The sequence below is a fragment of the Shewanella sp. Scap07 genome (genome assembly GCF_013394145.1).
In the GTDB taxonomy this organism is placed as follows: domain Bacteria; phylum Pseudomonadota; class Gammaproteobacteria; order Enterobacterales; family Shewanellaceae; genus Shewanella; species Shewanella waksmanii.
In genome coordinates this window covers 4,357,472-4,585,000 of the sequence record NZ_CP041329.1, presented here as the reverse complement: position 1 = coordinate 4,585,000, position 227,529 = coordinate 4,357,472, and the positions used below count along the sequence as shown (strand labels likewise).

The window sequence follows — 227,529 nt, the reverse complement described above, 5'->3', positions numbered from 1 at the left end:
TGGCGTAATGATGGCCACGCTGTCTCCAGCCGAGACTCAGTGAAGTTGAAATTGCGGTGAAGATGCCGTATACCCGCGGCTAGACGGAAAGACCCCGTGAACCTTTACTATAGCTTGGCACTGAACATTGACCCTACATGTGTAGGATAGGTGGGAGACTTTGAAGCAGGAACGCCAGTTCTTGTGGAGTCAACCTTGAAATACCACCCTTGTAGTGTTGATGTTCTAACTCTGGCCCCTGAATCGGGGTTGAGGACAGTGCCTGGTGGGTAGTTTGACTGGGGCGGTCTCCTCCCAAAGAGTAACGGAGGAGCACGAAGGTTGGCTAAGTACGGTCGGACATCGTACGGTTAGTGCAATGGCATAAGCCAGCTTAACTGCGAGACATACACGTCGAGCAGGTGCGAAAGCAGGTCATAGTGATCCGGTGGTTCTGAATGGAAGGGCCATCGCTCAACGGATAAAAGGTACTCCGGGGATAACAGGCTGATACCGCCCAAGAGTTCATATCGACGGCGGTGTTTGGCACCTCGATGTCGGCTCATCACATCCTGGGGCTGAAGTCGGTCCCAAGGGTATGGCTGTTCGCCATTTAAAGTGGTACGCGAGCTGGGTTCAGAACGTCGTGAGACAGTTCGGTCCCTATCTGCCGTGGGCGTTGGATGATTGAAGGAAGCTGCTCCTAGTACGAGAGGACCGGAGTGGACGAACCGCTGGTGTTCGGGTTGTTATGCCAATAGCATTGCCCGGTAGCTACGTTCGGAATCGATAACCGCTGAAAGCATCTAAGCGGGAAGCGAGTCCTAAGATGAGTCATCCCTAGGAATTTAATTCCTCTAAAGAGCCGTTCGAGACTAGGACGTTGATAGGCATGGTGTGTAAGCGTTGTGAGGCGTTGAGCTAACATGTACTAATGACTCGTGAGGCTTAACCATACAACCCTAATGGGTTTTACTGGTGGTGAAACTTACAGAAGAATACAAACACTTGATTGAAGTGGACTTAGCCTGAATAGGGCGTAAATAATTAGCTTTCTAAATTGTACCCAATTTGTCTGGAAACCATAGCATTGTGGTCCCACCTGATCCCATCCCGAACTCAGAAGTGAAACGCAATTGCGCCGATGGTAGTGTGGGGTCTCCCCATGTGAGAGTAGGTCATTTCCAGACGCCAAATACACGAAAAAAGCCCTAGCAGAAAACGCTAGGGCTTTTTTCGTATATGCGCTTCGCGAAATTACTTACCCTCGACGTCGCCCCGCCGCTGAGCGGGCTCTCCAGCTTCGTAACAAGTTACTCGCGCTTCAAAGCCCTTGAATGCGTTGCATCCAAAGCAGGGCTTCTTCGCCCCCATGTGTTCGCTGCGCGAACCGAGTAGGTCATTTCCAGGCGTTAAGTTAACTGAGCAATTACTTATTCTCGAATGCTATGGGTGGGATTGAGAGGCGTTGCGTTTGGAGCATAGTGAAATAGGCTAGTTAATGGCTCCGAAGAGCCAGTATTTATATTAGGTGGCTTATCCACTTAAGCACGTGTGTGCAATACCTACTCCCTACGTCACCCCGTCGCTGAGCTTGGCCAGAAACTGCGTCCATGCGTTTCTGGCATTCGGCAAATCTGATGTTTAGGACTAACAAATGCCTTGATGGCATGGATGCCAAGGAAAGGCCGTGTGCCTCGCATCCAGCTTCGTAACAAGTCACTAAGCTTCCAAGCCCTTGAATGCGTTACCTCCAAAGCAGGGCTTCTTCGCCCCCATGTGTTCGCTGCGCGAACCGAGTAGCTCATTTCCAGGCGTTAAATTAACTGAGCAATTACTTATTCTCGAATGCTATGGGTGGGTTTGAGAGGCGTTGCGTTTGGCGCATAGTAAAATAGGCTAGCTAATGGCTCGAATGTGCCAGTATTTATGTCAAGTGGCTTATTCACTTAAGCAAGTGGATGCGATGCATCACCCAGAGTCTGAAGCGGTCATCACCGGCTACTACCTAGTTAACGTTGAGTGTTCATAGGTGGTATTAGTGGGAGCTAGCAACGCAGTGTGAGTATGTAAACGCTGCTTCTTATTATCTAAGTTATTTCTGCTATTGGGGCTGTGCTAGCTGAGCAGTTGTTCAAGCTTGGCGACGATTGGTTGATTGGCATCAGGGAAGTCAATGCTTGCTAATGCATCGACACTGACCCATTGTATCAATTGTCCTTCACGGCCCTCTGGAGTGCCAGTAAAGTCAGTAACGGTGTGAATATCTAGTAGTACTTGTTTATCGCTATAATCATGGGAAATCGTCATTAGGGGCGTTGAGCCATTGATGTAGATATTAATCTCTTCATTGATTTCCCTACTAAGTGCTTGTTCGGTGGTTTCTTTCTGCTCTACTTTTCCACCAGGGAATTCCCACTTCCCACCTTGATGCATGTGAGCATGTCTTTTGGCGATGAGTATCTGTTTGTGTTCATTGAGAATAACGGCTACAGCAACGTGGATACGCTTCATTCTTTTTCATCCTTAAAGAAATCCGCTTCATCATATCCTAGGGTATCTAAGGCTTCAGGATCGAATTCTGGCTTTACTGGAATGGTATGTTTCTCTGCAGCCCAATCACCTAAATCAATCAATTTACAGCGGTCACTACAAAATGGCTTAAATTTTGACTCGGCAGTCCATAAAACGAGCTTGTCACAAGTAGGACAGTTAACTTGTGTTGGCATAGCAGCAATCCCAAACGGTTATTTAAATTGTGGTGAGTATGGTACTGACTTTAACCGCAGGTTGCCAATTGAAACTCGATTGCTTGATCAGAATGTTTTTGTTGTTCAAATTGAACAAAATGGATTGCATAACGGTTTTTGTGTCCGCTAATAGTGGGGTAACAACCTTGTTGAGCATCTATCTTTACTCTAATAAGAGATAGTGCCTGCGGGCTATCACCCTGATAAAACCCTGCTTCAGCAGTTGCCTGATGATATTGCGTGGTTTGTCGAGTTAAATCTAATAGAAGTTTTATTGGAGTGAGCAAACAGTCGAAAGTCGTAGACCAGGCGGCATATTCTTGTTGGCGTATTTCCCATGGCTTTGCTAGCCAATAGTGTAGCTGTGGTAAATCAAAATTACAGCAAGCTCCCGGCATATTAAATCTCTGCCTGAGTGCTGCTAGAAATCGGTTTTGCTTTAGAGTTTGTCCTGGCCTACTACAGTTGAGTAGTCGCTCTCTTGCTAACTTAAGCCTAAGGATATAGTCATCTGCTTTGTCTGCATCAATATGCGGTAACGAAAGCCACTTGGACAAACTGATTAACTGCTTATCGATGTCTTTAATTATTTCACTGCGATAGTCACAACGTTCAGTAAGTTCGCATAATGAAAAAAGGGGATAAAAACAGCGGTGCTGATGATCATGGGCAAGATTAGCCTCTAGCTGCTGGGCTAGGTATTCTAATCGCAAATAACTACGAGTTTTTTCATTTAGTGGCTGTTCGTAGGTTAATTGGGTCATGTCATTTATGGTTTTCGGCTAATTTTAAGTATTTTTGATGTAGTCTATCTACTTGTTTTATTAATGCCGATTGGGTTCCATGATTGTCGATGACATCATCAGCTTTTGACAGTTTTTCAGCCCGAGAAGCTTGGCTGCCTATTATATTTTTAACTTGCTCAGCGCTAACCATATCCCTGTCAATCACGCGCTTAGTTTGTTCTTCTGGTGAAATATCAATCAGTAAAGTGTAATGAACTAACCTATCTAAACCGTTTTCAAATAGCAAGGGCACGACTAAAATAGCATAGTCAGAGTGTGTTTGTTTTAGTTGCTGTAGCATTTCACTGCGTATAATTGGATGTAGCAGCTCATTTAACCACTGTCGCTCGTCAGGATGGTTGAAAACTAATTCTCTTAGTGCTTTTCTGTCTAATTCTCCGTTGCTTAATAGCACTTTTTTTCCAAAATGAGCGGCGATCTGCTTAAGGCCTTGAGTATTTGGAGCGACGACTTCACGAGCCACAACATCAGCATCAACTAGCTCAATACCTTTAGCCGCAAAAAGGTTAGCTACAGTAGTTTTGCCGCTGCCAATGCCGCCAGTTAAGCCGATAACTAACTTGTCCATAACTGGCACCTACAAACTAGCAAGGTATGCATTGACGATAGGCTCGCCCCAAAGGAGTGCTATCCAACCTGCAGCCGCAATATAGGGACCAAAAGGGATAGGATTACCACTATTCAATTTTTTGTTAATGATTAGCATAATGCCGACGATAGCCCCCACTAGAGAAGATAGCAGAATGATTAGAGGTAACATTTGCGAACCTAGCCAAGCGCCAAACACTGCCATGAGTTTAAAGTCACCATACCCCATACCTTCTTTACCGGTCGCTATTTTAAAAAGCCAGTAGACACTCCACAGGCTTAAGTAGCCAGCTACAGCGCCTATCAAAGCGTCGGTCAATGGAGTGAACAAGCCATTAATGTTGATGATTAAACCAAGCCATAACAGCGGCATAGTGATTTGATCAGGCAATAGCATCTCATCTAGATCGATACCTGTTAGCGCGACTAGAGCAAAAGTGAGTAGTGCGGCCATTGCAAATTGTAAGCTTGGCCCAAAGTGCCAAGCCAATGTTGCCACCATAGCTCCTGTAAACAATTCGAATACTGGATAACGGGCTGAAATAGGGGCGTCGCAACTGGCGCACTTTCCTTGTAGCAGTAGCCAACCCAATATAGGTAAATTGTGCCAAGGTTTAATATTGGTTTTACATTTTGGGCAGGCAGAAACAGGAACAACCAAATTATATTTTTCAGGGTAATTATCAAGCGGCTTACCGAGTTTCTTGGCAATCGGGGCAATGAGCTCTTGGTGATACTCATTAAGGTACTGATTACACTCTTGCTGCCACTCACGTTTCATCATCACTGGTAAACGATGTATCACGACATTGAGAAAGCTACCGATAGTGGCGGCAAAGACAAAGGCAAGTGAGATGAATAGCCATGGTAGTTCAAGCATGGTGGATTGGAATTGTATTAACAAAGAGTTCATTATATTAATTATATTTTTTGTTTTCAGTTATACCTGTACTTTATCACAGCAAAGGACAGGTAAAGGGAACTTGCTCTTGATATTTAGCCTACGACTTTGCCCATTTCAAAAATTGGCAAATACATAGCGACAATTAATCCGCCAACAATAGTGCCTATAACGACCATCATGATAGGTTCAATTAAGCTAGAGAGACCATCTACGGCATCATCGACTTGCATTTCGTATATATTGGCGACTTTGTTGAGCATTTCATCGAGACCGCCTGACTCTTCACCAATCATCACCATTTGAATTAACATGTCCGGAAATATCCCAGTGGTGCGCATAGCGACATTCATCTGCATACCAGCCATTACTTCCTCCCGAACTTTGAGTAAGGCGCTACGATAAATGTAGTTTCCCGATGCACCTGCTGCAGACTCTAACCCCTCAATTAAAGGTACACCCGCAGCAAAAGTCGTAGCTAATGTGCGAGCAAAACGCGCCATGGCAGCTTTATGTAGTATGGGACCCACTGCTGGAATTTTTAATACCAAGGTATCAATTTGGTCGCGAAATTTCTGCGAGTTGCGGTGCGTGCGAACAAACAAAAACACACCAACAATAATAGCAGCCAAAAAGATATACCAAGAGGCTTGTAGCCACTCGGATATTTTAATGACTAATTGAGTAAAGGCTGGTAGCTCAGCGCCAAATCCTGCAAAAATTTCTTCAAACTGTGGTACTACGAATAGCAATAATAAGCTAGTAACACCAATTGCCACCAAAACAACTGCAGCCGGGTAAAACATCGCCTTCTTAATTTTTGATTTAAGTGCTTCAGCTTTTTCACGGTACGTTGCTATACGATCAAATACCGCATCGAGAGAGCCTGAGTGTTCACCAGCTGCGACCAAATCGACATAAAGGTCATCAAAATACTGCCTGTGAGGTCGTAGCGCGTCCGATAATGGGATACCGGCTTGTACTTCATTGAGAATAGTCGCCAGTAATTCACGCATTTTCACTTTTTCATGGCCACGACCGAGCATTTCAATGGTAGTCACCAGTGGTACACCCGCTGCTAACATGGTCGCTATTTGACGGGTGATCATCGCGATATCCATCGCTTTGATTTTAGGATCGCCTAGCTTAAATAGTGGACTAGCCTTCTTCCTCACCAACTTCGGGTTCACACCTTGGGACTTAAGTTGGCTTTTTATTTCTGCTACTGTAACGCCGCGAAGTTCTCCAGAGGTTTTTTTGCCATCACGGTTGGTACCTTTCCACTCATAGGTGATGACTTTAGGTTGATTTTTGGCGGCTTTTTTTGATTTTTTTATTGCAGTAGCTGTCGCCATTACGATTCCTTGAAAGTAATTATTTCAATGTTTAGGTACGTTTATTTTGCCATTTTTAAATTTAGAAACTGGTGACACGATTAATTTCAGCGATGCTAGTGACACCGTGAATGACTTTTAACAATCCTGAATCACGCAAGTCACGCATACCTTGATCTTTCGCTTGGTTAGCGATTTGCAAAGAGTTACCACCTTCCATAATGGTGCGGGCAATCTCATCTGACATTTTCATTACTTCGTATATACCCACTCGCCCTTTATAGCCACCAGAACAATGATCGCAACCTTTAGGTTTAAATATAGTAAAGCCTTCACCGATTTGCGTATCATTAAATCCTAGCGCTTTAAGTTCATGCTCTGGCACATCTTCGGCTTGTTTGCATTCAGGGCAAAGTCTACGAGCCAGACGCTGAGCAATAATTAAGTTAACTGAGCTGGCAATGTTATATCCCGGCACGCCCATATTGACCAAACGAGTTAACGTTTCTGAAGCTGAATTAGTATGCAGTGTGGACAGTACTAAGTGACCAGTTTGTGCGGCCTTAATGGCGATTTCGGCAGTTTCTAAATCACGGATTTCCCCGACCATCACTACATCGGGATCTTGACGTAAAAAAGAGCGCAACGCAGATGCGAAGGTAAGACCTGCTTTCAAGTTAATATGGACCTGATTCACACCCTCTAAGTTAATTTCGACTGGGTCTTCTGCAGTAGAGATATTACGAGCTTCGGTATTGAGGATATTTAGCCCTGTATAGAGTGATACGGTTTTACCTGAACCTGTGGGGCCTGTAACTAATATCATCCCTTGGGGTTTGGCCAACATTTCCTCATACAAAGCACGTTGGTCATCCTCATAGCCGAGCTTTTCAATGCCAAGCTGCGCAGAAGAGGAGTCCAAAATACGCATTACGATCTTTTCGCCCCAGATTGTCGGCAAGGTGCTGACACGAAAATCGATAGACTTGGTACGTGATAGCTTCATTTTAATGCGGCCATCTTGCGGTACCCGGCGCTCAGCAATATCAAGTTTTGACATTACCTTTAAGCGCGCAGAAATACGGCCGCTTAAATTAACTGGGGGTTCTGAAACCTCATGTAAAATACCATCAATGCGGAAACGGATACGATAACGCTTTTCGTAGGGCTCAAAATGCAAATCTGACGCACCTTTACGAATGGCATCGGTAAGAATTTTATTGATATAGATAACGATAGGGGCGTCGTCACTATCGGCTTTTTGGTCGTCCTCTCGCTTATCGGTATCGGTGACTTCAATATCGGCAAGAGAAGCATCATCAATGCCGTCTAAATCCAGCGCACTAATATCTTCTTCAAGCACTTTTTCCAGCGCGGAGCTTAGCTTGTCATCTTCAACTAAAATAGCTTCAGCATGCAGACCTGCACTAAATTGAAAGTCCTCTAGCGCTGCAATATTGGTGGGATCGGAGGTACCAATATATAAACGATTGCCGCGTTTAAACAGCGGTAAGCATTTATGTTTTTCTATCAGCTTTTTGTTAAGAAAATCTTCCGGAATACTTTGAACGTCAAACTCATCGAGATCCAGAAGCGGGGTACCATATTCTTCATAGCAGAGTTCAGCAATTGCACGAGCAGATATCAGTTTTTCACTGACAATGGTAGACACTAAAGAGAGTTTAGAGTGGCGAGACTTGGCTATCGCAGTTGCGATCTGTTCTTCGCTGAGGAGTTGCTTGCGAATAAATAGTGTTGAAAGTCCAAGGTGTAAACCACTGGTTGGCATTATAAAATTAACTCTTCGATTTGGAAGAAAGCTAATTAGGCACTCTATACTGCCCAATTAGCTCTTTACTGCTAACTTTTTATACTACTATGAAGTTGGGAGACCGGCGCCTTTTTTACACTTATCGCCATCAGTTCCGGTAGTTGTAACCGCATAAACCACGCCACCAACAGCATCAAATGTTGCCGTCATATCGCATGTGTTATCATCCCAAGTAAGAACAACATCAGCTGCGTTTATCGCTGGAGTTCCGGCTAAAGAAAGCTTTGAATTTTTAGTAACTTCACCTGAAATCGTATCGCAACCAACTCCGGTTTGAATACAAGTCTGTGCTTTTTGAGAAAAAGCACTTAACCCTTTCATTGCAGCGCCACCTTCAGCAGATACAACATAATCTTTATACGCAGGCAATGCAATCGCTGCCAAAATACCGATAATCGCTACCACGATCATCAATTCAATAAGGGTGAAACCCTTAGCGTTGTTCATTTGCTTGTTTAATTGAATACCTTTCATGCTATCTCTCTCCGTATGACAGTATGTTGACTCAACTTTTCACCTGGTTATGCAAATGATAGATGCTATATCACTTGTTAATCCAAGTTTTCGCTAGTCTAGCTACCATTGTTGCATGGTATGACTAGGTGGCTCCTGCCTGATTGTCCTTGGGCTGTGTCGCTATCGCTATCAAATAACTATAGTAAATAATTTGTGGCTTTAAAAACTTTTGCTTCTTAAAGCCATGGTTCAACAAAGTTGCTCGAGTCTGCAATACAGTTTGTAGCGCCCCATTTATATTGGCTTGCTACATCGATGACCTTGTTCTTTTCGGCAAACTGCACCAATGGGTTAATTCATCTAGTGTTGGCTGTTATAGGGCTATTGAAGCTTCCTTATCTGCCAGGGCACATTGGACTGCCTTTTGCTAAAAGCGGCTTAATTGCTTTTACCTGTAACAGAACTGATGATGTCATTACGATTATTATTGTTAAAGTAATGTAATCAGCCCTATCAGCATTCCTGATTGATGAAAGTACAACTGTCTACCTTCATGGTGAGTTGGCCGAAATGGCCATCTCGCCTAGGTTCAAAGTTAGTACAAAGTTAATGTAAATGGAACACCGAAAAGCAACAAAGTATTAATTTATTAGTAAATTTGTCTAAAACTCGCTTAAAAATGTTAAAAAAGTTCTAACATTTTAATGACGGTGATCGTTTTACTGGCAAATATGCTCTATGTGTCAATATTCAGGCGATAATTTGCTGTTTAAAATATCGCCTGCAGATGACTATGCTAAATAATGTGTTAACGGTTTGTGATGTATGATTGGGTGGGAGGATTGCTACAGTTTGAGAGCGCTTGATGTAACGCTTACTTGCGGTTAATGGTTTGTTCTTTTAAACGGCCAAAAATATCAAGGCTGCATTTCATGTTGAATTGCAGCCTTGTAATCTATTACACCACGTGTCAACTAAGTTGTATCGGCATCGCCGTGATTACTCAGACTTTAAACGTAGCGACAAGTCGAGGGCTTTTACATGTTTAGTTAACGCGCCTACAGAGATATAGTCGACCCCAGTTTTGGCAAAGTCATTAATGGTATCTATAGTGACATTACCAGACACTTCTAATTTAACCTGTTGTGCGGCCTCGAAGCTTTGGTTGAGTTCAACAGCGTCGAGCATCATAGTGACATCAAAATTATCAAGCATGACGATATCACTGCCTGCTTCAATGGCTTGCTTAAGCTCGGCGATGCTCTCCACTTCTACTTCAACGGGTTTAGTGTTATCTAATTGCCGTGCAGCATTAACGGCATTGGCAATAGAGCCTGCAGCCATAATATGGTTTTCTTTAATTAAAAAGGCGTCAAACAAACCAATACGATGGTTCTTACCGCCGCCGCAGGTAACAGCGTACTTTTGTGCAGTGCGTAATCCCGGAATAGTTTTGCGGGTATCGAGTAGCTTAGTGTGGGTATCAGCGATATGGTCAACATAGTGCTTAGTTAGCGTAGCGACTCCCGACAGCGTTTGAATAAAGTTCATTGCTGTGCGCTCGCCCGTTAAGATGGCTTGTGCGGGACCTGATAGCTCACATAGCACTTGATTAGCGACTAATAAGTCGCCGTCATCGACATGCCAGTGCAAAGCCACATCGCCACCTAATTGATTAAAGACTTGCTCAGCCCATGCTTTGCCACAAAAAACCCCATCTTCGCGGGTGATCAAGCTTGCACTTGCATATTTGTCAGCAGGAATAAGCTGTGCGGTTATATCGGCCTTTAATTTGTCGCTACTACTTAAGTTGGCATCAGCACTGTAACCTAAGTCTTCTTCTAAAGCGGTTTTAACAGCGAGTCGAATATCATTTTCTAGCATCTCAGTTATCCTCTGCAAAATGCATATACTCCATGGTGGTCTATTTGGTGAAAATGGCTGACCAGGAGTGCTAGTTCTTTTATTTATGGTAGCAAATTCGATGGCAAAAAAGCAGGTGCTTCTTTGCTATATATCACGCAGAATAGTTGCATCAGTGTTTGCTTAGATGGTTGATCGTGACTTAAGCGAAAATGGTTGATTTAAAGCGCTGAACAAATAGGCCTTGGGTTACAGCTACAGCGCTCTTTTGTGATGAACGTTTAAGCGGGCTGGTGATTATTTCGCAACCTATTAATTAGAGTATGGAACGGAAGTTATGTCGGCAAAGATGTTAATTAATCAAGGTTGGATGCAATCAAGTCGGCGTTGTATCTCGCCTCATTTTAATCTCCGCCCCAATAAAGAAGTTAGCTTGTTGGTTATCCATAATATTAGTTTGCCGGCAGGGTGTTTTGGGTTACCGCACATTGATCAGCTATTTCAAGGCTGTTTGGATGTCGAAGCTGACGCCAGTTTTACCGACCTAGCTGGGCTGGAAGTGTCCGCTCATTTTCTTATTCGTCGTGATGGCGAAATTGTGCAGTATGTCAGTTGTGATGATCGTGCTTGGCACGCCGGTGTTTCAGAGTATCAAGGTCGTACAGGTTGTAATGATTTTGCCATTGGTATTGAGCTAGAGGGGACTGACACGCAAGCTTATGAAGAGGTGCAATACCAGCAGCTAGCGAAGTTAAGCTTCGCCTTATTCGACTATTATCCTGAGCTTGATGCTTCTAAGGTGGTTGGGCACAGTGATATTGCCCCAGGGCGAAAGACCGACCCTGGCGAAAGTTTTGATTGGCCGCGTTACCTGGCTGACATTAGCAGCTCATAACCCCCTGGACTTAACTGTTTATGATATCAGGCAAGTGTGATTGGCTAATTGTTAGTTTAGCGATCCCTCTGCCTATGATATCGCCGAGTTGTTAACTATGCTTATGGCAATGAAAAGTAACATTACATCGATTTCGAGGTGTTTTTGGTGTAAGTCCATCGGTTGCGGCACTTGATGCCAGTTAAGGCAAGTGGTTGTCATAAAATAGTTTTGTTGATCTGCTAGATTAGCCGTAAACTGTCAATGTTGATTGACCTAAAATAAGGATTAGGCGGTATGGCGTTATTTTCGTTATTGATTGCCATTATGGTTGAGCGATTAAAACTGCTGCCAGCTGCGTGGCAGTTTGAGTCGATTCTCGCGCTTTATACTAAACAGCTTTTTGGCCATAAACAGCTTAAGTCAGATGTGATGATGGCGCTGGCACTGATTTTTCCTGCGTTAGCGGTGCAAGTACTTAGTTGGGCTGTTATGGGAATGATGTTTGGCTTTGTCAGCCTGCTTATTTGGGTTGTGGTCGCGATTTTGTGCTTTAGCCACTTAAGTCAACGCAAAGTGTTTAAGCAGTATATGCAGGCTGCTTGTCGTGGTGATCGCCAGGCTTGTTATCATTTTGCTGACTCTCTTGACCCTTACGAATCTCTCGAAGCGGTTTCCGAAAAAGATTTAGGGGCAAAAGTCGGTCAAACTGTGGCGTGGATTAATTACCGATTTTATGGTGTGGTGGCATTGTTTCTAATCTTCTTAGGTCCAGCGGGTGCCGTATTTTATTGTACTGTGCGCTACTTTGCTGATACCGCCAAGCTAAAAGATGAGCCTCTGCCTTTGGTAGCCAAACTATTAACCATATTAGATTGGTTACCAAGTCGATTATTTGCATTTGGTTATGTGTTAAGTGGGCAATTCTCAAGTGCTAATGGTGTGTGGCGCCGACATGCACTCAATTGGCGTGCGAGTGCTAAAACGATTATTACCCAAGTAGCATCAGCGGCTGAACCGACTTCAGAAACTTCAAATGCACCGGTTTGTGTGCAGTCGACGCTTAGCTTATTACTGCTCAGTAAACGCAACTTTATTCTGTTAGTGACGGTATTGTCGTTATTGACAATATTCGGTGTAGTGGCATAACGATAAATGCCGGCCCGAATCATATCAACATGCTTGCTTTAAGCTTGTCAGCAGGATATTGCACTTAAATTGGCTTAAAACCATTTTTAGGTGCAATGGTCAGACCCCTTTGGAAATAAATTCAGCTATCCTCACAGATTGTGAGTTTACATGAAGCAGATCACAAACTAGACAAGCGAAATGTGATTTGATAAAGTGCGCTCAGTCAATTAAATTGGTAAGACCAATTTACAATAGGAGCTGAGGGCCATATGGCTTATAGCAAAATTAACCAGCCAAAGATTTCTGATGTCATTATGAACCAACTGGAGCAGATGATATTAGAAGGTAGTTTGCAGCCTGGTCAGAAGTTACCTCCAGAGCGTGAACTGGCACTCCAGTTTGAAGTCTCTCGTCCTTCATTACGTGAAGCGATCCAAAAGCTCGAAGCAAAAGGTTTACTCCTGCGTCGTCAAGGCGGTGGTACCTATGTTAAAGAGCAGCTATGGCAAAGCTTAGCCGATCCCATTGTTGAGTTAATGCATAGCGATTCTGAAAGCCAATATGACTTATTGGAATTCCGTCATGCCACTGAGGGGATGATGGCTTATTTTGCTGCGCTGCGCGGTACTGACGCAGATATGCAAAATATCAAACAAAAAATCTTAGAAGTTGAAGCTGCTGCCGAGATTGAAGAACAGGCGGCCGCGATTGTACGTTTTTATCGTGCAGTTGCCGAGGCCTCACACAATGTTGCCATGCTTCACCTTGTATTGAGTTTATCACCTGTGCTGCATAAAAACGTGGCGCAGAACTTGGAGTTGCTAAGTCGTCGAGATGATGCCTCCACCATGGCCAATGACCATCGCCGAGCTTTATTGGCAGCGATTGTACGCCGTGATCCAGACGCTGCACGCGAAGCCTCCAATGAACACTTAAGTTACATTGAAGAAGTGATGCTGGCGGTTCGGGAAGAAGACAGTAGGTTGCAGCGTAGTCTGCGCCGATTAAAAAGCGGTGTTTAAGCCATTAAGCTGAACAGTGTTTTTAATAATTAATTCATAACATTACTATTGTATATAGGGAAGGACTGCGAAATGTCTGAACATATGCTACAAGATTTAGATCCGTTGGAAACCCAAGAGTGGGTTGATTCTTTACAAGCTGTACTTGAGCAAGAAGGGCCAGAACGGGCTCATTACTTACTTGAGAAGCTAATTGATAAAGCGCGCCGAAACGGAACTCATCTTCCATATAAAGCGACCACAGCTTATCTTAATACCATTCCTGCGGGCCAAGAGCCGCATATGCCTGGCGACCAAGAAATGGAGCGTCGCATTCGCGCTATCGTGCGTTGGAATGCTTTGGCGATGGTATTACGCGGCTCGAAAAAAGATCTTGAGCTTGGCGGCCACATTTCTAGTTTTGCTTCTAGTGCCACTATCTACGATGTGTGTTTTAACCACTTCTTCCGTGCACCAAATGAGAAAGATGGCGGTGATTTAGTTTACTATCAAGGTCACATCGCACCGGGTATTTACTCACGCTCTTTCCTAGAAGGACGTATCAGCGAAGACCAAATGAATGGTTTCCGTCAAGAAGTCGATGGTAAAGGTTTATCTTCGTACCCACATCCTAAACTGATGCCTGATTACTGGCAGTTCCCAACGGTATCTATGGGCCTTGGCCCTATTCAAGCCATCTATCAAGCCCGATTCCTGAAATACTTAACTGACCGTGGCTTAAAAGATTGTTCTGAGCAAACCGTATATTGCTTCTTAGGTGATGGTGAGTGTGACGAGCCAGAAACCTTAGGTGCGATTGGTCTAGCGGCACGTGAAGAGTTGGATAACTTAGTCTTTATTGTTAACTGTAACCTGCAGCGCCTTGATGGTCCTGTTCGTGGTAACGGTAAGATTATCCAAGAGCTTGAAGGTGAATTCCGTGGTGCCGGCTGGGAAGCTGTGAAAGTGATTTGGGGTCGTTATTGGGACCCACTATTAGCGCGCGACACTAGCGGTAAACTACTGCAGCTAATGGAAGAAACGGTTGACGGTGAATACCAAAACTGTAAAGCCAAAGGTGGTGCGTATACCCGTGAACACTTCTTTGGTAAGTACCCAGAAACAGCTGAAATGGTTGCTAATATGTCTGATGATGACATTTGGCGTTTAAACCGTGGTGGTCACGACCCTGTGAAAATTTACGCAGCGCTACAGCATGCTAAAAACACCAAAGGTCGCCCAACGGTTATCTTAGCTAAAACCGTAAAAGGTTACGGTATGGGTGATGCTGGTGAAGGTAAGAACATTGCACATAACGTGAAGAAAATGGGCGTTGATTCGCTTAAGTACTTCCGCGACCGGTTTAACATCCCAATCAGTGATGATCAGCTAGAAGATATTCCGTATTACCACCCAGGTGCGGATTCTGAAGAGGTTAAGTACCTAAAAGCGCGCCGTGAGTCGCTACATGGGGCAATGCCTAAGCGTCTTGAGAAGTTTAGCGAAGAGCTAGAAGTTCCTTCATTGAAGATCTTCGATTCAGTGCTTAAAGGCTCTAATGGTCGTCAAATCTCTAGCACCATGTCATTTGTTCGTATTCTGACTGCGCTACTTAAAGATAAGAAGATCGGTAAGAATATCGTGCCTATCATTCCTGATGAAGCGCGTACTTTCGGTATGGAAGGTCTTTTCCGTCAAGTGGGTATATACGCCCATGAAGGCCAAAAGTACGAACCACAAGATTCAGATCAGGTGGCTTACTATCGCGAAGATAAGTCTGGCCAGGTTTTACAAGAAGGGATTAACGAACTCGGTGCAATGTCATCGTGGGTTGCTGCAGCAACCAGTTATTCTGTTAACGATACCCCAATGATCCCATTCTACATCTACTACTCAATGTTTGGTTTCCAACGTATCGGTGACATGGCTTGGGCTGCGGGTGATATGCGTGCACGTGGTTTCATGGTCGGTGGAACATCAGGTCGTACAACCTTGAACGGTGAAGGTCTGCAGCACCAAGATGGTCACAGCCATGTGCTAGCGAACACCATTCCGAACTGTATTTCTTATGACCCGACTTATGGTTATGAGATTGCAGTGATTGTTCAAGATGGTATCCGTCGCATGTACGGTGAACAGGAAGATGTTTTCTACTATCTCACCACCATGAACGAGAACTACGAACAGCTTGCCATGCCAGAAGGTAGTGAAGAAGGCATTGTGAAAGGTATCTACAAGCTAGAAACCCTTAAAGGCAGTGGCAAAGGTGCTGTGCAATTAATGGGTAGCGGTACCATTTTGGAGCAAGTGCGTAAAGCGGCTGTAGCACTATCGAAAGATTTTGGCATCACAACAGACGTGTTCAGTGTTACCAGCTTTAACGAGCTAACACGCGATGGTCAAGCAACCGAGCGTTACAATATGCTGCACCCGACTGCGACGCCTAAAGTGCCATATATTGCAGAAGTGCTGTCAAAAGATGCACCAGCGATTGTTGCCACCGATTACATGAAGATATATGGCGAGCAATTACGTGCTTACGTGCCAACAGATTACAAAGTGCTGGGCACCGATGGTTTCGGCCGCAGTGATAGCCGTGAGAACTTACGTCACCACTTTGAAGTTGACGCCAAGTTTATTGTTATCGCTTCGCTTAAGTCGCTTGTAGACCGTGGTGAGCTACCTGTTGATGTGCTTAGCAAAGCCATCGCTGAGTATGGTATTGATGTTGACAAAATCAACCCACAATACGCATAAGGGAAATTAAAATGGCTGAATTAAAAGAAGTTTTAGTCCCCGATATTGGTGGGGATGAAGTACAAGTTATTGAAATTTGTGCTGCTGTAGGTGATAACCTTGATGCCGAAGAGTCAATTATTACGGTTGAGAGTGACAAGGCGACAATGGATATTCCAGCGCCGTTTGCCGGTAAACTCGCTGAGCTAAAAGTCGCTGTTGGTGATACGGTGTCTGAAGGCAGCTTGATTGCTATGATGAGTACGGAAGCCGCTGCTCCGGCACCGGCCGAAGCGCCAGCACCGGTTGAAACACCTGCTCAAGCTCCTGTCGCTGCAGCACCTGCACCGGCAGCACCAGCTGCGAGCGGCACCCAAGTTGTTGAAGTGACGGTGCCCGATATTGGTGACGCTGAAAATGTCGATATCATTGAAGTGCTTGTTGCTGTTGGTGACAGCATTGATGTTGATACTGGCTTGATTACTTTAGAAACTGACAAAGCAACCATGGAAGTACCGGCGCCTGCAGCAGGTGTGGTTAAAGAGCTTAAAGTGGTTGTTGGTGACAAAGTATCACAGGGTTCATTGGTACTCATGTTAGAAACTGGTGCAGCGGCTGCCGCGCCAGCCCCAACTGAAGTCGCCGCTACAGCATCACCCGCACCAACTGCTGCTGTAGCAGAAGTGAAAGAGATTGCAGTACCTGACATTGGTGATGCAGAGAATGTCGATGTTATTGAAGTGCTGGTGGCTGCGGGTGACGACATCGATGTCGATACCGGCCTCATCACTCTTGAAACCGATAAAGCGACCATGGAAGTACCTGCACCTTTCGCGGGCAAGCTAGTCTCGGTAACAGTTAATGTAGGCGATAAAGTATCGCAAGGCAGCATTATTGCGACGATAGAAACGCAATCTTCAGCGCCTGTTGCGGCGGCGCCAGCTGCTCCGGCTCCAGCGCCTCAAGCGAGCGCACCGGCAGCACCTGCTCCAGCGTCAAAACCACCAGTGCCGCATCATCCACATGCTGGCAGTGCCCCTAAGACGGGGGCAGTACATGCTTCACCAGCTGTACGTCGTTTAGCGCGTGAATTTGGTGCTGATTTGAGTCGTGTTCAAGGTACAGGCCGTAAAGGTCGTATTTTGAAAGAAGACGTACAAGCGTTCATCAAGTATGAGTTATCGCGTCCTAAAGCCTCAGCAGCAACGAGTGTGAGTGGTGGTGAAGGTGGTTTGCAAGTGATTGCAGCACCGAAAGTCGATTTTGCTAAGTTTGGTGAAGTTGAAGAAGTACCTTTGACGCGTATCCAGAAAATTTCTGGTCCTAACTTGCATCGCAACTGGGTGACGATTCCACATGTAACTCAGTTTGATGAAGCTGATATCACCGAAATGGAAGCATTCCGTAAACAGCAAAATGAAGTGGCTGCCAAGCAAAAGCTGGGTATTAAGATCACGCCGTTGGTGTTTATGATGAAGGCGGTAGCGAAAGCACTGCAGCAGTTCCCTGTGTTTAACGCGAGTTTAAGTGCTGACGGTGAATCGCTGATTAAGAAAAAGTACTATCACATAGGTGTAGCGGTTGATACGCCTAACGGCCTAGTGGTGCCAGTTGTTCGCGATGTCGACAAGAAAGGCATTCATGAGCTTTCTGCTGAACTGATGGAAATTTCAGTTAAAGCCCGTGATGGCAAGTTGAAAGCGGCCGATATGCAAGGCAGCTGCTTTACTATTTCGAGCCTAGGTGGCATTGGTGGTACAGCGTTTACGCCAATTGTTAATTATCCAGATGTGGCCATTCTTGGTGTATCTAAATCCGAGATTAAACCTAAGTGGAATGGTAAAGACTTTGAACCTAAGCTAATGTTGCCACTATCATTATCTTATGATCATCGTGTGATTGATGGTGCGATGGCAGCACGCTTTAGCGTGACACTGTCAAGTATGCTGTCCGACATACGTACACTTATTTTGTAATGATGAAGGCTACTCATGTTGAGTGGCCTTTTGTTTACAAGACTGACAGGTTAAAATGCGGCCACCTTACAAAAAGCTGGCGTCATAACACGTTGGGCAGACACTATTCCCGACGGAATGAGAAAGAATAGAGGAAAACATGAGTAACGAAATTAAAACTCAGGTAGTAGTTTTAGGTGCAGGTCCTGCGGGCTATTCAGCCGCTTTTCGTGCTGCTGACTTAGGTCTAGATACCGTTATTGTTGAGCGTTTTAGCACGCTTGGCGGTGTATGTCTAAACGTAGGCTGTATCCCATCAAAAGCATTGCTGCACGTGTCTAAAGTCATTGAAGAAGCCAAAGCTGTTGCGAGTCACGGCGTGGTATTCGGCGAGCCACAAATTGATTTAGACAAACTGCGTGAATTTAAAACTAGCGTTATTGGTCAGCTAACAGGCGGTTTAGGCGGTATGTCTAAAATGCGTAAAGTTGACGTGGTTAACGGCTTAGGTAAGTTCACTGGCCCTAATACGCTTGAAGTCGCTGGCGAAGATGGTGTTAAAGTGATTCACTTTGAACACGCGATTATTGCTGCGGGTTCTCGTCCAATCCAATTGCCATTTATTCCTCATGAAGATCCACGTATTTGGGATTCAACTGATGCGCTTGAGCTTAAAGAAGTGCCAGGTAAGCTGCTTGTTATGGGTGGCGGTATCATTGGTCTAGAAATGGGTACAGTATACTCATCGCTAGGTAGCGAGATTGATGTTGTTGAGATGTTTGATCAGGTTATTCCGGCAGCCGACAAAGATATCGTTCGCGTTTATACCAAGAAGATTAAGAAGAAATTCAACCTAATCTTAGAAACTAAAGTCACTGCTGTTGAAGCAAAAGATGACGGTATCTACGTTTCAATGGAAGGCAAGAAGGCACCAGCTGAACCTGTACGCTATGATGCGGTATTGGTTGCAATTGGTCGTACGCCTAACGGTAAGCTAATTGATGCAGACAAAGCTGGTGTGAATATTGATGAGCGTGGTTTCATCAACGTTGATAAGCAGATGCGTACCAATGTTCCTAACATCTATGCGATTGGTGATATTGTTGGCCAGCCAATGTTGGCGCACAAAGGTGTGCATGAAGGTCACGTTGCTGCCGAAGTTATCTCAGGCATGAAGCACTTCTTCGATCCTAAAGTGATTCCATCAATTGCCTACACTGACCCAGAGGTAGCGTGGGTTGGTCTAACTGAGAAAGAAGCGAAAGAGCAAGGTGTTGCCTACGAAACAGCGACTTTCCCATGGGCGGCAAGTGGCCGTGCAATTGCCTCTGACTGCTCAGATGGTATGACTAAGTTAATCTTCGATAAAGAGACTCACCGTGTTATTGGTGGAGCGATTGTTGGCGTTAATGGTGGTGAGCTACTGGGCGAAATCGGCCTAGCTATTGAGATGGGTTGTGATGCTGAAGATTTAGCATTAACAGTTCACGCGCATCCTACGCTGCACGAATCTGTTGGTTTAGCGGCCGAGATTTATGAAGGCTCAATTACAGATTTACCCAATCCAAAAGCGAAAAAGAAGAAAAAATAATTTCTCTCATTCGTTGTTGAAAAAGCGCTCATAGAGCGCTTTTTTTATACCTATAATATCCTGTTTCCCCATTTTTCAACGTTTGGGTGAAGTTGAGACAACTAGGTTCAAACCCGTAGCAATTAACAATGTATAAAAATAGCGCAACATTGCAGGTGAATTAAACGTATCGAGCTGCTACATTAATCATAAGTTTATGAGTTAAGAGCCAAATGATAATAACAATAGTTCATAAATTATTAATTCTGCTATTACTGCTGGTTATGCCACTTTCTGCATCGCAAGCCTCTGATCTCGTGCAGCGAGTTTTTGGCGAGCGCGATGGGCTGGTAAATGCCACCGTCAATGATATTGAATTTGATGACTATGGTTACACTTGGGTAGCTACAGAAGAAGGTTTGTACCGCGTTAGTAACAGCCGAGTGCGACGTATTGATATGGTTGGTATGGACAGTCGCATCAGTGATGGCCATGTATATACCATCCGGCGCTTAAGTGCTGAGCATTTGTTGTTAGCTAATTTTGCCCATGTTTATCTGTATGACATCGTTAACGATCAATTCCTGCAATTTGGCAGTCAATCACTGCTTCCTGAACATAAACCCCGTAGTCTAGCTGGCATCTCGCATCGGCAAGGTGATAACTGGCTATTGCTGTTTGAAGATGGCGAGCTGGCTGAGTTTTCCTACGCCAAACTTAGCCTGACCAGTATCAATTATTTACCCGTCTTACCAGATCAACCGTGGAACCAGTTACAAAGTTTGCCTCAAGGAAAAATCTTGGTCTCCAATGGACATCAAGTGCAATTGCGTGGTGCAAAAGGTGAACTAGAAGCGGTATTACCGTGGCAAGATTCCATGGGGGTAATTCGCTCTATTTATCAAGATAAGCAAGGAAAAATATGGTTTACTTCTAGTGACGGGCTGTATCAATTAAGCCTCACTGAATTAGGTTTTTCACCGGTAAAGTCGTTACCTTATTACATTTCACGTATGACCGAAGATAGTCAGGGTAACTACTGGTTGGCAAGTCGTAAAGGGTTGATCAAATGGCAACCGAGCACCAATGTCGTGACAATTTTTAGTGATGAGCTTAAAAATATTGCTGACATTGATTACATCTATGACATTGCCATTGATGGCAATAATGTGATTTGGGTTGGTGGCTCAGGCGAATCCCTTGCTGTCATCACCGATCGGCCAGAATTTTTGCTGGAGCGTTTTTCTAATTCAAAACCTTATCAGCTTAGTGACGAAATGATTTGGTCAATCTTCGCCACTGATAACCACCTTTGGTTCGGTACCGACAATGGCCTAATACGGGTTGAACAAGGTGTGCCGGGTAGCTTGACGATTATTCCCGAGGGGATAGCGCTCAACGATAGCATTTATAGAATTGCTCAACTTGATGAAGCGCATTTATTACTCTCGACCACCAATGGTTTGTTCACGGTTAATATCAACACATTTGAGTCACAGCGCTTTGCAAGCTGGACAGATGGCAATACCTCGCTTGAGCACAAAGTGGTTTATACCAGTTATCGTGATCCCACCATGCCTGAGCGTTGGTGGTTTGCTACGGCTGGTGGACTATTCTATTGGGATAGGGGCACGAAGAACGTGCAAGCATTTCCGCTCGCGAGTGAACAACAGCAGTTTGAGCGCCCCGATATACGCAACGTCCATCGTAGTGCAGATGGAAAGCTGTGGCTTGCAGGGGCGGCAATATTTGGTTTTATAGGTGACGACGGTAAACTCCAGTCACGATTTGATATTTTCTCTGAACCCGATCGTTTGGTTGATGTAAATTATATTGAATCTATTGGCGAGAATAAGCTCTGGGTTGGGGCATCCACCGGATTAATGGAGTATGACATCGCCAGTGGTGAATCTCTGTCGCTGACTGATAGTTGGCAGGTGGATTGCGGCAGCGTGTACTTTATTCAACCGACAACGGATTATAGATTGATAGGTTGTCTTAACTCGATTATTCGTCAACAGATCGCCACAGATGATATTTTAGTGCTAGAGGAAGAAGATGGTCTATTTGGCGATGAGCTCAATGACGGTGCTTACTTTTATGAACCAAGCCAAGGGTTATATGTAGGTACGCCAGATGGCGTGATGTTAATTGCGCCAGATAAATTGAATAATCGCCTTTCGCACGATGGGGTGTTTTTAGAGGCTGTGTCGGTATTGTATCCCGACAATAATGAAATGCACTTGGTACCACAGCCCAATTTAGTGGTTAAACCCAATGCTAGCATGATCAGTTTTCAGCTAACCAGTATGGACTACCTCGATGATCAGCCTTTAGTCATCAAATACCGCCTGCGAGAACAAAATGGTGAGTTTGATAAAGAGTATGTCATGCTCTCGGGTCAATCGCAGATAAACATTTCCGAGCTGAATGCCGGTGGTTATGTCTTAGAAGCGCTTAGTCAGCAAAATGGTATTTGGGCACAAGAGCCCTATGTCTTTCCTTTTAAAGTAGAGCAAATATGGTGGAAGACTACCTGGTTTAAGGCGTTGTTGGTTTTCGGTTCTTTGCTGATCTGTATCGGTATCATTATTGCGCGTCAGCGTCAGCTAAGTGCGTTTATTAAGGTCAATCGCGCCTTAGTAGAAAGTGAAGTGCGACTTAGGCAGTCGCTCAAAGGCAGTGATTCTGAGCTTTGGGAGTGGCGCAGTGACAGTCAACTCTTTACTTTAGAAAATCAAACCGAACATTTCACCTCGACGCCGGGCAATATCAAGTTGGATGTAGAAAATCTGCCAATCCACCCTGAAGATAAGGCACATGTCTATGCCGCTTGGCAGCGATTGCTAACTAAAGTTGATGCCAAATTTGATGTCGAATATCGCTACCGAAAACCGGACAAAACCTGGGGCTGGACACGTGTTAGAGGGCGCCCCATTGTGGTCGACTCATCAAGCGGTGAGGTACTCAAAGTTGCGGGTATCTACGCGGATATCACCGCCAAGAGAAAGCTTGAGGACGATGCAAAGTTACTGGCGCAAGCATTTGGTAACACGTCTGAGGGGGTGTTAATTTTAGATGCCAATGAACAAGTTAAAGTGTCCAATCAGGCCGCGCAGTTGATTTTAGGCTTTACAGAAAGTGCGTTACTTGAGCTGAGCTTTTCTCAGTTAGTTAATGATGGAGAAGGTCAGAGTGATGAAGTGGCGACCTTGCTTAATCAAGGGGTATCGTGGACCGGTGAGCGTGAGTTTATTTGTGCCGATAAACACGCTTGCCCAGTGTGGTTAAACCTTTCTACTATGCTGGATCAGAAAGGCAATATTACTCATTACGTTGCGGTTTTCTCTGATATCACCGAACGTAAACGTACCGAGGCCGATTTACGCAGATTGGCCAACTATGACGTACTTACTGGCTTAACGAATCGGTCTTTGTTTTCCAGTCGGCTGACACAAGCTATTCATCGCGCCGAGCGTAATGGCGAAAAGCTCGCGCTGCTATTTTTAGATTTAGACAGATTCAAAAACGTCAATGATTCATATGGTCATAGTATGGGTGACGCTCTGCTGGTGGAAGCGGCTAATCGATTGCAGTCCTGTGTTGATGATGGTCATACGTTATGTCGTTTTGGTGGTGATGAATTCGTCATCTTACTGCACGATGTCGACAGTGTTGATGAGATAAACCATTTATGTGAGCAACTGCTGCAGCAGATTGAAAAGCCCTTCGAGCTGTACGGCCGAGAATTCTATATTTCCACCAGTATTGGCGTGAGTTTATGGCCGGATGATGCACGTCAGCCTGAGACCCTGATTAAAAATGCCGATCAGGCGATGTACCACGCTAAAGAAGAAGGTCGCGGTAATTTTCAGTATTTCTCATCAGAGCGAAACAGCGAAGCACTATACCATCTCAAGCTGGAAGCGGATTTACGCAAAGCCATTGAGCGCAATGAATTTGAACTGCATTACCAGCCACAAATAGACATCATCAAAGATGACAAAGTCATCGGCATGGAAGCATTGCTGCGCTGGAGGCATCCACAAGAAGGGTATATTCGACCAGATATCTTTATTAAAGTCGCCGAGTCGTGTGGGCTGATTATCGATATTGATCGCTGGGTGTTACAAGAAGCGTGTCAGCAAGCAGCCAAATGGCAATCGGGGTTGATGACGGATTTTTGTATCTCTATCAATATTTCTGCGGTGCAGTTTAGACAGCCCGATTTTATCCAAGGGGTGAAGCGAGTCCTTGCTGATACGGGTCTGTCGCCTAAGCTACTGAGTTTTGAGATCACCGAGGGAGTGTTGATGAAAGAGCTGCAAATTGCTCAATCACACTTAAAAGATCTCCGTGAAATTGGCATTGAAGTCGCCATTGATGACTTTGGTACTGGCTATTCTTCTTTAGCCTATTTGCGTCACTTTGACGTTAATACGTTGAAAATCGACCGTTCATTCTTGATTGATATTGCCACCAATGAGGCTGATCAGGCCATTGCCAGCAGTATTATTGAGCTTGCACGAAACCTAAAGTTGACCGTTGTTGCTGAGGGCGTGGAAACTCAGGAGCAACTAGAGCAAGTATTTAGCCGTGGCTGTTACATTATTCAAGGGTATTATTTCTCAAAACCCTTGCCGGCCAAAGCTTTCGAAGATTACATCAACCAGCAAAGCAAGTAATTGTATTTATTCTGCAAAACTAACGGTAGCAATAGATATTTGCTAGAATGTTGGAGTTTTGTATAACAATGATTAAAAGATTCCTTATGCAGCGTATCATTTGTGCTTTTCTCACTAGTTTTCTGTGTCTAACACCCGTTATGGCTGATGAAGTGAGGCCAAAAATTGGCCTAGCGCTCAGCGGTGGTGGGGCGAAAGGCTCGGCCCATGTCGCTGTACTGAAAGTGTTGGAAGAGCATCGAATTCCGGTTGATTACATTGCTGGTACGAGTATCGGTGCCTATGTCGGCGGCATGTACGCGTTAGGCTATAGCGCCAAAGAGATCGAAGAGATTATGCTGGGTGAGAATTGGAATGATGGTTACTCAGATACCATTCCAAGACAGGCGCTAAGCTACCGAGAAAAGCAACACCGCGACCGTTTTAATATTCCAATTAATATGGGCTACGGCGATGGTGAAGTGAAGATGCCCAATGGTTTATTACGTGGGCAAACGATGTCGACCTTGCTGCAAAGATCCACCGACTTAGTCAAACAGTTTGGCCATTTTGATGAGCTAGCCATTCCCTATCGTGCCGTGGCAACGGATTTAGAAACAAGCTTACCTGTGGTGATGAATAAAGGCAGCATTGTTAAAGCGATGCAGGCATCAGCCTCGGTGCCTGGTGCATTGCAGGCTGCGGAATACGAAGGCAAAATTGTGGTGGATGGCGGCATTGCCAATAACATGCCTGTTGATGTGGTGAAGAATATGGGCGCCGATATTGTTATTGCGGTGGACATTGGCTCTTCATTGGTTAAGCGCGATGAGTTAGGCAGTACGATAGCGGTACTCAATCAGTTATCCACCATGTTGACTAACGCCAGCACGGTGAGACAAAAAGCGCTACTAACTGATGCCGATATACTTATTCGCCCAGATGTGGGCGCAATGAGCACCACCGACTTTTCCGTCATGCCGGCAGCCTACGCCGAAGGTAAAGCAGCCGCCTTAGCACAAATAGATAAGCTCAAGGCACTCTCTGCAAGTCAGCCTTCTTATGATAGCTATATTGCCCACCGTAACAAAGCCAGTGAACAATGGGTCGATGAGATCAATAGTCCTATTGTGGCTATTAAGTTTAATAACGATGCCAATGTTAGCGAAACGCTATTGCGGGAAACTCTGGGTATTGTCGAGGGTGATGTGGTTAATAGTGCCCAGTTAGAGGCTGCGCTTGCTGAGCTGTATTCACTCGACAAGTTTGAACGAGTGAATGCGGAATTTATCGACACTGCCGAAGGGCGAGTTCTCACTGTGGAAACCAAAGCAAAATCGTGGGGACCTAACTATTTCCAATTGGGCTTTAGCTGGGAAGATGACTTTAGCTTAGACTCCTACGTTTCATTAGATGTAGCCTACACTATGACCAACCTCACTCAGCTTGGTGGTGAGTGGCGTAATGAATTGCGCTTAGGTTATGAAAAGTTTTTGTCGTCGGAATTTTATCAACCTTTAGACATCGAACAGCGCTTTTATTCCCGAATTCAACTGAGCTATGAGAAAAAAGATTGGAATATTTACGATGATAACAGCCGGGTGCTATTCCTCGAGCAAACAAATTTCCGTGGCGATTTAGGCCTAGGCTATAACTTTATTAAAGAGGGCATCATTGAGTTGGGGATCACTGGCGAGCAAGGCAAGCTTGAAAATGAGCTGTTTGTTGAGTCTCCTGATTATGACTCTGTCGGTGGCTACCTCAAATTTGGTTTCGATAATTTAGACAGCATTAGTTTTCCAACTAGCGGTAACCGCTTTAGCCTTAACATCTATTATCGCCATGAAAACTCGCCACAACTTGGTTTGATTGAGCCGTCAACAGATTCATTGCAAATTGAAGCCGATTGGCGGGGCGCATTGAACCTAGGCAACCATGCCATTGTCGGTAAGGCATCATTTGCCACGGTGGATAAGGACAGCGGCGCCTCAGTACATGTCTCTGAATTAGGTGGCTTCTTAAATCTATCTGGGTACCGAAAAGATGCACTAGTGGGCCCGCACAAGGTATTTGGCGCTGTGGTATATCAATATGATTTAGGCCGTGATGCCTTAGGGATGACAGATTATCCGCTGTATCTTGGTACCAGCTTAGAGGCGGGTAATATTTGGGATTATCGCGACAGTGTCGATATTGATGATTTGATATTTGGTGGGAGTCTTTATTTAGGCACAGACACCAGCGCGGGGCCGGTTGCTTTAGGCTATGGTTGGACGGATGATGGTGAGTACACTATCTTTTTGTTTGTAGGTAAAAACTGGTAATAACTTATTGTACAAATTGGCCTATTTATCGTAATGCTGAATGTGGTTTGCAAGCTTGCTAAATGGGACTAGTCCATCACAAGGAGATTGGGGAGTGACAATGAATCGAGCAAGTAAGTTAGCGATTGGGGTAGCATTAAGTTTAGGGCTACTGGCCTGTAGCAGTAACGAGCAGAATGAGACCGTTGCATCCACATCGGTAAAAGTCTCAGGTGTTGAACAACAAAATTTCGATACCGAGGTACGTCATCAAGATGACTTTTACTACAGTGTTAATGGCCATTGGCTAGCAAATACTCCTATACCGGCAGACAAATCAAATTACGGTGCTTTTTCTGTTCTGTATGAACAAAGTCAAAATGCGCTAAAGACTATTATCGAAGCAGCGGCAGCCACACCGAACAAAGCGCCAGGGTCAAGCGAGCAGAAAGTGGGTGACTTCTATGCCAGTTATATGGATGAAGCGCTAGTTGAAAAGCTTGGTGTTACCCCGCTTAATGACGCATTGAGTGAAATCGCATTGGCGAAAGATCATAACGATATTGCTACGCTAATGGGCAGTATGCTGATTAGCGGGACCAGTATGCCATTTGGGTTTTATGTTAATAATGATGCTAAAAACTCCAGTGAATACGCGGTGTATATATATCAGTCAGGCCTCACTTTACCCGACCGCGATTATTACCTTAAAGATGATGAAAAGTTCGTTGCTAATCGGGCGGCGCTAAAAAACTATGTCACCCAGCTACTGGCTAAAACCGATTATGCCGATCCACAGCGAGCAGCAAATAGTGTCGAGCAAATAGAAACTTTTATTGCCCAAAGCCAGTGGAGCCGTGTTGAGTCACGTGATGCCAACAAAAGCTATAACAAAATGACCAAGCAAGCGTTGCAAGAGATGGTGGTTAATTTTGATTTTGTGCAATTTGCTGTCGGCGCCGACGTTGAAAAAGTTGAAGATGTGATTGTGCGTCAGCCCTCATACTTAGCCAAGTTTGGTGAGAAGTTTACCGACTATTCAGTGGCACAGTGGCAGGATTATTTAGCGTTTCATCTTGTTGATAGCTATGCCGAGCTGTTGAACAAAGAGATGGTTGATTTACATTTTGCCTTTCACAGTAAAACCCTAATGGGGATTGAAGAGCAAAAACCGCGTTGGAAAAAAGCGGTCGATGCTGCCGATCAGGTTATTGGCGAGCTGGTGGGTAAAGAGTATGTGAAGCAACATTTCAAACCAGAAGCCAAAGCACGCATGGAGCAGCTGATTCAGAATTTGATTAAAGGTTTTGAAGTCAGCATCAATGAACTGGAATGGATGACGCCTGAGACCAAGATTGCCGCCCAGGAAAAGCTATCTAAGTTTACCTATAAGATTGGCTACCCAGATAAATGGAAAGATTATACTAATCTGCAGATTAAAGCTGACGACCTAGTGGGTAACTACCAGCGTTATGCGTTATTTGAGTATCAATCGATGCTTGATAAATTAGGCAAACCCATTGATCGCACTGAATGGTATATGACGCCGCAAACCGTGAATGCGTACTACAACCCGGTCATGAATGAAATTGTATTCCCTGCTGCGATTTTACAACCGCCATTTTTTAATATGGACGCCGATGATGCCATTAACTACGGTGGTATTGGTGCCGTGATTGGGCATGAGATCAGTCATGGTTTTGATGATCAAGGTGCTAAGTATGATGGCGATGGCAACTTACGTAACTGGTGGTCAGATAAAGATCGTCAAGAGTTCCAAAAACGTGGTGCACAACTGTCGGCGCAATATGCCAAGTATGAAGCCTTGCCTGGTAAGTTCGTCAATGGCGATTTAACCCTTGGCGAAAACATTGGTGACTTAGGTGGGCTGACTGTAGCTGCTCGCTCCTATAAATTGAGCTTAAATGGTCAACCTGCGCCAGTTATTGATGGCTTTACCGGTGAACAGCGAGTATTTATTGGATGGTCACAGGTGTGGCGCCGCAATTATCGAGATGAAGAGCTGGGTCGCCGATTGCTTACTGACTCGCACTCTCCCAGTCATTTCCGAGCGATGGGAACACCGAGAAATATCCCCGCATTTTACGAGGCATTTGGTGTACAGCAGGGTGATAAAATGTACTTAGCACCAGAGCAGCGGGTTAAGATTTGGTAACTGCAATCGGTTATGGTCAATAACAGTGACAAGCCCACTCATATGAGTGGGCTTTTTATATTCACCACACAAATATTGGTCGCAGTAAATGCAGTGCCGCCTAGCGGTTACTGCCTAAGACGGTTTGGTATTTTGCTGCAATAAGGGGATAAGCTGGCCTAAGTTGTTTAGCTGACTGTCAGCAATTTGCCAACGGCTTAGGCTGGCTTGCTCTGCGGCTGGAATGATACAGGTCTGCATATTGGCGGCTTTCGCAGCTATCAGGCCATTGAATGAGTCCTCAATCGCGATGCATTGATGAAAGGGGGTATCTAGCTGTTGGGCGCAGAGGATATAAACTTCTGGGTGGGGTTTGCCGAATGCTAAGCTTTCAGCAGATTGCAATGCGTCAAAATACTTAGCAATCGATAGTTTGTTTAAAACAGCACTGATTATTGCAGAGGAAGATGAGGTGGCTAGACCGATCTTATAGCCCTGTTCACGACAATAATTGAGGGCGTCAACAACACCTTCCATTGCTTGGCCGCGAAGATTAATGTCTGCGACAACACTATCAACAATCGCTTTAGCTGTGGTCGCATTGTCATAATTAGCCCATGGATATCGCTGATACCAATAGTGAACGACCTGATCGATTCTTAAGCCTGTGGTTTGCAAAGTATCTTGGTAAGTAATGGGCAAACCCAATGCTTGCATTGTTTCAAACTCGGCTTGCTGCCAGCTGGGCTCAGAATCGATCAATACCCCATCCATGTCAAAAATAACGGCTTTGATCTTGTTTGAAGTCATAGTCATTTCCTATCTTCGTTATAACTACGGTGAATAGTAGTCGCTATTTGTATCATTTATTGTTTATTTTACTAGCTAATTATAGAGTATTTCAGCGATTTTAATGATAAAAATTCAACGCGACTATTATGATAAATTAAATTTAATCAATAATTTATGCTGTTTTCGCTGAATGTCTAATAGCTTTTTTTCATTAGGGGAGTAGGCTAGGACGGTACCCCATGTGAGCCATGAGGATATTTTACTCAGCAAGAGTGTGATCTGATTCATACTTTTTCAAAGCTGGTGTATAATGCCAGCCAGTAAAAAGGGTAGAGCCTGCCGGACTGTCAGCTTCAAATGTGAAGACGTGCAGTTTCGCTGTTAGAACGCCAAACAAAGAGGAATGTTGCCGTGCTAGAAGCATATCGTAAACACGTCGAAGAACGTGCTGCAGAGGGCGTAGTCCCTAAACCACTCGATGCCCATCAAGTGGCCGAGCTAGTTGAATTAGTTAAAAATCCACCAGCGGGTGAAGAAGCGGTCATTATCGATCTGCTTGAAAACCGCATTCCACCGGGTGTTGATGAAGCCGCTTACGTGAAAGCAGGTTTTCTCGACGCGGTAGCTAAAGGTGATGTCACTTCTCCAATTCTTTCTGCTGAGCGCGCTGTTGAGCTGCTTGGTACTATGCAAGGTGGTTATAACATTGAGCCACTTATTGCCCAGTTAGATGACAACGCTAAAGCCCCATTAGCTGTTAAGGCGCTATCAAACACGCTATTGATGTTTGACGCTTACCACGACGTGGTAGAGAAGATGCAGGCTGGCAATGCCGCTGCTAAGCAGGTTGTTGAGTCATGGGCCAATGCAGACTGGTTCCTAAACCGTCCAAAACTTGCTGAAAAAATCACTTTGACTGTGTTCAAAGTCACCGGTGAAACTAATACCGATGATCTCTCTCCTGCACCTGATGCATGGTCACGCCCAGATATCCCACTGCACGCATTAGCCATGCTAAAGAATGCTCGTGACGGTATTGTGCCTGACGAAGCGGGCGTAGTTGGTCCAATCAAAGAAATCGAAGCATTAAAGGGCAAAGGTCACCCACTGGTTTATGTTGGTGATGTTGTCGGTACGGGTTCTTCACGTAAATCAGCGACTAACTCTGTACTGTGGTTCATGGGTGATGATATCCCTAATGTACCTAACAAGCGTGCAGGTGGTTTCTGCCTAGGTGGTAAGATTGCACCTATCTTCTTCAATACTATGGAAGATGCGGGCGCACTGCCGATTGAGCTAGATGTAAGCAAAATGAACATGGGTGATGTGATTGATATCTACCCATACGAAGGTGTGGTTAAGTCAAACAGCACTGGCGAAGTGATTTCTGAGTTTTCACTGAAAACGGAAGTCCTGCTTGATGAAGTCCGTGCTGGTGGCCGTATTCCACTTATCATCGGTCGTGGTCTAACTGACCGTGCTCGTGAAACTTTAGGCCTAGATGTTTCTGATGTATTTGTGCGTCCAGGTGACGTTGCAGACACAGGTAAAGGTTATACCCTTGCACAGAAAATGGTAGGTAAAGCATGCGGCGTTACGGGTATCCGTCCTGGCCAATACTGTGAGCCTAAGATGACTTCGGTTGGTTCGCAAGATACCACAGGCCCGATGACCCGTGATGAGCTAAAAGATCTCGCTTGTCTTGGTTTCAGTGCTGATTTGACCATGCAGTCATTCTGTCACACTGCAGCTTATCCAAAGCCTGTTGATGTTAATACGCATCAAACACTGCCTGATTTCATCATGAACCGTGGTGGTGTTTCGCTACGCCCAGGTGATGGTGTTATTCACTCTTGGTTAAACCGTATGCTACTGCCTGATACTGTGGGTACTGGTGGTGATTCTCATACGCGTTTCCCAATTGGTATCTCTTTCCCAGCAGGCTCTGGTCTAGTCGCGTTTGCTGCTGCGACCGGTGTTATGCCATTAGATATGCCTGAATCAATTTTGGTCCGCTTTAAAGGCGAAATGCAGCCAGGTATCACGTTACGTGACCTTGTACATGCTATTCCACATAAAGCGATTGAAATGGGTCTACTGACCGTTGAGAAGAAAGGCAAAATCAATGCCTTCTCTGGTCGTGTCCTAGAAATTGAAGGTCTAGAGCACCTGAAAGTAGAACAAGCATTTGAGCTATCTGATGCATCAGCAGAGCGTAGCGCCGCAGGTTGTACTATTAAGCTAGATAAAGCACCTATCATCGAATACTTGAACTCTAACATTGTGATGTTGAAGTGGATGATCAGCGAAGGCTATGGTGACCGTCGTACAATCGAGCGTCGTATTCAATCGATGCAAGAGTGGATTGCTAATCCAGAGCTAATGGAAGCTGATAGCGATGCAGAGTACGCAGAAGTTATCGAAATCGATTTGAACGATATCAAAGAACCCATTCTTTGTGCACCAAACGATCCAGATGATGCGGTACTGCTATCTTCAGTTGTTGACACTAAGATTGACGAAGTGTTCGTTGGTTCTTGTATGACTAACATCGGTCACTTCCGTGCCACAGGTAAGATGCTAGATAAGTTTGCTAAGACATTGCCAACCCGTCTATGGATTGCACCACCCACTAAGATGGATAAAGACCAGCTTACTGAAGAAGGCTACTACGCTATCTTTGGACGAGTTGGTGCGCGTATTGAAATCCCTGGTTGTTCACTGTGTATGGGTAACCAAGCCCGTGTTGCAGAAAACTCAACCGTGGTGTCGACATCAACACGTAACTTCCCGAACCGTCTGGGTACTGGCGCCAATGTCTACTTGGCATCTGCTGAGCTTGCCGCAGTTGCTGCACTATTGGGCCGTTTGCCTTCACCTGATGAGTATCAAACATACGCTAAAGAGTTAGATGCTACGGCAGCTGACACTTACCGTTACTTGAACTTTGATGAGATTAAGTCTTATACCGATAAAGCGGATAATGTGATTTTCCAATCAGCGGTTTAAGTTAACATCCGATCTAAAAAGGCCAGCTAATTAGCTGGCCTTTTTTATTGATATTAATCGGTGGAATAACTTCGCTGTTGAACGGCAATGAACAGCAAATAATGCGCTATGAATGGTTAGCGTGCAGTACTTCTAGCAGTTTGTCTTCTAACTCAAAACGGGTTTCCATTGCATGACCTAATGAAGATAGGTCTTTATCCAGTTGATAGAGAATTTTATCGTCTTCAGCTGCAGTATATTTATCGTTGAAATCCAGTGCCATATCTGTGGTTTCGCTGATTTTTGGTACTAAGTTTTGTGCCAAAGATTGACTCGACTCACCATTTTTTTCGCAAGCGGTAACGACGCGATCATAGACTTCAAAGTGACCTTCGGAAACGTAATCCATTAACACGTCACAAAACGCTTTTACTGTGGTGACTGCTGGTAAGGAGTTTTCGGTAGACTCATAGGGTGGAATGCCTGCGATTTGACAGTATTTAATCAGCAGTTTACGACGATGGTTGAGCCACTGATCGATCAGCGTGTTAGCGCCGCCCCATTTCTGTTCGACTTTTTCTAACTGTCTGAGCATGACTTTCCCCATTAAGTATTCGTCCTTAAGATCTAATGTAGGTGAGAATGACTGGTTTGATCAACCACTTTCGACCAATATTCGCTGATATTTTAGTCGTAGTGCTGCCGTTATCATAAGCTACAGCGGCGTGTTATCTGCAGTTTGCAGTATACAAAGATATTTCTGTCAGTTAGTTGATGGGTCAATTTAAGATACACCAGCAATGAAAGCTGATGTTCAACTGCGAGATACGCCATCTATATCTGCTAACACAAGGGCTATTTTGGTGGTTGATTTGGATGAGTTTTGTTAAGTAATTGACTGTTTTAAAGGCTTAAAAATAAAATGCCCAGCGATAGAAATCTATCGCTGGGCGAGGAAAGTTTTTACGGGCTCGATGCGACGAGCTTCTTGATTGTTCTTGCTAGCGCAGACTTTTTATACCAAAGGCTGCATAGCCGTGCAACTTTTTTCTTTCAATCTGCGCACAAATACCCACAAAATTATTAGTGCTATTTGCCAATAAATCTCACTGTTTTGTAAAAAACGTGTCTTATATCGACTTCAAACAAATATGCAGCGGCTTTTGTCACATAAATGTATAGACACTGGTTACTTTATTCTCGCAAATGCTAAACTACCGACCCATGCGGATATCACAACAAGTTAGGAATAAAGCCAAATGGCAGAATTAAAGAATGATCGTTATTTACGTGCGTTATTAAAACAGCCTGTCGATAGAACTCCTATTTGGATGATGCGCCAAGCCGGCCGTTATCTTCCAGAATATAAAGCGACGCGTGCTGAAGCTGGCGACTTTATGTCTCTATGTAAAAACAAAGAGCTAGCTTGTGAAGTGACCTTGCAACCTCTACGTCGCTATGATCTTGATGCGGCTATCCTATTCTCAGATATTCTGACTATTCCTGATGCGATGGGCCTAGGTCTTTACTTCGAAACCGGTGAAGGTCCACGTTTTGAGCGTCCAACTGACACTATCGATTCGATCAAAAAGCTATGCGTACCCGATCCAGAAATCGAACTAAAATATGTCATGGATGCTGTAAGCACCATTCGCCGTGAGCTTAAAGGTGACGTGCCACTGATTGGTTTCTCTGGTTCGCCGTGGACACTCGCAACCTATATGGTTGAAGGTGGTTCAAGCAAGACTTTTGAAAAGATCAAAAAGATGGCTTACGAAGAGCCAGCAACATTGCACATGCTGCTAGATAAGCTTGCTGATTCAGTGACATCATACCTTAATGCACAAGTTGCTAATGGTGCGCAGTCTCTCATGATCTTTGATTCATGGGGTGGTGCATTATCTCACCACGCATACCGTGAATTCTCATTGCGTTACATGCAAAAAATTGTTGATGGCTTAACTCGTCATGCTGACGGTCGCCAAGTGCCTGTTACCTTATTCACCAAAGGTGGCGGTCTATGGCTAGAAGCGATGGCTGAAACAGGTTGTGATGCATTGGGTCTAGACTGGACAGTAGACATTGGTGATGCACGTCGTCGTGTGGGCGAGAAAGTTGCCCTTCAAGGTAATATGGATCCTTCAGTCCTTTATGGTACGCCTGAGCGTATTCATCAAGAAGTGGATCAAATCCTATCATCTTACGGTGAAGGTACAGGCCATGTATTTAACTTAGGTCATGGTATCCATCAGCATGTTAATCCAGAGCATGCCGGTGCATTCATTAACTCTGTGCACGAGTTATCGCCTAAGTATCATAAGTAATACTTAACTTAGCTAAAAAAGCCCGCTATTGCGGGCTTTTTTGTGGCCATTTTTCAGCTCAGAGGCTCTACTGCCAGCTTGAAGGTGCTGCCCACTCCTGGGGTACTCTCAATCTCGATATCATATTCTAACAGTGCGACAAGTTGCCGAACTATCGCCAACCCAACCCCAAGCTGTGGCAAGCTGTGCTGATTTTCTAGTCGGGCTTGGTTGCTAGATAGCTGTTTTAGGGCGCTAAGTTCGTGCTTATGCATGCCAGAGCCATTATCGGTGACCTCCAACCACAGTTGGTTATCATGCTGTTGTAAGTTGATATTGATGTAACCGCCCTTTGGGGTATAACGAATCGCGTTATCGACCAAATTATTTAGCACCCGGGTTAATAATTGCGGGTCGCTATGGATCACCAGATCAGGCTCGGCGTGGAAGTTGAGTTCGACTTTTTGCGATTGGGCTCGGGGAGCAAATTGCTGCTGTAAGTCGTGGAGTAATTGCTGCAGATTGACCGCTTGCTTATGTACATTAATCTGGCCATTTTCTAGTGCCGTCAATTGTAGGATCTGGCTTAATAACTGTTGCAGTTGTTCACCAGCGCGAGCAGCGACCTCTATCAGTTCGCGGTTTTGTTTATCCGCAGGCAACAACAACCAAGTATCAATATAGCCCTGTAGCGAGGTTAGGGGGGTTTTCAAGTCATGGGACAAGTGCAGCATAAACTCTTGGCGGGCTTGTTGCTGGTTAACAAGATCGCGGTGCTGGCGATGAATGCGACTAAGCAGGTGATTGATATCTTCTGTTAGCTGGGTAATTTCCCGTGGTGCGCGTTTATTTAATGGTAATGCCAGTGCTTGCTCGCCATCTTTATTCAAACTGCGCAAACTATGTTCTAGCTTAGCTATTGGCTTGGTGAAGTGGCGTACCAATAGCACAAAAAGTAAGATGGCAAAGATAAAGCTCACTAGCGCCCCGGAGGCCCAGTGGGTTAATTGTTGTTGCTCGTTTGTCAGGCTTTGCCAATTATCGAATAGCTCGCCACCAATGATGACGTACAGGTAGCCGGTTTTCTCGCCACTGGGTGTTTGCAATTCAGTGACTGAAAAGATCTTATCTTTGTTATTTGAGCGTGGATCTTGGCCTAAAATCGGTAAACTGGCTCCGCTAAGGAACTGGTTTAGCGGTAAGGTATCGACTTGTGGTCGTTTGATTTTTTCTTGTTTGGCATCGTAGGCAATCACATTGCCAGCTAAATCTAAGGTGTAAATCTCAAAGCTTGGCCCTAGTAGCATAAAGTCGTGAAATGCTTCTTTTAGTGCAGCACTTGATGTGACTCCTTGGCTAAGCAAGGGGTTGATATCGGCCATGTGTGCAGCAAGCTCATTATGTAAGGATTGCTGCACAAGTTGGGCGTTATGGGTTTGGCTATGGCTAAACCATTGCCACAGTGCCATACACAACACGAACACCGCTAAAGTTGCCGAGATAAGTATCCGTCCAAATAAACTATTCATTGTTCACTCTCAATGTGTGGGTGGAGAGAATTTGTAGCCTACGCCCCAAACCGTTTTTACCAACTCTTTAGTCCAGGGATCTTGCGACAGCTTTGAGCGCAATCGATTGATATGACTGTTGACCGTGTGCTCGTAGCCTGAGTATGAATAGCCCCAAACGGCTTCAAGTAGTTGCATACGGCTGAAAACTTGTTTGGGATGGCGTGCTAAGAACAGCAGTAGATCAAATTCTCTCGCCGTTAGCTCTAATGCAGTATTGTCAGCCAGTACTTCACGGGTGATACAGTCAATGGTGAGCTTTTCAAAAGTCAGTTGCTCTTGGTGTCGGTCGGCTTGCGGTGCCACTTGGCGTCGTAACCTGGCTTTAACCCGGGCTCTAAGCTCAAGCACACTAAAGGGTTTGACTAAGTAGTCATCGGCACCAGACTCAAGCCCAAGCACGATGTCTGCCTCTGTGTCTCTTGCTGTAATGACCATACAAGGCGGTAACAAATGCTGTTGGTAGAGTTGCTGGCACAGGGTCAAGCCATCGCCATCGGGTAACATTCTGTCTAGCAGCAGTAAATCAAATTGCTGCTCAGCCAACATCTGATTGGCTTGGCTCAACGTGGTTGCATGGCTAACCTGGTAATTGAGTGAGGTCAGGTTCAATTGTATGAGGTTAGCCAGATCCAACTCATCTTCTACCAGTAAGATTTTCTGAGTAGATTGCGTAGCCGATGCCACATTTCCTGTTTGCATATCGAACTCCTAAAGTTGATCACGTTGAAGTAGACCAACCTTAGGACGTTTTTATTTCGCATCAGCGGTATTTTTCTATTCAGTGCGACTAATACTGATACTGACAACTGGGTTATCAAAGCGATGGGAAGCATCCAATACCGAGTCGGCTAAGCCATCATCAGCACTGATCACCCCTGGATGAATATAGACATAATCGACATCATCACGCTCGGCATTAAAGCCTTCACCGCTGTCAGCTGGCCCAGGAATAGTGCCTTTAAATTCACTGTTCGCTTCGGTACCTGCATCGTAAGCATTCGCCGTCATGCTCACCGATTCATCTAGCGCTAACCCAGCGATTGAGTACCGATTCAGTCCGGTAAACGCATCATTAGTGTTAACCAACATACTTAATACCGATAGTGAGTCGACATCAGCTTCAGCTAGCGTAATGTTAATGGTTTCACTCATGCCGGGCATGATAACGCCGGTGCCTGTGGCTAACATAGTGACTGCTTCCATATCAGCATAGGCTGAGCTGTCACCCGATTCCGCTAGGGTTTCCAAGGCAAGGCTGGCCATCTCACCGGTTTGCCACGCGAAGTAGTCACTGCCAGTTGCTAGCACGGCTACTGGTGACAATGGCTGGTTGGCGGTTAGGTTAGTAACAGTAACCGCATAAGTATGTTCAACTACAGGGGCTGGCGTCGGCGCAGGTGCTGGATCTGGAGTAGGCGCAGGATTATCGTTGTCTGAACATCCAGAGACTGCGGCCAGTATGCCGGCACATAAGAGTAATTTTAACGGGCCTCTATTGAGGTTTGAAATCATCATAGTGATTCTCCTACTTCACGGTCACTGTTAGACGTGCAACAGGGTTTAACCAGCGGTGAATACGACTGTCTAGATCGCTCATGCCACCTGCCGCGTCAGTATCACCGAGTACGCCTGGGTGGACGTGTACTTTGTCATTGCCGCTGGCATCCATTACACCGGTTGCATTGCTACCACCGTCGCCACCAGGAGCTGCAGGAATCCCCGGAACGCCAGGCATCCCGCCTCCGTTAATGATTTCATCATTGGCTTCTGTGCCTGCATCATACGCATTAATATTGACGGTATATGTGCCAGGCGTGGTTGGAATCATCCAGCTATTGAGACCAATGAAGGCGTCATTGGTTGGTAGCACCATAGCGACGACAGAAAGATGAGTCATAGTTTGAGTATCAAATTCCATCATGGTGGTTTTCTGCCCCGGTGCCATGAGCCCGCCTGCAAGGTTGGCAATCGACACGCCGCCAGCATCGGCAACTGCCATATCTAAGTCTGCAATATCACCACCTTCGGCCATTTTCTGTAGCGCAGGGCTTGCCATGTCGCCAGCATTAAATAGTTGAGTGTCAGTGTCATGTGCAGCCACTAGTACCGGAGTGAAGTGATTACCATGGGTTAAGTTCACTAAGCTAATTTCTAATTCTGCGGCACTCGCGGAAGCGGCGAATAACGTGCTTAGGGCGACTGCGCTATATAAAGGCTTAAGGTTCATTGTAGAGCTCCTGTTTGAAGTTTTATTCGGTAACAGGATTAAGTGTGCGCTAGCAATCTCACCGATTTGTGTCCTATTTATAACAAAAGTTTCACATTTGCCTTGTGGTTGATATTTATGCGAAATAGCGCCAGAAATCGCTAAGTTAACCAGACTATCGTGACAAGTAATGCGCTATATCAAAGCAGAAAGTGGCAAATAACATACCCTACTGCCTATTTATGCAACGAGTAGTACGGTAACTGTTTTAACCCTTAACTATTTGCTGTATTTTGCTTGCGGTACCTCAATTTTAGAGCGCTGCATCACTTTCACTTTCGGGATTTCACAACTGAACATGCACATTGGCAAGAAATTAGGTATTTTTGTAGTTTGCTTTTGTCTGACAGCAGTGGTGATTGTCTCATCCGCGTTGAGCTTATGGTTTGAGCATCGTGTTAAAGAGCTACGTTACAATGCCTTTAATGTCGAGTTGGTGAATATTGACGAGCAGTTACGTCGTGATATTGAACAGCTAGAATTATTTACCCAGATCTATGCAGCACCGGTTGCATCGTTACCACCAGAGCAACGTTACTTGCTCGAAGGGGCGTGGACCCAGAGTCAGTTGGGTCAGTATTTGAGTTTATATATCGTAGAGCAAGGCAAATTGGTGCCTCTGTCTGATACCCACAGCGACTTGAATTTTTTCCAGCTTGATCCTATTCCCCGTGCGCTACTTGAACTGTCCTCTCCCAAATCTGGTTTGTATCTGACTAACGACGCATATTTTATTGTCAGTGTGGTGCCTGTGGCGGATATTGGCGCGGTGATGATGGTTCGTAAGCTAGAGTCGCAGCAGTTGATGAATTACGGCCTAGCAGGATTAGTGACCGATATTACTTTGCAGCCAGGGCCTGCGGCTGATGATATTACAGCTAAACAGCATAATTACAGTGCCGACCTTGCAGTACCGTTGCTGTTGCCGTCAAACGTGTTGCACTTACAAGTTAACTTTACTGAGCGCGCCTTTGAACAAGTTGAGCTCAAATACGATTTAGTGACCTACCTGATTATTGCATTTGGCCTGTTACTGCTGGTACTGGGCTATATGTGGCTGCGAGTTAGCATTATCAGGCCCTTTAAACATCTGATGTTGCAGTTGGACCAGATTGATCCTAATGCCACACATTATAGCCAGTTGCGTGGCCAAGGTTGTGCTGAGTTAGTGGTCATGGCCACCAGTGTCAATCGCCTTCTAGAGAAAATTTTTCTGCAAAAAGAACGCGCTAAGACGACCTTAGAGTCCATTGCCGAAGCGGTGATATTAACTAACACCCAAGCCAAGGTGGTTTATTTAAATCGCCAAGCGGAGCAGCTATTAGCAACCAGTAACAATACAGCTTGTGGCATGCCTTTAGCGCAGCTCATCAGTGATGATAAAGATGTTGAGCAAGCGGTATTCAATGTCATGAGCCAGCAACCTTCTAAACCCATGGTAAAGAAGATTAAGGTGCGCGCTAATGGCCCTAAAGTGATGGAGCGCAGCATCAGTCATTTAAGGGATCATCAACAAGCTATTATTGGTACTGTGGTGGTGCTCAGAGATATTACCCAAGAAGAGTTGCTTACACGGCAGCTACGACGCCGGGTGAGCTATGATCCGGTAACTTTGCTGTTAAACCGCTGTGCTTTTGAAGAAAAACTAGAAGGCTTTAGTGTTGGCGCTCAAACTGTCGCCTTGTGCTATTTTGACTTAGAGCAATTTAAGTTAATCAATGATTCATGCGGCCACAATGCCGGTGATCGAATCTTGAAAATGGTCGCCAAGGCGATTCAATCCAGTGTCGATGATGATGCGCTTGTGGCGCGTTTAGGCGGCGATGAATTTGGCTTGGCTTTACGCGATCACAGTGCGTTAGCGATTGCCCAGTTGGCGAAGCAGATTATCCATGCCATTATCTTACAAGTGCTAGAGCACCAAGGTTGTCACTATCGTATTGGGGTCAGTACCGGCGTTGCACTTGCTCGCGCACCCTTTATCAACGCCAAAGAACTGTTAAAAGATGCTGACATTGCCTGTATTGCAGCTAAGCAAAAAGGCTGCAATCAGATCCACTTTTATGATGATAAAGATAAAGAGCTCAATTATCAGCGCAATGCGCCAAAGTGGGCGGTGCGCATTGCCCAAGCCATTGAGCACAATGAACTCCTACTGTATTACCAGCCAATAAAGAGTATGGCAAGACTCCCTTCTCGGCAGCGGATGGAAATCCTGCTACGTATTCAAGAACCCTGTGGCCGCATTTTGTCGCCAGCACAGTTTATTGCCGCTGCAGAGCGATTTAAGCTAATGACAGATGTCGATAAAGAAGTGATTCGCAAAACGTTTTTATGGTTATCACTCAATGAACATTTGTGGGCAGACCATTGCTTGTCGATCAACTTGTCGGGTAACAGTTTAGGTGCTGAGGGTATGGTGGAGTACATTGCGGAGCAGCTTAACCGGTTTGATATCCCCAGTAGTTGCATCTGCTTTGAAATTACCGAAACCAGTGCAATCCAAAATCGTAATCGCGCCATGGATATGCTCAACCGCCTGCGCAAATTAGGGTTCTCATTCGCACTCGACGACTTTGGTAGCGGCTTCGCATCGTATGGCTACTTACGTGAATTGCCGGTCGACTATGTCAAAATTGATGGATGTTTTGTCAAAACGATTGCCAGCAATGCCAAAGATTACGCGATCGTAAAGTCTATTCATGATGTTTGTTGTGTGATGGGGATAGAAACTGTCGCTGAGTTTGTCGAGAACCAAGAAATTATCGATAAGCTGAGTGATATAGGCATCAACTATGCCCAAGGTTATGCGATTGGCAGGCCGCAAAGTTTAGATTTATACCAGAAAGATATTGCCCCTAACGCCAAAGCCATTGCCTAATTCTCTGTGATAGGTGTGATTTAGCACTTAGCAAACACTTGCAGTTTGCCAGCCTCTATGTGAAGTTAGCGAGTTAAAGTTAATAGTCTAATTCATAATCCAAGTAGGTTGCTAGCATGCAAGAGTTGCACAACAAGGTTGTCATCATCACCGGCGCATCTGAAGGCATTGGCCGAGCCTTAGCTAAAGCGATGGCGCCGCTTGGCTGTCAATTAATGCTCAGCGCTCGTAATCAGCAGCGTTTAGATTCTCTCGCGCAAGAAATAGCCCAAGCGGGCTACCAACAGCCTAAGGTGTTTGCCGCTGATGTGACTGACAATGCCAAATGCCAACAGTTAGTCGATGCGTGCATCGCAGATTATGGCCGCCTCGATATTCTGATTAATAACGCTGGCATGACGATGTGGTCTCGGTTTGATGAATTGGATGACTTGTCCATTTTAGATAGACTCATGCAGGTCAATTACCTTGCGCCGGCAAGGCTGACTCACTGTGCACTACCTAGTTTAAAAGCCACAGAGGGGCAGGTGGTCGTCGTGGCATCCGTTGCTGGATTAACCGGTGTGCCAACTCGGTCGGGATATGCTGCATCAAAACATGCTGTGATGGGTTTTTTCGACTCACTGCGGATTGAGCTTGACGCGGATAATGTGGCTGTGACCACAATCTGCCCTGACTTTGTGGTTTCAGAGATCCACAAACGTGCGCTTGATGGTAAAGGACAGCCACTGGGTCGCACCCCGATGCAAGAAGCGAAAATCATCACCGCTGAACAGTGCGCCCAGATGATGCTACCTAGCATTGCCAAGCGACAACGCACGATGATCACCTCTTTGCGCGGACGCTTGGGGCGTTGGGTAAGGTTAATTGCACCAAAATTTATTGATAATATCGCCCGTAAGGCTATCGCATCAGGGCATTGATAGCTAACGCTATAAACAGCCAGCTCAAATTCCGCCGGTCACATCTAGATAATTTCCGGTAGAAAAAGAGGACTTATCAGACGCTAGCCAATAAATGGCTTCGGCGACCTCATTGGCGGTGCCCCCGCGTCGCAGCGGTATAATGGGTTCAAGCCTTTCAACTCGCTTAGCGTCGCCACCATCGGCATGCATGTCAGTATAAATAAACCCTGGGCGCACACAATTGACTCTGATCCCCTCTGCTGCAACCTCTAGCGCTAGACCTTTGGTAAGCGTGTCTATTGCGCCTTTCGATGCTGCGTAGTCAATATATTCATTAGGCGAACCGGATCGCGCCGCACCCGATGAGATATTCACAATGGTCCCCCCATTTCCTCCATGACGTGCCGACATGCGTTTAACCGCTTCTCGGCTGCAAATAAAGTAGCTGGTGACATTGTTGACGAGTATCGAGTTCACTCTCTCAGCGGTCATATCTTCTAAGCGTGATTGGGGGCGTAAAATTCCGGCATTATTGACTAATACTGATAACGGGCCTAACTGCTTATCTGTGGTTTCGAATAAGCGTATTACATCAGATTCACAGGCGACGTCAGCTTGCACTGTAATGCATCTACCACCCTTGGCAGTAATTTCTTTGGCAAGTGCGCTGGCGGCATCGACATTGGTCTTATAATTAATACAAACGGCATAGTTTTTAGCTGCAAAAAGCCTTGCTGTCGCCGCACCAATGCCTCTACCTGCGCCGGTGATTAACACCACTTTTTGACTGTTCATCAGTTGTCCTTGTGCGACTAATCTTTACCAAGCGTATCGTCGATATAGCCCTTAATGTACCGAAACCATGTCCCTGTAGGCAATAAAAAACCCAGCGATTAGCTGGGCTTTAATTCAATGCTGCACTTACTTAAAGTGGAATTAGCTTTCGCGGGCAATCGCGCGGTAGGCGATATCGGTGCGGAAGTACACATCATCCCAATGGATAGCATCAACAAGCGCGTAGGCAGATTGCTGCGCTTCAGTGACCGTATTCCCTAATGCGGTTGCGCATAATACGCGGCCGCCACTGGTTACAACGTGGCCATCTTGCATTGCTGTGCCTGCATGGAACACTTTAGCATCGTTGTTGCCAAGGCTTAAGCCTTCAATCACATCGCTCTTACGGTACGCATCTGGATAACCGCCTGCGGCCATGACTACACCAACGGCTGCACGAGAATCAAACTCGGCAGTCACTTTATCGAGTTCACCGCGGGTTGAAGCTAAGCAAAGCTCAACCAAATCAGATTGCAAACGCATCATAATTGGCTGGGTCTCTGGGTCACCAAAGCGGCAGTTGTACTCAAGTACTTTAGCGCTGCCATCTGGCGCAATCATTAGACCAGCATATAAAAAGCCTGTGTATACATTGCCTTCAGCAGCCATACCATCAACGGTTGGGCGGATGACATTTTCGATGGTCCAATCGTGTACTGCTTGCGTCACAACAGGAGCAGGAGAATACGCACCCATTCCACCTGTGTTAGGGCCGTGGTCTCCGTTATCGCGCGCTTTGTGGTCTTGGCTGGTGGCCATGGCTAAAATATTTTTGCCGTCGACCATCACGATAAAGCTCGCTTCTTCACCTTTAAGGAACTCTTCAATGACCACACGAGAGCCAGCTTCACCGAACTTGTTACCTGCTAACATATCTTCAATTGCAGCATCGGCCTGGGCTTGATCTTGGGCGATAATGACACCTTTACCCGCAGCAAGACCGTCAGCTTTGATCACGATAGGAAAACCGGTGGTAGCAGTAACTTGAGCAACATAAGCTTTTGCTGGCTCAATGTCAGTAAAGTTTGAATAAGCAGCTGTCGGGATATCATGACGAGCTAAGAAATCCTTGGTAAATGCTTTAGAAGATTCAAGCTGCGCAGCCCCTTGGGTTGGGCCAAAAATGGCTAGTTTTGCATCGTTAAAAGCATCAACGACACCCAGTGCGAGGGGGACTTCGGGGCCGACAATAGTCAGTGCGACATCTTGAGTTTCAGCAAAAGCCACTAAACCCTTGATGTCTTCTACTTGGATAGCGACATTTTCAAGCTTTGGCTCAAGAGACGTGCCTGCATTACCCGGCGCAACAAATACCGTTTCAACTTGTGCAGATTGTGCCGCTTTCCATGCGAGTGCATGTTCGCGACCGCCGCCGCCAATAACTAATACTTTCATATCTTTACCTTTTATAGCTGTGCCTTTTTCTGTATCTCGCATGCTCATGTATTGGTATTTTCACCAACAAGCGTTTGTGCGTGCGTTAGAGCTAGAAAAAATGGCTTGCTGTAAACGTTAAAAATTAACCTTGCTAGTACACGAATGAAGCGTTTATAGCTTCATTCGCGCCAACCAAATTAATGACGGAAGTGACGCATACCGGTAAATACCATCGCCATACCATGCTCATCCGCGGCAGCAATGATCTCTTCATCACGGATTGAACCGCCAGGCTGAATAATGCAGCTAATGCCTGCTTCGGCTGCAGCATCAATACCGTCACGGAATGGGAAGAAGGCATCAGATGCCATTACCGAGTTTTGTACTTCTAAGCCTTCGTCAGCGGCTTTAATACCAGCAACTTTAGCGCTATAAACACGGCTCATTTGCCCTGCGCCGACACCGATAGTCATGCTGTTTTTGGCATAAACAATCGCGTTTGATTTAACAAACTTAGCGACTTTCCAGCAGAACATCAGATCTTTCATTTCAGCTGCTGTAGGCTGGCGTTTAGAAACCACTTTGACGTCGTCTAAGCCGACCATACCTTGGTCACGGTCTTGTAGTAGCAAACCGCCATTAACGCGCTTGTAATCTAAGCTTGTGGTTTTGCTTGTCCACTGGCCACACTCAAGTAAGCGTACGTTGGCTTTTGCCGCGACAACATCACGGGCAGCTTGGCTTACCGTTGGCGCAATAATCACTTCAACAAATTGACGTTCAACAATGGCTGTTGCAGTTGCTGCATCTAGCTCGCCGTTGAAAGCGATAATACCGCCAAAGGCTGAGGTTGGATCGGTTTGGAATGCGCGGTTGTAGGCTTCAAGTAGGTCTTTACCAATGGCGACACCACATGGGTTAGCGTGTTTAACAATCACACATGCTGGCTCATCAAACTCTTTGACACACTCAAGCGCAGCGTCAGTATCGGCGATGTTGTTATAAGACAGCGCTTTACCTTGTAGTTGCACCGCAGTAGCGACAGAGGCTTCATCTAGGTTTGTGTCAACATAGAAAGCGGCCGCTTGGTGGCTGTTTTCGCCATAGCGTAGATCTTGTTTTTTCACTAACTGGGTGTTGTAAGTGCGCGGGAATGGTGAGTCCGCATGGCACTCATCTTTACTGTGCGCAGGCACTTTAGTACCAAAATAGTTAGCAATCATGCCGTCATAGGCAGCAGTATGCTCAAATGCGGCAATGGCGAGATCGAAACGAGTTTCTAGCGTAGTGCTGCCATTATTAGCCTGCATCTCAGCTATCACACGGTCGTAGTCGCTTGCATTGACAACAATCGTGGTATCTTTGTGATTTTTGGCGGTAGAGCGCACCATAGTGGGGCCGCCGATATCGATATTTTCTACCGCATCAGCTAAGGTGCAGCCTTCTTTGGCTACGGTATCTGCAAATGGGTAAAGGTTAACGGCAACCAGATCGATAGGGTTGATGTTGTTCTGTTCCATTACCGCTTCATCAACACCGCGACGCGCGAGAATGCCACCATGCACTTTAGGGTGCAAAGTTTTTACACGGCCGTCCATGATTTCTGGGTGACCAGTATAATCTGACACTTCAATGACCGGCACACCATTATCTGCCAACAAACGGGCGGTGCCACCAGTAGAGAGTAGTTCTACTCCTTGGGCATGCAAAGCTTTAGCAAACTCAAGAATTCCGGTTTTATCTGAAACGCTTAATAGCGCGCGACGAATGGGTCTGGCATTATTCATTTTGGGTACAGGGTCCAGTAGTTATATTTAAGGATCTTTCGGAAAACAGAACAGTTACTGATGCCTATCTGTGCATTCTGCTTTCCAAAAGTCCCTCAATTTTTATTCCCGTCCATCGAGGCGCGCGTATTTTACCGTAAAAAGCGCTTTGACGCTTTTTTTTTCTGCGTGATTTCACAATACGTATATGCGAACAGGCAAATTCGACATTTTTTATTAATAATAACCCTTGACCTTAGATTTAACTCTAAGGTTTATACTGACGACTAACTTGACCAATAGTGTCGAGTCGCACGAGTTAATGAGGTGGTTTATGTATCGTATTGGAGAGCTGGCAAAAGTGTGTGAGGTTAAAACTGACACACTCAGGTTTTATGAGAAGCACGGCTTGCTTGCGCCGTCATCACGAACCGAGTCAGGCTATCGAATCTATACCCAAACCGATGCCGATAGATTACGTTTTATTCTGCGAGCGAAGGCGGTGGGGTTTACGCTAGCCGAAATCTCAGAGCTATTATCTATCGAGCTCGACAAAGCCAATTGGGCGTGCGCCGATGTGAAAGGGTTAGTGGATGACAAGTTGTCTCATGTTGAGCAGAAAATTGCTGAACTTGAGCGTTTTCGCCGTTCACTGAGTAGCTTGTCGCAAGCCTGTTGTGGCGGACCGGAAAGTGCCGAGCATTGTTCAATTTTAGAAGCATTAGAAACAAACTGTGACCAGATTAGGTGTGAAAATCACCGCCATGATGCAAAACAAGCGCATAAGCAGTAGTAAAGCGAAGGTATGGTAATGTTGTTACATAATTTTATTGATCTATTTTTAGAGTCAGCTCCTTGGTTGTTATTAGGTTTAGTGCTGGCCGGACTGTTAAAAATGTTTGTGCCCATGGCCTGGATGCAAAAGCAATTAGGTGGGCACGGCATTAAAACCACGGTAAAGGCGGCTGTTTTGGGCGCTCCTCTGCCACTGTGCAGTTGCGGGGTGATTCCGGCTGCGGTTGGACTACGCCGCTCTGGTGCTTCAAAAGCGGCAACGACTTCATTCTTAGTTTCTACGCCAGAAACCGGTATAGACTCTGTCAGTGTCTCTTATGTGTTGTTGGGGCCTTTTATGGCCATTATTCGTCCCATTGCCGCGGTGACCAGTGCGATTGTTGCCGGCCTATTGGTGGGTAAAGATGACGATGAAGCGCAAACCGTAACAGCGGACAAAACTAAAGAGCCTAGCGCATCTTGTTGCAGTAAAAAAACAGCTCCTCAGCCTGAGGTGAAAAAAAGCTGTTGTTCGAGCAAAGAGACCACTACCGGTTTTAAACCGGCGCCAGAGGCATCGCTGATGTCGATGTCTATGGGGAGTACAAGTACGCCAGCAACTTCGCCGATAAAGCTAAGTGCTGCAACGACTGCGCAAAACGCTAATTTACAATCGGCTGCACCTAGCAGTAGCTGTTGCAGCAAAGAGTCGTCAAATACTGCCGAAAGCTGCTGTGAATCGACCAAAGATATCGCCAGTGAGCTGAAGGGCACCTCAATATTGAGCCGGATTGGCAAAGGGTTGCATTATGCAGCCACAGATTTAGTGCGTGACACGACTATTTGGCTATTAATCGGCTTGTTTTTTGCCGCTCTGGTACAGACCTATGTACCAGGTGACTTTATGGCCAAGTGGGGCGATGGCATCTTGGCAATGCTAGTCATGGTACTCATCTCTGTACCTATGTATATTTGCGCAACCGCCTCAACGCCTATTGCCGCAGGCTTGCTATTAGCTGGGGTGTCTCCGGGGGCGGTATTGGTATTTATGTTGGCGGGTCCTGCGACCAACATTGCCACCTTGGGCGTGGTCACCAAAGAGCTCGGCAAGCGGGCATTGTACGGCTATTTAGGTGGGGTACTTGGGGTGGCGCTGGTATCGGGTATTTTGGTCAATTATCTAGTGGATACCTTTGGTTTTGTGGTGATGCCGCAGGTTGGTGAAGAGCATAGTTTATTGCCCGATATGTTGGTTTATAGCTCCGGTATCGTGCTGGCAATATTGATGTTAAAAGTATTGTTCGAAAAACTGCCTAAGGGCTGGTGGCGCCGCGATTGTTGCTCTTAACTTGTCGTTTTATACCTCGTTAGGGATATTTTCGACGCTGTAAGCGGTGTCGATAACCGTCCCTAATTGTGGTTTTTATTTACATGTTTAACGAACGCTGACTTTTTTATCAAAAATTGGGAACTTTTCTAATTTCGTGAATCTCGTCATTTAATTTGACTTTAGTTAACCCTTATTAATATTTAAAACAATACTTTACCTTCTTTTTCTTTGGTCTTGTTAAGTTTATTTTAAGCGTACATTAATGGTAGCGGGTGTTAACTATTTGGCGTGCTTGTACCTAATTAGTGGTAATTGTGGTTGTTTGTGGTTGCTTTAATTTTACGCTGCACTCTGACTATGTTTCCTGTTTGTAATTTACGTCGTAATTCCTATGACTTAGTTCAACTATTCATCAATTGTCAATCCAGATACCCCCTTTTTAATCTAAAGTGATTGGTGGGGGATCGAGAGGTCGATATATAAAAATGATGAATTTAGGAGTGGCGATGAAAGGCTTTAATAAGCGATATCTAGCTTTGATAGTTGCAGGGGCTATGGGCCTAGCAGGCTGTGGAAGTGATGGCAAAGACGGTGAAGATGGTGCACCAGGCGAACCAGGTCCTGGTCCAAATCCACCAGTAACAGAGATGTCTGAAGTGACCAATATCACAATGATTTCTCATGCTATTGAAGAAGGTCAAGTACGTTACGAATTTGAAATAACTAACGAAGAAGATAAGTTAGTTGAAGGTTTAGTTAAAGCAGAAGCAAAATTTGCTGAATTAACTGACAAAGGTGTCGTACTAAACCGCGATGGTGTTATTGGTGGTTACACTGACAGTTCTAAAGAAGGTTCAGAGCTTACAAGTTTAGGTGAAGGGCGCTACGAGTTTGTTGCAGCAATGCCTGCAGTAACAGCATCGTCTGAAGGCATTGTTTGGTTACGTGTTGGCGGTGATAGTTCAACTCAAATCGCTCGTTCACAACCGCTTGTGGTTGATAAGCCTGAAATGGTCCACACTTCAGCGACTGAAACTTGTTATAGCTGTCACGTTGATTATTCGACATCGAGCCAAAGACATGCAAGCTATACAGCGATTAACGTTGAAGGTGATGTTGATTTTGTTGCAGGTTGCTTAGTGTGTCACAATAACGTGTCACGTGCCGAAGAAAGCGGTGGCTATGCCAATGCTACGCTACAACAGATTGGTCATATCAATCACCAGAAGTTTGAAAAAGACTTCACACCTACTAACTGTTATACCTGTCACGCAGAGCCTGTGATCAACACAAGCATTGCGGGTAATGGTTGTAACGATTGTCACACTTCTGACAGTGCTGCAACTCAAGCTATTGCTGCGAACAGCGACTTTGATGCACGTGAATTCCATGCCAAATCTTTACTAATTGGTCTAGAAGAGCGTCAAACTATTCGTGCAGAGCACAGCACTACTTTGTCTGCAATCTATTTGAACGAGATCGGTGAGTACTGTACTGACCTTAAACTGTTCAAGGGCGAAGAGATGCTAGACATTGAAGCCTTGTATGCTGATGGTACTTTAAGCTACGCAAGTACTTATCTGCATGCTTACAATAACGAGTCTATCGTAGGTCGCGAATCTCGCACTTATACTGAGTCGTACAATGGTGATGGTTCGAAGACTTTCTGTCATTCAACACTAGATATTATGGCGCCACAAATCATGGCTAGCTCACGTGTGACCTTTAAAGGTAGCAACTGGGTTGATGATGATAGCAAATATGGCGTGTCGTTCACTAGCTACTCGCCAGTGACTGAGCGTGAAAATCTAGCTAATGAAACAGAGTACGACCGTCGTCACTCTGTAACAGCAGATAGCTGTACGACTTGTCACAACAACGAGACTAACTACCACAAAAATGGTAGCTACACCGAAGGTGGCCTAGACTGCGTAGCGTGTCACAACAATGGTCAAGACCGTAGTTCAGCAAATTCTGCACCTGGCTTTGGTCCAATGGTACACAGCATGCACTGGGGTGTTGGCGCATCTGCAATTACTGGTGAGCCAAACTCAGCAACTCAGCTAAATGCAGAAAACTGCGTAGCTTGTCACGCTGATGGTATCGACTTATATGCGATTCCAAACCAGTTTATCCGTGCAAAAGCCTTCCATAATGGCGACAGCACTAAGATGGCTAGCCCAATCACCGCTAACTGTTTTGCATGTCACAATGACGACTCAGCGCTAAACCACATGGTTCAGCAAGGTGGTTCGATTGACGAAGAAGTGGTTGCAGATTGGTATACCCAACCAACTTCAGAGTCTTGTGCAACTTGTCACGCCGAAGGTAAGTCTTACGGCATCGAGAAGTTCCACGTATTCGAGCGTTAATTAACGAGGTTAAATGGTCGATTTACAGCGATAGAGTTTGGCTACCCTGCAGGCTGTCACTCTAGTTTAGCTGGCAAATAGATTACCTACCCACGTTAATATAAAAGGCCCTTCGGGGCCTTTTTTTATGCCAATGTTCTGATAGTGGCAAAAGCTATAGTTACAAAAAAAGGGCCAAAAGGCCCTTTTTAGAAGTAACAAAAGTCATAGGGTTACGATGCGGGTAACTCGGCATTATGGTAGACGTTTTGCACATCATCACAATCTTCTAGCGCTGCTAAAAACTTCTCTAGCTGCTCAATCACTTCAGGGTCAGTAATGTCGGTCATGGTTTGTGGCACAAAAGAGATCTCTTCGACTTCAAACTCAAGCTCGGCATCTTCTTCTGTCAGTGCTGTTTTGACTTTGAAGAACTCAGTATGGGGTGCAAATACGCTTACTATACCATTTTCAACTTCCAAGTCGGTCACATCTACATCTGCCATCATTAGTGTTTCAAGTACCGCTTCCTCATCATCACCTTTAAAGGCAAATACGGCTTGGTGGTCAAACATATGACCGACAGTACCTGGGCCACCTAGCTTGGCATCGTTCTTTACGAATGCTTGACGCACTTCGGTGAAAGTACGTTTACCATTATCGGTTAAGCAGTCAACAATCACCATGCAGCCGCCTGGGCCAAAACCTTCATAGCGTGCAGTTTCATAATCCTCACCACCGCCGCCTCTGGCTTTTTCTATCGCACGTTCGATAACGTGGGCCGGGACTTGGTCTTTCTTGGCTTTACTGATCATTTGACGCAGTGCAAGGTTACCATCTGGATCGAAGCCGCCATTTTTGGCACAAACATAAAGCTCTTTCCCGTAGCGAGAATAGAGACGTGTTTTTTGGCCAGCGGTTTTCGCCATGGATTCTTTGCGGTTTTGGTATGCTCTTCCCATCTTTGCTAAATCTCTTTGGCTTTTTAAAAAATTGCCAGCAATGTTAGCAGCTTTAGTTGCACTTTTGCAGGGCTAGCGCAGGTTTATGTTTAAATCTGGCCGATAGAATAATGAATTCGCGGCTTGATGGGAATTTTAGCCGCTTGTATTGCACCCCTTAACTGATGCCATTTATAGTGGCTGCAGAGATCACCCAGCCGTAGGTTTAAAGATGATTTGGCACCAGCATAGTTTTCACGCGCTTAACTTAGATCAGTTGTACGATATGATGAAACTAAGGGTGGACGTGTTTGTTGTTGAGCAGAACTGCCCCTATCCGGAGCTCGATGACAAAGATCGCATCCCTTCTACTCGACATCTGTTTGCCTACAGTGCGCAAGGAGAGATGGTTGCTTACGCTCGGGTATTAGAACCGGGAGTCAGTTACGCCGATGCCAGCATTGGCAGGGTGATCGTTGCACAGTCAGTGAGAGGGCTGGGGGTGGCCCATGAGTTGATGCAAAAAGCGATTGCCATTGCGACCGAGCACTGGCCCACCCACAATATCCAAATTGGTGCTCAGCAACATCTACAAGCATTTTATCAGCAACAAGGCTTTCAAGCGTGCTCGAATGGATATTTAGAGGACGGCATTCCTCATATTGATATGTTGTTGCAGCGCAACGTAAAATAAAGGAGCACAGATTTGTGCTCCTGTATTTGGGTCGATAGCCTACTTACGCAGGTTAGACCCGAATTGGATTTGGTTGCCAGTGAGCAAACATCTCCTGCCAGCAACAATAACGGTCACAGTCGATGTAATCGATGTAGATGTCAGCACTAGTTGGTCTAGCTTTGGTCTACTCAATTGCTAATACCAAGGCATATCTATCTTGCGGTGACAGAAAAGAAGCTGGTTATTATTTTGCGTATGCAAGCTGATGCAGCTTGAATGTCGTTGCTATCAATCATAGCGTATGTCAGTGACAGTAGACGTCATTGACCCGTTTATTTTACGGTTTGAAGCCTGAACTGGAGATGAATAAACTATTAATTGGCTTGTTTATGGTGATTGTATTTGTATTGTATGATCTTGTTCACAGACCAACTGCGACTTAAATCAAGGGAGCGCAAGTGCTGAGTTACATTGAACCGGTTTTTAGACCGCCATCTGAGTGGAAATCGCTGATCCTGCAAGTAACCAATGGTTGTAGTTGGAACAAATGCCGCTTTTGCGACATGTATACTCAGCCACAAAAACGTTTTCGTGCACAAAAGCTAGAGATAGTTGCAGCAGAAATTGATAAAGCTATTGCGGTGGGTTTACCAGTCAAACGGGTGTTTTTGGCCGATGGCGATGCCATGAGTTTACCGTTCAATCGCTTAGAGCAACTGTGCATAATGATTAAGCAAAAGTTGCCAAGCGTGACCCGTATTAGCAGTTATTGTTTACCTCGTAACCTCACAAATAAAACTCCTGAGCAATTAGCAAGGCTGCGTGAGTTAGGGTTAAGCCTGCTTTACGTGGGCTGCGAGAGTGGCGATGATGAAGTGCTAACGCGCATTGAAAAGGGAGAAACCTTTGCTTCCTCTTTGTTGGCATTACAGAAGATTAAGGCAGCGGGCATCAAAGCATCGGTGATGATACTTAACGGTTTAGGCGGGAGGCAACTGTCTGAGCAACATGCGATAAACTCGGCCAAGCTCATGAATCAGGCACAGCCGGAATACCTGTCGACCTTAGTTGTGTCGTTACCATTAGGCCAGCAGCGAATGGACCAAGGCTTTGATGGCCAATTCCAATTGCCTGATCAGCATGGCTTATTTAGCGAAATGCGTTTATTGATGGCTAACCTTGAGTTAGAGCGCACCATTTTTCGCTCCGACCATGCGTCAAACTATTTAGTGTTAAAAGGAACCCTTGGCCGCGATAAATCAAGGCTGCTTGCTGAAATTGATCAAGCGTTATTGCAGCCTAATACGGTGTCGCTGCGCCAAGAGTGGCAGCGCGGTCTGTAGCGACACTTTGGCTCACGGGCTTAGGGCGTTCACGGCATAGGGTTTACTGGTTCAGTGACTTAAATGAATCTCTTTCACTGGACAAGAAATGCTAATGCCTTGCTGTTTAAGTGCAGTATAGATAGCTAAGTTGGTTTGATACTTATCTTGGTAATAGCTTTGGGTTGGCACCCAGTAACGAATACCTAACTCAAAGCCCATGCTGGCAAAATCATTGATCCCCACATGGCAGGCTTTTTCCTGATAAACCTGAGAGCTTGCTTGCAAAATGGCTTGGATACTTTGTATCACTTGCTCTGGGTCTGTGTCGTAGCTAATAGTGAATTGGGTTTCGACTAATTTATTGGCAAATGAGTTATGTAAGATTTCGCCAACAATGTGTTTATTAGGGATGCTGATCTGCTCACCTTCTTCATTAGTCAGTAGCGTTTGTCCGAGAAAAATATCTTGTACCACGCCAGTAACATGCTTAACTGTTATCGTGTTACCCACTACAAACGGGCGCGTTACTATAATGGTGATCCCCGCGGCGTAGTTTGACAGCATGCCCTGGATAGCCAAACCGGCACCAAGCGATGCGGCACCAATTGCGGCCACCATAGGTGTAACACTAATACCCAGTTGGCCAAGCGCCACAATAGCGACCATCACAATCACTAAGATACGTACAAAATTGCTGACAAAATTACTTAAGGTGATATCAATTTGGTGTTTTTCAAACTGGCGGGCGACTAATTGCGAGACTTTGTTTGCTAGCCATAAGCCAATCAGTAAAATGACCAAGGCACCAGCAATTTTAAAGCTGTACTGCACTAATAGGTCGGCCACAAATTGGTAGGTGCCTTTAAGTTGTTGCAGTTCGTTATCCAGTCCTAACTCATCCATTTTAAATGATTCCAATTTAGCAATCTATTAACGTTAAGCTTACTTAAAATTAATGCGCTTGATAATAGTTTTTAGCTATTTGGCCTATTTAAGCCATGCGCTGAAAATTGCCGTGAGATAGATCATGGTTAAACCATGTTTACCGTGAGCTTCATCGACTTATCCGTTAATCTGAATCACTATTTACTGAATGTTAGGAGTTTGGATGAGAGCGCTTATTGTTGTTGTGTGTAGCTTATGGTTTAGCATGGCTAATGCCGCTATTTTAGAGCAAGGTGCGACCATAGAATCGATGGAGTTCCAGGATCAATTTGACCAACAAATTGGTGTTGATGGCCAAACTCAACAGCTACTTTTTAGCCGTAATATGAAAGGCGGCGAGATCATTCAGGCAGCATTAGAAGCCAATGGCGACAATACGCCGGCAACCACAGTTTATGTTGCTGATATTAGCGGCATGCCATCGCTTATTGCTAAGTTTGTTGCGGTACCAAGAATGAAAGATCTGCCTTTTAAAATGGCACTTGATCGTGAAGGCGAAGTGACGCAATTTTTACCGGGTGAAAAAGATAAAGCCAGCCTTATCACTTTAGATAACTTAAAGATTGTCGATATTAAAATCTTTGAAGATGCTGATGAGTTAGCTCAAGCTCTGCGTTAATTTGTCACACTGACAAGACTAAAAAGGCACCTTCTGGTGCCTTTTTTGATCGCTTGAAGCAATGACTAGTTTGGCCGCTGAGGCGCTTTTTTCAACATAGTGTAAATTTCTTCTTTGAGGAGCAACTTGCGTTTCTTTAATTCATGAACTTCGTTGGTGAACTCGCTTGATGGGTGCAGTTCTAACTCTTTAATTTCGTCATCCAGTTCGTTGTGCTTATTAAATGTTTTTAGGAAATGCGCATCCTCAGTTTTAAGGCGGCGAATCAAATCTCGGTACTCTGGAAACATAGTGATAGTCCCTCTCTTATTGCTGTTTACAGTGGCTATTTTCATTGCTGATGACTTCAAACTAGCGCGCTTTGCTGACAAAATTTGTGACAGAGATCACTCAATTTGATATCGGTAAGTCCACCTATTTTGACTGCTCTTAAGCGGCTGTTTTTGATTGTTTTTTTGTTCTTGTCTGTTTGATTAATCACCGTTTTGTTGATGTAGATCACGTCCATTGTAAATTCAGCCTAAATTGGCCAGCCTTTGCTATAGTTGATTGCACAACAAGGTGACTGCAGTGGAAACGGTTTGGTAACTCTATTACAACCAAATATTGCACTACTGGCAGTAAAATTGTGATCAGGTTAACCTTATCGGCCTCGATAGTACGTTAAAGTCGAAATTAGAAGAATTTTAAATTCAAAATTGAAAGGGGTTTTCATAATGTCCGATGTATTTCACTTAGGTTTGACCAAGCAAATGCTCGATGGCGCAACAGTAGCAATTGTTCCTGGCGATCCAGAGCGTGTGAAGCGCATTGCCGAACTCATGGACAAGCCAACATTTTTGGCAAGTCATCGTGAATACACCAGTTACCTTGCCTATATCGATGGTAAACCGATAGTGGTGTGTTCAACGGGCATTGGCGGCCCATCAACATCGATTGCAGTTGAGGAGTTAGCACAACTCGGTGTGCGGACTTTCTTGCGTGTGGGTACAACCGGTGCCATTCAGCCACAAGTGAATGTGGGCGATGTCATTGTCACGCAGGCATCAGTGCGCTTAGATGGCGCGAGTCAACATTTTGCGCCAATGGAATTTCCTGCAGTAGCAGACTTTGATTGCACCACAGCAATGGTGGCTGCGAGTCGCGAAGCAGGCCTTGAACCCCATATTGGTATCACAGCCTCATCAGATACCTTTTATCCGGGACAGGAGCGGTATGACACCGTCTCTGGACGGGTAACCAGCCGATTTAAAGGTTCAATGCAAGAATGGCAAGATATGGGGGTGCTCAACTATGAAATGGAGTCGGCAACCCTATTCACTATGTGTGCTTCACAAGGGTGGCGCGCTGGCTGCGTAGCAGGGGTGATCGTTAATCGTACCCAGCAAGAGATCCCAGATGAAGCCACTATGAAAAAGACTGAAACCAGTGCAGTGTCAATTGTTGTTGCCGCGGCTAAGAAGATGCTGGATTAATATCAATCAGTATAAAGATGTGATCGCTCTGTAGGGCTTTAGCGCTTTTGAAACAAGGCAACGAATAGAGGACATAGTGGTGCTATGTTCAAGTTCGTTAACCCAGTATCAGAAGCGCTAGCAATCGCCCTTTGGGAGCTTTGGGGACTGGCTATTTCTTCGCCGGATAACTTGCCATGAGAACCATGATTGCGTCCGTTACCTGGCTCCAACTCGTTCACCCCAAATAGCTCTGTAAAGATCACTTTCTTATGCTGATTGGTATAATTTGTAAGATTTTGAATTGACGCATAATAAGTAAATTTTATTGTGTTATAAAAGGTGCCTAGTGCACCTTTTTTGTTGGCTGGTGGATAATCAATAGTCAGGTTTTTTTGACATATTATGTCGCAAAGTGATGATTGAACTGATACAGTGAAGCGTACTCATCACTTCATAAGGGGGGAACATGGAGCTAGCAAATCCCATTTTGATTTGGGCCGTGATTGGTGTGGTCTTGATGCTTGCAGAGATCATTGTACCCGGGGGTATTGTGATTTTAGTGGGGGCTGCGTGTTTAATTGTCGCTGCAGCCCTGACGTTTGGCATTGTTGATGGCTTTGTGCAATCGATGACCTTGTGGTTTATCGCATCAATGGTGTTAATGCTGGTATTTCGCCAAGTCACCCAACGGATGATTGGCGGCGATGCCCACGTAGACAATACCGATGAAGAGCTTGACCTGTATAACCAGCAGGCGGTCGTTAAAGTGACTATTGGCCCAGGGCAACAGCAAGGGCGAGTCGAGTTTCAAGGAACAGAGTGGACCGCGCTGGGTGATGGTAGTGAGATTGTCGCGGGGACACCCGTTAAAGTGATCTGCCGCGAAAATATTGCCTTGGTGGTTGAACCGATTTTAGAGCCCGAGGCTGAATCATAGAAAGGGAGGATATCTATGTTTGTGTTTACCTTAATTGTACTGTTTGTATTGTTTATCCTGTACAAATTACTGTTAATTGTGCCGATGCGCGAAGTGAATGTCATTGAGCGTTTAGGCAAGTTTCGGGTGGTGTTGCAGCCCGGATTTCATTTTCTTGTGCCGTTTATTGACCGGGTTGCTTACCGGCATGACACCCGTGAAGAGGTGTTAGATGTCCCGCCACAAAGCTGTATTTCGAAGGATAATACTCAGCTTGAAGTCGATGGCTTAGTGTATCTAAAAGTCATGGATGGCCGCCTTGCCAGCTATGGCATTGAGAACTACCGTCTAGCGGCGGTGAACTTAGCGCAAACCACCATGCGTTCAGAGATTGGTAAATTGAGTTTGTCGCAAACATTTTCTGAGCGAGACAGCCTAAACGAATCTATCGTGCGTGAAATTGATAAAGCCTCAGATCCATGGGGTATCAAAGTATTGCGCTATGAAATTAAAAACATCACCCCCTCTAGAAAAGTGATTCACACCCTAGAGAAACAGATGGAAGCAGAGCGTAGTAAGCGGGCCGAAATTACCTTAGCTAATGCTGAGAAAGCCGCGATGATCAATTTATCTGAGGGTGAAAGACAAGAAGCCATTAATCTGTCTGAAGGTGAAAAGATTAAGCGGATTAACGAGGCAAAAGGTACCGCTGCTGAAATTGCCATAGTGGCTAAGGCGAAAGCCGAAGCGATGGCGTTGGTGTCATCGGCACTGGCTGTTGAGGGCGGCAATGATGCGATGAACATGCAGCTCAAAGAGCAGTTTATTGGCCAAGTGGGCAAAGTGCTCAATGAAGCAGATGTGTCAGTGGTACCCGCAGAAATGGCTAAACTAGAAGGATTTTTTGAGGGTATGGAGCAAGTTACCAACACAGTAAAAGGAGGTCGCTCATGATTGCAGGTGTCGATACCGATCTTATCGTGATGGGGATTTGGGGACTCATCTTTGCAGTATTTATTGTGAAGCTGTTTCAATCTATCCGCTTAGTGCCAACCAAGTCAGCCTATATTGTAGAGCGTTTAGGTAAATATCATTCAACCTTAGACGCCGGTTTTCATGCATTAGTGCCGTTTGTTGATAAAGTGGCTTATATCCACGACCTGAAAGAAGAGACCATTGATGTACCGCCGCAAGAGTGTTTCTCAAGCGATGAAGTCAATGTTGAAGTCGATGGGGTTATCTATATCTCAGTGGTTGATCCTGTTAAAGCCAGCTATGGTGTAACAGATTATCGTTATGCGGCGATACAGCTGGCACAAACAACCACTCGCTCAGTGATAGGTACCCTAGATTTAGACCGTACCTTTGAAGAGCGCGACTTAATCAGTGCCAAGGTTGTAGAGGTGCTCGATCAGGCTGGCGCCATGTGGGGGATTCGCGTACATCGCTACGAGATCAAGAATATTACGCCGCCAGAAACCGTTAAAAATGCCATGGAAATGCAAGTGAATGCCGAACGTGAGCGTCGAGCGCTGCTAGCCAAAAGTGAAGGTGACAAGCAAAGTAAGATTAATCGCTCTGAAGGGATAAAAACGGAAACCATCAACCATTCTGAGGGTGAAATGCAACGCCGTATCAATGAAGCAGAGGGTAAAGCGGAGGAGATTTTAACCATCGCCAAAGCCACCGCTGAGTCGATTGAGCGCATGGCTGAAGTGATTTCAGCCCCCGGTGGCAAGAATGTGGTGCGCTTGCAGCTAGGCTCACAGTACCTGAAGCAATTTGACGGTCTAAGTGACAATGCCAGCAAGGTTGTGTTACCCGGTAATATGATGAACTTTGATCATTGGATGGATAGCATTGGTTTAACTGAAGAAAAACCTGAAAAATAAGCCTTTTGTTAGGTGACTTATATCAGTAAAAAGCGCTAGACTGGCCCAGTTTAGTGCTTTTTTTATAAGTAAGCGTTGCTTAGCCAATGCTATAATGACAAAGATTAAAACGACTGCGAGTTTGTTTTGAACCACACCCATGCGAGATTTGGTCGCCAAAATGGGCAGTCGACATAAGGATTGGTGTAATGGCGCAACCCCTAGTAGAAATCGTGCAGTTTCCTAAAACCCGCATTGCAGTGTTAAGTCACCGCGGCGCGCCTATTCTACTGGGTAAATCTCTGAAGAACTTTATTGAGTGGCGCAAAGCCTATGGGCCTTCGCCTAAAGTCAGTAAGACCTTCAATATCATCTATACCGACCCCGCTAATGTAGAGCCAGATGACTACCGGTTAGACTTGGCGGTATCAGTGACCCAAAGTGTTGAAGATAATGAGTTTGGTGTGTATAGCAGCGTTATCCCAGAAGGACCATGTGCGAAGATTCGCTACATAGGCACCGATGATAATTTATCGGCGCCAGTGCAATTCTTATATCAAAGATGGCTACAGGATAACGAGGTTAACCTACGCTCATACCCGCTGTTTTTTCACCGTGTCACTTTAACCGGTGAAGTTCCACCCCATAAAATGATCACCGATATCTACTTACCGATATCATTCCGCAGTGAAGAGCGTGGCTTATAACGACAAGTTTCGCCTAAGCAGTCATGCGGTAATTGTTGATGAGCTTGGTCAAGTGCTGCAATTAAAAGCCACCTATGGTCAGCAAAATTAGGGCCTGCCAGGCGGTGCGTTAGAGCCAGGTGAGACGATTCATCAGGCGTTACTCAGAGAGTGCCGTGAAGAGTTAGGGGTCGATGTTGAGGTGCAGTACCTCTCTGGTGTGTACTATCACAGTGCCTATGAGTCACAGGCTTTTATCTTTCGCTGCGCCTTGCCAAATCGTGCCGTGATTAAACTCAGCGACGTGCATAGCGAGTATCGTTTTTTTCCTGTTACAGAGCTATCTGCGGTACAACGTCGCCGCGTTGACGAGTGCATCAACTATCAAGGTGTTGTTATACCAATCAGTATAAACATTTAGTCACTCAGCGAGAGTTTAGCGGTTCTGAGGCAAGGTCCTTAAATGCTCCTGCATTAATGACATTCACCACATCCATGTGGTTTGCAACGAGTGAAGAGCATAGTTGTTCTACGGTTAAGCTCGTTAACACAGCATCAGGACTGCTAAAACTCGCCATTCTGGCGCGTTTTTGGCTACCTACTTCTGCGTTGAATAACCTCACAAGGGAGCAACCATTGTCTCAGTACTCACTTTGAATTAGCCGGCCTTGAATTAGTTTGCCAAAAGCGCGCTGAGTAGATCAAATTCTTATACTGATTGGTATTACCAGTGGTAAATTTTAAGCGAGTCAAAATCGCTTTCCTATCGATAAATACAAGGTATGCTGCGATAACTCATTGCTGCCTAACGCTAAAATGGCAGGGCCAAAAGCGGTTTCTGTTCCAATAAATACACTCCCTGCGCTCACCAAGTCTTGCCAGTCTCGCTGGGCTTGAGTTTGCCAAATGTTACCCACTTCAATGGATGCCCCAACAAACACCGGCGTTGCAATACCAAAACCTTGCCAGTTAAAGCGATAGTGATACATGAGTGACGCGAGTACCATCTCATTGCCAAATAGGGCGTCTTGTTCGCTGCCTGATAAGTGAAATAGCCCACCTAGAGTATAGGCATGGGCGGGATCGAGGTGATCGCTATCATTGCTGCCGACACTTAAGTGACTCACCAACGCATGCTGTTGCCAGCTTTTCGCGTATTTCAGCTCTAGGGTTGCGGCGCGGTGGCGATCATTGTCAGATAAATGCCCTTGTTCACGCTGGTCGCGGTAGTGACTCAAAGTGGCATTCACCCTCAGTCCTTTTGAGGGGAAAAGATAGCTGTCGAGCGAGTCATAACGCAGGCTCACATAGCCGCCAACACTGTGATAGTCATGATCATATTCGGGCAGGTTTGCGACATCTAATTGGCCGTTTTCATAGCGGATGCCAATAGCCAATTGGCCGTTATCGATTGGGCTATAACCTAGCTCTGTTGATAACGCGTGATAGCGATTATCGGCAAACAACAGTGTGTTGTCAGCACGGTAATGTTGTTGCTGTTTTGCCAATTCATAACGGCTTTCGCTGTACCATTGCCGTGTTTCATTTAATGGCAGGTAGTAGTTGAGTGCAAATTGCTGTCGATTACCTGATTGCAGCTCCGTGCGCAGTTCTCCCTGGTCTGAACCCACTTGGCGCATGGTATAGGCTAAGTCAAAGTACAGTTTTGATGAATGCTCGCTATCGCCCTCCCATGCAATGCCCAAGTCAAAGAAGTTGTTCTGCCATTTTTTCGGTGTGGCGTAGAATTGTAGCTGCTTCTCTTCTTGGCCTGAATCGGCATCAATTACGGTTTCAAACTCAACATTAACCCGCTCAAATTCATTAATGGCGTAGATATCATCGATGATCAACAACATGTCTTCAACCGACAACGCTTGCTGGTTCATGGGGGGAATTTTGCTTTCAATCAATGGCGTTAAATGACCATGTTCACTATGCACGATGACCTTGCTGATTGGCTGCTGTGCAAAAGCCATTTTGGCTGCATAGAAATCTTGTTTATCATTGCAGTATTGTTGATAGCCGTAGGTATCAAGTGCTAATTTTTCAAGCGATTCCCCTTGCTGTTCAGCGGCTTCAAAGCCCAAGGTAAACCCAAGTGGAATTGCACTAAAGTCAGTGGTCTCCATGTTATCAATGTTCGGGCGAATCAAGATATCTTCAGCGGTTAAACGATCAATCTCATCAAGGGTATTGGTGCGAGTGAGCAAGGTTGAAAGCTGACTGACAATCGCCAATCCAGTTTGCAGTTGTGATTCGTCACTCAACTCAGAGCCGATATCAACAGCAATGACAATATCAGCGCCCATTTGGCGCACGATGTCGATGGGCAGGTTACTGCTGATACCACCATCAACTAAGTTTTTCCCGTCGATCTCGATGGGCTGCAGTATGCCTGGTACTGACGCCGATGCTTGCATTGCATCTATGATATTGCCGCTATCGAGCACATAAGCTTGGCCGGTGGCGATATCGGTGGCCAAAGCACGATAAGGAATCGCCAGCTGATCAAAAGAGGCGTAATTAGGGGCAATGCCAACAGATTCGATATACAGTTTGCTCATCGCCTGGCCGCTAAGTAACCCTTTTGGCAAGGTCACCTCACCTTGATGGATACCGACTCTAATCGGGATATTAAACCTGTCAACATGTTGCTTATCGCGATAACTTAATGCGCCACGTGGTACGGTGTCACGGTAGCCATTGTGCCAATCAAGTTGGCGCATAATCTGCTCTATATCGCTTGCTTGATAGCCCATAGCGTAGAGCCCACCGACATAAGCGCCAATACTGGTACCGGCGATGTAATCAACAGGAATCTGCTGCTGCTCTAGGTATTTCAGTACCCCCACATGTGCGGCCCCTTTCGCGCCACCACCACTGAGTGCCAGTCCAATCTTAGGGCGATGCTCAGTGATGCTAAGTTGATTCACTTTGGCTTGCGGCAATTGCGCTGTTGCCATCGCAGGACAAAATAGCACTAAGTAGCTTAGTGCTATCAGCCCGTAGCGAGCTAAGTGGCAAATTGCTGAGCTGTTCAAAACGTGTAGCTCGCATTGATGGCAAAAGCGATATCTGTGCTGTTATCCATATTGCGGATATTCTCGATGGAGACAACTTCGAACTGCCAGGGTTGGTTTTGGTAGCGATAACCAATCACCACCTCATTGGCGTTTTCAGCCAGATCAGTATCGCCATCAGATGCGCCTGAGAAAAACTTATATTCAATCGCTAGGCTATGGTGTTGCGATAGTGCGTAGTTATAGCCCACTGCAAAGGCATAGGCGGTGTGGCTGTAATTGAGGCCGGCGAACACTTCCGAGTCATCTCGGTAGCTGACGCCTAGCATAGTATTAATGCTATGTTGTTGATATTGATAGCTGTAATTTACTTGGACGGCTTGTTCAAAATTACTTTTCTTAAACTCCCCTGATGGCACGTAGTTGTAATAGATTGCTGCCTGTAAGCTGAGGGCGTGATGGGGTGTTTGCCACAACTGATACTGGCCGCTTAAGGTGAAGGCGTTATTGATTGTTTGGCCGTCAAAATCGACGATTTCCACACCATACTCTTTGGCTAGAATCCGGTTTTGATGTTTAGCAACTTGGTCGCGACCATTTTGGTCGAACCCAAAAGCATCATGAAACCATATGGTGATGGTATCAAGGTGGTTATTACCACTGTATTGATATTGCCAATTTGCCTGCCAACTGAAGCGTTCTGTTTGCTGCTGGGTGTAATTAAAACTCAATGTGTTGTAGTAATAATCTGCGGTATAGTCAGCGGTTTCTGCCCATACGCTGCCAGCGGTAAATCCAAAGTTAACGGTTGAGCTCCCCACTTGTTGACCAAAGGCGGACTGTAAATTGGGGGTAAGTGAACTCGCTTGCATAGGCGCCTGTGCCCCGACTTGCATCGCAGCGGCGCCAGCATTGGCTTTACTTAAGCTTGCGAGCATCAGTATTACGAGAGTTTTGCTGATAAAAATCTTTAATTTCATAGTGGTAATAGTTGTGCAGGGGGCGTACCCCCTGTCGATTATTACTAATGGCTGGAGCAGTTAACACAGCTGGTTAACTGTGTGGGTGCTGCTTGCCAGTCACCGCCCAGTGCCTTATTGACTAAGACTAAATTGGCGGCAATATTGAGCTTGGCAATGATTGCTGCGTCATCAAGTTGATGCTGCTGTCGCTGTGCATCGAGCACTTGCAAGTAATCGATCAACCCGGCTTGATAAAGGTGTTTGGCTTTATCTACCGCGATATGAGATTGATTGGATGCTTGCTGCAACTGCTGGTGGAAGGTCAGGCTATTGCCATAGCTCATCAAGCTGGTTTCCACTTCATTAAAGGCACTGTTAACTGCATGCTGATAGCGCAAACCTGCTTGTTTAAAGCGGGCTTGCTGCATATCGATCACCGCCTCAGTGCGACCACCATCAAACAGTGTCCAGTTAATCCCAACGCCCGCTAGCCAACTGCTACTGCCAGAACTAAACAACTCATCGACATTACCCGCCAAGGTTGCAGGACTGGCAGTGAGGTACATATCGGGATAGCGCCCAGCAATACTGGCCCCGAGTTCATGGTTTATCGCTGCCATTTCGCGCTCAGCCAAGGCAATATCGGTTCGGCGTTGTAGTAGTGAAGATGGCAAGCCCACTGGGATTTTACCGGTCACTTCTGGTAACGGCGCAGCACTAAAGCGTTGGGTCACTTCACTGGGATGCTGCCCCAGTAATGTGGCGATACGATACAAATGGGCTTTCTCGGCTGTTTGCAATGCCGTTTTATTAGCACTCATTGCTGCCAGAGCCGCGCGCGCTTTGGCTAAATCGAGATCCGATCCATAACCACTGTTGACCAGTGTTTCCACCATCTCCAATGTCGTGAGTTGGTCATCAATATTTTGGGTGGCAATAGCCAAGCGTGCTTGCGCTCCACGGTACTGTAGGTAGTTATGGATTAAGTCGGCGGTGACCAATGTGGTCACGCCTTGGCGCAGTATCTCCGCTTGCTCTTGGCGGATTTGCGCCGCTTGATCTAGCGCGTCTAGGCGGCCAAATAGGTCGGCTTGCCAACTGACATTGACCCCCACGGCGTAGACCTGTTGAGATTTATCAATCAACTCAATTTTTTGATCGCTAATGGGCAAGGTGATACCTGCTACCGCTGCGCCAAGCAGCGGATCTTTTTCTGAAATACCATATGAGCCGCCGCTTACACCAGCGCTAACTGTGGGTACCTTCAGTGATGCCACAGCTTGCTGGTAGGCAGCCGCCGCCTGAATCCGTTCAGCAGCGATTTGCAGGTTAATATTTTGTGCCTGCATATCAGCGATCAACTGATCCAATTGTGGGTCGTTAAACTGGCTCCACCAGTGGCCAGTCGTATGCTGCTGGCTGTGCTCGCCTTGGTGCATATAGACTGCATCGGTGCTAATTGTATCCGGCGCTTGGTATTCTGGTGTGACTGAGCAACCGCTTAACAATAAGGCGATAATTATGGGTAAACTAGACTTTTTCATTGCTCGCCTCTTTGGTGGCACTTGATTGGAAAAATAGTTTGTATAAGGCTGGGGTGATAAACAGTGACAACAATGTCGCTACCGCAAGCCCGCCAATAATGGTGGCTGCCATCTGATCAAATAGCAGATCGCTAAGCAGGGGAACCATGCCCAGTGCCGTGGTTAATGCGCCCATAGAGATCGCCATGGTACGATTGATTGTTGCATTAACAATGGCATCATCGAGCGCTGTGCCTTTTTTGCGTTCTAGCTCAATTTGATCCAATAGCACAATGCCGTTTTTGATGATCATGCCTGATAGCGCAATCGCACCGACCAAAGCCATAAAACCAAACGGTTTACCGAGTAAAATCAGGCTCCAACACACACCAATGAAGGCCAATGGCAGTGTGATAAGAATGATGGCTGGCTGTTTAAAGGCGTTAAACAACAGCACCAAAATAATGACCATAATTAAGAAAGACTTTGGCGTTTGTGTCATGATGTCTTCAATGGCTTCCCGCTCATCGGCATACTCACCGCCCCACTGCATTTGGTAACCTGCAGGTAAGGCAATCGCCTCAATGTCGGCGGCAATCTCATTACGCACATTACCAATTGAGTCGCCATAAACACCGGCTTGGACGGTAATTGTCGGTACCCTGTCGCGGCGCCAGCGCATACTTTGCTCACCACTGACAATAATGTCATCGACAACGTGAGAGAGCGGCACACTGTGAATCCCCGCAATTGAGCGCACTGGAATATTGCCAATATCATCGAGCTCAGTGTTTGAGCTGTTAAGAATGATGGGGATCTGCTCTCCATGCTGACGCAACTGGCCTATGGTTAAGCCGTCGCTGGCGCGTTTGATTGCCAAGGTAATATCGGCACGGTTAACCCCGGCAAGTCGGGCTTTTTCTTGGTTGATCACCGGGATTAGCACTTTGCTTTCTTGACGCCAATCATCACGTACATAACGAGTATGGGGATGAGCATCAATAATCGCCTGTGCCTGCGCCGACAGTTGTTGCAGCACTAACGGATCTTCGCCTGAGAAACGCGCTTCAATACTGAACTTGTCCTTGGTGGCTAACTTGAGCGATCTAAACCTCGGCTGGGCCTGCGGAAAGGTTGCCGCAATCCACTCATTACCTTCGCGAATGAGGGTATCAATATCTTCATATTGCCGCGCGTTGATAAGGATCTGGCCATAGCTATTATCCAGTGGCTCAGGTTCCACCGTGACCGAAAAACGCGGTGCGCTGGCACCAATGGAGGTGGAAATATTGACCACTTCTGGTCTGGCAAGTAACCACTGTTCTATTTTGGCCATATCGGTTGAGACATCTTCAATACGACTGCCATTGGGCAGCCAGTAGTCGACAAACACCATAGGTCTGTCTGATGTAGGGATGAAGTTCACCTTAACCAGTGGCATGGCTGCAAAGGTGATCAACATCGCTGGGATTAAAATGGCGATAGTGGTCTTGGGGTTTTTAACCGTGGCTTTGAGTAGCTGGGTAAACTTAACTTTGACTTTGCTGTCATCTGCATCAGCCTGGTTAGCTTTAACTTTAATGAACGCCCAGCACATCAATGGGGTGATGGTCATGGCGACAATCCAAGACAGCAGTAACGAACTTGCCAAAATTTGCACCACTGAAACAGAAAACTCAGCGGCATCGGTTTGCGAGAAGATAACTGGCGTAGCACCCATGATGGCAATAACGGTTGCGCCCAGTAACGGCAATGCGGTTTCACCAACACTTTCGGTAGCCGCTTGCAGTCGAGCGCGACCGGCTTTGAGTTTACTGACAAACATATCAGTGATCACAATGGCGTTATCGACCAACATGCCCAGCGCCAAAATGAACGAACCGACCGATACACGTTGTAAATCGATATTGACAATGTTCATGAAAATGAGCGTGAACAAGATGGTGAGCAACAGGCTCGCACCGACCACGGTGGCGCTGCGCCAGCCCATGAAAATCATCAGTATCACCACCACAATGGCAATACTTTCTAGTAAGTTGTTGATAAAGCCAGTAATAGATTTATGCACTTCATCGGGCTGGAATGCAATGGTACTAATGGTGACGCCTTGGGGCAGTTGTTGCTGCATGTCATCAATGACTTGCTTGATGGTGTCGCCTAAAGAAACCACATTGATACCGTTAACAGGGCTAACGGCAACGGTCACCGCATCTTCAGCATTAAAGCGGCTTTGCGACAGTGCTGGGGTTTGATAGTCGTAATAGACCTCGGCAATATCTCCTAAGCGGATTAAGCCACTGCTGAGCTCACCCATACCAGATCGAATAGTGATGTTCTTAATATCTTCGATTGACTGGAAACTGCCGGTTTGCGCCACGCGAATACGCTCGATACCTGATTCAAAACTGCCGGCATTTAAGGTGATGTTTTGACTATTAATTTGGTTGAAAACTTGGCTAGTAGATAGGCCCGAATTAGCAATTCGCGCATCATCAATATCGACATACACTACCCGCTGTTGTACGCCGTGTAATTCAACTTTCTTAATGCCTTGCACTTCTTTGAGCTTGCGCTGCAAAGTCTCCGCATACTCTTTGAGTTGGTATGGTTCGGCATCTTGACTGTGAATGGCAAACAGCATGCCGTAGACTTCACTAAACTCATCTTCTACTAGACTGATTTGTGCTTCTAATGGCAGTGCCAATTTGATGTCATTGACTTTACGCCTAAGCAAATCCCATTCTTGGGGGAGATCGTTAGAGCTGACAGTGGCGTTGAGGTCGACAAATATCATCGACATGCCGGGTCTGGATAGCGAGCGCAGCGTTTTTAGCGATCCCATCTCTTGTAATTTAGTCTCAACGGTATCGGTAACCAGCTCTTCAACTTCCTCCGCTGACGCGCCTGGATATAAGGTCACGACGACGGCGGTTTTCACCGTAAAAGAGGGGTCTTCGAGCTTGCCCAAATCAAAGTAGGAATAGATGCCGGCAATCATACACAACACAGTGAAGAAGCCGACAAAAGTGCGTTGTTTAATAGCAAATGCAGCGAGATTCATTACAGCACCCCTGCATCCAGAATATTATCAATTGTGGTGCCATCTTGGACAAATGCAGCGCCGGCAACAATGAGGCGATCATTGAGTTGGATATCACCCTCAACACAACTGGTTTTGCGACCTTGGCGCAGTACTTCTACGGCAACGCGTTTACTGGTGTTGGCCTCAACCTTAGTGATGTAGGGCTGATTTTGCACTGTGTACAATGCCGTTGCTGGAATGCAGGTGGCGTGTTGGCTGTTGCTATCACTAATTCGCGCCGAAATCACCATGCCTGGGTAGATCGCGCGGTCACTACTTTCGAGTGAGGAGTTATCCAGTAGAATGCTCGCACTAAAAGTGCGTTTGATCGTGTCAGGAATGGTAGCGATTTCAGTGACTGTGCCTAGGATCGGCATCGGGTCATTGTTGGCATATACTCGGCTACGTTTACCTTGATAGAAGTGCTGTAGTAACGGCTCAGGCACATCGATAACCGCTTGAAGTACCTCAGGCTGGTGGAGGACAAATGCTGGAATACCTGGGCTAACTTGTTCAAATGCATCAAAGTTACGTTTACCGATCACACCGTCAAAAGGTGCGGTCAATCGGGTGTACTTTAGCGCGTCTTTGGCTTGGGTGAGGTTTTGCTCAATAACATCAATACCTGCTTGGGCGCGGGCCACTGAGGTTTTGGCTCTATCTAAGCTAACCGACGAAATAGCATTGCCTGAACGGGCAAATTCAGTGCGCGCTAGTTCATTCACTGCTTGCTTATGGCTTGCCTGCGCTTCACTCAGCCTTGCTTCTAGCTCTGCCACTCTCACTTGATAGTCATGGGGATCCAAAGCTGCCAGTAGCTGGCCTGCTTTGACCTCGTCACCGGCATCGACATGAATTGACTCAATGGTGCCAGCGACCCTAAACGCTAAACGCGCTTGTTGCTGAGATTCTAAAACGCCAGAGAAACGTAGGTCATGGTTTAGGTGTGAAGCATTAACTGTCATCACAGCAACGGGCTGTGATGGCTTAGGATCATTTGTGGTTTCTTGGCTGCAAGCAGTTGTCAGCATCAAGGCAACGAATAATGTCGAATAGTGGATTGGTTTCATCAATATGTCTCCCTATGAGTTGTGGCAATGGTAGGGAGTTTGGTGGCCTGAGAGTAGCGGTATATTAGTAGTTTCATTGACTCATTTTTCGAGACAATCAACTATTTTGAAGCGCAAAGTAACCAGTGCATATTTGTTACAGCGAACAAAAATAACCTAACTAATTCAGGTGATATTCAGTATTGATGTTGAAATGTTAACTGGCTAATTCATAACTGTAAAAAACCATTAGATTGTCTCTCAATAAGGTACAAAGATACTCCTAAATCGGGGCTTCTGCCGCCCATTAACTTGGCTTAAAGTGTATCCCATCAAGCCAAATTGATAATGATTAAGTGACTTAGGAGTCGATGATGAAACTGAATAAAATAATGATGATGGCAGCGGGAACGACGTTATTGTGTAGCAGTGCTCAAGCGGTAGAGATTGATTACTTCGCCGGTATGGGACTGGGTTATCAGTCGGACAGCATTGAAGGTAATCTCAACAAAGATACTGAAGACATGTCTTACCAAGCTCGCATCGGTATGCTTATTGAAAAGCAGCACCGTATCACAGGTACCTTTGCCTATATGGAAGACAAGTTTAACCAAGGTGGTGACAAATATAAGCAGGAGCAATATAGCTGGTTAGTCTCTTATGACTACATGATTCCTGTGCACCAAGACGTGAATTTGTTTGCGGGTGTGACAATGGGGGCCAATGACAACAAGGTGGCGGGCCGCGCGTCAACAGACTTTGTTTGGGGTGGCCAAGTGGGTATGCAATATCAGTGGAGCAAGCATTTCTCGTCTGATTTAGGTTATCGCTATTTAGCGCAGGACTACAACGAAAATGGCATTGAAATCGATAATAGCCAACAGGTTTACCTGACCTTAGATTACAAGTTTTAAAACACCGCCTAACCACGTTGTTTTTGCAGAGAGTACTGACGGCTAATTAGTACTTTCTGTTTTTTTCTAGCTCATTTAAGCGTTTAAGGTCGGTTAAGGCTTGTTGAATATGTTCAATAAACAGCTTGGCCGATGAGGTCATATGCTTACGACTGGCATACACTAAATAGACATCGGTTTCTTCCGTTTCTAGCTCTGGCAAAATGTTGACCAATTGGCCATTTTTAACGTCTTTGGACACGATACCATAGGGCAGTAACGCCACCCCAGCACCGGCTAGACAGAAACTGTAAAGCGAGCTGAAATCACTGGTGATCTTATACTTCACATCGGTTTTGGCAGTCGTAAATAGCCACTGAGGCTCGACAATTCCGGTTCCTAGTCGCGAGCCGAGTAATCGATGTTCTGCCAAGTCATCAATACTGTTTATTGGCGGGTTACGCTTTAAATAGGCTGGCGAGGCATACAGCTTTTGCGTAAAAGAGATTAACTTTTTGGCGATAAAGCTACTGTCGTCAAGCTGACCTACCTCTAAAGCAAAATCCAGCCCTAGCCGCGTGATATCCCGGTAGCCGCCCCCTAAGGTAAACACATCAAGCTGTACCTTGGGATAGACAAAGCTAAAATCAGCAATTTGATCCGCTAATAATTTATCTGCAAAAGGCAGCAGGCCAATACGCAGCTTTCCCTGTACTTCAGTGCGATTTTTTATCGCATGGGTAGCGTTATGTAACTGGTTAAGAATAGGCTCTACTTGTTCAAGAAACTGCTCACCACTTGGGGTTAACGACATCGCTCGAGTGGTACGAACAAACAGCGGCGTCCCCAATTGGCTTTCTAGCTCACCAATACGGCGACTGACTAAGGCGCGGCGGGTATCAAAAGACTCTGCAGCTTTAGAGAAGCTGCCCAGCTTTGCTACAGCAATGAAGAGTTCGAGATCATTTGTATTCATGCGATGCCTGTATGTGTAGTTCAAGCCACTGTTCAGTTACTAGTTGTACCCGAATTTGTCAGTAAAATCAGTGCGCGTACCAGCAAATTCATCATCTAGCTTGCAGATATAGCTATAGCATTGAGGCTAGGGAGTGAAATAACGCTGTTGATAGCGACGTGATGAGTAACCCTCAGTAGCCTAGCTGCAAATTCCTATAGTAAGATAAGCGTTTATTTTTTTCGCGATTAAAGAGATCACTATGAGCATAGAACGCCTAGAAACCGGCAAGCGTATGAGCCGCATTGTTAAACACAATGGCACCATCTATTTATGTGGCCAAGTGTGTGCTGACGCCGAGCAGGGCATTACCGAGCAAACCCAAACCATGCTAGACAAAGTCGATGCGCTGTTGCTGCAAGCGGGCAGTGATAGAGAGCATATGTTATCGGCAACCATTTACATAAAAGACATGCAGTATTTTGCTGAAATGAATGCGGTATGGGATGCGTGGGTACCAGAAGGTCATGCGCCAGCACGTGCTTGTGTTGAAGCCAAAATGGCACGCGATGCGCTATTGGTTGAGATTTCTGTGGTAGCAGCAGAAAAGTAACTCGCTCCTTCATGGTCAGCTATTACCTGCAGTAGTGAGCCAGTTTAAAGGTGGTTAGAACGGGACTTGGAGTTGGGAGTGTAGTCTAGCTAGATAAAATTTACTTCGCCCTAATTAATGCCAAGTGTGATTCGAAGATGGCTATAAAAGAGAAGATTTAACTATTTATTAGATTATTCAGCGTGGCCTAACATCTTAAGGCTGATGTTGTCCTTTTCTGAAAGGACAACATCATTTGATGGTTTAGTTGTTCACTATGATTGAGCTTCGTTTAAATTGATTGTTGTTTGAGGATAGAAGTTGTACCAGACCCCATAAAATATACCGGCTTTCACAGATTCAACACGTTCTAGTTGACCTAAATTTGACTGACCAAAAAAATCAATCTGCGTTACCTGCTCATTAAACGGATTGTACCAAACTCCAACGGATTCAAATTGCTCATCGTAGTGGATAACTAATTTTTTCCCGCCGACAACAGTGTTAACAAGGTTGCTGTTAGATTTCAGGAAGGCCATATTATAACAAGTGTATACGTCTCCCACGTTTAGGCCCCATACGTGTTCTTTTTTGTGTAACCTTTGGTCTGGGTCGATATTCTTGCAAGTGTTAAACAGAAATTCTTCATTGTTTCGTTGCTTCGTCACATGTAAGTAGAAAAGACCGTCCATAACAACTTCGTGTAAGAAGCCTAATGGGTTACGGAAAAATGATGGTCGAGATTCGACAAATACTTCACCTTCTGGATAGGCTGCACAAAACTTCTCGTAAGGCATTTTGAAGGTCGGAAACTCTTCCATTTTGGAATTCAAATTGCACTCACGCGCCATCCCCAATTGTTGGATAGGTTCGCCAGTATTCTTATCCTCCATAAGCAAATTGTTCTCTAGTTGCGTAGCGACATGTAGATCTAAGCGTTCACCATCTATATATGGGCGTACACCGACACAAACATTCGATAGCGAACAATAGGTCATTACAATATCTTCACCGCCAAGACCTTTATCTTTATTACCTGCAATATGTGGACGCCACATTTCGAAGTCAGCGTGAGCACGAGCGTGGCCATTATTTACCATTACCATGACTTCATTGTGCGGGCGGATTTTCTTTGCTCCAGCTGTGATATCAACAAAATGACCATCGTCCATTTTTTGAGGCATCATAAAGCGTGGGTTAATTAGCCCTGCATAGTAAAAAACAAAACCAATCGTTAAGATTATGCTTAGCATTGACCATGACATTACACCTGCTACGTGATTGGTTGCTATCGCAACTAGGCTAAAGAGTATAGCCGTCCATTTCAATGCGTTTCGCATGTACCAAGTTTTCATAAATGTTGAGCGTGGAAAGGCTCTGATATTAAGCAGTTGGCTAAAGTCAGATAGGTCCCAAAAAATTCGAACGTTAGCGGCCATCGCAGTAATGAGAGCGAACCAAAATATATAATTCATGTGTTGTTCCTTTTAAGTCAAAGTAAACTGCCATTCACTTTTACAGTGATTTGAAATTTGTCATATATCAGCTTGAAATGCTGATGTTTAATTAATGATGGTGTGGGTGATACGAGTCTTCTTTGAGCAGTATTTCACTCTTGATATATGAATCATCGTTTGATTTGGCAAAGGTACCGAGTTTAGCTAGCATCGGCTGACAGTAATTTTCATAATGATTGGCCAGTACTTGCTCTCCTTGAGACACAAAAACGCCTGCTTGACCCAGTCCGAGACCTTCGACAATGCCTATTTGCCTTTCAGAGGCAGAGGCATTGTCGGTTATAGCCTTTAAAGCACTATAAAAAATGTTGGTTTCATTGCCTTTTCCTGGCAGTTGCAAAGAAGCTGCTGCACAAAAAGAGATTGTTTGGGTGTTGTCTGATTCCAGTGAAAATTCATCATTGTGTCCATGGCCAGCACTGCTACTGGCTGAGAAAAGTAATGAGAATATGAGTGTGCTCATAGAAATAGTTTTTTTCATGTTCGTTGTCCTTCAAGATGGAGGCGTTGTGCTTGCCGAGTTAAGATAAATCTGTGTTATTTGGTTTCTTGGCGTGCCTTATTTTCAAAATATTCGTTACGTTTTTGCTGTAAGTCCCAATTGGCTCCCATCGATTTGCGTAACGTTTCTGGCAGCATATCTTCAGGGACAACGAGATCTCCCTCCACAGGCCACTCTAGAATCATTTCTGGCAACATGCCTTCTGGGTAATACTTTTTGGGGTCAATGTGCTGTTCGCGAATGAAGGCCTCTTGGATATCAGCCTGCTTTCTTGGTGGCTCAGGTATAACTAATTGTCCATTGGTGAAATCAAATTGTGGCGGTTTCGAGTTAGGGTATTTAGGCAAAATGCCTTCACGTACCCAAACCGAGTCTTTGGTCATGTTGACGACAATGCCGTCTGGCGCACCGAAGTGATAGGGGCCTTTCCAGTGCTCACGGACTTCAGCTACTGTTTCTTCAATTTGATAAGGGTCGTAGCTCATGTGCGTGGTCATGAACATGCGCGGCTGAATTTCATTTGCTAAATATCCTGCACCGTATGCTGGAGTATGGTGTGTATCTATTGTGTAGCGAGTTAAAAAGGGCGGAACGCCTTGCACTGCAGAGCCTATTTCCACCAATTCAGTTTGCAATTCAGTGATAAACAGATCACAGCCTTCTGCGTATTTGATATCTAATTCAGTTGGGCGACCATCCCCCGTCCAAGTGAAGCACATATCATTCCAATCTAAGCGATAAGCTGAAGACCCATCTTTACCGTGTGAGCGCTGCCAGTGGGTAATCGTTACCCCATTTTCGTTATAAATGACGCCGCCGTTATTTCGATAATCAAATTCATTTACCTGTAAATCGTGTCCCGACCCGACAGGGAATAAACTGAAGGAATCTTTATGCCATGCGACCATATTAGTCATGCCATCAACCATGGCTTGTGTGCCGAATTGAGGCTCTCTTCCACTTGGACCGTGTACAGTCAAAGGTTCATGCCAGCCACCGTTCCATGTACCAAACATCCAGAGATAAGGTAAACCGCCAAAATGGTCGACGTGTAAATGCGTCAAGAAGACATGCTTGATCTCGTTAAGCGCGACCCCTGCTGCGACATAGTTAGCTACAGAGCCCTCACCGATATCAAAAACAAAGTTATCGCCATTACCCAACTCGACATAAATCGAAGTATTCATTTGTCCTGGACGAATCATTGGTGAGGTTCCCATGAATGTGACTCGCATTTCTTCAGGATGAACCTCTTCAGTTCCGGGGTACCAATTAGATGCGGATTTGAGCCATGGCATTGGTGCTACACCTTCGTACATCAAGCCCTCGGTCCAACGCTCCCCTGAAATCCCACCGGATAAGACTGATTGAATAACCTCAGGTGATGAGGGGGCTTGTATTGGAACAGGGACTGAATTTGCTAATGCGCTACCTGAATATACGGGTAGCAGGGTTGCCAAAATTGTTTTTTTCAAGTTATTCATAAATTTTTTCCTATACACCGATTCTTTAAATCATTTAATAGCCTTAGCTATTTGGTGTGGGAATTATGTGACAACGAATAATTTAAAAACATAATGTGTTATAAATGTGATACATTTAAAATCTAAATGTATCGGCGGTATGGTGAAAGGAAATGCACAAAAAAATAGATTGGAATCTACTTTCTGTGTTTATGGAAGTGTATCGGTTAAATTCAATCACGAAGGCCGCTGAAGCGTTAGATACAACTCAGCCAGTTGTCAGTAACATTCTTAGAAGACTAACTGAGCAACTGGATGAGCCATTATTTACGAGAGAAGGTAGAGGGATTAGGCCTACAGCGGTAGCGGTTAAACTCGCGAGTGATATTCAGCCACTAATGTATGGAATAAGTAGTGCTTTAGACAACATAAAAACCTTTGATATCCACAAGCCACGCCTGTTTACTGTATTTGTGACAGAGCCGATTCTTTTGCTGCTGCAGCCACTCATTAGTAAAGATAAAACTCTCGGGGCATGCAACATACAATTTATTTTATCTCCCGCAGATCAAGACGAAATGCTAGAGCAAATTAGCCTGCAGAAAGTGGACTTAGCGATAACTGTTGGCAATGTTAGTCACCACTCTTTTAATGTCCAACCAATACACAAAGATAGAATGCTGCTTACCTGTTCAAGAGATCATGAAAGAGTTCAAGGAAAAATCAGTTTAGAGCAATATTACAAAGAAGTGCATGTGGGTATTAAAGCCCGTCGTTCAGGGTTGCACGAAATAGATCTTTTAGCTGAAGAGCGGCTTGAGGAGCGTAAAGTATGGGTGAAATGTGATTCTATTATTTCGGGGTTAGCCCTAGCTAGCAAAACAGACATCATTTGTTTAGCACCAGAATCTATCGCGCAAGAATACTGTGAGTTATTCAACTTGCAAATGCTCGAATTACCTTACAAAGCGCACCCTGTGGTGCACAACATGATCTGCCACAATCGTACAATGAAGAGTCTTGCTCACATATGGTTACGCGACAAACTTAAGCAACACCTAGCACTCAGTGGATATGTGGCAGCAGAATAAACTCGAGTCTTTTTACCCATACACTGGCTAACACCATAAAGCTTACTTCGATTGAACCTTTGTACGCAGTAATGAGCCAGGTTAAAGAGCGAGAAGTGGGCTATGAAACCCGCAATCGGGCAAGTTTACTCAGAGCCAACTCAGTCCCTAGCTATTGATAAGTCCAAAGCAATCTTGCTATGTTGTTGATTAATAATGACTGGCTAATGGTTTTAATGGTTTGTAGATGAAGCTTAAATAACTTAAAAGGACGTCAACAATGCTAGAGAATAACAACCCTATCCCTCAAGAAGCTTTCGATTGGTACGATGACTATGCACATGGGGGAATGGACCGGCGCACCTTTATGAAAAAACTGGGCACCTTAGTCGCGGCTGGATATTCAATGAGTGTGTTAACTTCTGCTTTATTGCCGAATTATGCTCTAGCTGAACAAGTTTCTTTTAACGATAGTGATATTGTTGCCAGCTACGAAGAATTTGACTCACCAAGTGGTCATGGCAAAGGTCGAGGGTACTTCGTCAAGCCCACTGAAGAAAAAGCCCACTATCCGGTTGTGTTGGTGGTTCATGAAAATAGGGGGCTAAATCCTTATGTGAAGGATGTAGCCAGGCGTTTAGCAAAATCCGGTTTTGTTGCTTTTGCACCTGATGCGCTATTTCCTGTCGGCGGCTACCCGGGCAACGATGATGAAGGCAGAGCCTTACAAAAAGGGCTGGATAGAAGCAAAATACAAAATGACTTTTTAGCCGCTGCAAACTTTCTTAAATCACATCCATTAAGCAATGGAAAACTCGGTGCCGTTGGCTTTTGCTTTGGCGGTTATATGGTTAACTATTTGGCGGCCGTAGATAGTCAGTTATTATCAGCTGGCGTGCCTTTTTACGGTACCCCGGCTGACAAAACGATTAGACAAAATATTAAGGCGCCACTGCTAATACAACTGGCAGAGCTAGATAAGCGGGTTAATAAGTCTTGGCCTGAATATGAGCAAGATTTAAAAGCAGCTGGGGTCGAGTACAACATGCATATGTATAAAGGTGCTAATCACGGCTTTCACAATGACTCAACGGCACGTTACGATGAAGAAAACGCTGATCTAGCATGGCAGCGGACGATTGCATTTTTTACCCAAAAGCTAGCCTAAACTAGGGGCCGCTGCTTAAAGATACCGAACTGGCCTTATGCAGGGATGCTGTTTGAATAGATCTAAGTAGGCTTAGCGGTTACGTCTGATGTGAACCCCTTTGTATCAGAGTTGAACGCCGAGCCCCATGGATGGCTTTGCGGCGGAGCAGGATTCCATACACTGGCTTACGCAGATAAGTGTTTTTCTCGATATTGTTTGGGAGTCAGTTGGACAACATTCTTAAACAGCTTAGTAAGACCACTTTGGTCGTTATAACCAAAATCTATGGCGGCTTTCTTTAAATTCCAGTTCTCACGTATAAGCTGACTTTTTAGCCGACGAAATTTGATTTGTTGTAGCGTTGCTGTAGCTGGCATTTGCAGTGTTTGTAAGGTTTTCAATAACTGCCTGTCACTACATCCTAAGGTAAAAGCAATATTATCTAGGTTGAGTTGATCGGGCGGTAGCATATTGGCTGCCGCCGTGATTTGCTGCGGTACCGGTAACGGTGTATTAAGTCCTACTCGATTAACAAGGTGGCCTTCTGATGCATGCTTCTTTACGGTGACGGCGAACGCGTTAGTGTCAAAATAGACGGTTTCAAACCTATCGGCGTATTTACCATAAAAGCGTTTATCGAAAGGGAGTTCGATATTGATATCTTGGTTTTTTAAGCTCATAAACGGCGACAAGATGCTTTTAATGGTGGTGTGCAGCATAAGGTCACCAAATTTCAATATTGCATGATTAGTGAAGCGTGGTGAAATGAGTTTGACTTCAGTATCGGTTTCTAGCAGTTGCAGCTTGGTTGAGCTCAATTTACTTGAATAGATCTTGGCAAAGCTCACCAACATTTCAGCAGGGGTTTTAGCCTGCACTCCTAAAATTTTGGCCATGCTGCCTTCATTACCGTGAATATAAGGCTCTAAACTGTTGTAAAACAGCTTGTCATCACTGTGTTTCTCCACTGTATCTAGGGCGGAAAAAATTGCTTGGCCGCTAATGAGGTCAGTGGGATCTAGAGTTTTAAAATGCTCAAATTTTGCCGGCATAGCAAAACGCGTATCATCACAATACCTTAACAATTTCTGCGTCGATGCCGCAGGTCTAACACTATACTTAATCATAGGTATTCACCCTTACGCTAATTCAGACCGAGCCCTCCCAGACTGCATTTATGCATATTGAACTCCTTGTGTGGTCATTACCTCTTTATAGGAGGAAGTACCTAGCATTGACGATTATTGTAGCGAGATATTCTTTGGCTTACCGTGTTTGAGTAAGCAAAAAGTTAAATATGTGTGCTTGGCATGTGACATCAATCACATTAGGTATTGGGGGGACAATTTTTCAAATTGAAGCAATTTTCAGTGTCATTAACCTGTTAATAGAAGGTTTAGTCAGTAAGCCTATTATAAGAAGTAAAGGTGATGAACATGAGAAAATTAAGTGTAGTGTGCTTAGCATTGTTACCGATAATGTTTGGCTGTAACAGCGATGATGACACCCCGCCAGTAGAAGTTCCGACCAACCAAGCGCCCATTGCGATGCCAGATGTTGCCACGGTGACACAAGGCAGTACCGTTGTGATTGACGTACTAGCCAATGATAGCGACCCCGATGGTGATGAGTTAACCGTAGTTTCCGCCAGTGATTTAGAGATAGACAGTAATCATGTGGTGTACTATTCAGCCGATGATGACAAGGTGGGTGAGCAAACATTTAGCTATACCATCTCTGATGGCGATTTAGAGGCAAGCTCAACTATTACTATTACCGTTGAAGCCAAAGAAGTGCCGCCTGAAGCAGAGGCGACATTTGTTACCGCGCAAACGTGCAAGACTTGCCATTCAAGTCAATACAATGAGTGGAAAGACACTACTCACGCGGATGATTACCGCACGCTGTATACCGGCGATCCTGATAAAACCATTGAAGCAATTATTCCTGAGTTAGATTGGGGAACCGAGGCTAACCCGATAACACATCAAATTAAATATAAAGCCAATAATAGTATTACCACCTACAAAGGTGATGACGGCAAGTACTATGTGATTTTGCTGGATAAAGTAAACCCTGATAATAGCCAACGTTATCGCATTGACGGTATTTCATCGACGACCTCAAAGCAATTTATCAGTTATGACTACGAGCAAAAGTCTGCCGATCCACAAGATGCCATTGGCCTTACCATGCCATTTGCTTGGGTGAGCTACGAAGGCAGAAGCTATTTTAGCGGCTTTTACACCAGCTCAGTATTTTGGAACGCTGACGGTAGCCTTAAAAAGATGGATGATGTTCATAGCAATGGCGCGATTGTCGCCGACGAGTTACATAAAATGAGCTGGGAAAACCAGTGCATGACTTGTCACACGACTGGCTCAAAAGTGATGGGCTGGGAAGAGAACGACTACTACGGCATGTTGGTTAGCAAAGGCAATATGCACAGTGGTGAAGTAGAAGATGGTATCTCCTGTGAGAAATGCCACAATGCCGGTTCTATCCATGCTACTTCGATGAATGGCGATGATATTACTAATCCAGCTAAGCTGACCTTTGAGCAAAAGAATGACAGCTGCGTGCAGTGCCACCAAATGTCGAAACATCATGACTTAACACAATACTCGCAGTTATATCAATTTGTATTGGATGATGCAGGCAACCCAACGACTGAGCTTGGTAAGACATTTAAGGTGGGTGACAAAGTGCTCGATTTCACTACCTTTGATACCCAAGGTGTATGGTTAGGTACCGATCGGATTAAAGGCCAGAAAAACTCAGTGGTTGAGTACAATGGCTCAAAACATGCTGACATGCAGGTGGCGTGTAGTGATTGTCACAACCCACACAGCATGGAAATCAATGCCCCTGCTGACAACCCAGATAAGCTTTGTCAAAACTGTCATGACAAAGGTGCTGACCACAAAATGCCGATCCATGACATGGTGGGTGCAACGTGTATGGATTGTCACTCAACAGCGATTAGCTCCGTCGCCTTTATGTGGGACAACAGCAACCATGATTTCTCCGTGATAACACCAACGGAATCACTCGCTAACTATGATGCACTAGTGCCATATAGCCGCAATGAAGGTAGCGATCCACAGCAACAAGCGTACTTTAATATGGCTGTGAGCTGGGGACCTGCGTGTCATGCCGATGGCCCATTTGTACCAAGTGCATTTGTATGTACCTCTGCCGCGGTACTCCCAAATGCTTGTGCATCTTGTCATACATCAGAGATGCCAACTATCGGCGTATTTGATGATGTTGAACGCGCTAAATTGCTTAAAGGCGAAGAGCGCTATCAACGATTCTTAGACGCGTCTAAGTAGTTTAGTCTTACTCCCTCCTAAACCCTGCCAAAGCCACTACATAGTAGTGGCTTTTTTTACTTTTAAAGGGGGATTTGGTTGTCATCTACGCGATAAGTATCGGGGAGTTTTTGCTTCCAGCGGGGTGATGTGTTTGAAGGTAGTTCCCTTCATTGGTAATTATTCCCTGCAGCAGACTGATGTGCAGATGCTTTTTCGGCTCGCCCATTTGTTTCCAAAAGAATCCATCCATGGCAGCTTAGCGAAAACATCTGATGTGAAGGAGTTCACAAATGCCGAGGGACATGGATCTTAAAGAGCGGCCATGCTGTCGATACCCTCAGCCGCATCTACACTGGGTGATTAACTTGATTCGATTAAACCTTTGTACGTTTAATAAAAATCCGGCTTAAAGAGAGAGAAGTGGTTTTCTAGATAGGAAGTGTCTTCTTAATAAATGAAGTTTACTCTGACCACTAAGTAGCACTCTCGTCCTACTTTTTCCACTTTTAAAGCAGCTGTTTATACCTTGTTTCTTCAGTTTTCACTATTTTGTTTGGTGTATTTATTCAATGAACAACTCTCTGTTGACGAGCTATTGATAAGTCCAGCGTAATCTTGCTATGTTATTGATTAATAATGACTGATTAACTAATACTTTTATCTTTCATCGGACAAAAAGCTGTTAAAAGTCTTTTCTATTGAGTAAAAGGTATTAGTATGTCGAAAAAGAAATGGAATAAAAGTACCGCAGTGAAATTGAGTTTGTTTATGGCGGGCTCGCTATTTGGTGCTGTTTGATATTTTTTCTTTGGAATAAGCAGTGTAGCCCATGGTTAAGAAACAGAGGCAAAGTGTGTTTCCCCGCTACTCATAGCTGCTTTCATTTTCCTAGCAAAGTTGCTAGATAGTTAGCAGATCACAACAGCTTTTAAAGGAAAACTTTTATCGAAAGGTGGTACATGGACGTATTCAAATACATATTCTGGATTCTGGCGAGCTATCTTTTTTTTGCATTTGCCCTAAGGCTAATGTGGCTAATGAAAGATCGCTATTTTCAATGGAGCTGGCTTGGTGAATGGTTGCTTGCACTGATTAGCTGTGCTGGCGTTTATGGTGTGGCTTACCATGTACCGTTAATCACTCAGCACTTTTGGTGGCTTGTATTGGCGCTAATTTTAGGTACCAGTATTCTGCGGTTGCGTAGTGAAAATTTAAAATCTCAATTAAAGCAACTAACCACCAAACAGCGACTGCTAGTTCGTTGTTTAATGGTACTGTTCACTGTACCGCTTGCAGCTGGAGTGTTAGCTAATGCGGCAAACATAAGCGGCATTTGGTCAACTAATTGATTGGCTAACCACTGGGAGTTTTTAAGGTGCGCCTGATATTGGTGCTCGTGAGTAAAGCGTAGACAAGGCAAATTAAATTGTGAATAAAGGATGATTCAAATGAGTAAAGAAATAACATGGAAGCAAGCGACTAGTTTTTGGTGGAGCTTTTTTTGGCGTGCGACGCTCTTTAGTGTCATAGGTGGTGTGCTTATTGGCTTTGTGCTTGGTTTAGTATTTGCGTTGACAGGAAGCGATGATAACCTTGAATTGATTAGCTCAATTGTGGGTTACGTAATAGCCATTCCTATTTCGATTTGCTGTATGTATTCAGTATTGCATAAATCATTTAATGGATACTCCCTTCGCTTTGTCAAAGACTCTAATGAACTCGGCCTTTGAAAGAAGGAGGTGCGAGTTCAGGGTGAACCTTATTCGCGCCTCATAACTTTTCAGTCATAAAACCTAGTTCATAGAGACAAGTACCTCAGTGCAAATGCTTTATCGGGATGCTACAAGCATCCCCAGTGCGTTCGACGGTGGAATTTGATGTGGAGAGTTTTACAAATGCCTCGATGGCAGGGATGGCACCAACGCCCTCAGCCGCAACTACACTGGGTGATTAACTTGCTTCGATAAAACCTTTGTGCGAAGTAATGAGCCGCTTTAGCAGCTTGCTATATGCGTATTCCATATTGCTATCTTTATACCGCTACTACTTATGATGAAACTTTCACAAATTTAAGAGTCATACGATCAGATTCCCCGATTTTTGTGTAAACCTCTTGGTCTTTTTCTTTCAGAGCAAGGCTTGGCGGTAATGTCCAAACGCCTTTCTCATAGTTCTTTGTGTCTTTAGGATTAGCGTTTATTTCTGAGCTAGCGACTAACTTAAACCCAAATGATTCAATGACACTGATAAGATCTGATTGTTTCCAACGCCCACGTTTCGAAGCCGCTTCACGATCGCTTCTAGCGCTTTCATCTTCTCTGTGTTGCACGATGGCCAAAACACCATTGTTTTTTAATATTTGCCAAGATTGCTTGAGGCCATTTTCCAGTCTTCCTTGATTTTGCCAGTTATGCATTGTACGTACGATAAACACAACATCTAATGACGCGGCCTCTACAGGTAAGCCTTCAACGGCTGGTAGCCAAGTACCAATCGCGTTACTGCCATATAAGTTTTGTTCATTTTTAATTTTCTCTGGATAGGCAAAAAGTTGTTTTGCCCAATCAGGCCACTTTCCGTAGTAAGCGGGATTGTGTTGTAACCCCACATACCTGCCTTTTTCTTTTAATAAAGGTGCAAGTATATGGGTATACCAACCGCGCCCAGGTGCGACTTCACCTACAGAAGATGTTTCATCAATTTCAAAAAAACGTAATACCTGCTCTGGGTTACGGAATTCATCTCGCTTGATTTCTTCCGCTGTGCGATAAGAGTTATTGTGAACAGCCTGCCAAATTGCATCTTTATCATCTGAGCCACCGACGGCATCATTTACAAATAATAGAAGTGCAATGCCTACAATAAGATTATATTTACCCATTTTCTATTTCCTTATATTTAAGCCTGAAATGTTGGATAAGCTTACCTGTGCATATAACAGCGTATTACCGCCAACTCCCTGTCACATCTAAACCACAAGTCAGCTGTAACCGCCGTTCGCGCTCGGTTTAATTTAATAATGATTAGCAACCTAGCAGAGGCTGTCAGCCGCTACAATCATCCTTTTGTTTGGTTAAAAACGAGATTTTGCTTACTTTCGTACAGGCGGCGATGAATAATTCGCTAATGCCGAGATGGGACGGGTTTGCCTTCAGCGGGTTGAAGTTATCAATGCCTGATTGATGTAGCAGGATTTCGCTTCCCGCGGGGGGATGTTATCAATGCTTGATTGACGTAGCAGGTTTTCGCCTCCAGCGGGGTGATGTGCAGATGCTATATCGGGACGCTTTACGCCATCCATGGCCGCTTAGCGAAAACATCCATGTTTTCGATACCCTCAGCCGCATCTACACTGGATGATTTGCTCTCTTCGATTGAACTCTTGTAGGTAGCAATGAGCCTATTTAAAGAGTGGGGAATGGGTTTTGAAAAAAGGTCGCGTTTTGACAATGAATTAAGTTGATTTTGACCCAATATTCTTGTCTGTCATCCACCCGATGAGTGATAGGGAATTTTCGCTTCCAGCGTGGTGTGTGCGAACTCACTTATGGCTCGCCGTGATGTCTGATGTGAAGGGATTCACAAATGCCGTGGTGGCAGGGATGCCAAGGAACGGCCTGTCACCGAGAGTCAACGCGCGTTCACACCGGATTAATTGTCTCTCCGTTTGTGCTTTTTTATGGTCAGAGCCGAACTAGATTGAAGGGGCTTGAAGCTGAAAGTTGAATTTAGCTTAAAAAGTTTACTCTGACCCAATATTCCTATTTGTCTCTTCGATTTGGCTTTTTGGGTATGACTTGGGTAATCAGAAGCAAAATCGTTATTGGACATAAACGGGTTAGTGCAAAGGGTCTAAAGATGGGTCATGGGATTAGGAAATGTATGGTAATCAAATAAAGTTTACCCTGCCCCACATACCGAAACTGATAAGACTGATTAAATTTGTTAGTTAGCGGCATAAATGCAAGTGCCGCTCTAAACGATATAGAACCGCTATTGTTACCACAGCTTACCGGACGATGGTTTTGGACGCGTTTCAAGCTTTGCACCGAACTCGCAGTTCATCTTGAATATCTTGTCGGCGCTTGAAGGCCGGTGTGTACTATAATTTTCAGTCGGTGGTTCCCCGTTACATAGATCATTCAAATTAATTGGGGCATTTTCATACCAATAATTTTTATTGGCATAGTTAGATATGTCAGTACGCATAATGTAATAAACTTTTGTTGCTTTACCATTTTCCTTCACAATACCAAGCCCTTTTACAAGAACTTGTTGACCTTTTCTTAGGTTAGGGTCATTGGTTAACTGTGTTTTCCATAAAAACTCCAGGCCCAATGGTTTTTCAATTTTAAGCTGCTCTTGTGGTATCGAGCTGTACCAGGGTTCTCTTTGAATAAACTGTGTAGGTGGACTAACTGAGAAACCATAGACATGAGATAGTTTAGTTGAGTCAAGGTCATTTCGATTAATGTAAATATCTACATTCTCGGTTTGTAGTTTCTTTTGAAAATACATATCTTGAACTAAGGTGTCTGGTGTTTTTATTGATGACTTTGGTACGTTGTAGTGCAGTTTTATTTGCTGATAAGTAGCAAATTCACCAATGTTAATGATGCCAGAATTTACATCGGCCATGATTGGAACCATTAGCGCTTTTTTGGGTGTAGAGTTGCAACCAGAAAGCAGAAAACAAATAAAAAATAAAAGGAAAATAGAATTCTTCATTTTTAACCCTTAGTAACCTTTGTGTGTACAAACACGTTTGTAAGTATATGATTGATAAACCCGATCATCAGAGCAAAATACATTAAGTGATACTGGTGCAGCGGTTTCGTAATAAACGATATGTGAGTCATTTATAGAATGGACTCTAATTTCTTGTACCAAATACATAACCCTATGTTTAGAATCATTGATTCCTTTGATAAACCCTACTCCAACAACTTTTACCGTCGGAGTATATAAGCCACTCTCCCTACTATGATCACCACGCCACTCAACCCCCTGATTCTTTAGCTCTAATCTAAGACGATCATAAACATCGTCTGTGGCTGCAAATTGCATCATGGAGATAAGGTTACCCATCTGAAATTGTTGTTGTTTTATATGGGGTCTTTCCCCAATAGAAAAACCTGCGACATGGTTATATCTGTGCTCAGGGTGAGTTTGGGATAGGTAAAAAATGGCTCGAGGATCTTCATAAATTTTTTTGAATCTCATTTTTGATACTAATTCAGAACCTTGCATATCAATTTCTGACTTCTCGTATACACGCTTTATTTCCTCTCCAATTTGCTCTAAAGAGTATGTGCGATCGACAAATGAATCATAAGTTTCTACGTATTCTCCTGCTAAAATACTGCTGGAAAAAGCAATGGTGCTTGACAAGATAATCACAAGTACAGACTTCATTAGGTTAACCTTATTAATGTTCTAAAATTCAAATGCTTACCTGTAAGATGTATAATAGTTAGTCCCCGCGAAAAATAACAGTCCCCAAAGTTGAATTTTTTCGTGGCAAAACTCATAAGCCAGTCATTATTTATCAAGTCATTTATTGTTCTGCGCAACTAAATCAGGACACCTTTTTTAAGGAACTTTGTTCATGCTCTACTGGCGACAGATCTGTAGTGGTCAACAAAAACTGGTGACCTTTCGTGACATGACCGCTCTTTGACATCCATGTCAGTGCGGCATTTGTGAATCCCTTCACATCAGATGTCACGGCAGAGCCTCCATGGATGGATTCACGGCGAGTCACAGTAGTATCTGCACATCCCTCGCCGAGTAGGCGAAACCTGCCACCATCCATCAGGGTATGGATAATTCAACCTCGTTGGAGGTGATAGCCTAATTCCAGCTCAATATGTGGGGACTGAGCAAACTTAATTAGTTATCCATGATAAGAAATACAGAGCCATCCATTTGGCTTAATGGTTCCCCACGTAATGACGTTGCAGGCAAAGATGGGGATATCCCCCCCCCTGTTTATTACTAGCCCACACGCTTTAAATGAGACTTTTGATGCATGGGGTTTGATAGTGGGAATTGTTAATATTTGCGCCACACAAGGGCGGATTTACAACAAATTTGAACTCATTTAGATCTGTTTTCTTGTTATTAGTTAATTATGGTGAGTCATCGCAAAAAAGTTTGTGTAGAAAATTAAAAATGGAATTTTAAGGGCTAAGTCATGGATGCACTACCGAGTGAGAGAAACAAGGCGATACATATAGTTGAAAAACAGATGCCTGTAGATCAACTTATCATGATTATGTATAACTTTCCTTCCGACAATACCTATAAACATTTTAAAATGGTTAATTCTCATATTAAGGATGGCATAGTGCAAGTGGGACAAGTTGTATTGCTGTCTCCTGAAGGTGCCAATGAATGTACTGTTGAGGAGGCTGAGTTCTTAGCAATTGCGGAAGCAGTAGATTTAACTCTATTAAAACTGAGTAACTCAGAAAAGCAGTTGTTAGTGAAACGATACGAGTTTCTATCCAACGTTGCTAGTTACAATGGTTTATTATTAGGGGTTAGTAATACGGTATGGAATGCGCACACTAGCCAAGTTAAGTCGATACTTAAAGACATAGAGCGTACCTACGTCAAAAGTTACAAATCGAATGGGAACCTGAATAACAGAGGCTTCTTTATTCAACGTAAAATTCAATTTGCAAGGTTGGATGCGGCCCTAAGTCGTCTTGCACAGCCTAAGTTAGGTAGAAATCTTATTGCTGGTGATATCCGTAGAAATTTAGGGTTAAGCAGTAAAAGTATCATTCATCAGTGGAATAAAGCGCCAAGTAACGCAACAAGTATACCCAATTTTCATAAAAATTATGCTGCAGTCGCAGATATGTCACGTAATTTAAAGCGTGTTGGCTACCTTGGTATTGCATTAACAGGTGTTGATGCTGTTGCCAATATCAAAAAAGCTTGCTCTGTTGGTAATGAAGCTCAGTGTAGTAAGTCAAAGTACACTCAAACAGGGAAGGCCACTGGTAGCATTGTTGGCGGGTTTCTCACTGGGGGCGCAGCGAGTTGGGCTACATGCACACTAGTGTTTGGTTTACCATCTGGTGGAACTAGTGCTTTTTGGTGTGCTGTTGTTGCAGGGGCTGGGGGAGGCTATTTGGGCGGAAAATATGGTGGAAAAATTGGCGAATCTAAAGGGGAAGTTTTGTATGAAGCTCATGGAATCAAGTAATGTCACCAATTGAACCGTCGTATATATCACTGGTTTCAGCATATCTGTTTTTTGGTGGCTGCTTACTAGGATTTATTTGGATTATAGGTTTATTTTATTTTCAGTATAGATTGTTGCCTTTAGTAGAGGATGTTCTTGATGACGGAGTTCGTTTTTATACGCTGAACATATTTTTCTCATGTTTGGGAGTACTGCAATACGCAACTATTTTTTTGTCTTCATTTCATGCTAAACGCTATGGAATGCTAGAAAAAAGGAAAAATATCTCTAACCGTATACAGAAACTGTTTATCGTTTACTTTCTATGTTTCGTATTTATTTTAGCTGCACTGGCTACAAGTATTGTTATTCATGGGTGATTAATAATGACTGGCTAATGACTTTACTAAAAAAACACCCGAAGGTGGCTTTAACTCAATACTATGGATATGTGAGGTCAGATCAAACTAAATTTATGCCTTGCACTGTTCCAATCATAAGGCCTAGTTCGAAGAGACAAATAACTCAGTGCAGATGCGGCTGAGGGCGTTGGTGGCATGGCCGCTCTTTGACATCCATGTCACCGCGGCATTTGTGAATCCTTTCACATCAGATGCCACCGTTGAGCGCACATGGAAGTGCTTGCAGCGACCCGAAATAGCATCTGCATATCCCTCGCCGGGCAGGCGAAAACCTGCCACCATCCATGAAGCCATGGATAACCCACTTTGCTCTTAATAACTCAAAAGTGAAGAATGCAGCTTAATCGAAGAGATAAATATCCCAGTGTAGATGCGGCTGAGGGTATCGAAAACATGGATGTTTTCGTTAAGCGGCCATGGATGGCGCAAAGCGTCCCGAAATAGCATCTGCACATAAAGCCTGCTGCAGGCAATGGATATCAATTAAGGCGTTAGCCTTCGACACAGGTCCCCACCAGACGTGAAACCGTAACCATCCATCACCCCTTGGATAACCCAACTCTCTATCATCTCAACCACGGCTCCTGTTATACTGCTCGCTGAATTTTTTGGAGGCAGGAATGGACGTATCTTCTTTACTCGACGGCTTAAACGATAAACAGCGCGAAGCCGTTGGCGCACCTCAATCTAGCATGTTGGTACTAGCTGGCGCAGGCAGTGGTAAAACCCGAGTACTAACCCACCGTATAGCGTGGTTAATGCAGGTTGAACAGCAAAGTCCATACTCTATTTTAGCGGTGACCTTTACCAATAAAGCTGCGGCAGAAATGCGTGAGCGGGTAGAGAAGGTCAGTGGCAGCAATATGGGGCGTATGTGGATAGGCACGTTCCACGGCTTAGCCCATCGTTTATTGCGCACCCATTACCAAGATGCCAACCTGCCACAGAGTTTCCAAATTCTAGATTCAGACGATCAATTACGTCTGATCAAGCGCATTCTAAAAAGCCTTAATTTGGATGAAAAGCAATATCCGCCACGTCAGGCTCAAGGCTATATCAATGGTAAGAAAGACCAAGGTTTACGTCCCAAGCATATTGATGCTGGCGGCTTTCCCATTGAGCAAAACCTATTGCAAATTTATACGGTATATCAAGAGTCGTGCGATCGAGCCGGTCTTGTCGACTTTGCCGAAATTTTGCTGCGTGCCCATGAGCTGTGGCTCAATAAACCCCATGTATTGCAGCATTATCAAGACCGATTTAAGAATATTTTGGTGGACGAGTTTCAAGACACCAATGCGATTCAGTATGCCTGGATTCGTGTGCTGGCTGGTAATAGCGCCAATGTGATGATTGTCGGTGATGACGATCAGTCTATTTACGGGTGGCGCGGCGCGCAGGTAGAGAATCTGCACAAGTTTTTAGATGATTTCCCCCATGCTGAAACTATTCGATTAGAGCAAAACTATCGCTCTAGTGGCAACATCCTTAATGCGTCTAATGAATTGATTGCTAACAACCCTGACCGTATGGGTAAAAAGCTGTGGACCGAAGACAAAGACGGTGAACAGATTGGGCTGTATTGCGCTTTTAACGAGATGGATGAAGCGCGCTTTATTGTCGGCCGTATTACCGACTGGCAGGACATGGGCGGCGATTTGAGTGATTGCGCCATCTTGTACCGCTCAAACGCCCAGTCCCGTGTGTTGGAAGAAGCCTTGCTGCACAAAGGGTTGGCCTATCGTATTTATGGCGGTTTACGATTCTTCGAACGCCAAGAGATTAAAGATGCCATGGGTTACATGCGTCTTATCAGCAATAAAAACGATGATGCCGCCTTTGAGCGGGTGGTCAATACGCCAGCCCGTGGTATCGGCGGCCGTACCTTAGATATATTACGCTCTACCGCGCGCCAGCAAGAGCTGACATTGTGGCAAACCTGCCTGCGTGCACTGGATGAAAAACTGCTCAGTGGTCGTGCTGCTAATGCTATCCGTGGCTTTATGGACTTGATTGTGACCATGCAGCAAGAAACCGAAGATCAGTCACTGCACCGCATGACAGATCATGTGATTCAAACTTCTGGCTTAAAGGCGATGTATGAAGCCGAAAAAGGCGAGAAAGCCCGCGCCCGAGTGGAAAACTTGGACGAACTAGTGACCGCAGCGCGTACCTTTGTGATGCCGGAAGGTTTAGAGGATATGGGCGAGCTTAATGCGTTTCTATCCCATGCCGCATTAGAGGCGGGTGAAGGCCAGGCCGATGCCTTTACCGATGCCGTGCAACTGATGACCCTGCACTCAGCGAAAGGGCTAGAATTTCCTATGGTGTTTATGGCGGGCGTCGAAGAGGGGATTTTCCCAAGCCAAATGGCGATGGATGAAGGTGACCGTCTCGATGAAGAGCGGCGTTTGTGTTACGTGGGCATGACCCGTGCGATGAAGCAGCTGTACATCACTTATGCTGAGTCGCGCCGCATTTATGGCCGTGAAAACTTTGCAAGACCATCGCGATTTATCAATGAGATCCCCAGTGACTACGTGCAAGAAATTCGCATGAAAGCGAGCGTATCGGCACCATCGCAGTCACAGCGCTTTGGTCAAAGCCAAGGGCCTGCCAATGACACCGGCTTTAGTTTGGGGCAGCAAGTAATGCACCCTAAATTTGGTGAAGGCAAGGTGACTAACTTTGAGGGCAGTGGCGCCCAAGCGCGAGTGCAAGTGGACTTTTTAGATGTCGGTAGCAAATGGCTGGTGGTGGCATATGCCCGACTGGCAGCGTGTTAATTGGCTGATGCCTGGCATTGGTGCGTTAAAGCAGTTGAATGTCCGCCAAGGTCAGTCATAATGCCTGCTGACAACAAAAATAATAAAGGCCGCAGCAGTATTAGGAGTGCCTAAATTGAATCTTAAAGCTAAGTTAGATATCTACTTGCGTTTAGCGCGCATGGACCGACCGATCGGCACCTTATTGCTAATGTGGCCATGTTTAATGGCATTGGTATTAGCCGCCGGTGGGATGCCTGATATCAAGGTATTGGTCATCTTCATTATTGGTGTGGTAGTGATGCGTGCGTGTGGCTGCATCATTAATGATTACGCTGATAGAAACCTCGATGCCCATGTTGAGCGCACTAAATCAAGGCCGCTGGCAAGCGGCGAAGTGTCGGTCAAAGAGGCGTTAACCCTATTTGTGGTACTGGCGTTATTTGCCTTTGGCTTAGTGCTAATGCTTAACCCGCTGGTGGTTAAGCTGTCGGTAGTCGGCATTATCCTTACCATTATTTATCCATTTACTAAGCGCTTTACCAATATGCCGCAAATGTTTTTAGGCATAGTATGGAGCTGGTCTATCCCTATGGCCTATGCTGCGCAAACCGGTGAAGTGCCTGCTGAAGCTTGGTGGTTGTTTATGGCTAACTGGTGCTGGACAGTTGCATACGACACTATGTATGCCATGGTGGATAGGGATGATGATCTCAAGGTTGGCATTAAATCGACCGCGATTTTATTTGGCCAATATGACCGTCATATTATCGGGCTGTTTCAATTAGCTGCGCTGGGGTGTTTCATTACTGCAGGCTGGGCGGCTGACCGCGGCTTAATGTATGGTTTAGGTATTGCCACCTTTATCGGCTTTAGCCTGTACCAGCAACGACTTATCAATGGCCGTGAACGCGCGCCGTGCTTTAAAGCGTTTTTAAATAATAACTGGGCAGGGTTTGCCCTGTTTGTGGCCTTAGGTGTCGATTACCTTGTGTAATTGACAGTATCTAACAAAAACGCCTCTTATGAGGCGTTTTTTGTATGTACAGTTTATTGGCAACGCATTACTGCTTATGCACCCACTTGAGCGCTTCACGCACGCCCGCATATAAACGCTTGAGCATCTTGTTAAAGATGGCGCGAATCGTGTGGTAAGTCAGATCGGCAACTAGGGTAACCGCAGAGCCCGCAAATGCCAGCATATGGCCTAATAGGCCTTTAACTTGATCAGCGGCTTTGGTCGCGGTTTTGGCAATGGTTTCTAAGGTGCGGGCAACTAAATCATAAAAAGTTGCACCGGCACTAATGGTGGCTTGCACCGCTACTGCTGCGTAATAGCGCGTTTCACGCAGCAAAGTTATCAATGCGGCACTGAGGCGTTCACTCCAATAATCACTAAAGCTCGCTTGATTGCGGTCTTCATATTTTAAGCGCACCGGCTGTAAGTATTCATTGGATTTACGTTGCAAGCTAGACCAGTCTTCACAGTTTGCGCTTACAAGGTAACCTGGGTTACCACCTTCTAATGGGCTCATGCCATGTGCCTCCATACTCAACCCTTGCGAACGATCAAGACGATATTCAAAGCCTTTGTAGGGTGAGTGGAAAAATGGCCACAGTGGCACTTTGGGTACTAGGTCAGCACCATGAGTACAACGGTAGTTGTTTGGCACTTTAGTGGTGTTTTTTAATGCGAAACCGAGCTGACCAACCCGCGGGGCACCAAAAGTGTATAGATTGACATTCTTTGTGTAGCGGCTCGATATCCAATCGGCTGTGAGCGTTGCTAATGCGCCACCTAAGCTATGGCCCACGCAATGCACTGCTTTGCCTGGATGATTGGTGCACCATTGGTTTAAGAACTGCTGAAACTGTGGTTTAAGTGATGAAAAAGCCCTTTGGAATCCGGCATGTACCGGTTGGTTATTATCGGCAGTATGGAGAGCAAGCTGCAAGTTGGTCCCCCAATCTGCAAGTGAAGGTAAATAAGTCCCCCTAATGGCTACAATGGCATCGCCACTATATTGTCCTTTCCCTGTACCCATTGCCGCAAAGCCAGTCTTTTTGTTAATAAAATAACCGCCAGTTTGACCGATGCCTTTTCGATTAAATTCGAAGTGCTTTTGAATATAGCTGGTGCCAAAACCCTCTTCATGGCCAAAGCTAGTTTTCGGTTTGACAAACTCGTAAACACTTTCTGCAAGTTCTGAGGCGAGCTTGGGGGATAATATTGACATAAAACGTTCCTTGTTTTGCTTATATTGAATTTTACCATTCACCATATTTTTCGCGCTTTTCTACTTCAATGGCCTCTAACTCAGGCCAGCGACAGATACTTTTAACTTCGTAGCGAATTGCACCTTCGTACTTTTCGTTAATTATTTGATGTGGGACTTCCTCATCATTTAAATCACAGTTCAATGCAGCTAAGCGTTCAACAAAATGTGAAATGTGGTTGACTCCTTTTGATTTTGCCCACCATAGATAGGTATCTTTGTATTCTGGATACCTTGTATCTTGAATGTCGATAAGTTGGGCTATGATGGTTCTGCCGAATGGAATATTTGGAAGTTTGGACTGAATGATAAGCTCTGGAAATTGGAAGTTGCCCTGTTCATCGGTGTAGGCTTCATCCCATACTGGTTGTTCTTCTTCTGTTCCTAGATATAAATAACCACGACGTAGCTTGAAATTGCTAATAGGCTCTCCATTATTCAAGACTCGACCAGAGACTGATGGAAATACCGCTACATCAACGGCTTTTTCAAATAGGCCAAACATGGCACTCTCCGTGTATTTTGTGATGAGTAATAAACACAGGGTCAATACTAGCCCGATGATTAAGCTAAATTTCGCCATACTGTTCACGCTTAGTGATTTCTAAAGCTTCGAGGCTCGGCCAGCGGCAGATGCTGTCAATCTCAAATCTAATTGCACCTTTATACTGTTCGTCTATGATTTGGTGGTAAATGACATCGTCCGACAAATCGCAATGTAATTGAGAGAGTCTTTCAATAAAAAAACTATTGTGTTTGATCCCTGTAGAGTTGGTGGACCATAGATATACTTCTTTATATTCAGGGTAGTTATCATCATATATTTGAATTACTTGCTGAATAATATTGGTACTGAATGCGTGAGTAGGATGTGTGGATTGTATGACTATGTCAGAGAAACTAAACTGACCCTTGTCGTCTGTCACTGTCTCATCCCACACGCCTTCTTCAGTCACATTGAGGTACAGATACCCACGACGCAATTTGAGTCCGGCCATTGGCTTGCCGTGAAGCACTATACTGCCTGACACAGCAGGGAATACTTCGACATCGACCGCTTTTTTAAACATTGACAGCATAGTTGAATCCTTGGTGAAAGCATGGCTCGCCAGCAGTAAAAAAAGTGCGGCGCCAAGCCCTAACAATCCTTTGTATCGCATAATATGACGACTCTTACTTAGGTAGCCTGCGATGATGTTGCTTTTAAAAATGCTCTCACCCACACACGGTGGCTTTCAGTAACGACTGCTATTGGCAACGACAGCCTTTTACAACGAACACTTTTTGTAATTAACACTTTGCAACAGGCCAAAACGGTAAAGATATTGATGCTGTTATGGCAAAAATATGCTCAATATTTTGCGTGAACAATTAATTTAAGTAAATAATTCTTTGGTATAAATAATCAACATTTACTTTTAACTATTATGTTCAACCTTGTTGGTCGATATATATTATTAGCTTGATTTTTTATTTGTTATTAACGTATTTGCAATCAATGTCGTTAATGTGTCAATAACAATGTTTTTATATCGTTGATGCTTGTTTAAATTAAAGATATTCAAAAAAATTTAAAAGTATCAAACTTGCACCACAGCATTAGCGCGTTGCTGATTGGCTTCTTGAATGGTGAACATTGGCCAATGGCACAGGCTATCAACCACCAGTATTTGGCCGTCATCGCCGATGATATTGTGCCGCTGCTGTTGCTGATTTAAGTCACCATCGAGCATACCTAAACGTTGCTGGAAATGACTGATATGCGATCGCCCGATAGACTTAGCTGACCACAAATAACGGTCGTGGTACTCAATAAAGCGATTGTCGGCCACTTCAATAATTTGATGCGTGATGGCGTTATCAAGTTGATGAGCAGGCAGTACCGATTGGATGCAGTGTTCACTAAAGTAAAAACGGCCATTGATGTCGGTAGTGGTTTGCTCCCACACACCTTCTTTGGCCACACTGACATGGTAAAAACCGCGGCGGATTTGTAAACCTTTGACGGGCTGATTGTGCAAGCATAAACGCCCAGCAGTGGCGGGAAATATTTCGACCTTGGTGCGCTTACTAAATAAGCTCAATAGTTTTCTCATAATAGATTTCAACTCAAGCATAGCGATGAATATTATTTCCATATTGATTTGGTCAGGATCAAATATGGGTCGCTATTTATCTCAATCTGAATATAAAAAGTAAATGATGAATTGGTCTATTGTTTATCAACGTTTTGATTGATGTGCTATGGGGTGTATTTAATCTAAATGCTGTTGTTTGGGGTGTAGTTAACGACTAGCTTTCGCTATTAAATAGCAGTTTTATAGGCAGAGGTGACAATAAAATAATGGCTTAGAATCTATTGCTAAAAGCATAAAGTCAGCAACTTTTCAGCGCTGACTTTGCTTATTAGTTTGTTAGGCCTAGTGGCTAGCAAAATCGCTAGCGGCAATAGCTAACTAGACGTCTTAAAGTATGGGCTGCGGCTATCACGTGTGGCTCTTGTTGTTGCAATAACTGCAGTAATTGCATGTCGATAGCGTCCGCTTGGGGCGAGCTAAGTGGTGGATGTTGGCACTGACGAGTGAGTCGCAAACCTATGTCAGTCACTTGACTCATTTGATTGGCTACCTCGTTAATATCTCCTAGGCGTGGGTGTTCAGCAATCAGCGTCAGCAGTGGTTGCTGATTAGCTTGCCATTGAAGCAGTAACTGCTCCATGGCTGCCAGCGCCTGTTTAAGTGGTGCGTCTGCTTGTTGCAACTGCTGCTCAATGGCGATTAGCGGCAAGCTCTCTACTGCGAGGTAGTCAACAAAGTGATCTAGCGGTGCCTGCTGATGATACAAGTCTCGCTGATAGTTAATATGGTGGCGAGTATAGTAATGAGCAGGCTCTAGTGCTTGGGCCAAAATGTGTAATGGCTGGGCGTCGGCTGGCGTTGATTTTTCGCCAAGTAGTGCTTGCCAGCCCGCTTGCTGCTGCGCCTGATGCTGCAAACCAATAACCTCAGCGCCATAATGTTCCATGTCGGCAAGGCGCTGATACATGGCGGCTTCATCGGTTTGGTCTTTAGCTGACCAGAACCGCTCTGCAATGACATATAAACGTGGCCAGATGCGCACATCAATGTTGTTAGCGGTAATGAGCTCAGCCCATATGGTTGCTTCTCCGCCAAGGGTATTGGTGAGGCTTAAAGGGTGAGTGGCAGGGGCTAAGTGCAGCTTGTCTTGCGCCAGTTGATTAGCATCTTTTTCGGCTGTCAGTTGTCCGCTGACAGGGTAGTAACTGTTACCGATAAAAGCAAAACCAGTGGCGTTTTGATGGTCAGCTAAATCCAACTCAAAAGCCACCGGCCCCATCCAAGTGTCGAGTGTCAACGCCACATTTGTACCTTGCTGGCTGACACTCACTTGGCGGCTAAACTTGTCATTAAGACGCACATAGGCACTCGGGCTATCGGCGGCTATCAGTAGCCCAACGCTTACCGCGCTGCCCTTTAACCTTGGGATAGTAAGCTGCCAATATTGCGCTTGCTGTTGCGGCGCAAATTTAGGCATGGCGAACGGGGTGCGTGGTGTCAATTCATTACGATAATGGTAACTAGAGTACTGCGGTTGGTCGATGTAAAAGCCCGTTGATAATAATCCTGGGTGACCTGCGGCGGTGATCTTGGCTAATGAGTCCATGCCTCGCCAGGATTGTACCAGCGTATCTTTAGGTAACTGCGGGTGAAATACTTCATCCCAACCCATCATTTTACGTTGATGCTTCGCTAAAATTTTGCTGATACGCTGGTTAAAATAGGCATGCAAATCTTCGCCATCTTCGAAGTCATTGTCATGCATAAACGCAACAATGTTAGGGTTATTCAACCACTGTGTGGGTGGCACTTCATCGCCGCCTATATGCAAATAGGGATCGGGAAATATCGCCGCTAGTTCTGCAACGAGTTTATCGACAAATTGATAAACATCCGGGTTGGTGGGGTCGAGGATAGGTTCAAACACCCCCCAATGGCGCTCCATCTCGTAGGGGCCCGGTTGGCTCATTAACTCTGGATAGGCCACGGCAATGGCTGAAGCATGGCCAGGAACATCCATTTCAGGCACCACTCTAATACCACGGGCGGCTGCGTAGGCGACAATCTCTTGCAGTTGCTGCTGATTATAAAACTCACCGTCGGCTGCGAGCTGTGTCAGTTTCGGGTAGTGTTTTGATTCAAATCGCCAGCCTTGGTCGTCGGTTAGGTGCCAATGTAATACGTTAAGTTTGGCTGAGGCCATACCGTCAATTTGACGCTTAATAGTGTCGATAGGCATAAAATGGCGGGCACTATCTATCAGTAAACCGCGCCAAGGATAGCGAGGCGCATCTTCTATCTGCACCCCTTGAATTGCCATTAGGTTACGCTGGGGATACAGCCATTGACTAAGTGTACTCAGGCCATGGTTGACTCCGAGCTCATTGGCAGCGCTTATTTGGATTTGTTGTTGGTTAATGTTAAGCGTGTAGCTTTCATCATCGCCGAGTTTCACCGGCCGATGAGCCTGACTTGTTTGCTGAGTTATCTGCAGTTGTGCTTGGTCTTTCGCAACCTGTGTCAATTGCACAGGGCGCTGCAATGCCGATGACAGTTGTTTGGTGAGTTTGAGCGTTAACGCTTGTTGTTGCTGTGCAGATAAGCCCAGGCTTGCCCACTTGATGTTATCGCCGAGTTTAAGCTGTGCTGTGGTGACTGTCATCGATTTTGGTTGCGGCATCAAGCTCGCTGCGGGAGATATCTCTGCAGGCATCGCAGCTGCATGGATTGGCAGTGCCAGTATTGAAACTAGTAGGCCAATAGTGAATATTGCTAGGTTCATGAGTAACTCTCTTGTACGTCGTTTAATGGGGATAAGCATTAGGAATTTACCGTCATGAGATCTTGCATGGCGGCACTGGGTATAATCGCGCCGGGGTATTGAATCACTCTGCCAGCCAAGCGGTGGGCAAATTGCGCCGCTTGCTGCACAGGCTGCTGTTTGAGGCGTTGGCTAAGGTAACCGGCAGCAAAGGCATCTCCGGCAGCGCAGGTATCCACCACGTCACTCATCTTGTCAGTGGCAATGGTTTCTTGGCCGTTGGCGGTAATGACCACACAGGGCTCACCGCCTTGCTTGATCACCACTTCAGGGATCTGCATTGCCTGAGTGCGGGCGATGATCTGCGCTAGGTTTTGCTCGCCATATAGCAAATACTCATCTTGATCGGTTAACAGAGCGATATCAGTCAATTGCATGATTTGATGGTAATAATGCCGCACATGACTATGCTGCCATAATACCGGGCGATAGTTGTTGTCGAAGACGAGCTTGCCACCTTGTTGTTTAAAGTCGGCGATACAGCTTAATAAACGGTTTTTAGCCAGATCGTTCAGGATCGCTAAACTGATCCCGCTTACGTAAAGGTAGTCAATCTGCCCGCTGCGCAAGCACTGCTCAAGTGGGGTATCGGCTTCGTTAAAATAAGCGGTGGCAGCGCTATCGGCACGCTGGTAGCTAAACTGGCGTTCGCCATGGGTATCTAGTTGGATTTGATAGCGGCCGGGCTTTTTATCGCTTAAGCGGGTGACCAGTTGTGTGTCTAAACCTTCATGGCACCAAGCGTTCAGTAATCGTTGGCTGTCATCATCAGTACCTAGTGCAGTGGCATAGGCGACATTGATGTTATTAGCGCTCACTCGGCGCAAGTAAACGGCGCTATTTAGGGTGTCGCCGCCATAGCTAAACAATCCACAAGGTTCGCCTTCTAACATGCACTCGCCAAAGAACACAATCTGAGTCATGACGCCTGTTCCTGTTCCATTTGTTCTCGTTGCTGGCTGAGAATGGCCAAGGCTTGTGCTTGGCTGACACCGCAAGCTGGCGTACATAGGCTGACGATGATGCCGCCCAGTAATGCTGCCATAAGCGATGGTAAAATTGGGTTGCCCCAGAAGCTAAGCCAATGTGGAATTTGGGTAACCACAATGGCGGTTAGGCTGCCCAAAATGAGGCTAGCCATGGCGCCTTGCCAATTAAAGCGCTGCCAGAAACGGCCAAGAATAGAGCAGCTACATAAGCCTGACATGAGTACCGCAATCATGGTGGTGATATAACTGATAATGTTATCTGAGCTCAGGGCCAGTAGTAGGGCCAAAGCAATGGTCATTGCTAATGCGATGCGTGAAAGCAGCACCACCTGATTGGGGGTAGGCATTTGCCCTCTAACTAAATAGTACAGATCTCGCAGTACCACGCTCACCGCGGCAATGGCATCTGAGCTGGCGCTGGACATGGTGGCAGAGATACCGGCGATCACAATTAACGCACCTAGCCACAATGGCATGATGTTGAGCGCAATATGCGGGAAAGCGAAAGAGGCGTTGTTAAGTTCAGGGCTGGTGGCAAATGCCGCCATGCCGATAATGGCCGGAATGAAAGAGAAAAACAGGTACAAAATGCCGGAATAGGTAAAGGATTTTCGAATAGAGCTGACATCGCGACCCGAATAAATACGTTGTCTAAATGAAGGAGTAGCTAATACGCCAACCATCACTGCAGCGGCTAACGACAGCGCCGGAATGATGCCGATTTTTTCGGTGGCAAATAGTGACAAATTCTCTAATGGCTGCGCGGCAAGCATGGGCTGCCAGCCGCCAATAAAGTGAATGGAAAACAGCGCCATGAGGATAAAGCCTGAAAACAAAATTAGCGCTTGAATGGCATCAGTCCACACCACTGCGGTGTAACCACCAATAATCACATATAGCGTAAAACTGAGGGCGACAATGACCTTGGCCCAGCCAATGTCGATATCCATCAGCCACGCGAGATACATGCCGCCGCCAATAATATGCGCGCCCAACCAGCCGATACTGGCAATAAAAATGATCACAGCAATGAGATTTTTGATCTGCACTTTGGCGCCCACATAGTAGGCAAGCTCCTCGCTCATGGTCATAAACTTTAGTTGGCGTATTGGTGCAAAAAGCCAGGCCAACAACAAGATACCTACCGCGCCGCCCAAACCATATAAAGTGCCAGCCCAGCCATTGTTATAGGCAAACCCGACCGCCCCCATGGATGAACCTGTGCCCACCATGGTTGCCACAGTGGTGCCTAGCGTTAGTAGTAGAGGTAAATTGCGCCCGCCCAATAAAAACTGCTCGCCACCGCGCTGTTTGCGAGTGACAAACCAACCGATGAAAATCATCACCGCGATATAGGCAGCGAATGACCAGATAAACATGGTTTCCATACTTGATTACCTTTAGGTTTTCTTATTGTTGATGGATAAAGTTATTGGACGAACATCGTGGTGATTACGCCTGCTTAAAGCAGCGCACGTCGACTTCGACCTTACAATCGACCACTAAATCAGCCACCATGCAGATCCGTGCGGGTGGGTTATCACCGAAAAATTGCTTAAACACTTTATTGAACGATTGGAAATAACGGGCGTCGGTTAACACCACGGTAACGTGCACTACATCTTCTGCGCTATAGCCCGCTTCGCGCATGATTTCAAAACAGTTTTCAATGGCAATAGTGGACTGTTCAATAATGCCACCTTCAACCACTTCGCCATCACGCATTGGGGTTTGCCCAGAAACCATTAACCAGCCACCGGCTTCCACTGCGCGAGAAAAGGGCAGATGCTGTCCACCTGTGCCAACGCCACCTTCGGTGCCAAAACGGGTAATTGTCATTGTGTACTCCTTGATGCTTGTGAGCGCGGCAAAATGGCAGCGCTGTCATTTTTTGGGTTAGTAAAAGATCGTGTTAGTAGTTGTCCCGCCCTCACTTGCAATGCACCTTGTGCTTGCTGGTAGCTTAGCTGGCCATTGACCCAGACTTGCTCAATCCCGGTCGCCGCCTGTTTGGGGTTTTCGTAGCTGGCACTGTCGTTGACGGTTTCAGGATTGAACAGCACTAAGTCAGCAAAATAACCCGCGGCAATCTTGCCTCGTTGAGCCAAGTTAAACTGGCTGGCGGCTAGGCCGGTCATTTTGTAGATGGCTTCAGATAGCTCGAAACACTGCGTTTCGCGCACATAGTGACCCAATACGCGTGGAAAGGTGCCCCAAAGACGCGGATGTGGGTGCGGATCGCAGGGCAACCCATCTGAGCCAACCATAGTGGTTGGTTGCGACAAAATATGGCTGACATCGTCATCACTCATGCAGTGGTAAACCGCGCCTGCAGGCTGCAATCGTTTTGCACTCTCGGTGAGTGATAATTGCCAAGTGTGGGCGATATCGGCTAGGTTTTGCCCGGCCATTTCTGGGTGTGGGGTTGACCAAGTGATGAAGATGTCAAAATCGTCAGTCACTTGATTGAGATCTAAGGTGCTTGAACTGGCAGTATAAGGGTAACAGTCACAGCTCACCTGCTGGTGTTGCTGCGCGTGGGCCAAATGCGCCACGATTTCTGGTGCACGTCCCCAGTTATCGACGCCTGCACATTTAAGGTGTGAAATGACCACCGGCACCTGGGCGGCTTTGCCCAGATCAAAAGCTTCGGTCATGGCATCGAGAATACCCGCAAACTCAGTGCGTAAATGGGTGGTGTAGATTGCGCCATAGTCGGCTAAATCTTGACTGATATAGTGCACTTCTGCCGCGCTGGCCGCTTGTGCATTATGATAGGCAAGCCCAGTGCTAAAGCCGAGCGCCCCTTGGCTGAGCGCTAAATTGAGCTGGGCGCGCATCTGCTGCATCTGCTCAGGTGTAGCACATTGAGTTAAATCATCCATTGCCTGCCAGCGCAGCGTAGTATGGCCGACCAACGCGCCAACATTCACAGCAGGCTGTGCCTTGGCAATGGCATTGGCATAATCAGCAAACGTGGCGTAAGTAAAAGCGTGATTGTCGCCAAGTAGATTAATTGGGTCCGGCAACGGCTCATCGTCAGCCAGTGCCGGACTTGCACTGATACCACAGTTGCCAACAATGACACTGGTGACCCCTTGAGATAACTTGCTCTGCATGGGTTTATCGCGCATGACTGCAAGGTCGTCATGGGTATGAACATCTATAAAACCTGGGGCTAGCGCTAAACCGTGGGCCGCAATAACTTGCGCAATTTGCAGATGCTCACAACAGCCAACATGGACAATCTGATCACCACAAATGGCAACATCAGTGTTTATTGGCGCAGCGCCAGTACCATCGAAAACTTGGGCACCTTGGATAACCGTAATAGCGGCAGGCTTAACCTGGGTTATCATAGCGCTAATCTCCCAGCGGCAAGCGACCATCGTTTTGGCGATGATCATCAAGGTGCAGTTTAATCCGGCGTAGCTTCTCGCGGGACTTACGTTGGTTGATGACTGCGACTTCACTGGCCAAAATATCAATGGCCGCCAGCATCACGTAGCGTGATGAGCTGGGCTTGAAAATGTAGTCGCTTTCATCGGTTTCAATCGGCAGGTGGACATCGGCCAACTCTGCTAATGGCCCTTGTGGGCAAATGGCAATCACTTTGGCGCCATATTCTTTGGCAATGGTGGCACTGTGCTGTACATCGGGGCTCACGCCACCTAATGACAAACATAGAATCACATCTTGTTTTTCCACGGTGGCGGTGGCCATACGCATCAACATAGGATCGCTATAGGCATTGCTCATCACTTCGAGTCTAAATAGTCTGTGGTGGCACTCTTGCGCCATGATGCTACTGCCGCCGCCCACCCCTAAGATCAGCAATTGTCTGGCTTGAGTGACGAGCTGACAGGCCGTTTGAATGCTCTGCTCTTCAATCAATCCTGCGTTACGAGACAGAGCATCGTGAATAGATTGGTAGATAGCGGGAATGTCTTTTTTTTCTACCTTAGTGTCTGAGGTGAAGCGCTCGCCCACAGCACTCGATTGGGCCAACTTGAACTTTAAGTCGCGTACATTAATACAATCTAGCGCCTTGGCCAGCCGGGTAATACTGGCATGACTGACTTGTATTTTGTCGGCCAGCTCGCCTATGGGGGCGTGCGCGGCATAATTAAGGTTAGCGAGAATAAACTGCGCGACTTTTTGCTCTGAGGGCCTTAGTGCTGGTAGTCGCTGTTTAATGCAGCTAACAATGTCCATGCGGTGGTCGGTTGTGGTTGTCATTAGAAGTGAGTCTCAATAATTTGGTTAACACAATAGTTGTCATCTTCCATGCCGACAAAGCGCCACTTATCGAGTGTCAGACATGGGTGTGAAGTACTAAAGCAGATGAGATCGCCAACTTGGATATCACTGTCTTGGGGGACGCTCATCATGCAGTGTTGATCCATGATGCGTACCACCTTCCAGTTTTGATTCACTGGGGTTGGCGCACTTTGTTGTGGTCGATAATGCAGCTCTGGAGTGGGTAAGCCGGCGTCAAAGGCGGCATCACGTTTACCTAGGCCGATGATTGCCATGCCCGCTTCAGGGACCGATTGCACATAGGCCCACAGTTGCAGACTGCTGGTTAGCTCGGCATTGATGTCACAGGCTAATGTGCTGCGAGCTAAGACTTGTTGCTGTGCATCTTGGTAGATGCCGGTGTCGTGAATTAAGTAACATCCCGGGCGAATAATGGCGGTTAAGCGCTGCTCAGGATCGTGCTTTATCAGGTGCTGGCTAACAATGTCGTACCAAGCTGAGCCAGCGCCGGTAATGATAAAGTTTTTCTGCGGCGTGAGGCGTTTGGCCAACTGTTTTGCTAATTGCACACTTTGGTCAACAAACTCGCCAATATCGTTAGCCGCATTGTCTCCATGGATCACACCTTCATAAAAGGCGATTCCGGCCAAGTTTAGCGCCGATGATTGCGCGATAAAATCGGCTAATTGGTGAGCTTGCTGGTGCTGACGAACTCCGCAACGACCACCTGTCACCCCCAGCTCGATTAACACATTGACGTTGAGGTTTAGCGGCGCAAAAAAATCGTTGATGGCGCCCAAATTAGCCAAACTATCAGCAAACACATACAGCTGACCTTGGTGCTGACGTAGCACGTTAGCGACAATAGCAAAGTTATGTAAGCCAACGAGTTGATTAGCCAAGATGATGTTTTGCACGCCCGCATGGTGGGCACTCACTATTTGTTGCGCGTTAGCAACGCTCATACCCCAAGCCCCACTGGCTATTTGTGCTTGAAATAAAGCCGGTGCCATAGAAGTTTTGCCGTGAGGTGCAAGTTGTACGTGAGCGCTGTCGGCAAACGATTGCATCCATTGCAGGTTCTGCTCGATAGCACTGCGTTTGAGGGTGGCTGCCGGTAAACTCAACTGCTCTGCGAGGATCTGCCAACCTTGTGCCAATGTATTGAGGTTGCCCAGGCCTTTATGAATACGATTTGGCGCATTGCCAGCGGCTTGCTGTGCCAAGTTTTGCGGGTCAAATTGCATCGACATATCCCTTGTTTATGGTGGCTCTCGCTGAGCAAATTATTGAGTTTTCAGCTGAAACAGGTTAGGTTTAGCTTATGTTATAAAATAACACAAAGCAATAGCATTTGGTGTTACTATGTAACTTAATCAATGAGCGTCTATTAGCAATATCGGTTGTTTACGGGGTTATTTAGACTTAGAACAGCTGGCAATATCACTACAATCAAAGGGCAAATCACCACTATGGGATTAACAATAAAATTCAAACTTGTCGCGGGCATTAGCGTGTTAGCCAGTGCATTATCAGCACCTTTGTCTGCTCATCAAACTGACATCAGTGAGTCGCTTAAAAGCCAAGACTGGGTTGCCGCTGGCACTTTTACTCAGGGAGTCGAAGGCCCCGCAGTGGATAAACAAGGTAACTTATACGCGGTTAACTTTGGTAAAGAGGGCACCATTGGACGAGTAGATAGCAATGGTCATGCGAGTTTGTATTTGAGTTTACCTGAAGGTTCTATTGGCAATGGTATTCGCTTTGATGCAAAACAAAATATGTATATTGCTGATTATATGGGACATAACATTCTTAAAGTGGCTGCTAACAGCACTGAAGTGAGTGTTTATGCCCACAATGCTGATATGAACCAACCCAATGATATTGCCATTATGGATAATGGTATTTTATTTGCCAGCGATCCTAACTGGGCCGAAAGTAGTGGCCAATTGTGGCGTATCGATACCCAAGGTCAAACACAGCTGTTAGAGCAAGCGATGGGCACCACCAATGGCATTGAAGTCAGCCCAGACAATCGCACTTTGTACGTCAATGAAAGCGTGCAGCGTAAAGTTTGGCAATACGATCTCAGCGCCGAGGGCGAAGTCAGTAACAAACGCCTACTGATTGCCTTTGATGACCATGGACTCGACGGCATGCGCACTGACAATCAGGGTAATTTATACATCGCTCGTTATGGTGCTGGCGTGGTGGCGGTAGTATCACCAGCAGGTAAGCTCATGTATACCATTGAACTCACAGGTCAGCACCCGACCAACGTTGCGTTTGGTGGAGAAGATGGCCGTGATCTCTATATCACCATGCAAAAACGCGGTGCGATTGAAAAAGTACGCGTTGCCAATGCTGGGCGTAATTTTAATTAAACTGCCGGGCCGTGATTAGGGCATTCAACTACCATTGCGGCCAATTACCACCAAATCATTACAATTTAATGACCAAATCCTGATTAATTTGGTCAACTAATGACAGTGACCTAAAGCACAAAATTGACTTGTTTATTTTATCTGCAAAAGCTTGGCTTAGATAGAGCAGGTTAGACCGCCATTTTGGTGTTCTGCAACCTATTTTACTTGTTGTTAAATAAACAATTAATGTTATTTTAAGTAAAGTTTGACTGTTTCCTCTATTGCCTGCTAGAAGCCGCCGTTATCCCAATACCCATCACATAATTAAGCAGATGCTAAAGCGATAATCTGTGATTGATCGCACACCTTGAAACTACTTGTTCTGCCTCTTTAGGTGTATACATACGATAAATCGCATATGCAATATTGTGTATATGAAGTTTGCCAAGGGTGATGATATGAGCAAAAAAATTCAAATAAGCCGCCGAGCTTTATTAAAGTCTAGTGCGGCGACAGCGGCGCTATCTGCTACGGGTTGTAGCACGACAGCGGTTGAGCCAATGGTTGAAGCCATTGAAAATGAGTTACCAAAATCTGATGCGTTGACGGGCACCGGTAAGTGGGTCGGTACCACTTGCCAAGGTTGTACCTCATGGTGTGCCAAACAGGTCTACGTGATGGATGGCCGCGCGGTCAAAGTGCGCGGCAATGTTAACTCTCAGGTTCACGGCGAGTCGAGCTGCCCACGCCAACACCTTAGCTTACAGCAGGTGTATGACCCCGATAGAGTGCGCACTCCGCTTATACGTACTAACCCTAAGAAGGGCCAGCAGCATGACCCGATGTTTAAGCCCATTTCTTGGGATGAAGCATTGGATTTGCTGGCGGATAAAATCATTAATTTACGTAACGCCGGCGAAGCCAATAAATACGCCTTGCTACGTGGACGCTACTCGCACATCAATGAGTTTGTTTATAAACATCTCACCAATATGATTGGCTCGCCCAATAATATCTCTCATAGTTCAATTTGTGCTGAAGCCCATAAAATGGGGCCCTACTACCAAGATGGAAACTGGGGCTATAACCAATATGATGTCGCCAATGCCAAATTCATTCTGTCGTTTGGCGCTGATCCCATCGCCAGTAACCGTCAGGTTTCTTACTACTCTAAAACTTGGGGTGATGCCTTAGATCAGGCCAAAGTGGTGGTGGTGGATCCAAGACTGTCAGCGTCGGCGAGTAAAGCCCATAAATGGATCCCTATTGAGCCTGCCAAAGACAGTGTTTTGGCGCTAGCTATTGCCCATGTCGCTTTGGTTGAAGGCGGTTGGCATAAGCCATTTGTGGGTGACTTTAAAGACGGTAACAATCAGTTTGTTGCTGGCAAAACGATTGCTGCAAGCCAATTTGATGAAAAGTATACCCACGGCTTGATTGAGTGGTGGAACTTAACGCTTAAAGATTGCACGCCACAGTGGGCGGCAGAGCAAACGGATATTGACCCACAAACCATTATCAGTATTGCTAAGGATATGGCGGCGGCAGCACCAGCGGTGCAGGTTTGGACCTCACGCGGCGCCGTCATGCACACTCGCGGGACTTACACCTCTTTTGCTTGTCATGCACTTAATGGCCTATTCGGTGGTATTGATAATAAAGGCGGATTGTTCCCTGCCAATAAAATCAAGTTGCACAAAAGTTTCCCTGATTCGAAACCCTATCTTGATGATATCGCTAAAAAGACGGTTAAGAGCCCGAAAATTGATCAGCGTGGCACCTTGGCGTTTCCTGCACTTAAAAAGGGCAAGTCGGGCGGTGGCGTGATCACCAGCAATGCGCCAAATGGCATGCTAAGCGCCGATCCTTATGAGATCAAAGTGATGTTGGCTTATTTCAATAACTTCAACTTCTCTTCGCCAGAAGGGCAGCGCTGGAATGAAGCGTTGAGCCAGCTGGAATTCATGGCGCATATCACCACCAATATCTCTGAGTTCAGCTGGTTTGCTGACATTATCTTACCTGCTAACCACCATATGTTTGAAAAATGGGGGGTATTAGATTCGATTGGTAACGGTGTTCATCAAGTTTCAGTGCAACAACCTTCTATAGACCGCTTGTGGAACACTAAGGATGATGAGTCTGAAATTCCTTATTTGCTAGCGAAAAAACTGGCGGAAAAAGGCTTCGACAAGCCTTGGCGATACATCAACGAGCAGTTACTCGATCCTGAAACTCAGCAACCCGCAAAAAATGAGCAAGAGTTCGGTAAATTGTTGGTGCGCTATGTCACCGCGCCACTTTGGCAACCGGGTGCAGACAAGTACGGTGAAGACCTAGGTTCGTGGGACAAGTTTGTAGAAGCCGGTGTGTGGAATAGCCACCCATACAAGCTCAAGACGCGCTGGGGTAAGTTTAAAACCGAAACCAAGCAGTTTGAGTTTTACAGTAAAACCTTAGAGACCGCCTTAGGCAAACATGCCAAAAAACACAGCGTCAGTGTTGATGAGGTGATGGCGGCTTGTGAGTATGAGGCCCGCGGAAAACTGGCGTTTGTGCCCCATTATGAAGCGCCGTATCGGTTTGGTGATGCGAAACAATATCCGCTATTGCTGGTGGATCAAAAGTCACGTCTCAACAAAGAAGGGCGTTCAGCCAATACCCCTTGGTACTACGAATTTAAGGATGTCGATCCAGGCGATAAGGTCGAAGTGGATACCGCTAAGTTGAACCCGATTGATGCTCAAAAGCTGGGTATCAAAGATGGCGATAACATCATTGTGAGTAGTCCGGTGGGTCAGCTGAGCTGCACAGCGGCGCTGTGGGAAGGGGTTAGACCCGGCACAGTGGCTAAGTGTTTTGGCCAAGGCCATTGGGCCTATGGACGTCATGCCAGTCTGAAGTTTGGTAGCCAAGTTCGCGGTGGCAATAACAACGATATTATTGCCGACAGATACGATAGGCTCAGCGGCGCGTCGGCCTTCTATGGTCATATCCGTATTCAAGTCAGCAAAGCCTAAAGGAGCATATTATGAAATTAGGAATGGTCATTGATCTTCAAAAGTGCGTAGGCTGCGGCGGATGCGATTTAGCCTGTAAAACAGAAAACAACACCGCGGATGGCATTAAATGGTCGAATCATATCAACGTCACTGAAGGTCGTTTCCCTGACGTGAAATACAGCTATGTGCCGACGCTATGTAACCACTGCGATAACGCCGCTTGCGTTAATGTGTGCCCAACTGGGGCGATGTACAAAGACAAGCGCGGCTTAACATTGCAGGATAACGATAAGTGTATTGGTTGTATGAAGTGTGTACGGGCGTGTCCGTATGGCGTCATCAGTTATAACCGACAAGTGCCGCATCGTGAGTGGCAAGATGACAGTGTGTTGGTGCCTCAAGGTACGGCGTCACCACATTTATTACTTAAGCAAACGGGCAGCAAAACCACCCCGTATGTTAATCCTGAACGTGGAGACACTTATCCGCAGACGCGTCCACGCAGAACGGCAGAAAAGTGCACCTTGTGCGACCACAGATTAGATCAGGGTTTGTTGCCTGCTTGTGTGAGTGCTTGTCCATCTGGGGCGAGGGTGATTGGCGATTTAGCCGATCCTAACAGTGAAGTTTCGCGTCTGATAAAGATGCATGGCAGCAAACAGATGAATCTGGAGGCTGGCACCCAACCGAATGTGCATTACATTCGCAGTTTCAATGTCAAAACTATCTATTAAGCTTTAGGGCTTTTGTGTCACTTAGACCTAACTTGTCAGATTCTGGCAAGTTAGGTTATTTTTTACATAAAATCATGGGGCGATTTTGGGTATCGCCAACAGCGTTCAGTTTACTCAAAGGGGTGGCAATTAATGCTTGGTTTGCTGAATAAGTTTCGTTGAGCACTTGCTGTGCCCACTGCGGCAAATTGGGATTAATTGAATAATAGATCCATTGCCCTTGGCGACGATTAATCACTATCTCTGCCGTTTTTAGTAGTGCTAAGTTGCGCGAAATTTTCGGCTGCACTTCATCCAGTGCCTCACTAAATTCACACACGCACAACTCACCTTCTGCCTTGAGCATTAACAAGATGGAGAGCCGAATTGGATCGGATAGAGACTTAAATAGAGTGATCGGTGCTAACTGCATGTTGGTTCGTCAATTTATTAAGTGATTATTGGTGACTACGTTGCGCTGTACCGCTGCGGTAGTCAATCTAGCCTAAGAAACGCTACCGTTAGGTCAATGTTACTTAGGCATTGCTTACAAGGCAACTGTCATCGACAGCAGCCTTGGCAGCGAGGTTATTTTACTAACTTGGCAAGGTCAGCCGGACGATAATAGACAGATTTTAGGACTTTGCCTTGGCGTACGACTTTACCATCCATATCGACGTCTTTAGCGCATTTAGCAATGATAAAATCGCCTTTGCTGCTGCCGACAATCTCTACCCCTTGTTTAGCATAAAACTCAACGGTTTCAGCCAACTCTTGCTCATTGCGACAAACTTTACTCATGTTGCTTGAATGTACTTCATCCCAGCAAGTGATGAAATCAATGTCGCGATTCTTGGCAACGTGTAGCAACAGATCAATCAGATAGCTGATCTCTAGACGATCGCTAACTTGGCTGGCACCTAAGTGCACTAAACGGCCCATTAATACGTAAACCGAATCGACAATGGCATCGGCCTGCTCTACACGGCAATCAGCTTCAGCTAATTCTGTTAACTCTTCAATCGCCAATGACGTATGCAGCGTGTCGGCTTGATCATCTAAGCTGCTAGGATCTTCAATTGGCAGATCGAAGGTCGAGCGAAACTGATGGATATCAGCATAAAGGTGATCATAGATAGGTTGAGTCAGTGCCGTTAGTTGCATGGTGTAAAAGCCTTTGAGCGGAAATCATTTAGGGGCAGATTTTAAGGGATAGCCGCAATAATTGAAAGGCACATGCTCGCTTTATTCACCAAATAGAGGTGTTGAGCAATTCGTGTTTATGCTCATTAAGTGCATAAACAATACGATTAACGCCTTAGCAATGAATTTTTAGTGATTAATAGCTGATAACGCCAGTATTCATGCGGGTTGCAGGCTAGCGTTGATTGGACAAGGTTGTTGCTTATATGTAAACATTGCTGGCTATTTAATACCAAAAAATAACAATAATAGGATTGACCATGGCAGCAGGATCCCCGCCTCAGGAAGAGGTTACAACGCCACAAGCAAGCAATAAAAAACACCGCACTCCCTCTTTGATAGATGCACTGACTCCTATGTTGGCATTGGTTGTCATGTTGGCGATGGCGGTGTATCTATTCTCATCCGACAGCTCTGCTGGCGCCAATCAAATCGCGCTGATTATCGCCGCATGTATTGCCATGATTGTCGGTGCCAAAAACGGCTATAGCTGGGCAGAGATGGAAAAAGGCATTGTCAAAGGTGTCGGCCTCGCCACAGGCGCGTTGTTGATTTTGTTTTCCGTCGGGTCGTTAATTGGCACTTGGATATTGTCCGGTACGGTGCCGACCATGATTTTCTATGGCATGAAGCTACTTAACCCTGAATACTTCTATGCGGCATCTTGTCTGCTATGCGCGATAGTCGCGCTCAGTATTGGCAGTTCTTGGACTGTGGCAGGCACCTTAGGTATTGCACTTATTGGCGTGGCGAGTGTGATGGGCTTAAGTGTCGAAATCGCGGCGGGCGCCATCATTTCTGGCGCTTACTTTGGTGACAAAATGTCACCCATGTCTGATACCACTAACTTGGCTCCTGCTGTCGCTGGCAGCGATCTTTTTGCCCATATTCGTCACATGGCCTGGACCACTACCCCCAGTATTATTATTGCGCTTATCGGCTTTGTCTTATTAGGACTCAGTGGCGGCAGCACTCAAGCTGAAAACGATCTGCAGCAAACTATGGCGGTATTACAAGCGCAATATCAACCGAGCATACTGCTGTTGTTACCCTTACTGGTGGTGTTACTGCTAGCGTATAAAAAGATGCCCGCTTTTCCAACGGTGATATTAGGTACGTTAGCCGGGGCAGTGTGCGCGTTAGTGTTCCAATTTGATGGGGTGCTGGCATTAGCCAACGACAGCAATTTACCTATGCTGCTGGCGTTGGTTAAAGGCTTGTGGGTTGCCATGTTTGACGGCTATGTGGCCAACACCGGAAGTGAGGTTTTAGATAACTTACTTAGCCGCGGCGGTATGAGCAGTATGGTGACCACGGTCTGGTTGATTATTTGTGCCATGGCGTTTGGTGGCGTGATGGAACGCACAGGGCTTTTGCAACGGATACTACAAAGCATCATGCAGTTGGTCAGCTCTGGCGGCAGTCTGATTATGACGACTTTAGTCAGTGCGATTGGCGCCAACTTAGTCACCGGCGATCAATACATTGCGATCTTGCTGCCCGGTAGAATGTTGAAAGTGGAGTACGGCCGCTATGGCCTAGCGCCGGTGAACTTAAGCCGCGCATTAGAAGACTCTGCCACCATCACCAGTCCACTGGTGCCTTGGAATACCTGTGGTGCCTACATGGCCAGTACATTGGGAGTCGCGACGTTGGCTTATCTGCCATTTGCGTTCTTCAATCTTGTCTGCCCACTGATCAGTGCCGCCTACGCCTACTATGATTTTAAAATTGTTAAGCTCACCGCCGAGCAACGTCAAGCGCTACAAGCCATCACACCGGCGTAGCGCTTTCCTGTATAGGTGGTTAAGCTCGCTATTGTTGAGCGAGAATATGTTTATCGATTTCGCTCAACAATTGCTGAAACTGCGGCTCCGCCACTTGCAGGGCAAAGCTGGGGTGATCTTCAATTAGCGATCTTTGCAGCACACCTTGATTGATCGCTTGAATAAGGAAGCGTTGGCTTTGCGAGCTGTCATTCGCACTGGCATACAACATCGCCAATGCCAAGCTATCGCTGCCTCTGTCTGAGCCGCTTGCCTGCTGATTGAGATAATGGCTAATCAATTGTTGCCACTTAGCCGCTAGCGTCGCATCTTGCTGCCACACAGAGTCACTTTGAGTGCCTACGTGGCAGAAAAATCCCAGTAGCTGACCTTGTTGCTGACGCTGCGGGTTATTCGATGCGCTCAGAGATTGTGCGAGCTGCTGAGCGAGTTGATAGTCGCCTAAGTAATAGTGTGCTTGGGCTAAGCCATAGGTAAACGCCAAATTTGCTTGGTTAGTTGGCTTAGTGAGTAGTTGTTGATAGTGACTGACAGCTTGTTGATAAAGGCCTTGGCTGATATACCACTGACCCATGCTGGTACTGGCAAGCTGCGAGTCAGGTTGTAGCTGCAGCGCTTTATTGAGCACCCCTTCAGCCTGCAGATATTGGTTAAGAGCAATATAAATAAGGCCGCGGTGTACTAAGTTAACCGAGTGATTGCTATCAAGTTGCAAGGCTTTGCTATTCCAGCTGAGCGCTTGTTTTAGCTGGCCTATCTCTCGGTATAAGTAACTCACGTTGGCCATCGCTTCGGCAAATTGGCTGTGCTTATCAAGCGCTTTGAGGTTGGCATTTATCGCCTTAACTAGCCAACCCTTGTTGTAGTACGCCAGTCCTAGCGATTTGTAGCCTAGGGCCAAATCGGGCTGCAGTGCAATGGCTTTATACGCCGCATCAATCGCCAAGGTTTGCCATTCAGTAGGGCCATTAAATTGGTATACCCCCTGGCTATAGGCGTCGGACAAACCCGCATAGGCTTCGGCTTTTTGAGGGCTGAGGGCAATAACAGACTGAAATAGGTCGATGGCATGCAAGTTATCTTCTGCACGATAACGATGGTAGTAATCGAGGCCTTTTTGGTAGAGCTCGTTGTCGAAGCTATGAGCTGTGGCACTTTGGGCGGTGGTTTGCTGGGTTTTTTGTAGGGGGACGCTGGCAGACATTAGCAGTGCCACACAGACAAATAGCATCAGTAAGGTTAGTAAACCCAATGAGGTCATTTTCCAGTAAAGCGGATAATTGCTGCCTTTACTGGGACTAATATGAGTATCTGTGGCTAAAGCTAGCCGACTGGATTGACCGGTTTCTGCTATGGGAGTGGCATCGACGTTGGCAATAATGCGATAGCCACGTCCGCGAATGGCCTCGATATAGCGCGGCGCCGCTGCATCATCTTGCAGCGCCCGGCGCAGCAGTTTGACCCGTTGCTTTAAGGTTTCGTCACCAACAACCGCATCGGGCCACACTGCGGCAATCAATTCGCGCTGACTGACAATCGCTGGCGAGGCTTCTAATAATACCCATAGCAAACGATAGCTAAGCCATGGCAATTTTATCTCTTCACCTTGTTGGTTAACTAAGGTACCCAGCTGGGTGTTGAGGGTGAGATCCGCAAACTGATAACGAATATTGATAGTGCCGTCCTTAAGCATTTTATTATTGTTTTTATCGGGCGTTATTGAGGAATTAATCCCCACTTTACTTAGCTTTCACCAATTATCAATGGCTTTCACCAAGCTTCACCGTCTATTACTGCGGCTTTCACCAATATTCAACTTCAATATTTTTCAGTTAGTTAAGCTAGTAGCAGGATAAAAGCAGCCATTACAGGCTTGCGGATGATAGAAGGCGAGAAGAGTAATGAAAGCGACGCTGGTGTGCGGATATTTGGTGAGTGACTGTTTAGTTTGGATAGTAAATTGGTTGTGGCAATGGTTACTGCTGCCTTTGGTACTGATTGGCTAGCAGAGTTATGCTGGAAACTATCCAGTATGCTTTACCATTCGAGGGTAAAACATACTGGAAAGGCCGTTTGCTAGTTTACACCGGCATTGGAAAGTAGCTTGGGATTGGTGACTAAGTTACGCACACCGTGGGCATGATCTTCATCAAATACGTTACCTGTTAACCATTGACCCACTGAGTGAATGTCTACTTTCATGACTTGAGGACGGACACTCCAGCTAACTTGCAGTGGTGAGGCTTGCTCATTAAAGCTTGGCCCTGTTGTTGAGCCGGCATATTCAATGGCAGTGCCAGTATCATTAGGGATATTTAATGCTTGATGGTAGCCATTACGTTGGCCTAATTCAGTTAAGGTCATAAAGTTAGCGGCATCGGTGTCATTAACGAGCACAAAAACTTGGGTTTCCACTCGTAGCTGTGGATTGGCAATTGATTCGCTTAAACAAGCCCCTAGGGTTGGCCCAGGTGTTACATCGGCACTCGAATGAACGTAGTGTACTTCAATGGTGTCACCAGGGTTTAAGGCGTGTTTTTCACCCCCAATAATACTCGATATCGGAGTAAGTTCCTTTTCGCTCAGTTCGCCTGCATAGACGTATCCTGAGTGATAACCTTTGCCGTCACCATTACCCGCATATTGAGTAAATTCACCACCTTGGTGCTCAGCGTTCTTATGGAAATGAATGTTACATAGATTCATCTTGCTATAGTGAGGTGCTGCAGCAAATGTGCGTTGATTTTCGCCTGCTAGGTTATCAATGTTTCTCGGGGATTGGGGGCCAAATCCTTGCCCAGCAGTATTTGCCGCTAGTGCTGCTCGCTGGGCTTCAATAACACTATCTGCAACTGGCTGCTGAGATGAGCCAGCAAAAGCAGATAATGGCAAAAGCAGCGATATTGACGAGGCAAGAATTATATTTGTCTTCATGAGTTACCTTTTTAAATAAAGTTAATTACATTTCCTTTTTATAATTTATTTGACTTTGTCGGCGATATCAATGTTTGCTAATTAATAATTCGTCATCATTTTTCATCTATATAATGCTATCTTAAGGTAGACTATTGGCCTTGGTTGTAATATGGGGTTTTCATATGTTTTAAAGGTTTTTTGTTTGTTTCACTTTTAGTTGTTGAAACCTGTGTGTACTGGTTGTTGTGATTGTATCGCTCTAGACTAAACATCTTTTAATATAGGTTTGTTTTTATGGTTTTTATTAGTTGTATAAATTTTATTAACTAAGTGAGCATGATTAAACCTGCTTAATTTGTATCAGCAGATGAAAACTATTGACGTGAATTGTTACTGACGTCATCTGGGAGCCTAGTGGCATATGCCCGCTACTGCACAAGACAGCCACTACACAAGACAGCCACTACACAAGACAGCCACTGCACAAGATAGCCACTGAACTAGCTAGTATGTCGCTGCTACTTTCTAGCTGACAAAGGCTGGGGCAGAAATTCGGCGTTAACGGTTTTGTTGTCGAGGACTTCACTTTCCTGCTATTGAGATTAATTTCGCTTTTTTAATCGTGTCTCACCGTCGATATCAGTGCCAGTTGTGGGAAATAACTTTACATGTTCTATCCATGTGGCCAAAAATAGTAATTTAAGGTGGAGTGAATACGCTAAAATATTGAGCTTTTCGCTTTTCAGGTTATAAGTGGAAGTGATTAAAATAAACTGATTTGTATCTTGGTTTAATCTGGGTTCGTCGGTTTTAATTAAGTTTGTTTTAAGCCATTTTTCGTGGTTGGTTTTAGGTAAGGCTTACCTGTTTTTGTTTTGCCTATTAGTGTTGGTTGTGTCTGATAAATAATCAGATACTTTGGCGGCCAAATTAATATTGTTGTTTTTATTCTGCTCTAGGTGTCTTGGACTGGGGATTATCAAGGGTGTTTATATCGCATCACAGTAAGTTGTGGAGGCAGAAATAGTCTCTTAGGGGGAAACCGCAGAGACCATTCATGCCCAGACGCGTCTATGGTACTTATAGCGCCTTAACATCGACGGTTAAACTTTGTAGGTGATCCCCCAGTGCGACAGACGGGGTTGGGCTGACTTTGCCACCTAAGTGTTTAGCAAAGAAGCGTTCCATGGCGAGAATATAAGCCAGTTTATTGTCGCGCTTTTGAAATCCATGACCTTCATCTTTCGCCAAAATGTATTCAACCGGTAGCGACTTGTTGACTAGGGCTTTGGCAATATTGTCAGACTCTATTTGGGTGACACGCGGATCATTAGCACCTTGTACCAGCAATAGCGGCGTTTTAATGTTATCGACAAAGTTAATTGGCGATCTGGCCTGCATATCGGTGCGGTCTGCGGCCACTTCTGGGTCACCTACCGCGTTATAGAACTGACCTAAATAGGGGCGATAGTAGTCCGGAAACGCTTCCATTAATGTAATTAGGCTTGATGGCCCAACATAGCTAATAGCGGCTTGATAGACATCGGGTGTGAACGTTACCCCTGCTAGCGCGGCATAACCGCCGTAAGATGCCCCCATAATGCCAACCCGCTGCTTGTCGGCAATGCCTTGCTCAACCAGGTAGTTGACGCCATCGGTGAGATCGTCTTGCATACTGCCTGTGCCCCAGTTTTTGTTGCCGAGGTTCAAAAAGCGCTTACCAAAGCCCGTTGAGGCGCGAAAGTTTGGCTGCAGTACTGCATAACCTCGGTTGGCTAACAGCTGTGCCACCGGATTGAAGTAACCAGAACCTAGGGTCCAATAATCCCGTGCCCAAGGGCCGCCATGGGGCAGAATGATTGTAGGTAGTTGCTTGCTTTGTCCTTGTGGCAAGGTTAAGTAAGCTTGAATCGTCACGCCATCGCGAGCGGTATAGTGGATGGATTGTCTGTTAGACAACAAGCTTGGGTTGATACTCGGTTGCTGGGCTAACAGTACAGAGACTTTTCCCGTGTTGGCATCATAGACATATTCATTGCCCAGATCGGTGTCGCTGGCAACATGCAGCTGCCACAGGCCGGTATCTTGGTTACGGTCGCTGACGGTGATTTCTACGTCTCGTTTGAAGTGATCGTTAATCGTCCGCCAGTGCTGTTTAAATTCCTGGTTTAAAGGGTAGGTACGTAGTCGGCCGCCATAGTAGGAAACCGCAATCGGACTACCAGCATCATCAAATAGCACTTCATGTACATCAGACTCATCGCGGGGATCTTGATGCAATGTGGTTAACTTGCCAGTTGTAAGATCGATACTCAGTAATTGTTGTTTATCGCGACCTTGAATGTTGGCTTTAACAAAGGCGATGTTGCGCTCAGTATTAATTCGCAATATATCAATCTCTTCGCCAAAGTCTGTGCTGAGCAACACACGCCACTGCCCCTGTTCATTAATATACAGGTTACGGGTGTTGTCTGGATTACTGTTGGCCGCTAATACGGGCTCGCCGCTATCGTTGACCTCTATTTGTCCGAAGCCTAGGGTATTTTCCATCAAAGGCGTTATTGAACCATCCTTGATATTGAGACGGTATAGATCGAGTCGCTGCGCTTGGCTATGGTTAGCCATGACAATAAGTTGTTCAGGGTTAAGCTTTGGCTGTCTTAGCAAAATATAACGACTGTCTACTTGGTCTGTTAACGGTTGAATTTGCGCCGAGATTGCCTTGGTCGCATCAAAAGTTAGCTTGTAAAGCTGAGTGTTTTCGTTGCCATCAGTATCTTTGGCAAAGAACAGCTGGTTGTCGTTGAGTGACCATTGAAATCCGGCAATGGGAGTTGAATATTGGGTGATGACTTGGGCGTCACTCAACGCCGCGCCGACAGGCATCAAATAGAGGTTTTTTGCCCCCTGATAGTCCTTTAAAAAGGCCAGCCACTTGCCATCATTGGATGTTTGAATATCGCTAATCCCTTGTTCATTGAAGAACGCCTCAATAGGCAGTACCGCAGCCGTGCTGCTCACTGGCGCAACGGCGGAATGGGTTAGGTTTTGCTGCTGTTGGGTGCTGCAACCGCTCATCAATCCGCTGATAGCGCTGGCGGTCAGTAGCAGTGAAGAAAGTAATAATTTATGGCTCATAATCTGTTCCTTATTGATATAACGCATCCGCATCATCGTGGTTGATGACTGTATTGCTAAGTTGCTATTTAGCCTATTACATAAAATAATTATTGTAAAACGATAATTTAATATTATTTTGCGAATATTTTTTGTTGTGTGTTATGATTTGGGCATCAATGTGTAGGAGAAGATCGACGTCATGAACGACAAGATGAACAAATTGAGTCAGTTAAGTGGATATCTGCGGGGGTTAGTTTTGCTGGCGACTGCGGTTGTTATTGGCTACTTGGGTTATCAACTGGGTTTCAACGGTGAGCTTAGGTTAGGTAGCAGTGCGCTTTCAGAAGCACTTTGGCAAGACGATCGTGCCAGTCACAGCGTGCTACTCATGATGGTGCTACCGCAATTTGTCACCATGTTGCTAGGAGTGTATTGGCTGCAAAAGTTGTTGGCTTACTACCAACAAGGTCTGTTTTTTGCCACCGAACCAATGCGCTGTTACTTGTGGTTAATTTGGCTAAAAGTGGCGGACTTTTTCTTAGATATCGGCCGAAATATTGCGGTGGGTAATTACCACAGTCAGTTTTTTGAAACCACCGAGATAGAACTGCCTATCGACTTTGGTAATATCACCACCTTGCTGTTGATGTTAGTGATTGTTTACTTACTCAAAGCGGCAAAAGAAATTGAAGCCGAAAACAAAGAGTTTATCTAGCCATGGAAATTATTGTTAATTTAGATGTGATGATGGCGATGCGAAAGGTCAGCTCAAAGGAGTTAGCGAAAGCCATTGATATCACTGAGGCCAATTTGTCTTTGCTTAAGCGCGGTAAAGTGAAAGGGGTACGCTTTGAGACGTTAGCGAAGATCTGTGCCTATTTGCAGTGTCAGCCAGGCGATATTTTGGCCTATCAGAACGACTCTGAGTAAGGTAATTGCAAAAAAAGTCCGTCCGGCAAAGGGGCAAATATCCGGACGGGAGCAATGAAAAGGGTGGCAGGGACTAAGTTATTGCAAAAATTCCTCTCGCTGGGCGTATTTTGCGGTTAAGGCTTCAAGGTAAGGTTGCACCTCTTTGTCGCCCCAATCTAAGTAACCGCGTAAAAAGCCGATAAGGTTGCCATCACCGTCGAGTACAAAAGTGGCTGGCACTACGTTCGCGGGTAAGACATTATCTAATGAGTATTGCTCGCGATGGTATGTTTGATAATCAGCTAAGCCGTGTTGCTGCAAAAACGGCATGATGTCAGCTGCTGACTCGTCAATAGACACAGGGATGACCACCAAATCATTGTCTTTATTGGTTTGTCTTATCTCCTCCATCATAGGTATCTCCTTGATACAAGGACCACACCAGGTCGCCCACAGGTTAATAAGCACTAACTTACCCTTGTGTTGCTGCAGGTTAATGGTTTGCCCGGTTAAGGTTGTTAATTCAATTTCAGCCATAGAACGTGCGTACTGCATTTCAATAAATCGCGACATGATCATGGGCTTAGGTAATGACTCGCCCGTGGCGTAAACTTTGTCACTGGGCATTGAGGCATTAGCGAGACTGCTCACACAAACAAGCATAATGGCGCTAAGAGTTAGGGATAATTTACGCATCTGTTTGCTCCTGCTTGGGGGCTGATTGGCGCCATAGGCGTCGGCTGAATAGTGCGGCGATGATCACCAAAAAAACTAACGAAATCGGGATCAGATAAAGTGGCGCAGTACCCGCAGATAAACTGGGCATATAGCGGATTTTCTCGCCATAGCGAGCCACCATAAAATCAATAATTTGCTGTTTGCTGCGACCTTGTTCCAATTGGTTAAATATCTCGGCTTTAAGTTCGTTGGCTATCTGGTTTTGCGAATCAAATAAAGTTTGGTTAGTGGCCATCGGGCAACGTAAAGACTTAGCAATATCAAAGCCGAGCGTTTTAATTTCGGCTTCGCTGTAGTAGTTGCGCGGTTCGACAGCTTGGGTCGCTAACGGCAGTAACATTAGCGTAGCGAGTAGCATAACGAAGTGAAGTTTGCCCATTTAGCTAGCCTCCGCGGGAACTGATGGCTTGTTAGCGCTGTGTGTTTGAGTTTGTCTTGCTTTAATACGACCAGCCGAAATAGCGGTAAATCCTGCCAGCATCATGATCAGCGCCCCGAGCCAAATCCAACTGACTAACGGCTTATAGCTAAGGCGTATCAAGTATTCAGTCTCACTGAGTGGCACCCCCATAGACACATACATATCGGCAAATAGGCTGCGTTTTATTCCAGCGGCTGATAACTCCATACCGTTAGTTTTAAAGGTCTGCCTTTGTGGATAGATATAACTGATGATGCGATCTTGGCTGTCTCGCAGACTAATATTGGCCTGAATGGCTGAATAACTGCGGGCATCGACCTGTTCAGTTTGCTCGTAAACGAAGGTGTAGCCAGCCAGCTGTTTACCTTGGCCAGGCCCCATTCTAAGTAACTCTTCTTGCTCAAAATTAGACACGACAGTAGCGCCCAATATTGCGACAGCCACCCCTAAGTGTGCGAGGCACATACTATAGAATCGTTTTCTACGTGGTGGCTGACACAGTCGGCTAACCGATAGGCTGGTGGTTTGTGTTAAGGCACGGGCAATGGTTAATAGTAGGCAACTGACAATCCAGCACACCGAGAATACACCGCAAAACAGCCAGAAATCGAAGCCCTGTGTGACCATGTAGCTAGCAGATAGACTCAAGAGTGTGACGGCCATGGCAAGCAGCATCAGTTGGCGATAGGGTGGTTGTTTATCATGTTGCCATCGTAATAATGGTGCAGCGCCCATAAGTAGACTCAGTAGCCATACTATGGGAATAAACAAGCTATTAAAGTAAGGTGCCCCAACAGAAATACTGTGGCCAGAAACCACTTGGTAAATTAGCGGGTAGCAGGTACCGAGCAATACCGATAGTGCCGCGACCACCAATAAGAGGTTGCCAATAAACAGTAAGGTTTCCTTGCTCACTTGCTCAAAATTAGGCCGAGATATGAGGCGCGGTGCACGTAGGGCAAACAGCGTGAAGCTGGCGCAGGCAGAGATGAGTAGCAATATTAAGATAGCACTGCCCCGAGTCGGGTCGGCGGCAAAAGCATGAACTGACTGGACTACGCCAGATCGGACTAAGAAAGTGCCCAGTAAACAGAGGTTGAAGGCCACTATGCACAGCATAATGCTGCTGGCGTGGAAGCTGTTACGTTTTTCACTGAGGATCAATGAGTGCACCAGTGCGGTGGCAACAAGCCATGGAATAAAGGAAGCGTTTTCGACCGGATCCCAAAACCACCAACCGCCCCAACCAAGCTCATTGTATGCCCACCAAGAACCGAACGCATTACCACCAGTTAGGAAAATCCATGCCAGTATTGCCCAAGGTCGAATGCGTTTACAGTGCTGTTGAATCGCTGTTTTAGGTCCCAGTAGCGCTGCCATGGCACCCGCAAAGCAAGCGGTTAAGCCGACGTAACCTAGAAACAGCAAAGGTGGGTGCAGTATTAAGCCAATATCTTGCAAGATGGGATTGAGGTCACGCCCTTCGACAGGAATTTCAGGCAACAAGCGTGCAAAGGGATTGGAGGTGAATAGCAGAAACAGTAAAAAGCCACACAACACCATCGCCATCACTGCACTAACATGGTTGTCAAACTCACTGCTAAGTCCGTTTTTAGGGCGAATCCATAGACTCCAAGCGGCAATAGCCGTGATCCAAAATAGCATTGAACCTTCGTGTCCTCCCCATACCGCCGCGACTTTAAATACCAAGGGCAATTGGGTATTGGAGCTGTTTGCTATATAAGCAACCGAAAAATCATCAATGATAAATAGATAACCTAAAATTGCGATAGCTAATATTAATGCGACAAAGCATAGTTTAACTAAGGTATCTATATAGTGATTCGTTATCCGAGTGTCTAGCGGTATTAAGTGATATTTAATTGCCAGTGGTGATAACGATGTAATTATAGCAATTACCGCCGCAATAATTATAAGTATTAAACCAATCTCTGCCATCATGATGGGCCACCATTCTTATGCTCTTTAAATCAATATCGCAATTCGTCGATTGCTGATTATTGATGAGTTACTGCTTATTTATATTTATACCTGAACACTAAATGGCATCGTCTGGGTTTTCTGTGAGCTTTATCAAGTAAATAATCTAGCTGTTTTCATGCGTTAATTTTTTACAACTAAAAGCCGGTATTCAGTTATTTTTAGATGTAAATTACGCGTTTTTACAACTGACTTATCCTATCTTGTGTTTTTTATCTGTCTGTTTTTGCTGTATTTTTATGTTTTTATTTTCTTTTATATTTGAATGGATTCTGAGTGTGCGCTAGGTCATGTTTTTTGCGGTTCTATTGTGAAGAATACTGTACTTGCTCAGTTGTTTAAGTCGTTAGATGAACGGTTAGTTTGAACAAAATCCAGAAGATAGTGTGCAACGGAATAACCACTGTTAGCTGGTAACAAAATATAAATTATAAATATTTAGGAGTGTATGATGAGACGATGGAAACACAAGGTAGCCTTAGGTGTGCTATTTTGCTTCGGTGCCATTGCTAACGTGAATGCTGCTGGCGGTAAATACAACAGTGTGCCTGAAATGGGTAAAACTGCTAAAGAAGCAATTGCTAACTATCAAGGCATGGAACAAGTTAATGGTGTTAAAACCTTACAGGACTATGTTGTTCAAGAAGCCGAGTTATTTGATTTCCTATTTGAAAACCATCCGATGTTTAAATATCAGCAGTCGGGTAACTTAGTGGGTGATTACCATATTAGTGACCGCGGTGAAGAATATTTAGATACCGGCCACAGCCCCAAGTACAGTGAAAGAGTGGGCGCACCACGCGCCGTACAGTACCGTTTAGGTGCGAAATCTATTCTTGATTATCCCAACAACTTCGTTGGTCCAGAAAAGTGTGCTGAGTGTCATGCTACCCAGTACGAGAAATGGCAACGCTCACGCCATGCTAAAACGATTCGTTTCCCTGGCGATCACCCTGAGGTTGATAACGACCTAGAAAAAACCATGTACAACACCAAAGATACCTCTATTTTGCCAGATGGTATTACGCCTGATGTGATTTATGCCACTGTGGGTACGCCACGGACTAAGTATGGCTTCATTGATGCCTGGTTAGTACGGGGTACTTATCATATTGAAGGTGGGTTGTTGCGCGACGGTACCGGTAAAATGGTCGCGGGTGCTAACCAGTTCTCTCGCGGTTGGGCTGAATGGCTCACCCCTGAAATGTCTAAAAAAATTAACGATGTGATTCCTGAGTTCCCACTCACTATCGCTGATTTTGGTGCCTCAGGTTCACACCAACAAGGTATGAGCTCTTATGGTGCGAAATACCGTGAAGAGATGTTGTTCCAACCTGCGAGTTCATACTGCGAAGTGTGCCATACCTTCAAGTTTGATTTCCAAAGCAAGCAAGAGTACTTCGACGCACTGGGTGACCCTAAAAAGTTACAAGAACATACCATCTCTAAAGGTATTGCGTGTGAAGAGTGTCATGGCGCTGGTGGTCACTTAGATGGTGGTACCGGTGGTATGCAATCTAACTGTGAACGTTGTCATCAACGCTTCCAGTATGACGATACGTTGGCCGATACTCCACAAGCACAAGAAAAACGTGAATATGCGTTTGGTGTGAAGATGAAGTCACTTTGCCCATCATGTGGTACTGAAGGGTCGCAAATGTACAACTCAGTGCACTATGAAAAAGGCATGCGTTGTACCACTTGTCATGATCCGCACGAAGTCACTGATGGCGATTGGATGTCTGGATTCACTAAGCCTAAGTTGAAAAAAGACTGTACAGATTGTCACGCTGCGCAAACCTTAATTGCGAGCAACACTGACACCCATAGCAACCAAACTTGCCAAAGCTGTCACATGCCTAACATGGGTAGCTGTGAGAACTTCAAAGCGATGCAGTTCCCTGACCAAGCTGGTTTCGATGCTGTCCGTAAGTCACACATGTGGAAGATTGAAGTTGACCCAACTTTGAAAACGCTTAATCCACCAGAAGGTGAGCCACGTATTCAAGGCCCAGCAGGCGGTAAAGGCTGGACAGTGGCGAAGAACGAAGAAGGTCGCTCTTACCTAGATTTGATGTGGTCATGTGCTCGTACTGCAATTTCTGACCATGACGTAGTGGAAAACAAAGGTTGTCATAGCCAGTTCCAATCTGAGCTAGAAACCGGTCTGCACTACAAAGATCAAATGGAAATCTACGGTGAAGTCATGAAGTGGCAAAAACCGATTAAGGAAGTGTTCACTGAAGTTGAACAAGCCTTAGTCCGCATTGACCAACTTCTTGAAGTGACCAAGCTATCAACCGAAGACAAAACTCAAGTACTGATGCTTGCTGAAAAAGCGCAAGAAGCGGTCGACTTGATTAGGGCTGATGGTTCTTGGGGTGTGCATGGTTTCCGCTACAGCCAGAAACGTCTTGATGCGGCACTGACTTATGTCACTCAAGCACAAAACATCCTAGATAACAGCGGCTACTCAGCCAAAGCTAACTAGGGCTTAGTCACCCTGCCTCGGCATCTTAGCTGTGATGATTAAGGTGTCGGGGTCATTAGGTTCTAACTGGAGAATGAAATGAAAACCAAGCTTAGCAGCATCATGTTCAGCCTAATGTTTGTGGCAGGGATTCCCAATGTTTTTGCAGGTAGCGGCGAACCTATGGGGCCCGCGACCTATCACGAAATCCAGCTGCACACGATCTCTATGGCCGAGGCCGAGTCACTGTTGGGTCAAAAGGACGTGTTGTTTTTTGATGTGAATACATTGGAGTTGTGGGCAGAAGGTTTTATCCCTGGTGCCACCTTTATCAATGTTGATAACTGGCAGGACCTACTGCCAAAAGAGAAAGACAAAGTGATGGTGTTTTACTGTGCTAATCGGCTTTGTAATGCCAGTGAAATTGCCGCGAGAGAAGTCATGAAATTGGGATACACCAACGTACGACAGATGCATGATGGCATCTATGGTTGGCGCTTGTCAGGCCGACCAACAGAAAGACCATAATAATAAAATTGATCAGTTGTTTACCGTTAAGAGCAATCGTTAATTAAAGAGAGACATCGATATGAAAATCAGCAAGCTAGTAATGCGTAAGACCACCGTTGCCCTGTTATGTAGTTGCGCTTTTATGGCCCAAGCCGCGCAATCAGAATCAGAGATAAAAGATGAATCATATGCTTTAGGCGCATCGGTTGGTAAGTACATCTCCAGTAAGATTTATGATCAAACTGAGCTTGGCGTTGATGTTCAAGTGCAAACCGTCATTGATGGGGTGATTGATGCACTTAAAAATGAAACCAAAATGTCGGACGAACAGATCCTCACCCACTTAAATGCGCGTGCAGAACTACTCAATAATATTCGTGAGCAGCAGCTCGCTGAGCAATCAGCGCAAAGTTTAGCCGCTGGCCAAGCTTACCTTGCCGATAACAAAAGCCAATCTGGGGTAACCGAAACCGCATCGGGTTTGCAATATGAAGTGATCAAGCAAGGTGATGGCCGTATTCCGCTTGCATCTGATGTGGTCACCGTTCACTACAAAGGCGAGCTCATTGACGGCACTGTATTTGATAACTCTCGTGACCGAGACGAACCCAACCGCTTTGCACTGATGACAGTGATTGAAGGCTGGCAGGAAGGCATTCAACTTATGCCTGAAGGTTCTATCTATCGCTTGAGTATTCCCACAGAGCTGGCCTACGGCGAACGTCAGGTTGGTGTGATTCCGCCTAACTCAACTTTGGTCTTTGATGTGGAGTTGATGAAAGTCGAGTCTCCCGGTGAAAACTCTCATGGAATGGGGCTTTCAGGCATGGGGATGGGTGGCATGATGGGTACTGGCCACTAGTTTTTACGCCAACAGTAGAGAGAGTATATGAACAGTCTTATTTTGGGTATCGCCGTCATCATGACCGCCTTCATCACGCCGTTTTGGGTACTTCATCTCCGTACTCAGTGCCAAGGCCAAGCCCAAGCCCTGAACACTAAGGCAACCCCTGCATCATCTGAATCGAAAGCATCAGGTGCGAAGGTGCCATTAATACTGTCTATTGCTCTGCTGTTGGCGACCTTATTGACCTATAGCCAGATTGGCCGATTTGCCGACTGGGATAGGGGATTTATCGATGAAAATATCGATTATTTGATAGCCGCTGACATCAATAAAAATGCGCGCGCTGTAAGTGAGCAACCTTACAACAAGATTGCGTTACTGAATCTTGCCCACGCCTACGCTGAGGGCGGTATGTATGCCGAATCAGTTGACACATTAAACCAATTATTGGCAGTAGAGGGCCAGGATGCTGAGTTACTTGGCATGAAGGCAAACGCACTCTACTACCGTGACGGTCGAGATATGAGTTTGGATGTATCGATTACGATTTCCCAAGCCTTGGCCGTAGACCCTTTCGAAGTTCAATCGCTACTGCTTTTGTCGACCCATGCCTATCTGAATAAGGATTATCAGCAGGCAATCGATCATTGGCAGACGCTATTGAGCAGCGAGAACCCAAGCATTAACCGAGCATCAATAAACAGTGCGATTTTGAAAGCTGAGCAAAAACTGACTAATCGTGCCGTGACTGCATCTGAGTAAAGAGTCACTAAAACGTATAAGTATAAATTGGGTTAGCGAAACGCTGACCAATGGAGGATGCTGTGAGTGAAAATATAGAGAGACGGAGGTTCCTTAAATGCTTAGGGGCCGGCTCTTTGATACTGGCGCCTTTGGGTTGCAGCTCAGTCAAAGAGGAGGACTCGGATAGCAATAGGCCACATTATGCGATGGTATTTGATCAAAACAAATGCGTCGGTTGTGGTGAATGTAAAGAGGCCTGCAATAAAGCAAATAATCTGCCTGAAGGTAAATCTCGTTTAATGATGGAACAGCAGTCTGGTGGCGTCGAAGGGCAGAAATGCCCACATTGCGGCAAAACCGAGTGTGACTGTGAACGCAAGTATGTGCGGGTTTCTTGCCAGCAGTGCAAGAATGCACCGTGTGTCACGGTGTGCCCCACCGGTGCCGCTCACCGAGATCCGGCTACTGGCATTGTTACTATGAATGCCGATAAATGTGCTGGATGCAAATACTGTATTGCCGCTTGTCCTTATGATGCGCGCTACATCAATAAAGACACTGACGTGGCTGATAACTGTGATTTCTGTCTTAACAGTAAACTGGCTAAAGGCGAGTTACCCGCTTGTGTACAAGGTTGTCGCTATGACGCCCTGATCTTTGGTGATGTCAACGATCCTAATTCTTATATTAGTCGATTGCTGGCAGTGAAAGATTCAGTGCGGATTAAGTCTCACTTTGGTACTGAGCCTAGCTTGCGTTACATACCAATTGTTAAGCAGGGGGTGTAAAAATGGATGGAACATTAGAATTCACCATGGGGCTGTCTGACGGTATTGCCTGGCCCTGGCCCATTGCGGTGTACTTGTTCTTTGCTGGTATCTCTGGCGGGGCATTGTCGGTGGCACTGTTCATTCGCTTTTATAAAAAGCAGGTCACTAATACTGCGTTTTTAAAAGCATCGGCGTTAGTGTCGTTTATCACTATCTCTTTAGGCATGTTGTGTTTGGTGTTGGATTTGACCAACCCGCTGTTTTTCTGGCGAATATTGGTTTACTACAACCTCAACTCTGTTATGTCAATCGGGGTGATAGCCTTAACCGCCTACATTCCACTTGTGGCGCTCATTGCGATGTTCGCACTGGAAGAAGAGATTAAGCGCATTGCTATCTTGCGGCCGCTGTTACCGATTATCGACAAACTACGCGGCATTCGTCGTCCTTGTGAAGTCGCGGTACTGCTGCTAGCACTGTCTGTGTGTGCTTATACTGGCTTCTTGATCTCGGCATTGATCCGCTTCCCGCTGATCAATACTGCGGTATTGCCCGCCCTGTTTGTGGCATCGGGTTTGTCGGCAGGTGCTGCGGCAGCAAAAATGTTGGCAGTGGGCATGTTCAAAGAAGATCTGCATAGCCAAGACATGAAAATTCTGCATGGCGCAGAGTGGCCAATCATGTTTGCTGAAGCGCTATTCCTATTCATGATCATCATGTCATTAATGACTGGGAATGCGGGGGCGCAAACCGCGTTTGAGGCTTTCCATAGCGGTAGCTGGGCAATGGTATTTTGGCTCGGGGTAGTGGGGGTAGGCTTTATGGGACCTGTACTACTTAACTTCGCGACGGGTAAGCGTTTTAGCCATTCGGCACAGGCGTTCTACCTATCGGGATTATGTGCAGTAAGCGGCATGATGTGCTTACGTATGTTTATCCTATATGCGGGGCAAAACTTCGCGATTTAATCTTCAAGTTAAGCTTCAGCTAGCCGCGGATGGCTAGCTGAAGTGCAAATCGAGTTGTGGCAATTATGATAACAAAATTACTACTAAGCGCGCTTTTAGGCATGACCTTGATAGGTTGTGGAGCGCCAGAATCCAATGAACACCAGCACCATGTGGCAGGTATTGGTGAGCACGACCGCTGCCATATGTGCGGCATGATGATCAAAAAATACCCTGGACCTAAGGGGGAGCTGGTACTTAAAAGCGGTGAGCTAACACCAAAGTTCTGTTCAACCCGAGATATGTTTACTTTTGCATTGCAACCAGAAAATCAGCGTCAAATTAGCCGCTTGCTAGTCCATGATATGGCGGTGACAGATTGGGATAATCCTCAAGATAGCCACTTTATTGATGCGACTCAGGCTTGGTATGTGTATGGCACTAGCCGCCAAGCGGTGATGGGTAGCGCGCTAGCCCCGTTTTCTAGTGAAGCAGCCGCACAGAAATTTGCACAGCAGTATGGCGGCGCAGTGCTTCGCTACGATCAAATCGATCTTACGTTACTGGGTGAATAATCATGTGGCCTTGGGCGCGACCTCAGCGAATACTGCCCAGCACATTGTGGTGCTGGCTTGCAATTAGCTTGTGGTTAACGCTGCAGCCGGCATATGCCAGCACTAAGCGGGTCGATAATAGCGAGCAGTTACGTCAGGCGCTGCAACACGCTGAGGTGGGTGACAATATACACCTTAATGCTGGGCAATATATTGGCCAGTTTGAGATCACCCAGGCAGTCAGTTTGAGCGCTGATAAACAGGCGGTTATTGATGCTCAAGGCCAAGGTAGCGCACTGCGGGTCAGCAGCCCCAATGTCATCATTAATGGGTTGACCATTCGCAATTGGGGACGGGATTTATATCAACAGGATGCGGCTGTGCATTTGGCGAAAGGAGCCGATCAAGTACAGGTAAAAAATTGCCAATTATATGGCCCAGGTTTTGGTATTTTCGCCGTCGATATTGAGCAGCCACAGCTTAGTCATAACCAAATTATGGGGGAGCGCCAGCTATACACGCTCGATAGAGGTGATGGTATCCACTTATTGCGCGTTAATCAGGCTCGCGTGGAACACAACCAGATTAGCTGGGTACGTGATGGGGTGTATTTAGAGTCGGGTGTAGATAGTCAGGTTAATCACAACCGGTTCAGTGACCAGCAATATGGCATTCACTATATGTATACTAAAGCCGATTCAGCCAAAGCCAACCATGCGGTTGATGTTGATGGGGGTTACGCACTGATGAATGCTTACGGCATTAAATTAACGGACAACTTTGTCCGGGGGGCACGCGAGTTTGGCGTACTGCTTAATCTGACTAATGATGCCACCATTGCCAATAACGTCATTGTCGATACCTATGATCCAAACGCCAGTGGTGAACTGCTCGATGAGGGTAAAGGCATCTTTATCTATGGGGCCCGCGGCAACCTCATTAATGCCAATACGATTGGTAATAATCAAGTGGGTTTATCGATGGCAATGGGTGGCGAGTCGAATGTTATTTATGAAAATCAGTTTATTGATAACCAGATCCAAGTGAAGTACATCGGTGATGTGCGTGTTGAGTGGAGTCACCAAGGCCGAGGTAACTATTGGAGTGATTACCAAGGCTGGGATTTAACCGGCAATGGAATAGGTGAAAGCCTGCACTTGCCCAATGACAGTTTAGACCGGCTATTTTGGCTCTATCCTGAAGCGCGATTTTTGATGGATAGTCCCGTAGTTAAATTATTGAAATGGCTAGATAACCAAGTTCAGCAAGCGGCCCCAAAAGGGGTCACTGATAGCTATCCTATATTAGCCCCTGCGCTGGTGCCGCAAATTGCCCATCTGGGGAGAGAAGAGTAATGCGTATAGAAGACTTAGCGGTATCGCTACAAGCAGTGAGTCATCAGTTTGGCGATTTCGCCGCCTTAACAGAAGTAGATTGTGCGCTGCAGCCAGGACAGCTGCTGGCATTGCTGGGCCACAATGGTGCGGGCAAATCCACGTTGTTAAAAGTGATTTTAGGATTGATTGACCCCAGCCATGGCCAAGTTACTGTGTTGGGGCAACGATTATCAGCGCACAACCGCAAGCCCATGAATATTGGCTACCTGCCAGAGAACATTAGCTTTTATGACAAACTTACCGGCCATGAATTGCTGAGCTACTTTGCCGCCTTAAAAGGGGTCGGTCAGGTTCGGGTCAACCGATTAATTGAAGAGTTTGGCTTGCAATATGCACAACATAAACCGCTGAAAGGCTACTCAAAAGGCATGAAGCAACGTCTTGGTATCGCACAAGCCATTTTGGCTGAGCCGCAATTGTTGTTACTTGATGAACCCACGGTTGGACTCGACCCGCAGGCGTCAGAATTTCTATATCAAAAGATACAATCTCTAACCCAACTAGGTTGCGCAGTCATGGTCTCAACCCATGAGCTCAACCTGATTGAGCCTCAGCTTGATGTGGCGATGGTAATGGGACAAGGGCGTAATTTGGCCACGGGGCCCATGGATAGCTTAGTTAAGCAAAGCCAGCTGCCGGTGACGATACGTTTTGATGACATGATTCGCCGTGTGACACGCTATAACCATTTGGCCGCTTTCTATCATAATGGTGCGCTGCGTTGTCCTGTGGCTGAGACTGAGTCATTGGTAGAGTATTTGACAACCCAGTGCCATATTTTCGATTTTGAGATTGAAAAGCCTGGCTTATCTGCGCTTTATCAGGAGTTGATGGCACCGATGCAGCAAAATAATGAGCAAGGTATTGTTTTCCAACCCGTCAACCAAACCGTATTGGTCGGAGCTTAATATGAATAGCCAAACATTAAGGGTTGCCCCAAATCCGGTGTGGATTATTGCCAATAAAGAGCTTAAAGACAGTTTGCGCAATCGCTGGGTGAGTGTGATCACCTTTATCTTTATGTTGCTGTCTTTCAGTGTGACTTTTGCAGGTAGTGCGATATCAGCAGAGTTGGCGCTGCCGAACTTACCAAGTTTGATCACCAGCTTGTCAACGATGACGGTATTTATCATTCCTTTGGCAGCCATATTATTGAGTTATGACGCTTACATAGGTGAAGAAGAGGCGGGCACGATGTTGCTGCTGTTGAGCTATCCGCTCACCAAGCAGCAAATCTTCATCGGTAAGCTAGTTGCCCATAGTGGCATCATGTTGGCAGCCATCAGCCTTGCTTTTGGTTGTAGTGCCGTCGCTATGCTGCTGTGGAGTGAGGCTAGCTCAGCCGCGGTGATAAGCGCATTTTTTCAGTTCATAGTCAGTAGTAGTTTGCTGGCGGTGACCTTTATTTTGATCAGTTATTTAGTGAGTTTACACGTCAGCGAAAAAGCCAAAGCGGTGGGGACCTTGTTGTCGCTATGGTTTTTGTTGGTGCTAGTGTATGACTTGTTGCTACTGGCATTGCTGGTGGCAGATTTAGGCAGTAGTTCGCAAGCACTGGTCAATGTGTTGATGGCACTTAATCCAACGGATATCTATCGGGCGATTAATTTACTGGCTGTGGATTCGCCCATGGGCAGTTTGAGTTTACTGGCTGATACCGCATGGGGCATTGAGCTGTTGTACGGCTTGTCGATAGCTTGGGTTGCTTGTTTAGCTATGTTGGCGAGCCAAAGTTTTGCGCGTAAATCTATCTAATTGATTAATGATTAAATATTAGCTTTTCATCATCTATCAATAGTTGTTATTATTTTTAGGAATAATTTATATCAAGTTCACGTTCTGGGAATTGATTAGCTAAACTCGCGATTAATTTGAGTAAGTTGTCACAGATTCCACGGCAATGGAGCGATAATATAAAACTAATAACAACGATAAGTTTCATTATCTTAGCTGTGAAACAAGATTGAGGTGAAGCGTGGTAAAAGTTACTCCATACTTGGAGTTCGACCAAGAAGCGCAACAACTGCATGACCGCGTAAGTGATTGCAAAATTCACTTAACGTTTTCAGAGTCGGCGGTATTGGGGTATCTGTTAGCAACGCCTGATGCCATTGTTGCCAAAGAAGCGCTATTAGCAGCGGGCTGGCCCGATCGGGTGGTCGCAGCCACATCGTTAACTCAGTGCATCAGCACCCTGAGAAAGAAGCTTGAACCGTTTACCGAAGTGCAATTGAAAACCGTGGCTCGACGCGGTTATCAATTACATATCTCACCCAAATCCCATGTAAAAATGCTCGCGGTGAATGACGCTGAATCAATCAAAGAGGCACTGATTGACGTATCCTTGATGGTGAAAATCGGCGGTATTGTCGTGGCATTAGCGATTATTGCTTGGCTTTGGTACAGCAGCGATTACCACAAAGTAATACAGCAGGCGGGGCTCTGGGACGCCAGCGAGCAAGTTGATATCAACTTAGGTGGCCAGCAAGAATCGTTAACCCTATTAGCCAAGCAGGGTGACTACAGTAAGCATGAGTCTATGTGGCAAAAGCATATTGCACCTGAGTTTAATTTTATTAAAGGCATGCAAGGCTTTAGTGGTTTTGCCCTGTCAGATGGTAATCACTATTCATTAGCGACTTGCCCAGATGGCAGTAATGATGCGTGCTCTGGTGAGAACCTGATTAATATTGCTGCCATAGATAAAACCCCAGCAGGACTGAACATGATTGAGTTTAGTGAACTGCGGCAAGTGATGGAAAATCGTATTCGGTATAACCGCTTGTTGATCCCTAAGAGCGAATCTTTTGCCGATATTAGTGATGTTGTAGAGCACCATTACCATGGCGATGTGTATTTTCCGGTAGCTAATGAGTTATTGGTGAGAGCGGATGTGAGTGTGTCGCTAGTTTATGAAGAGCCGTTAGCGGGTAATTTTTACTCATCGGCTTGTATTACCGATCAAGACTGCTTAACAACACCGATTAAATATCAAGTTCGCGGCCAATTTGTACAATATAAACAATCAATTGGTGAACTTGAAGTTGATGTGTTCCACGTTAAAGTCACTCAAAAAGATTTGAAAAAGCCGGAAGTGGTGAGTGATTCGGCGATGCACTTTTATCGTGAAATACGTAAGCACAATATTCGCGATGAAGAGATGTTTTATTACCGTATCTATCGTGATGATAAAACTGCGGTATGGGTGGTGCCGCTGCTGGGTAACCTAGTAGCTTGGACCAAGTATGACAAGGTTGCCTTATAACAATAAAAACCCAGCATAAGCTGGGTTTTTAGTCTTTATCGATTTTAGGGATAAAGGGGGGTAATTATTTGATGAATGCGAAGGCATCACCAAACAAGTGATCTTCTTCAACGCCTATTTCACGGAAAACTTCCCGCGCGGCACCCACCATATCAAAACGGCCAGCAATGTATATGTCGTAGCCTTTGAGGCTAATAAAATCGCTTTTAATCTGGTCAAGCAGGTTAGCTTGTTTGCCATCCCAGTTTTGTTCAGCTTGCTCAACCACGGGCACAAAGTGCAACCAGTTGTGGTCCTTATGCCATTGGCGCGCAATGCTTTCGTAATACATGGCGTCTTGAGTACGGCAGCCCCAATACAGGGTAGTTTCTACTTTTTGGCCTAAGTTAATCTGCTGCTCAACGATGCTCTTGATATAAGAAAAGCCGGTGCCGCCAGCGATTAGTAATCGAGGGCGAATATGCGCTTCACGCAGGTGCGCATCACCACCAGGCATTTCAATATCAATGTATTCGCTGTTTTGCAGACGCTCGACCACTTGCATTGGATAGCTTTCGCTTACTGCGGCGCCAATATGCAATTCAATTTGCTTGGCACCGGGTGCAGAGGCAATAGAAAATGGACGCTTATCTTTTTCACCCATGACGATGCAAAGGTACTGACCCGCATTAAAATCGATCAAAGTGTCAGGTGTCAGCGAAACCTGATAGACGGCATCATTAAATGCGGTGACGTGTTCTACTTTACAGCGAATGGTGTTCATATTAATCCTTTATTTGTCTCTCTTTGGAGACTTGTCTCTATACTATTTAAATTGGCGCGCTGGCCTTATCAGCCAGCAAATATAATCATTATAGGGTAGGGGCTTGATCGATCCCTAAATCATCCCACATGGCATCCACTTTTTGTTTAACCGCTTCATCCATGACAATGGGAGTTCCCCATTCACGGTCAGTTTCGCCTTGCCACTTATTGGTTGCATCCATACCCATTTTGGAGCCGAGACCGGCCACGGGGGAAGCAAAATCTAAGTAGTCGATGGGGGTGTTATCAATCATTACCGTATCGCGCTTAGGATCCATACGTGTGGTGATTGCCCAAATCACATCATTCCAGTCACGGCAATTGACATCTTCATCCACGACCACAATGAATTTGGTATACATGAATTGTCTCAGGAATGACCAAGCTCCCATCATCACGCGTTTGGCATGACCTGGGTATTGCTTGCGAATTGAGATCACCGCCATACGATACGAGCAACCTTCAGGTGGCAGGTAAAAGTCGATAATTTCTGGGTATTGCTTACGCAAAATTGGCACAAACACTTCGTTTAATGCCACGCCCAACATCGCTGGCTCATCGGGTGGACGGCCGGTATAGGTGCTATGGTAAATAGCATCTTTTCGTTGAGTGATATGGGTGACCGTAAACACAGGAAACGAGTCAGTTTCGTTGTAGTAACCGGTATGGTCGCCATAGGGACCTTCTTCAGCCATTTCTTCCGGGTCAATGTAGCCTTCTAGAATGATTTCGCTGGTAGCCGGTACTTCTAAGTCGCAGCTAATGGCTTTACACACATCAGTGCGTTCACCACGTAATAATCCGGCAAAAGCATATTCGCTCATTGAATCTGGTACAGGCGTGACCGCACCTAAAATTGTTACCGGATCTGAGCCGAGCGCCACGACAACAGGGTAGCGTTCACCTGGGTGTTTTTCTTTAAAGTCTTTAAAATCCAGTGCGCCACCACGGTGGTCTAGCCAACGCATGATCAGCTTGTCTTTGCCCAGCAGTTGCTGACGGTAAATACCCAGATTCTGACGCTTTTGTCTTGGCCCTTTAGTAATGGTTAATCCCCATGTAACTAAAGGGGCGACATCGCCAGGCCAACAATGCTGAATTGGTAGCTTAGTGAGATCGACATCTTCACCTGTTTTTACGATTTCTTGGCAAGGTGCATTGCGCACAGTTTTTGGCGGCATGTTTAGCGCTTGCTTAAACATAGGGATTTTAGAAATGGCATCTTTAAAACCACGAGGTGGCTCTGGCTCTTTCAAAAATGCCAGCAACTCACCCACATCGCGCAAGGCTAAGGGATCTTCTTTGCCTAATGCCATCGCCACGCGTTTCGGGGTGCCAAATAGGTTGGCAAGCACCGGCATGTCGTTACCGACTGGGTTTTCAAATAGCAGCGCAGGTCCTTTCGCGCGCAAAACACGGTCGGCGATTTCTGTCATTTCCAAATTAGGATCAACAGGATGGCTAATTCTCTTTAGCTCGCCATTGGCTTCAAGGTGATCGATAAAACTGCGTAAATCCTTAAAACTCATGTGGAATTACTCACTGCTAGATAATGTGATATGGCGCGCACTATAGCATTTTTCCACCATAGGGTTAATAGCTATTGCGCTGCAAAGTCGCCATAGCCTTGCCTGTGTTATCTGCAGATTGAAAGGCGTATACTAAAATACAATTATCATCGGCTTTTTCAGCGCAGCAGGAGGTCACTATGCAGTATTTATGCAACTGTCTGTTCAAGACCGTATTTGGCTGCAGTGTGCTGCTGAGTACGATGGGCTCAGCTGCGGGCAATTCACCTGTAGTGAGTACATATACTAGCGTCGTTGCTGGTAGCCATGTATGGCTAGGATCGGGTTGGAACAACTGGGATTATGGCGATCGCTGGCGCTGGGGAATAGGCGTTGGTAGCGGATCGCCCTATTGGAACAGCCATCGTTATTACTGGAACCGTCCTTATTGGAATCGTCCCTACTGGAATAACCGTTGGCGCTACCCCTATCGATATGAACGCCGAGTTCGCGATCCAGAACCCGCTACGTCGGTAGCCATTACGCCACCACAACGCACGACAACCAGTGTTGAGTACAGTGACGCCATTCATTCTCTGCCAGCCAATGCTCGAGTCATACAACGTGACAACCGCACCATTTATGAATGGCAAGGAATTGAGTATGTGTATGACTGGCACCAACAGCAGTATGTCGTGATCGACTGAGTCTAGTCGTTGAAGCGCAAGTTCTTGTCGTTAAAAGTTGTTAAGTTTAGGTACAGCTTGTGTCTGTTAGATTGTTAAACGTTGCTTAGACAATCACGTAAAGGACACATTATGACTGCACTCAATACTCGCGCTCGCTTCAATTCATTAGCTAAGACTGCCGCTTTGATTTTAGGTGTGGGTTTAATGTCAGCCGCTAACGCGTCACCTAATACTGCAGTCACCGCTGAGTTGACTAAGTACAAGACTGAAGGTCAAATTACCATATGTGAGTACCGCACCGTTAGACAGGTGCATTATCAGGTACTTAATGGTAACGAAAGCTGCCCAACCGCAATGCTTGTTGCGCCGCAGTTAGAACGCGGAACAGATGAACAAGCTGCAGACGATGCGAGCACGGCGAGTCGACTAGACTATGAAAATGAGGCTGAGTAGTCATTTATCGACCATTTATTCTTGTTGTAAATACTCGTGCTTTAACAGGCTAAATAGCGACAGATCGTGGTACTGGTTTTTCCAATAGCTGTGCTGTCGCAAAACGCCCTCGCACTTAAATCCTAACTTTTTCAATACCTTTTCTGATCCGATATTGCCTTGCATGACAAAGGCTTCAATGCGATTAATCGCATGTCGATACTTCGTAAATAGATAATCTACGACCGCTTGCAATGCTTCAGTTGCCAAGCCGTGTCCCCATGCTTGCGGCATTAGCTCGTAACCGATCACCGCGACATGACGTTGTGGTTCAAAATGATTGACGCCACAACCCCCAAGAAATTGCTGAGTGATTTTATCCCTAATGGCCCAGCGTAACATCAGTTGCTGTTGATGCTTTACGGCATCTTGTTTGATGAGCTCGCGGGCCGCTTCTAGGGTTTCAAATGCAGCTAAATCGTAAAACTGGGTCACCTTGTCATTGGCAAACAGCGAAAAAACCGCTTGTGCATCCGCTAATACGCATTCATTTAAAATGAGGCGTGATGTCGCTAATTCAGGCGGTGTTTTCATGGTGCTTTGATGTTCATTGCGTAACTGTCGATAGTGTAGCCTTCATCTTGATACTGACGTATAAATTGCATTCCCAGCTTTTTTAGCACATGCGCTGAGGCGTGGTTATCGGGCAAGACTTCACCAAAGACTTGGTCAATGTCGAGGTGTGCTCTGGCATAATCAATACAGGCCTGATTGGCTTCGGTCGCATAACCTTTGCCCCAATAGTCAGGATGGAAGCGATAACCGATATCGACCGCATTAATGCGGGTTTCGAATTTAAAACCGCAAAAGCCAATCACTTTGCCGCTAGCTTTCTCTACCACAGCCCAACGAGCGAAACCGTATTGGGCATATTCTTTAAGCCAAACATTATTGATGATGCCCTCGGCATCTTCCAAGCTATTGCATAAACCGGCATCACCGGTGTAGCGATTGACTTCTTCAGGTGCGTTGAAGTAAAGCACGGCTTGGGCGTCATCCATTATAAACTGCCGGATAATTAGCCGTGGGGTTTCGGTAATGATTTTCATAGTGTGTTATTGCCTGTACCTAATTGTGGGTTTGTTGGTATTAACTTTACCTAGAGTTAAAAAAGCAAAACAGATACAGTTATTAAAAATAAAAACCAATACAGATGATAATTAGCGTATGGCCAACTTTAAGTATCAACAAATCGTTGCACAGATGATTAGCGATATTGAAGCCGGAACCTTGCAACATAAGTTGCCTTCGGTGCGCAGCTTGGCTACGCGAAAACAATGTGGTGTATCGACCGTGGTGCAGGCTTATCATCAGCTGGAGCGCTTGGGCTGGATTGAGGCTAAACCTAAGCAAGGCTATTTTGTGCTGCCAAAGATGGCGGCAGAAACAGCGAGCACTGTGCCTAACTATGGCCGTCAAATTAACCGCGTGGTAGCTGGGTTAACTTTGGATGCTGCAGTGCAGTACTCGTTTAATGACCCCTCCATATTACCGCTGTCCTGCACAGCACCCAGTACCGTGCTCGATTTGGAGGTAACGCTTAATCGCTTACATAAAGCCGCTATTAAGCAACGTCCTTACCAGTTATGGATGCAAGATCCCATTGAAGGCGTTGCACCATTGCGAGCAGGCATTTGCCAGCAATTAAAGCTAAGTGGTCAGTTTTTCAATATCGATCAGGTGTTAATAACGAACGGTCGCCAAGAGGGGTTGTTAGTGGCGCTGCATGCGACAAAGGTGTTGCAGTCAGCCGTCGCGGTCGAGTCGCCCATGTCGTTTTATTTTCAGTCGATGCTTAAACAGCTTAATGCTGAGGTGATTGAGATACCCATGCAGCAGGACTATGACGATGAACTAGCGCTATTGTCGGCGGCCCATGCTAGCAAGCCCTTTAGTGGTTATCTTGTTAATCCCAACTTTGCCGATCCAACCGGACGGGTATTATCAGAAACAGACAAGCAAAAACTGATTGATTGGGCGATACAGCACGATGTGACGCTAATTGAGTATGATCGCGGCGAGCTTTATTTTGGACGTCATCGACCTATAACTTTAGCGAGTTTAGTGGCATCGGGTTCGAAGTGTAAGTTAATCAGTATTGCTGATTTCTATGACACGGTTTCACCGACTATTAGCCTAGGTTATCTGCTGTGCATTAATACTTTTGCGGCGTGTCAATTGACCAAACAAGTGTTGGCGGAAGACCCGAGCATCGCTTTACAACACATGATGCAGCGCATGCTAGAAACCGGCGACTATGCTAAACACTTGGTTAAACTCAGGCAGCAGATACGTTTAAATTACACGCGTACCATGGCAATACTAAGGCCATATTTACCGCAGCTCTCTGCTGCTGGCGTGTATGTGAGCCAACCAGAGGGCGGGCCTTGTTTATGGTTTCGATTGCCAGGTGGCTATAGTAGTGAGCAATTTTGGCATGTGGTGATAGCGCAAAAGTTGGCGATTGCACCGGGTAGTATGTTTTCGCTTGCTAACAACTACTCCGGTTTTTTCCGGATCACCTTTGCCCTGCCTTGGAACGATGAGATGGAGCAGGGCATAATCCTATTTGCGCGACTTCTCGCTGAGTTTGTTGGCGGCAATCACAGTGACATTAACATTGACATTGCCGAGTAAATCGCTGCTTATATTGGCTTGAGAAAACGTTCTGGGCGGAAAAGATAATAGTTATCCAGATCATTTGAAAAGGCGATGGTATGCGCCCGACCGGTGATCTCATTTCGCGGCACGAAGCCTATGACTCTTGAATCTGCGCTGGCATCGCGATTATCGCCTAATACTAAGAAGTGATCTGCGGGAACCGTTACTGGGCCGAAGTTAGCTCGCTTAGTAGCAGAGTATCGCTGGCGAACTTGGTAATGATGTTGGCCTAGTCGCTCTTGGCTGTCTTGATAGTGATTAGTTTGCTTTTGGATGGTGTAGTCCATTGGCTGATTATTGATGATGAGCTGATTATCACGCATTGCAACGGAATCGCCAGGTTCACCAATCACCCGTTTAACCAAACGTTTGTCTGCGACAGCAGAGTGGAAAATAATGATGTCGCCGCGCTGAGGATCAGCAAAGCTAAGTAATGACATATGAGTAAAAGGGATACGTAGGTCATAAGCCATTTTGTTCACGACTAAGCGATCACCCTCAAGTATGGTGGGTTTCATTGAGCCGCTGGGCACATGATTCCAATCAGCCACGGCACTTCTAAATACGCACATCAGCAGGATAAATAGAAGTAATGAGCGATTGTTTTTCAACAGTAGTTTAATGTGCTTAAGCATATGCTTTCCTTAGCAGTTGATTGACTGTTTATCAGTAGACCTTGATATGAGCAACCGGTTCCAAAAGGCGACCTAGCAAAAAGTAACCAAATATGTTTTTGGTGATGGCTAAGTATTGCTATAGTTCGCCCTTAGCGCCCGCTAAGGCGTAATAGTCTTAGGTAAACTGGAGAGAAAATGAAGTACCAGTGGATACTGTTTGATGCCGATGAAACCCTGTTTCATTTCGATGCTTACCAAGGTTTAAAGTTGATGTTTTCGCGCTTTAAGGTGGATTTTACCCCAAGTGATTTCAGTCATTACCAGCAAGTTAACTTGCCTTTGTGGGTCGATTATCAAAATGGGGTGATCACGGCGCAGCAGTTGCAGCATACCCGCTTTAAAGAGTGGGCTGAAAAATTACAGGTAACCACACAAACGCTTAATAGCGCTTTTTTACAGGCGATGGCAGACATATGTGCTTTGTTACCAGGCGCCCAATCGCTGATCGATGCATTGCGGGATAAGGTCAGTATGGGGATTATTACCAATGGTTTTACTGAGCTACAAACCGTGCGCTTAGCCCGCACAGGTCTATTAGATGCTTTTTCTCCGGTAGTGATTAGTGAAGAGGTAGGGGTTGCTAAACCTGATGTGGCTATCTTTCAGCACGCACTCAATCTAATGGATAATCCTGATCCCCAACATGTTCTTATGGTGGGTGACAATCCCCATTCAGATATCTTGGGAGGCTTGAATGCAGGGTTTGATACCTGTTGGCTTAATACCGCTGGGGCGGCGCGGCCGGAGGATATTACCCCCCACTATGAGGTGAAATCGCTTACCGAATTACAGCAGCGGTTATTGAGCCGCGATTAAAAAGTCATCAAATTGTAGTTGACATATTATGTCTCAATGTTAATGTGACATAATATGTCTTATTACATGGATGACTTGTTCAATGTGGAACGAACTTCTTAGCTTAACTCATAGTGGTCTATTGGCAGTGCAGCTGCAATTTGGGCTATCTGATGCGCTAGCCATCATTGTATTTGTTAGCCTCATTCGACTAGTGCTATTGCCACTGTCTTTACGGGCGACTTATCAGCAGTATGTGCAACGGGCGAAGCTAGCTCAATTGTCGCCACAGTTAGAACAGATTAAGGCGTCATTGCCGCTTGAACAGCAATTTGAGGCGATGCAAGCCCTTAGGCAGCGCCATGGCATTAAAATGATGTCAATCAGTCAACTGGTGAATGCCACAGGTCAAGCCGGTGTTGGTCTGGCATTATTTAGCAGTTTAAAGCAGCTTGGTATCAATTCGGCCTTTTATTGGATTGAGAATATCGCCAAGCCCGACTATCTATTGGCGTTAGTGGTGAGTTTTTTAACGTTTGTGGCAATGATGGTCGCGCCTGGTGAGGTGTCTTGGTGGATGGCGCTGTTACCCGCTGGTGTGGCGGTTATTGCATTGATGAGTTTCCCTGCGACGATAGCCATTAGTTATGCGGTGAGCACACTTTGGACTCTACTGCAGTCGGCGCTGTGCCAATTGTATTTGGCTTGCCGTAAAGTCGAAAAATTCAGCTGATTGTCGATAATCTCTACGCTCAACGCAAAAATGACAGTTAAATGTCGTTTTCTTGTGCAGTTGTTAGCGCTAGGGGTTTACATTTATCAGCAGCTTCCTTATTATCAGCGGCCTTGGAGAGATGGCAGAGTGGTCGAATGCACCGGTCTTGAAAACCGGCATGGGTTTATAGCCCATCTAGGGTTCAAATCCCTATCTCTCCGCCATATTAAAAAAGCCCGCTAATTTTTAGCGGGCTTTTTGCTTTTTAGCCGGCATGAACCCTCGGGTTCCTATTATTTAAAAGTCAGCTATCTCTGCGCCATATTAAAAAAGCCCGCTAATTTTTAGCGGGCTTTTTACTTTTCAGCCGGCATGAACCCAGGGTTCCTAATGCTAAAAGCCAGCTATCTCCGCGCGATATTAAGAAAAAAGGCTACTCGAAAGAGTGGCCTTTTTTCGTTTTAAAGCATTGAAGCCAAGGGTTCCTGTTGTTTAAAGTCAGCTATCTCTGCGCCATATTAAGAAAAGCCCGCTAATCTTTAGCGGGCTTTTTGCTTTTTAGCTGCAATGAACCCAGGGTTCCTATTGTTTAAAAGCCCGCTACTGCTTTGCCGTTAATTGTTCATTTTCATGGATAGTTCTAATTAGCTTAGCGGGCGTGCCGCCATAAAGTGAATCGGGCGGCACATCGTTGTTGACGACCGAGCCCGCTGCGATGACAGACCGCGCGCCAATAGTCACGCCTAGGTTGATGACAACATTACCGCCAATCCATACATCATCTTCAATCGTTATGGGGGCGCAAGTGGTTTCCCAGTTGCGACGGGCAAGGTAATTTAGCGCGTGACTTGCGCTGTATAGCTGGGTGTTAGGACCAATCAATACATTGTTACCAATGGTTATTTTAGCGCCATCAAGCATGGTCACATTCATATTGATAAAGGTTTTTTCACCAATAAAGATAGTTTTGCCAAATTCGCAATGAAATGGTGAGCGAATGATACTGGAAGTCGCTATATTCCCCATTAGTTGTTGGAATAGATCCGTGCGTTGCGCGTGATGGGTATTTTGGTTAATTGCTAACAGTAAGTTTGATGCGTTTTCACGAATTTCATTAATGCACTCTGCGCCGCCGTCAAAATCCTTGCCAGCCAGCATTTTTTCGAACTCAGTCATCGGGTGTCTCAGCTAAAGATGATGGCAACATGCTATCACTCACGCTACCAACCAGAGAGTAATTTATCATCTGGCTGTAGCAGTGAGTTACATGGGGCACATTTTTGACATAAAAGTGATAAATGCTTTCACGCCACTTGATATCAGTGTGAGTGAGTCAAACATTAGGTCATCAATTTGAGCTTACTTAACCGCGCAGCTTAAATTGGCTTACCAGCGACTCAAGTTGCTCAGCTTGCGCGCTCATATCTTCAACTTTACTCGCTGTTTGATTGGAGATATCCAATACTTCGTTGGATGACTCTCTTATTGACGTGACATCTTGAGCAATTTCATTGGTGGTAACCGATTGTTGCTCTGTCGCGGTCGCAATTGAGGTGATCATGGCTGCCAATCCACTCGCACTACTGACGATGGTCTCTAACGAACGACCAGCCTGTTCTGCTAGTTCGACACTGGTTCTGGCTTGCTCTGTACCTTCGCCAATACTGCTGATAGCAAGTTTGGTATCTGCCTGAATCGCACCTATGGATTTTGCCACCTCTTGAGTGGCCTCGCTTGTGCGGCTCGCTAAGGTTCTCACTTCATCAGCAACGACCGCGAAACCTCGGCCTTGCTCGCCCGCACGAGCGGCTTCAATGGCTGCGTTAAGCGCTAATAAATTAGTCTGCTCGGCAATGCCATCAATCACCTGAATCACATCACCAATTTCGTTACTGCGCTTGCCCAGTTGATCAACGGTTTCAGCCGCGCGGCTGACCATGTCCGATAGCTGGTTAATGCCTGCTACGGTTTGCGTGACTATACTGCCACCTTCGCTGGCCAAATCGCCCGACTCAGTGGCATTAGTGGAAGCTTGGGCGCTCTGTTGAGCAACTTCAGCGACAGTTGCGCTCATTTGCTCTGCCGCCGTTGCGATGGCAGTGGTGCGATTAACTTGCTCATGGCAGCTTGCAGTTGAGTGTTCAGTGGCACTGCGAATTTCTGCTGAGGATGTGGCAACGGTTGATGCCACTTGGCTAATTTCCTGCAGCAGTTGGTTTAGTGAGGCTGTCATGGAATTCATCGCTTTGGCCAGTGCACCTATTTCATCCGCTGGTGTTTCGGAGATAGGTTTGGCGGTTAAGTCTCCCTGGCTAATACTGCGGGCGACATTTAGTACTTCAAGTAAGCGGCGATTAATGCCTTTTGCTAGCAAGTACGAGATGACGATTGCCAACACTACGCCAATTATCGTGACTGCGATTAAGCTGTAAATCATCGAGCTTAGCAAGGCCAAAATCTCTTCTAGTGCCATTTCAGCATCATGTTGTTCTTCTGCTGCTGAGTCATCCAGAATTTTTTCTAGTTCGGCAAACAGGGTGTGTTGCATGTTATTTTCCGAGGCCAGTGCCTCTTGGCGGCCCAGCGGATCAAAGCGGATAAAGATTTGCTCCGCCGCATCAATAATCTGTTGTTGCAAGGCTTTTATTTGTTGTAGGTTTGCAATTTCTTGTGGGCGCTGCTCCAACGGCTTAAGTTGGGATAAATACTGATTAAAGGATGCGGTATCTTTTTCAAAGGCGGCTTTTTTGGTCAGGTCGCCCGCAGTATAGCTAGTTATTGATGCCAGCATATCGCCAGATTCATCAATTAGCTCAAGATATAAGCGTACGCCAGGTAAGTCATCTCGCAGTGATTCTTCAAGTTCAGTGGAGTTAAGTGCTTCATCAAACTCTTGTTGTTTGAGGCTGTCGAGTAGGCTCTCAAGTTCAACGCCAACACCTTGCTCAAGATCTTTTATGAGGGAAAATGCCCAGGCTTCAACATCGGGGTCGTAGCGGGAAAACACTTCATTTTTTGCTCGTTGCGCAATAGTGTCACCAATATTCTTGATCTTAGCCATTTTATCTCTGTCAGCCTGTGTGGCGGACTCGAGCAACGTTAATTTAGCGAGGGTTTGCGTGAATTCTTGATAGTTTGCTAAAAAGCTGTCGGCGGCTTGGGTTTCGCCGTTGAGGTATTCAAGCACGTTAGTGTGCATATCCCCCATCTCATCGAGCACCTGCAAGTAGAGGATGGCGCCGGGTACGTCATCTTTTTCTACTTCGAGGGAAATATCGTGGATCTGATCGCTTTTGGTCCACATCGTCATTGAAATAATGATCATCAGCAATATGACGATACCGAAGCCTGCGTATAGACGCTGAGCGAGGGTTAAGTTCATGGTTTTTCTCCAAACCTAAGTGCTTTTGGGGTGCCGCGGTGAAAAAATAGACTCTGTTAAGTTAAGCACAAATGTCTGAAACTGCTTGCGAGGCTACATACTTTTGGTTGGTGAAAAACTCAAGTTTTTAGTAAAAAGGGAGAGGGCGCTTAGCTGCGACGACGCTTCCAAAATGCGGCGATTTTATCTTCTTCGTTATTGAGGTGAACATTAAAGGTTTTATCGGCGATGACTTTACCCTTCAATTCTAAGGTCATACGCCACTTGCCCACTTTGTCATGTTCTGGTGCCCAGATAGTATCGCCAAGGTAGAATTTCCAGTCGTTGGATTGCACAAAGAGTTCGCCATCAAAGGGAGGGCGAATATTGCCTGATTTATCTGGAATATTGGGATGATAAATACAGTAGCGTAGGCGCTGATTTTTGGCTTTTTTGATCTGGGCAATAAAACCAAACTCGATATCGATTTCAGCTGGAACATGCACTGTGGCTTTGAGCAGCCTAGGCAGCGCATCGCTATTTTCATCCCATTGGGTAAATATACCTGATTGAATGATATTGATATCGGGTTTGAGTTTCGACATGGTAATTAGCGGCTTTTCTAGTGCTAGTTATGGTACTTCACTGCCATATCAATCAGTGGTTCGCGGCTACCATTCTCGGCGCGTAAACGAGCGAGGTAGTTCTCCCAGCATTCCACTTGGTTGATAGCTAAATCATGCAAGACAGCCCATGAAAATAATCCGCTGTCGTGGCCATCGCTAAAGACGATTTTCACCGCGTAATTGCCCACGGGTGTTATCGCATCAATGTTGACGTTTTTCTTATGGGTAACCAATACGGGGTTGCCGTGGCCATGTACTTCTGCTGAAGGAGAATACACTCGTAGCAGTTCACAGCTAAGTGAGTATGTTTTGCCATCTTTGAAAGTGACTTCCAATAGGCGTGATTTACGTTTGAGTTTTAAATCGGTAACGATTGGCGCTTCAGTTGTGGACATAATTGATAGCCATATACAGAGGAATAAGCAAGGTATAACAAACAAGACAAGGTCGGTAAACCTTGCCTTGAATTGTACTCTTACAGGATGAAGCGACTTAAGTCTTCATCTTGAACTAAGTTATCTAGGTGGGCATTGACGTAATCAGCGTCAATTACCGTTGTGGAACCTGACTTGTCAGAGGCTTCGAACGATAACTCTTCCATTAAGCGTTCCATCACCGTATGTAAGCGACGTGCGCCAATGTTCTCGGTGCGCTCATTGACCTGCCATGCAGCTTCAGCCAAACGGTCGATACCAGAATCAGCAAATTCGATAGTGACCCCTTCAGTGGCCATTAGCGCAATGTATTGCTCTGTCAGCGAGGCATGAGGCTCAGTTAAAATACGTTTGAAGTCGTGGGCTGATAGCGCTTCAAGTTCAACACGGATAGGTAAACGACCTTGTAGCTCAGGGATCAGATCCGAAGGCTTAGACATTTGGAAAGCGCCAGAGGCAATAAACAAGATGTGGTCGGTTTTGACCATGCCGTGCTTGGTCGTTACCGTACAGCCTTCAACTAAAGGAAGTAGGTCACGTTGTACACCTTCGCGAGACACATCTGGACCTGAGGCTTCACCACGTTTACAGATCTTGTCAATCTCATCTAAGAACACAATACCGTGCTGCTCAACAAGTTCGATAGCTTGTTCTTTCAAGTCATCTTGGTTGACCAGTTTAGCGGCTTCTTCTTCGATGAGTAGTTTGTAAGCTTCCTTAATCGGCATTTTACGACGCTTGCTAGCGCCTGGGCCCATATTTTGGAACATGCTTTGTAATTGGTTAGTCATCTCTTCCATGCCAGGAGGCGACATGATCTCAATGCCGACTTGAGGCGCAGAGACATCAATTTCAATCTCTTTGTCGTCAAGCTTACCTTCACGCAATTTCTTACGGAAAATTTGTCGTGTGCCGGTATCGTCTTTAGTTTCGTTGTCCCAATCCTCTTTTGGCTTAGGTAACAAGGCATCTAAAATACGTTCTTCTGCGGCTTCTTCAGCGCGGAATTTACACTTCACCATCTGCTCTTCGCGAGTAAGCTTAATAGCCGCATCAGTAAGATCACGAATGATCTGCTCGACCTCTTTACCTACATAGCCAACTTCGGTGAATTTAGTCGCTTCAACTTTAATGAAAGGGGCCTTAGCTAACTTTGCTAGGCGACGGGCAATTTCAGTTTTACCCACACCCGTTGGACCAATCATCAGAATGTTCTTTGGAGTCACTTCTTGACGTAAGTCTTCGTTTAACTGCATACGACGCCAGCGGTTACGCAGCGCAATAGCTACCGAACGTTTGGCGTTTTGTTGGCCGATAATATGGCTATCGAGCTCGTGAACGATCTCACGTGGTGTCATTTCAGACATAGGTATTCCTTCTCTGGCTGCGGTGTTCTACACCACAGTCATTCTCAGTAATTAAGTTCTTCAATCGTTTTGTATTGGTTGGTAAACACGCAAATGTCACCAGCGATAGTTAACGATTTTTCTGCTATTTCAAGTGCACTTAGGTCTGTGTTTTCTAATAAGGCTGTCGCTGCCGACTGGGCAAAGTTGCCCCCAGAACCTATGGCGATTAGATCATTTTCAGGCTGCACCACATCACCATTACCTGTGATGATAAGTGAGCATTCAGTGTCAGCAACGGCCAATAGCGCTTCTAACTTACGCAGCATTTTGTCACTGCGCCAATCTTTGGCCATTTCTACCGCGGCTCTCATCAAGTGGCCTTGGTGCATCTCTAGTTTGGCTTCAAAGCGCTCAAATAGCGTAAAGGCATCGGCAGTACCGCCAGCAAATCCTGCTAGCACTTTATTATGGTAGAGACGACGCACTTTCTTGGCGTTGCCTTTCATGACGGTATTACCGAGTGAGACTTGGCCATCGCCAGCGATAACGACTTGGTTATTACGGCGTACTGATACGATTGTAGTCACAGATATTTCCTCTTCGCGAACTGACGTGTAATGCCACATCAGTGGGTGATAGAAGATATATGGGGGAGACCCAATAAAAAATCAAGGTCAAACGTGATGGGAAAAGCTAACTATTTATTGGCTATGCTGTTGTTGGCTCAGTTGCGAGCGCTGTGGTTTGGGTTGAAGCGAGATTGACTGTGAATAATAAATGATAAACCAGTGCCACCGGCAGGCAGCACTGGCTTGTATCGATTAACCTTCCCAGAACCAAACTTGGCAGCCATTAATACCGGCACGTTGAATCACGTGACGATCTTTTTCGGCGGCACGTTTACGCTCATACGGACCCAGTACCACTCGATACCATACGCCGTTTTTGCCTGTAGTACGGCGCACTTGGGCTTCTAGGCCTTGGAAAGCAATCACAGCCTTCATTTCATTGGCTTGTGACTCAGTTCTAAACGAACCACATTGCATCTGATAAGGTCGTGTCGGTGCGGTTGATTCGGGAATATCAACTTCAACGGTTTTGTTTTCTAATTCTTGCTGATAGGTCCACTGCTCTTTGGGCTTAGGCGGTAGCGCATTAGGGTCTTGCTTTTTCACTGCAGGTGCTGGCGTGACCACTTCAGGCTCAACAGTCTCGACGGTGCCGGCACTGTTGTTAATGGTCCACAAGAAATACCCAAAGCCACCTAGCAAGGCTAAGGTGACAATGGCTAATAGCAATGGAAAGCGCTTTGGCGCAGCCGCTTTACCACGGCCACGGTTTGATTTCGCTTTGCCACGCCCCTTATTGGCAGGTTTCCTATTGGCGTAATCACGACTGGTCATGTCGGCAGTCCTACATACGCTCTAGGGTTTCAATGCCTAGTAGGTCAAGGCCTTGCTTTAGGGTTTTCGCCGTGAGCTGAGCCAGCAGTAAACGACTGTTCTTTTGTGCTTCAGTGTCCGCTGCGAGTACTGGGCAGGCTTCGTAAAAGCTTGAGAAGGCTCCCGCTAGTTCAAACAAATAGCCACATAATGCATGGGGCTGACCTTTACTGACCATACGGTTAAGTACTTCGCCAAACTGGGCTAACTTGTTGCCGAGTTCTTTCTCTTTGTCATGACCTAAACTAATTGTTGCTTGGCTAAGATCAATATCGGTTGCGCGTTTGAAAATACCGGCAACACGGGTGTAGGCGTATAGTAGGTATGGTGCGGTGTTACCTTCAAAGCTCAACATCTGCTCAAAACTGAAGATGTAATCACTGGCACGGTTTTTAGATAAATCGGCATATTTAACCGAGCTAATACCGACGACTTTGGCGATTTTTTGCAGTTCAGCTTCATCCATATCAGGATTCTTGCTACGCACTAATTCTAGTGCGCGGGTTTCAGCTTCTGTTAGTAGATCAACCAGTTTTACAACCCCACCAGAGCGGGTTTTAAACGGGCGGCCATCTTCGCCGTTCATGGTACCAAAGCCCATATGTTCAAGGCTGAGTTCTGGACGGACAAAGTGCGCCTTACGGGCTAAGCTAAAGACTTGTTGGAAGTGTAATGCTTGGCGTAAATCAACAAAGTACAGTGCACGATCCGCTTTGAGTACTTCAGAGCGGTAACGCATTGCTGCCATATCACTGGTGGCGTACAAATAGCCGCCATCGGCTTTTTGAATAATAACAGGCAGTGGCTCGCCATCTTTATTTTGGAACTCTTCTTGGAAAACCACTTTTGCGCCGTTGCTTTCTGACAGTAAACCTTGCTTGTCGAGTTCATTGACGACATTTTCTAGGTCATCATTATAAGCACTTTCACCGCGTACATCTTCGCGGCTTAAGCTGACGCCAAGACGGTCATAAACTTCGTAGCAATGGCTCAGTGAAATATCGTTAAACTCACGCCATAATTTATTGCAGTATTCGTCGCCAGATTGTAGTTCAACAACCAGTTTACGGGCGCGAGTCGCAAAGGTTTCTGACTCATCAAAACGCACTTTAGCGGCGCGGTAAAAACTCTCTAAGTCAGCCAGCTCCATTTGTGCTTGCTCACCATTGGCAGCGCGAAGCTCTTCCATGTAGGCCAGCAACATACCAAATTGAGTTCCCCAGTCACCTACGTGATTCTGGCGAATAACCTTGTGTCCTTGAAACTCGAGGGCGCGCACGACACTATCACCGATAATGGTTGAGCGCAGGTGACCCACGTGCATCTCTTTAGCTAGGTTAGGTGATGAATAGTCGACAACAACAGTTTGTTGTTCTGGCAAGCTAACGCCTAAGTGCGCATCGGCTAGCGCTGCCATTAGTTGGTTGGCTAAGGCATTTTCGTCGATGAAAAAGTTGATAAAGCCAGGTCCGGCAATATCCACTTTAGCGACATGGCTAGAGGCCGGTAAGCTGTCGATGATCAGCTGCGCAATATCACGTGGATTTTTACGTGCCGCTTTGGTCAACATCATGGCCAGGTTGGTCGCAAAATCACCGTGGCTTTTATCTTTGGTTCGGTCGACTTGAATTCGCGCGGCAAAATCATCTGGGACGACTTGCTGTTGTTTGAGAGATTCAAGGGCTTGGGCGAGCAAAGATTCAATATGTGATTTCATTGGCGTTTAATCGACAGTTTTCAAGTAAAAAAGATTCAGGGATAACCGCGTATTTTAGCCGTTATCTTAGGTTAATTGCTATCATTTGTTGGCAAGTTTGTCGCTGTTTTTCACCTTTCTACCGATTAACCTGTCAATCTGCGCAGTATAACTGTTAGATGTTAGCGCAATGTGACACAAATCCTTGCTCGGCAGATGGCTTATGATTAGCAAAGTCGCCGCGGCTATAAAAGATCTTGTGGGTCTCTATCAATACTCCAGCGGCACCGTTTGGCGAGTGGTAAGGCATCAATATGCGGTAAGGCATGCTCAAATGCTTGTTGTAACATGTTGCGCTGCTTGGTTTGAAACATCAGCTGCCGGCGATATTTACCGGCTTTTCTATCCATAGGCGCTGGCATCGGGCCTATGACTTCACATTCATCGTTTTGTGGTAATAGTTGCGCTATTTGACTGAGGAAGGCATCGGCATCTTCGGCTTGGTGGGCTTCGGCGCGCAGTAGTATCATATTCCATGCCGGTGGCAGTAGTGCATGCTGCCTTTCAACGAGTTGACCACGGGCAAACTCGCCATAGCCTTTATGCATCAGCTCGCGCAATATCGGGTTGTCGCACTGATGGGTTTGCATGAGTACGGTACCGGGCTTTTTGGCTCTGCCCGCGCGCCCAGAAACCTGAGTATATAACTGGCCAAATCGCTCTGGTGCCCGAAAATCGGCACTAAATAATGCGCCGTCGACATCCAACAGGCCAACTAAGGTCACATCGGGGAAGTGATGCCCTTTTGCCAGCATTTGGGTACCAACCAAAATTTTGTACTCGCCTTTATGGATGGCATTTAAGTGGCTTTCGAGTGCGCCTTTACGACTGGTGGTGTCGCGATCAATGCGGATCACTGGGTGTTTAGGGAACAGTGTTTCAAGTGCGTTTGCTAGTTGTTCGGTACCCACCCCCTGGCCCATTAACATGGTGCTGCCACATTGATGGCATTGTTTGGGGATCGCGTATTGATTGCCGCAATGATGACAGCGGATCTCACCTAAGCCTTGATGAACAGTGAAAAAAGCATCACATCGGTCGCATTCATGTAAGTGGCCGCATTCATGACATAGTAAAGCTGGGGCAAACCCGCGGCGGTTTAAAAATAATAGAACTTGATTACCCGCTTCTAAATGAATGCGCATTTCATTTAGCAAACCATGGGATAAACCGTGTTTTAATGGCTGATTACGAATATCTATGATGCCTTGGCGCACTTTCTCCGCAGGGCCAGCACGCTGGCCTAAGGTAAGTTGCTGGTAGCGGCCACTAAGGGCATTTTGTAAGGTTTCCAGTGATGGCGTCGCACTGCCAAGTAATACCGGGATATCTTCAAGATGACCACGCATCACAGCGAGATCTCTAGCGTGGTAGCCGACCCCTTCTTGCTGTTTAAAGCTTGCGTCGTGTTCTTCATCTAAGATGATCATGCCCGGGTAGCGCATAGGGGTAAATAATGCAGAGCGAGTACCAATGATAATGGCGGCTTGCCCGGTTTTGGCTTGGCGCCATGCTTCTAAGCGCTGGTTGTCCGTGAGCCCCGAATGAATGACGGCAACATCAACACTGAAGCGACGTTTAAAGCGACTAATGGTCTGTGGCGTTAGGCCAATCTCAGGCACCAGAATCAGTGCTTGTTTACCTTGTTTTAAAACGGTTTCCAGTAGTGCCAGGTAGACTTCCGTTTTACCTGAGCCGGTCACCCCCTCAAGCAGGCTGGTTCGGTAACCTTGCTGTTGGTTTAAGGTCGCGACAGCGATAGCTTGTTCGGCATTAAGTTGGTGGGGTTCTTCATCGAGTTGAAGCTTATCGCGCCAACTTAAATCGACTTGGTTAAGGCGTTCATTAATCTCAATATAGTGTTTGTCGAGTAGCGCTTTAAGTGCGGCTTTACTGAAGTCGAGTTGGTTGAACTCTTCAGCTGATAGCGATTGTTGTTGCAGCTGTTGTAATAGTTTCCGCTGTGCTGGCGCACGTTTGAGGGTATCGAGTTCGACCTCTTTCCCGCTGGCAGTGACTCGGTAAAAACGCTGACTTGGTGTGTTGATGGCTGCCCCTTTTCTGAGGGCGACAGGCAAAGCTTGCGATAGCATTTGTCCTAGGCTGCAAAAGTAATACCTTGCAGCCCAAGAGGTTAGTTTATAAAGTGACTGTGGTAGCAGTGGCTCGTCGTCGAGAAATTCGCTGACGAACTTCATTTTATTTTCTGCTAGGTCGCATTGATCAGTCTGGGCAATAACAAGTCCAATTAGCTGCTGGCGGCCAAAAGGGACTTTAACCCTTACGCCTTGGACGGCACGCGGTGCGTCTTCAGGGATTATTTTATAGCTAAAGGATTGTCGCATAGGAACTGGCAGTGCGACTTCAACAAACAAAGACATAAACTTCTAAGCATTTTTCGACGATAAAACCAGTGTACCGACACAGATTATCGAGAGCTACTTTTATCTGAACTATGTGATGAATGATAAGTAATGTGGTGCACAAAGTTTATTAAGCACAGCGGTCGTGAGCGGAATTAAGGAAGATATAGGGTCAATGATGAGTATCAACAATCAGTCAATACAGTTTATCGGCAAGGCGTTGTCTGCGGTATTGTTTCTTGTGGTATGTCAAAGCGCCGCAATGGCAAAAGTTACCCATGTGAGTATCAATCAGCAGAGCTTTATTTTAGGTGGCTACCCCAATTTACGTCTTAATATTGTCTCCGAGCACGATAGTTTAGATAAGCTGCAATTTATTGTGCTGCAGTCGTCTGGTGAGGAAAGGTTGATGGTTAAACCCATCAACAATTTTATGCTGCACTTAACCGGTGTGGAAGACATTAACGATCCTGATGCTCAACTGGTTATCAAAGAGCACCGAGTCAACAAGTGGCGTGAAGTGAAGCGGATTGCACTGTTTAACGGTGATATGAAAATCCCTACCGAATTAAGTGAAACACAAACTGTGGCGGTGGCGCCAGTGGCTAAAAAGCCCCAATCTATTGCGACGGCCAGTCAAGTTGCTGCCCCAGTCGTAATGCAATCTAATGCACATGCTGATTTGAGCTGTCAGTTGCAAACAGAGCCCACGCAGACGCTGTGGCGTATTGGTAGCAACTACGCTAAGCAGTGGCAGGTTAATACTTACGGTGCTATTTTGGCGATATACCAAGCAAATCCCAAAGCCTTTAATAAAGGCAACATTAACAGCTTAAGGGCGGATGTTTTGCTAAACTGTCCGACGACTGCAGTGATAGAGCAATTTGCCAATGGCGCAAGTGCTAAGCAGCAGTTTGAACGTTTAAGCCAAGGTGGTTAGCAAAAAGCACGGGTTAATTTCGATGCTTGTATCTTGTTGGCAGTTGCTGTAATATCCGCCGCCTAATTATTTATTAACTGCATGTGGTGCCTGACTTCGGGTTGGGAGAGCGACATGGCCTTCAACTGAGGTAATCCAAATGAAAGCAGGTATTCACCCTGAATATGCAGAAATCACTGCAACTTGTACTTGTGGTAACGTAATTAAAGTAAATTCAACTGCAGGTAAGCCACTGCACTTGGACGTATGTGGTGCATGTCACCCATTCTACACTGGTACCCAGAAAGTTATGGATACTGGCGGACGTATCGACAAGTTCAACAAGCGTTTCGGTATGCTTGGCAAGAAGTAATTATTACTTCTGTAAAGAACAAGAAAAGGCGCCTAATTGGCGCCTTTTTTATTGGCTAAAATTCTGTGGTTGTCGCTGAGTGTCTAGCGGGATATTCTCGCGCTTTCGCATTAACAGTCGTGTTTTAGCCAATAATGTGGGAGTCTAAGGATTGCCTTAAGTATCTAGGATTTATCATGGTCAGATTGATGGTGTTAGCCAGTATGCTGCTATTTTCGCTCAAGCTAGCGGCGGAAAGTCAGTGCGTGCCTACACAATATGATGAAACTGTGAGCTTAGATTATGTCATTGATGGCGACACTATAGTGTTGAGCGATGGCCGTACGGTGAGGCTCATAGGGGTGAACTCTCCTGAAATTGATAGACAGTACCCTGAATTATCAGAACCCTATGCCAATCAAGCTAGGCAGTTTATGCAGCAGTTATTGCATAAAGGCCAAACATTGCAACTCGCCTTTGATCAAAGAAAGCTTGACCCCTATGGCAGAACGCTGGCTTATGTATACACCGAAAAGGGCCAGCATGTACAAGAAGCTCTGCTGGGTGAAGGCTACGCGAAAGCACGGGTCTATCAAAATGACTATTTCTGGCAATGCTTAAACAGTGTTGAGGCGCTAGCACGTGAAAAGCAGCGTGGTTTATGGAGCCATCCAAGTTACCAAGCTAAGCAAATATCACAACTTAACCGCGATGATCGGAATCAGTGGCGTGAAATTCGAGGTACAGTGACCGGCTTTGAAAGAAAAGCTCAACATTTGTGGCTAATAATCGATGAAAAATTTTACGTAGGCATACCTAGAGAAGATTTTCGTAAGTTTAGCAACATTTTGAACCTAAACTTGCTTGAAAGTCCCGTTATTGTCCGTGGTCAGTTGTATTATTCCTACAAAAAGTGGCAGTTAATTAGCTATCATCCCTCGCAGATAAGTTTGGTAAATGAGCCTTAGAACGATTTAGTTCATAATAAACTGAAATTTTCTAATATTTTGTTTAAAAAGTATGTTGATTCGAGTACATTAGCAGCCTCAGTCACGCTAGCTTAAGGCCGCCATGAAGGCAGCTAGGCACTGCGTTGGCTGTTGACCTCTTCTTCGATACTAATTTGCGCATTTGCAGGATTAAAAAAATGGCCGATTTCCGTCAACAAGCCCTAGATTATCATGAGTTCCCCGTACCAGGTAAAACCGCTGTTAGCCTGACTAAGCCTGCTGCTAGCAGTAAAGATCTGGCGCTAGCGTATAGCCCTGGGGTCGCTGAGCCTGTACGTGAAATTGCTGCCAACCCAGACGATGCCTATCGTTATACCGCTAAAGGTAATACGGTTGCGGTGATTTCTAACGGTACTGCTATTTTAGGACTAGGCAATTTAGGTCCATTGGCATCAAAGCCTGTGATGGAAGGTAAAGCACTGCTGTTTAAGCACTTTGCCAATATTGACGCGACAGATATTGAAGTCAAACACCGTACTACTGAAGAATTTATTAACACGGTTGAAGCCATTGCCGATACTTTTGGCGGCATCAACCTTGAAGATATCAAAGCGCCAGAGTGTTTTGAAATTGAAAAGACCTTGATTGAGCGTTGTAATGTCCCAGTTTTCCATGACGATCAGCATGGTACTGCGATTGTAACCGCAGCGGGCATGATCAATGCGCTTGAAATTCAGGGTAAGAAACTTGAAGAAGCCATTTTTGTTTGTATGGGTGCGGGCGCTGCGGCGATTGCATGTATGACCATGCTAGTGAAGTGCGGTGTGCAACGTGAAAATGTCTATATGCTAGATCGCAAAGGGGTCATTCACACCCGTCGTGATGATATCAACGAATATAAAGCATTGTTTGCTAACAACACTGACAAGCGTACTCTGCAAGATGTGATTAAAGGTGCTGACGCTTTCTTAGGTTTGTCAGGTCCAGACGTACTTGGCGCTGAAGACGTGGCATTGATGGCTGATAACCCAGTCATCTTCGCTTGTTCAAACCCCGATCCTGAAATCAAACCTGAATTGGCGCACGACGTCCGTAAAGATTTGATCATGGGTACCGGTCGAAGCGATTACCCTAACCAGGTTAACAATGTGCTTTGCTTCCCATTCATTTTCCGTGGTGCGTTAGATGTACGTGCTTCACAAATCAATGATGAGATGAAGATTGCAGCGGTACATGCTATTGCTGCATTGGCTAAAGAGCCAGTGCCCGCTGATGTATTGGCTGCTTACCCAGATGTTGATTCGCTCACATTTGGTGCAGACTACGTGATTCCTAAACCCATGGATCCGCGTTTACTGTCTAATGTTGCTAAGGCCGTAGCTCAAGCTGCAATTGATTCTGGCGTTGCGGCTATCGACAGCCTACCTGAGAACTATATGGCATAACGGTAAAGCTGTGATTGAAAAAAGGGCCCGCGGGGCCCTTTTTTATTGAGGCGGTAACTATTTCTTTGTATGGTGATACTTTACGCTAGCAAAGTCGCTAGTATTAGTTGAATCAATCGTTTGAGGTTACTGAGTTCAAGGAGCGACCTTTTCGATTACAATAACAATAACAATAACAATGCAGGATGCGGCGATGAAATTGACTCAAATGTTAACCCGCAAGTTGACCAGTTTTTGGCTACTATCATTAGTTGCCGTGGCATGCATCTTTTTACTCACCGCCAGTTTGAGTTTTGTGCAGCTAACCTATAAGTTTCAGCAGCAGAAAGTCGACGAAATTCAAAGCTTACTTGGCCAACATTCAGCGCAGCAACTGTCTCAGCCCCATGAGTTATCACAGTGGTTGCCACAGATACTACAAGCGTTTCAGACTCAAAATTTTGTACTTTATGAAGGTGAACAACGTGTTTACCACTACCAGGCTGAAGTACAACATCTCAGTAGCGTGAGTTATCAAAGAAACTTGCTGACGCCCGCCAACTACAGCATGGAATTAACCCTCCCTAAACCGTTCTTGCTGCACGACATTAGTATGTATGAAGTGATTTTACTGTTGGTCGGTTTGATAGCTACAGCCCTATTAGTGATGTGGGGCTACCGTTGGCTGGCGTTGGAATTAGAGGGCGTTGAAGATTTGGCAAAGCGTAGTCATTTAATTCTATCGGGTGATTATGACAAAGCCTTAGCGGAAACCGGTCATGGTCGGCCAAGAATGATTAATCGCGCCCTCACTAAAATGCTGCTTGAACTTGACGATGCAGAAAAGCAGCGTGCTCGTTTTGATCAGTTTATTCGCTCCAATACTTTTCTGGATCCCGAAACCGGCATCGGTAATCAACTGTTTCTCAAAAATCGTCTCGATGCCTTGAGTAACGATGCCGGCATGTTGGCACCCGGTGTGCTGTATTTGTTAGAAATGGAAGACCTTGACCTGTTACAACAAGATTTAGGTGAGGAGCCCGTTAATGAGATGCTGGGGCAAGTCATTGCCGCAATAGGCCAGGTACTCGATGGTCAAGCCAACAGTATTTTTTCGCGGCGTAGCCAGAATCAATTTGCCCTAGTGGTGCCACAAATCTCACTGCAGGATACTGAAAAACTCGCCAACAAACTGCTTAAAGTTTGCCAAGCTCAGCTCAGTGATGAACTGCTTAAACAGCAAGACTTTTTCCATATCGGGGTGGCGTACTTTAAGGTTGGCGACAATAAGACGCAATTAGTTGAAGAAGCTGAAATGGCATTACGGGCGGCGCAATTTCAGGGCAGTTCCAACTGGTTTATGTACGACAAAGGCGCAGTTGATGAAGGTTTTGCTAAAGGCTCAGTACGTTGGCGCAGCTTCCTTGAATATGCATTAGTGAATAAGCGTGTGGTGGCTTTTTCGCAACCTGTTGTGGATAGCGATATGCAAACTCACCACCTCGAAGTATCATCTCGGTTGCGAGACAATCAGGGGACACTGGTGCGGGCGACGCTATTTTTGCCGATGGCAATCAAATGTGGCCTAACACCTCAAATCGAACGACAAGTGATAGAAACCGTGTTGTTTGACCTGCTTAATGCCAGCAAAGATGGCATGAGTTATAGCATCAATTTAAGTCTCGATACTTTGACCAGTCGTGCTTTTGTGCGTTGGCTCAGAACCACCTTACTTGAGTATCGGCATCTAACCTCAAGGCTCATCTTCGAAATCAATGAAGATATTATTGTTAATCATACTGAAAGCCTAAAAGGGACGCTGGATATGATTAACAAAATGGGCGCCCGTTTGTGTGTGGATCGGGTCGGACTACAGGTTGTCAGTACTCAATACATTAAAACTTGCCAGATTGACCTGATTAAATTACATCGCTCAATTGTGAGTCAGATACATTTAAGGCAGGAAAATCAGTTGTTTGTGAGAAGCTTGATTGGTGGGCTCTATCGTACAGAGGTACAAGTTTTTGCTGAGGGTGTGGATGTGTTTGAAGAGTGGCAGACATTAAAGATCCTCGGTGTGAGTGCCGCGCAAGGCTCGCTATTTAGTGATCCGGTTGAAGAGATTTAAGCCATGCAACATTTCGATAGTATGTTGTGGGCTTGTGACTATTGAGTTAGAGGGCTATCTTAAGAGATATAATATAGAAGCATTATTGGTTTTTTCTATAAAATTATAAGATTAGTCGTTACAATAACTGTATCGTTTTTTGACGCTTTACCTAAGCAAGTGTTACTAAAATGGTTCACCGTTTTACCCAGTATTGTACGCAACAGTCATTTTTAGCCAATTAGACTCTTTATCTCGAGTTGAGACGGACGGGCAATTTTTAAATGGATAAAAGCCTTTTTAATAAGTTAGCTTTCTGGAAGAAAACAGGGCAACAACTTGATGTTGGCCTGTATTTGACCGAATCGGCCCTACATGTTTTTCAGCCCGCTAATGATACGCTTGCTGAGAGTTATCATAGTTTTGCATATACTGCGGATCCCCGTGAGGCGTTTAGTGCCATGCAACAAGCGCTGGGGGCTACCCGTGCTCAGTTAGTTCTCAATCCTAGCTTCTACCAATTATTGTTAGTCGACAAACCCGCCGTTGATATTGAAGAGATGAATCAGGCGCTAATTTGGTCTGTCAAAGATATGGTCACAATCGCGGTGGCTAACATTCATGTCGACTACTTCGAAGCCCCCGAAGTGAGTAGCAATAAGCTGACCGCAGTCGTAGCTGATAAAGCGGTGTTAGGTCAATTGGTCACCGATGCCAATCAACATGGTATCGATATTGTGGGAATTTCTATCGAAGAGCTCGCGATCAGCAACCTGTTTATCGATGATACTCAACCTAAACTTGTGCTGTGCCACCTACCTGAACATGAGCTGCTGCTAACCGTGGTGCGCCAAGGCAAATTGTATATGCAACGCCGGGTTCGAGGTTTTAGCGGATTAGATAAAGTGACCCAAGAAGAGCTTGGCTTTGGCATGGCAGATAACCTAAGCCTAGAGATCCAACGATCGATGGATTTCTTTGAAAGTCAGCTAAGGCAGTCTCCGGTCGCATCAATTGAGCTGGTAATGGGTGGGCAAGCACAAGCATTAGCCCAACTGCTCGCTAGCAACTTTAACCAAACAGTCAATGTGGTCGCTGCCAACAGCATTGATCAATTACTTGCCCAACTAGCCTTTGCCGAGTTTGCTCGCGCAGATGAAGTGTCAGAAGAGGTTGCTGCATGAGCCAGAAACTCAGGGTAAACCTGTTTGATAAATCTTTGCTACCAAAACAGTTACGTTTATCTTTTCAACGTCTAGCGGTAGGCAGTGGCGCCTTGTTATTGCTATTTGTTGTTGCTATTGCGCTTGCGTGGCAAAGCGTCAATAGCCTGCAGGCAGATAAAGCACAGTTAACTAGCACTAAACGACAGTTTGACCAACAAAAGCAGCAGCTTGAGATGCAGTTAGCGGCTCGTAAGCCCGATGCAAAGCTGGTTGATACGGTTGAGTTAAAAGGCCAACAGCTTGAACTCAAACGCTTGCTGTTGAAAGAGTTGAGTCAGCGTGAAGCCCTGACTAGCCAAGGTTATTCTTTGTTGCTGACGGATCTGGCAAGGGTGGCGGATAACAGTATTTGGCTTAGTCGTATTCGTGTTAATGAAGATAAGTACGTGTTTGAAGGCTTTAGTGTCGACCCCAACGGTGTACCGCAGTGGGTTGAGCGTTTACGCACGACAGAAACCTTGAAAGGTCATGCTTTTGCTGCGATGACAATGAGCCGTGGTGAGGGGCAACCATTAGGTTTTACTTTGACCAGTGACGCGACTGAGGAGCCTCAGCCATGAAGCAACTTTGGTTAAGCTGGGGCGAGAAGTTTGACGTACTGACTCAGCGTGAAAGAGGGATGATCGCGGCTGCAGCGTTAATTGTTATTGGCATGCTGTGTTACTTGCCACTGGAGTCGAAACTACTTGAACGCCAAAAATTGCAACGCTCGATCAGCGCGTTGCAAAACGAAAATAAGGTGTCAGCAGAGCAGGTGGCGTTATATCAACAGCAGTTGGCACTGGACCCTAATACCGATTATCGTCAAAGATTGCAGGCTATAGAAGAGCAAACCCAAGCATTGGATGAGCAATTGACTTTCCAAATGGTTGATATGGTTCCTGCTGATAAAATGCCGGTACTACTGAGTGAGCTACTGGGCAAGGTTAAAGGGGTTAAGCTCCAAGAGTTTGCTTCTATTGCACCGGTGCCGTTACTTGAAGTGGGTGAACAGGATAAAAAACTAAATTTATACAGTCACGGTATTCGTTTGGTGTTGCAAGGTGACTACTTTGCGACGCTTAAGTTTATTGAAGCGGTAGAAGCCATGCCCAACAAGCTGTATTGGAAGCAACTTGATTACACAGTGGCGGATTATCCTGATTCGAGTGTGGTATTAGAACTCTATACATTAAGTATAAATAAGGACTTTATCAGTGTTGCTAAAAGCGATTAACAGCATAACGCTGTCGATATTAGTGCTGCTATCAGTGACCGCAGAGGCGCAGTCGCTGCGGGATCCTACTCGGCCTTCAGCAAGCTTTTATCAACAGCAGAGCGAAGCGAGTTCAGTTGGTGGTTCTGCGCTGGTACTGCAAAGTACTGTGGTGTCAGGCAAAAATGCATCGGCAGTGATTAATAATAAAATGTACCTTGTAGGCGAACGCGTTCAGGGAGTCATTATTGCAAAGATACAGTCTGACAGTGTCACGTTTGCAGATGGCAGAAAATTGCATATGTACCAAGCAATAACAGAGATTAAGGGACAATAATTAGATGACGGTTTATAAAATTATCACTCCAATGCTGGCGTTGGCATTAGTGGGTTGTCAAAGCACCGACAGACCCCAACCCGTCGAGTCTAAAGCGGCACTGTCAAAGTCGGTAGAACAGACGCAAACTCAAGCGACAACACCGCCGCCAGCAATGATGCCAGATTCAGTGCAAAGAGAGTTGTCATCTCAGTCGTTATTGTCTGGACTAGAGCCAAGAATGCAGACCGAGCGCCGGTTTGATGTATCAGCCCAAGACGTCGATGCCAAACTGTTTTTCCCGAGCTTAGTGCAAGGCACGCCATTGAGTGTGGCAGTGCACCCTGCCGTTACCGGCAGCATCTCTTTATCACTAAAAGCGGTGACGTTAAGTGAGGCGATTCAGGTTGTTGAAGATATTTATGGTTATGAAGTTAGTCGTGAAGGCCGAATTTTACGGATTTTCCCTGCGGGCATGCGCACTGAGACTTTCCCATTAAATTACTTGTATATGGAACGTCACGGATTGTCGCTGACATCGGTTAATTCTGGGCGTATTTCAGATAACAATAATAACTCTTCAAATAGCAGCAATAGCAATAACAACAGCAATAGCAACAATAGCAGTAACAACAGTGGCAGTGACTCGTCAAATTCGAATAGCAACGAAACCACAAACGGCACGTTTATACGCTCTAAAACCAAAACTGATTTTTGGGGAGAGTTAAAAGAAACGCTAGTGTCCATTGTGGGTGATACCGGCGGCGGTCGCCAAGTTGTGGTAACCCCGCAAGCCGGTTTAGTGACTGTCCGAGCTTATCCTAACGAGCTACGCCAGGTACGTACCTTCTTGCAAACAGCTGAAACTCATCTGCAACGTCAGGTGATTCTCGAAGCTAAAGTATTAGAAGTCAGATTGTCAGATGGCTACCAGCAAGGTATCCATTGGGAAAGTGTATTAGGCCACGTAGGCGATACCAATATTGAGTTTGGTACATCGCCAGCTGGCGATGGTATTGGCGATCTGATCACCAGTGCGATTGGTGGAGTGACGTCGCTACAAGTTACCGGTTCAGATTTTAGTACCATGATCAGTTTGCTTGATACTCAAGGCGATGTTGATGTGTTGTCTAGCCCAAGAGTTACCGCGTCAAATAACCAAAAAGCGGTGATTAAAGTGGGTACGGACGAGTATTTTGTTACCGATGTTTCCTCTACAACTGTGGCGGGTACCACACCAGTGACCACACCAGAAGTGGAGCTCACGCCGTTCTTTTCCGGTATTGCATTAGATGTGACGCCGCAAATTGATGCTGACGGCAATATTTTATTGCATATTCACCCATCGGTTATTGATATTAAAGAGCAAACTAAGTCGATTAAGATTTCAGACAGCACCCTAGAGCTGCCGTTAGCACAGAGCGATATTCGTGAATCAGATACTGTGATTAAGGCTAAAACTGGCGATGTGGTGGTGATCGGTGGCTTGATGAAGAGCGAGAATATCGAGTTAGTTTCTAAAGTCCCATTGTTAGGCGATATTCCGTTAATTGGCGAAGCGTTTACCAACCGAGCTAATTCGCTGCAAAAAACTGAGCTAGTGATCTTATTAAAACCTACGGTTGTCGGCGGTGATACTTGGCGTAATGAGTTGCAACGCTCTAAAGAGTTGCTTGATCGCTGGTATCCAGAGGAAACTCAGGAGCAATAAGCCTTGTATTTGCAACATTTTGGGTTGGCGGAAACGCCATTTTCATTGACCCCTAATACCGGGTTCTTTTTTGGACTCGCGCCCCACGTTGAGGCATTGCAAGTATTACAAACCGCGCTACAAACAGGTGAAGGTTTTATCAAAGTCACCGGTGAAGTGGGCACAGGTAAAACTTTGATATGTCGAAAGCTCATTAATGAGTTACCGAAACGTTTTCATTGTGCCTATTTGCCCAATCCCTACTTAACGCCTGATGAGTTACGTTGGGCGGTGGCGGCTGAGTTGGGCTTAAAATACTCTGCCAATATCGATCAGCAGCAGCTGACCAGTTTGATCCAGCAGCAGTTAATGGCACTGTCGGCGCATGGACATTCGATTGTGCTGGTTCTCGATGAAGCGCAAGCGTTGCCTGACGAGAGCTTAGAGGCACTGCGTTTGTTTACTAATCTTGAAACAGAGAGTCGTAAGTTGTTGCAAGTGGTGCTGTTTGCCCAGCCGGAACTCGATGAACGCCTAAGTTTGAAAAAGTTTCGTCAGCTAAGACAACGTATCACGTTTAGCTATCAGTTAAGGCCGTTAACCGATGATGAGGCGCAAGCTTATCTGCACCATAGATTGCGGGTGGCGGGTCACCAGTCTGGCGAACTTTTTTCGGCTCGCAATAGCCGTTATCTTGCTAAGTCTGCCAGAGGGATCCCACGCTTAATTAACATATTGGCTCACAAGGCACTATTGGTGGCCTTTGGTGAAGGTGCGATCAATATCGATAGGAAGCATATTAAAGCTGCGGTTATTGATACAGAAGATGCCGAGCATAGCGCCAAAGTGTTTTGGCCTTTGATCGTGGTGATCACGGTAATTATTAGCGCGATTTTAGCCAGCCAGTTTTGGCGTGGGGGCACAATATGAGCGTTATAAATACCATGCTCAAAGATTTAGATAAGCGTCAGCAAGGGCATCCCGTTGAAGATGTCGTCAATGCTCCGCTGCAATACCATAGTAAGCCCAGCAGCCGTCTACCTTGGATTTTATTGGCACTGGTCAGCTTGTTATTACTCATTGGTGTGGTGATTAACTGGCAACAACTACAGCAAATCAAGCTGCAAACTCAAACTGACAGCCTCGCATCTGCTCAACCTGCGAGTCATACCGTCGCTAAAGAGCCCTTAGCGGGTAAGGAGCCCTCAGCGGATAAAGAGCTCTCAGCAGGACAAAAGCCTTTAGCCGATCAAGAGCCTTCAGCTAACCAAGAGCCCTCAGCCGATAAAGAGCCTTCAGCAGGAAAAGAGCCTTCAGCAGGAAAAGAGCCTTCAGCAGGAAAAGAGCCTTCAGCGGACATAGAGCCTTCAGCAGGTGATCCGATCCCTGCGAGTAAAACGCTGACTAATACTGAAGAGTCTGTCGTCAAGCAAACACAGCCTGACAATCAACGGCAGACCGATGACCCCGCGCCGACACTAAAGATAGCAGAGCGCCCAGATAGGCAACAAATCGAGGTTACTGCTCCAGTTGAAAAGCAGCCCATTACAACTAAACAATCTACAGCGACGGTTGTGAGCTCTCCCCGTGCCAATAGCTCTGTTGCTAACTCACCACGTGCAACTGGCACTATGGCGGTAAAAGAGGTCAAACTCACCAATGCACAATTGGCTAACAAGCGTTTAGCCTTGGGGACAGAGGCTGAAAATCAAGGGTTGCAACCCGATGCTGAGCTGTATTATGCCGAGGCGCTGCAGCTCAATAATGGTTTGCATCAGGCACGTAAACAACTGGCTGCACTATATTATGGTCAAGGGCAGTTATCGTTGGCGGTACAAATTCTAAATCAGGGCATTACCTTGTATCCACAACACTACGAATATGCATTGTTAGCGGCTAAGGTTTATGAAGCGGGCGAAAGTTATGAACTGGCGTTAGATGCATTGAGCCGAGTGCCAGATCAAGCTGGCTATTTAAAGCAAAAGCTGACACTACAGAGTGTACTCGCACAGAAATCTCAGCAGTATTCGTTATCGGCAGACAGCTATCGTCAGTTAGCGCGTATGGAGCCGCAACAAGCGCGTTGGTGGATGGGACTAGCTTATGCACTAGATGCCCAGCAAGATTATGTCTCGGCAAAAGCCGCCTATCAGCAAGCATTATCGCAACGTGGTTTATCAGGTGAAGCGGTCAATTATATTGAATCTCGCTTAGCGCAGTTAGGAGAAATTGAGTGAAACCAAAGTTAAAGATGCGCCTGGGTGATCTGCTCGTACAAGAGCACATCATCAGTGAAGCTCAATTGATGCAAGCCCTCAGTGAGCAAAAGAACTCCGGTAAAAAGCTTGGCCGTACCTTGATTGATCTCAACAGTATTACTGAAGAGCAATTACTGCAGTTCTTGTCGCAACAGCTCAACATTCCATTTTTAGATATCAGTAGGCGTCCGATTAAACCTGAAGTCGTCAATCTGTTACCCGAGGTGCAAGCCCGTCGCTACCGTGCTTTGGTTGTAGAAGATAACGATGATAGCGTTTTGGTTGCCATGAGTGACCCTGCCGATCTGCAGGCGATGGATAACCTTGAAGAGCAATTGATGCCGAAGCGGTTAACCATTGCGGTAGTAACAGAAAGCCAGCTACTCGATGCCTTTGACAATCTGTATCGTCGTACCGATGAAATTGCCCAAATTGCCGGTAAGTTAGAAGAAGAGTATGCAGCTGATGATCAATTTGATCTGGCGAGCTTAACCGATGCCGATAGCGACAATGAAACCACAGTTGTTAAGCTACTGCAGTCTATTTTTGAAGATGCAGTGCAAATGCGGGCGTCTGATATTCATATTGAGCCCGGTGAAAAAGTGCTGCGTATTCGGCAACGTATTGATGGCCAGCTCCAAGAGAATACTCTGCCCGAGGCCAATATTGCTGCGGCCTTAGTGCTGCGCTTAAAGCTGATGGCTGGACTGGATATCTCAGAGAAACGATTGCCACAAGATGGTCGTTTTCACATGGAGATCAAAGGGCATAAGATTGACGTGCGTATGTCGACCATGCCGATTTATCATGGCGAGTCAGTGGTTATGCGTTTGCTTGATCAGTCGGCAGGTCTGCTGACTCTTAACGAGACCGGTATGCCGGCAGATATTTTGGCACGGGTTCGAAAGCAGATTAAGCGTCCCCATGGCATGTTACTGGTTACCGGCCCAACGGGTAGCGGTAAAACCACAACCTTGTATGGAGTATTGAGTGAACTCAATACCGCCGATCGAAAAATTATTACCGTTGAAGATCCAGTGGAATACCAGTTGCCACGGATCAACCAAGTGCAAGTTAATCATAAAATTGGTCTCGACTTTTCTAACGTATTGCGTACGACCTTGCGTCAAGATCCCGATATTATTATGGTCGGTGAGATGCGTGACCAAGAAACCGTTGAGATAGGTTTGCGAGGCGCACTAACGGGTCACTTTGTCTTATCCACTTTGCATACTAACGATGCCGTAACCAGTGCGTTGCGTTTACTTGATATGGGCGCTGCGAGTTATTTGGTTGCTAGTGCGCTAAGGGTGATCATTGCACAGCGCCTTGTTAGACGTGTATGCCAGAACTGTACCCAAGATTATGCGCTTAGCCAGCAAGATAAAGTCTGGTTAAGCACCGTCAGTAAAATGGATTTCTCCCAGGCGACATTCAAAGTAGGCCAAGGCTGCCAGCATTGTAATGGTAGTGGTTATCGCGGCCGTATTGGTGTGTTTGAAATTTTAGAGCTTGATGATGAGATGATAGATGCAATGCGTACGGGTAATCCGCAAGACTTTGCTAGAGCTGCCCATCAAAGTCCAAACTTCACCCCGTTAGCGGAGTCGGCGTTGAACTACCTAGCCCAAGGGATGACCACCATAGAAGAGGTAGCCAAATTGGTAGAAGATGTGTCTGATATTGCGACGCCGTTATCTGATGAAGTCTTTGCTAAGCAAGGGCTTGAGGAGTAATCATGCCGATATATCAATATCGAGGTCGCAACGCACAAGGCCAGCAGGTGACTGGCGAGCTAGATGCGTCTAATGAAAGTGCCGCCGCCGATCAATTGATGTCCCGGGCCGTGATTCCGCTAGAGCTCAATGAAGCCAAACCTAAACGCGACTTTGATATAGCTAGCTTGTTTAGAGGTAAAGTTGGCTTAGATGAGTTACAAATATTTACTCGGCAAATGTACTCGTTGACCCGTTCTGGCATCCCTATTCTACGTGCTATTGCTGGGTTGTCAGAAACGACGCATTCAAAGCGAATGAAAGATGCACTCAATGATATTTCTGAGCAATTAACATCGGGCCGCCCACTTTCATCGGCAATGAATCATCACCCTGATGTGTTTGATGCCTTGTTTGTGTCTATGGTGCATGTGGGCGAGAACACTGGTCGCTTAGAAGACGCCTTCATTCAGTTATCTGGATATATTGAGCGTGAGCAAGAAACTCGCCGGCGGATCAAAGCAGCGATGCGTTATCCAATCTTTGTACTGATTGCCGTAGCGCTGGCCATGGTGGTGCTTAACATCATGGTAATACCTAAGTTTGCTGATATGTTCTCCCGCTTTGGTGCTGACCTACCTTGGGCTACTAAGCTGCTTATCAACACCTCTAATTTCTTCGTTAACTATTGGCATTTCATGTTAGTGGCGTTGGCTGGCATATTTGTGGGTATTCGCTATTGGCACAGCACCGAGAAGGGCGAGAGACAGTGGGATCGCTGGAAACTGAAAATACCGGCAGTGGGGAGTATTATTGAGCGTTCAACTCTGTCGCGCTATTGCCGCAGTTTTTCAATGATGTTGACCGCGGGTGTACCAATGACCCAAGCGCTGAGTCTAGTGGCTGATGCGGTGGATAACGCTTATATGCATGACAGTATTGTCGCTATGCGCCGAGGCATTGAGTCCGGTGATTCTATGTTACGGGTTTCCAATCAAAGTGGCTTATTTACCCCGCTGGTATTGCAAATGGTTGCGGTGGGAGAAGAGACAGGCCAGATTGACCAACTACTTAACGATGCGGCAGACTTTTATGAAGGCGAGGTCGATTATGACCTTAAGAACTTAACGGCCAAACTCGAGCCGATATTGATCGGTTTTGTCGCCGGTATTGTATTGATACTGGCATTGGGTATTTATCTGCCGATGTGGGATATGCTCAACGTGGTTAAGGGCGGTCAATAGTATGGGGCGCCCGTAACCATGCAACAACAGCAAAAAGCCGATGGCGAATTAATGCAGGTGTATGCCAAATTGGTGGCATTGATCTTGCTGTTGATTGTATTGGCGATATTAGGATTCCGTTACTTAGGTTCGGTTCAGCAAGTGTCGGCTCAAGGCTTAGTCGTTGAACATACAAGGTTATTAAACGTGTTGGGCATGATTAAGGCGCAATGGTTAGCCAAAGGCCGACCCGAGATGATGCGGTTAGACTGGCAGTTTACTGACGTGACCGATGGCCAAGATCAGCAGCTTGTTAAGATAAACCGCGGTGGTTGGCCAACCGTTAACAACGTGAATGAATCGAGTTGTGAGCAATTATGGCAACAATTATTAGGTGGTGACACCCACTCGCAACAAATTGTAATTGAGGTCGGCCCAAAAAGAGATGTTTGTAGCTATATTGCTAACAATAACGATCGAATAAGTTATCAGCTCACATCCGGGCGTGTAATTTTTTTGACTAATGAGGAAATTTAGTCAATTCAAAGGTTTCTAAAATTGAGTTAACTGTTAGAATTATGAAATATCATATGGGGGTTTTATAAATGCATTTAAGTAAGTTAGCTAAAAAACAATCGGGGTTCTCGTTAATTGAACTCGTGATTGTCATTGTCATTCTAGGCTTATTGGCTGCAACGGCTATTCCACGTTTTCTAAATGTCACTGAAGATGCAGAAGATGCCAGTGTTGATGGTGTTTCAGGCGGTCTTGCTACTGCTGTTGGCTTTGTTCGCGCCCAGTGGGAAGTTGATGGTCGCAATAACAACAGTGTTATTCTTGATGGTACCAGTGTTTCGCTGGATACACGCTTTGGTTTTCCTACGGGAACCGGCGCCAATGGTACTGATGTTACCGCTATGAATGACAACCGTTGTCAGCAGGTATTCAACAGTATTTTACAAAGCCCACCACGCAACGTGCAATACACCGAAGATGCACGTGACCAGCGTTATACCGTAAGATTCTTAGACGGTGTAGGTGGTGATGCCACAGACCTTAATGGCGATACCGTAACGGGTATTGATTTGTGTGTATACCATCAAGTTGCGTCACTTTCTTTAGATCAAACTACTGGCGTGGCTTCACCTACACCTGATTTGAATGTGGGTAAGGGTATTACCTATAACCCAGGTACCGGTACAGTAGTGAGTTTTACTAACTAAGCTATTTATTATTTGCGCGTAGCATTTTTTGAGGAAATATCATGAATAAGCAAAACGGTTTCACGCTTATTGAATTAGTTGTAGTGATTATTATTTTAGGTATTTTAGCGGTGACCGCTGCACCTAAGTTTATTAACTTGCAATCGGATGCGCGTGCATCAACTGTGCAAGGTGTAAAAGGTGCGCTGCAAGGAGCTAATACCTTGGTTTATTCAAAGGCGGCTATTCAAGGTAAAGAAAACACTACTGGTACAGTTATCATAGATGACTTAGGCGATGCCGATGATACAAATGACATCACTGTGACGACTGCATTTGGTAATTTAGATAGCAGTGCAACGGTTGCAGATGTAGTGATTAACCTTGAAAAAGCATTAGATATGCAGTTTCAAGCGCTTGCTGATGACACCACTGTCGTGACTACCGAAGAGTGGGGCGTTCGCTCTACGGCGACAACATTTAAGTTAGTACCACAAGGAAAAACCGCTTCTAGTACGGCTGCCGATGCTTGTCACCTTCTATATACTCAAGCCGGTTCAGTCTCTCAACCAGCACAATATGCAGTTGTGGATACAGGCTGTTAATAGGAAATATAAATATGAGAAATAATCAATCGGGTTTTACGTTAATTGAGCTGGTTGTAGTGATTATTATCTTAGGTATTTTGGCGGTGACCGCTGCACCTAAGTTTATCAATCTGCAATCTGATGCGCGTGCATCTACTGTTACTGGTTTAGAAGCTGCTGTTAAAGGCGCCGATAGTTTGGTTTATTCTAAATCGCTTATTGCCGGCAATGAAAAGCAAGGCAGTACAGCGACCCCTCCTCCAAGTGTTATTGTTGATTCTGCAAATACAACAGTACTATTAAATTATGGTCATGCGACTGCTGCTTGGACTGATAGTTTAGCTAACATGCTAGATATCAATGTATCACTCGAATCAGCTGATGATGATACCACTGAGTGGGTATACGATACCGCAACTGGTATTGTTTACTTCTATCCACAAGGGGTGGTAAGCCCACTAGCAGGCACAGATCCTGGTACCTGCTATGTTAAATATGAAAATGCGTTAACGAGTGCCACAGCCGGTACGTTTGATATTTCAAGTGTTACTACCGGTTGTTAAGTAACCAAATGGAATAAATAAAAAGCCTGCTGATGCAGGCTTTTTTGTTAGCAAAATCCATCAACAAGTTGATGATTTGTAGCGAGTTACCGAGTTCTATATTAAGCTAGGTTTACTGGGTAATAAAAAGGAACGGATTATGGGCAACAAACAAGGCCAAGGTTTTACGCTTATTGAGTTGGTGGTAGTGATCATCATCTTAGGTATTTTAGCTGTTGTCGCCGCACCTAAGTTTATTAATCTACAAAGTGATGCAAGAGCCTCAACCCTCGATGGTGTCAAGGGCGCACTGCAAGCGGCGAACACTTTAGTGCTTTCCAAGGCGAGCATCCAAGGTCTTGAAACTGAGGGCAACCAAGATGTCGAACTGTCTTCGGGTGTTTTTATTGAACTTGACTATGGCTACATTAAAAGCTTTGGTGATGAACAAACAACCATAGATAACTTAGAGCTGGCAATGGACATGACGTTCGAGTTGCTAACCAGTAACGGAGTTCTAGCTACAGAGGACTGGGGGCTGCGCTCTACCGGAAATACCTTTACGATTGTGCCTAAAGGCAAAGCAGCTAATGGGGATTGCCGACTTGTTTACAATGAGGCCGAAGAGGATGCCGGCGTGATCACCCCGCCTAGTTATGAGGTACTCGAAACTGGCTGCTGATAGCGTCATAGATATCAAGCCGTCAAGAATGAGTTAGCCTTATGATATTTTGCATCGCTTAAGGCCCCAGTAATATAGGTTAAGCCATTATTTTACGTATAAAAACTTAACCGAGTTTGGCATACTAACAGCAAGCTCAATTGGGGGAGCGCGTAGTCAACAGATCATGAAGCAGTCATTGCATACAGGCTTTACTTTAGTGGAGCTGGTGACCACCATTATTCTAATCGCAATTCTTGCGGTGACGGTATTACCGCGATTATTTACCACGTCAAATTACAGTGCGTTTACTCTGCGTGATGAGTTTATTGCTGAGCTGCGAAAAGTACAGTTAATGGCGATGAACAATCAAGATCGTTGCTATCGTATTAATGTCGATGACAGCCAGTACCAAACTTTAGTATTGCAGTCTGATTGCGCCACCTCTGTTAGAAATCGTGATCCACAACCTTTGCACAACGGCACAAGCTTGAAGCTTAGTGGTGCGAGAAACTTTGCTTTACAGTTTACTACCAGTGGCACAATAACCGCTTGCGCGGGCGGTTGCAGTATCGATGTTGTGGCTGATGACAGTTTGACTTTGACGATAGAAAGTCAGGGCTACATTCATGGGCGTTAGCAAGCTTGAGCAATCAAATAACGGGTTTACGTTAGTTGAGCTCGTTGTAGGCATGGTGGTGATTGGTATCGCGATGGTGATGCTTACCAGTATGTTATTTCCCCAGGCTGAGCGAGCCAGTGAGACTTTACATCGAGTTCGCTCTGCTGAGTTAGCTCATTCGCTATTAAATGAGATTTGGGCCAAACGTTATGATGGCAATACTAATGCTAATGGTGGCGTGCCTGCCTGTGATGCCGTCGCAAACTTAGATTTAGGGATACCCGCAGGCTTACCTTGTACCGATGAAGTTGATTTTGGCGATGGCGGCGGCAGTATCGCAAGAAATGATTTTAACGATGTTGATGACTACCATGGTTTGAATCAAGCCAGCTTGATGCTTAACTCCACTGAAAGCTACGCTTCGCAATATCCAAACTATGAACTGGCGGTGTCAGTGACTTACCCTTACGGTGATAAAAGCGCCAAACTGATCGCCATTGATGTCACAACGCCAAGCGGTGAGTTAATTCGTTTCAATGCTGTCAGGAGTAATTACTGATGGTGAGATTAACGAGTAGACCTCAACCATTTAAATTATCCAGTCAGGGTTTTACCTTGGTAGAAATGGTGACTGTGATTATCATTTTGGGGATATTGGTTATTGGAGTGAGTAGTTTCATTTTGTTGGGTACGCGTATTTTTGTCGACTCAACATCGGTTGACCAAGTGTTAAGTCAAAGCCGCTTCGCCATTGAACGCATGACCCGCGAAATACGCAATGCGCTGCCACAAAGCATCCGGGTGACAAGCAATGGGGCAAATTATCAATGTATCGAGTTTGTGCCTATCACGGCGAGTGCATCTTACACCCAACTGCCAATATCACCATTGCCAGCCAGTAGTACAGCTAGTGTGATGCTGCCGCAAGCTCCTTTGTCATCTGCTGACCAAATGGTGGTTTATCCATTAAGCTCTGCTGACATTTATGAGGCCGATCCAAGCGCCGCAGCTGGGCGAGTTTTTAATGTGCAGTCAGTTGCTGCCAATACCATTACTTTTGACCAAGCAGTCCAGTTTGAAGAAGCGTCGCCACAATCGCGGTATTTTATGATTGCTGATGCGGTGAGTTATTGTTTTGAAAGTGATGGTGCCATTCGCCGCTATCAAGGTTACAACAAATTTAATCAAGATCAGCCAGGCCCCGCAGTGATGGGAAATGGGGTGCTAATGGCGGAAAACGTGGTGAATAATATAAGCTCACAACCGCCAATACATTTTACCAATGCCACTTTAAGAAATAATGCTGTGGTGCAACTGACGCCGCTGTTTAGCGTGAACTTACAAGAGTTCCAATATCAACATCAAGTGCAGGTGGTTAATGTCCCATAGCTATCAGCGTAGTCGATTATCTCGCTCTCAGGCGATGACTAAAGTTCGTGGTCAGCGCGGTAGCGCCTTGGTTATCGGCATTTTTATTATCACCGTGATGTTTTTGATGTCGGCGACTTTAATTAATGTTGTCCGTGATGCCGATGAGCAGGTCAACCTGGAAGTGTGGGGAACGCGAGCGTTAGCGGCGGCGAACAGCGGCGCCGATTTTGCGCTGTCACAATTGTTGCCTATTGACGGCAGTACAGGCGCTTGTGCGTTAAATCAAACCTGGACACCGCCTAACGAGGTGGGTTTTGCCAATTGCAGTGTAACTTATAGCTGTGTAGTACAAAATTTTGATAGTCAAACTCAGTATCGCATCACCAGCCGTGCGTCTTGTGAGAGCAGCGGTTGTGCCAGTGGCGCAGAAGATTGCTTGCGAGTGAGCCGCGAAGTGGAGGTGCAGGCCCGTGATTAAGCCATTATTAGCCATCATAGCGCTGGTTTGTTTGTTGCCATTTTCGGTCATGGCTGTCCCTCAGTGTGACGAGATTTTTACCGACCCACCTAGCGGTAATCACTTTCCTAATGGCATGCAGCCACCCAGTGATATTGGCCCGTCATTGGGAAACTTAACCTGTCGTAAGCAAGGTCAGAATAGAATATGTACACCAGCCTATTATGATTTTACCCCTGGTGATTATAATTTTGCCGCTGGTACTTTTAGTCAAGGTAACTACATCAACACTGATGGTGCAAGTACGCGCCTATATTTTGATAGTTTGACGTTAAACCAAGCTCGTTTAAACGAATTTGGGAATACCGAAGATTTGATTATCTACGTACGTGGTAGCTTAAGCGTGGCTGGTCAGAACTTTATTAACGGTATTGTATATGTGGCTGGCTCAGTGAGTTTGAGTGGTAATGCGTCCATAGATGGTGCGCTTGCATCGGGTGGAGCGTTAGATATATCGGGAAATGGTGATGTGGAATTTGACCCTGATGCCATTGAAGATGCTGATTTTGGCGGCATGTGTGAAAACGGGCCTGAAGAGCCGTTATTACCGCCGGTGCCACTGCAATGCCCTGCTGAGCAAGATGGCATAGCCGGCGTGACTTATCGTACCTACGATGCAACCAACTGGGGTACAAGTAGCCCGCAAAATCATGCACGCTTTAACGATTTGATTGACACGGTAAAGAAAACCACCGAGCAACTTGGTGAGTCGATTGAAACCAATATCTCCGGCAGTGGTTCTGGAATAAACCCGCATAGCAGTCAAGCTGACCACTATTTAGGTTTATTTGAAGGTTATCTTGAGGTGCCAGAATCGGGTGTTTATACCTTTGGTGTCGATAGTGATGATGCCATTGAGCTATTGATTGATGACCAAGTGGTGGTGGCTAGGTATGGCGACAATGATGCCTGTGATGGTGCCTGTGAAACCGGCACTATAGGGCTGGAGGCAGGAACTCATAAGTTAGAAGTGCGTTACCATGAAGCTGAAGGGCAGGAGGCTTATGATCTCTACTGGCAACTACCATCGTCATCGAGCTTGGTTAGAGTGCCGAGTAGCGCCTACCTGACTTGTCCGTTCCCTGAATTTGAGTTTGGTCGTGTGACCTTAGATGGCAGTGGCAACGCAACCATTGAGTTTGATAATCAATATGACACTGCTCCCGTTGTATTGCTGATGCCTACTATCAATGGCATCGATGGTTCCGATGCTCGTTTTGATGGTCCGTCTGATGTACGTATAAGCAGCTATGCTGCTAATCATGGCTCTGTGAGCATATTACAAGACAATCCGCCACGCAGCAGCACCGATGCCAAAGCCATGGTGGATATCGACTATTTTGTTATGGAGCCAGGGTATCGTTTTTTGAGCCGTGGCAGCGCCCTGCAAGCCGACAAAGTCGATACCATTGAGTATCAAGGCCGCAGATTGCCTGCTTCTGGTAGAGGCTACGAGGATGTCGAGTTTAATCATCAGTTTGGTAGCAAACCCACTGTAGTCGCACAAACATTATCCCGAAACAATAACCGTTTTATCACACCCGTGGTGAACAATGTTGACAGTGATGGCGACGAGTTTGATATCGCCATTGAAACTTCGGAAATCGCGGGCAATATTACCACCGCTGAGACCTTAGGTTATGTAGCCGGGTTGGGGCGTGGCACCATGACGGTTAATGGTGAAGCAGTGCTTTACGAATTTGCCATAGCGTTAAATCATGGTGATGGCAATAGGACTCGCAGGTTAGATCAGCAGTGCGATTTTAATAATAGTTATCAAAACAGTTATCCCGCTCAACCGTTAACCATCGCGAGTAAGATGGCACGCCGTGGGGGCGATGGTGGCTGGACACGTCGCTGTTTGAAAGATGATTTCAGCGGTACCCTTAGCTTTGTTATTGATGAAGACCAATACTCTGACAATGATAGAAATCATTTGGCTGAAGATATTGGTTATTTTGCCTTTGAGTATGCCCCAGAGCCGCCAGCGGTTAATCATTACCGCATTGAGTTTAGTTCTGGCGCACTAAGCTGCGCTGCTAAACCTATCACTATTCGCAGTTGCGCTAATGATGACTGCACGAGTTTGACTTCAGTGACTGCAAGCGTTGAACTGACTAAGAATGATACCTTTTATAGTACCGAGGTCTTTACTGGGCAAACCGTTCCAGCGGCAGATTTATGGCATGGTGATGGCGGTACGGTGAAGGTTGGTTTAGGGGCGACTTCGCCCAGTGGACCTTACCGTTGCTTTATTGATGGTGTTGAAGTTGCCAATATTGATCAATGTCTACTTACCTTTGACGATAACGGTTTTTATTTTGATGTGCCAAATACGCTAGCGGGCAAAACGACAGATGAATTTCAATTATTTGCAGTAGCTAAAGACACGCAAACTCAGCAGTGTGGCCCACTATTTAGTAGTGAAACTAAAACAGTCGATTTTAGCTTTGATTACCTTAATCCCAGCTCTGTGAACAACCCAGCTGCTTTGACATTAGCGAGTCTTAATAGTGTCGCCGTGTCTGAAAGCATTGATGGGGGCAGTTCAGCAAGCCTTGATGTTAGCTTTGACGCCAATGGTATTGCCCGGTTACAGGCTACCTACCCAGAGGCGGGTCAGGTCAGTCTGGCTGCTTCTCATGTATTAGTGCTTGAAGATGGCGAATCGGTCTTATTAGAACATCAAGACAATTTTGTTGCCGCGCCCGCCGGTTTTCATTTTTATAATGCTACTAACAATGGTACCTGCAGCGCTGGCGATCCCTATGATGCGAGCTGCCAAATATTAGCTAAATCCGGTGAAGATTTTACGATGCTGGTTAAAGCTGTTAAGTGGGAGTCAGAAGGCGATAGTGATTTCTCTGACAATGTCGCGTTGCAAAATTTTGAACACTCGGCGATTGCAATTAACCCCCAAGTTCATCAACCCAGCAATGGTGCAAGTAGCTCTTTTGGCGTTACCAGTATCGACTTTGCTTTAGCCAGTGGTGAATCCGCTGAGCAAGTCCTGCAAACATGGAATGAAGTGGGTACGGTAACCGCGCAGCTCAGTAAAGATTTAGTTTACTTTGATATGACTATTGCTAAAGAAAATTACAGTAGTGAAATCTTTGGCCGTTTTACTCCTGCGTATTTAGCTATTAGTGCCAATACTCCCGAATTAGATGATGCTTGCGGCAGCTTTAGTTATATGGACCAGCCAATGAGCTATGCTGCTGGGGCACAGCCAAAGATTGAAGTTATTGGTCATGCGAAATCTGGGGCGATAACCAGTAATTATCAAAATGGTGATTGGTGGCGCTATATGGATAAAGACATTGCTGCGCAAAATCAATGGAGCGGGCGCAGTTATACCGATAAAAGTACTGTAGCGACTGTGGTCGATGGCGAAGCGCCGGGATTGTCAGGCAGTGTTGCCTACTTAACACTAACGGCAAACAGCGCCTACCTCGCCAGTAGTACCGTGAAGTATCAACGCAGTACCGCGCCAGTTGCACCTTTTGACGCATTGTTTGATTTAACCTTAGCCATTGAAGATGTCACCGACGCAGATGGCATTTGTTATAAAGCCGACTATGACGGGAGTTGTTTGAGTTATACCTTCACCAACATAGGCGAAGATAAAAACATTGGGCAACGATATGGTCGCCTAGTGCTGGACAATGGCTACGGTCCGCAATCAGAAAGCTTGCGTTTGCCTCTACGGACTGAATATGTTTCTGCAGTTGATGCTGTGTCTGGCAATCCGACTTGGATCACCAATACCGATGACAGTTGTTCGGTTTTCAATACGCTGGCATCAGTCGATGATTCGGAAATACCAGAGACTGGGTTGTTTATGGACTACCCCAATGGGTTCCCAGAAATTGATGCTTTTGTTGAACCGAGTTTGCTTATCCAATCATCAACTATCAGCAATGGTGTCGGTAATATCTACTTTCAGGTACCTAATACCACTGGGGAAGTGCCATTGAAGCAACACGTTGCACCTTGGCTTAAATGGTATTGGAATTGGGATGGTGCTGGTTCCACCTTGTATGACCCTAGGGCCAGTGGATTTTGGGGTACCTACAGAGGCCATGATAAAGTGATTTTTTGGCGTGAAGTGCGCTAAAGAGTTCCGGCATGACAAACCAACTGAATACTGACAGTTTGTTGGCGTATTTAGGTAAAACTTCTCGGTAACCTGTTTGTTTTTTGTTCTTTTTAGTTGGAATTAAAAAAAAATCGCTGGATTAGCAAATGTTAACCTCAAGACGCTTGTGGAATCAGGGTGGCATTGATAAAGTTACCTGATTTTTATTTTTCCGACTCCACTGAGACAGGCTGGTTACATGTTCAAAAAGCTGCGTGGCATTTTTTCTAACGATCTATCGATCGATTTGGGTACCGCTAACACTCTTATTTATGTTCGCGAGGAAGGCATCGTATTAAACGAGCCATCAGTTGTGGCTATTCGTGGCGAGCGCGGTAGTGGTGGACAAAAGTCTGTAGCAGCTGTAGGAACAGAAGCGAAGCAAATGTTGGGGCGTACGCCGGGCAACATTCAAGCGATTCGCCCAATGAAGGACGGTGTTATCGCCGACTTCTATGTTACCGAAAAAATGTTGCAGCATTTTATTAAGCAAGTACACAACAATAGTGTATTTCGTCCAAGCCCTCGGGTTCTGGTTTGTGTACCTGTTGGCGCAACTCAAGTTGAACGCCGTGCAATCCGCGAATCTGCCATGGGCGCTGGTGCCCGTGAGGTCTATCTCATTGAAGAGCCAATGGCTGCTGCAATAGGTGCGGGTTTGCCGGTTTCTGAAGCAACAGGTTCAATGGTGGTTGATATTGGTGGTGGTACGACTGAAGTCGCTATCATTTCACTTAATGGCGTGGTGTATTCATCGTCAGTGCGCATTGGTGGTGACAAGTTTGATGAAGCCATTATCAACTACGTACGTCGTAACTACGGTAGCTTAGTGGGCGAAGCCACAGCCGAGCGTATTAAGCATAGTATCGGTACCGCCTACCCAGGTGATGAAGTGTTGGAAATTGAAGTACGCGGTCGTAACCTTGCAGAAGGTGTACCTCGTAGCTTCACCCTAAATAGCAATGAAATCTTAGAGGCATTGCAAGAGGCCCTTTCAGGTATTGTTAGTGCAGTGATGGTCGCGTTAGAGCAGTCGCCACCAGAACTTGCATCGGATATCTCTGAGCGCGGTATGGTATTAACTGGCGGTGGCGCGTTGTTGCGCGATCTTGACCGACTGTTGATGCAAGAAACTGGGATTCCAGTTATGGTTGCTGACGACCCGTTAACGTGCGTTGCACGTGGCGGTGGTAAAGCACTAGAAATGATTGATATGCACGGCGGCGATCTATTCTCCGACGAAAATTAATTTTGTTTAGCAGGCAGCGTTGAGCTGGCAGCCCCTTGATATTAAACACCAACTAAGTATGTTATGTTTATGTATCAATCAGGGTTGTCAATTCAAGCTGCCTTAAGTGTTTTATGAAGCCCATTTTTGCTCGTGGTATCTCAAACCAATTTCGCCTGACCTTAGCGATTCTACTGTCGGTACTTCTACTGCTGACCAATGATAAATTAGAGCCCGCCAGAAAGTCTGTTTCCTCGCTCCTTAGTCCACTACAATTTGTTGCCAACATTCCCGGAGCCATGCTCGATTGGTCTGCTGAAAGCTTTGCCACCCGCGATATGTTAGCTAAGCAAAATCAAGCTCTGTTAAACCAACAGTTGCTAATGAGTGAACGTTTACAGCGATTTGAGCACCTGCGCCAAGAGAATGACCGGTTGCGGGCGTTGCTTGGTTCCCCTGTGCATATGGATGCCAAGAAAGTCGTTGCCGAAGTGATGGAGGTGGCCAGTGATCCATATCGGCATTATGTGGTGCTTAACCATGGTGAGCGCAATGGCGTATTTGTTGGTCAGCCCGTTGTTGACGCCCAAGGTGTTGTTGGCCAAGTCGTTGAAGTGAGTGCCTTGACCAGCCGCGTGTTGCTGCTATCCGATCCTGCTCATGCCATTCCTGTGCGTGTGACCCGTAACGACGTGCGGATGATTGCCAATGGTACAGGTGTGCTTGATGAACTAGAGCTACGGCACGTTGCCAAAAGTACCGATATTCGCGTAGGAGATTTATTGGTGTCTTCGGGTTTAGGTAATCGTTTTCCTGAGGGCTATCCCGTCGCAAGAGTCATGAATGTAGTCAAAGATGATGGTCAAAACTATGCCACTGTCTCGGCTCAGCCATTGGCTGCCTTAGATCGCATTCGATATCTACTGCTGCTTTGGCCTGATGTGCAAGAGGAAGCGCGAGAAGCAGAACTTGACTCCGCTGAAATGGTAACCGATTCAACGCCGGAGGCTAGCCAGTGAGCATGCATATTCCTAATGGCCGTTGGGTCGTCTGGCTGAGCTTTTTAGTGGCAATGCTATTTCAAATTATGCCTTTGCCAGACCTTGTTGAAGGCTTTAGACCTGACTGGTTGCTGCTAGTCACAATCTATTGGGCCATGGCATTACCCCATAGGTATAACATCTTAACTGCCTGGATACTTGGATTACTGCTTGATATTTTGCTCGGCGCCCATCTTGGTATTCGCTCATTAGCGATGGCTTTGGTGATTTACGTTGTCGTGCTTCATTTTCAGCGTTTACGTAATTTCCCTATGTGGCAACAATCCTTGATGGTGGCTTGTATTGTTAGTTTGTACCATTTAATTGTGTTTTGGGTGCAGTTTGTTGTCGACAGCGCCACGTTTGATGCTTCTCTTTTTTGGCCCGCGATTTCTAGCTTGTTTATCTGGTGGTGGGTATTTTGGATTTTACGCCGTGTCAGGCGTTTGTATAAGGTACGCTAAGTATGTCATTGGTATTAGCATCCGCGTCGCCTAGGCGACGTGAACTGTTGCAGCAGTTGAGCTTTCTTAATCAGGATTTTAGTTTTACATCTTTAGCTGCTGATATTGATGAAACCTTGCAAGCTGGCGAGGGCGCAGCAGCATTTGTTGCTCGATTAGCTCAAGAAAAGGCACTCGCGGGCTATGAGTTAACGGCGCAAGAATCAGCGGTGGTAATTGGCTCTGATACCATTGTGGTATTGGCAGATGAGGTGTTAGGTAAACCCAAAGACAGTGAAGATGCAAAACGTATGTTAGCGTCGTTGTCGGGTAAGCAGCATCAAGTAATGACAGCTGTCGCGGTGACCGATGGTAAGCAAACGCAACATGTTGTGGTGACAACCTTGGTGACCTTTAGTCAATTAAGTTCTGCAGACGTAGCAGCTTATGTCGCGACTAAAGAGCCAATGGATAAAGCCGGCGCCTATGGTATTCAAGGGTTAGGCGGAAGTTTTGTAGCCCGCATTGAAGGCAGTTATTCTGCAGTCGTAGGGCTGCCATTGGTTGAGACTCGGCAACTATTAGCTGAATTTGCCATTTTGTAACGCCGAGCCATATCGCTAAGGCTTGCGATATGATCAGGTGTTGGGCGCTGCTTTGTGCGGTGATGTGTTTAATCTTTTTGCAAGTGAGTGAAGATCATGAGCCAGTTTATAAAAAATAAAGTCCAGAAGAAAATCGGTTCAGAGCTGCTCATTAACGTGACACCTACCGAGGCGAGAGTCGCGTTGGTAGAGCATGGCGTATTGCAAGAAGTGCATATTGAACGCCGCATGAAACGCGGTATTGTAGGTAATATCTATAAAGGCAAAGTCAGCCGTGTATTACCAGGGATGCAGGCAGCTTTTGTTGATATCGGCCTAGATAAAGCCGCTTTCTTACATGCTTCAGATATCGTGCCGCATACTGAATGTGTGGCGGATGTAGAGAAAGGCAATTTTGTGGTGCGCGACATTGCTGAGCTAGTGCGCCAAGGCCAAGATATTATGGTGCAAGTGGTTAAGGATCCGCTGGGCACCAAAGGCGCACGCTTAACGACTGATATTACCTTACCGTCACGCTACTTAGTGTTTATGCCAGGCTCTAGCCATGTTGGGGTGTCACAGCGAATTGAGTCGGAAGAAATTCGAGCGCGTTTAAAAGGGTTAACTGAGCCTTTTGTCGACGAAGATGGTGGCTTTATTATTCGTACCGCCGCTGAAAGCGCCGGTGAACAAGAGTTAGTGCAAGATGCGGCATTTTTACGTCGTGTCTGGGCGAAAGTCAGTGAGCGCCGTAAACGTCCTGGAGTGGCGCTGTTATATCAAGATTTGGCCTTGCCAGTGCGCATAGTGCGTGACTTTGTCGGCACTGAACTCGATCAAATACAGGTTGATTCAGGGCAAACCTATGAGGAACTCGTGCAGTTCTCTCAAGAGTTTATGCCTGAAATTGCTGAAAAGATTGAACATTACTCAGGCCCTGTTCCTATTTTTGATCTTTATGATGTTGAAAATGAAGTTCAGCGGGCATTAGGGCGCAAAGTTGAGCTCAAATCTGGTGGTTATTTGATTATCGACCAGACTGAAGCAATGACCACAGTCGACATTAATACTGGCGCATTTGTGGGTCATCGCAATCTTGAAGAAACCATCTTTAATACCAACCTTGAAGCGACTCAAGCCATTGCCCGTCAGTTACGGCTGCGTAATTTAGGCGGCATCATCATTATTGATTTTATTGATATGATTGATGAGGAACATAAGCGCCGGGTATTAACTAGCTTAGAAGCAGCATTATCTACCGATAGAGTGAAAACCAATATCAGTGGGTTTTCTGGCCTAGGGTTAGTTGAGATGACTCGCAAGCGCACCCGTGAAAGTTTGGAGCATGTGTTATGTGGCGAGTGTCCTTCATGTTTAGGTACGGGGAGTCTGAAGACGGTAGAAACGGTTTCTTATGAGATCTTCCGTGAAGTGATTCGCCTTAATCGTGCCTATGATGCCGATGAGTTTTTAGTCTACTGTTCGCCAGCCGTGCACCACAGTTTAACGGGTGAAGAAAGCCATTTAGTGGCAGAGCTAGGTGTGTATATTGGCAAACGAGTCCGATTACAAAACGAACCTATGTATGCTCAAAATCGTTTTGATGTGGTAATAATGTAGTGCCATTGAATTTTTGTCCAAAAAAGTTTGGCCGACTTTGTTGGCAAACCTTAGCAATTATCCTCGTCCTGTTTGCTCTGGTCGTTAGCCTTATCCGTGGCTTGCTGCCTAAGCTTGATGATGTGCGCTATGAGGTCATTAGTTATATTGAGCAGCAATACCAAATAGAGATTCAGTTAGACAAGTTAGCGGCAGAATGGCAGGCCTACGGCCCGGCATTAACCATGAAGCGCATGGTGATTCCTTATCAAGAGCGAATACCGGTTACGGCAGTCATTGACAATGTGCATATTAAGCTCGATTTTTGGCAAACACTGCTCACCACTCAACCGCAAATTGAGACGGTGATTTTTGATGGCGTGCATGTTGCTTTAGACATAGACCAGCTTAACTCTAATTCCAGCCCCCAATCTTCGCGGACTAATAGCGATAGCCAGCCGAGTACTAATATTGACTGGCTGTACGCCTTGCTGCTTGAGCAGTTAGATCGGTTCGCGATATCAGATGCCAGTTTACAACTGCTGAGCGAACATCATGACTTTCGACCTATTCATATTAGAAACTTGCGCTGGCTAAATAGCGATGGCCGTCATCAAGGTCGCGGCGAAGTATATTTGGACAAAGAAGCTGTGAGTGTTGAGCAGCTATCTTTAGACATTGATATCGCGGGTAGCGGTTACCAACCCGATAGCTTAACGGGTCAGATTTACTTGGCGGCAAACTCTTTAGACCTTGGAGAGTGGGCATCACGTCAAACCGACCCTTATGATAATCAGCGTACTCTTGAGCTCGAAGGTGTGGTTAATTTAGAAGCTTGGTTAACGTTAGCTGGTCGCCACATAGATTCGGCAATGGTCGCGTTTCAACCCAGTTGGTTACAGTGGCACCTAAATGAGCAGCCACAGAGATTTGAAATTCAAGCCGGTAGCGTTCATTACTTACCAGATGAAAGTGGCTGGCAAATTCGCAGTAAAGATTTAGCTTTTGCGACCAATAATGAAGCTTGGCCGGACCTCGATTTTAGCCTCAGTCATAGCGATATCGGTAATGACTTTGTGCTCAATAAACTCAACTTGAACGGTTTATTGCCGCTCTTGCCATTGGTGCCATCCATGCCCTTAGCGGGCCTAGAGTCATGGCAAAGCGCCGCCCCAACAGGTCAGCTACAGCAAATCCATATTCAGCACAGGCCCAATAGTCCTTTAGCATTAAGCTTGAATGCGAAAGCCTTGAGTTGGAACCAGTTTGGTTCGGTGCCGGGTCTTGAGATGTTTGATGTTAATGTCACAGCCAACACTGAACGTTTGATTGTGGAACTGCCCGAGCAAGAGTTACAGCTTGATTTTGGCGATGGCTTTATCGCGCCGCTAGTGTTCGACAGTCAGGCGACAACACTCGAATATGATATCGACGGCCAATCGTTAATCGCACCAAACTTACATTTAGAGAATAATGACATTAAGTTCGCGATTGCCGCAAAATTGGATTTACAAGACAGTGCCTACCTTAATTTGCTCGCCGATGTCAGTATTAAAAATGCTGCCAATGCTGGACGTTATTACCCGCTAAAAGGGATGAGCGACGCGTTAGTTGGTTATCTTAATGGCGCGCTAATTGCTGGCTATACTGATGATGCAAAAGTCATTTGGCGTGGCGCATTCAGTGAATTTCCTTATAGTCAGCAGCAAGGTATCTTTCAAGCGGGCTTTACATTGCAACAGGCGGAATTTAAGTTCCAGCCACAGTGGCCTGCTGTAACAGGATTAACTTTGGATGCGCTATTTGAAAATGCTGCAATGGATTTGTGGGTCAAGCAAGGGCAACTGATGGACGTGTCAGCCGCAGGGACTTATGTGGGCATTCCCTTGATGAACCATGAATCCATGTTAGCGGTGAAAGCCGACCTGTCCACCTCAGGAGAGGCCGCCACTCAAGTCTTGTTGCAATCGCCCCTAAAGGATAATGTTGGCGCCACATTACAAGTCGTACAAATTCAAGGTGATATTGAAGGCGAACTCGATTTAAGTATTCCGCTGTATGACGGGGCGGATGAGCTGATTAAAGGCAGCGTAAATTTCGACAATACGCCTGTTTATATCAGTGAGCCCGGTGTGCAATTAGATGCTGTCACTGGTCGAGTGGATTTTGTCAATGAAGTGGTGACGGGCGAGAAGATTTCAGCATTACTGTATGATCAACCGGTTAGCCTGACTTTTGATACTGAAAGGGTCAATAAAAACTATGGATTAAACCTGGACCTGAATGGTGCATGGCAGGTGGACAAGTTGCCTGAAGTGCTTGCCAACCCATTAAGCCCCTATTACCAAGGTGAGTTTGACTTTGACGGGGCAATGACGCTGATTTTTGACCAAACCGGCTACCGAATTCAAGCCCAAGTCAGCAGTGACTTAGTGGGGACCGAATTACGTTTACCTGGTGAATTTTATAAGTCAGTGGAGACTCCCAGAAAGTTGACCGCTGAGCTCATTGGTGACAACAAACAATCATCGTTAGGGATCCGCCTTAGCGATCAGATGGAATTTTGGGGTGGCTTTGATGAAGTCTCAGGCAATCACTTGTCCCATTTCGATATCTTACTTGGCCGGCCCTTCAAGCCAGGCGATCAACTCAGTCGCGATAAAGGCCGGCTACAACTCGATCTTAAACAGGCCAATTTTGATGCCTGGCTACCAATTATCAATGCTTTTACTACCCAAAGCAGCAACATCCCCAATGCGGCCGTGGATGACTTACTTAGCCATGAATTGATGCGCGAACGCCGATCATTCTTCCCGCCATTATTGGCCATTGATGCAGAAATCGGTCAGCTAGATTTGATGGGGCAGCCATTTACACACTTGGTATTCAATGCGACTCCAACAGTCAATGCGTGGCGTTTTGATGGTCAGGCTGACGAGTTTGAAGGGCGAATTGATTTCTATCCTGACTGGAATACTCAGGGGCTAAAGATTGTAGCTAAACGCTTTGACGTGGCTCCGGTAACTAAAACAGCTGAAAATCGTGTCTATGAGCATAATACTGTGATGCAAAACATGCCGCCGTTAGCCGCTGATGTTGATGAGTTTTCTATGTATGGCAAACCGCTGGGTCACTTAGTTTTGCAGGGTACGCCTGAAGGAGAGAATTACCGCATTCAAACCTTATCTATCACTACCGATGACAGTCAATTAAGGGGTGATGGGACGTGGACACTGGCCGACGGCCAGAACCGAACTGAGTTTAATCTAGCACTAACAGCAGACAAATTTGATGTACTGTCAGAACGTTTAGGCATCGACCCTGGTTTGAAAGAAGCGCCGGTTGATGTACAAGCAACCTTAGGCTGGCAAGGTGCACCGTATGCTTTCTCGCTGCCCACGTTAGATGGCCAAATCGTGTTTGATTTAGGTAAGGGGCATTTGTCAGAAGTGAGCGATAAAGGCGCCCGAATATTTTCGCTGTTTAGTCTAGATTCTTTGCTGAGACGCTTGTCGTTAGACTTTTCAGATGTATTTGGCAAAGGCCTTTATTTTAATGACTTTTCCGGTACCTTAGATATTGATAAAGGGGTGATTAAAACCACTGATACTCAAATGAATGCCGTTGCCGGCACCATGCGCGTGCGTGGTTATACTGATCTGATGACCGAATCACTCAATTATGATATTCGATTTGCGCCTCAGTTGGGCTCCAGTGTGCCGACGGTGGTCTTGCTCAGTACCGGTGGTTGGACACTTGGTTTAGGGGCGTTTGCCTTGACTAAGGTATTAGAACCAGTGATTGAAGTGATCTCAGAAATTCGCTTCCGTTTAACGGGCACGATGTCAGAACCTAAGCTTGAAGAACTTGAGCGTAAGAGCAAAGAAATTGAGATCCCTGAGTCTGTATTACCGCGGGAGCCAAGCAGCAGTGCCGAGCCTGCGGCTGAGGTGGGTGAGCAAACGGCGACCCAGTTAGCCGATGAGCAAGCAGCAGGCATTGAACAACCTGCCTCAGGGGTTGAGTTACCTCAGCAACAAATAGAGGCTATGCCACAGTTTGATGATAAGGTGGTGCCTATAGTACCTAAAACAACAGAGCCAGAGCTTGAAAAACCCGAGCCGGCGGTTTCTGCGGAGCAGCAAGATGAAAGTCAGTCTACTTCAGTGCCAAAGCAGTCGCGACGTCAGCAGCAACTTGGCGTTTATCAAGTCGCAGCTTGAGCTGTTAACGGTAGATAGCCGGTCACACTTAGTGGTGTTACCTGAGTGTGCATTGTTATTTGGTGGTCATGAACGTCATCAGCTAGCCATTGCCGCAGAGCATGATGCCAGTGAATTACAGCAGGCGCTTGCAGCATTGGCAAAGGAATTTTCGGTGACCATGGTCGCGGGTACGATTCCCATTACTGCCGATGATGGACGCCTGTATAGTCGCAGTTATCTGTTTGGACCCCAAGGCGACACATTAGGGCATTATGACAAAATGCATCTATTTGATGTTGATGTGGCCGATGGCACCCGGCAGTATCGCGAAAGTGACACCTTCTGTCCGGGTGATCGTATCAGTGTGATAGATACGCCATTTGGTAAAGTGGGCATTGCCATCTGTTATGATTTACGCTTTGCCGAACTATTTAGAGCCATGGCGCTGGCAGGCGCGGATATTATTGCTTTACCTGCTGCATTTACTAAAGTGACTGGCGCGGCACATTGGCAAGTGTTATTGCAAGCTCGTGCTATTGAAAATCAGTGCTTCATTGCTGCCGCTGCGCAATGGGGTCAACACAATGAAGGCTCAAGAGAAACCTGGGGGCAATCTATGTTGGTTGATCCTTGGGGAACGATATTGGCCGAGAAAGCTCAAGGGACTGGCTGGGTATCAGCTGATGTTGATTTAAGTGCCAATATCGAATTAAAACAGAAAATGCCGGTGCAAGGTCATAACCGATTTGTTGCTCCACAACTATTAGATAGCGATGCGAATGCATAGTTTGCTTGCCTAAGTGCAACAACGAAAAGAGAGAGATTGAATGCCATTTTTAAATCAAGTAGAGCAAAGCCTACTGCAAGACGGCTTAAGTATTGAGCAGTTACCTGATTACTTAAAGCGTACCCATCAGCACCAAGTTGATTTTTCAGATCTGTATTTTCAAGGCAGCAGACACGAATCTTGGATGTTGGAAGACGGCATTGTTAAAGAGGGCAGCTTTCATATTGAGCGTGGTGTTGGTGTGCGCGCTATTAGTGGCGAAAAGACAGGTTTTGCTTATGCCGATGAAATTAGTCCAGCATCGTTGTTAGCCTCGGTTGAAGCCGCAAGAGGTATTGCTAATCTTGGTAGCGATAAGCAAGTTCAAGCCTTCAAACGTACAGCACAACACAGTTTATATAGCAGTGCCGATCCTATCGCCGCGATGGAAGAAGTGCGTAAAATCGCGTTATTACAACAAGCATATGCTTATGTTCAATCTTTAGATGAGCGCATTATCCAAGTTGTGATTAGCTTATCTGGTGTACATGAAGAGATTTTAGTGGTTGCCAGTGATGGCACGCTTGCTGCTGATATTCGTCCATTGGTGCGTTTTAACTGCTCGGTAGTGCTTGAGCATAATGGAAAGCGTGAACGCGGTGCAGCCGGTGGCGGCGGACGCCACGGTTACGAAGTGTTTTTTGAAGATGACGAGTTTAATCTTCCTAGCTGCTTTGCTTTTGCTAGAGAAGCCGTTCGTCAGGCCTCAGTTAATCTAACTGCTATTGACGCCCCTGCCGGTGAAATGCCGGTGGTGCTCGGTGCGGGCTGGCCAGGTGTATTGCTGCATGAAGCGGTAGGCCATGGTTTAGAGGGTGACTTCAACCGTAAAGGCAGTAGTGCCTTTAGTGGTAAAGTTGGCCAACAAGTGGCCTCACCATTAGTGACCGTTGTTGATGACGGTACTATGGCTAACCGTCGCGGCTCTTTAAGTATTGATGACGAGGGTGTACAAACTCAAAAGACGGTATTGATAGAAGACGGTATCCTCAAGGGCTACATGCAAGATAAATTGAATGCACGTCTGATGGGTGAGCAGTCAACAGGTAACGGTCGCCGTGAATCATATGCGCATTTGCCGATGCCAAGGATGACCAATACCTACATGGAAGCGGGGGAGTCTGATCCTGCCGAAATGATCAAGTCAGTAGAAAAGGGCATTTACGCCCCTAATTTTGGCGGTGGTCAGGTTGATATTACCTCAGGTAAATTTGTATTTTCTGCGTCAGAGGCTTACTTGATCGAAAAGGGCGAAATTACCCAAGCGATTAAAGGTGCGACCTTAATTGGTAATGGTCCAGAAGCGATGGGGCAGATTTCAATGGTCGGTAATGATCTAGCATTAGATAAAGGTGTCGGTGTGTGTGGTAAGGATGGCCAAAGCGTGCCTGTTGGCGTGGGTCAGCCAAGCTTGAAGTTGGATAGCTTGACAGTTGGTGGTACTGCTTAGGCATTAAAACTATGTAACTTCAATCAATTATACCGATTAGTATTGCACAGACGACATGCCATATGTGGTCTGTGAATATCACTTCGCACGTCGTGTGAATAGTGATACCATGCCCAAAAGGAATTAGAGTAAAGGCTCTAGAGGTGCTAATGAAGTATACAAGATGGATAATTTGGCCATTGTTGGCCTTTAGTGTTTCTAGTGTTCAAGCAAAAGACTACCCTTTTGCGGCGGCTTGGCAGCAGCTGTTACAAGTCAGTGATAAGCTGCAAGCGAGCGTGCAAGAGGTGCATCGGGCGGAAGCTGAAAAGCACGCAGCTGATGACCTCAACATGCCCTCCTTAAGTCTTAATGGCAGCTACACTCGGCTTGAAAAGCCCCTCGAATTGGATTTGCGCGACCTTAACCCCATTGCTTCGTTAGATCCCAGTGCCTTACCGCCAGCCCTTGGTGGTGCCATAGGTGCCATTCCAGGATCGCTATTTATTACCCCGTTTACCGAACAAGATGTGTTTCGCTCAAGCTTGCAAGCTATGTGGCCAATTTATACCGGCGGCAAGATTACTGCGGCGCAGGGCATAAAAGCCGCTCATGTGGCTGAAAAAGAGCATGAGCACGAGTTGTCGACACGGGATTTGTTTGTCCAGCTAGTGGATCGCTATTATGCCGTGGCCGTCAGTCAGGCCTTAGTTGATACTCGTGGCCAGCTGGTTGAGTCGCTCACAAAGCATGCTTCTCATGCTGAAAAACTCGAGCAGCAAGGCCAAATAGCAAAAGTTGAACGTTTGAATGCCCAAGTGGCGTTAGAGAATGCCAAAGTGGATTACACCAGCGCGACCCGCCAGCTCGAGATGGCTCAAATTGCCTTGGCTAAAATGCTGCACGAACGAGATGTTGTCACCCAGTCACAACTGTTTATGTTAGCTAATCCACCGGCAATCTCACAGCTCACATCGTTAACCTTATCTCAGCACCCGGCATTAAAATTATTGGAGGCCAAAGAGGCTCAAGCGCAAGGGCTAGTGACCTTAGAGCAGGGCCAATATCACCCCACCGTGTTTTTGTACGGTAACTACACCCTGTATGAAGATGATAGCTTGTTCGCCAAGATGGAGCCGGACTGGATGGTAGGGGTCGGAGTCAAAGTGCCACTACTGAGCCGTGATGGTCGCAGTGGCAAAGTGGAGGCCGCTAAAAGCGCATTGCTGCAGGCGCGCTACACCAAGGCACAAACTCAGCAGGACTTGAGCCTGCTCGTTGAACAAAGCTATCGTCAGCTGTTACAAGCTCAAGAAGAAGTGAATTCCCTACAACTATCGATGGAGCTGGCGACTGAGAACAAACGGTTGCGGGATATTGCCTTTAGCCAAGGCTTGTCGACGTCGATAGAAAAGGTTGATGCTGAACTTAAGTTAAGCGCGGTGCGTATGCAAGAGTTAGCCGCGCAGTATCGTTATATACAGGCTTATGCCAGATTGATGGCCGTCAGTGGTCAACTCGATGAGTTTATAGGTCGAGCCAGTCTTACACAGGAGAAAAGTTAATGCGCATAAATCGAATACTTGCCATTGGCGCATTGGGACTGTTGGTGATCATTTTAGCCTATGGTATGTGGCTCGCTCAGGCGCCTAAAGCGCAACGGCTGCAGGGGCAAATTGAAGCGCGAGAGTATAACATCTCCTCAAAAGTACCAGGGCGAGTGGAGCAGGTGATGGTGAGACGCGGTGATCAGGTCTCTAGCGGCGATCTACTTTTTGCCATTAACAGCCCCGAGCTTAATGCAAAGCTGATGCAAGCGCAGGGCGGCCGCGATGCCGCGCAGGCAATGATGCAAGAAGCGGATAATGGCGCGCGTAAACAGCAAGTTATGGCTTCTAAAGAGCAGTGGCTAAAAGCTCAGGCGGCGGCGACTTTAGCTAAAACCACTTATCAACGGGTTGAAGCACTATTTAATGAAGGGGTGTTGGCTCGTCAAAAGCGTGATGAAGCGTATACGCAGTGGCAAGCTGCCCAATATACCGAGCAAGCCGCTTACGCGATGTACCAGATGACAGAAGAAGGTGCTCGAGAAGAGACCAAAGCCGCAGCGGCAGGTAATGCCCTGATGGCGGAAGGTGCTGTCAATGAGGTGAGTGCAATTTTAGCCGATAGTCAGATGCGAGCCCCAATGTCTGGTGAAGTCAGTGAAGTGCTGTTGCAAAGAGGAGAGTTGGCACCGAGTGGTTTTCCTGTGGTGAGTATCATCGATATGCAAGATGCATGGGCGGTGTTCCATGTGCGCGAAGATCAACTTAAAGATTTCAAGCTAGGTCAGCAAGTGGAGCTCACTATTCCCGCCTTAGGTGAGCAAGTGGTGTTTGAAGTGGCCCATATTAGTGTCATGGGGCAATTTGCCACTTGGCGCTCAACTGAAAGTGGCCATGATTTTGATATGCGTACTTTTGAGATGGAGTTGCGCCCAAGCCAACCCATTGCTGGGCTCAGAGTGGGTATGTCAGCCATGTTAGCCTTGTAGCCATGAGGGCACTCATCAGGCGAGAACTCCATGGTATTTGGCATGATCCATGGCAACTGGCTTTGCTCAGTTATATTCCGCTGATTGGCATATTATGTTTATGGTGGATGTTCAGTGCGGGCATCCCGCGGATGTTGCCCGTTGCCGTCGTGGACCATGATCAAAGTCAGACCAGTCGTATGCTGGTACGCCAGCTACAGGCTAGCTCTGTCATCAGTCCTAGGCATTATCAAGATGTGCTGGCCGCCAAGTCTGCCATGCAGCAGGGCCAAGCCTATGCCATGGTGGTTTTGCCCCACAACCTTAACCGCGATCTACTCCGAGCTGATCAACCCACCATCGATATTCGCTACAACAGTCAGTATTTGCTGGTGGGTAAGTTGTTATCAAGCCAAATTCAACTGAGTCTTGCCGATGGCTTAAAGCATAAAGCCTTGCTCAAACAGCTGGCAGCGGGCGTACCTAAACCGCAAGCGCAGGTGAATATCAATCTACTGAGTAGCCAAACCACCGCGCTTTACAATAGCAATAGCAACTATGTGGTGTTTCTATTGCCGCCAATCTTGGTGGCATTAGGGCAGTTGTTGGCGATGCTAGTTTTTGCGAATAGCTTAAATAGAGAGTTACGTTGGTCAACCATGGCTGAGTGGCCGCGTTTGGGTGTGATTAAGTTATTGAGCTGTAAGTTGTTGGTCAATATGAGTTTACTGTTACTGCAGGGCTATTTGGTATTGGCATTTTTATATCAATATTTGCAACTGCCTTTAGCCGGGTCACTGTGGCAGCTAATGGCAGCGCAGGTGGCTATGTTGACGGCAGTTGGATTGTTGGTGCTGGTGATATTTTTGCTGTTGCAAGACAGTGCTCGCGTGATCAGTTTTTGTACTGCACTGTTTGCTCCGGGCTTCCCGTTTATGGGGATCACTTTTCCGACTGAAGATATGCCGGCATTGGCGCAATATTGGCGCGTGCTGATGCCTTCTAGCCATTATATTGATACCCATGTTGGCGTCGTGAGTTATGGCCAGCCATGGGCTGTACTGGCGCAGCAAATAGCGGGTTATTGGGGGTTCTTACTGTTATTGCCTATGGCTGCAGGGTTAATACTAAGGTTGCGTAAGTCGAGTGTGTCTGGGCCGGCAGCAGCGGGAGGCATTCGATGACGTTCTGGCAATGTATGTTGGCTGACTTTCGCGCTATTGTCACCGACAAAGCGATTGCAATTACCCTATTTGGCGGGGTGTTATTCTATTCGGTATTGTATCCGCTGCCTTATCTCAACCAAGTGCCCACAGAGCAGCGGTTGGTGGTGGTGGATTTAGACAAGTCGAGCTTAAGTCGTAAGATGGTGCGCTATGCCGACACCAGCCCGAAGTTATCTGTCGTTGGCGAAGTGACCAGTATTGAGTCTGCACAACGTTGGATTGAAACTGGTAAAGCCCATGGGTTACTGGTTATCCCGCAGCGTTTTCGTGCAGATCTGCTGCAAGGTAAGGGCGTGACCTTAGTTTACGGTGGCGATGCTAACTATTTTCTTATTTACTCGGCTGTTGCCGAAGGCTTAGTCAGTGTCGGCATTGATATGGCTAAATGGGTGCAATTTAAAGGTTTGCTGGCTAGTGGCACAAGCGCTGCGGTCGTCAACGAACAACTTAATCCGATTGTGCTTAACAGTGTGCCGGCTTTTAACCCTAGTTTGGGTTATACGCCTTATGTGGTGCCAGGCGTGTTGCTGCTAGTGCTACATCAAACGCTATTGATTGGTGCGAGCATACTGGGGGCCGGACAGTGGGGGCGCAAAGGCTACTGGCAAGGCTTATCGCCGTGGATGTTAATTAGTGCCAGGCTGACAGTATTCAGCGCTATTTATTTTATGTTCAGTGCATTTTATGTCGGCTATTGTTACTACATCTACGATGTGAGCGTACAAGCGAGTTGGCAAGCTGTCTGTTTATTTTTACTGCCATTCATATTGGCTACAGCAGCGGCAGGAATAGCGTTTAGTTGTCTATTTAGCCGGAGAGATTTACCGACTCAGGTGCTACTGCTTATCTCAATGCCGATCTTATTCGTGTCTGGCTTTGTTTGGCCAGTAGAACTTATCCCCACACCTTTGTTGGTTATCGCTGATTTATTGCCAGCCATTCCAGCGATTCAAGGCATGTTAACACTGAATCAAATGGGCGCAGAGTGGTCTAGCATTATGCCAATGTGGTGGCACCTATGGGGGCTATTTGGGTTGTTTCTAGCGCTGAGTTGGTGGGGAGTCACTGCTCGTAATAAGCAGTGACATCTACTTAGGCACTCGTGTCGTTGCCTTGTTAGAAGTACAGTGTCTCTACTGTGTCGCCAGCAACGATAATTTCACATTTATCGGAACTGGATGATTTACTCGCTTGAATCGCACCGGCAATGGCACCAAACGCTCCGCCTTGATTCCCTAACACTGAACCAAAGTAGCAGGCACTTTTGATGCGAATGTCACCATATTTGGCATTGAAGTTCTGTGTGGGGGTGTAAGGAGGAAAGCGGCCTTGCATTAGGGGCTCGCCATTGACCGTTAGTTTAAGTTGATTTTTTTCTTCATCATATTGACCACCAAATTTGATGGTTTGGCCTTCGATTTCAACGGTTTTTTCTTGGGCGACGCGCGGTGGTGTCGCAGCACAAGCTGTCAGTAGTGTAGTGATAGCAATAGCGGTAGTAAGTAACGGTAAGCGCATGATAGTTCCTTTATTTTTGCGTTTAGACCGCGAGATTATAACGATATAGCAAATTATTTGAATCAGAGTAAAGGCTAGGTTTTAGTTAAAAAAATACCAACCAAAGTATGACTTTGGTTGGTATTAGATTATTGCGAAATCCGTTAGCGGTTAAGTACCCGTCAAGGTGACATTAAAGCCAGTTTGAGATTGATTGCCTTTTGGTGTCATGACTTCTATCCCAACTGTACTGGTTTTACTCGGCTCGCCACTGCTACCAGGATCGATATCGTTGACCACAGTAAAGCCGGTTGTGTTACCCCCAGCTCGCGTCGCATTGGGTACGGTAAACGGCGTAAAGATGAGCGTACCCGTGCTGGCTGTAACCGATAAGCTTGAGTCGGCAGGCATTATTTGCCCCGCACTATCAAAGAACTGTACCGTAAAGTTTGAGCTGGTGCCTGGGGCTATTGCGGTGGCTGGATTATTGGTGCCGTCGGTGGTGTCGATAATCTTAGTGCTATCCTGCCACACAATAAAGTTGGCGTGAGAGCCAGACATCGTCATCACTAAGGCTTTGCGGATGTAGGTTTTATTTTCTTGATCTGTGCCGCATAATGAACTGTGCTCGCACTGCGGACCGTTAAATTTGTTATTGCGTGGACCGTAAGGCCCACCTTCTGGGGGGTTAACCGTGCTAAAGAATTTTTCCCCCGCGGTGTGGTAGCCACTCTCATCATCGTCTCTAAAGGCATCGGGTAGGTCACTAAAGCCACTTTCGCGGTAGGTCTCTACATCCATACCGTTGCCTTTACATTCTACGATAGTGGTCCCATCAAGGCAGGCATCAACCGCTGCCCCATCGGCATTATCAAAGATGTTATTACCATTGGTATCAAAAAAGGTTTCATGACCAAGGGCGTAAGCTAACACGGTAATACGATGATCGTTGACCCTTGGATCGGCTGAAGTCCATTCCACGCTACAGCGGCCATTGACGGTTAAACAACTCGGTACGATTTGGCCGCCTTCAGCGGTAAAGTTGATTGTAGTGTCATCGGGTGCAGGGTTACCAAAGCTGTCAGAAGCATAGGCCGTCAGCGTGGCGGTTTCACCGTTATAGCTATCGGCTTCGGGGTTTAGAATACTGCTACTGAGGCTAAAGCCTAACTGCTGCGGTAAGCCCGTGTTGACTGTCAATTGCTCAGACTGGCTGGTGATGATATCACCAGTATCTGCATCGGTGGCAGAAGCAACAACGCGAACTGGTGTCGGCACGGTGCCGGCTAATACGCGAATACTGGCAAGACCGGCTGAATTTGTTAACCCTGATGCGCTAGGTTCGCCATTTGAGAAAGACAATCCACCGACCACGGTATCGAGTTCAAAATTAACTTGTTGCTGAGCTGCAGGTTGGCCATTGGCGCTGGTGACCATAAAGGTGACTAATGATGATTCACTGCTACCCGTCCCTCCAGCACCTTTAATGCGGATATTAGTGGGCTCAGCCGAGATAAAACTCAAGCTGGCTAAGGTTTGGCGAGATAACGTAAACGCTAAACTTGCCGACAAGGTTTGGTTGCCTACCTGAGTAGTGGCAACAATAATATCATCACGTTCGCTGTTACCACTGCAGCTGGTATCTTGGAATGTTGAATTAGCAGTACCAGATAGTGACGTTACCGGGGTATCAATACTGGCATTGTTACTGGCAACACAGTCAGAGCTAAAGCTCACCGAGGTGGGTGTTTGTAGGCGAGTAATTGAGCCATCTTGTGCTTGACTGATAATGTCGGCAAACACGCCAAAACTGCCACCTGCACTGATTACATATTGACCATTAGTGTCAGTTAATGTGGTCCCTAGTTCGCCGTCGATAAACTGGTTGTTACTATCAAAGTGGCCAATTTTTATCTCGCCATCATCGCCGATAGCATCACTAGGCAATACTTCATATAGGCTGTTTGATTGATAGTTAGTGCCTTCATAGTCTAGTGTTGCATTTAGGCTGGCTGCACCAAGTTCACTGTCTTGTGGGGTATAACTAACTTGGGCTAATCCTTGGGCGTTAGTTAAGGTGCTGCTGGGCGACAAAGTGGCATTGCCCGCACTAAAAGTGACTTGTTGATTAGCAATACCGATGCTTTCGGCGTCAACAAACAGTGCTTGCAGTTGTACAGTCTCGCCAATTTTAAACTGAGTGACAGCAACGCCATTATTGACCACGCCTGCGCTGAATTTCGGTTGTTGTTCTGGGGCTGTACCGCTATTAATAAATTCGAAGTTTTTAGTGGCGGTCAGTGTGGCGATATCTGTATTGCTTGGGGTGAAACTCGCCGTTACCGTTCCAGCGCCAATAGAAGCTGTGCTATCACCTAAAATGACCTCTGCAACACCACTACTGTCAGTGAGTTTGGTGGTAGGGGATAGCTCACCTAAGGTGGTGCTAAAACTAATGAGTGCGCCACTTTGGTTGCTATTGTTATTTTTCAGCGTCGCTGCAACACAGATGCTAGTGCCTTGAACAAAACTGATATTGTCGGTTGGCTCGTCGCATTGCCCTTCGACTACAGTCTTATAGCTAAGCGACAAGGTATAGTTTTCTTCCCCTTCTCCGCCACCAGGGTCGGTGCCGTCGGCTGAGCCATTACAACCACCGAGAATTAATAAGGTTAGTAGAGATAGGTGCAAGAAAAGCGTTTTAGTTATCAGTCGCATAAGCAACATCCTTGTGACACTAAAAAAGGAAAGGTGGCTCGCTAATAGTGTGCGAGCCAAACATTATTTTGTTGTTTCGGCCAGTAAGTATTTTACTAACTCTGTTGCTGATTTTGACACTGCTTCAGGCTTTTTCTCAAGCTCTTTTTTACTTTGCCTGACAAGTTGACGCAGTTTTTGACGTTCAAGTTGTGGATGGGCTTCGATCAGTTCTTGAATGGCGCCATCGCCTTGTTCAAGTAATTGATCTTTAAGTTTCTCTGCAACATTTTGCTTTGAGCTCTCATTACGGTTTTGATTAAGCACATTCTTTAAATCTGCTTGCAGTTGCTCTATGTCAACGCCGCGCATCAGTTTGCCAATATATTGAATATGGCGTCGATGGGCTTCGGTGTTGATCTTGATGGTTTTAGCCTTCATGAGGTTGTCATAAATTAACTCATCAAGATTGAGCTTTTTGATTTGACTCTTACTTAATACAACCAGCTGTTTACCTAAGTCTTGGTAAATCGCAATTTCTCGTTTTGCATCTGCGCGGCTGACGTAATCTTCGTCATGGTCGAAAGGTTGTTTAAAGTGTTCGGAGTCGCCAACAATATTCATATTTAAAATCTCTAACAATAACTGTAGTAATAATACCATTTAGTCAGAATTTCGCCTAACTGACTGAAAGGAAAATTTTCAATCGCAGTGAGTCCACCTAGGTTTAAGGGGCACAATTGCAGTGAGCGAGCCAGTTATTTAATGTGATCGTTTAGCGGGTTTGTTATGCTAACGCCATTGTCAGTTACCTACAGAGTAAATTTGTGTCTTCAGATAGCATTGAGTTGGAATTAGATTCGTTAAAAGATGCGGTTGCCATTGCGTTAGAGTACGCCGCAAAGTTAGGGACAACCGGTGCCGAGGTTGCTATTAGTAAGCAACAAGGCTTGTCGGTTTCTACCCGATTAAAAGAGGTAGAGACGGTAGAGTTTAATAAAGACGGTGCATTAGGCATTACTCTGTTCCGTGGTAATTGTAAGGGCAGCTCGTCCACCTCTGACTTAAGCCCCGATGCCATTGCGCGCGCCGTAAAAGCAGCTGATGACATTGCTAAGTTTACTTCTGAAGATAGTTTTAATGGTCTAGCTGACGCTGAACTTATGGCGACAGAGATTAAAGACTTAGATCTTTATCATCCAGAGTCACTTTCTCCAGCAGATCTCGAAGCGCTAGCTGTACAAGCGGAAGCTGCAGCACTTGATAGTGATAGTAGAATCACCAACTCAGATGGTGCCAGTGCCAATGCCCATGTGGGGATGAAGGTCTACGGCAATAGCCATGGTTTCCTTAACGGTTATGCAAGTTCTCGTTATAGCCTAAGCTGTGTGGTGATTGGTGAACAAGATGAGCAGATGCAACGTGACTACGACTACAGTGTCGCGCGTAAATTTGCCGATTTGTGGACCCCGCAACAAGTGGGAGAAAAAGCAGCTGAAAAAACCTTGTCTCGCCTTGGAGGCCGTAAAATTCCGACGACACAGTTGCCTGTGTTATTGGCACCAGATATTGCCACAGGCTTAATGGGGCATCTTGTTGGCGCGATTAGTGGTAGCAGCCTATATCGTAAGTCGAGCTTTTTACAAGACTCGCTCAATACACAGATTTTCCCAGAGTGGTTTACCATTAATGAGCAGCCTCATTTATTGGGTGGTTTAGCCAGTAGTTATTACGATAGTGAAGGTGTTGCTACCCAAGAGCGTAATATTATCGACAATGGCATATTGAGTAGTTATCTATTAACCAGCTATTCAGCGCGTAAGTTGAACATGACTAATACTGGCCATGCTGGTGGTATTTATAACTGGACGTTAAGCCACACAGATCAAAGTTTTGCCGAGCTGATTAAGCAGATGGGCACAGGGCTCATTGTGACTGAAGTCATGGGCCAAGGTGTCAACGCCGTTACCGGTGACTATTCTCGCGGCGCTGCAGGTTTTTATGTTGAGAATGGGGTGATCCAATATCCTGTGGAAGAAATTACCATTGCTGGCAATCTAAAAGATATGTATCGCAATATTGTCGCCGTAAGCCATGATAGAGACTTACGCTCATCTATTCGTACAGGCGGTATTTTGCTAGAAAGCATGAAAATAGCTGGCAGCTAGACAACAAATACCTGCAATATAAAAAAGCGAGCCTCTGTTCGCTTTTTTATTACCTGAACCATAGTCGTACTATTGCTACAAAGACTATTGCTCAGTGTTAGTGCTCTCGATCTGTTGCCAAAATTGCATGATATCTTGTGCGAGTTCTTCATTGGCTAAAATACTGACATGGTCATCATTATAACCTCGAACCTTTATCGCTTGCCGCTGCGCTTGGGGGGCAAGTTGACTACTGAGGTTGATCACGCCATCTCCGCTTTGCTGATTAATCACCCCTGAGATTTTGTAGCCAAAGCTTAGCATGTGTGGTGCAGCTTTATTTGGCGTAAACAGCTCAGAGATAAGCTGACTCTCAGGCAGTAAATCATGCCAAGCAGGAATCGCAACTGGCGCATAGTCCACACCGTATTGCGCTGATTCAACCCCAAGGAAAGGAGAAGATATTGAGCTAAAACTGAGGATTTCAGGGCAACTTGCAGTGGGGTAACACTGGTTAAGGTACCGCTTACTCACTAAGCCCCCCATACTATGACCGACAATATGTGCCTGGCTAAATTGATACTTAGCTCGGGTAATATTGATTAAGTTGTCGAGCCCTTTAGCAATCATTAGCAAGGGTAAACCACTGGGATAATTGAACACCCAAATTTGATATTTCTCTTGATCTATATTGGCCACAAGCGGAGCGAAATCTGCGGCACTACCCGCCATACCATGGACCAAAATGACTGGGATTTTGCTCTTATGGTATGGCTCAAGAAAAAACAGTCCGGTATAGCCATTCTGGATATGACTAATCGGTTTCCACAAGCCCATTTGTGCATATTTTCGAGAAAAAATTGGGTCATTTAGGGGGATAACTTCGTCAAAACGGGCTTGAGTGATTTGCATATTAGTGATGTTTTGTAGCGGTTTATCGACCAATTGCTTTGGGTAATCTTTTGCTCTGCTGTTTAAGTCGAGTGTAAGAGGAGTATCGGCGGATTGGCTATCAAGGGCTAGCCATTCGTAACGCTCGTTGGGTTGAAAGCGCAGGTCGTGGTTTTCATCGATAAATACAAACAAAAACTGGCTATGACTATAAGCCTGAATATCAATATCGTTGTCGCCTATCATCACGTCAAAACCATCAATTTGCTCAGCGTGGGCTTGGCTCAATAGTACTAACACCACTGAATCGCTACTTTGGCGGCCGTTAACCTTAATATGGTACTGAGTGTATTGATTATCTAAGGTGACTAACTCCTGTTTAAGGGCTTTAAACTGGCCGCAGCCACTCAGAATTAGCCAGACTAAAGCAAATAATAATTTGTGTGTGAGTGGCATTCCTGCTTTTCCTTGATGCAATGATTGATAAAGGTCCCTGAGCAACTATGCCGCTAAGTACTTGCTAAGTATAGTGTAAATAGTAGATTGCTAATTTAAAATCATATGGATTGTCTCGGTATCTACTGGTCAATATCGTAAATTTTTTATCTCTTGCTTAAAATAACTTGCATATACGTAATAACGTATATATGATTTTTCGTATGTTATGTTGAAGCTTGCATACGATGCGACTAAGTGAGAAATGATGCCCACAACATTCTTTAAAGCCCTTGCTGATGAGACTCGGCTTAAAAGCCTATTGCTAATTAGAGCGGAAAATGAGCTTTGCGTTTGTGAGTTAATGACAGCGCTCGAGCAAGTGCAACCGAAAATCTCACGTCATTTAGCTCAGTTGAAAAAGGCACAGATTTTGGTTGACCGACGCCAAGGCCAGTGGGTTTTTTATCACCTGAACCCCGATATGCCGACTTGGGTAAAACAGTTGTTAGAACAAACATTTTCAGCAAATCAATCACTTATTAAAGCTCCTTTGGCAAGATTGCAAGCCATGGGAGAAAGGCCACAACGAGCACAAGCTTGTTGTAGCGAATGATTTAAATAGCTTATTGGGGAATAAGAGATGGGATTATTTGAACGTTATTTAACGCTATGGGTCGGCCTTGCGATTGTTGCTGGCGTCATACTTGGTAATTTTGCGCCTGAGCCTTTTGCTTACATTGCGCAGTTGCAGTATGCGCAAGTGAACTTTGTCATTGCGGTCCTTATTTGGGTAATGATTTACCCGATGATGGTACAGATAGATTTTTCTGCCGTTAAAGATGTGGGCAAAAGTCCCAAAGGGCTAATATTAACCGTGGTGATTAACTGGTTGATTAAACCATTTACCATGGCACTGTTAGGTTGGTTATTTTTCCGCGGTTTATTTGCAGATTGGGTTGACCCACAAACTGCCACCGAATATATCGCTGGCATGATCTTACTCGGGGTTGCGCCTTGTACAGCAATGGTATTTGTTTGGAGCCAACTGACTAAAGGCAACGCCAACTACACCTTGGTACAAGTGTCGGTGAATGATCTCATTATGATTGTGGCCTTTGCCCCTATTTGTGCCCTGCTGTTAGGGGTAAGCGATATTCAGGTGCCATGGGAAACCTTACTTTTCTCTGTTTTACTCTACGTGGTTTTACCTTTAGTCGCTGGGGTGTTGACCCGCAAGCAGCTTAATAAACAACATGATGAGCAACGCATTAGCCAGTTTATCGCCAAGCTTAAACCTTGGTCTATGGTTGGTTTGATTGCTACCGTATTGTTGTTGTTTGGCTTTCAAGCGCAAACCATATTGGCTCAGCCGCAAAATATCTTACTGATTGCCATACCCTTGTTAATTCAAACCTATGGCATTTTCTTCATTGCCTATTATGCTGCGAGAAAATTGCGCTTAAGTCATGATATTGCCGCGCCGGCTTGCATGATTTCTACGTCGAACTTTTTTGAGTTGGCTGTGGCGGTAGCGATATCATTGTTTGGTTTGCATTCTGGGGCAGCCTTAGCAACGGTTGTCGGGGTATTGGTTGAAGTACCTGTGATGTTGTCATTGGTGGCGTTTGTTAATCGTCGCCGTGAAAAGTACCAGCAACAAATTCAGTAATAAATTTACTTTACGATACAAACACGTTTTAACAAATCTTAATGAAGGTGAAAGCATGACTATTAAAATCGGTATCAATGGTTTTGGCCGAATGGGGCGTTTAGCACTACGAGCAGCATGGCAATGGCCAGATGTAGAATTTGTACAGATTAATGACCCTGCTGGCGATGCGGCTACCTTGGCGCATTTATTGTGCTTCGATTCAGTCCATGGTACGTGGCAGCATGAGGCTACTGCAGATGACCAAGGAATAATCATTGGCGAGCACCACATTAAAACTACCGCTAATAGCCGAATTGAAGATACAGATTGGTCAGCGTGTGATGTGGTTATTGAAGCATCGGGCAAGATGAAAACCAAGGCCAAGCTACAAGCCTATCTTGATCAAGGTGTAAAACGTGTAGTTGTTACCGCTCCAGTGAAAGAGGAAGGGGTACTGAACGTTGTTATGGGAGTCAACCAGGACCTGTATGATAAAGCGATACATCCTATTGTGACTGCAGCGTCATGTACGACAAACTGTTTAGCGCCAGTTGTTAAAGTCATTCATGAGCAAATTGGTATTAAGCACGGCTCAATGACCACGATTCATGACATCACCAACACCCAAACTATTTTAGATGCACCGCACAAAGACTTGCGTCGTGCTCGGGCATGTGGCCAGTCACTGATCCCAACCACAACCGGCTCAGCCACTGCGATCACCCACATCTTTCCAGAGTTAAAGGGCAAGTTGAATGGTCATGCAGTACGAGTGCCACTCGCCAATGCTTCCATTACTGACTGTGTGTTTGAACTACAACGCGACGTCACTGAAGCTGAAGTGAACGCCATGCTTAAGCAAGCCTCAGCAACTGACTTAGCGGGGATTCTAGGCTATGAAGAGCGTCCGCTGGTTTCGGTTGACTATAAAACCGATCCTCGCTCAGCTATTGTTGACGCCCTATCAACTATGGTGGTCAATGGCTCACAACTTAAACTTTATGTTTGGTATGACAATGAGTGGGGCTACGCTAACCGCACCGTGGAACTGGCGCGTTTAGTGGGTCAGCAAGACAAAGCGTAATAGGCTTTCAATCATAAGAGATAAGGGTTCAACATGTTAGCCAGTCTACGGGCGCTACCAGAGCAAATACGTCAGTATATGTTGGTCACTGCAAACTATTGGGCATTTACACTCACCGATGGTGCGCTAAGGATGTTAGTGGTATTGCACTTTCATCAGTTAGGTTACAGTCCGTTGGCGATCGCCATGTTGTTCCTTTTCTATGAGTTTTTTGGTGTTGTTACCAATCTATTTGGCGGCTACTTAGGGGCGCGGTTTGGACTTAATCGCACCATGAATATTGGTTTGGGCTTGCAAATCGGTGCCTTAGCCATGTTATTAGTGCCCAATGAGTTACTCACTATCGCTTGGGTTATGGCTGCACAAGCGCTGTCTGGTATCGCCAAAGATCTAAATAAGATGAGTGCCAAAAGCAGTATTAAGGCACTGGTCGCCAAAGGTGCTGAAGGCACGCTGTACAAGTATATCGCGCTATTAACTGGGTCGAAAAATACCCTAAAAGGGGTCGGCTTCTTTTTAGGCGGCGCGTTACTGGCACTGTTTGGTTTCCATGGTGCGATATTATTGATGGCAGTGGGTCTAAGCCTAGTGTGGGGCTTGAGTTTAGTGAAACTCAAGCAAGACCTAGGTAAGGCATCGACTAAGCCTAAGTTTCATCAGATTTTTTCAAAGAGCCGTAACATCAATATTTTATCGGCAGCAAGAATGTGTTTGTTTGCTGCACGGGATGTTTGGTTTGTTGTCGCGCTGCCGGTTTATTTAGCTAGCCAGTTTGACTGGGATCATTATTGGGTTGGTGGTTTTCTCGCATCTTGGGTGATTGCCTATGGTGTAGTACAAAGCTTCGCGCCTAAAATCACGGGTAGCCAATTTGCTGGGGCCGGTCAAGCTCCTGGTGGCCGCGCAGCCCTGTTTTGGGTGAGCATGTTGGCCATCATCCCAATTGTCATTGCAATCGCGATGACAGTACTTCCAAATCCACAATGGTGGCTTATTGCTGGATTGATCCTCTTTGGCGTCGTATTTGCGATTAATTCCTCATTGCATAGCTATCTGATTGTCAGTTATGCCAGTGATGACGGTGTCTCATTAGACGTTGGCTTTTATTATATGGCCAATGCGATGGGACGACTCATCGGTACCATTTTGTCTGGTTGGGTATATCAAGTCGCCGGGTTAGTGGCTTGTCTATGGATTGCCGCTGGGTTTTTATTAGTCACAGTGGCTATCAGTGTTTACCTACCTAAGCAGGCGCAGCAGGCCAGTTAGTTTAGCTGGCAACTTAGCTTTTCTCCCCTTATCAAGGCATTGCAATAGGGCAATGCTAGCAGCACCTAATGAGTCATGATGAGCAAAATGAGGCCTGATACCAATCAGTATAAGAATTTGATCAACTCAGCGCGCTTTTGGCAAACTAGTTCAAGGCGAATAACTGAAACAATGGTTGCTCCCTTGTGAGATTATTCAACGCAGAAGTAGGCAGCCTAAAACGCGCCAGAATGGCGAGTTTTAGCGGTTCTGATGCCGTGTTAACGAGTTTAACCGTAGAACAACTATGCTCTTCACTCGTTGCCTTGCCTCAGAAGCGCTAAACTCTCGCTGAGTGACTAAATGTTTATACTGATTGGTATGACAGCCTTGTTTGCCCCTTTCCAATCCGGCGCTATTCGTTGTACTCTGGCTTAGCAATCAATGAATAGTGGCGTAGATCACAAACATATAGCGATAAGAAAAACGAGGTTTGAATGGAAGGTATTACTGAAATTATCAGTATGATCAACGGGTTTGTCTGGGGCACACCCATGTTAGTTATGATCTTAGGTGTCGGTCTATTTTTATCAATCGGACTCCGATTGATGCCGATCCTAAAACTGGGAACAGGTTTTAAGCTACTTTGGTCTGGACGCATTCCAGACAAAGATAAACAAATCAAAGGTGAGATTAGCCCCTTTAACGCCTTAATGACGTCATTATCTGCCACCATTGGTACTGGTAATATTGCCGGTGTAGCCACGGCAATCTTTATCGGTGGCCCAGGGGCATTATTTTGGATGTGGTGTACCGCCTTGGTCGGTATGGCAACCAAGTTTGCCGAAGCCGTATTGGCGGTTAAGTACCGTGAAGTCGATGATAACGGTAATCACATCGGTGGCCCGATGTATTACATCAAAAATGGTTTAGGCAGCAAGTGGGCATGGCTAGGCACTGCGTTTGCTTTATTTGGTTCGTTCGCAGGCTTTGGTATTGGTAATACCGTGCAGTCTAACTCTGTGGCTGATGCACTACAAAGTAACTTTGGTGTGCCCGATTGGGTCACCGGTTTAGTTCTCATGGTGCTTGTTGGTGCAGTGCTCATGGGCGGTATTAAACGTATTGCTGATGTTGCTGGTAAGCTTGTGCCATTAATGACAGTGTTCTACATTGCTGCGGGCTTGGCGGTGTTGGTGGTTCACGCAGCAGAAATCCCTGATGCAATTGCACTGATTGTGCACAGTGCCTTCAATCCGGTTGCAGCCCAAGGTGGCTTTGCTGGTGCTGCAGTTTGGGCGGCCATTCGCTTTGGTGTTGCCCGCGGGATTTTCTCCAACGAAGCGGGTCTAGGTAGCGCACCGATTGCCCACGCATCGGCACAAACCAACAACCCTGTGGCACAAGGCTTAGTGGCGATGCTAGGTACTTTCATTGATACTTTGATTGTTTGTACCATTACTGGTCTTGCGATTATTGTTTCAGGCGCTTGGACATCAGGTGAGAATGGTGCTGCATTAACTTCTTTTGCTTTCTCACATGCGCTGCCAATTGGTAACTATGTTGTCGCGATCGCTTTGGCCGTCTTTGCCTTCACCACTATTTTGGGCTGGAGTGTTTATAGTGAGAAATGTGTCCAGTATTTACTGGGCGTTAAAGCGGTTAAGCCATTCAGAGTGATTTGGATTTTAGTGGTGCCACTGGGCGCTGTGAGTTCACTGGACTTTATCTGGCTACTTGCCGATACACTTAATGCAATGATGGCTATTCCTAACCTGATAGCTCTTGCGTTGCTTAGCCCTGTGGTGTTTGGTTTAACTCGCGAATACTTCTTGAAGAAAAGACAAGAAGACGCGGAGCTAAAAGCTAAATCATAATCTGATTGCGATAGGCTTAATCAGAGATAAAAAAGCGCCCTTGGGCGCTTTTTCTTTGGGCTAGTAAAAGTCACCACCCATGGCTCGTTTAAGTTCTGCTTCTTCTAGCAGCTCCTCAAGGCGTTTTTTTACTTCACGTCGATGTTTAAGATCGTCCAAAGCTTGGGCATTTTTAGGTGCGGTCATCGCTTCAATTTCAACATCATTTGGCACTACATCTAAAATCTGAGTCATGATGAACTCCTCGCAAGTGAGTACTTGTTGGCACTCTATGCGTTGTGCCGTTAAGTACGTAGAGTTTCCGTCGATGCGTTCGCCGTAAACTGCAATTGTTAATTCCGAAAAGCGCTAGAGATATACTAATAAAGTAATACACTTCAGTAGATTAGCTTTAACATTAGTAAGCGCTGATGTGAAAGATACCAAGTCATTGAAAATAAAAATGCGATCGAGATAACATTATTTAGATCTGTAAAAAACACTGGTTTGTCCAGTTTGGAAGGGAGATTGTTCTGGCTTATATCTATGAAATTTATGGGGTAAACAGGGAGAGGGAAAGCAGAGTTATTGCTACATGAGCAATAACTCAATTAGAGCAAGATCACAGATCAAAACTATAGCTATAGCCAAGCACAAGTTTAGGATCGTCACCCTTGAGATCAGTATCGCTGACTAAAAACGAGATGGTGCCATAATCGGTGTCTTTAGCGATAGAAACTGAGTAATCAGAATAGTTTTCAGTGTCATACCAAGCAGATACCACATCACCTTGAGAGTAACCATAGTGGCCATTAAGCGATAATGTATCAGAAAGTGGAATAGAGACACCGACAGTGAGGTAACCCATGTCTGTGTTGCTTAGGGGCTCAGTGGCCACATCATCACCAGCATTGACCAGATGTGAGTAGCTCACACTAAGCCATTTGTAACTGAGGGCTAAAGTGACTTCACCTAAATCAATACTGCCGTCGCTATCGGGGTAGGCATAGTATAAGTAATACACATCGTAACCGAAGTCCTCGCCGATGCTACCGGCATAACCACCGTATAAATCCAGCTCGAAGGTTGTGCTGTCGCCAAAATCAACGTTTGATGCCCAGCCGCCTAAGTAAAATCCACTGTCGTGCTCGTAGTCAATACCACCTTGTACAGCCACTGAATCATCCGTTTGGCTGACACCGCGCCATAGGTAGTTCGAGGTTGCACCAATATTTCCGCTGACTGCTGCACTGGCGGGCAAACTCATTAGCATAGCGCTTGCCACTAAGGTCAATGTTGACACTGCTTGTTTCATATTCATTCCTTCATCGTGATTTGAATTATCACTTCCGCTATAAGTATTTTTTTAGGAAGTACTGATACAAATAAATGCGATGAACGTGCCAAAAATTAAGCCATTATTAATCAATAGCTTAATAAATCACCGGCTAAATACATGTCCAAATTGGTGTAAAAAAGAGCAATGCCGCTCTATTTTGGTGCAGGGAGTGTTCAAAATTGACGCGTATAGCAAGTCGATCTTTTTAAGGGGATATTTGGTGGGCTATTTCAAGGCGATAGTGGTTGTTTGCTTATGAGCTCATTCAATATCGGCGCCGATAAAATGGGGGCACAAAAAAACCTCCAGTAAGGAGGTTTTTATCATAACAAGCGTAACGATTTAGTTAACGCTGTCTTTTAGTGCTTTACCAGCTTTAAACTTAGGTACAGTTGCTGCTGGAATTTGAATCTCTTTACCCGTCTGTGGATTACGGCCAGTACGAGCTGCACGTTCAGTTGTTTCAAAAGAGCCAAAGCCAACGATAGAAATCTTATCACCGTCTTTCATTGCCTGTGCAACAGTCTCTTCGAAAGACTTAAGTGCACGTGCAGCTTCTGCTTTTGTTAGTTCAGCATTTTCAGCCATTTTTGCAACAAGTTCAGTTTTATTCATTTGAATATTCTCTTCTTTCCGTAGATTTTCTTAGCAATTTCAGTAACGCTGAGACCTAACATGCCATAAGGCGAAACAATTGGAAAGAGCTTTACGCTGAATAAAATGCTAATTATTGCCAAATTGGTGGATTATTCATCATCAAGTAGGGTGTATAACAGTTGTTTTACAATATGTGGCTCAAATGGCTTGTCACAAAGTGCGTTAACCCCAGCTTGGGATACATTACTTAAATGGGCATCATTAGCCTCAGATGACACCATTAAAATAGGGATATGCGATTGCTGGCTGTGTTTACGGATGAAGTCTGTTAAGGCTAGACCATCGGCATTGGGCATGTTGTAGTCGGTAATGACTAAGTCATACATATGCTCTTGTAATAACTCAATGGCTTCAGCGCCGTCGGTGGCTTCGGTGATCAGCTTTAGGCCCAGATTGGTAATGGTACGGCGAATAATATTACGGGCCATTTTGCTGTCATCGACTACCAGTACCCGTAAGTTATGTACATCGAAATGGGCTAGGTCGAGTTCATCTTGGCTGAGAAGGTCAATGGTGGCATTGAGTGCCTTACCTAAATGCTCTGCGGTGAAAGGTTTAGGCAGGATTGCCACTACGCCAGATTGACGATACACCTCTAACTGTTCGCGGCGACACTCGCTCGACACCAACATAAACTGAATGTCTTGTAAGGCTTCGTTTTGTTTGATGGTCTTGAGGAGATCGATAGCAGTACCATCAGCAAAATGCATGGCACTGGCAATCAAGTCTGGTTGGTGGCGGTGAATGATGTCGCTTGCTTCGCTGATGCTGCTGGCCGTTTGGATTTGGCTAATGCCTTCATTTTGCAAATGGTTAGCAATAATCTTTCTTTGGGTATCCGATGGCTCGACAAGCAGTATCGACAGCTCACTGGGGAGCAAAGTGTTCATAATCCCTGATCTCTAAATGTTTTTGTTATTATTGCCCCGCTTAAATAGTGGGGTTGTTAAATAGTGATAACCTATACTACCCGATTGATTGTTCGGATGTTAGGTAACTCTTTGTTGATTTTGAAAAAGCGATAAACAGCTGAAAAGCAAGCAGTAAAATAGCAATCGCCGCGATAAGTGGGATAGGAATCGACTGGCCATCAACCACAACTTTTACATCTTCAGGACTGATCTGATAGGCCAAAATGGCGGTAGTGGCCAGCGCACTAAAACCAAGCGCTTGAATTGCAATATAAACTTTTAATACAACCGTTGCCCATTTGGCTTTGAGTACCATGCCAATAAGTACCGGAATAACCCCTAGACTGAACAGATCCATCGACTGGGTATCGATTGCTCGCCACAGCGCAACGATAGCCAGTAGCAAATACATTAACATCAATAAAAGCAAAGGTAGCGGTGGTCTGGTCATCGTATGGCTCAGCAATTGGCGATAATATTGGGATGCGAGTTTAGAAAAATCATCGTCTATAGTCCATTTATTTAGCTTTCCAAAGCAATTATCCAGGCGGGAGATATTGGTCAATGGGTTTAACACGGTTACAATGCGCTTTGATGTTGTAGATAGAGTACGGTATGAATGAAGCAGAATTTTGGCAGTTAGTCACTCGCCAGAGCCCAGAGCAAGATCAGCAGAGTCTCGCAGAGCAACTCCATGATAAGTTGATGGCTTTGTCCGATGAGCAGCTCGCTGCATTTGATAAGCACTTTGCGATACAGATGCGCCGCAGTTACCTATGGTCGCTATGGGGAGCTGCCTATGTGGTCACCGGATGCGATTCAGAGTATGCATTTGCGGAATTTCGCTGTTTTGTCATCTCGTTAGGAAAAACGTGGTTTGAACAAGCTATTGCCAATCCAGATGTGCTAGGTCAGCTTGAGCAGTGGCCTGAAAAAGATGGCTACGCTTATCCGTTTGTCGATGAATATGATCTAATTGCTGGGCAAATTTATGAAGACCGAACAGGTAAGGAGTTGCCTTTTGTGCCATCTGGACAGGCAAGCCCTCAAGGCAAAAAGTTCAACAACAAGAAAAAGCATCTCAAAGCGGTTTATCCGCAGTTAAGTGCTCGATTCCCTTTTTAAAAAAACAAATAGAAAAAGCGGGCTAAGCCCGCTTTCTCATTAACTGTTATCGCACAGCTGTGTGCTTATTCGTAACAGACTTCTGTTTCTTCATCATAGTCACGACCATAGTCAGCGCAAGTCTCGTGCATAAATGCGGTTTCTTGCTGCTCGATTTGTTGCTCAAATTCGGCTTGTTGCTCATCCATAATCGCGTCTTCTACAACGGCTTGCTGTTGTTCAAGAATAGCGTGGTGGTGATCTATAGCTGCCTGTTCTGCTGCGGTAAACTCTTCCGCTTTCACTTGTGACGTGGCTGCTAGTCCGAAAATGATTGCTGCAAATAGGGCCATTTTGCCAGAAAAGTTAACTTGCTTTAGTGAGATTGAATTGCTCATGTTGTTCACTCCAATTTATGTCGTTGACCTAACGTCGGCAATGGTGTTCTCCATGGTGGAGATGTCATTTCAAGGTCACAAAGTATCTGCTAAAAGTGGTTAGTTGTTGAGGTCATTTTTTAGTGACCTCGTTTGCTTGATACGAATGTTACGACAATGATGCTGAACTCTTGCTGAACAAAAACTAAGCATTTTTCTAAGCGCCATTTACAGCGGTTATTGATTTATTCGTCACGCTCTAGACAGGTGATAAACTCATCTTGAACTTGGGTATCATCACAATAGATGCTTTCACTGCCTTGATCCTCATTGGCGAGTTCCGCTTGAATTTGCTGTAGCTGTTCTTCAGCGCTGGGAAATGCCAGGGTGTTGTCAGCGAGTATTTCATTGACTCCTTCGATGTGGGCCAATGATGCTTCTTGATCTGAATTTGCAGCAAAGGCACTTTGGCTAAGCACTAGAACACAAGCGACAGCGGATAGAGGCAGGTAAGCCTTAATTGAACGGGCCATTAATGACTCCTAAATAAACGGTGATACGATTACACTGGTAGCCATGTTGCTGCCAGTGCCAAAAGAGGCGTATTTTAGCAGTCTGAACTTGAATCTAAGCTGAATTAGTGATTTTTCATTGTCTCACATTGAAAGCCCTGCCGGCTGCTATCAAAACGGCAGTTTAATCCACACTGCCACACCACATCGCCCTGGTCGGCAGATTGTTGCTGAGCAAACGTCTTACATTGTTGATAATCACTGAAGTCATCGGTTTTCTGGTAGCGGCCGGAGTTATAGCCGTGGGTATAGACAAATGCAGACCAAGTCTCGCTGTAATGGTGCTGCTCCGACTGATTTATTTGGCTTATTGCGAACGCGACAATAGCGATAATGCTGACAATAAATAAAAAAGGAGTGAATTTTTTCATGATTTCGCCTGTCTATATAGTTACGGCAAGAGTTTAACGCTGTGGGTTACTAATTGATACATCTTGCGTGTCGGCGTGTGAGCCCACATTGATAGCTGCTGTTTGGTCATAAAAAAGTCAAATGACAGTCGCTTAGTATTAGCGTGCTTTGCATTAAGCTAATATTCAGGTTAGCTTTTGTAGAGTATGGCTTGAAATCACAACATGCAGCCTGAGGAGGCGGATATGAAGTTAAAACATCTACTATTTGTGGGCGCTCTTGCCTCTGTTAATGTGGCTGTAGCGGAAGAAGCAAAGCCAGATCCTGTCACTGAAGTGGGTCAGGTTAAGATTACTTGGCAAGATCCGAGTAGCTATCGCGATGTGAAAGCGGCAAGTGACATCCAATCTCGTTACGAGCAACGTACTTTTGATAATTTAACCAAAGAGCTCAGCAAGCAGGTTGAGAAGCGATTCCAGCCGAATCAAAAACTGGAACTAGTAGTTACAGATGTCGATTTAGCAGGTGATGTGCGGCCAACATTTGGCGCCACTATGAACGATATTAGGGTGATTAAAGATATTTACCCACCGCGCATGAATTTTAGTTATCAGGTGCTAGAAGGTGACAAAGTGATTATGGCGGGCGATGAAAAGCTGACCGATTTAGGGTTTATGCATAAGGTCGGCCGCATGGATGACAAGCCATTAAGGTATGAATATCGCTTAATGGAAGATTGGCTTAAAAAGAGCATTGAGCCTAAATTGCAGTAAGTTAAACATTATTTGATTAAGGCGAATCGGTTATCCGATTCGCCTTTTTTTATTTAGGCTGCACTGGGCTCGTCGATGACTTCAAACAAACTGAAAGAGTTGGCGGCGGCTTTGGCCTGCTTTTTAGCTGCGGCGCTATAAGTCGATAGCTGTTGCTCACTGCAGCGAGATGTCACAATTGGCGGGAGAATGCCGACGCATAAGCCAATGAGTTCGTGTTCACACATATGGCCTTTGCGATCTTCGGCGACCATTTTTTGTTGTTGCCAATGCATTTGACTGTAAAACAGCTGCTTGCTTTGTTCAAAGGCTTTTAAAATTTGCATCGATTGCTGCAAGATGTCATTGCTGGTGCTGATGATCACAAAGTCATCACCGCCGATATGGCCGATAAAATTGTCGCTACTTTGTTGCTTATTCAGTAATTGTGCCACCGCTTGAATCACTTCATCACCGCGACAAAATCCATAAATGTCGTTATAGGGTTTAAAGTAACTGATATCAAAATAAGCTAAATAAAAGTCCCGCTGGTGATTTCGCAGTCGTTGCAACTCTTCTTGGATGGGGATATTGCCCGGTAATCCAGAGAGCGGATTGGCGTGACGGGCAATCTTAATTCGATGTTCGGTGAGCTGCTGCAATAGATCCTTGGTGTGGCCAATGCCCATGAATTTTCCCTGACGCATCACGATAAACTGTTGCGCAACGTTACCGTGATTATCTTCGGCAGTAAGGGATTGGCTGACTGTCGAAATTGGGTCACTGGCTTCCACCTTCAGAATTTTGCCATTCATGACCTCGGCCACACTGGTATTTTCATGTAAAGCGCGACCGTAAGGGGTGCTAAACAGCTCCATAAGGTGGGCCCTATCGACCAATCCTTGCGGGTAATCATTCTCCACTACCGCAATGGCTTGCAACGAAGATTGCGCGATAAACATGTCGCTGACATGTTTGAGTTTAGTGCCAGGTAATACCGTGATGGCGTTGGTACATAAACTTTCTGCCGATTCAGCATAGCGGGTTTGTTGCTTAGGTAAGTCGGGAAGGCACAGGGGCTGAAACACCTTATTAGGCTGTGCTTCCGGTCGGCCTAGTAAATACCCTTGGCAATAGATGATACCGAGCTGCTGTAGCAGCGCCATTTCACTATTGGTTTCAATGCCTTCAGCTATCACCTTACAAGTGAGACTTTGGCAGAGATCAATAATGGAGCGAACAAACTCCTGTTTCACCGGCGATTGGTCAATATCTTTTATAAAATGGCGATCGATTTTGACATAATCTGGAGCCAGCTCTGACCATAATCTTAGCCCTGAATACCCGGTACCTAGATCGTCAATGGCGGTCATAAAGCCTTGGCTGCGGTAATGATTCAAACATTCTTTGAGTAGATCGATATCGTCTGCTGGATATTGCTCTGAAAGCTCAATGACAACTTGATTGGGGTTGAACCCTAGCTCTTGTACTAAGCCTAATGTCAGCCCTTTAGCATGATTGGGCTCCAGCAATGCTTTGGGAGAGATATTGATGAACAGTTTTCCCGGTAGCGCATGTTGATCAAAACTGTTGATGGAGATCCGTCGGCACACCTCTTCTAGCTCTGATAGTCGCCCTTCATAAGCAGCGGTTTTAAATAACGGCACAGGTGAGTGCAAAGGGCTATGCTCGGGGCCGCGGCTTAAAGCCTCAAAACCATGAACTGAGTGGGTGTTGATGTTAAAAATGGGCTGAAATAGTGCATTGATCTTTTGCTGACCAATTATTCTATCTAGCTCCTTGCCAAGATCTATCGCTGTCATTTCGTCCGCCTTTTTTAATATCGGACGAAATGTTATTACCAGACAATGACAGCAATATGACAATATTTGTTTGCTGTCACAAATTGACTATTTTGCTTGGTTTTTAAACGCTTGCAAGGTTTGCAGTAGCACAGCCAGCTTTGGCACAAACTGCTCTATTTGCTCATTGATATTAGCGTTATCTGCTGATATTTCGGTTAATTGCTGTGCAAGCTCCTGCACGTAAGGACCAAAGCGATTGCTCTCGGTGCTAAAACCTTGTTGTTTGCCAAATATGCTAGCAAACTTGCCATGTCCCGCTTTTTTAAGTTCATCGAGTTTGGCATCAGCATCAATGGCTTGGCGATAAGCTGTTTGTAAGTTCTGTTTAAGTTGCTCTATAACACGAGTATGTGGCATAACAGCCTCTGGGTTAAAAATTTAGCCGAATTATAAGGGGCGAAGCAGATGGCAACAAGTCACGCTAACAGATTAGTGCAAACTATTGGTGCATCCATAATGGCAATTTGGGTTTGGTCATCCGCTGTCGCTGCCGATACGCCGCCATTTTATCAAATTAACTACCAAGGTAAGACTGCCTATCTACTTGGCTCAATCCATGTCGGACAGCCTGACTTTTACCCTATGGCGGACATTATCGAACAGAAGTTTGCTAACGCGTCAGGCTTAGTGGTGGAAGTGGATACCGACAATATTGATGTAATGGCGATGATTCGTCAGTACGGGCTCGATCCTTCAGGTATTGATCCTCACACTCAGTCATTAAAGGCCACATACTGCCAAAGTCAGCAACCGCTGTGCCAGTCTATTGCCAGTTTCTCGCCGTGGTTGCAGTCAGTGCAAATTGGCATGGTGCGTTTTGAACAGCTGGGGTTCAGTGCTGAATATGGCGTTGATGGCCGTTTTGTGAAGCAAAATCGTCAGCGTCCCCTATTTGAGCTTGAATCCAGTGAGTTTCAATTTAAGCTACTGTCTGGTTTCAATCGCAAGCAACAATGGCAGATGGTCGCCGATGCCATTGAAAGCTCTGATAAAGAGATGCTGGCTTTAGTTGAGGCGTGGCGTAACGGCGATGAACAGGCTTTAAGTGAATTGATGACCGAGCAGATGGTCGAAGATGGCGACACTCAGATGATTGAACAAATCCTTTGGCAGCGCAATGTTGATATGGCTGCAAGCATTCGCCGTTTAATGCAAGATGCCACGGTTGCTGAGCCACTATTTATTGTGGTGGGTGCCGGACATGTTGTCGGTAAACAGAGCATTGTCGATGAGATGCGCAGCCACGGTGGTAAGGTGCGTAATTGTTGGCAGCAAAGTTGTCAATAATTCGCTAACGCTAAGACTTCAAGTGGGCGCCTTTTGGTAGGCTAACTGCTTTTAGTGACGCTGCTGATACAGCTGTTGTTAAGTTGCTTTGTTATGCCTTTAACTGTTGTGATGGTGCTGAAAATAAGCATGAATAACGTTGCTTGATTCCGAATTTGACGCCAAATTAGCCGATTACGATTAGGACACTTTTACAAAAACAACAGAGTTAATTAGGCTGGCTAGTTTTTAGCAAATAGAGACTCAAGCCATGCCGCGTATTGCCCTAAATCACCTGTTAGTCGCTGCTGCGTTAACCACGTTAAGCGGTGCAGCCATGTCAGCCCCGCAAGTTGGCATCATGCTAGGCTCTGATTCGGGTATTAACGTTAAGTTTGATGATATAAAAATTGGTGTCGGACTTGATGATGTGTCATTAACGGCAGACAAACTGTTCAATTTTGCTAATACCCAGCATTTTTATTATGGCTTCGGCGGTAAGCTCGACAACCTCAGTGGTGATAAAGATACCAAGCTTGCTGTTAGGGCGGTATTTGGGGCCCACACCGCCGTCGAACAGTTCCGGTTTTTTATTGAAGCCCAGCCCAGTGTTTACTTAATCGATAACGTCAGTGTTGAGCTAGAAGCAATAGCGGGGGTCCGTTACCAGTTCTAGCCCATGACTATTGGGTAATAGATTAGTTGGGTTGGCAGATAAAGTGCACGTAACGTCCCAGTGGAATGTAAGTAGGTTGAGTTGAATAGGTCAGCTCCATTGCCAGTAGTTGCTCAAAAGTCGCGTTCTCGGGCTGATGACTTTTAAGGTAATCACATATTACTCGCACACCGGATTGATAAATGATGCTCATATTCCAGTTAGTTACCCAATCACGCACCTCATCGATGTAAACCGGATGCGTAGGGGTTAAGCCCACCTTTTTCTTCACTTTTAGCCCAGCGTTAACGTAATCAAAGTTACCAGATACGAGGTTAAAGAAACGCATGGCTTCTTTGTTATAAAACATCAAAGACAGGAGTCCATCGTCTTTAAGCATGCTTGGCAGTTGGCTAAGGGTCGTTTGCGCATCAGCTAGCCATTCGGTGACGGCATGGCAAAGAATCAAATCAAATTTGCCATGCTCGCCGGCAGACAAAGCCTGAATTGGACCGTGAACTAAACGAATATCAAGCTGCTGGCCGCTCTGTTGTTGATGCTGCTCGATTTGCTCTTTGGCTATATCGAGCATTTTTTGTGAAATATCACATAGCACGACATGATGACCCAGTTTAGCGAGTTTCTGGCTAAATGGGCCAAATCCGCCGCCAGCGTCTAAAATGCGTAATGGTTGTTTACCGTTGCCTAGCTGTTGCAGTGCCCATTTAAGATCGCGCCATACAACGGTTTCCCGTACTTGACCTTTTGCTGAGCCATAGATGTTATTGGCAAACTTGTGTGCCAACGCGTCGAAATTTTTGTCTTGCAACTGTGTACTCCACCCGCAGGGCTATTAATTCTTACGGGGTTATTTTGCCATACAACTCATGCTAATCAGTATAAAGATGAGGTCGCTCGGCAAAAATTTAGTGATACTGAGATAGGCAACCGGTTTTGCTACGTTTAAGCGGGTTACTGTTGAAACTGAGCCACTAAAGCGGATCATTTGGGTGCGTTTGGGCTGCTTACTTTTGGCATGAATAGCTCAAGCAGGCAGCAAGCATGTTTTCAGGTGTCGGCCTTGAAGATATTAACCAACAGCGCGTTGAGTCAATCTGCCGCTGATACTGGCCGCGATAGAGTGAGTGCCTTGTGGTTGGCAGTGCCTTGCTATGCAAGCGTTGAATTTAGCTTTCAATGGAATTTTTGGGTATACTCGCGCTCTTAAAATTTTCAGTGGTGTTTTTTTAAAAGGTCCAATACGCGTGGAAAGTAAAATATCGGTAGATTTAAAGGCGATGCCGTCACTGTTTTCGCTTTATCGTAAGATCTTTTTAGGTCGTAAACCTGGTTGGGATCAACAGGCTTTACCTCATATCGAAGTCAATTGCCCCAATGTCGGTTTAAGCGCTGACAAAGTTGCGCAGTATGCGCAAGTGTGCGGTTTTGAGTTTGATGGCCAAAAACTACCATTGACCTATTTATATGTGATGGCTTTTCGTCTGCATGCGGTGATCTTTACCCACAAAGCCATTACGTTCCCGCTGCTGGGGATGATTCACCTTAAAAACAGCATTACCCAATATCGCAGTTTGTCGGTTGATGAATCGTTCAATCTTGATTGTGCGCTTACCAGCAGCCAACAAACAGACGCTGGACTCGAGTTTACCTTAGTCTCTAAAGCTTACGTGGGCGATGAGCTAGTGTGGGAATCCTTGTCGACTTACTTATATCGTATTGAAAGCGGTGGGCGTCGAGTGCGTCCACCTAAAGCTAGCCCAATGGCATGGGAGAATCCAAGTGAGTGGCAACTAAACGATGATTTAGGCCGCCGCTACGCTAAAGCGTCTGGTGACTACAACCTGATTCATCTGCATCCTGTGGTGTCTAAGCGTTTTGGGTTTGATCGTGTCTTGGCCCATGGTATGTGGTCAAAAGCGCGCGTTGTGGCGGCATTAGCGCCACAAATTGCTGACAGACCTTGTACTGTGGATGTGGCCTTTAAATTACCCTTGTTGCTACCTGCTGATGTTAAGTTTGGCTTTGAGTGTGTGCAGGAAGATGACAATGACAGCGTGCGCTTCGAGCTGCGAGATAGCCGCGGCCGCCGACCACACTTAAGCGGTGCGATAAGTTACTTATAAGCCGTCTTGAGATAAAGTCGTCTTTAGATAAAAAAACCGAAGCCAATGCTTCGGTTTTTTATTATTGCACTGAGGTAGGCCGACTAAGGCACGCTGTGGCCCTTGGCTGCCTCCCAAATACTGAACCACTGTTGGCGGTCTAGCTGGATATGTTCGCTGGCTACTGCCATATCAATCCGCTGCTGTTTACCTGAGCCGATAATAGGGTGAGGCTTGCAGGGCAGCGCCAATACCCAGGCATAGACAATTTGGCTAATGTCATCGGTCCCATGTTGCTCAGCAATGTGGCTTAAGCAACTTTGTAATCGTTTAGCTTGAGCAGATTGCCCAGAAAGTAGTTCGCCACCGCCTAAACAGGACCAAGCCATTGGCGGGCAATCAAGTCGCTGCGCCTGATCTAAGGTGCCGTCTTCTAATGTGATCATATTCAGTGGCGATAACTCTACTTGGTTGGTGACCAATTTGCTGTTAAAGCGAGACTGCAGTAATTCAAATTGCGCTGGCGTAAAGTTAGATACACCAAAATTGAGGACTTTGCCCTGTTGCTGTAACTGGGTAAATGCCTGCGCGACTTCATCGGCATTCATCAAAGGATCTGGGCGGTGGATAAGCAGCAGATCAAGGTGATCAGTTTGCAGGGCCTGCAAAGAATGCTCGGCGCTGCTAATGATATGTGCTGCGCTGGTATCGTAGTGATTGACATAACGTTCAGGAGTATGGTCAAAAGCCGGTTTGATACCGCACTTACTGATCAGTTGCATCTTGTCGCGCAGGTGCGGTTTTAGCGCCAATGCTTGACCAAACTGAACCTCGCATTGTTGCTGACCATAAATATCCGCATGATCCATGCTCGTCACACCACGCTCTAGATAGTGTTCGATTAAGCTTAGGGTTTGCTGGGTGGTGTATTGCCAGTCACACAAGCGCCAAAAGCCGGCAATAAAGCGAGACAATTCTAAAGGGGTATCTGACACAGTGGCTCCGAATTTTGCAGGGTAATCGATACAATAACAGGGCCAGAGGCCCCGTTATTGTTAGTTGATTAATCTTTGGTTTGGTAGATATGCACGTCGCGTTGTGGGAACGGAATTGAGATATTTTCCGCATCGAAGCGCATTTTCACTTCACGAGTGATATCCCAATATACATCCCAGTAGTCTTCGGGTTTGGCCCATGGACGCACCACAAAATCAACCGATGACTCACCAAGTAGGTGTAATTTCACCATAGGCTCTGGGTCTTGTAGCACTTTAGGATGTTTTTCAACAATACTGTTGAGTACCCTTTCCGCTTTTTCAATATCGTCACTGTAACCAATACCAAAGGTCATATCGACACGGCGTTGATGTTCCACAGTGATATTGTTGATGGTGTCACCCCAAATCTTATTATTAGGGATGATTAAGCGTTGGTTATCTAAGGTTTTGATCGTCGTTGACACTAGGCTCATATGGCTAACTTTACCGGTGACGCCACCGGCATTAATCAAGTCGCCGACATCGTAGGGACGATAAATCAAAATCATCATGCCTGAGGCGAAGTTAGATAGCGTGTCTTGTAAAGCGAAACCAATAATCACACCGGCGACACCAAAACCTGCGAGTAGTGGCCCGAGTTCAAAGCCGAGCTGCGATAGGGCAATTAATACCCCCAGCGTCATTACTGCTTTGCCAGATAGTGAGATAAAGAAATCCTGCAACAGGTGACTAAAGCGCAGTTTAGAATTGCTGACCGTTTTGCTCACTATACGCTGCACGCCTTTGCCTACTAGGCTGGCGATAAAAATAATCAACACAAAAATAAACAGTTTGAACATGGCACTTGGGCCATTTTCAACAATTTGGTTTTGCGCGGCAGTGGCCCAATCTTCGAGTAAGCTGGTGGCAACATCAAAGTTAAGTACATCTTGGGTAATATCACCGGAGACACTGAATAAGGTTTGTTTCAGTTCGGTGGTGTCTTGGCCTAAACTGTCAAGTAATTCAATTAATGAGCTTAAGGTGGTGTTGCTTAGCCCTAACCGCTCATTGAGTCTTGTAACACGAGCTGTTTGCTCAGCGCTGACATCTTTGCCCGCAGCCGCCGCTTCTTCGACGGCAGATTTAAGCTGATCTTGAGTATATTGCACAAAGCTATTTAAGCTATCTGCGCGCTCTTTGAGTTCTTTAACAAAAGTGGCTTGCTTGCTACTGACATCTACACCTAAAGTCGCCAACCATTGTAATGTATGGTGGGTGGATAAATAGATCTCATCTCGCTCACGCTCTCGCTTAGCCAATGCCAGCATGATATCGGTATCATTGCCTTTACCAAGCTCAGCCACTTTAGTGACCATGTCATTATGAAAGTACAGTAATACTTGATCTAAAAAGTTTAAGTGGCTTTCTAAAAGTGGCACCATTTTTTTCGCATCAGGGTTAGGGCGCTCCATTAACTCTTGTAGCTTGGCCTCTAACTTTCTTACATGCTCTTTAATGCGGTATTCGGTAAAGCCTTTAAATTCACCGCTCGACTTCTTAAGGGTCTCTGCATCTTTAATGATGTTGTTTTGAAGTTGGTTGATCTCAGCGTAGGTGGTTTCGGCGGCCGCCGGATAGGCAATAAGTGTCGCTAAGGTGAGCAACACGATAGCAAGGACGCGATTCATAGGTAATATCCTGTTACGTTTGTAGTTATCTATGATAGTCCTTTGTTTTACTGAATGTAAATTGAGTTCAGCGAAAATAGTGAGTTTCTGGTAAACTAGCGCCCCCATTATTCGGAGCCAGTATTGTGTTGTGTACCCATTGTAGTCAGTCATTTCGTGTCGATACCGTTAACGCCCAACGTGGAAAAGGGTTGAGTGCCGAAGTGCAGTGTCCGCACTGTTTTGCCTGGTTGGGAAAAAGTGTCGCGTTGTCTTATATCAAGATTGCCGGTTTTTACATTGGGGCAATTGCATTGCTGATTGGTTACTTTTATGCAGAGTGGCGAACGGTCACCACCCCGGTGGCGATTTTGTCGACCATGATGCTATTGGTCAGTCACATGATGGACCACCTTAAGGTGATTGAAGCCCCGGAACAGGATGACACCCAGGATGAAGAGCACAGACAAAAATATCGCTAATGATTAGCGATTACCAACAATAAGGATAGGGATATGTTGAGCGGGTTACAGACTTGGTGGGCGCAGCGCAGTGTGCCGCAAAAAACGTTACTGTTATTGGTGGCCATTTTTGTCTTTGTCGTCGGAATGTACTTTGCAGGATATTTGGCCGGTAAACTCATTGGGCCCAAGCTAAACTAAGTCGATAATGGCTGTTATGGTTGTGAATACCAATCCATTACTTGGCGATAATGCTGGCTTGTTTAGCAGAAGTGGTTTGCAGGGATATTTTGCTAAGGAGTTGTCAGTACGGGCTTTGCTTGGTGTGTTTTCACCGGGAGGACGTTGGTAATCATTTGGGCCAACGTCACTCCAAGTGCTAACAAGTTAAGTGATTAGTCGATCACTTGAACTTGAGCTTCTAGTGCTGCTTCTACATAGTAGATACCACCACCAACAGCGATAAAGAACACTGTTGTCCAGAAGATCATTTTGAAGTTCTCGCGAAAAAATTCCTTCATTGTCAGGTTTCCTGTCTTGTTAAAGTGATGAGTAAACTGTCTCGCGTTAGTTTACTTTAGCTAAGTCGATTTTATCAATCCATATTACTGCGCCGAACTTAAGCCAGTCTTAATTGTATCAGGCTGTTAGTGACCAAGCTCATGGTTTTGCACTATTTCAATCGCAATTATGACTTAAACCGTTACATTTTTTTAGCAGTTAAACTCAGTTTTGAACAAAAGAGTCACTTGACTTCAAGGTTGTGATCCCTAAACTTGGTGCCAATTTTGATTTAGAGCACACTTTGATGTTTTCAATGCGGCGGAAAATAACACGAGGAGTAGCAATTTGGCTTAGCGCCCTATTGTTTTGCTTGTCTGTTGCGACATCCGCACACAGTGTTGAGCATCTTGAACATGGTGCGCTCAATGACTGTACGCTTTGTATTCAGAAGCTGCAGCTCAATACTGTTTTACCTTGCTCAGAGCACAGTTTCGAAATTGCTAAGCAGGTCCATATTCCTTTGGTGGAAGTGGTGCAAGAGGTTGATAACCCTCAAAGCCACTACTTCCACAGCCGCGCGCCTCCCCAAATATAGTCGTTCCTTAATTTAACAATAAATTTAATAAATTAACCTTTTGGCTGCGAGCTGAAAGGGACTTAGAGTTATTTGGAGAAAATATGAAAACCCTTACTACCCGTTTATCTTCGGTTGCGGTAGCGTGCGCTATGGTATCTATGTCAGCTTCTGCACAGGATTCGTCACTGACTAATCCAAACATTAGTGCGGTATTAGATGGCTACTATCAGTCGGGTGAACGCCCAATGGCTGAGCGCGTTGAAGGATTTGGTCTTGGTCATACTGAGTTTGCGATGAGTGCCAATATCGATGATATGTTTTACGGTAAAGTCACTGCCATCGTTGAAATGCATGACGGTGATACAGAGTTAGGTTTAGAAGAAGCTTTTATCCAAACTTTGGCGATGCCTGGCGGATTTTCAGTTCGTGCCGGTCGCTTCTTATCTGATGTTGGTTACTTAAACAACCAACATGTCCACACAGATTCTTTCTCAGACAGACCTGCTGCTTACCGCGCTTTCCTTGGCGGTCACTATTTTGATGATGGTGTACGTCTAGACTATGTTGCGCCAACAGACCTATATTGGACTATGGGTGTCGAAGCCTTTAAGGGTGATGACATGCGCGCTGAAGATGAACATGGCGAGCGTGAGTTTGAAAATGTCGGTGTGTATTCTGCCTACACTAAGTTTGGCGGTGATATTGGTGTGAGTAGCTCATGGCAGGTTGGCCTTAGTTATCTACGTAATGAAAATGGCCGTCTAACTGCACATGAAGAAGATGAGCATGAAGAGCATGGCGATGATGACCATGGTCACGACCATAGCCATGCTGCCCGCTATACCGGTGAGAACACCTATATTGCTGATTTTGTCTACAAGTGGGCACCTGACGGCAACTACAAATATCAACACTTCACATTAAGTGGTGAGTACTTCAAGGTCACTGACTTTGCTCCATTAGATGAGCACGATCATGACCATGATGAACATGAAGCCGGTCACGATGATCACGGCCCAGATGACCTAACTGGTTGGTACCTAAGTGGTGTGTATCAGTTCAGCCCTAACTGGTCTGCTGGTCTTCGTTATGGCGAAGTTGATACCCAAGAACTACATGAAGATCATTTCCACGGCCAAAAATTGAAAGAAACCGAGGTGAGTTTGGCGTGGCATCACAGTCACTTTTCGACAGTGCGTCTACAATACACTAACCAGCAAGGGACTAACTTTGAAGGTTTCGAAGATGACAATATCATCACACTTCAATATGTCATGACATTGGGGGCTCACGGTGCGCATCAATACTAAATGGTTACTAGCGGTCATTCCGGCGGCGGCATTGAGTGTAAGCTCAATGGCCCACGCGGGATTGAACGTTTTTGCCTGTGAACCAGAATATGCCGCATTAGCGCAAGAGATTGCGCCAGATGCCAAGGTGTATTCGGCCACAACGGCAATGCAAGACCCCCATCAAGTGCAAGCCAGACCCAGTTTGATCGCCAAAATGCGCCAGGCGGATATCGCCGTGTGCGCCGGAGCCGATTTAGAGATTGGTTGGCTGCCTATGCTGCAAATGAAGTCATCTAACGCTAAGGTGCGCTCGACCGAACAAGGATTGTTTTTTGCCGCTGAGCATGTAGAAACGTTAGATCAGCTCAAAGAAGTGGATCGCTCAATGGGCGATGTTCATGCCAAAGGTAATCCGCATTTGCACTTAGATCCTTATCGTTTGCTCAAGGTAGGCGAAGCGCTGAGTGAGAAAATGGCGCAAGTTGACGCGGATAATGCCCAGCAGTACCGCCAAGCTTATGCTGATTTTGCCCAGCGTTGGCAAGCCAAAATCCCGCAGTGGGAAGCGCAAGCTGCTAAGTTAAAAGGTAAAAAGGTGATTGCGTATCACACTAGTTACCGTTACCTATTTAACTGGCTAGGTATGGAGCAGGTTGGCGACTTGGAACCTAAGCCCGGTTTACCACCGAGCACCAGTCATTTGAGCCAGTTATTATCACGGGCCAATCAAGGTGATATTGCTGCAGTGATTATCACTTCTTACCAAGATGATCGTGGCGCACAATGGCTGGGTGAGCGAGCAAACATTCCCGTGTTGCAGCTACCTATGTCTGTTGGTGGTAATAAGCAAAGCCAAGATCTATTCTCGTTTTATGATAGTGTCATTACAATGATGTTGACGACAATGTCAAAATAAACCTAGCGGCTTAGGTGAGCCTGGCTTGCCTAAGCCCGTTTTGGGATAACATTATGTTTGATTGGGATCTGCTCTCTATTCTATTACCTGCACTTGCTGCAGGTATTTTAGTTATATCTACCCATGTAGTTCTAGGCCGCCAAGTACTCAAACGCGGCATTATCTTTATCGACCTCGCTATTGCGCAGGTTGCTGCTTTAGGGGCGATTTTTGCCCACACGAATCATGATTTAGAGCATCTGCCATACGTTAATTTTTGGATGCCAGCTTTGTTCGCACTGGCCGGTGCTGCCGTGATTGCGTGGCTGTCACAACGTATGCGCGATGAACTTGAGGCGGTGATAGGCTGCTTTTATGTGTTGGCGGCGGTGGCAGCGATGTTATTGCTGGCTAATGATCCCCACGGCGCAGAGATGCTCAAGCAATTGATGTCAGGGCAAATCTTGTGGGTTAGTTGGTCACAATTAGTCATTCCTGCCATAGTGTCGATTGCGGTGTTGTCCTTGGTTGTGCTGCGTCCATCAATCCTAGATGGTATGGGGTTCTATCTGCTGTTTGCCATTGTCATCACTTTGTCAGTCGAGCTTGTTGGGGTGTATTTAGTCTTTAGTACCTTAATTTTGCCTGCCTTAGCGGTCAACAAATACGTTGGTCGTGGCAAGTTGGCCATTGCTTATGGGGTGGGGTTGATTGGTTATATTGCCGGTTTGCTGGCTTCTGCGATATGGGATCTACCTAGTGGTGCGGCGATTGTGGCTACGCTTGCAGTGAGTGCGGTGTCGTTTCGGTTTTTGCTGAAAAGGTC

200 protein-coding genes, 1 tRNA gene, 2 rRNA genes and 1 pseudogene (2 of these 204 only partly in view) are annotated in these 227,529 nt (G+C 45.7%); 117 read left to right on the top strand and 87 right to left on the bottom strand.

Annotation, left to right across the window (positions count from 1 at the left end):
* The 3 genes from FLM48_RS20185 to FLM48_RS22825 all read left to right on the top strand — a co-directional run.
* Positions 1–935, top strand: a 23S ribosomal RNA gene (locus tag FLM48_RS20185); it begins 1,958 nt to the left of the window's first position.
* Between the two features lie 118 nt (positions 936–1,053).
* Positions 1,054–1,169 (top strand): 5S ribosomal RNA (rrf, locus tag FLM48_RS20180).
* Positions 1,170–1,885: 716 nt separating this feature from the next.
* Positions 1,886–2,011 (top strand): hypothetical protein, encoded by a 126-nt coding sequence (locus FLM48_RS22825; protein WP_256870988.1) that lies wholly within the window; start codon positions 1,886–1,888, stop codon positions 2,009–2,011.
* A gap of 86 nt (positions 2,012–2,097) precedes the next feature.
* Here the strand turns inward: FLM48_RS22825 and mutT are convergent, their stop codons facing one another.
* From mutT to nadC, 9 genes are all read right to left on the bottom strand, one after another.
* A complete protein-coding gene (mutT, locus tag FLM48_RS20175) occupies positions 2,098–2,493 on the bottom strand; it encodes an 8-oxo-dGTP diphosphatase MutT (RefSeq protein ID WP_179025914.1) in 396 nt (131 codons plus the stop codon).
* Positions 2,490–2,708: a DNA gyrase inhibitor YacG gene (yacG, locus tag FLM48_RS20170; RefSeq protein WP_028773314.1), complete on the bottom strand. Its 219-nt coding sequence runs from the start codon at positions 2,706–2,708 to the stop codon at positions 2,490–2,492. The genes mutT and yacG overlap by 4 nt, the downstream gene beginning before the upstream one ends.
* A gap of 50 nt (positions 2,709–2,758) precedes the next feature.
* A complete protein-coding gene (zapD, locus tag FLM48_RS20165; RefSeq protein WP_179025913.1) occupies positions 2,759–3,493 on the bottom strand; it encodes a cell division protein ZapD in 735 nt (244 codons plus the stop codon).
* 1 nt (position 3,494) lies between these two features.
* Positions 3,495–4,103 (bottom strand): dephospho-CoA kinase, encoded by a 609-nt coding sequence (coaE, locus tag FLM48_RS20160; RefSeq protein WP_179025912.1) that lies wholly within the window; start codon positions 4,101–4,103, stop codon positions 3,495–3,497.
* 9 nt (positions 4,104–4,112) lie between these two features.
* Positions 4,113–5,036, bottom strand: coding sequence for an A24 family peptidase (locus FLM48_RS20155; protein WP_179025911.1), 924 nt, complete (start codon positions 5,034–5,036; stop codon positions 4,113–4,115).
* 83 nt (positions 5,037–5,119) lie between these two features.
* On the bottom strand, positions 5,120–6,379 hold the full coding sequence (locus tag FLM48_RS20150) for a type II secretion system F family protein (protein ID WP_179025910.1): 1,260 nt from the start codon (positions 6,377–6,379) through the stop codon (positions 5,120–5,122).
* 61 nt (positions 6,380–6,440) lie between these two features.
* The gene (pilB, locus tag FLM48_RS20145) at positions 6,441–8,147 is read right to left on the bottom strand and encodes a type IV-A pilus assembly ATPase PilB (RefSeq protein ID WP_179025909.1); all 1,707 of its coding nucleotides are present in this window, start codon (positions 8,145–8,147) and stop codon (positions 6,441–6,443) included.
* Between the two features lie 87 nt (positions 8,148–8,234).
* Entirely contained in the window at positions 8,235–8,636 is a 402-nt protein-coding gene (locus tag FLM48_RS20140) for a prepilin-type N-terminal cleavage/methylation domain-containing protein (protein WP_179026445.1), read from the bottom strand.
* Positions 8,637–9,644: 1,008 nt separating this feature from the next.
* Positions 9,645–10,529 (bottom strand): carboxylating nicotinate-nucleotide diphosphorylase, encoded by an 885-nt coding sequence (nadC, locus tag FLM48_RS20135; RefSeq protein ID WP_028773322.1) that lies wholly within the window; start codon positions 10,527–10,529, stop codon positions 9,645–9,647.
* Positions 10,530–10,845: 316 nt separating this feature from the next.
* Here nadC and ampD point away from each other — a divergent pair, with 316 nt between their 5' ends.
* The 9 genes from ampD to FLM48_RS20090 all read left to right on the top strand — a co-directional run bounded on the left by ampD (position 10,846) and on the right by FLM48_RS20090 (position 28,918).
* Positions 10,846–11,403, top strand: coding sequence for a 1,6-anhydro-N-acetylmuramyl-L-alanine amidase AmpD (gene ampD, locus FLM48_RS20130; RefSeq protein WP_256870987.1), 558 nt, complete (start codon positions 10,846–10,848; stop codon positions 11,401–11,403).
* A gap of 276 nt (positions 11,404–11,679) precedes the next feature.
* Complete coding sequence (gene ampE, locus FLM48_RS20125; protein ID WP_179025908.1) at positions 11,680–12,531, top strand: beta-lactamase regulator AmpE; 852 nt, start codon at positions 11,680–11,682, stop codon at positions 12,529–12,531.
* 251 nt (positions 12,532–12,782) lie between these two features.
* Entirely contained in the window at positions 12,783–13,535 is a 753-nt protein-coding gene (gene pdhR / locus FLM48_RS20120; RefSeq protein ID WP_179025907.1) for a pyruvate dehydrogenase complex transcriptional repressor PdhR, read from the top strand.
* A 72-nt stretch (positions 13,536–13,607) separates the two neighbouring features.
* Positions 13,608–16,271, top strand: coding sequence for a pyruvate dehydrogenase (acetyl-transferring), homodimeric type (gene aceE / locus FLM48_RS20115; RefSeq protein WP_028773326.1), 2,664 nt, complete (start codon positions 13,608–13,610; stop codon positions 16,269–16,271).
* Between the two features lie 11 nt (positions 16,272–16,282).
* On the top strand, positions 16,283–18,226 hold the full coding sequence (aceF, locus tag FLM48_RS20110; protein WP_179025906.1) for a dihydrolipoyllysine-residue acetyltransferase: 1,944 nt from the start codon (positions 16,283–16,285) through the stop codon (positions 18,224–18,226).
* A 139-nt stretch (positions 18,227–18,365) separates the two neighbouring features.
* Positions 18,366–19,796, top strand: a complete 1,431-nt coding sequence (gene lpdA, locus FLM48_RS20105) for a dihydrolipoyl dehydrogenase (RefSeq protein ID WP_028773328.1) — start codon at positions 18,366–18,368, stop codon at positions 19,794–19,796.
* Between the two features lie 212 nt (positions 19,797–20,008).
* Positions 20,009–24,460, top strand: a complete 4,452-nt coding sequence (locus tag FLM48_RS20100; RefSeq protein ID WP_179025905.1) for an EAL domain-containing protein — start codon at positions 20,009–20,011, stop codon at positions 24,458–24,460.
* 86 nt (positions 24,461–24,546) lie between these two features.
* Entirely contained in the window at positions 24,547–26,763 is a 2,217-nt protein-coding gene (locus tag FLM48_RS20095; RefSeq protein WP_372847268.1) for a patatin-like phospholipase family protein, read from the top strand.
* 100 nt (positions 26,764–26,863) lie between these two features.
* Positions 26,864–28,918: a M13 family metallopeptidase gene (locus tag FLM48_RS20090; protein ID WP_179025903.1), complete on the top strand. Its 2,055-nt coding sequence runs from the start codon at positions 26,864–26,866 to the stop codon at positions 28,916–28,918.
* A 114-nt stretch (positions 28,919–29,032) separates the two neighbouring features.
* Here the strand turns inward: FLM48_RS20090 and hxpB are convergent, their stop codons facing one another.
* Positions 29,033–29,707, bottom strand: a complete 675-nt coding sequence (hxpB, locus tag FLM48_RS20085) for a hexitol phosphatase HxpB (protein WP_179025902.1) — start codon at positions 29,705–29,707, stop codon at positions 29,033–29,035.
* Positions 29,708–30,100: 393 nt separating this feature from the next.
* Here hxpB and acnB point away from each other — a divergent pair, with 393 nt between their 5' ends.
* Positions 30,101–32,698, top strand: a complete 2,598-nt coding sequence (gene acnB / locus FLM48_RS20080; RefSeq protein ID WP_179025901.1) for a bifunctional aconitate hydratase 2/2-methylisocitrate dehydratase — start codon at positions 30,101–30,103, stop codon at positions 32,696–32,698.
* A 106-nt stretch (positions 32,699–32,804) separates the two neighbouring features.
* On the opposite strand, the gene FLM48_RS20075 is transcribed toward acnB, so the two are convergent.
* Positions 32,805–33,272, bottom strand: a complete 468-nt coding sequence (locus FLM48_RS20075; protein WP_028773333.1) for an Rsd/AlgQ family anti-sigma factor — start codon at positions 33,270–33,272, stop codon at positions 32,805–32,807.
* 664 nt (positions 33,273–33,936) lie between these two features.
* Here FLM48_RS20075 and hemE point away from each other — a divergent pair.
* Positions 33,937–35,001, top strand: a complete 1,065-nt coding sequence (gene hemE, locus FLM48_RS20070) for a uroporphyrinogen decarboxylase (protein ID WP_028773334.1) — start codon at positions 33,937–33,939, stop codon at positions 34,999–35,001.
* Positions 35,002–35,054: 53 nt separating this feature from the next.
* Here hemE and FLM48_RS20065 read toward each other — a convergent pair whose 3' ends face one another.
* From FLM48_RS20065 to FLM48_RS20050, 4 genes are all read right to left on the bottom strand, one after another.
* On the bottom strand, positions 35,055–36,509 hold the full coding sequence (locus tag FLM48_RS20065) for a HAMP domain-containing sensor histidine kinase (RefSeq protein WP_179025900.1): 1,455 nt from the start codon (positions 36,507–36,509) through the stop codon (positions 35,055–35,057).
* 9 nt (positions 36,510–36,518) lie between these two features.
* Positions 36,519–37,250, bottom strand: coding sequence for a response regulator transcription factor (locus tag FLM48_RS20060; RefSeq protein ID WP_179025899.1), 732 nt, complete (start codon positions 37,248–37,250; stop codon positions 36,519–36,521).
* 75 nt (positions 37,251–37,325) lie between these two features.
* Positions 37,326–38,066, bottom strand: coding sequence for a spondin domain-containing protein (locus FLM48_RS20055; RefSeq protein WP_037471024.1), 741 nt, complete (start codon positions 38,064–38,066; stop codon positions 37,326–37,328).
* Positions 38,067–38,076: 10 nt separating this feature from the next.
* The gene (locus tag FLM48_RS20050; protein WP_028773338.1) at positions 38,077–38,778 is read right to left on the bottom strand and encodes a spondin domain-containing protein; all 702 of its coding nucleotides are present in this window, start codon (positions 38,776–38,778) and stop codon (positions 38,077–38,079) included.
* A gap of 337 nt (positions 38,779–39,115) precedes the next feature.
* On the opposite strand from FLM48_RS20050, the gene FLM48_RS20045 reads away from it, so the two are divergent.
* Positions 39,116–41,698, top strand: coding sequence for an EAL domain-containing protein (locus tag FLM48_RS20045; RefSeq protein WP_179025898.1), 2,583 nt, complete (start codon positions 39,116–39,118; stop codon positions 41,696–41,698).
* Between the two features lie 116 nt (positions 41,699–41,814).
* Positions 41,815–42,621, top strand: a complete 807-nt coding sequence (locus FLM48_RS20040) for an SDR family oxidoreductase (RefSeq protein WP_179025897.1) — start codon at positions 41,815–41,817, stop codon at positions 42,619–42,621.
* 24 nt (positions 42,622–42,645) lie between these two features.
* Here the strand turns inward: FLM48_RS20040 and FLM48_RS20035 are convergent, their stop codons facing one another.
* The 3 genes from FLM48_RS20035 to purH all read right to left on the bottom strand — a co-directional run bounded on the left by FLM48_RS20035 (position 42,646) and on the right by purH (position 46,601).
* On the bottom strand, positions 42,646–43,398 hold the full coding sequence (locus FLM48_RS20035) for an SDR family oxidoreductase (RefSeq protein WP_179025896.1): 753 nt from the start codon (positions 43,396–43,398) through the stop codon (positions 42,646–42,648).
* A gap of 141 nt (positions 43,399–43,539) precedes the next feature.
* Positions 43,540–44,832 carry a phosphoribosylamine--glycine ligase gene (gene purD / locus FLM48_RS20030; RefSeq protein ID WP_179025895.1) on the bottom strand — a complete coding sequence of 431 codons (1,293 nt, stop codon included), beginning with the start codon at positions 44,830–44,832 and terminating at the stop codon, positions 43,540–43,542.
* Between the two features lie 179 nt (positions 44,833–45,011).
* A complete protein-coding gene (gene purH, locus FLM48_RS20025) occupies positions 45,012–46,601 on the bottom strand; it encodes a bifunctional phosphoribosylaminoimidazolecarboxamide formyltransferase/IMP cyclohydrolase (protein ID WP_179025894.1) in 1,590 nt (529 codons plus the stop codon).
* A gap of 313 nt (positions 46,602–46,914) precedes the next feature.
* Here purH and zntR point away from each other — a divergent pair, with 313 nt between their 5' ends.
* The 3 genes from zntR to FLM48_RS20010 all read left to right on the top strand — a co-directional run bounded on the left by zntR (position 46,915) and on the right by FLM48_RS20010 (position 51,056).
* A complete protein-coding gene (zntR, locus tag FLM48_RS20020; RefSeq protein ID WP_179025893.1) occupies positions 46,915–47,373 on the top strand; it encodes a Zn(2+)-responsive transcriptional regulator in 459 nt (152 codons plus the stop codon).
* A gap of 18 nt (positions 47,374–47,391) precedes the next feature.
* Positions 47,392–48,702, top strand: coding sequence for an SO_0444 family Cu/Zn efflux transporter (locus tag FLM48_RS20015; RefSeq protein WP_179025892.1), 1,311 nt, complete (start codon positions 47,392–47,394; stop codon positions 48,700–48,702).
* Positions 48,703–49,190: 488 nt separating this feature from the next.
* On the top strand, positions 49,191–51,056 hold the full coding sequence (locus FLM48_RS20010; RefSeq protein WP_179025891.1) for a hypothetical protein: 1,866 nt from the start codon (positions 49,191–49,193) through the stop codon (positions 51,054–51,056).
* A gap of 212 nt (positions 51,057–51,268) precedes the next feature.
* On the opposite strand, the gene FLM48_RS20005 is transcribed toward FLM48_RS20010, so the two are convergent.
* The gene (locus tag FLM48_RS20005) at positions 51,269–51,997 is read right to left on the bottom strand and encodes a YebC/PmpR family DNA-binding transcriptional regulator (protein WP_179025890.1); all 729 of its coding nucleotides are present in this window, start codon (positions 51,995–51,997) and stop codon (positions 51,269–51,271) included.
* A gap of 211 nt (positions 51,998–52,208) precedes the next feature.
* Here FLM48_RS20005 and FLM48_RS20000 point away from each other — a divergent pair, with 211 nt between their 5' ends.
* Together FLM48_RS20000 and FLM48_RS19995 are read left to right on the top strand one after the other, a co-directional pair.
* A complete protein-coding gene (locus FLM48_RS20000; protein WP_179025889.1) occupies positions 52,209–52,670 on the top strand; it encodes a GNAT family N-acetyltransferase in 462 nt (153 codons plus the stop codon).
* Positions 52,671–53,110: 440 nt separating this feature from the next.
* Positions 53,111–53,995, top strand: a complete 885-nt coding sequence (locus FLM48_RS19995) for a radical SAM protein (RefSeq protein ID WP_179025888.1) — start codon at positions 53,111–53,113, stop codon at positions 53,993–53,995.
* Between the two features lie 51 nt (positions 53,996–54,046).
* Here the strand turns inward: FLM48_RS19995 and FLM48_RS19990 are convergent, their stop codons facing one another.
* Positions 54,047–54,880 (bottom strand): mechanosensitive ion channel family protein, encoded by an 834-nt coding sequence (locus FLM48_RS19990; protein WP_179025887.1) that lies wholly within the window; start codon positions 54,878–54,880, stop codon positions 54,047–54,049.
* Positions 54,881–55,085: 205 nt separating this feature from the next.
* Here FLM48_RS19990 and FLM48_RS19985 point away from each other — a divergent pair, with 205 nt between their 5' ends.
* The gene (locus tag FLM48_RS19985; RefSeq protein ID WP_028773351.1) at positions 55,086–55,541 is read left to right on the top strand and encodes a hypothetical protein; all 456 of its coding nucleotides are present in this window, start codon (positions 55,086–55,088) and stop codon (positions 55,539–55,541) included.
* Between the two features lie 65 nt (positions 55,542–55,606).
* On the opposite strand, the gene FLM48_RS19980 is transcribed toward FLM48_RS19985, so the two are convergent.
* Complete coding sequence (locus FLM48_RS19980) at positions 55,607–55,831, bottom strand: YdcH family protein (protein WP_028773352.1); 225 nt, start codon at positions 55,829–55,831, stop codon at positions 55,607–55,609.
* Between the two features lie 426 nt (positions 55,832–56,257).
* Here FLM48_RS19980 and udp point away from each other — a divergent pair, with 426 nt between their 5' ends.
* From udp to FLM48_RS19950, 6 genes and pseudogenes are all read left to right on the top strand, one after another.
* Positions 56,258–57,016, top strand: coding sequence for a uridine phosphorylase (udp, locus tag FLM48_RS19975; protein WP_179025886.1), 759 nt, complete (start codon positions 56,258–56,260; stop codon positions 57,014–57,016).
* A 448-nt stretch (positions 57,017–57,464) separates the two neighbouring features.
* Positions 57,465–57,935 carry an NfeD family protein gene (locus tag FLM48_RS19970; RefSeq protein WP_028773355.1) on the top strand — a complete coding sequence of 157 codons (471 nt, stop codon included), beginning with the start codon at positions 57,465–57,467 and terminating at the stop codon, positions 57,933–57,935.
* 15 nt (positions 57,936–57,950) lie between these two features.
* Complete coding sequence (locus tag FLM48_RS19965; RefSeq protein WP_179025885.1) at positions 57,951–58,868, top strand: slipin family protein; 918 nt, start codon at positions 57,951–57,953, stop codon at positions 58,866–58,868.
* The gene (locus tag FLM48_RS19960; RefSeq protein WP_179025884.1) at positions 58,865–59,806 is read left to right on the top strand and encodes an SPFH domain-containing protein; all 942 of its coding nucleotides are present in this window, start codon (positions 58,865–58,867) and stop codon (positions 59,804–59,806) included. Before FLM48_RS19965 ends, FLM48_RS19960 begins: the two co-directional genes overlap by 4 nt.
* A 188-nt stretch (positions 59,807–59,994) precedes the next feature.
* Complete coding sequence (locus FLM48_RS19955; protein WP_179025883.1) at positions 59,995–60,492, top strand: GyrI-like domain-containing protein; 498 nt, start codon at positions 59,995–59,997, stop codon at positions 60,490–60,492.
* Positions 60,482–60,892 (top strand): annotated as a pseudogene (locus tag FLM48_RS19950) (NUDIX hydrolase). The gene FLM48_RS19955 and the pseudogene FLM48_RS19950 overlap by 11 nt, the downstream one beginning before the upstream one ends.
* A gap of 4 nt (positions 60,893–60,896) precedes the next feature.
* Here the strand turns inward: FLM48_RS19950 and FLM48_RS19945 are convergent.
* The 6 genes from FLM48_RS19945 to FLM48_RS19920 form a co-directional block, all read right to left on the bottom strand.
* Positions 60,897–61,094, bottom strand: coding sequence for a hypothetical protein (locus tag FLM48_RS19945; protein WP_179024407.1), 198 nt, complete (start codon positions 61,092–61,094; stop codon positions 60,897–60,899).
* A gap of 126 nt (positions 61,095–61,220) precedes the next feature.
* On the bottom strand, positions 61,221–63,515 hold the full coding sequence (locus FLM48_RS19940) for a patatin-like phospholipase family protein (protein WP_179025882.1): 2,295 nt from the start codon (positions 63,513–63,515) through the stop codon (positions 61,221–61,223).
* Positions 63,512–64,474, bottom strand: coding sequence for a DUF3187 family protein (locus FLM48_RS19935; protein ID WP_179025881.1), 963 nt, complete (start codon positions 64,472–64,474; stop codon positions 63,512–63,514). The genes FLM48_RS19940 and FLM48_RS19935 overlap by 4 nt, the downstream gene beginning before the upstream one ends.
* Positions 64,475–64,518: 44 nt before the next feature.
* Positions 64,519–66,000: an efflux transporter outer membrane subunit gene (locus tag FLM48_RS19930; RefSeq protein ID WP_179025880.1), complete on the bottom strand. Its 1,482-nt coding sequence runs from the start codon at positions 65,998–66,000 to the stop codon at positions 64,519–64,521.
* Positions 65,987–69,040: an efflux RND transporter permease subunit gene (locus FLM48_RS19925; RefSeq protein WP_179025879.1), complete on the bottom strand. Its 3,054-nt coding sequence runs from the start codon at positions 69,038–69,040 to the stop codon at positions 65,987–65,989. Before FLM48_RS19925 ends, FLM48_RS19930 begins: the two co-directional genes overlap by 14 nt.
* Positions 69,040–70,131 carry an efflux RND transporter periplasmic adaptor subunit gene (locus FLM48_RS19920; protein WP_179025878.1) on the bottom strand — a complete coding sequence of 364 codons (1,092 nt, stop codon included), beginning with the start codon at positions 70,129–70,131 and terminating at the stop codon, positions 69,040–69,042. The genes FLM48_RS19925 and FLM48_RS19920 overlap by 1 nt, the downstream gene beginning before the upstream one ends.
* A gap of 350 nt (positions 70,132–70,481) precedes the next feature.
* Here FLM48_RS19920 and FLM48_RS19915 point away from each other — a divergent pair, with 350 nt between their 5' ends.
* On the top strand, positions 70,482–71,024 hold the full coding sequence (locus FLM48_RS19915; RefSeq protein WP_256870986.1) for an outer membrane beta-barrel protein: 543 nt from the start codon (positions 70,482–70,484) through the stop codon (positions 71,022–71,024).
* A 46-nt stretch (positions 71,025–71,070) separates the two neighbouring features.
* Here FLM48_RS19915 and FLM48_RS19910 read toward each other — a convergent pair whose 3' ends face one another.
* Entirely contained in the window at positions 71,071–71,979 is a 909-nt protein-coding gene (locus FLM48_RS19910; protein WP_179025877.1) for a LysR family transcriptional regulator, read from the bottom strand.
* Positions 71,980–72,220: 241 nt separating this feature from the next.
* Here FLM48_RS19910 and FLM48_RS19905 point away from each other — a divergent pair, with 241 nt between their 5' ends.
* Positions 72,221–72,571: a RidA family protein gene (locus FLM48_RS19905; RefSeq protein WP_028773362.1), complete on the top strand. Its 351-nt coding sequence runs from the start codon at positions 72,221–72,223 to the stop codon at positions 72,569–72,571.
* Between the two features lie 254 nt (positions 72,572–72,825).
* On the opposite strand, the gene FLM48_RS19900 is transcribed toward FLM48_RS19905, so the two are convergent.
* From FLM48_RS19900 to gntH, 3 genes are all read right to left on the bottom strand, one after another.
* Positions 72,826–74,025 carry a DUF3179 domain-containing (seleno)protein gene (locus tag FLM48_RS19900; protein ID WP_179025876.1) on the bottom strand — a complete coding sequence of 400 codons (1,200 nt, stop codon included), beginning with the start codon at positions 74,023–74,025 and terminating at the stop codon, positions 72,826–72,828.
* Between the two features lie 91 nt (positions 74,026–74,116).
* Positions 74,117–74,548, bottom strand: a complete 432-nt coding sequence (locus FLM48_RS19895; RefSeq protein WP_179025875.1) for a hypothetical protein — start codon at positions 74,546–74,548, stop codon at positions 74,117–74,119.
* Between the two features lie 56 nt (positions 74,549–74,604).
* Positions 74,605–75,867, bottom strand: a complete 1,263-nt coding sequence (gene gntH / locus FLM48_RS19890; RefSeq protein ID WP_218645312.1) for a guanitoxin biosynthesis MBL fold metallo-hydrolase GntH — start codon at positions 75,865–75,867, stop codon at positions 74,605–74,607.
* Positions 75,868–76,205: 338 nt separating this feature from the next.
* Between gntH and FLM48_RS19885 the strand changes: the two genes are divergently transcribed.
* Both FLM48_RS19885 and FLM48_RS19880 read left to right on the top strand, forming a co-directional pair.
* The gene (locus tag FLM48_RS19885; RefSeq protein ID WP_179025873.1) at positions 76,206–77,123 is read left to right on the top strand and encodes a LysR family transcriptional regulator; all 918 of its coding nucleotides are present in this window, start codon (positions 76,206–76,208) and stop codon (positions 77,121–77,123) included.
* Positions 77,124–77,382: 259 nt separating this feature from the next.
* Positions 77,383–78,270, top strand: coding sequence for a dienelactone hydrolase family protein (locus FLM48_RS19880; RefSeq protein ID WP_179025872.1), 888 nt, complete (start codon positions 77,383–77,385; stop codon positions 78,268–78,270).
* A gap of 167 nt (positions 78,271–78,437) precedes the next feature.
* Here FLM48_RS19880 and FLM48_RS19875 read toward each other — a convergent pair whose 3' ends face one another.
* Positions 78,438–79,379 (bottom strand): AraC family transcriptional regulator, encoded by a 942-nt coding sequence (locus FLM48_RS19875; protein WP_179025871.1) that lies wholly within the window; start codon positions 79,377–79,379, stop codon positions 78,438–78,440.
* A 309-nt stretch (positions 79,380–79,688) separates the two neighbouring features.
* On the opposite strand from FLM48_RS19875, the gene FLM48_RS19870 reads away from it, so the two are divergent.
* From FLM48_RS19870 to FLM48_RS19860, 3 genes are all read left to right on the top strand, one after another.
* A complete protein-coding gene (locus tag FLM48_RS19870) occupies positions 79,689–81,587 on the top strand; it encodes an Ig-like domain-containing protein (RefSeq protein ID WP_179025870.1) in 1,899 nt (632 codons plus the stop codon).
* Between the two features lie 941 nt (positions 81,588–82,528).
* Complete coding sequence (locus tag FLM48_RS19865) at positions 82,529–82,918, top strand: hypothetical protein (protein ID WP_179025869.1); 390 nt, start codon at positions 82,529–82,531, stop codon at positions 82,916–82,918.
* 99 nt (positions 82,919–83,017) lie between these two features.
* Complete coding sequence (locus tag FLM48_RS19860; RefSeq protein ID WP_179025868.1) at positions 83,018–83,299, top strand: hypothetical protein; 282 nt, start codon at positions 83,018–83,020, stop codon at positions 83,297–83,299.
* A 317-nt stretch (positions 83,300–83,616) separates the two neighbouring features.
* Here the strand turns inward: FLM48_RS19860 and FLM48_RS19855 are convergent, their stop codons facing one another.
* The 3 genes from FLM48_RS19855 to FLM48_RS19845 all read right to left on the bottom strand — a co-directional run bounded on the left by FLM48_RS19855 (position 83,617) and on the right by FLM48_RS19845 (position 86,984).
* The gene (locus FLM48_RS19855) at positions 83,617–84,450 is read right to left on the bottom strand and encodes a class I SAM-dependent methyltransferase (RefSeq protein WP_179025867.1); all 834 of its coding nucleotides are present in this window, start codon (positions 84,448–84,450) and stop codon (positions 83,617–83,619) included.
* A gap of 1,118 nt (positions 84,451–85,568) precedes the next feature.
* Complete coding sequence (locus FLM48_RS19850) at positions 85,569–86,297, bottom strand: hypothetical protein (protein WP_179025866.1); 729 nt, start codon at positions 86,295–86,297, stop codon at positions 85,569–85,571.
* Between the two features lie 9 nt (positions 86,298–86,306).
* Complete coding sequence (locus FLM48_RS19845) at positions 86,307–86,984, bottom strand: hypothetical protein (RefSeq protein ID WP_179025865.1); 678 nt, start codon at positions 86,982–86,984, stop codon at positions 86,307–86,309.
* Positions 86,985–87,765: 781 nt separating this feature from the next.
* Between FLM48_RS19845 and FLM48_RS19840 the strand changes: the two genes are divergently transcribed.
* Entirely contained in the window at positions 87,766–88,788 is a 1,023-nt protein-coding gene (locus tag FLM48_RS19840; protein ID WP_179025864.1) for a hypothetical protein, read from the top strand.
* Positions 88,788–89,147: a hypothetical protein gene (locus tag FLM48_RS19835; RefSeq protein ID WP_179025863.1), complete on the top strand. Its 360-nt coding sequence runs from the start codon at positions 88,788–88,790 to the stop codon at positions 89,145–89,147. The genes FLM48_RS19840 and FLM48_RS19835 overlap by 1 nt, the downstream gene beginning before the upstream one ends.
* A 123-nt stretch (positions 89,148–89,270) precedes the next feature.
* On the opposite strand, the gene FLM48_RS22630 is transcribed toward FLM48_RS19835, so the two are convergent.
* Positions 89,271–89,483, bottom strand: coding sequence for a hypothetical protein (locus tag FLM48_RS22630; RefSeq protein WP_218645311.1), 213 nt, complete (start codon positions 89,481–89,483; stop codon positions 89,271–89,273).
* Positions 89,484–89,809: 326 nt separating this feature from the next.
* Between FLM48_RS22630 and uvrD the strand changes: the two genes are divergently transcribed.
* Positions 89,810–91,975 (top strand): DNA helicase II, encoded by a 2,166-nt coding sequence (gene uvrD, locus FLM48_RS19830; RefSeq protein ID WP_179025862.1) that lies wholly within the window; start codon positions 89,810–89,812, stop codon positions 91,973–91,975.
* A gap of 115 nt (positions 91,976–92,090) precedes the next feature.
* Positions 92,091–92,951, top strand: coding sequence for a 4-hydroxybenzoate octaprenyltransferase (gene ubiA, locus FLM48_RS19825; RefSeq protein WP_179025861.1), 861 nt, complete (start codon positions 92,091–92,093; stop codon positions 92,949–92,951).
* Between the two features lie 67 nt (positions 92,952–93,018).
* On the opposite strand, the gene FLM48_RS19820 is transcribed toward ubiA, so the two are convergent.
* From FLM48_RS19820 to FLM48_RS19770, 11 genes are all read right to left on the bottom strand, one after another.
* Complete coding sequence (locus FLM48_RS19820; protein ID WP_179025860.1) at positions 93,019–94,191, bottom strand: lipase family protein; 1,173 nt, start codon at positions 94,189–94,191, stop codon at positions 93,019–93,021.
* A 31-nt stretch (positions 94,192–94,222) separates the two neighbouring features.
* The gene (locus FLM48_RS19815; RefSeq protein ID WP_179025859.1) at positions 94,223–94,735 is read right to left on the bottom strand and encodes a DUF6795 domain-containing protein; all 513 of its coding nucleotides are present in this window, start codon (positions 94,733–94,735) and stop codon (positions 94,223–94,225) included.
* 64 nt (positions 94,736–94,799) lie between these two features.
* On the bottom strand, positions 94,800–95,453 hold the full coding sequence (locus FLM48_RS19810) for a DUF6795 domain-containing protein (RefSeq protein ID WP_179025858.1): 654 nt from the start codon (positions 95,451–95,453) through the stop codon (positions 94,800–94,802).
* 357 nt (positions 95,454–95,810) lie between these two features.
* Positions 95,811–96,326: a DUF6795 domain-containing protein gene (locus FLM48_RS19805; protein WP_157577591.1), complete on the bottom strand. Its 516-nt coding sequence runs from the start codon at positions 96,324–96,326 to the stop codon at positions 95,811–95,813.
* Positions 96,327–96,669: 343 nt separating this feature from the next.
* The gene (locus tag FLM48_RS19800; RefSeq protein ID WP_179025857.1) at positions 96,670–99,090 is read right to left on the bottom strand and encodes a family 20 glycosylhydrolase; all 2,421 of its coding nucleotides are present in this window, start codon (positions 99,088–99,090) and stop codon (positions 96,670–96,672) included.
* Between the two features lie 38 nt (positions 99,091–99,128).
* On the bottom strand, positions 99,129–100,052 hold the full coding sequence (locus FLM48_RS19795; RefSeq protein WP_179025856.1) for a sugar kinase: 924 nt from the start codon (positions 100,050–100,052) through the stop codon (positions 99,129–99,131).
* Positions 100,049–101,506, bottom strand: coding sequence for a sodium:solute symporter family protein (locus FLM48_RS19790; protein ID WP_179025855.1), 1,458 nt, complete (start codon positions 101,504–101,506; stop codon positions 100,049–100,051). Before FLM48_RS19790 ends, FLM48_RS19795 begins: the two co-directional genes overlap by 4 nt.
* 64 nt (positions 101,507–101,570) lie before the next feature.
* On the bottom strand, positions 101,571–101,957 hold the full coding sequence (locus tag FLM48_RS19785) for a RidA family protein (protein WP_028773906.1): 387 nt from the start codon (positions 101,955–101,957) through the stop codon (positions 101,571–101,573).
* Complete coding sequence (locus tag FLM48_RS19780; protein ID WP_179025854.1) at positions 101,954–103,477, bottom strand: amidohydrolase family protein; 1,524 nt, start codon at positions 103,475–103,477, stop codon at positions 101,954–101,956. Before FLM48_RS19780 ends, FLM48_RS19785 begins: the two co-directional genes overlap by 4 nt.
* A gap of 4 nt (positions 103,478–103,481) precedes the next feature.
* Complete coding sequence (locus FLM48_RS19775; RefSeq protein ID WP_245608448.1) at positions 103,482–104,357, bottom strand: MurR/RpiR family transcriptional regulator; 876 nt, start codon at positions 104,355–104,357, stop codon at positions 103,482–103,484.
* The gene (locus tag FLM48_RS19770; protein ID WP_179025853.1) at positions 104,357–105,625 is read right to left on the bottom strand and encodes an amino acid deaminase; all 1,269 of its coding nucleotides are present in this window, start codon (positions 105,623–105,625) and stop codon (positions 104,357–104,359) included. The genes FLM48_RS19775 and FLM48_RS19770 overlap by 1 nt, the downstream gene beginning before the upstream one ends.
* Before the next feature lie 225 nt (positions 105,626–105,850).
* Between FLM48_RS19770 and FLM48_RS19765 the strand changes: the two genes are divergently transcribed.
* From FLM48_RS19765 to arrB, 3 genes are all read left to right on the top strand, one after another.
* The gene (locus FLM48_RS19765) at positions 105,851–106,765 is read left to right on the top strand and encodes an SMP-30/gluconolactonase/LRE family protein (protein ID WP_179025852.1); all 915 of its coding nucleotides are present in this window, start codon (positions 105,851–105,853) and stop codon (positions 106,763–106,765) included.
* 440 nt (positions 106,766–107,205) lie between these two features.
* Positions 107,206–109,767, top strand: coding sequence for an arsenate respiratory reductase molybdopterin-containing subunit ArrA (arrA, locus tag FLM48_RS19760; protein WP_179025851.1), 2,562 nt, complete (start codon positions 107,206–107,208; stop codon positions 109,765–109,767).
* Positions 109,768–109,778: 11 nt separating this feature from the next.
* A complete protein-coding gene (gene arrB / locus FLM48_RS19755) occupies positions 109,779–110,483 on the top strand; it encodes an arsenate respiratory reductase iron-sulfur subunit ArrB (protein WP_179025850.1) in 705 nt (234 codons plus the stop codon).
* Positions 110,484–110,538: 55 nt separating this feature from the next.
* Here arrB and FLM48_RS19750 read toward each other — a convergent pair whose 3' ends face one another.
* Both FLM48_RS19750 and FLM48_RS19745 read right to left on the bottom strand, forming a co-directional pair.
* Complete coding sequence (locus tag FLM48_RS19750) at positions 110,539–110,895, bottom strand: metalloregulator ArsR/SmtB family transcription factor (protein ID WP_179025849.1); 357 nt, start codon at positions 110,893–110,895, stop codon at positions 110,539–110,541.
* A gap of 155 nt (positions 110,896–111,050) precedes the next feature.
* The gene (locus FLM48_RS19745; RefSeq protein WP_028773914.1) at positions 111,051–111,626 is read right to left on the bottom strand and encodes a nucleoside triphosphate pyrophosphohydrolase family protein; all 576 of its coding nucleotides are present in this window, start codon (positions 111,624–111,626) and stop codon (positions 111,051–111,053) included.
* 299 nt (positions 111,627–111,925) lie between these two features.
* On the opposite strand from FLM48_RS19745, the gene nhaC reads away from it, so the two are divergent.
* The gene (nhaC, locus tag FLM48_RS19740) at positions 111,926–113,452 is read left to right on the top strand and encodes a Na+/H+ antiporter NhaC (RefSeq protein WP_179025848.1); all 1,527 of its coding nucleotides are present in this window, start codon (positions 111,926–111,928) and stop codon (positions 113,450–113,452) included.
* A 28-nt stretch (positions 113,453–113,480) separates the two neighbouring features.
* Here the strand turns inward: nhaC and FLM48_RS19735 are convergent, their stop codons facing one another.
* The 3 genes from FLM48_RS19735 to FLM48_RS19725 form a co-directional block, all read right to left on the bottom strand.
* The gene (locus FLM48_RS19735) at positions 113,481–115,145 is read right to left on the bottom strand and encodes a transcriptional regulator (protein WP_179025847.1); all 1,665 of its coding nucleotides are present in this window, start codon (positions 115,143–115,145) and stop codon (positions 113,481–113,483) included.
* Positions 115,146–115,528: 383 nt separating this feature from the next.
* Positions 115,529–116,386 (bottom strand): delta-class carbonic anhydrase, encoded by an 858-nt coding sequence (locus FLM48_RS19730; protein ID WP_179025846.1) that lies wholly within the window; start codon positions 116,384–116,386, stop codon positions 115,529–115,531.
* A gap of 1,062 nt (positions 116,387–117,448) precedes the next feature.
* The gene (locus FLM48_RS19725) at positions 117,449–119,506 is read right to left on the bottom strand and encodes a S9 family peptidase (RefSeq protein ID WP_179025845.1); all 2,058 of its coding nucleotides are present in this window, start codon (positions 119,504–119,506) and stop codon (positions 117,449–117,451) included.
* A gap of 181 nt (positions 119,507–119,687) precedes the next feature.
* On the opposite strand from FLM48_RS19725, the gene FLM48_RS19720 reads away from it, so the two are divergent.
* Positions 119,688–120,203 carry a DUF2975 domain-containing protein gene (locus FLM48_RS19720; protein WP_179025844.1) on the top strand — a complete coding sequence of 172 codons (516 nt, stop codon included), beginning with the start codon at positions 119,688–119,690 and terminating at the stop codon, positions 120,201–120,203.
* Positions 120,204–120,205: 2 nt separating this feature from the next.
* A complete protein-coding gene (locus FLM48_RS19715; RefSeq protein ID WP_179025843.1) occupies positions 120,206–120,418 on the top strand; it encodes a helix-turn-helix transcriptional regulator in 213 nt (70 codons plus the stop codon).
* Between the two features lie 78 nt (positions 120,419–120,496).
* Here the strand turns inward: FLM48_RS19715 and FLM48_RS19710 are convergent, their stop codons facing one another.
* Genes FLM48_RS19710 through FLM48_RS19700 form a run of 3 tightly spaced genes read right to left on the bottom strand, consistent with a single transcriptional unit; the run spans position 120,497 to position 123,521 of the window.
* On the bottom strand, positions 120,497–121,096 hold the full coding sequence (locus FLM48_RS19710) for a TlpA disulfide reductase family protein (protein WP_179025842.1): 600 nt from the start codon (positions 121,094–121,096) through the stop codon (positions 120,497–120,499).
* Positions 121,089–121,517, bottom strand: a complete 429-nt coding sequence (locus FLM48_RS19705) for a cytochrome c-type biogenesis protein (RefSeq protein WP_179025841.1) — start codon at positions 121,515–121,517, stop codon at positions 121,089–121,091. Before FLM48_RS19705 ends, FLM48_RS19710 begins: the two co-directional genes overlap by 8 nt.
* Positions 121,518–123,521, bottom strand: coding sequence for a heme lyase CcmF/NrfE family subunit (locus tag FLM48_RS19700; protein WP_179025840.1), 2,004 nt, complete (start codon positions 123,519–123,521; stop codon positions 121,518–121,520).
* A gap of 490 nt (positions 123,522–124,011) precedes the next feature.
* Between FLM48_RS19700 and FLM48_RS19695 the strand changes: the two genes are divergently transcribed.
* From FLM48_RS19695 to FLM48_RS19645, 11 genes are all read left to right on the top strand, one after another.
* Positions 124,012–126,051: a cytochrome c3 family protein gene (locus FLM48_RS19695; protein WP_179026442.1), complete on the top strand. Its 2,040-nt coding sequence runs from the start codon at positions 124,012–124,014 to the stop codon at positions 126,049–126,051.
* A 78-nt stretch (positions 126,052–126,129) separates the two neighbouring features.
* Positions 126,130–126,558 (top strand): rhodanese-like domain-containing protein, encoded by a 429-nt coding sequence (locus FLM48_RS19690; protein WP_028773923.1) that lies wholly within the window; start codon positions 126,130–126,132, stop codon positions 126,556–126,558.
* A 61-nt stretch (positions 126,559–126,619) separates the two neighbouring features.
* Positions 126,620–127,402, top strand: a complete 783-nt coding sequence (locus tag FLM48_RS19685) for an FKBP-type peptidyl-prolyl cis-trans isomerase (RefSeq protein WP_179025839.1) — start codon at positions 126,620–126,622, stop codon at positions 127,400–127,402.
* Positions 127,403–127,429: 27 nt separating this feature from the next.
* Positions 127,430–128,149, top strand: a complete 720-nt coding sequence (locus FLM48_RS19680; RefSeq protein ID WP_179025838.1) for a nitrite reductase — start codon at positions 127,430–127,432, stop codon at positions 128,147–128,149.
* A gap of 62 nt (positions 128,150–128,211) precedes the next feature.
* Positions 128,212–128,919 (top strand): 4Fe-4S dicluster domain-containing protein, encoded by a 708-nt coding sequence (locus FLM48_RS19675; protein ID WP_179025837.1) that lies wholly within the window; start codon positions 128,212–128,214, stop codon positions 128,917–128,919.
* 2 nt (positions 128,920–128,921) lie between these two features.
* Complete coding sequence (gene nrfD / locus FLM48_RS19670) at positions 128,922–129,869, top strand: NrfD/PsrC family molybdoenzyme membrane anchor subunit (RefSeq protein WP_028773927.1); 948 nt, start codon at positions 128,922–128,924, stop codon at positions 129,867–129,869.
* A gap of 68 nt (positions 129,870–129,937) precedes the next feature.
* The gene (locus tag FLM48_RS19665) at positions 129,938–130,423 is read left to right on the top strand and encodes a nitrous oxide reductase accessory protein NosL (RefSeq protein ID WP_372847488.1); all 486 of its coding nucleotides are present in this window, start codon (positions 129,938–129,940) and stop codon (positions 130,421–130,423) included.
* 2 nt (positions 130,424–130,425) lie between these two features.
* Positions 130,426–131,757 (top strand): nitrous oxide reductase family maturation protein NosD, encoded by a 1,332-nt coding sequence (gene nosD / locus FLM48_RS19660; RefSeq protein ID WP_179025836.1) that lies wholly within the window; start codon positions 130,426–130,428, stop codon positions 131,755–131,757.
* A complete protein-coding gene (locus FLM48_RS19655; RefSeq protein WP_179025835.1) occupies positions 131,757–132,707 on the top strand; it encodes an ABC transporter ATP-binding protein in 951 nt (316 codons plus the stop codon). Before nosD ends, FLM48_RS19655 begins: the two co-directional genes overlap by 1 nt.
* A 1-nt stretch (position 132,708) precedes the next feature.
* Positions 132,709–133,554, top strand: coding sequence for an ABC transporter permease (locus tag FLM48_RS19650; RefSeq protein ID WP_028773930.1), 846 nt, complete (start codon positions 132,709–132,711; stop codon positions 133,552–133,554).
* Between the two features lie 220 nt (positions 133,555–133,774).
* Complete coding sequence (locus FLM48_RS19645) at positions 133,775–135,064, top strand: winged helix-turn-helix domain-containing protein (protein ID WP_179025834.1); 1,290 nt, start codon at positions 133,775–133,777, stop codon at positions 135,062–135,064.
* A 64-nt stretch (positions 135,065–135,128) separates the two neighbouring features.
* Here FLM48_RS19645 and fre read toward each other — a convergent pair whose 3' ends face one another.
* Entirely contained in the window at positions 135,129–135,827 is a 699-nt protein-coding gene (fre, locus tag FLM48_RS19640; RefSeq protein WP_028773932.1) for an NAD(P)H-flavin reductase, read from the bottom strand.
* Between the two features lie 88 nt (positions 135,828–135,915).
* On the bottom strand, positions 135,916–137,397 hold the full coding sequence (gene ubiD / locus FLM48_RS19635; RefSeq protein ID WP_028773933.1) for a 4-hydroxy-3-polyprenylbenzoate decarboxylase: 1,482 nt from the start codon (positions 137,395–137,397) through the stop codon (positions 135,916–135,918).
* A gap of 179 nt (positions 137,398–137,576) precedes the next feature.
* Here ubiD and FLM48_RS19630 point away from each other — a divergent pair, with 179 nt between their 5' ends.
* Both FLM48_RS19630 and FLM48_RS19625 read left to right on the top strand, forming a co-directional pair.
* A complete protein-coding gene (locus FLM48_RS19630) occupies positions 137,577–138,083 on the top strand; it encodes a hypothetical protein (RefSeq protein WP_179025833.1) in 507 nt (168 codons plus the stop codon).
* Between the two features lie 111 nt (positions 138,084–138,194).
* Complete coding sequence (locus FLM48_RS19625) at positions 138,195–138,518, top strand: hypothetical protein (RefSeq protein WP_179025832.1); 324 nt, start codon at positions 138,195–138,197, stop codon at positions 138,516–138,518.
* A 15-nt stretch (positions 138,519–138,533) separates the two neighbouring features.
* Here FLM48_RS19625 and FLM48_RS19620 read toward each other — a convergent pair whose 3' ends face one another.
* Positions 138,534–139,091: a GNAT family N-acetyltransferase gene (locus FLM48_RS19620; RefSeq protein WP_179025831.1), complete on the bottom strand. Its 558-nt coding sequence runs from the start codon at positions 139,089–139,091 to the stop codon at positions 138,534–138,536.
* Positions 139,088–139,606, bottom strand: a complete 519-nt coding sequence (locus FLM48_RS19615; protein ID WP_179025830.1) for a GNAT family N-acetyltransferase — start codon at positions 139,604–139,606, stop codon at positions 139,088–139,090. The genes FLM48_RS19620 and FLM48_RS19615 overlap by 4 nt, the downstream gene beginning before the upstream one ends.
* 118 nt (positions 139,607–139,724) lie before the next feature.
* On the opposite strand from FLM48_RS19615, the gene FLM48_RS19610 reads away from it, so the two are divergent.
* Positions 139,725–141,194, top strand: coding sequence for a PLP-dependent aminotransferase family protein (locus tag FLM48_RS19610; RefSeq protein WP_179025829.1), 1,470 nt, complete (start codon positions 139,725–139,727; stop codon positions 141,192–141,194).
* Positions 141,195–141,202: 8 nt separating this feature from the next.
* On the opposite strand, the gene lepB is transcribed toward FLM48_RS19610, so the two are convergent.
* Positions 141,203–141,853, bottom strand: a complete 651-nt coding sequence (lepB, locus tag FLM48_RS19605) for a signal peptidase I (protein ID WP_179025828.1) — start codon at positions 141,851–141,853, stop codon at positions 141,203–141,205.
* 177 nt (positions 141,854–142,030) lie between these two features.
* On the opposite strand from lepB, the gene yjjG reads away from it, so the two are divergent.
* From yjjG to FLM48_RS19590, 3 genes are all read left to right on the top strand, one after another.
* Positions 142,031–142,711, top strand: coding sequence for a pyrimidine 5'-nucleotidase (yjjG, locus tag FLM48_RS19600; protein ID WP_179025827.1), 681 nt, complete (start codon positions 142,031–142,033; stop codon positions 142,709–142,711).
* A gap of 82 nt (positions 142,712–142,793) precedes the next feature.
* On the top strand, positions 142,794–143,423 hold the full coding sequence (locus FLM48_RS19595) for a YidC/Oxa1 family membrane protein insertase (RefSeq protein ID WP_179025826.1): 630 nt from the start codon (positions 142,794–142,796) through the stop codon (positions 143,421–143,423).
* A gap of 115 nt (positions 143,424–143,538) precedes the next feature.
* Positions 143,539–143,629 (top strand) — tRNA-Ser (locus FLM48_RS19590).
* 376 nt (positions 143,630–144,005) lie between these two features.
* Here the strand turns inward: FLM48_RS19590 and FLM48_RS19585 are convergent.
* The 9 genes from FLM48_RS19585 to priA form a co-directional block, all read right to left on the bottom strand.
* Positions 144,006–144,581, bottom strand: a complete 576-nt coding sequence (locus tag FLM48_RS19585) for a sugar O-acetyltransferase (protein ID WP_179025825.1) — start codon at positions 144,579–144,581, stop codon at positions 144,006–144,008.
* 187 nt (positions 144,582–144,768) lie between these two features.
* Entirely contained in the window at positions 144,769–146,787 is a 2,019-nt protein-coding gene (locus FLM48_RS19580; RefSeq protein WP_028775078.1) for a methyl-accepting chemotaxis protein, read from the bottom strand.
* Positions 146,788–146,936: 149 nt separating this feature from the next.
* On the bottom strand, positions 146,937–147,371 hold the full coding sequence (locus tag FLM48_RS19575; protein ID WP_028775077.1) for a DUF3859 domain-containing protein: 435 nt from the start codon (positions 147,369–147,371) through the stop codon (positions 146,937–146,939).
* A 23-nt stretch (positions 147,372–147,394) separates the two neighbouring features.
* On the bottom strand, positions 147,395–147,787 hold the full coding sequence (locus FLM48_RS19570; RefSeq protein WP_179025824.1) for a gamma-butyrobetaine hydroxylase-like domain-containing protein: 393 nt from the start codon (positions 147,785–147,787) through the stop codon (positions 147,395–147,397).
* A gap of 80 nt (positions 147,788–147,867) precedes the next feature.
* Positions 147,868–149,193, bottom strand: a complete 1,326-nt coding sequence (gene hslU, locus FLM48_RS19565) for an HslU--HslV peptidase ATPase subunit (protein WP_179025823.1) — start codon at positions 149,191–149,193, stop codon at positions 147,868–147,870.
* A gap of 44 nt (positions 149,194–149,237) precedes the next feature.
* Complete coding sequence (hslV, locus tag FLM48_RS19560; protein ID WP_028775074.1) at positions 149,238–149,762, bottom strand: ATP-dependent protease subunit HslV; 525 nt, start codon at positions 149,760–149,762, stop codon at positions 149,238–149,240.
* A 234-nt stretch (positions 149,763–149,996) separates the two neighbouring features.
* On the bottom strand, positions 149,997–150,578 hold the full coding sequence (locus FLM48_RS19555; RefSeq protein WP_179025822.1) for an SPOR domain-containing protein: 582 nt from the start codon (positions 150,576–150,578) through the stop codon (positions 149,997–149,999).
* 10 nt (positions 150,579–150,588) lie between these two features.
* The gene (gene argS / locus FLM48_RS19550) at positions 150,589–152,334 is read right to left on the bottom strand and encodes an arginine--tRNA ligase (protein WP_179025821.1); all 1,746 of its coding nucleotides are present in this window, start codon (positions 152,332–152,334) and stop codon (positions 150,589–150,591) included.
* Between the two features lie 224 nt (positions 152,335–152,558).
* Positions 152,559–154,754 carry a primosomal protein N' gene (gene priA, locus FLM48_RS19545; RefSeq protein ID WP_179025820.1) on the bottom strand — a complete coding sequence of 732 codons (2,196 nt, stop codon included), beginning with the start codon at positions 154,752–154,754 and terminating at the stop codon, positions 152,559–152,561.
* A gap of 157 nt (positions 154,755–154,911) precedes the next feature.
* On the opposite strand from priA, the gene FLM48_RS19540 reads away from it, so the two are divergent.
* The 36 genes from FLM48_RS19540 to FLM48_RS19365 all read left to right on the top strand — a co-directional run bounded on the left by FLM48_RS19540 (position 154,912) and on the right by FLM48_RS19365 (position 195,931).
* On the top strand, positions 154,912–155,676 hold the full coding sequence (locus tag FLM48_RS19540; protein WP_179025819.1) for a FimV/HubP family polar landmark protein: 765 nt from the start codon (positions 154,912–154,914) through the stop codon (positions 155,674–155,676).
* A gap of 139 nt (positions 155,677–155,815) precedes the next feature.
* Entirely contained in the window at positions 155,816–156,028 is a 213-nt protein-coding gene (gene rpmE, locus FLM48_RS19535; protein WP_028775069.1) for a 50S ribosomal protein L31, read from the top strand.
* 176 nt (positions 156,029–156,204) lie between these two features.
* On the top strand, positions 156,205–156,975 hold the full coding sequence (locus tag FLM48_RS19530) for a thermonuclease family protein (RefSeq protein WP_179025818.1): 771 nt from the start codon (positions 156,205–156,207) through the stop codon (positions 156,973–156,975).
* 179 nt (positions 156,976–157,154) lie between these two features.
* Positions 157,155–158,402, top strand: coding sequence for a malic enzyme-like NAD(P)-binding protein (locus FLM48_RS19525; RefSeq protein ID WP_028775067.1), 1,248 nt, complete (start codon positions 157,155–157,157; stop codon positions 158,400–158,402).
* Between the two features lie 193 nt (positions 158,403–158,595).
* Positions 158,596–160,509: an RNase E specificity factor CsrD gene (gene csrD / locus FLM48_RS19520; protein WP_179025817.1), complete on the top strand. Its 1,914-nt coding sequence runs from the start codon at positions 158,596–158,598 to the stop codon at positions 160,507–160,509.
* Positions 160,510–160,772: 263 nt separating this feature from the next.
* Positions 160,773–161,672: an MSHA biogenesis protein MshI gene (locus tag FLM48_RS19515; RefSeq protein ID WP_179025816.1), complete on the top strand. Its 900-nt coding sequence runs from the start codon at positions 160,773–160,775 to the stop codon at positions 161,670–161,672.
* Positions 161,669–162,274, top strand: a complete 606-nt coding sequence (locus FLM48_RS19510) for a PilN domain-containing protein (RefSeq protein ID WP_179025815.1) — start codon at positions 161,669–161,671, stop codon at positions 162,272–162,274. The genes FLM48_RS19515 and FLM48_RS19510 overlap by 4 nt, the downstream gene beginning before the upstream one ends.
* The gene (locus tag FLM48_RS19505) at positions 162,271–162,930 is read left to right on the top strand and encodes an MSHA biogenesis protein MshJ (protein WP_179025814.1); all 660 of its coding nucleotides are present in this window, start codon (positions 162,271–162,273) and stop codon (positions 162,928–162,930) included. The genes FLM48_RS19510 and FLM48_RS19505 overlap by 4 nt, the downstream gene beginning before the upstream one ends.
* Positions 162,911–163,246: an MSHA biogenesis protein MshK gene (locus FLM48_RS19500; protein WP_256870985.1), complete on the top strand. Its 336-nt coding sequence runs from the start codon at positions 162,911–162,913 to the stop codon at positions 163,244–163,246. The genes FLM48_RS19505 and FLM48_RS19500 overlap by 20 nt, the downstream gene beginning before the upstream one ends.
* 4 nt (positions 163,247–163,250) lie before the next feature.
* Positions 163,251–164,936 (top strand): pilus (MSHA type) biogenesis protein MshL, encoded by a 1,686-nt coding sequence (gene mshL / locus FLM48_RS19495; RefSeq protein ID WP_179025813.1) that lies wholly within the window; start codon positions 163,251–163,253, stop codon positions 164,934–164,936.
* Between the two features lie 3 nt (positions 164,937–164,939).
* Positions 164,940–165,845: an ExeA family protein gene (locus FLM48_RS19490; protein WP_179025812.1), complete on the top strand. Its 906-nt coding sequence runs from the start codon at positions 164,940–164,942 to the stop codon at positions 165,843–165,845.
* Positions 165,842–167,152 (top strand): lipopolysaccharide assembly protein LapB, encoded by a 1,311-nt coding sequence (locus FLM48_RS19485; protein WP_179025811.1) that lies wholly within the window; start codon positions 165,842–165,844, stop codon positions 167,150–167,152. Before FLM48_RS19490 ends, FLM48_RS19485 begins: the two co-directional genes overlap by 4 nt.
* Entirely contained in the window at positions 167,149–168,909 is a 1,761-nt protein-coding gene (locus tag FLM48_RS19480) for a GspE/PulE family protein (RefSeq protein ID WP_179025810.1), read from the top strand. The genes FLM48_RS19485 and FLM48_RS19480 overlap by 4 nt, the downstream gene beginning before the upstream one ends.
* A gap of 2 nt (positions 168,910–168,911) precedes the next feature.
* On the top strand, positions 168,912–170,132 hold the full coding sequence (locus FLM48_RS19475) for a type II secretion system F family protein (RefSeq protein ID WP_179025809.1): 1,221 nt from the start codon (positions 168,912–168,914) through the stop codon (positions 170,130–170,132).
* Between the two features lie 18 nt (positions 170,133–170,150).
* Positions 170,151–170,648: a hypothetical protein gene (locus FLM48_RS19470; RefSeq protein WP_179025808.1), complete on the top strand. Its 498-nt coding sequence runs from the start codon at positions 170,151–170,153 to the stop codon at positions 170,646–170,648.
* Positions 170,649–170,716: 68 nt separating this feature from the next.
* Entirely contained in the window at positions 170,717–171,334 is a 618-nt protein-coding gene (locus tag FLM48_RS19465; RefSeq protein WP_179025807.1) for a type II secretion system protein, read from the top strand.
* Between the two features lie 41 nt (positions 171,335–171,375).
* Positions 171,376–171,918, top strand: a complete 543-nt coding sequence (locus tag FLM48_RS19460) for a prepilin-type N-terminal cleavage/methylation domain-containing protein (RefSeq protein WP_179025806.1) — start codon at positions 171,376–171,378, stop codon at positions 171,916–171,918.
* A gap of 14 nt (positions 171,919–171,932) precedes the next feature.
* Positions 171,933–172,463 carry a prepilin-type N-terminal cleavage/methylation domain-containing protein gene (locus tag FLM48_RS19455; protein ID WP_179025805.1) on the top strand — a complete coding sequence of 177 codons (531 nt, stop codon included), beginning with the start codon at positions 171,933–171,935 and terminating at the stop codon, positions 172,461–172,463.
* Positions 172,464–172,602: 139 nt separating this feature from the next.
* A complete protein-coding gene (locus tag FLM48_RS22865) occupies positions 172,603–173,124 on the top strand; it encodes a type II secretion system protein (protein ID WP_179025804.1) in 522 nt (173 codons plus the stop codon).
* A 166-nt stretch (positions 173,125–173,290) separates the two neighbouring features.
* Complete coding sequence (locus FLM48_RS19445; protein WP_179025803.1) at positions 173,291–173,743, top strand: type II secretion system protein; 453 nt, start codon at positions 173,291–173,293, stop codon at positions 173,741–173,743.
* Complete coding sequence (locus tag FLM48_RS19440; protein ID WP_028775050.1) at positions 173,733–174,284, top strand: prepilin-type N-terminal cleavage/methylation domain-containing protein; 552 nt, start codon at positions 173,733–173,735, stop codon at positions 174,282–174,284. The genes FLM48_RS19445 and FLM48_RS19440 overlap by 11 nt, the downstream gene beginning before the upstream one ends.
* The gene (locus FLM48_RS19435) at positions 174,284–175,114 is read left to right on the top strand and encodes a prepilin-type N-terminal cleavage/methylation domain-containing protein (protein ID WP_179025802.1); all 831 of its coding nucleotides are present in this window, start codon (positions 174,284–174,286) and stop codon (positions 175,112–175,114) included. The genes FLM48_RS19440 and FLM48_RS19435 overlap by 1 nt, the downstream gene beginning before the upstream one ends.
* Positions 175,104–175,574: an MSHA biogenesis protein MshP gene (locus tag FLM48_RS19430; RefSeq protein ID WP_179025801.1), complete on the top strand. Its 471-nt coding sequence runs from the start codon at positions 175,104–175,106 to the stop codon at positions 175,572–175,574. Before FLM48_RS19435 ends, FLM48_RS19430 begins: the two co-directional genes overlap by 11 nt.
* Positions 175,567–179,730 (top strand): DUF6701 domain-containing protein, encoded by a 4,164-nt coding sequence (locus FLM48_RS19425; RefSeq protein ID WP_179025800.1) that lies wholly within the window; start codon positions 175,567–175,569, stop codon positions 179,728–179,730. The genes FLM48_RS19430 and FLM48_RS19425 overlap by 8 nt, the downstream gene beginning before the upstream one ends.
* 220 nt (positions 179,731–179,950) lie before the next feature.
* Positions 179,951–181,000, top strand: a complete 1,050-nt coding sequence (locus FLM48_RS19420) for a rod shape-determining protein (RefSeq protein ID WP_028775047.1) — start codon at positions 179,951–179,953, stop codon at positions 180,998–181,000.
* Positions 181,001–181,113: 113 nt separating this feature from the next.
* The gene (mreC, locus tag FLM48_RS19415) at positions 181,114–181,998 is read left to right on the top strand and encodes a rod shape-determining protein MreC (RefSeq protein ID WP_028775046.1); all 885 of its coding nucleotides are present in this window, start codon (positions 181,114–181,116) and stop codon (positions 181,996–181,998) included.
* Positions 181,995–182,483: a rod shape-determining protein MreD gene (gene mreD / locus FLM48_RS19410; RefSeq protein WP_028775045.1), complete on the top strand. Its 489-nt coding sequence runs from the start codon at positions 181,995–181,997 to the stop codon at positions 182,481–182,483. The genes mreC and mreD overlap by 4 nt, the downstream gene beginning before the upstream one ends.
* Positions 182,484–182,485: 2 nt before the next feature.
* Positions 182,486–183,067, top strand: a complete 582-nt coding sequence (locus tag FLM48_RS19405) for a nucleoside triphosphate pyrophosphatase (protein ID WP_179025799.1) — start codon at positions 182,486–182,488, stop codon at positions 183,065–183,067.
* 96 nt (positions 183,068–183,163) lie between these two features.
* Entirely contained in the window at positions 183,164–184,666 is a 1,503-nt protein-coding gene (rng, locus tag FLM48_RS19400) for a ribonuclease G (RefSeq protein ID WP_037471716.1), read from the top strand.
* Positions 184,666–188,868, top strand: a complete 4,203-nt coding sequence (locus FLM48_RS19395) for a YhdP family protein (protein WP_179025798.1) — start codon at positions 184,666–184,668, stop codon at positions 188,866–188,868. Before rng ends, FLM48_RS19395 begins: the two co-directional genes overlap by 1 nt.
* Positions 188,792–189,637 (top strand): carbon-nitrogen hydrolase family protein, encoded by an 846-nt coding sequence (locus FLM48_RS19390; protein WP_179025797.1) that lies wholly within the window; start codon positions 188,792–188,794, stop codon positions 189,635–189,637. Before FLM48_RS19395 ends, FLM48_RS19390 begins: the two co-directional genes overlap by 77 nt.
* Before the next feature lie 40 nt (positions 189,638–189,677).
* Positions 189,678–191,126 (top strand): metalloprotease TldD, encoded by a 1,449-nt coding sequence (gene tldD / locus FLM48_RS19385; protein ID WP_179025796.1) that lies wholly within the window; start codon positions 189,678–189,680, stop codon positions 191,124–191,126.
* Positions 191,127–191,275: 149 nt separating this feature from the next.
* The gene (locus FLM48_RS19380; RefSeq protein ID WP_179025795.1) at positions 191,276–192,670 is read left to right on the top strand and encodes a TolC family protein; all 1,395 of its coding nucleotides are present in this window, start codon (positions 191,276–191,278) and stop codon (positions 192,668–192,670) included.
* Entirely contained in the window at positions 192,670–193,641 is a 972-nt protein-coding gene (locus FLM48_RS19375) for an HlyD family secretion protein (protein WP_179025794.1), read from the top strand. Before FLM48_RS19380 ends, FLM48_RS19375 begins: the two co-directional genes overlap by 1 nt.
* A gap of 2 nt (positions 193,642–193,643) precedes the next feature.
* On the top strand, positions 193,644–194,804 hold the full coding sequence (locus FLM48_RS19370; protein ID WP_179025793.1) for an ABC transporter permease: 1,161 nt from the start codon (positions 193,644–193,646) through the stop codon (positions 194,802–194,804).
* Positions 194,801–195,931 carry an ABC transporter permease gene (locus FLM48_RS19365; RefSeq protein WP_179025792.1) on the top strand — a complete coding sequence of 377 codons (1,131 nt, stop codon included), beginning with the start codon at positions 194,801–194,803 and terminating at the stop codon, positions 195,929–195,931. Before FLM48_RS19370 ends, FLM48_RS19365 begins: the two co-directional genes overlap by 4 nt.
* A 31-nt stretch (positions 195,932–195,962) precedes the next feature.
* Here FLM48_RS19365 and FLM48_RS19360 read toward each other — a convergent pair whose 3' ends face one another.
* The 3 genes from FLM48_RS19360 to yjgA all read right to left on the bottom strand — a co-directional run bounded on the left by FLM48_RS19360 (position 195,963) and on the right by yjgA (position 199,664).
* Complete coding sequence (locus FLM48_RS19360) at positions 195,963–196,364, bottom strand: hypothetical protein (protein ID WP_179025791.1); 402 nt, start codon at positions 196,362–196,364, stop codon at positions 195,963–195,965.
* 150 nt (positions 196,365–196,514) lie between these two features.
* On the bottom strand, positions 196,515–199,061 hold the full coding sequence (locus FLM48_RS19355) for an Ig-like domain-containing protein (protein WP_179025790.1): 2,547 nt from the start codon (positions 199,059–199,061) through the stop codon (positions 196,515–196,517).
* Positions 199,062–199,124: 63 nt separating this feature from the next.
* Positions 199,125–199,664: a ribosome biogenesis factor YjgA gene (yjgA, locus tag FLM48_RS19350; RefSeq protein ID WP_179026439.1), complete on the bottom strand. Its 540-nt coding sequence runs from the start codon at positions 199,662–199,664 to the stop codon at positions 199,125–199,127.
* 203 nt (positions 199,665–199,867) lie between these two features.
* Here yjgA and pmbA point away from each other — a divergent pair, with 203 nt between their 5' ends.
* Complete coding sequence (gene pmbA, locus FLM48_RS19345; RefSeq protein WP_179025789.1) at positions 199,868–201,208, top strand: metalloprotease PmbA; 1,341 nt, start codon at positions 199,868–199,870, stop codon at positions 201,206–201,208.
* An 84-nt stretch (positions 201,209–201,292) separates the two neighbouring features.
* Here pmbA and FLM48_RS19340 read toward each other — a convergent pair whose 3' ends face one another.
* A complete protein-coding gene (locus FLM48_RS19340; RefSeq protein WP_179025788.1) occupies positions 201,293–202,534 on the bottom strand; it encodes an alpha/beta fold hydrolase in 1,242 nt (413 codons plus the stop codon).
* Positions 202,535–202,778: 244 nt separating this feature from the next.
* On the opposite strand from FLM48_RS19340, the gene FLM48_RS19335 reads away from it, so the two are divergent.
* From FLM48_RS19335 to FLM48_RS19310, 6 genes are all read left to right on the top strand, one after another.
* Positions 202,779–203,129 carry a metalloregulator ArsR/SmtB family transcription factor gene (locus FLM48_RS19335; protein ID WP_179025787.1) on the top strand — a complete coding sequence of 117 codons (351 nt, stop codon included), beginning with the start codon at positions 202,779–202,781 and terminating at the stop codon, positions 203,127–203,129.
* A gap of 27 nt (positions 203,130–203,156) precedes the next feature.
* Positions 203,157–204,185, top strand: a complete 1,029-nt coding sequence (gene arsB / locus FLM48_RS19330; RefSeq protein WP_179025786.1) for an ACR3 family arsenite efflux transporter — start codon at positions 203,157–203,159, stop codon at positions 204,183–204,185.
* A 55-nt stretch (positions 204,186–204,240) separates the two neighbouring features.
* On the top strand, positions 204,241–205,251 hold the full coding sequence (locus FLM48_RS19325; RefSeq protein WP_028775031.1) for an ArsJ-associated glyceraldehyde-3-phosphate dehydrogenase: 1,011 nt from the start codon (positions 204,241–204,243) through the stop codon (positions 205,249–205,251).
* A gap of 33 nt (positions 205,252–205,284) precedes the next feature.
* A complete protein-coding gene (gene arsJ, locus FLM48_RS19320; protein ID WP_179025785.1) occupies positions 205,285–206,520 on the top strand; it encodes an organoarsenical effux MFS transporter ArsJ in 1,236 nt (411 codons plus the stop codon).
* Positions 206,521–206,705: 185 nt separating this feature from the next.
* Entirely contained in the window at positions 206,706–206,843 is a 138-nt protein-coding gene (locus FLM48_RS19315) for a hypothetical protein (RefSeq protein WP_179024572.1), read from the top strand.
* A gap of 153 nt (positions 206,844–206,996) precedes the next feature.
* The gene (locus tag FLM48_RS19310; protein WP_028775029.1) at positions 206,997–208,376 is read left to right on the top strand and encodes a sodium:alanine symporter family protein; all 1,380 of its coding nucleotides are present in this window, start codon (positions 206,997–206,999) and stop codon (positions 208,374–208,376) included.
* A gap of 60 nt (positions 208,377–208,436) precedes the next feature.
* Here FLM48_RS19310 and FLM48_RS19305 read toward each other — a convergent pair whose 3' ends face one another.
* From FLM48_RS19305 to FLM48_RS19285, 5 genes are all read right to left on the bottom strand, one after another.
* Positions 208,437–208,610 (bottom strand): hypothetical protein, encoded by a 174-nt coding sequence (locus FLM48_RS19305; RefSeq protein WP_169732713.1) that lies wholly within the window; start codon positions 208,608–208,610, stop codon positions 208,437–208,439.
* Between the two features lie 367 nt (positions 208,611–208,977).
* Positions 208,978–209,670 carry a TorF family putative porin gene (locus tag FLM48_RS19300; RefSeq protein ID WP_028775028.1) on the bottom strand — a complete coding sequence of 231 codons (693 nt, stop codon included), beginning with the start codon at positions 209,668–209,670 and terminating at the stop codon, positions 208,978–208,980.
* A 366-nt stretch (positions 209,671–210,036) separates the two neighbouring features.
* Positions 210,037–210,309, bottom strand: coding sequence for an HU family DNA-binding protein (locus FLM48_RS19295; RefSeq protein ID WP_028775027.1), 273 nt, complete (start codon positions 210,307–210,309; stop codon positions 210,037–210,039).
* A 131-nt stretch (positions 210,310–210,440) separates the two neighbouring features.
* Positions 210,441–211,241, bottom strand: coding sequence for a response regulator (locus FLM48_RS19290; protein WP_028775026.1), 801 nt, complete (start codon positions 211,239–211,241; stop codon positions 210,441–210,443).
* 76 nt (positions 211,242–211,317) lie between these two features.
* A complete protein-coding gene (locus tag FLM48_RS19285; RefSeq protein WP_028775025.1) occupies positions 211,318–211,713 on the bottom strand; it encodes a hypothetical protein in 396 nt (131 codons plus the stop codon).
* Positions 211,714–211,877: 164 nt separating this feature from the next.
* On the opposite strand from FLM48_RS19285, the gene FLM48_RS19280 reads away from it, so the two are divergent.
* Positions 211,878–212,387: a DUF4240 domain-containing protein gene (locus FLM48_RS19280; RefSeq protein WP_179025784.1), complete on the top strand. Its 510-nt coding sequence runs from the start codon at positions 211,878–211,880 to the stop codon at positions 212,385–212,387.
* Positions 212,388–212,452: 65 nt separating this feature from the next.
* Here FLM48_RS19280 and FLM48_RS19275 read toward each other — a convergent pair whose 3' ends face one another.
* The 3 genes from FLM48_RS19275 to FLM48_RS19265 all read right to left on the bottom strand — a co-directional run bounded on the left by FLM48_RS19275 (position 212,453) and on the right by FLM48_RS19265 (position 213,686).
* Complete coding sequence (locus FLM48_RS19275) at positions 212,453–212,764, bottom strand: hypothetical protein (RefSeq protein WP_179025783.1); 312 nt, start codon at positions 212,762–212,764, stop codon at positions 212,453–212,455.
* A 224-nt stretch (positions 212,765–212,988) separates the two neighbouring features.
* On the bottom strand, positions 212,989–213,276 hold the full coding sequence (locus FLM48_RS19270; protein ID WP_179025782.1) for a hypothetical protein: 288 nt from the start codon (positions 213,274–213,276) through the stop codon (positions 212,989–212,991).
* 104 nt (positions 213,277–213,380) lie between these two features.
* Positions 213,381–213,686, bottom strand: a complete 306-nt coding sequence (locus tag FLM48_RS19265) for a hypothetical protein (RefSeq protein ID WP_028775021.1) — start codon at positions 213,684–213,686, stop codon at positions 213,381–213,383.
* Between the two features lie 225 nt (positions 213,687–213,911).
* Between FLM48_RS19265 and FLM48_RS19260 the strand changes: the two genes are divergently transcribed.
* Complete coding sequence (locus FLM48_RS19260) at positions 213,912–214,439, top strand: DUF3016 domain-containing protein (protein ID WP_028775020.1); 528 nt, start codon at positions 213,912–213,914, stop codon at positions 214,437–214,439.
* Between the two features lie 53 nt (positions 214,440–214,492).
* On the opposite strand, the gene FLM48_RS19255 is transcribed toward FLM48_RS19260, so the two are convergent.
* Entirely contained in the window at positions 214,493–216,241 is a 1,749-nt protein-coding gene (locus FLM48_RS19255; RefSeq protein WP_179025781.1) for a GGDEF domain-containing protein, read from the bottom strand.
* An 87-nt stretch (positions 216,242–216,328) separates the two neighbouring features.
* On the bottom strand, positions 216,329–216,640 hold the full coding sequence (locus tag FLM48_RS19250) for a prephenate dehydrogenase (protein WP_179025780.1): 312 nt from the start codon (positions 216,638–216,640) through the stop codon (positions 216,329–216,331).
* Positions 216,641–216,688: 48 nt separating this feature from the next.
* Here FLM48_RS19250 and FLM48_RS19245 point away from each other — a divergent pair, with 48 nt between their 5' ends.
* Positions 216,689–217,570: a TraB/GumN family protein gene (locus tag FLM48_RS19245; protein WP_179025779.1), complete on the top strand. Its 882-nt coding sequence runs from the start codon at positions 216,689–216,691 to the stop codon at positions 217,568–217,570.
* A 250-nt stretch (positions 217,571–217,820) separates the two neighbouring features.
* Positions 217,821–218,225, top strand: coding sequence for a hypothetical protein (locus FLM48_RS19240; RefSeq protein WP_179025778.1), 405 nt, complete (start codon positions 217,821–217,823; stop codon positions 218,223–218,225).
* Between the two features lie 22 nt (positions 218,226–218,247).
* On the opposite strand, the gene FLM48_RS19235 is transcribed toward FLM48_RS19240, so the two are convergent.
* The gene (locus FLM48_RS19235; RefSeq protein WP_179025777.1) at positions 218,248–219,033 is read right to left on the bottom strand and encodes a methyltransferase; all 786 of its coding nucleotides are present in this window, start codon (positions 219,031–219,033) and stop codon (positions 218,248–218,250) included.
* Positions 219,034–219,285: 252 nt separating this feature from the next.
* Here FLM48_RS19235 and FLM48_RS22625 point away from each other — a divergent pair, with 252 nt between their 5' ends.
* The gene (locus FLM48_RS22625; RefSeq protein WP_218645310.1) at positions 219,286–219,432 is read left to right on the top strand and encodes a hypothetical protein; all 147 of its coding nucleotides are present in this window, start codon (positions 219,286–219,288) and stop codon (positions 219,430–219,432) included.
* Positions 219,433–219,502: 70 nt separating this feature from the next.
* Complete coding sequence (locus FLM48_RS19230) at positions 219,503–220,348, top strand: MaoC/PaaZ C-terminal domain-containing protein (protein WP_179026438.1); 846 nt, start codon at positions 219,503–219,505, stop codon at positions 220,346–220,348.
* Positions 220,349–220,431: 83 nt separating this feature from the next.
* On the opposite strand, the gene FLM48_RS19225 is transcribed toward FLM48_RS19230, so the two are convergent.
* Together FLM48_RS19225 and FLM48_RS19220 are read right to left on the bottom strand one after the other, a co-directional pair.
* The gene (locus tag FLM48_RS19225; protein WP_179025776.1) at positions 220,432–221,322 is read right to left on the bottom strand and encodes an aldo/keto reductase family oxidoreductase; all 891 of its coding nucleotides are present in this window, start codon (positions 221,320–221,322) and stop codon (positions 220,432–220,434) included.
* 68 nt (positions 221,323–221,390) lie between these two features.
* Positions 221,391–222,995, bottom strand: coding sequence for a mechanosensitive ion channel family protein (locus FLM48_RS19220; protein WP_179025775.1), 1,605 nt, complete (start codon positions 222,993–222,995; stop codon positions 221,391–221,393).
* Between the two features lie 125 nt (positions 222,996–223,120).
* On the opposite strand from FLM48_RS19220, the gene FLM48_RS19215 reads away from it, so the two are divergent.
* Together FLM48_RS19215 and FLM48_RS19210 are read left to right on the top strand one after the other, a co-directional pair.
* Complete coding sequence (locus tag FLM48_RS19215; RefSeq protein WP_179025774.1) at positions 223,121–223,456, top strand: hypothetical protein; 336 nt, start codon at positions 223,121–223,123, stop codon at positions 223,454–223,456.
* Between the two features lie 33 nt (positions 223,457–223,489).
* A complete protein-coding gene (locus FLM48_RS19210; protein ID WP_179025773.1) occupies positions 223,490–223,636 on the top strand; it encodes a hypothetical protein in 147 nt (48 codons plus the stop codon).
* A 194-nt stretch (positions 223,637–223,830) separates the two neighbouring features.
* Here FLM48_RS19210 and FLM48_RS22815 read toward each other — a convergent pair whose 3' ends face one another.
* Entirely contained in the window at positions 223,831–223,956 is a 126-nt protein-coding gene (locus FLM48_RS22815) for a hypothetical protein (RefSeq protein WP_256870983.1), read from the bottom strand.
* A gap of 296 nt (positions 223,957–224,252) precedes the next feature.
* On the opposite strand from FLM48_RS22815, the gene FLM48_RS19205 reads away from it, so the two are divergent.
* The 4 genes from FLM48_RS19205 to FLM48_RS19190 form a co-directional block, all read left to right on the top strand.
* The gene (locus tag FLM48_RS19205) at positions 224,253–224,534 is read left to right on the top strand and encodes an ABC-type zinc uptake system zinc chaperone (RefSeq protein WP_179025772.1); all 282 of its coding nucleotides are present in this window, start codon (positions 224,253–224,255) and stop codon (positions 224,532–224,534) included.
* An 83-nt stretch (positions 224,535–224,617) separates the two neighbouring features.
* Positions 224,618–225,826 (top strand): membrane protein, encoded by a 1,209-nt coding sequence (locus tag FLM48_RS19200; RefSeq protein WP_028775008.1) that lies wholly within the window; start codon positions 224,618–224,620, stop codon positions 225,824–225,826.
* A complete protein-coding gene (locus FLM48_RS19195) occupies positions 225,810–226,724 on the top strand; it encodes a metal ABC transporter solute-binding protein, Zn/Mn family (protein ID WP_179025771.1) in 915 nt (304 codons plus the stop codon). Before FLM48_RS19200 ends, FLM48_RS19195 begins: the two co-directional genes overlap by 17 nt.
* 53 nt (positions 226,725–226,777) lie before the next feature.
* Positions 226,778–227,529: the 5' portion of a metal ABC transporter permease gene (locus tag FLM48_RS19190; protein ID WP_179025770.1), read on the top strand. It continues 40 nt past the right edge of the window; 752 of the gene's 792 nt are visible here — the first part of the coding sequence; the start codon lies at positions 226,778–226,780; the stop codon falls past the right edge of the window.

Excerpts from the sequence above, each read along its gene's own strand:
- FLM48_RS22825 (WP_256870988.1), top strand. The coding sequence starts at position 1,886 with ATGGCTCGAATGTGCCAGTATTTATGTCAAGTGGCTTATTCACTTAAG.
- mutT (WP_179025914.1), bottom strand. The coding sequence starts at position 2,493 with ATGAAGCGTATCCACGTTGCTGTAGCCGTTATTCTCAATGAACACAAA.
- yacG (WP_028773314.1), bottom strand. The coding sequence starts at position 2,708 with ATGCCAACACAAGTTAACTGTCCTACTTGTGACAAGCTCGTTTTATGG.
- zapD (WP_179025913.1), bottom strand. The coding sequence starts at position 3,493 with ATGACCCAATTAACCTACGAACAGCCACTAAATGAAAAAACTCGTAGT.
- coaE (WP_179025912.1), bottom strand. The coding sequence starts at position 4,103 with ATGGACAAGTTAGTTATCGGCTTAACTGGCGGCATTGGCAGCGGCAAA.
- FLM48_RS20155 (WP_179025911.1), bottom strand. The coding sequence starts at position 5,036 with ATGAACTCTTTGTTAATACAATTCCAATCCACCATGCTTGAACTACCA.
- FLM48_RS20150 (WP_179025910.1), bottom strand. The coding sequence starts at position 6,379 with ATGGCGACAGCTACTGCAATAAAAAAATCAAAAAAAGCCGCCAAAAAT.
- pilB (WP_179025909.1), bottom strand. The coding sequence starts at position 8,147 with ATGCCAACCAGTGGTTTACACCTTGGACTTTCAACACTATTTATTCGC.
- FLM48_RS20140 (WP_179026445.1), bottom strand. The coding sequence starts at position 8,636 with ATGAACAACGCTAAGGGTTTCACCCTTATTGAATTGATGATCGTGGTA.
- nadC (WP_028773322.1), bottom strand. The coding sequence starts at position 10,529 with ATGCTAGAAAATGATATTCGACTCGCTGTTAAAACCGCTTTAGAAGAA.
- ampD (WP_256870987.1), top strand. The coding sequence starts at position 10,846 with ATGTCGGCAAAGATGTTAATTAATCAAGGTTGGATGCAATCAAGTCGG.
- ampE (WP_179025908.1), top strand. The coding sequence starts at position 11,680 with ATGGCGTTATTTTCGTTATTGATTGCCATTATGGTTGAGCGATTAAAA.
- pdhR (WP_179025907.1), top strand. The coding sequence starts at position 12,783 with ATGGCTTATAGCAAAATTAACCAGCCAAAGATTTCTGATGTCATTATG.
- aceE (WP_028773326.1), top strand. The coding sequence starts at position 13,608 with ATGTCTGAACATATGCTACAAGATTTAGATCCGTTGGAAACCCAAGAG.
- aceF (WP_179025906.1), top strand. The coding sequence starts at position 16,283 with ATGGCTGAATTAAAAGAAGTTTTAGTCCCCGATATTGGTGGGGATGAA.
- lpdA (WP_028773328.1), top strand. The coding sequence starts at position 18,366 with ATGAGTAACGAAATTAAAACTCAGGTAGTAGTTTTAGGTGCAGGTCCT.
- FLM48_RS20100 (WP_179025905.1), top strand. The coding sequence starts at position 20,009 with ATGATAATAACAATAGTTCATAAATTATTAATTCTGCTATTACTGCTG.
- FLM48_RS20095 (WP_372847268.1), top strand. The coding sequence starts at position 24,547 with ATGCAGCGTATCATTTGTGCTTTTCTCACTAGTTTTCTGTGTCTAACA.
- FLM48_RS20090 (WP_179025903.1), top strand. The coding sequence starts at position 26,864 with ATGAATCGAGCAAGTAAGTTAGCGATTGGGGTAGCATTAAGTTTAGGG.
- hxpB (WP_179025902.1), bottom strand. The coding sequence starts at position 29,707 with ATGACTTCAAACAAGATCAAAGCCGTTATTTTTGACATGGATGGGGTA.
- FLM48_RS20075 (WP_028773333.1), bottom strand. The coding sequence starts at position 33,272 with ATGCTCAGACAGTTAGAAAAAGTCGAACAGAAATGGGGCGGCGCTAAC.
- hemE (WP_028773334.1), top strand. The coding sequence starts at position 33,937 with ATGGCAGAATTAAAGAATGATCGTTATTTACGTGCGTTATTAAAACAG.
- FLM48_RS20065 (WP_179025900.1), bottom strand. The coding sequence starts at position 36,509 with ATGAATAGTTTATTTGGACGGATACTTATCTCGGCAACTTTAGCGGTG.
- FLM48_RS20060 (WP_179025899.1), bottom strand. The coding sequence starts at position 37,250 with ATGCAAACAGGAAATGTGGCATCGGCTACGCAATCTACTCAGAAAATC.
- FLM48_RS20055 (WP_037471024.1), bottom strand. The coding sequence starts at position 38,066 with ATGATGATTTCAAACCTCAATAGAGGCCCGTTAAAATTACTCTTATGT.
- FLM48_RS20050 (WP_028773338.1), bottom strand. The coding sequence starts at position 38,778 with ATGAACCTTAAGCCTTTATATAGCGCAGTCGCCCTAAGCACGTTATTC.
- FLM48_RS20045 (WP_179025898.1), top strand. The coding sequence starts at position 39,116 with ATGCACATTGGCAAGAAATTAGGTATTTTTGTAGTTTGCTTTTGTCTG.
- FLM48_RS20040 (WP_179025897.1), top strand. The coding sequence starts at position 41,815 with ATGCAAGAGTTGCACAACAAGGTTGTCATCATCACCGGCGCATCTGAA.
- FLM48_RS20035 (WP_179025896.1), bottom strand. The coding sequence starts at position 43,398 with ATGAACAGTCAAAAAGTGGTGTTAATCACCGGCGCAGGTAGAGGCATT.
- purD (WP_179025895.1), bottom strand. The coding sequence starts at position 44,832 with ATGAAAGTATTAGTTATTGGCGGCGGCGGTCGCGAACATGCACTCGCA.
- purH (WP_179025894.1), bottom strand. The coding sequence starts at position 46,601 with ATGAATAATGCCAGACCCATTCGTCGCGCGCTATTAAGCGTTTCAGAT.
- zntR (WP_179025893.1), top strand. The coding sequence starts at position 46,915 with ATGTATCGTATTGGAGAGCTGGCAAAAGTGTGTGAGGTTAAAACTGAC.
- FLM48_RS20015 (WP_179025892.1), top strand. The coding sequence starts at position 47,392 with ATGTTGTTACATAATTTTATTGATCTATTTTTAGAGTCAGCTCCTTGG.
- FLM48_RS20010 (WP_179025891.1), top strand. The coding sequence starts at position 49,191 with ATGAAAGGCTTTAATAAGCGATATCTAGCTTTGATAGTTGCAGGGGCT.
- FLM48_RS20005 (WP_179025890.1), bottom strand. The coding sequence starts at position 51,997 with ATGGGAAGAGCATACCAAAACCGCAAAGAATCCATGGCGAAAACCGCT.
- FLM48_RS20000 (WP_179025889.1), top strand. The coding sequence starts at position 52,209 with ATGATTTGGCACCAGCATAGTTTTCACGCGCTTAACTTAGATCAGTTG.
- FLM48_RS19990 (WP_179025887.1), bottom strand. The coding sequence starts at position 54,880 with ATGGATGAGTTAGGACTGGATAACGAACTGCAACAACTTAAAGGCACC.
- FLM48_RS19985 (WP_028773351.1), top strand. The coding sequence starts at position 55,086 with ATGAGAGCGCTTATTGTTGTTGTGTGTAGCTTATGGTTTAGCATGGCT.
- FLM48_RS19980 (WP_028773352.1), bottom strand. The coding sequence starts at position 55,831 with ATGTTTCCAGAGTACCGAGATTTGATTCGCCGCCTTAAAACTGAGGAT.
- udp (WP_179025886.1), top strand. The coding sequence starts at position 56,258 with ATGTCCGATGTATTTCACTTAGGTTTGACCAAGCAAATGCTCGATGGC.
- FLM48_RS19970 (WP_028773355.1), top strand. The coding sequence starts at position 57,465 with ATGGAGCTAGCAAATCCCATTTTGATTTGGGCCGTGATTGGTGTGGTC.
- FLM48_RS19965 (WP_179025885.1), top strand. The coding sequence starts at position 57,951 with ATGTTTGTGTTTACCTTAATTGTACTGTTTGTATTGTTTATCCTGTAC.
- FLM48_RS19960 (WP_179025884.1), top strand. The coding sequence starts at position 58,865 with ATGATTGCAGGTGTCGATACCGATCTTATCGTGATGGGGATTTGGGGA.
- FLM48_RS19955 (WP_179025883.1), top strand. The coding sequence starts at position 59,995 with ATGGCGCAACCCCTAGTAGAAATCGTGCAGTTTCCTAAAACCCGCATT.
- FLM48_RS19935 (WP_179025881.1), bottom strand. The coding sequence starts at position 64,474 with ATGAAATTAAAGATTTTTATCAGCAAAACTCTCGTAATACTGATGCTC.
- FLM48_RS19930 (WP_179025880.1), bottom strand. The coding sequence starts at position 66,000 with ATGAAAAAGTCTAGTTTACCCATAATTATCGCCTTATTGTTAAGCGGT.
- FLM48_RS19925 (WP_179025879.1), bottom strand. The coding sequence starts at position 69,040 with ATGAATCTCGCTGCATTTGCTATTAAACAACGCACTTTTGTCGGCTTC.
- FLM48_RS19920 (WP_179025878.1), bottom strand. The coding sequence starts at position 70,131 with ATGAAACCAATCCACTATTCGACATTATTCGTTGCCTTGATGCTGACA.
- FLM48_RS19915 (WP_256870986.1), top strand. The coding sequence starts at position 70,482 with ATGATGAAACTGAATAAAATAATGATGATGGCAGCGGGAACGACGTTA.
- FLM48_RS19910 (WP_179025877.1), bottom strand. The coding sequence starts at position 71,979 with ATGAATACAAATGATCTCGAACTCTTCATTGCTGTAGCAAAGCTGGGC.
- FLM48_RS19905 (WP_028773362.1), top strand. The coding sequence starts at position 72,221 with ATGAGCATAGAACGCCTAGAAACCGGCAAGCGTATGAGCCGCATTGTT.
- FLM48_RS19900 (WP_179025876.1), bottom strand. The coding sequence starts at position 74,025 with ATGAATTATATATTTTGGTTCGCTCTCATTACTGCGATGGCCGCTAAC.
- FLM48_RS19895 (WP_179025875.1), bottom strand. The coding sequence starts at position 74,548 with ATGAAAAAAACTATTTCTATGAGCACACTCATATTCTCATTACTTTTC.
- gntH (WP_218645312.1), bottom strand. The coding sequence starts at position 75,867 with ATGCCATGGCTCAAATCCGCATCTAATTGGTACCCCGGAACTGAAGAG.
- FLM48_RS19885 (WP_179025873.1), top strand. The coding sequence starts at position 76,206 with ATGCACAAAAAAATAGATTGGAATCTACTTTCTGTGTTTATGGAAGTG.
- FLM48_RS19880 (WP_179025872.1), top strand. The coding sequence starts at position 77,383 with ATGCTAGAGAATAACAACCCTATCCCTCAAGAAGCTTTCGATTGGTAC.
- FLM48_RS19875 (WP_179025871.1), bottom strand. The coding sequence starts at position 79,379 with ATGATTAAGTATAGTGTTAGACCTGCGGCATCGACGCAGAAATTGTTA.
- FLM48_RS19870 (WP_179025870.1), top strand. The coding sequence starts at position 79,689 with ATGAGAAAATTAAGTGTAGTGTGCTTAGCATTGTTACCGATAATGTTT.
- FLM48_RS19865 (WP_179025869.1), top strand. The coding sequence starts at position 82,529 with ATGGACGTATTCAAATACATATTCTGGATTCTGGCGAGCTATCTTTTT.
- FLM48_RS19860 (WP_179025868.1), top strand. The coding sequence starts at position 83,018 with ATGAGTAAAGAAATAACATGGAAGCAAGCGACTAGTTTTTGGTGGAGC.
- FLM48_RS19855 (WP_179025867.1), bottom strand. The coding sequence starts at position 84,450 with ATGGGTAAATATAATCTTATTGTAGGCATTGCACTTCTATTATTTGTA.
- FLM48_RS19850 (WP_179025866.1), bottom strand. The coding sequence starts at position 86,297 with ATGAAGAATTCTATTTTCCTTTTATTTTTTATTTGTTTTCTGCTTTCT.
- FLM48_RS19845 (WP_179025865.1), bottom strand. The coding sequence starts at position 86,984 with ATGAAGTCTGTACTTGTGATTATCTTGTCAAGCACCATTGCTTTTTCC.
- FLM48_RS19840 (WP_179025864.1), top strand. The coding sequence starts at position 87,766 with ATGGATGCACTACCGAGTGAGAGAAACAAGGCGATACATATAGTTGAA.
- FLM48_RS19835 (WP_179025863.1), top strand. The coding sequence starts at position 88,788 with ATGTCACCAATTGAACCGTCGTATATATCACTGGTTTCAGCATATCTG.
- FLM48_RS22630 (WP_218645311.1), bottom strand. The coding sequence starts at position 89,483 with ATGGCTTCATGGATGGTGGCAGGTTTTCGCCTGCCCGGCGAGGGATAT.
- uvrD (WP_179025862.1), top strand. The coding sequence starts at position 89,810 with ATGGACGTATCTTCTTTACTCGACGGCTTAAACGATAAACAGCGCGAA.
- FLM48_RS19820 (WP_179025860.1), bottom strand. The coding sequence starts at position 94,191 with ATGTCAATATTATCCCCCAAGCTCGCCTCAGAACTTGCAGAAAGTGTT.
- FLM48_RS19815 (WP_179025859.1), bottom strand. The coding sequence starts at position 94,735 with ATGTTTGGCCTATTTGAAAAAGCCGTTGATGTAGCGGTATTTCCATCA.
- FLM48_RS19805 (WP_157577591.1), bottom strand. The coding sequence starts at position 96,326 with ATGAGAAAACTATTGAGCTTATTTAGTAAGCGCACCAAGGTCGAAATA.
- FLM48_RS19800 (WP_179025857.1), bottom strand. The coding sequence starts at position 99,090 with ATGAACCTAGCAATATTCACTATTGGCCTACTAGTTTCAATACTGGCA.
- FLM48_RS19795 (WP_179025856.1), bottom strand. The coding sequence starts at position 100,052 with ATGACTCAGATTGTGTTCTTTGGCGAGTGCATGTTAGAAGGCGAACCT.
- FLM48_RS19790 (WP_179025855.1), bottom strand. The coding sequence starts at position 101,506 with ATGGAAACCATGTTTATCTGGTCATTCGCTGCCTATATCGCGGTGATG.
- FLM48_RS19785 (WP_028773906.1), bottom strand. The coding sequence starts at position 101,957 with ATGACAATTACCCGTTTTGGCACCGAAGGTGGCGTTGGCACAGGTGGA.
- FLM48_RS19780 (WP_179025854.1), bottom strand. The coding sequence starts at position 103,477 with ATGATAACCCAGGTTAAGCCTGCCGCTATTACGGTTATCCAAGGTGCC.
- FLM48_RS19775 (WP_245608448.1), bottom strand. The coding sequence starts at position 104,357 with ATGACAACCACAACCGACCACCGCATGGACATTGTTAGCTGCATTAAA.
- FLM48_RS19770 (WP_179025853.1), bottom strand. The coding sequence starts at position 105,625 with ATGCAATTTGACCCGCAAAACTTGGCACAGCAAGCCGCTGGCAATGCG.
- FLM48_RS19765 (WP_179025852.1), top strand. The coding sequence starts at position 105,851 with ATGGGATTAACAATAAAATTCAAACTTGTCGCGGGCATTAGCGTGTTA.
- arrA (WP_179025851.1), top strand. The coding sequence starts at position 107,206 with ATGAGCAAAAAAATTCAAATAAGCCGCCGAGCTTTATTAAAGTCTAGT.
- arrB (WP_179025850.1), top strand. The coding sequence starts at position 109,779 with ATGAAATTAGGAATGGTCATTGATCTTCAAAAGTGCGTAGGCTGCGGC.
- FLM48_RS19750 (WP_179025849.1), bottom strand. The coding sequence starts at position 110,895 with ATGCAGTTAGCACCGATCACTCTATTTAAGTCTCTATCCGATCCAATT.
- FLM48_RS19745 (WP_028773914.1), bottom strand. The coding sequence starts at position 111,626 with ATGCAACTAACGGCACTGACTCAACCTATCTATGATCACCTTTATGCT.
- nhaC (WP_179025848.1), top strand. The coding sequence starts at position 111,926 with ATGGCAGCAGGATCCCCGCCTCAGGAAGAGGTTACAACGCCACAAGCA.
- FLM48_RS19735 (WP_179025847.1), bottom strand. The coding sequence starts at position 115,145 with ATGCTTAAGGACGGCACTATCAATATTCGTTATCAGTTTGCGGATCTC.
- FLM48_RS19730 (WP_179025846.1), bottom strand. The coding sequence starts at position 116,386 with ATGAAGACAAATATAATTCTTGCCTCGTCAATATCGCTGCTTTTGCCA.
- FLM48_RS19725 (WP_179025845.1), bottom strand. The coding sequence starts at position 119,506 with ATGAGCCATAAATTATTACTTTCTTCACTGCTACTGACCGCCAGCGCT.
- FLM48_RS19720 (WP_179025844.1), top strand. The coding sequence starts at position 119,688 with ATGAACGACAAGATGAACAAATTGAGTCAGTTAAGTGGATATCTGCGG.
- FLM48_RS19715 (WP_179025843.1), top strand. The coding sequence starts at position 120,206 with ATGGAAATTATTGTTAATTTAGATGTGATGATGGCGATGCGAAAGGTC.
- FLM48_RS19710 (WP_179025842.1), bottom strand. The coding sequence starts at position 121,096 with ATGCGTAAATTATCCCTAACTCTTAGCGCCATTATGCTTGTTTGTGTG.
- FLM48_RS19705 (WP_179025841.1), bottom strand. The coding sequence starts at position 121,517 with ATGGGCAAACTTCACTTCGTTATGCTACTCGCTACGCTAATGTTACTG.
- FLM48_RS19700 (WP_179025840.1), bottom strand. The coding sequence starts at position 123,521 with ATGATGGCAGAGATTGGTTTAATACTTATAATTATTGCGGCGGTAATT.
- FLM48_RS19695 (WP_179026442.1), top strand. The coding sequence starts at position 124,012 with ATGAGACGATGGAAACACAAGGTAGCCTTAGGTGTGCTATTTTGCTTC.
- FLM48_RS19690 (WP_028773923.1), top strand. The coding sequence starts at position 126,130 with ATGAAAACCAAGCTTAGCAGCATCATGTTCAGCCTAATGTTTGTGGCA.
- FLM48_RS19685 (WP_179025839.1), top strand. The coding sequence starts at position 126,620 with ATGAAAATCAGCAAGCTAGTAATGCGTAAGACCACCGTTGCCCTGTTA.
- FLM48_RS19680 (WP_179025838.1), top strand. The coding sequence starts at position 127,430 with ATGAACAGTCTTATTTTGGGTATCGCCGTCATCATGACCGCCTTCATC.
- nrfD (WP_028773927.1), top strand. The coding sequence starts at position 128,922 with ATGGATGGAACATTAGAATTCACCATGGGGCTGTCTGACGGTATTGCC.
- nosD (WP_179025836.1), top strand. The coding sequence starts at position 130,426 with ATGTGGCCTTGGGCGCGACCTCAGCGAATACTGCCCAGCACATTGTGG.
- FLM48_RS19655 (WP_179025835.1), top strand. The coding sequence starts at position 131,757 with ATGCGTATAGAAGACTTAGCGGTATCGCTACAAGCAGTGAGTCATCAG.
- FLM48_RS19650 (WP_028773930.1), top strand. The coding sequence starts at position 132,709 with ATGAATAGCCAAACATTAAGGGTTGCCCCAAATCCGGTGTGGATTATT.
- fre (WP_028773932.1), bottom strand. The coding sequence starts at position 135,827 with ATGAACACCATTCGCTGTAAAGTAGAACACGTCACCGCATTTAATGAT.
- ubiD (WP_028773933.1), bottom strand. The coding sequence starts at position 137,397 with ATGAGTTTTAAGGATTTACGCAGTTTTATCGATCACCTTGAAGCCAAT.
- FLM48_RS19630 (WP_179025833.1), top strand. The coding sequence starts at position 137,577 with ATGCAGTATTTATGCAACTGTCTGTTCAAGACCGTATTTGGCTGCAGT.
- FLM48_RS19625 (WP_179025832.1), top strand. The coding sequence starts at position 138,195 with ATGACTGCACTCAATACTCGCGCTCGCTTCAATTCATTAGCTAAGACT.
- FLM48_RS19620 (WP_179025831.1), bottom strand. The coding sequence starts at position 139,091 with ATGAAAACACCGCCTGAATTAGCGACATCACGCCTCATTTTAAATGAA.
- FLM48_RS19615 (WP_179025830.1), bottom strand. The coding sequence starts at position 139,606 with ATGAAAATCATTACCGAAACCCCACGGCTAATTATCCGGCAGTTTATA.
- FLM48_RS19610 (WP_179025829.1), top strand. The coding sequence starts at position 139,725 with ATGGCCAACTTTAAGTATCAACAAATCGTTGCACAGATGATTAGCGAT.
- lepB (WP_179025828.1), bottom strand. The coding sequence starts at position 141,853 with ATGCTTAAGCACATTAAACTACTGTTGAAAAACAATCGCTCATTACTT.
- yjjG (WP_179025827.1), top strand. The coding sequence starts at position 142,031 with ATGAAGTACCAGTGGATACTGTTTGATGCCGATGAAACCCTGTTTCAT.
- FLM48_RS19595 (WP_179025826.1), top strand. The coding sequence starts at position 142,794 with ATGTGGAACGAACTTCTTAGCTTAACTCATAGTGGTCTATTGGCAGTG.
- FLM48_RS19585 (WP_179025825.1), bottom strand. The coding sequence starts at position 144,581 with ATGACTGAGTTCGAAAAAATGCTGGCTGGCAAGGATTTTGACGGCGGC.
- FLM48_RS19580 (WP_028775078.1), bottom strand. The coding sequence starts at position 146,787 with ATGAACTTAACCCTCGCTCAGCGTCTATACGCAGGCTTCGGTATCGTC.
- FLM48_RS19575 (WP_028775077.1), bottom strand. The coding sequence starts at position 147,371 with ATGTCGAAACTCAAACCCGATATCAATATCATTCAATCAGGTATATTT.
- FLM48_RS19570 (WP_179025824.1), bottom strand. The coding sequence starts at position 147,787 with ATGTCCACAACTGAAGCGCCAATCGTTACCGATTTAAAACTCAAACGT.
- hslU (WP_179025823.1), bottom strand. The coding sequence starts at position 149,193 with ATGTCTGAAATGACACCACGTGAGATCGTTCACGAGCTCGATAGCCAT.
- FLM48_RS19555 (WP_179025822.1), bottom strand. The coding sequence starts at position 150,578 with ATGACCAGTCGTGATTACGCCAATAGGAAACCTGCCAATAAGGGGCGT.
- argS (WP_179025821.1), bottom strand. The coding sequence starts at position 152,334 with ATGAAATCACATATTGAATCTTTGCTCGCCCAAGCCCTTGAATCTCTC.
- priA (WP_179025820.1), bottom strand. The coding sequence starts at position 154,754 with ATGTCTTTGTTTGTTGAAGTCGCACTGCCAGTTCCTATGCGACAATCC.
- FLM48_RS19540 (WP_179025819.1), top strand. The coding sequence starts at position 154,912 with ATGATGAGTATCAACAATCAGTCAATACAGTTTATCGGCAAGGCGTTG.
- rpmE (WP_028775069.1), top strand. The coding sequence starts at position 155,816 with ATGAAAGCAGGTATTCACCCTGAATATGCAGAAATCACTGCAACTTGT.
- FLM48_RS19530 (WP_179025818.1), top strand. The coding sequence starts at position 156,205 with ATGGTCAGATTGATGGTGTTAGCCAGTATGCTGCTATTTTCGCTCAAG.
- FLM48_RS19525 (WP_028775067.1), top strand. The coding sequence starts at position 157,155 with ATGGCCGATTTCCGTCAACAAGCCCTAGATTATCATGAGTTCCCCGTA.
- csrD (WP_179025817.1), top strand. The coding sequence starts at position 158,596 with ATGAAATTGACTCAAATGTTAACCCGCAAGTTGACCAGTTTTTGGCTA.
- FLM48_RS19515 (WP_179025816.1), top strand. The coding sequence starts at position 160,773 with ATGGATAAAAGCCTTTTTAATAAGTTAGCTTTCTGGAAGAAAACAGGG.
- FLM48_RS19510 (WP_179025815.1), top strand. The coding sequence starts at position 161,669 with ATGAGCCAGAAACTCAGGGTAAACCTGTTTGATAAATCTTTGCTACCA.
- FLM48_RS19505 (WP_179025814.1), top strand. The coding sequence starts at position 162,271 with ATGAAGCAACTTTGGTTAAGCTGGGGCGAGAAGTTTGACGTACTGACT.
- mshL (WP_179025813.1), top strand. The coding sequence starts at position 163,251 with ATGACGGTTTATAAAATTATCACTCCAATGCTGGCGTTGGCATTAGTG.
- FLM48_RS19485 (WP_179025811.1), top strand. The coding sequence starts at position 165,842 with ATGAGCGTTATAAATACCATGCTCAAAGATTTAGATAAGCGTCAGCAA.
- FLM48_RS19475 (WP_179025809.1), top strand. The coding sequence starts at position 168,912 with ATGCCGATATATCAATATCGAGGTCGCAACGCACAAGGCCAGCAGGTG.
- FLM48_RS19470 (WP_179025808.1), top strand. The coding sequence starts at position 170,151 with ATGCAACAACAGCAAAAAGCCGATGGCGAATTAATGCAGGTGTATGCC.
- FLM48_RS19465 (WP_179025807.1), top strand. The coding sequence starts at position 170,717 with ATGCATTTAAGTAAGTTAGCTAAAAAACAATCGGGGTTCTCGTTAATT.
- FLM48_RS19460 (WP_179025806.1), top strand. The coding sequence starts at position 171,376 with ATGAATAAGCAAAACGGTTTCACGCTTATTGAATTAGTTGTAGTGATT.
- FLM48_RS19455 (WP_179025805.1), top strand. The coding sequence starts at position 171,933 with ATGAGAAATAATCAATCGGGTTTTACGTTAATTGAGCTGGTTGTAGTG.
- FLM48_RS22865 (WP_179025804.1), top strand. The coding sequence starts at position 172,603 with ATGGGCAACAAACAAGGCCAAGGTTTTACGCTTATTGAGTTGGTGGTA.
- FLM48_RS19445 (WP_179025803.1), top strand. The coding sequence starts at position 173,291 with ATGAAGCAGTCATTGCATACAGGCTTTACTTTAGTGGAGCTGGTGACC.
- FLM48_RS19440 (WP_028775050.1), top strand. The coding sequence starts at position 173,733 with ATGGGCGTTAGCAAGCTTGAGCAATCAAATAACGGGTTTACGTTAGTT.
- FLM48_RS19435 (WP_179025802.1), top strand. The coding sequence starts at position 174,284 with ATGGTGAGATTAACGAGTAGACCTCAACCATTTAAATTATCCAGTCAG.
- FLM48_RS19430 (WP_179025801.1), top strand. The coding sequence starts at position 175,104 with ATGTCCCATAGCTATCAGCGTAGTCGATTATCTCGCTCTCAGGCGATG.
- FLM48_RS19420 (WP_028775047.1), top strand. The coding sequence starts at position 179,951 with ATGTTCAAAAAGCTGCGTGGCATTTTTTCTAACGATCTATCGATCGAT.
- mreC (WP_028775046.1), top strand. The coding sequence starts at position 181,114 with ATGAAGCCCATTTTTGCTCGTGGTATCTCAAACCAATTTCGCCTGACC.
- FLM48_RS19405 (WP_179025799.1), top strand. The coding sequence starts at position 182,486 with ATGTCATTGGTATTAGCATCCGCGTCGCCTAGGCGACGTGAACTGTTG.
- rng (WP_037471716.1), top strand. The coding sequence starts at position 183,164 with ATGAGCCAGTTTATAAAAAATAAAGTCCAGAAGAAAATCGGTTCAGAG.
- FLM48_RS19390 (WP_179025797.1), top strand. The coding sequence starts at position 188,792 with ATGAAAGTCAGTCTACTTCAGTGCCAAAGCAGTCGCGACGTCAGCAGC.
- tldD (WP_179025796.1), top strand. The coding sequence starts at position 189,678 with ATGCCATTTTTAAATCAAGTAGAGCAAAGCCTACTGCAAGACGGCTTA.
- FLM48_RS19380 (WP_179025795.1), top strand. The coding sequence starts at position 191,276 with ATGAAGTATACAAGATGGATAATTTGGCCATTGTTGGCCTTTAGTGTT.
- FLM48_RS19375 (WP_179025794.1), top strand. The coding sequence starts at position 192,670 with ATGCGCATAAATCGAATACTTGCCATTGGCGCATTGGGACTGTTGGTG.
- FLM48_RS19370 (WP_179025793.1), top strand. The coding sequence starts at position 193,644 with ATGAGGGCACTCATCAGGCGAGAACTCCATGGTATTTGGCATGATCCA.
- FLM48_RS19365 (WP_179025792.1), top strand. The coding sequence starts at position 194,801 with ATGACGTTCTGGCAATGTATGTTGGCTGACTTTCGCGCTATTGTCACC.
- FLM48_RS19360 (WP_179025791.1), bottom strand. The coding sequence starts at position 196,364 with ATGCGCTTACCGTTACTTACTACCGCTATTGCTATCACTACACTACTG.
- FLM48_RS19355 (WP_179025790.1), bottom strand. The coding sequence starts at position 199,061 with ATGCGACTGATAACTAAAACGCTTTTCTTGCACCTATCTCTACTAACC.
- yjgA (WP_179026439.1), bottom strand. The coding sequence starts at position 199,664 with ATGAATATTGTTGGCGACTCCGAACACTTTAAACAACCTTTCGACCAT.
- FLM48_RS19340 (WP_179025788.1), bottom strand. The coding sequence starts at position 202,534 with ATGCCACTCACACACAAATTATTATTTGCTTTAGTCTGGCTAATTCTG.
- FLM48_RS19335 (WP_179025787.1), top strand. The coding sequence starts at position 202,779 with ATGATGCCCACAACATTCTTTAAAGCCCTTGCTGATGAGACTCGGCTT.
- arsB (WP_179025786.1), top strand. The coding sequence starts at position 203,157 with ATGGGATTATTTGAACGTTATTTAACGCTATGGGTCGGCCTTGCGATT.
- FLM48_RS19325 (WP_028775031.1), top strand. The coding sequence starts at position 204,241 with ATGACTATTAAAATCGGTATCAATGGTTTTGGCCGAATGGGGCGTTTA.
- arsJ (WP_179025785.1), top strand. The coding sequence starts at position 205,285 with ATGTTAGCCAGTCTACGGGCGCTACCAGAGCAAATACGTCAGTATATG.
- FLM48_RS19310 (WP_028775029.1), top strand. The coding sequence starts at position 206,997 with ATGGAAGGTATTACTGAAATTATCAGTATGATCAACGGGTTTGTCTGG.
- FLM48_RS19305 (WP_169732713.1), bottom strand. The coding sequence starts at position 208,610 with ATGACTCAGATTTTAGATGTAGTGCCAAATGATGTTGAAATTGAAGCG.
- FLM48_RS19300 (WP_028775028.1), bottom strand. The coding sequence starts at position 209,670 with ATGAAACAAGCAGTGTCAACATTGACCTTAGTGGCAAGCGCTATGCTA.
- FLM48_RS19295 (WP_028775027.1), bottom strand. The coding sequence starts at position 210,309 with ATGAATAAAACTGAACTTGTTGCAAAAATGGCTGAAAATGCTGAACTA.
- FLM48_RS19290 (WP_028775026.1), bottom strand. The coding sequence starts at position 211,241 with ATGAACACTTTGCTCCCCAGTGAGCTGTCGATACTGCTTGTCGAGCCA.
- FLM48_RS19285 (WP_028775025.1), bottom strand. The coding sequence starts at position 211,713 with ATGACCAGACCACCGCTACCTTTGCTTTTATTGATGTTAATGTATTTG.
- FLM48_RS19280 (WP_179025784.1), top strand. The coding sequence starts at position 211,878 with ATGAATGAAGCAGAATTTTGGCAGTTAGTCACTCGCCAGAGCCCAGAG.
- FLM48_RS19275 (WP_179025783.1), bottom strand. The coding sequence starts at position 212,764 with ATGAGCAATTCAATCTCACTAAAGCAAGTTAACTTTTCTGGCAAAATG.
- FLM48_RS19270 (WP_179025782.1), bottom strand. The coding sequence starts at position 213,276 with ATGGCCCGTTCAATTAAGGCTTACCTGCCTCTATCCGCTGTCGCTTGT.
- FLM48_RS19265 (WP_028775021.1), bottom strand. The coding sequence starts at position 213,686 with ATGAAAAAATTCACTCCTTTTTTATTTATTGTCAGCATTATCGCTATT.
- FLM48_RS19260 (WP_028775020.1), top strand. The coding sequence starts at position 213,912 with ATGAAGTTAAAACATCTACTATTTGTGGGCGCTCTTGCCTCTGTTAAT.
- FLM48_RS19255 (WP_179025781.1), bottom strand. The coding sequence starts at position 216,241 with ATGACAGCGATAGATCTTGGCAAGGAGCTAGATAGAATAATTGGTCAG.
- FLM48_RS19250 (WP_179025780.1), bottom strand. The coding sequence starts at position 216,640 with ATGCCACATACTCGTGTTATAGAGCAACTTAAACAGAACTTACAAACA.
- FLM48_RS19245 (WP_179025779.1), top strand. The coding sequence starts at position 216,689 with ATGGCAACAAGTCACGCTAACAGATTAGTGCAAACTATTGGTGCATCC.
- FLM48_RS19240 (WP_179025778.1), top strand. The coding sequence starts at position 217,821 with ATGCCGCGTATTGCCCTAAATCACCTGTTAGTCGCTGCTGCGTTAACC.
- FLM48_RS19230 (WP_179026438.1), top strand. The coding sequence starts at position 219,503 with ATGCCGTCACTGTTTTCGCTTTATCGTAAGATCTTTTTAGGTCGTAAA.
- FLM48_RS19220 (WP_179025775.1), bottom strand. The coding sequence starts at position 222,995 with ATGAATCGCGTCCTTGCTATCGTGTTGCTCACCTTAGCGACACTTATT.
- FLM48_RS19210 (WP_179025773.1), top strand. The coding sequence starts at position 223,490 with ATGTTGAGCGGGTTACAGACTTGGTGGGCGCAGCGCAGTGTGCCGCAA.
- FLM48_RS22815 (WP_256870983.1), bottom strand. The coding sequence starts at position 223,956 with ATGAAGGAATTTTTTCGCGAGAACTTCAAAATGATCTTCTGGACAACA.
- FLM48_RS19205 (WP_179025772.1), top strand. The coding sequence starts at position 224,253 with ATGCGGCGGAAAATAACACGAGGAGTAGCAATTTGGCTTAGCGCCCTA.
- FLM48_RS19200 (WP_028775008.1), top strand. The coding sequence starts at position 224,618 with ATGAAAACCCTTACTACCCGTTTATCTTCGGTTGCGGTAGCGTGCGCT.